Source organism: Rahnella sp. PCH160, assembly GCF_047784855.1.
In the GTDB taxonomy this organism is placed as follows: domain Bacteria; phylum Pseudomonadota; class Gammaproteobacteria; order Enterobacterales; family Enterobacteriaceae; genus Rahnella.
Genome location: NZ_JBLOGT010000001.1, coordinates 4,425,014 through 4,653,328, shown reverse-complemented (window position 1 = coordinate 4,653,328; position 228,315 = coordinate 4,425,014). Strand labels below are relative to the sequence as shown.

217 protein-coding genes, 10 tRNA genes, 1 other RNA gene, 7 pseudogenes and 1 riboswitch (1 of these 236 running past the window's edge) are annotated in these 228,315 nt (G+C 51.4%); of the genes and pseudogenes, 113 read left to right on the top strand and 122 right to left on the bottom strand.

The annotated features are described in order from the left end of the window. A protein-coding gene (gene purM, locus ACM5QY_RS21805) for a phosphoribosylformylglycinamidine cyclo-ligase (RefSeq protein ID WP_416122646.1) crosses the window boundary here: on the bottom strand, nucleotides 1-527 show its 5' portion. It extends 511 nt beyond the left edge of the window; only the first 527 of its 1,038 coding nucleotides appear in the window; the start codon lies at nucleotides 525-527; its stop codon lies beyond the left edge, outside the window. A gap of 232 nt (nucleotides 528-759) precedes the next feature. Here purM and upp point away from each other — a divergent pair, with 232 nt between their 5' ends. From upp to hda, 3 genes are all read left to right on the top strand, one after another. Then, complete coding sequence (gene upp, locus ACM5QY_RS21800) at nucleotides 760-1,386, top strand: uracil phosphoribosyltransferase (RefSeq protein WP_104922995.1); 627 nt, start codon at nucleotides 760-762, stop codon at nucleotides 1,384-1,386. Between the two features lie 76 nt (nucleotides 1,387-1,462). Next, nucleotides 1,463-2,755 (top strand): uracil permease, encoded by a 1,293-nt coding sequence (gene uraA, locus ACM5QY_RS21795; protein ID WP_416122645.1) that lies wholly within the window; start codon nucleotides 1,463-1,465, stop codon nucleotides 2,753-2,755. A gap of 165 nt (nucleotides 2,756-2,920) precedes the next feature. Then, nucleotides 2,921-3,628 carry a DnaA inactivator Hda gene (gene hda / locus ACM5QY_RS21790; RefSeq protein ID WP_416122956.1) on the top strand — a complete coding sequence of 236 codons (708 nt, stop codon included), beginning with the start codon at nucleotides 2,921-2,923 and terminating at the stop codon, nucleotides 3,626-3,628. 50 nt (nucleotides 3,629-3,678) lie between these two features. Here hda and arsC read toward each other — a convergent pair whose 3' ends face one another. Next, nucleotides 3,679-4,035, bottom strand: coding sequence for an arsenate reductase (glutaredoxin) (gene arsC / locus ACM5QY_RS21785; protein WP_416122644.1), 357 nt, complete (start codon nucleotides 4,033-4,035; stop codon nucleotides 3,679-3,681). 26 nt (nucleotides 4,036-4,061) lie between these two features. Beyond that, a complete protein-coding gene (gene bepA, locus ACM5QY_RS21780; protein WP_416122955.1) occupies nucleotides 4,062-5,597 on the bottom strand; it encodes a beta-barrel assembly-enhancing protease in 1,536 nt (511 codons plus the stop codon). Nucleotides 5,598-5,858: 261 nt separating this feature from the next. Between bepA and ACM5QY_RS21775 the strand changes: the two genes are divergently transcribed. Continuing rightward, the gene (locus tag ACM5QY_RS21775; RefSeq protein WP_416122643.1) at nucleotides 5,859-6,923 is read left to right on the top strand and encodes an AI-2E family transporter; all 1,065 of its coding nucleotides are present in this window, start codon (nucleotides 5,859-5,861) and stop codon (nucleotides 6,921-6,923) included. A gap of 110 nt (nucleotides 6,924-7,033) precedes the next feature. On the opposite strand, the gene bcp is transcribed toward ACM5QY_RS21775, so the two are convergent. Together bcp and ACM5QY_RS21765 are read right to left on the bottom strand one after the other, a co-directional pair. Beyond that, the gene (bcp, locus tag ACM5QY_RS21770; protein ID WP_013576555.1) at nucleotides 7,034-7,501 is read right to left on the bottom strand and encodes a thioredoxin-dependent thiol peroxidase; all 468 of its coding nucleotides are present in this window, start codon (nucleotides 7,499-7,501) and stop codon (nucleotides 7,034-7,036) included. A 25-nt stretch (nucleotides 7,502-7,526) separates the two neighbouring features. Further along, a complete protein-coding gene (locus tag ACM5QY_RS21765; protein WP_416122642.1) occupies nucleotides 7,527-8,093 on the bottom strand; it encodes a glycine cleavage system transcriptional repressor in 567 nt (188 codons plus the stop codon). Nucleotides 8,094-8,238: 145 nt separating this feature from the next. Between ACM5QY_RS21765 and dapA the strand changes: the two genes are divergently transcribed. The 9 genes and pseudogenes from dapA (at nucleotide 8,239) to ypfH (ending at nucleotide 16,891) form a co-directional block, all read left to right on the top strand. Further along, nucleotides 8,239-9,120: a 4-hydroxy-tetrahydrodipicolinate synthase gene (gene dapA / locus ACM5QY_RS21760; RefSeq protein ID WP_416122641.1), complete on the top strand. Its 882-nt coding sequence runs from the start codon at nucleotides 8,239-8,241 to the stop codon at nucleotides 9,118-9,120. Between the two features lie 16 nt (nucleotides 9,121-9,136). Then, nucleotides 9,137-10,216 (top strand): outer membrane protein assembly factor BamC, encoded by a 1,080-nt coding sequence (gene bamC, locus ACM5QY_RS21755; RefSeq protein WP_416122640.1) that lies wholly within the window; start codon nucleotides 9,137-9,139, stop codon nucleotides 10,214-10,216. Between the two features lie 56 nt (nucleotides 10,217-10,272). Then, nucleotides 10,273-10,986 (top strand): phosphoribosylaminoimidazolesuccinocarboxamide synthase, encoded by a 714-nt coding sequence (purC, locus tag ACM5QY_RS21750; RefSeq protein WP_101075567.1) that lies wholly within the window; start codon nucleotides 10,273-10,275, stop codon nucleotides 10,984-10,986. Nucleotides 10,987-11,211: 225 nt separating this feature from the next. Then, entirely contained in the window at nucleotides 11,212-12,087 is an 876-nt protein-coding gene (gene ypfJ / locus ACM5QY_RS21745) for a KPN_02809 family neutral zinc metallopeptidase (protein WP_416122639.1), read from the top strand. A 114-nt stretch (nucleotides 12,088-12,201) separates the two neighbouring features. Beyond that, nucleotides 12,202-12,369 (top strand): annotated as a pseudogene (locus tag ACM5QY_RS21740) (DUF441 family protein); the annotation flags it as partial. A gap of 83 nt (nucleotides 12,370-12,452) precedes the next feature. After that, nucleotides 12,453-13,780, top strand: a pseudogene (locus ACM5QY_RS21735) (IS4 family transposase). 14 nt (nucleotides 13,781-13,794) lie between these two features. After that, a pseudogene (locus ACM5QY_RS21730) lies at nucleotides 13,795-14,091 on the top strand (DUF441 domain-containing protein); the annotation flags it as partial. 10 nt (nucleotides 14,092-14,101) lie between these two features. Continuing rightward, nucleotides 14,102-16,144, top strand: a complete 2,043-nt coding sequence (locus ACM5QY_RS21725; protein WP_416122638.1) for a tRNA(Met) cytidine acetyltransferase TmcA — start codon at nucleotides 14,102-14,104, stop codon at nucleotides 16,142-16,144. 108 nt (nucleotides 16,145-16,252) lie between these two features. Further along, nucleotides 16,253-16,891 (top strand): esterase, encoded by a 639-nt coding sequence (ypfH, locus tag ACM5QY_RS21720; protein ID WP_416122637.1) that lies wholly within the window; start codon nucleotides 16,253-16,255, stop codon nucleotides 16,889-16,891. A gap of 41 nt (nucleotides 16,892-16,932) precedes the next feature. On the opposite strand, the gene ACM5QY_RS21715 is transcribed toward ypfH, so the two are convergent. The 4 genes from ACM5QY_RS21715 to ACM5QY_RS21700 are packed head-to-tail and all read right to left on the bottom strand — an operon-like array spanning nucleotide 16,933 to nucleotide 19,318. Further along, a complete protein-coding gene (locus ACM5QY_RS21715; protein ID WP_416122636.1) occupies nucleotides 16,933-17,118 on the bottom strand; it encodes a YpfN family protein in 186 nt (61 codons plus the stop codon). A 10-nt stretch (nucleotides 17,119-17,128) separates the two neighbouring features. Next, nucleotides 17,129-17,809: a M15 family metallopeptidase gene (locus tag ACM5QY_RS21710; protein WP_416122635.1), complete on the bottom strand. Its 681-nt coding sequence runs from the start codon at nucleotides 17,807-17,809 to the stop codon at nucleotides 17,129-17,131. Then, nucleotides 17,806-18,933: a succinyl-diaminopimelate desuccinylase gene (gene dapE, locus ACM5QY_RS21705; RefSeq protein WP_416122634.1), complete on the bottom strand. Its 1,128-nt coding sequence runs from the start codon at nucleotides 18,931-18,933 to the stop codon at nucleotides 17,806-17,808. Before dapE ends, ACM5QY_RS21710 begins: the two co-directional genes overlap by 4 nt. Before the next feature lies 1 nt (nucleotide 18,934). Beyond that, a complete protein-coding gene (locus ACM5QY_RS21700; protein ID WP_416122633.1) occupies nucleotides 18,935-19,318 on the bottom strand; it encodes an ArsC family reductase in 384 nt (127 codons plus the stop codon). A 199-nt stretch (nucleotides 19,319-19,517) separates the two neighbouring features. Here ACM5QY_RS21700 and ypfM point away from each other — a divergent pair, with 199 nt between their 5' ends. After that, entirely contained in the window at nucleotides 19,518-19,577 is a 60-nt protein-coding gene (gene ypfM / locus ACM5QY_RS21695; protein ID WP_152328030.1) for a protein YpfM, read from the top strand. A gap of 174 nt (nucleotides 19,578-19,751) precedes the next feature. On the opposite strand, the gene acrD is transcribed toward ypfM, so the two are convergent. Beyond that, entirely contained in the window at nucleotides 19,752-22,907 is a 3,156-nt protein-coding gene (gene acrD, locus ACM5QY_RS21690; protein ID WP_416122632.1) for a multidrug efflux RND transporter permease AcrD, read from the bottom strand. Nucleotides 22,908-23,227: 320 nt separating this feature from the next. On the opposite strand from acrD, the gene ACM5QY_RS21685 reads away from it, so the two are divergent. Then, a complete protein-coding gene (locus ACM5QY_RS21685) occupies nucleotides 23,228-23,512 on the top strand; it encodes a winged helix-turn-helix domain-containing protein (RefSeq protein ID WP_416122954.1) in 285 nt (94 codons plus the stop codon). Between the two features lie 72 nt (nucleotides 23,513-23,584). After that, nucleotides 23,585-24,175, top strand: coding sequence for a GDP-mannose pyrophosphatase NudK (gene nudK / locus ACM5QY_RS21680; protein WP_416122631.1), 591 nt, complete (start codon nucleotides 23,585-23,587; stop codon nucleotides 24,173-24,175). A 67-nt stretch (nucleotides 24,176-24,242) separates the two neighbouring features. On the opposite strand, the gene ACM5QY_RS21675 is transcribed toward nudK, so the two are convergent. Next, nucleotides 24,243-25,418, bottom strand: coding sequence for a hypothetical protein (locus tag ACM5QY_RS21675; protein WP_416122630.1), 1,176 nt, complete (start codon nucleotides 25,416-25,418; stop codon nucleotides 24,243-24,245). 255 nt (nucleotides 25,419-25,673) lie between these two features. Here ACM5QY_RS21675 and ACM5QY_RS21670 point away from each other — a divergent pair, with 255 nt between their 5' ends. Continuing rightward, nucleotides 25,674-26,744, top strand: a complete 1,071-nt coding sequence (locus ACM5QY_RS21670) for a DUF1176 domain-containing protein (protein ID WP_416122629.1) — start codon at nucleotides 25,674-25,676, stop codon at nucleotides 26,742-26,744. Nucleotides 26,745-26,833: 89 nt separating this feature from the next. Here ACM5QY_RS21670 and ybcJ read toward each other — a convergent pair whose 3' ends face one another. Further along, the gene (gene ybcJ, locus ACM5QY_RS21665) at nucleotides 26,834-27,052 is read right to left on the bottom strand and encodes a ribosome-associated protein YbcJ (RefSeq protein WP_416122628.1); all 219 of its coding nucleotides are present in this window, start codon (nucleotides 27,050-27,052) and stop codon (nucleotides 26,834-26,836) included. A gap of 32 nt (nucleotides 27,053-27,084) precedes the next feature. Next, nucleotides 27,085-27,957 (bottom strand): bifunctional methylenetetrahydrofolate dehydrogenase/methenyltetrahydrofolate cyclohydrolase FolD, encoded by an 873-nt coding sequence (gene folD, locus ACM5QY_RS21660; RefSeq protein ID WP_416122627.1) that lies wholly within the window; start codon nucleotides 27,955-27,957, stop codon nucleotides 27,085-27,087. Nucleotides 27,958-28,142: 185 nt separating this feature from the next. Between folD and ACM5QY_RS21655 the strand changes: the two genes are divergently transcribed. The 5 genes and pseudogenes from ACM5QY_RS21655 (at nucleotide 28,143) to ACM5QY_RS21635 (ending at nucleotide 34,229) form a co-directional block, all read left to right on the top strand. Continuing rightward, nucleotides 28,143-29,060: an L-lactate dehydrogenase gene (locus ACM5QY_RS21655; protein ID WP_416122626.1), complete on the top strand. Its 918-nt coding sequence runs from the start codon at nucleotides 28,143-28,145 to the stop codon at nucleotides 29,058-29,060. 147 nt (nucleotides 29,061-29,207) lie between these two features. After that, nucleotides 29,208-29,284 (top strand) — tRNA-Arg (locus ACM5QY_RS21650). A 195-nt stretch (nucleotides 29,285-29,479) separates the two neighbouring features. Next, the gene (locus ACM5QY_RS21645; protein ID WP_416122625.1) at nucleotides 29,480-30,688 is read left to right on the top strand and encodes a tyrosine-type recombinase/integrase; all 1,209 of its coding nucleotides are present in this window, start codon (nucleotides 29,480-29,482) and stop codon (nucleotides 30,686-30,688) included. A 60-nt stretch (nucleotides 30,689-30,748) separates the two neighbouring features. After that, nucleotides 30,749-30,919, top strand: a pseudogene (locus ACM5QY_RS21640) (integrase); the annotation flags it as partial. A gap of 58 nt (nucleotides 30,920-30,977) precedes the next feature. After that, nucleotides 30,978-34,229, top strand: coding sequence for a hypothetical protein (locus ACM5QY_RS21635; RefSeq protein WP_416122624.1), 3,252 nt, complete (start codon nucleotides 30,978-30,980; stop codon nucleotides 34,227-34,229). 631 nt (nucleotides 34,230-34,860) lie between these two features. Here the strand turns inward: ACM5QY_RS21635 and ACM5QY_RS21630 are convergent. The 7 genes and pseudogenes from ACM5QY_RS21630 to ACM5QY_RS21600 form a co-directional block, all read right to left on the bottom strand. Next, nucleotides 34,861-36,783: a UvrD-helicase domain-containing protein gene (locus ACM5QY_RS21630; protein WP_416122623.1), complete on the bottom strand. Its 1,923-nt coding sequence runs from the start codon at nucleotides 36,781-36,783 to the stop codon at nucleotides 34,861-34,863. A gap of 10 nt (nucleotides 36,784-36,793) precedes the next feature. Further along, a complete protein-coding gene (locus ACM5QY_RS21625) occupies nucleotides 36,794-38,842 on the bottom strand; it encodes an ATP-dependent nuclease (RefSeq protein ID WP_416122622.1) in 2,049 nt (682 codons plus the stop codon). Between the two features lie 82 nt (nucleotides 38,843-38,924). Further along, nucleotides 38,925-39,671 (bottom strand): HNH endonuclease, encoded by a 747-nt coding sequence (locus tag ACM5QY_RS21620; RefSeq protein WP_416122621.1) that lies wholly within the window; start codon nucleotides 39,669-39,671, stop codon nucleotides 38,925-38,927. 209 nt (nucleotides 39,672-39,880) lie between these two features. Then, nucleotides 39,881-40,155 (bottom strand): annotated as a pseudogene (locus ACM5QY_RS21615) (type VI secretion system baseplate subunit TssG). Nucleotides 40,156-40,227: 72 nt separating this feature from the next. Further along, the gene (locus ACM5QY_RS21610) at nucleotides 40,228-40,524 is read right to left on the bottom strand and encodes a type VI secretion system baseplate subunit TssG (protein ID WP_463366394.1); all 297 of its coding nucleotides are present in this window, start codon (nucleotides 40,522-40,524) and stop codon (nucleotides 40,228-40,230) included. Further along, entirely contained in the window at nucleotides 40,493-40,927 is a 435-nt protein-coding gene (locus ACM5QY_RS26520; RefSeq protein WP_463366393.1) for a type VI secretion system baseplate subunit TssG, read from the bottom strand. Before ACM5QY_RS26520 ends, ACM5QY_RS21610 begins: the two co-directional genes overlap by 32 nt. Next, nucleotides 40,927-41,175: a type VI secretion system baseplate subunit TssF gene (locus ACM5QY_RS21600; RefSeq protein ID WP_416122953.1), complete on the bottom strand. Its 249-nt coding sequence runs from the start codon at nucleotides 41,173-41,175 to the stop codon at nucleotides 40,927-40,929. The genes ACM5QY_RS26520 and ACM5QY_RS21600 overlap by 1 nt, the downstream gene beginning before the upstream one ends. Nucleotides 41,176-41,532: 357 nt before the next feature. On the opposite strand from ACM5QY_RS21600, the gene ACM5QY_RS21595 reads away from it, so the two are divergent. The 5 genes from ACM5QY_RS21595 to ACM5QY_RS21575 all read left to right on the top strand — a co-directional run bounded on the left by ACM5QY_RS21595 (nucleotide 41,533) and on the right by ACM5QY_RS21575 (nucleotide 45,755). Continuing rightward, the gene (locus ACM5QY_RS21595; protein ID WP_416122620.1) at nucleotides 41,533-42,492 is read left to right on the top strand and encodes a 3-oxoacyl-[acyl-carrier-protein] synthase III C-terminal domain-containing protein; all 960 of its coding nucleotides are present in this window, start codon (nucleotides 41,533-41,535) and stop codon (nucleotides 42,490-42,492) included. Next, the gene (locus ACM5QY_RS21590; RefSeq protein ID WP_416122619.1) at nucleotides 42,467-42,727 is read left to right on the top strand and encodes an acyl carrier protein; all 261 of its coding nucleotides are present in this window, start codon (nucleotides 42,467-42,469) and stop codon (nucleotides 42,725-42,727) included. Before ACM5QY_RS21595 ends, ACM5QY_RS21590 begins: the two co-directional genes overlap by 26 nt. After that, complete coding sequence (locus ACM5QY_RS21585) at nucleotides 42,720-43,361, top strand: acyl-CoA dehydrogenase family protein (RefSeq protein WP_416122618.1); 642 nt, start codon at nucleotides 42,720-42,722, stop codon at nucleotides 43,359-43,361. Before ACM5QY_RS21590 ends, ACM5QY_RS21585 begins: the two co-directional genes overlap by 8 nt. A gap of 14 nt (nucleotides 43,362-43,375) precedes the next feature. Then, nucleotides 43,376-44,710: an MATE family efflux transporter gene (locus ACM5QY_RS21580; RefSeq protein ID WP_416122617.1), complete on the top strand. Its 1,335-nt coding sequence runs from the start codon at nucleotides 43,376-43,378 to the stop codon at nucleotides 44,708-44,710. Nucleotides 44,711-44,966: 256 nt separating this feature from the next. After that, entirely contained in the window at nucleotides 44,967-45,755 is a 789-nt protein-coding gene (locus ACM5QY_RS21575; protein ID WP_416122616.1) for an alpha/beta fold hydrolase, read from the top strand. A gap of 3 nt (nucleotides 45,756-45,758) precedes the next feature. Here the strand turns inward: ACM5QY_RS21575 and ACM5QY_RS21570 are convergent, their stop codons facing one another. Then, nucleotides 45,759-46,304: a helix-turn-helix transcriptional regulator gene (locus ACM5QY_RS21570; protein WP_416122615.1), complete on the bottom strand. Its 546-nt coding sequence runs from the start codon at nucleotides 46,302-46,304 to the stop codon at nucleotides 45,759-45,761. A 430-nt stretch (nucleotides 46,305-46,734) separates the two neighbouring features. On the opposite strand from ACM5QY_RS21570, the gene ACM5QY_RS21565 reads away from it, so the two are divergent. The 6 genes from ACM5QY_RS21565 to ACM5QY_RS21540 are packed head-to-tail and all read left to right on the top strand — an operon-like array spanning nucleotide 46,735 to nucleotide 54,603. After that, the gene (locus ACM5QY_RS21565) at nucleotides 46,735-47,985 is read left to right on the top strand and encodes an efflux RND transporter periplasmic adaptor subunit (RefSeq protein ID WP_416122614.1); all 1,251 of its coding nucleotides are present in this window, start codon (nucleotides 46,735-46,737) and stop codon (nucleotides 47,983-47,985) included. Nucleotides 47,986-48,040: 55 nt separating this feature from the next. Continuing rightward, complete coding sequence (locus ACM5QY_RS21560; RefSeq protein WP_416122613.1) at nucleotides 48,041-48,760, top strand: ABC transporter ATP-binding protein; 720 nt, start codon at nucleotides 48,041-48,043, stop codon at nucleotides 48,758-48,760. Between the two features lies 1 nt (nucleotide 48,761). Continuing rightward, complete coding sequence (locus ACM5QY_RS21555; protein WP_416122612.1) at nucleotides 48,762-51,191, top strand: ABC transporter permease; 2,430 nt, start codon at nucleotides 48,762-48,764, stop codon at nucleotides 51,189-51,191. Between the two features lie 47 nt (nucleotides 51,192-51,238). Beyond that, complete coding sequence (locus ACM5QY_RS21550; protein ID WP_416122611.1) at nucleotides 51,239-52,651, top strand: sigma-54-dependent transcriptional regulator; 1,413 nt, start codon at nucleotides 51,239-51,241, stop codon at nucleotides 52,649-52,651. Between the two features lie 52 nt (nucleotides 52,652-52,703). Next, nucleotides 52,704-53,957 carry a sensor histidine kinase gene (locus tag ACM5QY_RS21545; RefSeq protein WP_416122610.1) on the top strand — a complete coding sequence of 418 codons (1,254 nt, stop codon included), beginning with the start codon at nucleotides 52,704-52,706 and terminating at the stop codon, nucleotides 53,955-53,957. Further along, a complete protein-coding gene (locus ACM5QY_RS21540) occupies nucleotides 53,914-54,603 on the top strand; it encodes a 4'-phosphopantetheinyl transferase family protein (RefSeq protein ID WP_416122609.1) in 690 nt (229 codons plus the stop codon). The genes ACM5QY_RS21545 and ACM5QY_RS21540 overlap by 44 nt, the downstream gene beginning before the upstream one ends. Before the next feature lie 7 nt (nucleotides 54,604-54,610). Here ACM5QY_RS21540 and ACM5QY_RS21535 read toward each other — a convergent pair whose 3' ends face one another. From ACM5QY_RS21535 to ACM5QY_RS21445, 19 genes are all read right to left on the bottom strand, one after another. Further along, nucleotides 54,611-55,267: a GIN domain-containing protein gene (locus ACM5QY_RS21535; RefSeq protein ID WP_416122608.1), complete on the bottom strand. Its 657-nt coding sequence runs from the start codon at nucleotides 55,265-55,267 to the stop codon at nucleotides 54,611-54,613. Nucleotides 55,268-55,282: 15 nt separating this feature from the next. Then, complete coding sequence (locus ACM5QY_RS21530; RefSeq protein WP_416122607.1) at nucleotides 55,283-56,338, bottom strand: MupA/Atu3671 family FMN-dependent luciferase-like monooxygenase; 1,056 nt, start codon at nucleotides 56,336-56,338, stop codon at nucleotides 55,283-55,285. Further along, complete coding sequence (locus ACM5QY_RS21525; protein ID WP_416122606.1) at nucleotides 56,322-57,638, bottom strand: cytochrome P450; 1,317 nt, start codon at nucleotides 57,636-57,638, stop codon at nucleotides 56,322-56,324. The genes ACM5QY_RS21530 and ACM5QY_RS21525 overlap by 17 nt, the downstream gene beginning before the upstream one ends. Continuing rightward, on the bottom strand, nucleotides 57,628-58,575 hold the full coding sequence (locus ACM5QY_RS21520; protein WP_416122605.1) for a beta-ketoacyl-[acyl-carrier-protein] synthase family protein: 948 nt from the start codon (nucleotides 58,573-58,575) through the stop codon (nucleotides 57,628-57,630). The genes ACM5QY_RS21525 and ACM5QY_RS21520 overlap by 11 nt, the downstream gene beginning before the upstream one ends. Next, complete coding sequence (locus ACM5QY_RS21515) at nucleotides 58,572-59,423, bottom strand: hypothetical protein (protein ID WP_416122604.1); 852 nt, start codon at nucleotides 59,421-59,423, stop codon at nucleotides 58,572-58,574. Before ACM5QY_RS21515 ends, ACM5QY_RS21520 begins: the two co-directional genes overlap by 4 nt. Further along, nucleotides 59,410-60,540: an acyl-CoA dehydrogenase family protein gene (locus ACM5QY_RS21510; RefSeq protein ID WP_416122603.1), complete on the bottom strand. Its 1,131-nt coding sequence runs from the start codon at nucleotides 60,538-60,540 to the stop codon at nucleotides 59,410-59,412. The genes ACM5QY_RS21515 and ACM5QY_RS21510 overlap by 14 nt, the downstream gene beginning before the upstream one ends. Before the next feature lie 50 nt (nucleotides 60,541-60,590). Further along, a complete protein-coding gene (locus tag ACM5QY_RS21505) occupies nucleotides 60,591-61,568 on the bottom strand; it encodes a 3-oxoacyl-[acyl-carrier-protein] synthase III C-terminal domain-containing protein (protein ID WP_416122602.1) in 978 nt (325 codons plus the stop codon). Next, nucleotides 61,552-62,373, bottom strand: a complete 822-nt coding sequence (locus ACM5QY_RS21500; protein ID WP_416122601.1) for an alpha/beta fold hydrolase — start codon at nucleotides 62,371-62,373, stop codon at nucleotides 61,552-61,554. The genes ACM5QY_RS21505 and ACM5QY_RS21500 overlap by 17 nt, the downstream gene beginning before the upstream one ends. Further along, entirely contained in the window at nucleotides 62,373-62,879 is a 507-nt protein-coding gene (locus tag ACM5QY_RS21495) for a hypothetical protein (protein ID WP_416122600.1), read from the bottom strand. Before ACM5QY_RS21495 ends, ACM5QY_RS21500 begins: the two co-directional genes overlap by 1 nt. After that, nucleotides 62,870-64,018, bottom strand: a complete 1,149-nt coding sequence (locus ACM5QY_RS21490; protein ID WP_416122599.1) for an acyl-CoA dehydrogenase — start codon at nucleotides 64,016-64,018, stop codon at nucleotides 62,870-62,872. Before ACM5QY_RS21490 ends, ACM5QY_RS21495 begins: the two co-directional genes overlap by 10 nt. Next, complete coding sequence (locus ACM5QY_RS21485) at nucleotides 64,015-64,419, bottom strand: VOC family protein (RefSeq protein ID WP_416122598.1); 405 nt, start codon at nucleotides 64,417-64,419, stop codon at nucleotides 64,015-64,017. The genes ACM5QY_RS21490 and ACM5QY_RS21485 overlap by 4 nt, the downstream gene beginning before the upstream one ends. A 119-nt stretch (nucleotides 64,420-64,538) precedes the next feature. After that, nucleotides 64,539-66,053: an AMP-binding protein gene (locus tag ACM5QY_RS21480; protein WP_416122597.1), complete on the bottom strand. Its 1,515-nt coding sequence runs from the start codon at nucleotides 66,051-66,053 to the stop codon at nucleotides 64,539-64,541. Next, on the bottom strand, nucleotides 66,022-67,575 hold the full coding sequence (locus ACM5QY_RS21475) for an AMP-binding protein (RefSeq protein WP_416122596.1): 1,554 nt from the start codon (nucleotides 67,573-67,575) through the stop codon (nucleotides 66,022-66,024). Before ACM5QY_RS21475 ends, ACM5QY_RS21480 begins: the two co-directional genes overlap by 32 nt. Continuing rightward, nucleotides 67,576-67,830, bottom strand: coding sequence for a phosphopantetheine-binding protein (locus ACM5QY_RS21470; protein ID WP_013577945.1), 255 nt, complete (start codon nucleotides 67,828-67,830; stop codon nucleotides 67,576-67,578). It abuts the gene before it with no gap. A 10-nt stretch (nucleotides 67,831-67,840) separates the two neighbouring features. Then, entirely contained in the window at nucleotides 67,841-69,421 is a 1,581-nt protein-coding gene (locus ACM5QY_RS21465) for a class I adenylate-forming enzyme family protein (RefSeq protein ID WP_416122595.1), read from the bottom strand. Then, a complete protein-coding gene (locus tag ACM5QY_RS21460; RefSeq protein ID WP_416122594.1) occupies nucleotides 69,418-70,395 on the bottom strand; it encodes a beta-ketoacyl-[acyl-carrier-protein] synthase family protein in 978 nt (325 codons plus the stop codon). Before ACM5QY_RS21460 ends, ACM5QY_RS21465 begins: the two co-directional genes overlap by 4 nt. Before the next feature lie 2 nt (nucleotides 70,396-70,397). Then, nucleotides 70,398-71,309, bottom strand: a complete 912-nt coding sequence (locus ACM5QY_RS21455; protein WP_416122593.1) for a hypothetical protein — start codon at nucleotides 71,307-71,309, stop codon at nucleotides 70,398-70,400. A 9-nt stretch (nucleotides 71,310-71,318) separates the two neighbouring features. Next, nucleotides 71,319-72,626 carry a type III PLP-dependent enzyme gene (locus tag ACM5QY_RS21450; protein ID WP_416122592.1) on the bottom strand — a complete coding sequence of 436 codons (1,308 nt, stop codon included), beginning with the start codon at nucleotides 72,624-72,626 and terminating at the stop codon, nucleotides 71,319-71,321. Further along, a complete protein-coding gene (locus tag ACM5QY_RS21445; RefSeq protein WP_416122591.1) occupies nucleotides 72,607-72,909 on the bottom strand; it encodes a hypothetical protein in 303 nt (100 codons plus the stop codon). The genes ACM5QY_RS21450 and ACM5QY_RS21445 overlap by 20 nt, the downstream gene beginning before the upstream one ends. A gap of 399 nt (nucleotides 72,910-73,308) precedes the next feature. Here ACM5QY_RS21445 and ACM5QY_RS21440 point away from each other — a divergent pair. Beyond that, a pseudogene (locus tag ACM5QY_RS21440) lies at nucleotides 73,309-74,231 on the top strand (IS5 family transposase). A gap of 705 nt (nucleotides 74,232-74,936) precedes the next feature. Here the strand turns inward: ACM5QY_RS21440 and ACM5QY_RS21435 are convergent. From ACM5QY_RS21435 to ACM5QY_RS21410, 6 genes are all read right to left on the bottom strand, one after another. Then, the gene (locus ACM5QY_RS21435) at nucleotides 74,937-75,896 is read right to left on the bottom strand and encodes a glycosyltransferase (protein ID WP_416122590.1); all 960 of its coding nucleotides are present in this window, start codon (nucleotides 75,894-75,896) and stop codon (nucleotides 74,937-74,939) included. A gap of 481 nt (nucleotides 75,897-76,377) precedes the next feature. Next, nucleotides 76,378-76,797 (bottom strand): putative zinc ribbon protein, encoded by a 420-nt coding sequence (locus ACM5QY_RS21430; RefSeq protein WP_463366392.1) that lies wholly within the window; start codon nucleotides 76,795-76,797, stop codon nucleotides 76,378-76,380. A gap of 114 nt (nucleotides 76,798-76,911) precedes the next feature. Then, nucleotides 76,912-77,559: a hypothetical protein gene (locus tag ACM5QY_RS21425; protein ID WP_416122589.1), complete on the bottom strand. Its 648-nt coding sequence runs from the start codon at nucleotides 77,557-77,559 to the stop codon at nucleotides 76,912-76,914. 70 nt (nucleotides 77,560-77,629) lie between these two features. Continuing rightward, the gene (locus ACM5QY_RS21420) at nucleotides 77,630-78,019 is read right to left on the bottom strand and encodes a putative zinc ribbon protein (RefSeq protein WP_416122588.1); all 390 of its coding nucleotides are present in this window, start codon (nucleotides 78,017-78,019) and stop codon (nucleotides 77,630-77,632) included. A 120-nt stretch (nucleotides 78,020-78,139) separates the two neighbouring features. After that, on the bottom strand, nucleotides 78,140-78,337 hold the full coding sequence (locus ACM5QY_RS21415; RefSeq protein WP_084984399.1) for a helix-turn-helix transcriptional regulator: 198 nt from the start codon (nucleotides 78,335-78,337) through the stop codon (nucleotides 78,140-78,142). Between the two features lie 157 nt (nucleotides 78,338-78,494). Further along, the gene (locus ACM5QY_RS21410) at nucleotides 78,495-79,064 is read right to left on the bottom strand and encodes a YagK/YfjJ domain-containing protein (protein ID WP_416122587.1); all 570 of its coding nucleotides are present in this window, start codon (nucleotides 79,062-79,064) and stop codon (nucleotides 78,495-78,497) included. Nucleotides 79,065-79,200: 136 nt separating this feature from the next. On the opposite strand from ACM5QY_RS21410, the gene ACM5QY_RS21405 reads away from it, so the two are divergent. From ACM5QY_RS21405 to ACM5QY_RS21365, 9 genes and pseudogenes are all read left to right on the top strand, one after another. Then, nucleotides 79,201-79,455 carry a hypothetical protein gene (locus tag ACM5QY_RS21405; RefSeq protein ID WP_416122586.1) on the top strand — a complete coding sequence of 85 codons (255 nt, stop codon included), beginning with the start codon at nucleotides 79,201-79,203 and terminating at the stop codon, nucleotides 79,453-79,455. 133 nt (nucleotides 79,456-79,588) lie between these two features. Next, a complete protein-coding gene (locus ACM5QY_RS21400; protein WP_416122585.1) occupies nucleotides 79,589-80,617 on the top strand; it encodes a hypothetical protein in 1,029 nt (342 codons plus the stop codon). Nucleotides 80,618-80,890: 273 nt separating this feature from the next. After that, nucleotides 80,891-81,514, top strand: coding sequence for an EcsC family protein (locus ACM5QY_RS21395; protein WP_416122584.1), 624 nt, complete (start codon nucleotides 80,891-80,893; stop codon nucleotides 81,512-81,514). Nucleotides 81,515-81,523: 9 nt separating this feature from the next. Further along, nucleotides 81,524-82,345, top strand: a complete 822-nt coding sequence (locus ACM5QY_RS21390; protein ID WP_416122583.1) for a DUF932 domain-containing protein — start codon at nucleotides 81,524-81,526, stop codon at nucleotides 82,343-82,345. Nucleotides 82,346-82,667: 322 nt separating this feature from the next. Then, nucleotides 82,668-83,114 (top strand): hypothetical protein, encoded by a 447-nt coding sequence (locus tag ACM5QY_RS21385; protein ID WP_416122582.1) that lies wholly within the window; start codon nucleotides 82,668-82,670, stop codon nucleotides 83,112-83,114. Nucleotides 83,115-83,411: 297 nt separating this feature from the next. After that, nucleotides 83,412-83,861 (top strand): JAB domain-containing protein, encoded by a 450-nt coding sequence (locus ACM5QY_RS21380; RefSeq protein ID WP_416122581.1) that lies wholly within the window; start codon nucleotides 83,412-83,414, stop codon nucleotides 83,859-83,861. 12 nt (nucleotides 83,862-83,873) lie between these two features. Next, nucleotides 83,874-84,182: a TA system toxin CbtA family protein gene (locus ACM5QY_RS21375; protein WP_416122580.1), complete on the top strand. Its 309-nt coding sequence runs from the start codon at nucleotides 83,874-83,876 to the stop codon at nucleotides 84,180-84,182. Next, a complete protein-coding gene (locus ACM5QY_RS21370; RefSeq protein WP_416122579.1) occupies nucleotides 84,179-84,667 on the top strand; it encodes a hypothetical protein in 489 nt (162 codons plus the stop codon). The genes ACM5QY_RS21375 and ACM5QY_RS21370 overlap by 4 nt, the downstream gene beginning before the upstream one ends. An 82-nt stretch (nucleotides 84,668-84,749) precedes the next feature. Continuing rightward, nucleotides 84,750-84,905, top strand: a pseudogene (locus ACM5QY_RS21365) (DUF4942 domain-containing protein); the annotation flags it as partial. A gap of 326 nt (nucleotides 84,906-85,231) precedes the next feature. Here ACM5QY_RS21365 and ACM5QY_RS21360 read toward each other — a convergent pair. Next, on the bottom strand, nucleotides 85,232-86,191 hold the full coding sequence (locus ACM5QY_RS21360; RefSeq protein WP_416122578.1) for a quinone oxidoreductase family protein: 960 nt from the start codon (nucleotides 86,189-86,191) through the stop codon (nucleotides 85,232-85,234). A gap of 138 nt (nucleotides 86,192-86,329) precedes the next feature. Here ACM5QY_RS21360 and ACM5QY_RS21355 point away from each other — a divergent pair, with 138 nt between their 5' ends. Continuing rightward, nucleotides 86,330-87,253: a LysR family transcriptional regulator gene (locus ACM5QY_RS21355; RefSeq protein WP_416122577.1), complete on the top strand. Its 924-nt coding sequence runs from the start codon at nucleotides 86,330-86,332 to the stop codon at nucleotides 87,251-87,253. Here the strand turns inward: ACM5QY_RS21355 and ACM5QY_RS21350 are convergent. Continuing rightward, nucleotides 87,238-87,573: a hypothetical protein gene (locus ACM5QY_RS21350; protein WP_416122576.1), complete on the bottom strand. Its 336-nt coding sequence runs from the start codon at nucleotides 87,571-87,573 to the stop codon at nucleotides 87,238-87,240. The genes ACM5QY_RS21355 and ACM5QY_RS21350 overlap by 16 nt on opposite strands. A 727-nt stretch (nucleotides 87,574-88,300) precedes the next feature. On the opposite strand from ACM5QY_RS21350, the gene ACM5QY_RS21345 reads away from it, so the two are divergent. The 4 genes from ACM5QY_RS21345 (at nucleotide 88,301) to ACM5QY_RS21330 (ending at nucleotide 90,972) form a co-directional block, all read left to right on the top strand. Next, entirely contained in the window at nucleotides 88,301-88,696 is a 396-nt protein-coding gene (locus tag ACM5QY_RS21345) for a (R)-mandelonitrile lyase (RefSeq protein ID WP_416122951.1), read from the top strand. 216 nt (nucleotides 88,697-88,912) lie between these two features. Beyond that, nucleotides 88,913-89,968, top strand: a complete 1,056-nt coding sequence (locus tag ACM5QY_RS21340) for a diguanylate cyclase (protein WP_416122575.1) — start codon at nucleotides 88,913-88,915, stop codon at nucleotides 89,966-89,968. A 50-nt stretch (nucleotides 89,969-90,018) separates the two neighbouring features. Then, nucleotides 90,019-90,402, top strand: a complete 384-nt coding sequence (locus tag ACM5QY_RS21335; protein ID WP_416122574.1) for a hypothetical protein — start codon at nucleotides 90,019-90,021, stop codon at nucleotides 90,400-90,402. Nucleotides 90,403-90,453: 51 nt separating this feature from the next. Beyond that, nucleotides 90,454-90,972 carry a cupin domain-containing protein gene (locus tag ACM5QY_RS21330; protein ID WP_416122573.1) on the top strand — a complete coding sequence of 173 codons (519 nt, stop codon included), beginning with the start codon at nucleotides 90,454-90,456 and terminating at the stop codon, nucleotides 90,970-90,972. Nucleotides 90,973-91,014: 42 nt separating this feature from the next. Here ACM5QY_RS21330 and ACM5QY_RS21325 read toward each other — a convergent pair whose 3' ends face one another. Beyond that, nucleotides 91,015-91,260, bottom strand: coding sequence for a hypothetical protein (locus ACM5QY_RS21325; protein ID WP_104922965.1), 246 nt, complete (start codon nucleotides 91,258-91,260; stop codon nucleotides 91,015-91,017). A 289-nt stretch (nucleotides 91,261-91,549) separates the two neighbouring features. Here ACM5QY_RS21325 and ACM5QY_RS21320 point away from each other — a divergent pair, with 289 nt between their 5' ends. The 4 genes from ACM5QY_RS21320 (at nucleotide 91,550) to cspE (ending at nucleotide 96,288) form a co-directional block, all read left to right on the top strand. Next, nucleotides 91,550-93,652: a prolyl oligopeptidase family serine peptidase gene (locus tag ACM5QY_RS21320; protein ID WP_416122572.1), complete on the top strand. Its 2,103-nt coding sequence runs from the start codon at nucleotides 91,550-91,552 to the stop codon at nucleotides 93,650-93,652. Nucleotides 93,653-93,840: 188 nt separating this feature from the next. After that, nucleotides 93,841-94,974, top strand: coding sequence for an ABC transporter substrate-binding protein (locus ACM5QY_RS21315; protein WP_416122571.1), 1,134 nt, complete (start codon nucleotides 93,841-93,843; stop codon nucleotides 94,972-94,974). A gap of 183 nt (nucleotides 94,975-95,157) precedes the next feature. After that, a complete protein-coding gene (locus tag ACM5QY_RS21310) occupies nucleotides 95,158-95,901 on the top strand; it encodes a DUF2076 domain-containing protein (protein WP_416122570.1) in 744 nt (247 codons plus the stop codon). A 177-nt stretch (nucleotides 95,902-96,078) separates the two neighbouring features. After that, nucleotides 96,079-96,288: a transcription antiterminator/RNA stability regulator CspE gene (gene cspE, locus ACM5QY_RS21305; protein WP_009636912.1), complete on the top strand. Its 210-nt coding sequence runs from the start codon at nucleotides 96,079-96,081 to the stop codon at nucleotides 96,286-96,288. Between the two features lie 76 nt (nucleotides 96,289-96,364). Here the strand turns inward: cspE and ACM5QY_RS21300 are convergent, their stop codons facing one another. The 3 genes from ACM5QY_RS21300 to crcB all read right to left on the bottom strand — a co-directional run bounded on the left by ACM5QY_RS21300 (nucleotide 96,365) and on the right by crcB (nucleotide 99,064). Beyond that, on the bottom strand, nucleotides 96,365-97,552 hold the full coding sequence (locus ACM5QY_RS21300) for a multidrug effflux MFS transporter (protein WP_416122569.1): 1,188 nt from the start codon (nucleotides 97,550-97,552) through the stop codon (nucleotides 96,365-96,367). A 9-nt stretch (nucleotides 97,553-97,561) separates the two neighbouring features. Continuing rightward, on the bottom strand, nucleotides 97,562-98,218 hold the full coding sequence (locus ACM5QY_RS21295; protein WP_416122568.1) for a TetR/AcrR family transcriptional regulator: 657 nt from the start codon (nucleotides 98,216-98,218) through the stop codon (nucleotides 97,562-97,564). Nucleotides 98,219-98,680: 462 nt separating this feature from the next. Further along, nucleotides 98,681-99,064, bottom strand: coding sequence for a fluoride efflux transporter CrcB (gene crcB / locus ACM5QY_RS21290; protein WP_416122567.1), 384 nt, complete (start codon nucleotides 99,062-99,064; stop codon nucleotides 98,681-98,683). Nucleotides 99,065-99,129: 65 nt separating this feature from the next. Next, a riboswitch (Fluoride riboswitch) is annotated at nucleotides 99,130-99,192 on the bottom strand. A gap of 72 nt (nucleotides 99,193-99,264) precedes the next feature. Here crcB and ACM5QY_RS21285 point away from each other — a divergent pair. Next, nucleotides 99,265-99,696: a GNAT family N-acetyltransferase gene (locus ACM5QY_RS21285; RefSeq protein ID WP_416122566.1), complete on the top strand. Its 432-nt coding sequence runs from the start codon at nucleotides 99,265-99,267 to the stop codon at nucleotides 99,694-99,696. Between the two features lie 3 nt (nucleotides 99,697-99,699). Here ACM5QY_RS21285 and ACM5QY_RS21280 read toward each other — a convergent pair whose 3' ends face one another. Beyond that, nucleotides 99,700-101,046: an aminotransferase class I/II-fold pyridoxal phosphate-dependent enzyme gene (locus ACM5QY_RS21280; protein ID WP_416122565.1), complete on the bottom strand. Its 1,347-nt coding sequence runs from the start codon at nucleotides 101,044-101,046 to the stop codon at nucleotides 99,700-99,702. Between the two features lie 210 nt (nucleotides 101,047-101,256). Between ACM5QY_RS21280 and ACM5QY_RS21275 the strand changes: the two genes are divergently transcribed. The 5 genes from ACM5QY_RS21275 to ACM5QY_RS21255 all read left to right on the top strand — a co-directional run bounded on the left by ACM5QY_RS21275 (nucleotide 101,257) and on the right by ACM5QY_RS21255 (nucleotide 105,891). Beyond that, nucleotides 101,257-102,219, top strand: coding sequence for a substrate-binding domain-containing protein (locus ACM5QY_RS21275; RefSeq protein ID WP_416122564.1), 963 nt, complete (start codon nucleotides 101,257-101,259; stop codon nucleotides 102,217-102,219). A 13-nt stretch (nucleotides 102,220-102,232) separates the two neighbouring features. After that, a complete protein-coding gene (locus ACM5QY_RS21270; RefSeq protein ID WP_416122563.1) occupies nucleotides 102,233-103,027 on the top strand; it encodes a deaminated glutathione amidase in 795 nt (264 codons plus the stop codon). Nucleotides 103,028-103,208: 181 nt separating this feature from the next. Then, a complete protein-coding gene (locus ACM5QY_RS21265) occupies nucleotides 103,209-104,117 on the top strand; it encodes an ABC transporter substrate-binding protein (protein WP_416122562.1) in 909 nt (302 codons plus the stop codon). Next, nucleotides 104,114-105,097 (top strand): amino acid ABC transporter permease, encoded by a 984-nt coding sequence (locus tag ACM5QY_RS21260; RefSeq protein WP_416122561.1) that lies wholly within the window; start codon nucleotides 104,114-104,116, stop codon nucleotides 105,095-105,097. Before ACM5QY_RS21265 ends, ACM5QY_RS21260 begins: the two co-directional genes overlap by 4 nt. Further along, nucleotides 105,094-105,891, top strand: coding sequence for an amino acid ABC transporter ATP-binding protein (locus tag ACM5QY_RS21255; protein ID WP_416122560.1), 798 nt, complete (start codon nucleotides 105,094-105,096; stop codon nucleotides 105,889-105,891). Before ACM5QY_RS21260 ends, ACM5QY_RS21255 begins: the two co-directional genes overlap by 4 nt. A gap of 49 nt (nucleotides 105,892-105,940) precedes the next feature. Here ACM5QY_RS21255 and ACM5QY_RS21250 read toward each other — a convergent pair whose 3' ends face one another. Continuing rightward, nucleotides 105,941-107,005, bottom strand: coding sequence for a diguanylate cyclase (locus tag ACM5QY_RS21250; RefSeq protein ID WP_416122559.1), 1,065 nt, complete (start codon nucleotides 107,003-107,005; stop codon nucleotides 105,941-105,943). Between the two features lie 258 nt (nucleotides 107,006-107,263). Between ACM5QY_RS21250 and tatE the strand changes: the two genes are divergently transcribed. Next, on the top strand, nucleotides 107,264-107,467 hold the full coding sequence (gene tatE, locus ACM5QY_RS21245; protein WP_416122558.1) for a twin-arginine translocase subunit TatE: 204 nt from the start codon (nucleotides 107,264-107,266) through the stop codon (nucleotides 107,465-107,467). 101 nt (nucleotides 107,468-107,568) lie between these two features. On the opposite strand, the gene lipA is transcribed toward tatE, so the two are convergent. From lipA to leuS, 14 genes are all read right to left on the bottom strand, one after another. Continuing rightward, the gene (gene lipA, locus ACM5QY_RS21240) at nucleotides 107,569-108,534 is read right to left on the bottom strand and encodes a lipoyl synthase (protein WP_104922949.1); all 966 of its coding nucleotides are present in this window, start codon (nucleotides 108,532-108,534) and stop codon (nucleotides 107,569-107,571) included. A gap of 308 nt (nucleotides 108,535-108,842) precedes the next feature. After that, a complete protein-coding gene (locus tag ACM5QY_RS21235) occupies nucleotides 108,843-109,781 on the bottom strand; it encodes a YbeF family transcriptional regulator (protein ID WP_416122557.1) in 939 nt (312 codons plus the stop codon). A gap of 159 nt (nucleotides 109,782-109,940) precedes the next feature. Beyond that, nucleotides 109,941-110,624, bottom strand: coding sequence for a lipoyl(octanoyl) transferase LipB (lipB, locus tag ACM5QY_RS21230; protein WP_416122556.1), 684 nt, complete (start codon nucleotides 110,622-110,624; stop codon nucleotides 109,941-109,943). Nucleotides 110,625-110,696: 72 nt separating this feature from the next. Continuing rightward, nucleotides 110,697-110,960: a DUF493 family protein YbeD gene (gene ybeD / locus ACM5QY_RS21225; protein WP_104922946.1), complete on the bottom strand. Its 264-nt coding sequence runs from the start codon at nucleotides 110,958-110,960 to the stop codon at nucleotides 110,697-110,699. Between the two features lie 113 nt (nucleotides 110,961-111,073). Next, nucleotides 111,074-112,282 (bottom strand): D-alanyl-D-alanine carboxypeptidase DacA, encoded by a 1,209-nt coding sequence (gene dacA / locus ACM5QY_RS21220; protein ID WP_416122555.1) that lies wholly within the window; start codon nucleotides 112,280-112,282, stop codon nucleotides 111,074-111,076. A gap of 154 nt (nucleotides 112,283-112,436) precedes the next feature. Next, nucleotides 112,437-113,561: an endolytic peptidoglycan transglycosylase RlpA gene (gene rlpA / locus ACM5QY_RS21215; RefSeq protein WP_416122554.1), complete on the bottom strand. Its 1,125-nt coding sequence runs from the start codon at nucleotides 113,559-113,561 to the stop codon at nucleotides 112,437-112,439. 9 nt (nucleotides 113,562-113,570) lie between these two features. Beyond that, a complete protein-coding gene (mrdB, locus tag ACM5QY_RS21210) occupies nucleotides 113,571-114,683 on the bottom strand; it encodes a peptidoglycan glycosyltransferase MrdB (protein ID WP_416122553.1) in 1,113 nt (370 codons plus the stop codon). A 6-nt stretch (nucleotides 114,684-114,689) separates the two neighbouring features. Next, nucleotides 114,690-116,594 carry a peptidoglycan DD-transpeptidase MrdA gene (mrdA, locus tag ACM5QY_RS21205; RefSeq protein ID WP_416122552.1) on the bottom strand — a complete coding sequence of 635 codons (1,905 nt, stop codon included), beginning with the start codon at nucleotides 116,592-116,594 and terminating at the stop codon, nucleotides 114,690-114,692. 38 nt (nucleotides 116,595-116,632) lie between these two features. After that, complete coding sequence (gene rlmH / locus ACM5QY_RS21200) at nucleotides 116,633-117,103, bottom strand: 23S rRNA (pseudouridine(1915)-N(3))-methyltransferase RlmH (RefSeq protein WP_013576495.1); 471 nt, start codon at nucleotides 117,101-117,103, stop codon at nucleotides 116,633-116,635. A 3-nt stretch (nucleotides 117,104-117,106) separates the two neighbouring features. Continuing rightward, nucleotides 117,107-117,424 carry a ribosome silencing factor gene (gene rsfS, locus ACM5QY_RS21195; protein ID WP_104922942.1) on the bottom strand — a complete coding sequence of 106 codons (318 nt, stop codon included), beginning with the start codon at nucleotides 117,422-117,424 and terminating at the stop codon, nucleotides 117,107-117,109. A 206-nt stretch (nucleotides 117,425-117,630) separates the two neighbouring features. Beyond that, nucleotides 117,631-118,308, bottom strand: coding sequence for a nicotinate-nucleotide adenylyltransferase (nadD, locus tag ACM5QY_RS21190; protein WP_416122551.1), 678 nt, complete (start codon nucleotides 118,306-118,308; stop codon nucleotides 117,631-117,633). 14 nt (nucleotides 118,309-118,322) lie between these two features. Continuing rightward, entirely contained in the window at nucleotides 118,323-119,363 is a 1,041-nt protein-coding gene (holA, locus tag ACM5QY_RS21185) for a DNA polymerase III subunit delta (RefSeq protein ID WP_416122550.1), read from the bottom strand. Beyond that, nucleotides 119,360-119,989, bottom strand: coding sequence for an LPS assembly lipoprotein LptE (gene lptE, locus ACM5QY_RS21180; RefSeq protein WP_416122549.1), 630 nt, complete (start codon nucleotides 119,987-119,989; stop codon nucleotides 119,360-119,362). Before lptE ends, holA begins: the two co-directional genes overlap by 4 nt. A 14-nt stretch (nucleotides 119,990-120,003) precedes the next feature. Next, on the bottom strand, nucleotides 120,004-122,586 hold the full coding sequence (gene leuS, locus ACM5QY_RS21175; RefSeq protein WP_416122548.1) for a leucine--tRNA ligase: 2,583 nt from the start codon (nucleotides 122,584-122,586) through the stop codon (nucleotides 120,004-120,006). A 268-nt stretch (nucleotides 122,587-122,854) separates the two neighbouring features. Here leuS and ACM5QY_RS21170 point away from each other — a divergent pair, with 268 nt between their 5' ends. After that, nucleotides 122,855-123,352 (top strand): zinc ribbon-containing protein, encoded by a 498-nt coding sequence (locus ACM5QY_RS21170; RefSeq protein WP_104922937.1) that lies wholly within the window; start codon nucleotides 122,855-122,857, stop codon nucleotides 123,350-123,352. Nucleotides 123,353-123,402: 50 nt separating this feature from the next. On the opposite strand, the gene ACM5QY_RS21165 is transcribed toward ACM5QY_RS21170, so the two are convergent. From ACM5QY_RS21165 to miaB, 9 genes are all read right to left on the bottom strand, one after another. Continuing rightward, a complete protein-coding gene (locus tag ACM5QY_RS21165; RefSeq protein WP_104922936.1) occupies nucleotides 123,403-124,128 on the bottom strand; it encodes an amino acid ABC transporter ATP-binding protein in 726 nt (241 codons plus the stop codon). Next, entirely contained in the window at nucleotides 124,125-124,802 is a 678-nt protein-coding gene (gltK, locus tag ACM5QY_RS21160) for a glutamate/aspartate ABC transporter permease GltK (protein ID WP_416122547.1), read from the bottom strand. Before gltK ends, ACM5QY_RS21165 begins: the two co-directional genes overlap by 4 nt. 2 nt (nucleotides 124,803-124,804) lie before the next feature. After that, nucleotides 124,805-125,545, bottom strand: coding sequence for an amino acid ABC transporter permease (locus ACM5QY_RS21155; RefSeq protein WP_416122546.1), 741 nt, complete (start codon nucleotides 125,543-125,545; stop codon nucleotides 124,805-124,807). A 188-nt stretch (nucleotides 125,546-125,733) separates the two neighbouring features. Then, nucleotides 125,734-126,630: an amino acid ABC transporter substrate-binding protein gene (locus ACM5QY_RS21150; protein WP_416122545.1), complete on the bottom strand. Its 897-nt coding sequence runs from the start codon at nucleotides 126,628-126,630 to the stop codon at nucleotides 125,734-125,736. Between the two features lie 438 nt (nucleotides 126,631-127,068). Continuing rightward, on the bottom strand, nucleotides 127,069-128,598 hold the full coding sequence (gene lnt, locus ACM5QY_RS21145; protein WP_416122544.1) for an apolipoprotein N-acyltransferase: 1,530 nt from the start codon (nucleotides 128,596-128,598) through the stop codon (nucleotides 127,069-127,071). A 7-nt stretch (nucleotides 128,599-128,605) separates the two neighbouring features. After that, nucleotides 128,606-129,484, bottom strand: a complete 879-nt coding sequence (gene corC / locus ACM5QY_RS21140; RefSeq protein ID WP_104922931.1) for a CNNM family magnesium/cobalt transport protein CorC — start codon at nucleotides 129,482-129,484, stop codon at nucleotides 128,606-128,608. A 111-nt stretch (nucleotides 129,485-129,595) separates the two neighbouring features. After that, the gene (gene ybeY, locus ACM5QY_RS21135; RefSeq protein WP_416122543.1) at nucleotides 129,596-130,069 is read right to left on the bottom strand and encodes an rRNA maturation RNase YbeY; all 474 of its coding nucleotides are present in this window, start codon (nucleotides 130,067-130,069) and stop codon (nucleotides 129,596-129,598) included. Then, nucleotides 130,066-131,142, bottom strand: a complete 1,077-nt coding sequence (locus tag ACM5QY_RS21130; protein WP_416122542.1) for a PhoH family protein — start codon at nucleotides 131,140-131,142, stop codon at nucleotides 130,066-130,068. Before ACM5QY_RS21130 ends, ybeY begins: the two co-directional genes overlap by 4 nt. Nucleotides 131,143-131,410: 268 nt before the next feature. Beyond that, nucleotides 131,411-132,835 (bottom strand): tRNA (N6-isopentenyl adenosine(37)-C2)-methylthiotransferase MiaB, encoded by a 1,425-nt coding sequence (miaB, locus tag ACM5QY_RS21125; RefSeq protein ID WP_416122950.1) that lies wholly within the window; start codon nucleotides 132,833-132,835, stop codon nucleotides 131,411-131,413. Between the two features lie 188 nt (nucleotides 132,836-133,023). Here miaB and ubiF point away from each other — a divergent pair, with 188 nt between their 5' ends. Next, the gene (ubiF, locus tag ACM5QY_RS21120) at nucleotides 133,024-134,208 is read left to right on the top strand and encodes a 3-demethoxyubiquinol 3-hydroxylase (RefSeq protein WP_416122541.1); all 1,185 of its coding nucleotides are present in this window, start codon (nucleotides 133,024-133,026) and stop codon (nucleotides 134,206-134,208) included. Between the two features lie 98 nt (nucleotides 134,209-134,306). On the opposite strand, the gene ACM5QY_RS21115 is transcribed toward ubiF, so the two are convergent. From ACM5QY_RS21115 to nagB, 11 genes are all read right to left on the bottom strand, one after another. After that, nucleotides 134,307-134,381: transfer RNA gene (locus tag ACM5QY_RS21115), tRNA-Gln, on the bottom strand. A 44-nt stretch (nucleotides 134,382-134,425) separates the two neighbouring features. Beyond that, a tRNA-Met gene (locus ACM5QY_RS21110) sits at nucleotides 134,426-134,502 on the bottom strand. Nucleotides 134,503-134,594: 92 nt separating this feature from the next. Further along, nucleotides 134,595-134,669 (bottom strand) — tRNA-Gln (locus ACM5QY_RS21105). Nucleotides 134,670-134,734: 65 nt separating this feature from the next. Then, a tRNA-Gln gene (locus tag ACM5QY_RS21100) sits at nucleotides 134,735-134,809 on the bottom strand. A gap of 23 nt (nucleotides 134,810-134,832) precedes the next feature. Further along, a tRNA-Leu gene (locus ACM5QY_RS21095) sits at nucleotides 134,833-134,917 on the bottom strand. A gap of 8 nt (nucleotides 134,918-134,925) precedes the next feature. Further along, nucleotides 134,926-135,002, bottom strand: a tRNA-Met gene (locus tag ACM5QY_RS21090). A gap of 228 nt (nucleotides 135,003-135,230) precedes the next feature. After that, complete coding sequence (asnB, locus tag ACM5QY_RS21085; protein WP_416122540.1) at nucleotides 135,231-136,895, bottom strand: asparagine synthase B; 1,665 nt, start codon at nucleotides 136,893-136,895, stop codon at nucleotides 135,231-135,233. 362 nt (nucleotides 136,896-137,257) lie between these two features. After that, on the bottom strand, nucleotides 137,258-138,010 hold the full coding sequence (locus ACM5QY_RS21080) for an HAD-IIA family hydrolase (RefSeq protein ID WP_101075809.1): 753 nt from the start codon (nucleotides 138,008-138,010) through the stop codon (nucleotides 137,258-137,260). 57 nt (nucleotides 138,011-138,067) lie between these two features. Next, nucleotides 138,068-139,291: a DNA-binding transcriptional regulator NagC gene (nagC, locus tag ACM5QY_RS21075; RefSeq protein WP_416122539.1), complete on the bottom strand. Its 1,224-nt coding sequence runs from the start codon at nucleotides 139,289-139,291 to the stop codon at nucleotides 138,068-138,070. Between the two features lie 20 nt (nucleotides 139,292-139,311). After that, the gene (gene nagA, locus ACM5QY_RS21070; protein ID WP_416122949.1) at nucleotides 139,312-140,451 is read right to left on the bottom strand and encodes an N-acetylglucosamine-6-phosphate deacetylase; all 1,140 of its coding nucleotides are present in this window, start codon (nucleotides 140,449-140,451) and stop codon (nucleotides 139,312-139,314) included. A 141-nt stretch (nucleotides 140,452-140,592) separates the two neighbouring features. After that, nucleotides 140,593-141,393, bottom strand: a complete 801-nt coding sequence (gene nagB, locus ACM5QY_RS21065; RefSeq protein WP_416122538.1) for a glucosamine-6-phosphate deaminase — start codon at nucleotides 141,391-141,393, stop codon at nucleotides 140,593-140,595. A 499-nt stretch (nucleotides 141,394-141,892) separates the two neighbouring features. Here nagB and nagE point away from each other — a divergent pair, with 499 nt between their 5' ends. From nagE to chiQ, 4 genes are all read left to right on the top strand, one after another. Then, nucleotides 141,893-143,839, top strand: a complete 1,947-nt coding sequence (gene nagE / locus ACM5QY_RS21060) for a PTS N-acetyl glucosamine transporter subunit IIABC (RefSeq protein ID WP_416122537.1) — start codon at nucleotides 141,893-141,895, stop codon at nucleotides 143,837-143,839. 191 nt (nucleotides 143,840-144,030) lie between these two features. Continuing rightward, the gene (glnS, locus tag ACM5QY_RS21055) at nucleotides 144,031-145,701 is read left to right on the top strand and encodes a glutamine--tRNA ligase (protein ID WP_416122536.1); all 1,671 of its coding nucleotides are present in this window, start codon (nucleotides 144,031-144,033) and stop codon (nucleotides 145,699-145,701) included. Nucleotides 145,702-146,167: 466 nt separating this feature from the next. Continuing rightward, a complete protein-coding gene (gene chiP, locus ACM5QY_RS21050) occupies nucleotides 146,168-147,580 on the top strand; it encodes a chitoporin ChiP (RefSeq protein ID WP_416122948.1) in 1,413 nt (470 codons plus the stop codon). Nucleotides 147,581-147,593: 13 nt separating this feature from the next. Next, nucleotides 147,594-147,935 (top strand): ChiQ/YbfN family lipoprotein, encoded by a 342-nt coding sequence (gene chiQ, locus ACM5QY_RS21045; RefSeq protein ID WP_416122535.1) that lies wholly within the window; start codon nucleotides 147,594-147,596, stop codon nucleotides 147,933-147,935. A 142-nt stretch (nucleotides 147,936-148,077) separates the two neighbouring features. Here chiQ and fur read toward each other — a convergent pair whose 3' ends face one another. Further along, the gene (gene fur, locus ACM5QY_RS21040; protein ID WP_416122534.1) at nucleotides 148,078-148,533 is read right to left on the bottom strand and encodes a ferric iron uptake transcriptional regulator; all 456 of its coding nucleotides are present in this window, start codon (nucleotides 148,531-148,533) and stop codon (nucleotides 148,078-148,080) included. 316 nt (nucleotides 148,534-148,849) lie between these two features. After that, nucleotides 148,850-149,377: a flavodoxin FldA gene (fldA, locus tag ACM5QY_RS21035; protein WP_416122533.1), complete on the bottom strand. Its 528-nt coding sequence runs from the start codon at nucleotides 149,375-149,377 to the stop codon at nucleotides 148,850-148,852. Nucleotides 149,378-149,797: 420 nt separating this feature from the next. Here fldA and ACM5QY_RS21030 point away from each other — a divergent pair, with 420 nt between their 5' ends. Further along, entirely contained in the window at nucleotides 149,798-151,462 is a 1,665-nt protein-coding gene (locus tag ACM5QY_RS21030; protein WP_416122532.1) for a methyl-accepting chemotaxis protein, read from the top strand. Between the two features lie 67 nt (nucleotides 151,463-151,529). On the opposite strand, the gene ybfE is transcribed toward ACM5QY_RS21030, so the two are convergent. Next, nucleotides 151,530-151,811: a LexA regulated protein gene (gene ybfE / locus ACM5QY_RS21025; RefSeq protein WP_104924773.1), complete on the bottom strand. Its 282-nt coding sequence runs from the start codon at nucleotides 151,809-151,811 to the stop codon at nucleotides 151,530-151,532. 255 nt (nucleotides 151,812-152,066) lie between these two features. Then, entirely contained in the window at nucleotides 152,067-152,855 is a 789-nt protein-coding gene (ybfF, locus tag ACM5QY_RS21020) for an esterase (protein ID WP_416122947.1), read from the bottom strand. A gap of 242 nt (nucleotides 152,856-153,097) precedes the next feature. Between ybfF and seqA the strand changes: the two genes are divergently transcribed. The 3 genes from seqA (at nucleotide 153,098) to ACM5QY_RS21005 (ending at nucleotide 156,234) form a co-directional block, all read left to right on the top strand. Continuing rightward, nucleotides 153,098-153,652: a replication initiation negative regulator SeqA gene (seqA, locus tag ACM5QY_RS21015; protein ID WP_104922916.1), complete on the top strand. Its 555-nt coding sequence runs from the start codon at nucleotides 153,098-153,100 to the stop codon at nucleotides 153,650-153,652. Between the two features lie 24 nt (nucleotides 153,653-153,676). Next, complete coding sequence (pgm, locus tag ACM5QY_RS21010) at nucleotides 153,677-155,320, top strand: phosphoglucomutase (alpha-D-glucose-1,6-bisphosphate-dependent) (protein WP_416122531.1); 1,644 nt, start codon at nucleotides 153,677-153,679, stop codon at nucleotides 155,318-155,320. 173 nt (nucleotides 155,321-155,493) lie between these two features. Then, nucleotides 155,494-156,234 carry a PadR family transcriptional regulator gene (locus ACM5QY_RS21005; protein ID WP_416122530.1) on the top strand — a complete coding sequence of 247 codons (741 nt, stop codon included), beginning with the start codon at nucleotides 155,494-155,496 and terminating at the stop codon, nucleotides 156,232-156,234. On the opposite strand, the gene kdpE is transcribed toward ACM5QY_RS21005, so the two are convergent. The 6 genes from kdpE to ACM5QY_RS20975 are packed head-to-tail and all read right to left on the bottom strand — an operon-like array spanning nucleotide 156,224 to nucleotide 164,136. Continuing rightward, a complete protein-coding gene (gene kdpE / locus ACM5QY_RS21000) occupies nucleotides 156,224-156,913 on the bottom strand; it encodes a two-component system response regulator KdpE (RefSeq protein ID WP_416122529.1) in 690 nt (229 codons plus the stop codon). The two genes, ACM5QY_RS21005 and kdpE, sit on opposite strands and share 11 nt — an antisense overlap. Continuing rightward, a complete protein-coding gene (gene kdpD, locus ACM5QY_RS20995) occupies nucleotides 156,910-159,612 on the bottom strand; it encodes a two-component system sensor histidine kinase KdpD (RefSeq protein ID WP_416122528.1) in 2,703 nt (900 codons plus the stop codon). Before kdpD ends, kdpE begins: the two co-directional genes overlap by 4 nt. A gap of 11 nt (nucleotides 159,613-159,623) precedes the next feature. Next, nucleotides 159,624-160,217 carry a potassium-transporting ATPase subunit KdpC gene (gene kdpC, locus ACM5QY_RS20990; protein WP_416122946.1) on the bottom strand — a complete coding sequence of 198 codons (594 nt, stop codon included), beginning with the start codon at nucleotides 160,215-160,217 and terminating at the stop codon, nucleotides 159,624-159,626. 30 nt (nucleotides 160,218-160,247) lie between these two features. Further along, entirely contained in the window at nucleotides 160,248-162,314 is a 2,067-nt protein-coding gene (kdpB, locus tag ACM5QY_RS20985) for a potassium-transporting ATPase subunit KdpB (RefSeq protein ID WP_416122527.1), read from the bottom strand. A 43-nt stretch (nucleotides 162,315-162,357) separates the two neighbouring features. Further along, complete coding sequence (gene kdpA, locus ACM5QY_RS20980) at nucleotides 162,358-164,046, bottom strand: potassium-transporting ATPase subunit KdpA (RefSeq protein ID WP_104922909.1); 1,689 nt, start codon at nucleotides 164,044-164,046, stop codon at nucleotides 162,358-162,360. After that, on the bottom strand, nucleotides 164,047-164,136 hold the full coding sequence (locus ACM5QY_RS20975; protein ID WP_101075733.1) for a K(+)-transporting ATPase subunit F: 90 nt from the start codon (nucleotides 164,134-164,136) through the stop codon (nucleotides 164,047-164,049). 314 nt (nucleotides 164,137-164,450) lie between these two features. Between ACM5QY_RS20975 and ACM5QY_RS20970 the strand changes: the two genes are divergently transcribed. The 4 genes from ACM5QY_RS20970 to ACM5QY_RS20955 all read left to right on the top strand — a co-directional run bounded on the left by ACM5QY_RS20970 (nucleotide 164,451) and on the right by ACM5QY_RS20955 (nucleotide 168,348). Beyond that, the gene (locus ACM5QY_RS20970) at nucleotides 164,451-164,657 is read left to right on the top strand and encodes a YbfA family protein (protein ID WP_104924772.1); all 207 of its coding nucleotides are present in this window, start codon (nucleotides 164,451-164,453) and stop codon (nucleotides 164,655-164,657) included. A 281-nt stretch (nucleotides 164,658-164,938) separates the two neighbouring features. Further along, nucleotides 164,939-165,892 carry a YbgA family protein gene (locus ACM5QY_RS20965; RefSeq protein ID WP_416122526.1) on the top strand — a complete coding sequence of 318 codons (954 nt, stop codon included), beginning with the start codon at nucleotides 164,939-164,941 and terminating at the stop codon, nucleotides 165,890-165,892. A gap of 10 nt (nucleotides 165,893-165,902) precedes the next feature. Then, nucleotides 165,903-167,333, top strand: coding sequence for a deoxyribodipyrimidine photo-lyase (phrB, locus tag ACM5QY_RS20960; protein WP_416122525.1), 1,431 nt, complete (start codon nucleotides 165,903-165,905; stop codon nucleotides 167,331-167,333). A gap of 31 nt (nucleotides 167,334-167,364) precedes the next feature. After that, nucleotides 167,365-168,348, top strand: coding sequence for an MBL fold metallo-hydrolase (locus ACM5QY_RS20955; protein ID WP_416122524.1), 984 nt, complete (start codon nucleotides 167,365-167,367; stop codon nucleotides 168,346-168,348). A 50-nt stretch (nucleotides 168,349-168,398) separates the two neighbouring features. Here ACM5QY_RS20955 and ACM5QY_RS20950 read toward each other — a convergent pair whose 3' ends face one another. Further along, on the bottom strand, nucleotides 168,399-168,563 hold the full coding sequence (locus ACM5QY_RS20950; RefSeq protein WP_416122523.1) for an FGGY-family carbohydrate kinase: 165 nt from the start codon (nucleotides 168,561-168,563) through the stop codon (nucleotides 168,399-168,401). A gap of 196 nt (nucleotides 168,564-168,759) precedes the next feature. Here ACM5QY_RS20950 and ACM5QY_RS20945 point away from each other — a divergent pair, with 196 nt between their 5' ends. Beyond that, nucleotides 168,760-169,503, top strand: coding sequence for a type 2 GTP cyclohydrolase I (locus ACM5QY_RS20945; RefSeq protein ID WP_416122522.1), 744 nt, complete (start codon nucleotides 168,760-168,762; stop codon nucleotides 169,501-169,503). Here the strand turns inward: ACM5QY_RS20945 and ACM5QY_RS20940 are convergent. Next, entirely contained in the window at nucleotides 169,500-170,954 is a 1,455-nt protein-coding gene (locus ACM5QY_RS20940; RefSeq protein ID WP_416122521.1) for an MFS transporter, read from the bottom strand. The two genes, ACM5QY_RS20945 and ACM5QY_RS20940, sit on opposite strands and share 4 nt — an antisense overlap. Before the next feature lie 226 nt (nucleotides 170,955-171,180). On the opposite strand from ACM5QY_RS20940, the gene pxpB reads away from it, so the two are divergent. Genes pxpB through nei form a run of 5 tightly spaced genes read left to right on the top strand, consistent with a single transcriptional unit; the run spans nucleotide 171,181 to nucleotide 174,966 of the window. After that, the gene (gene pxpB, locus ACM5QY_RS20935) at nucleotides 171,181-171,846 is read left to right on the top strand and encodes a 5-oxoprolinase subunit PxpB (RefSeq protein ID WP_416122520.1); all 666 of its coding nucleotides are present in this window, start codon (nucleotides 171,181-171,183) and stop codon (nucleotides 171,844-171,846) included. After that, entirely contained in the window at nucleotides 171,840-172,769 is a 930-nt protein-coding gene (gene pxpC, locus ACM5QY_RS20930; RefSeq protein ID WP_416122519.1) for a 5-oxoprolinase subunit PxpC, read from the top strand. Before pxpB ends, pxpC begins: the two co-directional genes overlap by 7 nt. Continuing rightward, the gene (pxpA, locus tag ACM5QY_RS20925) at nucleotides 172,759-173,496 is read left to right on the top strand and encodes a 5-oxoprolinase subunit PxpA (RefSeq protein ID WP_416122518.1); all 738 of its coding nucleotides are present in this window, start codon (nucleotides 172,759-172,761) and stop codon (nucleotides 173,494-173,496) included. The genes pxpC and pxpA overlap by 11 nt, the downstream gene beginning before the upstream one ends. A 25-nt stretch (nucleotides 173,497-173,521) precedes the next feature. After that, nucleotides 173,522-174,172 carry a pyroglutamyl-peptidase I gene (pcp, locus tag ACM5QY_RS20920; RefSeq protein WP_416122517.1) on the top strand — a complete coding sequence of 217 codons (651 nt, stop codon included), beginning with the start codon at nucleotides 173,522-173,524 and terminating at the stop codon, nucleotides 174,170-174,172. Then, complete coding sequence (nei, locus tag ACM5QY_RS20915; protein WP_416122516.1) at nucleotides 174,172-174,966, top strand: endonuclease VIII; 795 nt, start codon at nucleotides 174,172-174,174, stop codon at nucleotides 174,964-174,966. The genes pcp and nei overlap by 1 nt, the downstream gene beginning before the upstream one ends. Before the next feature lie 60 nt (nucleotides 174,967-175,026). On the opposite strand, the gene ACM5QY_RS20910 is transcribed toward nei, so the two are convergent. Beyond that, nucleotides 175,027-176,310, bottom strand: coding sequence for a citrate synthase (locus ACM5QY_RS20910; protein WP_416122515.1), 1,284 nt, complete (start codon nucleotides 176,308-176,310; stop codon nucleotides 175,027-175,029). Nucleotides 176,311-177,139: 829 nt separating this feature from the next. Between ACM5QY_RS20910 and sdhC the strand changes: the two genes are divergently transcribed. The 25 genes from sdhC to pnuC all read left to right on the top strand — a co-directional run bounded on the left by sdhC (nucleotide 177,140) and on the right by pnuC (nucleotide 199,500). After that, the gene (gene sdhC, locus ACM5QY_RS20905; RefSeq protein ID WP_104922897.1) at nucleotides 177,140-177,529 is read left to right on the top strand and encodes a succinate dehydrogenase cytochrome b556 subunit; all 390 of its coding nucleotides are present in this window, start codon (nucleotides 177,140-177,142) and stop codon (nucleotides 177,527-177,529) included. Further along, on the top strand, nucleotides 177,523-177,870 hold the full coding sequence (gene sdhD / locus ACM5QY_RS20900; protein WP_095921202.1) for a succinate dehydrogenase membrane anchor subunit: 348 nt from the start codon (nucleotides 177,523-177,525) through the stop codon (nucleotides 177,868-177,870). The genes sdhC and sdhD overlap by 7 nt, the downstream gene beginning before the upstream one ends. Nucleotides 177,871-177,873: 3 nt before the next feature. Next, nucleotides 177,874-179,640 carry a succinate dehydrogenase flavoprotein subunit gene (gene sdhA, locus ACM5QY_RS20895; protein WP_104922896.1) on the top strand — a complete coding sequence of 589 codons (1,767 nt, stop codon included), beginning with the start codon at nucleotides 177,874-177,876 and terminating at the stop codon, nucleotides 179,638-179,640. A gap of 18 nt (nucleotides 179,641-179,658) precedes the next feature. Further along, a complete protein-coding gene (locus ACM5QY_RS20890) occupies nucleotides 179,659-180,375 on the top strand; it encodes a succinate dehydrogenase iron-sulfur subunit (RefSeq protein ID WP_416122514.1) in 717 nt (238 codons plus the stop codon). 393 nt (nucleotides 180,376-180,768) lie between these two features. Beyond that, nucleotides 180,769-183,576, top strand: coding sequence for a 2-oxoglutarate dehydrogenase E1 component (sucA, locus tag ACM5QY_RS20885; RefSeq protein WP_416122513.1), 2,808 nt, complete (start codon nucleotides 180,769-180,771; stop codon nucleotides 183,574-183,576). Nucleotides 183,577-183,621: 45 nt separating this feature from the next. Further along, entirely contained in the window at nucleotides 183,622-184,851 is a 1,230-nt protein-coding gene (gene odhB, locus ACM5QY_RS20880; protein WP_416122512.1) for a 2-oxoglutarate dehydrogenase complex dihydrolipoyllysine-residue succinyltransferase, read from the top strand. 95 nt (nucleotides 184,852-184,946) lie between these two features. Next, entirely contained in the window at nucleotides 184,947-186,113 is a 1,167-nt protein-coding gene (gene sucC, locus ACM5QY_RS20875; protein WP_101077379.1) for an ADP-forming succinate--CoA ligase subunit beta, read from the top strand. Then, nucleotides 186,113-186,985, top strand: a complete 873-nt coding sequence (sucD, locus tag ACM5QY_RS20870; protein ID WP_195814167.1) for a succinate--CoA ligase subunit alpha — start codon at nucleotides 186,113-186,115, stop codon at nucleotides 186,983-186,985. The genes sucC and sucD overlap by 1 nt, the downstream gene beginning before the upstream one ends. A 722-nt stretch (nucleotides 186,986-187,707) precedes the next feature. Continuing rightward, nucleotides 187,708-189,276, top strand: coding sequence for a cytochrome ubiquinol oxidase subunit I (gene cydA, locus ACM5QY_RS20865; protein WP_416122511.1), 1,569 nt, complete (start codon nucleotides 187,708-187,710; stop codon nucleotides 189,274-189,276). Nucleotides 189,277-189,291: 15 nt separating this feature from the next. Continuing rightward, the gene (gene cydB / locus ACM5QY_RS20860) at nucleotides 189,292-190,431 is read left to right on the top strand and encodes a cytochrome d ubiquinol oxidase subunit II (RefSeq protein ID WP_416122510.1); all 1,140 of its coding nucleotides are present in this window, start codon (nucleotides 189,292-189,294) and stop codon (nucleotides 190,429-190,431) included. A 10-nt stretch (nucleotides 190,432-190,441) separates the two neighbouring features. Then, on the top strand, nucleotides 190,442-190,555 hold the full coding sequence (gene cydX, locus ACM5QY_RS20855; protein WP_101077375.1) for a cytochrome bd-I oxidase subunit CydX: 114 nt from the start codon (nucleotides 190,442-190,444) through the stop codon (nucleotides 190,553-190,555). Between the two features lie 2 nt (nucleotides 190,556-190,557). Then, nucleotides 190,558-190,851 (top strand): cyd operon protein YbgE, encoded by a 294-nt coding sequence (gene ybgE, locus ACM5QY_RS20850; protein WP_104922888.1) that lies wholly within the window; start codon nucleotides 190,558-190,560, stop codon nucleotides 190,849-190,851. A 151-nt stretch (nucleotides 190,852-191,002) separates the two neighbouring features. Then, nucleotides 191,003-191,407: a tol-pal system-associated acyl-CoA thioesterase gene (gene ybgC, locus ACM5QY_RS20845; protein WP_095921211.1), complete on the top strand. Its 405-nt coding sequence runs from the start codon at nucleotides 191,003-191,005 to the stop codon at nucleotides 191,405-191,407. Continuing rightward, a complete protein-coding gene (tolQ, locus tag ACM5QY_RS20840; protein ID WP_013576430.1) occupies nucleotides 191,404-192,093 on the top strand; it encodes a Tol-Pal system protein TolQ in 690 nt (229 codons plus the stop codon). The genes ybgC and tolQ overlap by 4 nt, the downstream gene beginning before the upstream one ends. 11 nt (nucleotides 192,094-192,104) lie before the next feature. Continuing rightward, on the top strand, nucleotides 192,105-192,536 hold the full coding sequence (gene tolR / locus ACM5QY_RS20835) for a colicin uptake protein TolR (protein WP_104922887.1): 432 nt from the start codon (nucleotides 192,105-192,107) through the stop codon (nucleotides 192,534-192,536). A gap of 115 nt (nucleotides 192,537-192,651) precedes the next feature. Next, entirely contained in the window at nucleotides 192,652-193,905 is a 1,254-nt protein-coding gene (gene tolA, locus ACM5QY_RS20830) for a cell envelope integrity protein TolA (RefSeq protein WP_416122509.1), read from the top strand. Nucleotides 193,906-194,035: 130 nt separating this feature from the next. Next, on the top strand, nucleotides 194,036-195,328 hold the full coding sequence (gene tolB / locus ACM5QY_RS20825) for a Tol-Pal system beta propeller repeat protein TolB (protein ID WP_416122508.1): 1,293 nt from the start codon (nucleotides 194,036-194,038) through the stop codon (nucleotides 195,326-195,328). A gap of 47 nt (nucleotides 195,329-195,375) precedes the next feature. After that, nucleotides 195,376-195,885: a peptidoglycan-associated lipoprotein Pal gene (pal, locus tag ACM5QY_RS20820; protein WP_104922884.1), complete on the top strand. Its 510-nt coding sequence runs from the start codon at nucleotides 195,376-195,378 to the stop codon at nucleotides 195,883-195,885. 9 nt (nucleotides 195,886-195,894) lie between these two features. After that, entirely contained in the window at nucleotides 195,895-196,689 is a 795-nt protein-coding gene (cpoB, locus tag ACM5QY_RS20815; RefSeq protein ID WP_416122507.1) for a cell division protein CpoB, read from the top strand. Nucleotides 196,690-196,886: 197 nt separating this feature from the next. Continuing rightward, nucleotides 196,887-196,962, top strand: a tRNA-Lys gene (locus tag ACM5QY_RS20810). Nucleotides 196,963-197,031: 69 nt separating this feature from the next. Continuing rightward, nucleotides 197,032-197,107, top strand: a tRNA-Lys gene (locus ACM5QY_RS20805). A gap of 68 nt (nucleotides 197,108-197,175) precedes the next feature. Beyond that, a tRNA-Lys gene (locus tag ACM5QY_RS20800) sits at nucleotides 197,176-197,251 on the top strand. Between the two features lie 14 nt (nucleotides 197,252-197,265). Beyond that, nucleotides 197,266-197,391, top strand: a non-coding RNA gene (locus ACM5QY_RS20795) — RtT sRNA. Between the two features lie 281 nt (nucleotides 197,392-197,672). Then, complete coding sequence (gene nadA / locus ACM5QY_RS20790) at nucleotides 197,673-198,737, top strand: quinolinate synthase NadA (protein ID WP_416122506.1); 1,065 nt, start codon at nucleotides 197,673-197,675, stop codon at nucleotides 198,735-198,737. Between the two features lie 40 nt (nucleotides 198,738-198,777). Then, entirely contained in the window at nucleotides 198,778-199,500 is a 723-nt protein-coding gene (pnuC, locus tag ACM5QY_RS20785; protein ID WP_416122945.1) for a nicotinamide riboside transporter PnuC, read from the top strand. Between the two features lie 69 nt (nucleotides 199,501-199,569). On the opposite strand, the gene zitB is transcribed toward pnuC, so the two are convergent. Then, nucleotides 199,570-200,532: a CDF family zinc transporter ZitB gene (gene zitB / locus ACM5QY_RS20780; RefSeq protein ID WP_416122505.1), complete on the bottom strand. Its 963-nt coding sequence runs from the start codon at nucleotides 200,530-200,532 to the stop codon at nucleotides 199,570-199,572. Nucleotides 200,533-200,661: 129 nt separating this feature from the next. Beyond that, entirely contained in the window at nucleotides 200,662-201,003 is a 342-nt protein-coding gene (locus ACM5QY_RS20775; protein ID WP_416122504.1) for a protein YbgS, read from the bottom strand. Nucleotides 201,004-201,216: 213 nt separating this feature from the next. On the opposite strand from ACM5QY_RS20775, the gene aroG reads away from it, so the two are divergent. Continuing rightward, entirely contained in the window at nucleotides 201,217-202,269 is a 1,053-nt protein-coding gene (gene aroG, locus ACM5QY_RS20770) for a 3-deoxy-7-phosphoheptulonate synthase AroG (protein WP_416122503.1), read from the top strand. A 67-nt stretch (nucleotides 202,270-202,336) separates the two neighbouring features. Here the strand turns inward: aroG and ACM5QY_RS20765 are convergent, their stop codons facing one another. From ACM5QY_RS20765 to ACM5QY_RS20725, 9 genes are all read right to left on the bottom strand, one after another. Further along, on the bottom strand, nucleotides 202,337-202,807 hold the full coding sequence (locus ACM5QY_RS20765; protein ID WP_416122944.1) for a GNAT family N-acetyltransferase: 471 nt from the start codon (nucleotides 202,805-202,807) through the stop codon (nucleotides 202,337-202,339). A 113-nt stretch (nucleotides 202,808-202,920) separates the two neighbouring features. Then, nucleotides 202,921-204,576, bottom strand: a complete 1,656-nt coding sequence (locus ACM5QY_RS20760; RefSeq protein WP_416122502.1) for a methyl-accepting chemotaxis protein — start codon at nucleotides 204,574-204,576, stop codon at nucleotides 202,921-202,923. Nucleotides 204,577-204,951: 375 nt separating this feature from the next. Next, entirely contained in the window at nucleotides 204,952-205,704 is a 753-nt protein-coding gene (gpmA, locus tag ACM5QY_RS20755) for a 2,3-diphosphoglycerate-dependent phosphoglycerate mutase (RefSeq protein ID WP_416122501.1), read from the bottom strand. 206 nt (nucleotides 205,705-205,910) lie between these two features. Then, complete coding sequence (locus ACM5QY_RS20750; protein ID WP_416122500.1) at nucleotides 205,911-206,243, bottom strand: PsiF family protein; 333 nt, start codon at nucleotides 206,241-206,243, stop codon at nucleotides 205,911-205,913. A 163-nt stretch (nucleotides 206,244-206,406) separates the two neighbouring features. Beyond that, complete coding sequence (gene galM, locus ACM5QY_RS20745; RefSeq protein ID WP_416122499.1) at nucleotides 206,407-207,453, bottom strand: galactose-1-epimerase; 1,047 nt, start codon at nucleotides 207,451-207,453, stop codon at nucleotides 206,407-206,409. Then, nucleotides 207,447-208,595, bottom strand: a complete 1,149-nt coding sequence (gene galK / locus ACM5QY_RS20740; RefSeq protein ID WP_416122498.1) for a galactokinase — start codon at nucleotides 208,593-208,595, stop codon at nucleotides 207,447-207,449. Before galK ends, galM begins: the two co-directional genes overlap by 7 nt. Beyond that, nucleotides 208,595-209,644, bottom strand: a complete 1,050-nt coding sequence (gene galT / locus ACM5QY_RS20735; protein ID WP_416122497.1) for a galactose-1-phosphate uridylyltransferase — start codon at nucleotides 209,642-209,644, stop codon at nucleotides 208,595-208,597. The genes galK and galT overlap by 1 nt, the downstream gene beginning before the upstream one ends. Nucleotides 209,645-209,663: 19 nt before the next feature. Beyond that, complete coding sequence (galE, locus tag ACM5QY_RS20730) at nucleotides 209,664-210,680, bottom strand: UDP-glucose 4-epimerase GalE (protein ID WP_416122496.1); 1,017 nt, start codon at nucleotides 210,678-210,680, stop codon at nucleotides 209,664-209,666. Nucleotides 210,681-210,923: 243 nt separating this feature from the next. Next, nucleotides 210,924-211,829 (bottom strand): LysR substrate-binding domain-containing protein, encoded by a 906-nt coding sequence (locus ACM5QY_RS20725; protein ID WP_416122495.1) that lies wholly within the window; start codon nucleotides 211,827-211,829, stop codon nucleotides 210,924-210,926. A 138-nt stretch (nucleotides 211,830-211,967) separates the two neighbouring features. On the opposite strand from ACM5QY_RS20725, the gene ACM5QY_RS20720 reads away from it, so the two are divergent. After that, a complete protein-coding gene (locus tag ACM5QY_RS20720; protein ID WP_416122494.1) occupies nucleotides 211,968-212,732 on the top strand; it encodes an MFS transporter in 765 nt (254 codons plus the stop codon). A 35-nt stretch (nucleotides 212,733-212,767) separates the two neighbouring features. On the opposite strand, the gene modF is transcribed toward ACM5QY_RS20720, so the two are convergent. The 3 genes from modF to ACM5QY_RS20705 all read right to left on the bottom strand — a co-directional run bounded on the left by modF (nucleotide 212,768) and on the right by ACM5QY_RS20705 (nucleotide 215,510). After that, entirely contained in the window at nucleotides 212,768-214,237 is a 1,470-nt protein-coding gene (modF, locus tag ACM5QY_RS20715) for a molybdate ABC transporter ATP-binding protein ModF (RefSeq protein ID WP_416122493.1), read from the bottom strand. Between the two features lie 246 nt (nucleotides 214,238-214,483). Beyond that, a complete protein-coding gene (modE, locus tag ACM5QY_RS20710) occupies nucleotides 214,484-215,266 on the bottom strand; it encodes a molybdenum-dependent transcriptional regulator (protein ID WP_416122492.1) in 783 nt (260 codons plus the stop codon). 79 nt (nucleotides 215,267-215,345) lie between these two features. Continuing rightward, the gene (locus tag ACM5QY_RS20705; protein WP_416122969.1) at nucleotides 215,346-215,510 is read right to left on the bottom strand and encodes a hypothetical protein; all 165 of its coding nucleotides are present in this window, start codon (nucleotides 215,508-215,510) and stop codon (nucleotides 215,346-215,348) included. On the opposite strand from ACM5QY_RS20705, the gene ACM5QY_RS20700 reads away from it, so the two are divergent. From ACM5QY_RS20700 to modC, 4 genes are all read left to right on the top strand, one after another. After that, entirely contained in the window at nucleotides 215,455-215,613 is a 159-nt protein-coding gene (locus tag ACM5QY_RS20700) for an AcrZ family multidrug efflux pump-associated protein (protein ID WP_416122491.1), read from the top strand. The genes ACM5QY_RS20705 and ACM5QY_RS20700 overlap by 56 nt on opposite strands. Before the next feature lie 185 nt (nucleotides 215,614-215,798). Further along, nucleotides 215,799-216,572 (top strand): molybdate ABC transporter substrate-binding protein, encoded by a 774-nt coding sequence (modA, locus tag ACM5QY_RS20695; RefSeq protein ID WP_416122490.1) that lies wholly within the window; start codon nucleotides 215,799-215,801, stop codon nucleotides 216,570-216,572. 199 nt (nucleotides 216,573-216,771) lie between these two features. Continuing rightward, nucleotides 216,772-217,461, top strand: coding sequence for a molybdate ABC transporter permease subunit (modB, locus tag ACM5QY_RS20690; RefSeq protein WP_416122489.1), 690 nt, complete (start codon nucleotides 216,772-216,774; stop codon nucleotides 217,459-217,461). A gap of 1 nt (nucleotide 217,462) precedes the next feature. Next, nucleotides 217,463-218,524: a molybdenum ABC transporter ATP-binding protein ModC gene (gene modC / locus ACM5QY_RS20685; RefSeq protein ID WP_416122488.1), complete on the top strand. Its 1,062-nt coding sequence runs from the start codon at nucleotides 217,463-217,465 to the stop codon at nucleotides 218,522-218,524. Here the strand turns inward: modC and ACM5QY_RS20680 are convergent. Beyond that, entirely contained in the window at nucleotides 218,521-218,784 is a 264-nt protein-coding gene (locus tag ACM5QY_RS20680) for a helix-turn-helix transcriptional regulator (protein WP_416122487.1), read from the bottom strand. The two genes, modC and ACM5QY_RS20680, sit on opposite strands and share 4 nt — an antisense overlap. 143 nt (nucleotides 218,785-218,927) lie before the next feature. Between ACM5QY_RS20680 and ACM5QY_RS20675 the strand changes: the two genes are divergently transcribed. After that, nucleotides 218,928-219,200 carry a helix-turn-helix domain-containing protein gene (locus ACM5QY_RS20675; protein ID WP_416122943.1) on the top strand — a complete coding sequence of 91 codons (273 nt, stop codon included), beginning with the start codon at nucleotides 218,928-218,930 and terminating at the stop codon, nucleotides 219,198-219,200. A gap of 62 nt (nucleotides 219,201-219,262) precedes the next feature. Here the strand turns inward: ACM5QY_RS20675 and ACM5QY_RS20670 are convergent, their stop codons facing one another. Continuing rightward, nucleotides 219,263-220,084: a pyridoxal phosphatase gene (locus tag ACM5QY_RS20670; protein ID WP_416122486.1), complete on the bottom strand. Its 822-nt coding sequence runs from the start codon at nucleotides 220,082-220,084 to the stop codon at nucleotides 219,263-219,265. 181 nt (nucleotides 220,085-220,265) lie between these two features. Between ACM5QY_RS20670 and pgl the strand changes: the two genes are divergently transcribed. Beyond that, nucleotides 220,266-221,267 carry a 6-phosphogluconolactonase gene (pgl, locus tag ACM5QY_RS20665; RefSeq protein ID WP_416122485.1) on the top strand — a complete coding sequence of 334 codons (1,002 nt, stop codon included), beginning with the start codon at nucleotides 220,266-220,268 and terminating at the stop codon, nucleotides 221,265-221,267. Here pgl and ACM5QY_RS20660 read toward each other — a convergent pair whose 3' ends face one another. Continuing rightward, entirely contained in the window at nucleotides 221,268-221,459 is a 192-nt protein-coding gene (locus ACM5QY_RS20660; protein WP_416122484.1) for a hypothetical protein, read from the bottom strand. Nucleotides 221,460-221,519: 60 nt separating this feature from the next. Here ACM5QY_RS20660 and ACM5QY_RS20655 point away from each other — a divergent pair, with 60 nt between their 5' ends. Continuing rightward, nucleotides 221,520-223,031 carry a methyl-accepting chemotaxis protein gene (locus ACM5QY_RS20655; RefSeq protein WP_416122483.1) on the top strand — a complete coding sequence of 504 codons (1,512 nt, stop codon included), beginning with the start codon at nucleotides 221,520-221,522 and terminating at the stop codon, nucleotides 223,029-223,031. A 73-nt stretch (nucleotides 223,032-223,104) separates the two neighbouring features. On the opposite strand, the gene ACM5QY_RS20650 is transcribed toward ACM5QY_RS20655, so the two are convergent. The 4 genes from ACM5QY_RS20650 to tssF form a co-directional block, all read right to left on the bottom strand. After that, a complete protein-coding gene (locus ACM5QY_RS20650) occupies nucleotides 223,105-224,385 on the bottom strand; it encodes a putative acyl-CoA thioester hydrolase (protein WP_416122482.1) in 1,281 nt (426 codons plus the stop codon). A 169-nt stretch (nucleotides 224,386-224,554) separates the two neighbouring features. After that, nucleotides 224,555-225,250: a type 1 glutamine amidotransferase domain-containing protein gene (locus ACM5QY_RS20645; RefSeq protein WP_416122481.1), complete on the bottom strand. Its 696-nt coding sequence runs from the start codon at nucleotides 225,248-225,250 to the stop codon at nucleotides 224,555-224,557. 27 nt (nucleotides 225,251-225,277) lie between these two features. Then, nucleotides 225,278-226,315, bottom strand: coding sequence for an NADP-dependent oxidoreductase (locus tag ACM5QY_RS20640; protein WP_416122480.1), 1,038 nt, complete (start codon nucleotides 226,313-226,315; stop codon nucleotides 225,278-225,280). Nucleotides 226,316-226,468: 153 nt separating this feature from the next. Next, a complete protein-coding gene (gene tssF, locus ACM5QY_RS20635) occupies nucleotides 226,469-228,298 on the bottom strand; it encodes a type VI secretion system baseplate subunit TssF (RefSeq protein WP_416122479.1) in 1,830 nt (609 codons plus the stop codon). Nucleotides 228,299-228,315: the final 17 nt, after the last annotated feature.

Sequence of the window (228,315 nt, the reverse complement as noted above, 5' to 3'; positions counted from 1 at the left end):
GCGACTTTACTGCCGTCGATAATTTCTGATTTTTCCACCACGCCGACGCAAAAGCCCGCGACGTCGTAATCTTCGCCGTGGTACATCCCCGGCATTTCAGCAGTTTCGCCGCCCACTAACGCACAGCCAGACTGCTTACAGCCTTCTGCAATACCGGTGATCACGCTGGCGGCGGTGTCGACGTCCAGTTTGCCGGTGGCGTAGTAATCGAGGAAGAACAGCGGTTCAGCGCCCTGAACGATCAAGTCGTTGACGCACATCGCGACCAGGTCGATACCGATGGTATCGTGGCGTTTTAAATCCATTGCCAGACGCAGCTTGGTGCCAACGCCGTCGGTACCCGAAACCAGCACGGGTTCACGATATTTTTGCGGCAGCGCGCAGAGAGCACCAAAACCGCCCAATCCACCCATAACTTCCGGGCGACGGGTCTGTTTTACTACACCTTTAATGCGATCTACCAATGCGTTACCGGCATCGATATCTACGCCTGCGTCTTTATAGCTGAGAGAGGTTTTGTCGGTCACTGCGAAGTCCCCACGGCGGTTTGGGTTGGTGGTTGAAGAATAATGCGCGGCAATTCTAACAGCGGAGGCAAACGTTTGCGAGCGCCTTATTCGGATGATGTTTTTGGGCTGTCTATACTCTAACCGAGTTCCTGATGATCCAGATCAGGCTATTTCGTATGGCGTTCAAAAAAAATGGCGTTATAATCTCGCGATTTTTTTTTGCAGCCCAACCACCTTAGGAGAATAAATAATGAAGATCGTCGAGGTGAAACACCCGCTGGTGAAACACAAGCTGGGCCTGATGCGTGAAAACGACATCAGCACGAAACGTTTTCGCGAGCTGGCTTCTGAGGTGGGTAGTCTTCTGACATATGAAGCCACTGCCGATTTAGAAACTGAAAAAGTCACTATCGAAGGCTGGTGTGGTCCGGTTGAAATCGATCAGATCAAGGGCAAGAAAATTACTGTTGTGCCGATCCTGCGTGCCGGTCTGGGCATGATGGAAGGCGTACTGGAACACGTACCAAGCGCGCGTATCAGCGTGGTGGGTGTCTACCGCGATGAAGAAACCCTGAAGCCTGTGCCGTATTTCCAGAAGCTGGTTTCTAACATCGAAGAACGTCTGGCGCTGGTGGTTGACCCGATGCTGGCAACTGGCGGCTCCATGATCGCCACTATCGATCTCCTGAAAAAAGCAGGCTGCCAGAGCATTAAAGTGCTGGTGCTGGTGGCGGCACCGGAAGGGATAGCCGCTCTCGAAGCTGCGCACCCGGACGTCGAGCTTTACACCGCCTCGGTGGATCAGGGGCTCAACGAGAAAGGCTACATCATGCCGGGGCTCGGCGATGCGGGCGATAAGATATTTGGTACCAAGTAAGCAGCAAGCAGCCGACTGAGAAGTCGGCTTTTTTTTGATTTTTTTTTACTCGTCATCATTCACAGAGGATCAATTTATGACCCGTCGTGTCATCGGGGTAAGCGAGCGTCCGCCTTTACTGCAGACAATCCCCCTGAGTTTCCAGCATCTGTTTGCCATGTTTGGTGCCACCGTTCTGGTTCCCATTCTTTTCAAAATTAACCCGGCAACGGTGCTGTTGTTCAATGGCATAGGGACTTTGCTGTATTTATTTGTCTGTAAAGGGAAAATTCCGGCATACCTGGGTTCAAGCTTCGCGTTCATTTCACCGGTGCTGTTGCTGTTGCCGATGGGGTATGAAGTGGCGCTGGGCGGATTTATTGCCTGCGGTCTGTTGTTCTGCCTGGTGGCGCTGATTGTTAAAAAAGCCGGGATTGGCTGGATTAACGTGATGTTCCCGCCTGCGGCGATGGGCGCAATCGTTGCCGTCATCGGTCTCGAGCTGGCCGGTGTGGCCGCCAATATGGCCGGTTTGCTGCCTGCCGACGGCGCGCCGGTGGATTCCACTACCATCATCATCTCTCTGGTGACGCTATCGGTGACCATTCTGGGCTCCGTGCTGTTCCGTGGATTCCTGGCGATTATCCCGATTCTGATTGGCGTGCTGGTAGGCTATGCGCTGTCCTTCTTTATGGGCGTTGTGGATGTTTCTGCGATTGCAAGCGCGCACTGGTTTGCTCTGCCAACCTTCTACACACCGCGTTTCGAATGGGTCGCGATCCTGACCATTTTGCCTGCGGCGCTGGTGGTTATTGCCGAGCACGTCGGGCATCTAGTCGTGACGGCGAACATTGTGAAGAAAGATTTACTGCGTGATCCGGGCCTGCACCGTTCCATGCTGGCAAACGGCCTGTCTACAGTGTTATCCGGTTTCTTCGGTTCTACGCCAAATACCACTTACGGCGAAAACATCGGCGTGATGGCGATCACCAAGGTTTACAGCACCTGGGTTATTGGCGGCGCCGCGATTCTGGCGATCCTGCTTTCCTGTATCGGGAAACTGGCTGCGGCGATCCAGGCGGTTCCGGTTCCGGTGATGGGCGGCGTTTCCCTGCTGTTGTACGGCGTAATTGGCGCATCCGGTATCCGCGTGCTGATTGAATCTAAAGTGGATTACAACAAAGCGCAGAACCTGATTTTGACTGCGGTGATCCTGATCATCGGCGTCAGCGGCGCGAAGATCCACGTCGGTGCGGCGGAGCTGAAAGGCATGGCACTGGCGACGATCGTCGGTATTTTCCTGAGCCTGTTGTTCAAAGTGATCGAGATTTTCCGTGGTGAAGAACAGATCATTGATGTCGAAGACGAGCGGGAAAATCCGCCGGTCTGACGGTGATCCCTCCTGACCGGTTTGCCTGCGCGCAACCGGTCAGGTGTTCGGATCGCAAGCGGTTGCACCTGGCATAGTTCATTTCACCGCGGATCCTTGCTAGAATTCGGCAGTTCCTTTTATTGACGTGACAACATCTGCGGCCTTCATGCCGCTTTGTTTGAGGTGCTTCTGAATACGCCGGCACAGCTTTCCCTGCCACTTTATCTGCCCGATGATGAAACGTTTGCCAGTTTTTATCCGGGAGAAAACTCTTCTCTGCTTTCTGCGATTCAGACCGCATTGCATCAGGAACACGGCACGTATATCTATTTCTGGTCCCGCGAAGGCGGCGGCCGCAGCCATCTTTTACACGCAGCCTGCGCCGAATTATCGCAACGTGGTGAAGCCGTGGGTTATGTGCCATTAGACAAGCGCGCGTATTTCGTTCCCGAAGTTCTGGACGGCATGGAGCATCTGGCGCTGGTTTGCATTGATAATATCGAAGGGATTGCCGGGGATGATGAATGGGAAGCGGCCGTTTTCCATCTCTATAACCGCATTCTTGAAACCGGTCGCACGCGTCTGTTTATTACCGGCGATCGTCCTCCGCGCCAGCTGAATCTCAGCCTGCCGGATCTGGCTTCTCGCCTCGACTGGGGCCAAATTTACAAACTTCAGCCACTCTCCGATGAAGAAAAACTTCAGGCATTACAGCTGCGCGCTAAACTGCGCGGGTTTGAATTACCGGAAGATGTGGGTCGTTTCCTGTTAAAACGTCTGGATCGCGAAATGCGGACGTTGTTTATGACGTTAGATCAGCTGGATCGTGCGTCGATAAACGCGCAGCGAAAACTTACGATCCCGTTTGTGAAAGAAATTCTGGGGCTGTAAACCTGAGAAGATCCGGGCTCGTGTGACGAACCCGAATTTGACGCGGGGGATTACAAAATGGCTTTCACCTGTTCCGGCGGTCTGCCTAAACGTGCTTTGCCGTTGGCAATAACGATCGGACGTTCAATCAGTTTCGGGTTTTCTACCATCGCCTGTAAGAGCTGGGCTTCACTCAGGCTTTCATCGCCAAGATTCAGTGTCTTATAAATCTCTTCGCCTTTGCGGATCAGCTCACGTGCAGAACTGAAACCCAGCTTTTTCAGCAAATCTTGCAACGTTTCAACAGACGGAGGCGTGTCCAGATACAGGATGACGTCCGGCGTAATGCCTTCATCTTCCAGTAATTTCAACGTTTCCCGGCTCTTTGAGCAGCGCGGATTGTGGTAAATCGTAACTTCACCTGACATAACTTTCTCCCTCACAGATTCTGACATCAGCCTTTCTGATACTGACGGAAACGCCCCTGTAACTGGCGGAGCTGATCAATGCGTGCGTCGTAACGGGCCTGCTCGAGGCTGCCTAATTTTTGCAATGCGCTGGCGTTACTCAGCATTTCAATCGCCTGATCCAGACGCCCGACCAGCGCCATACTTTCAGCGCGGGCGGCCAGTTCCTGCGCACGCAAGCCTTGCGCAGCGGCGGCCTGAGACAATAAATCCCAGCCATTCGGATCGCCCGGATAATTGAACGTATAACGGTTCAGGATTTTCATGGCGTTCGCCGGTTTCGCGCCTTCCAGATAGGCATTCGCCAGGTTCAGCTGTAAAACGGGGTTGGAACTGGTGGCCGCACCGGCCTGCTCCAGACGAGCGATAGCCTGCGGAGCGCGTTTGCTGTCGATATCATTATCGGTGGATAAGTCGAGCAACCATTCGTTGCCCGGATAAGTGGCCAGCAGCGGCTCAAGTACGGCGCGCGCCTGATCGAATTTCTTTGCTTTGTAGAGTTGTAAAGCATGGCCGTATTTCGCCGCCAGTTGTTCGCGAATATTACCGTTACCCAGCTTTTGCAGATAATCATCGGTCAGCGGATAACTTTCAGAGCCGTACATGCCGAGGATACGCACTTTTGCCATCACGTAATCCTGAGACGATTGCACAAACAGGTGCGGCATCTGGTTGGCGCGGTTACGGATATCGGCGAGACGGCTGTCAGGCAGCGGGTGCGTCAGCAGCATTTCCGGCGGGCGGGTCGAGTAACTGGCCTGATCGGCGAGCTTTTGCAGGAAAGCAGGCATCGCCTGCGGGTCAAAGCCGGAGCGTTGCAACACCTGAATCCCGATGCGGTCGGCTTCCTGTTCGTTGGCCTGCGTAAAACTGATCATCCCCTGCGCCGTCCCGGCAAGTGTGCCGGTCAGTGCCGCCATCCCCATTTGCGGGCTGGCCATCGCCAGCAGAATCGACCCGAGCGCACCGACCCACGTCAGCGGCGCGTTACGCTGCTGATCTTCCATCGCACGCGCCAGATGGCGCTGCGTAACGTGAGAAATTTCGTGCGCCATGACGGAAGCCAGCTGGCTTTCGTTATCGGTATAACGGAACAGCGAGGAGTGAAGTACCACGTTGCCGCCAAAGAAGGCAAAGGCGTTCAGCTCATCGTTATTGACGATAAAGAAATGGAAAGGGGTGCGGACGGAATATGCGTGGGCGACCAGACGTTGTCCCAGCGCATTAATATATTGATTCAGCAACGGATCGTTTATCAGCGGGGTGCTGGCGCGCATCTGACGGACGTAAAAATCGCCCATCTGCAATTCCTGATTAATGCTGAGCGTCCCGCCCGCCGTGGTGCCGATGTCGGGAAGCTGATCGCTCGTCGCCGGGGCGGAAGCCGAACGGGTATTTTGGGATGAAGAACCAACGGGCGTCGACCAGAATGAACTGTCGTCGGCTCCTGCGGGGAGGACTGTGCCAGTAAACAGGCTGCCCAGGCACAAAGCGATCACCGTTTTTTTCAACCGCATAACCATAAACATTTGCTTCCCAATAAGTTAACCGCGATGCCGATAAGCATTAAGAGCCTTTCGTCCATGAACTGTTGGCCACATTGTTATTTTGTGACGCTTTTCTTTCCGCTGCTCTCTATAGTAGCTATCCTCGTGAGAGTTTAAAACACTCCGCAGCGACAGTTGTGTGACAAAGAGATATGAAGATAGTTAATTGTGTCTGAGCGCGCAGGGAACAAACAGCGCAAACCCGCCAGACCCGGAATTTACAGGAGTGTTCCCACGATGTTGGACATGTTATTGCAATGGTATCGCCGCCGCTTTACGGACCCGCAGGCTATCGCGCTGCTGGCTATTCTGGTGGCGGGTTTCTGTATTCTTTATTTTCTTAACGGCATTCTGGCACCGCTTTTAGTGGCGATTGTGCTGGCGTATTTACTGGAGTGGCCGACGGTGCGGCTGCAACACATCGGGCTTTCGCGCACCCTGGCCGTCAGTGTGGTGCTGATTATTTTCGCCGGTATTTTACTGCTCGGCATGTTTGTGGTTGCGCCGGTGACCTGGCAGCAGGGCGTCAATTTTCTGGCCGATTTACCGAGTATGCTTAACCGTTTTTACGATTTTGCCGCTACCTTGCCCAAACGTTATCCGGCGCTGGTGGATGCGGGCATCATCGATATGATGGCCGAAAATCTGCGCAGCAAGCTTTCAGGGCTGGGTGAATCGGTGGTGAAATATTCGCTGGCGTCGCTGGTCGGATTACTGACGCTGGCGATTTACCTGATTCTGGTGCCAATGATGGTGTTTTTCTTGCTCAAGGATAAAGAGCAGATGCTCAACGCCGTTCGGCGTATTTTGCCACGCGATCGCGGTCTGGCCGGGCAGGTGTGGGCAGAGATGAATCAGCAGGTCACCAACTACATTCGCGGAAAAGTGCTGGAAATGATCATCGTCGGTGTCGCGACCTACCTGGTGTTCTGGGTCATGGATCTGCGTTATTCGTTGCTGCTTGCTGTGCTGGTCGGGATTTCGGTGCTAATCCCCTACATCGGTGCGATGCTTGTGACCATTCCGGTGGTGATTGTCGCGATGTTCCAATGGGGGCTTGGTGCGGATTTCTGGACGCTGATTGTGGCGTATCTGGTGGTTCAGGGGGTAGACGGCAACGTTATCGTGCCGCTCCTGTTCTCGGAGGCGGTCAACCTGCACCCGCTGGTGATCATTCTCTCAGTCGTGGTTTTCGGCGGGCTATGGGGTTTCTGGGGCGTCTTTTTCGCGATACCGCTGGCAACGCTGGTCAAAGCCGTGGTTCACGTCTGGCCGGATGAATCCTTAAACGAAACCGTCTAGACGGTCTGTGAATTTCGGTTAAGAAGTAATAAAAAAAAGCGCGTCTGCGCTTTTTTATTTTTCATCGCCTGATGCCACAGAGTGTGATGGCGCGAAGGTGACCTTGCGGTTCATTTGCCGTTCAGGTAAGCCATTACAATGTCATGGTGATTAGTGGTTTTGAAATCGTCGAACACTTTCTCGACCTTGCCATTGCCGTCGAGCAGGAAGCTGATGCGATGGATGCCATCGTAGGTTTTCCCCATAAAGGATTTTTCACCCCAGACGCCAAACTGCTCGCAAACCTGATGATCTTCATCGGACAACAAGGTGAAGTTCAGCAGCTCTTTTTCTGCAAAGCGTGACAGTTTTTCCGGCTTATCGGTGCTGATCCCCAGCACTTCAACGCCTGCGTTTTTCAACTGATCCATGTTGTCGCGAAGACCACAGGCTTGCACGGTGCAACCCGGAGTCATGGCTTTTGGGTAGAAATAGACCAGGACTTTCTGTCCCTGGAAGTCGGCCAGATTAATTTGTTCACCATCTTGATCGGGCAAACTAAATTGCGGCGCAGGATCACCGGCTTTCAGTGGGCTCATTGTCTTTCTCCGTATCTCTTAGCGATTACTGCTGTTTATTTTCATTCTCAGAATAACTAACGACGTTAATACTGCCTTGCGCATTCAATTCTGTACATAGCTGATGAAACGCTTGCTCAATAATTGCCGGATCGGTATTGGCGGCACTGTGCGCGGTCATCTGGACAGACAACTGCGCTGGCGTGGTCGCATCTGCCGGACGTGTTTTTGAGGCAAGTTCGGCGATATTCATCTGATGTGTATCGAATAAATCTGTAAAACGTTCAATCAGATGAGGCGAGTCTTTGACATCCACTTTCACCCAAACCGTAGCAGGCATCGGCGGACGTTCATGTGCGCTGGTACGCTTCATCACAATCAATAATTCCAGTTCCGCACCTTTTTGCGGCAGGGTGGATTCAATCAGCGTAATGGCATTCCAGCTGCCGGAAAGCAGCATGATAAACGTGAATTCGTCGCCAAGCATCGCCAGACGGCTGTCTTCGATATTACAGCCGCAACTGCTGACCTGACGGGTGATGGTGTTCACGATACCGGGGCGATCGGCACCTAATGCGGTGATAACCAGATAATGTTGTTGTGGCTGCGGCAAATTGGGTCTTCCTGTCGTGCCTGGGAGTATTCCCAAGGTAAACATAAAAAAAACCGCCGGACAAGCGCTTACCGCTCGTTGTTTGCTTGCTTTTGCAGTCGTGTCAAAAGTACCATGAGTGACCTGTTTGTGGAGGGGAAGGTCAATGTTTACGGGAAGTATTGTTGCACTGGTTACGCCGATGGACACCAAAGGTGCTGTCGATCGCGCGAGTCTGAAAAAACTGATTGATTATCATGTGTCCAGTGGTACTGCGGCGATCGTTTCCGTTGGCACGACCGGCGAGTCGGCAACGTTAAGCCATGAAGAGCACGGTGACGTGGTGCTTCAGACGCTGGAACTGGCCGATGGGCGCATTCCTGTTATCGCAGGCACGGGGGCAAATGCCACCGCTGAAGCGATTTCTCTTACACAACGCTTTGAAAAAAGTGGCGTTGTTGGCTGCCTGACAGTCACGCCGTATTACAACCGCCCGACGCAGGAAGGCTTGTATCAGCATTTCAAAGCGATTGCTGAAAACACCTCTCTGCCGCAAATTCTCTATAACGTGCCTTCACGTACCGGCTGCGATATGTTGCCGCCGACCATCGCGCGTTTAGCAAAATTGAAGAATATTGTTGCTGTTAAAGAGGCAACAGGGAACTTAAGTCGTGTTAGTCAGATCCAAGTGCTGGTTGATGATGAAGATTTCATTCTGCTGAGCGGCGATGACGCCAGCGGTCTGGACTTTATGCAACTCGGTGGTAAGGGCGTAATTTCCGTCACTGCCAACGTAGCTGCCCGTGAAATGGCTCAACTTTGTGAGCTGGCGGCCTCCGGTAAGTTTGCCGAAGCGCGTCGCCTGAATCAGCGCCTGATGCCGTTGCATCAGCATTTGTTTGTAGAAGCAAACCCAATCCCGGTGAAATGGGCCTGTAAGGCACTGGGTTTGATGGCAACCGATACTCTGCGTCTGCCTATGACGCCGTTAACAGATGCTGCCCGTCCGGTCGTGGAAGAAGCATTAAAAAGCGCCGGTTTGCTGTAACTCTTAGGAAGATTTGATGGCCTCTTTATTTGACAAGAATAGTTTCCAGATGACCCATTTGCAGAAGTCTGCCGTAGCAAAAGTGGTCGGGGTTTCCCTGATTATGTTGCTGGCCGCATGTTCAAGCGATCAACGTTATAAGCGCCAGGTCAGTGGCGATGAGTCCTATCTGGACGCCGCTGCGCTGCATGAACTGAAAGCGCCGGCTGGTATGATTTTACCGGTTCAGAACGGAACGTATGACATCCAGGCTGGCGCGATGCAAGGCGCAGTCGGTAAGCAACTCGACATTCGTCCGCCGTCCCAGCCACTGGCCTTACTGAACGGTTCTCAGACCCAGTTCTCTGGTGATTCCAGTACAGTGCTGCTGGAAAATACGCCACAAAACCGTGATCTGTGGAACAGCGTAGTGAAAGCCGTTGAGCAAAATAACTACAAAATTGCTAACCGCGATGACGCTAACCAGACTCTGACCACTGATTTCGTTAGCTGGAATCGTGCAGATGAAGACTTCCAGTATCAGGGCCGTTATCAGATCAGCGTGAAAAAGCAGAGCTACCAGTTAGCGCTGACCGTGAAAACGCTTGAGCTGAAACAGCAGGATAAGGCGGTCACAACGACAGCTGAAATCCAGCGTTACAACAGCCAGATGATGAACGCCATCACGGCAAATCTTGATAAAGTCCAGCAGGATACTCAGGCACGCCTCGACAACCGTCGCGTGGGTGAGATTGATGTCCAGAGCGGCGCGGATGATACCGGTTTAGCGGTCCTGATTATTCGTGCGAGCTACGGCACTGTTTGGGATCGCCTGCCAAATGCCCTGGCGAAAGCCGGCATGAAAGTTACCGACAGCAGTCGTCCGCAGGGCACCTTGTCCGTGACCTACAAACCACTGAACGACGACGCGTGGCAGACGCTGGGTGCGAAAGATCCGGGCCTCACTTCCGGTGATTACAAAATCCAGGTCGGCGATCTGGATAACCGTAGCAGCTTGCAGTTCCTTGATCCGAAAGGACATGCTCTCAGCCAGTCGCAGAACGACGCGATGGTGGCGGTCATGCAGGCCGCGTTTAGTCAGAGCAGCGCAAAATAATACCAAGGGGCTCCGGCCCCTTTTTACATCTGTTTTTTCCACTGGAGTAAGTAAAGATGCAAAAGTTAGCTGAGTTGTATCGCGGCAAGGCGAAAACCGTCTACACCACCGAAAACCCGGACCTGCTGGTACTGGAGTTCCGTAACGATACGTCAGCACTGGATGGTCAGCGTATTGAGCAGTTCGACCGTAAAGGGTTGGTTAATAACAAATTTAACCATTTCATCATGGCTAAGCTGGAAGAAGCGGGTATCCCAACGCAAATGGAACGCCTGTTGTCTGACACCGAAGTGCTGGTGAAAAAACTGGATATGGTCCCGGTTGAATGCGTTATCCGTAACCGTGCTGCGGGTTCGCTGGTAAAACGTCTGGGCATTGAAGAAGGTCTGGAACTGAACCCGCCGTTGTTCGACCTGTTCCTGAAAAATGACGCGATGCACGACCCGATGATTAATGAGTCTTACTGCAAGACCTTTGGCTGGGTGAACGAGGAAAACCTCGCGCGCATGAAAGAACTGAGCTACAAAGCGAACGACGTTCTGAGCAAACTGTTTGACGATGCGGGTCTTATCCTGGTCGATTTCAAACTGGAGTTCGGTCTTTTCAAGGGTGAAGTTGTGCTGGGTGATGAATTCTCCCCGGACGGCAGCCGCTTGTGGGATAAAGAAACCCTGAACAAGATGGATAAAGACCGTTACCGCCAGAGTCTGGGTGGCCTGATCGAAGCGTACGAAGAAGTCGCGCATCGTATCGGTGTAAAACTGGACTAACCGGACGCTATTTTTTTAGCCGGGCTACGCAATCGTTTACGCAGTGCGGCCCGGTGTTTAACGGGTGGTGAAAATCATCACCCGCTCTTTTCTTTACGTTTTATTTTCCCTTTTCCCCACTGTTTTATTTCATTTAAATATTCCTGCCCTAAAATTACCCCCTTCGCAGATGGTATTAATCGTGTGCGCTGGCTAGTCTTTAAAAAAACAGTCTGGAGGTCGGATATGCGTTGGCAAGGGCGTCGTGAGAGCGACAATGTAGAAGACAGACGCACAGAAGGATCTAACGGCGGCGGGTTGGGCGGTGGCGGAATGCGTCTGCCTGTTCGTGGCAAAAGCGGCATCGTGATTATTATCGTGGTGCTGGTGGCGGGTTATTACGGCATCGACCTGACGCCGCTGATTGACGGCGGTCAGTCCGGCGGTACGCAGCGGCAGACACAATCACAATCCATCAGCCCGAAAGATGACGAGCAGGCGAAATTCACGTCTGTGATCCTCGCGTCAACAGAAGACACCTGGAAAGCCCTTTTTCAGAAAGAAGGCATGACCTATCGCGAGCCGAAACTGGTGATGTACCGTGGCGCAACCCGAACCGGATGCGGCACCGGTCAGTCGGTGATGGGGCCGTTTTATTGCCCGGCGGACAGCACCGTTTACATCGATTTGTCTTTCTACCAGGACTTGCAGAATAAGCTTGGCGCGGGCGGCGATTTCGCGCAGGGTTATGTCGTCGCCCACGAAGTCGGCCACCATGTGCAGAACCTGTTGGGCACTGAGCGTAAAGTTCGTCAGATGCAGCAGGGCGCTTCGCAAACCGTGGTGAATCAGCTTTCCGTAAAAATGGAACTTCAGGCCGACTGTTATGCCGGTGTCTGGGGCCACGCGATGCAGCAGCAAAACGTTCTGGAAGAAGGCGATTTGAAAGAAGCACTGGATGCCGCACAGGCGATCGGCGATGACCGTTTGCAACAGCAAAGTCAGGGACGCGTGGTGCCCGACAGCTTTACGCACGGCACATCTCAACAGCGTTACACCTGGTTTAAACGCGGGTTCGACACCGGTAATCCTGACCAGTGCAATACCTTCGCCAGCCGCTGATTAAGTGAGAATAAGCTCTGGTCTGCCAGTAAAAACTGTTCAATAATCAATGAACGACTCTGAGAGGCTCACTGAGCCTCTCTTTCATTTTCATGTTGAACCGCTGGGAACGCCATGGCTTTTCTCGATCCAACCCTTTTAATTCTGCTCGTGTTTGCCGGTCTCGGAATTATCAGTCACAACAGTGCTGTCACTATCGCAATGTTTTTCCTCCTGACAGTGCGCATTACACCGCTCAATAATTTCTTCCCGTGGATTGAAAAATACGGCCTCACCATCGGTAATGCCGATCAGTTAAGGATCAGTTGAACGATCCAGTGGCTGTGTAAAAATCCAGAAACGTTCTTCGTTTCTGGATTTTTTTTATGCGCATTGCTCAGGCTCTTGAGCTCGTTTCCTGCTACGACTCTACCCGTAACCCTCTGACTTCTCTCGGTGATGTTCTGGATCCCGACCTTGTCTCCCGCTGTCTGGCCGAGTCAGGTTCCGTCACGCTGCGTAAACGCCGTCTCCCGTTGGAAATGATGGTCTGGTGCATCATTGGCATGGCGCTCGAACGCGAAGAACCCCTCCACCAAATCGTGAACCGTCTGGATATTATGCTCCCCGGCAACCGGCCCTTCGTTGCCCCAAGCGCCGTTATCCAGGCCCGCCAGCGCCTGGGAAGTGATGCCGTTCGCCGCGTGTTTACCCAAACGGCACAGGTGTGGCACAACTCCGTCACCCATCCACACTGGTGTGGTCTGACATTACTGGCGGTGGACGGTGTCGTCTGGCGAACCCAGGATACACCAGAAAATGATGTGGCTTTCCCGCGACAGACCTATGCCGGGCAACCGGGGCTTTATCCGCAGGTGAAAATGGTCTGCCAGATGGAACTGACCAGCCACCTGCTTACGGCTGCCGCCTTCGGTACGATGAAAGAAAGCGAATATACGCTGGCAGAAAAACTGATAGAACAAACAGGCGATAACACACTGACTTTACTCGATAAAGGTTATTATTCTCTGGGGCTGCTGAATGCCTGGCATCAGGCGGGAGAGAGCCGTCACTGGATGATCCCGTTGAAAAAAGGAGCGCAGTACGAAGAGGTGCGAAAACTCGGTAAAGGCGATCATCTGATAAGGATGAAAACCAGTCCTCAGGCCCGGAAAAAGTGGCCTGATCTGGGGGAGGAAATGACGGCTCGCCTTCTGACGTTTACCCGTAAAGGCAAAGTCTGCCATCTGCTGACCTCAATGACAGATGCCATGCGGTACCCGGGGGGGAAATGGCCGATCTCTACGGCCACCGTTGGGAAATCGAACTGGGTTATCGTGAAATTAAGCAGACGATGTTACTGAGTCGGTTAACGCTGAGAAGTAAAAAACCAGAACTTGTCGAGCAGGAGTTATGGGGGGTATTACTAGCCTATAATCTTGTTCGTTATCAGATGATTAAGATGTCTAAAAACCTAAAGGGTTACTGGCCGAATCAGCTAAGCTTCTCAGACTCGTGCAGTCTGGTGATGAGGATGTTAATGACGCTTCAGGGCGCATCTCCGGGCCGGATCCCCGAACTGTTGCGTAATCTGGAGAGTATGGCGCAGATGGTGAAGCTGCCGATAAGAAGAGAAAGGGCCTTTCCGAGAGTGGTGAAGGAAAGACCCCGGAAGTATCCAAAAGCACAGGAAAAAAGCCAGTCAGTTGCTTAACTGACTGGCATTACCTCACCATCGGCATTATTATTTTAACCATCGGCGTGATGGCTCCGATTGCCAGCGGCAAGATCAGCGCCAGCACCATAATGCACTCTTTCTTCCACTGGAAATCCATTCTGGCGATTCTGGTGGGCGTGCTGGTGTCATGGCTGGGCGGCCGCGGTTTAACGCTGATGGGCAGCCAGCCGCATCTGGTGGCAGGCCTGCTGGTCGGCACGGTGCTGGGCGTGGCGATGTTTAAAGGCGTTCCGGTCGGGCCGCTGATTGCGGCAGGTCTGCTGTCGATGCTGGTGGGAAAAACCTGAGCGGTAACCCATGGATATTGCGCTAAAAAATACCCTGCAACAGCAGATGCTTGAACAAGGCGTTCGCCGGTTGCTGATTTTCAGCGGCGAGGCTGCGTGGTGTGGCGCGCAGGCGGAGCAGTTCGCGCAAGGGCAACCGGGTGACTGGGTGTGGATCAGCGAGAATTCTCCGTCACACGCGCAGTCTGTGACTTTTTCTGCGGTACACACCTTGCTGGGGCAGGAAAAACGGCACGGCGTATTCGACGCGCGAACCGGGCTGAATGCCGACGCGCTGGCGGTGTTTTGCGGCATTCTGAAAGCCGGAAGCTGGCTGGTTCTGCTGGTGCCGGAATGGGATGACTGGCCGCGTAGGCCTGATGCCGACAGCCAGCGCTGGAGCGAACACCCGCAGGCGATCCCGGCTCCCCGTTTTATCCAACGTTTTCAAACATTACTGTGCAGGCATCCTGAAATTTCGGTGTGCCGCCAGAATGCGTCTTTTGCCATTACGCCTTTATCGCCCGCCGCCTGCTGGACGCCGCCCGACGGTCAGCCAACACCTGAACAACATCTGCTTTTACAACGGCTGATGAATGCTAACTCCGGCGTCTGGGTACTGACGGCAGCGCGCGGGCGCGGGAAATCGACGCTGGCGGGCATGCTCGCCAGCCAGTGGCCGGGCACCTGCTGGATCACCGCGCCGGGGAAAGCGTCCGCAAACCAAATTCTCAGCCATCTTCCGGAATCTGCCCGTTTTATCGCGCCGGATGCCTTGATCGCGTTGTGTAACGCTGCGCCCGTGACGGACGTCGACTGGCTGATTATCGATGAAGCGGCGGCGATCCCGGCACCGATGCTGTCAGCGCTGATTGCGTCGTTTCCCCGCGTTTTACTTTCAACGACGGTTCAGGGTTACGAAGGGACAGGCCGGGGTTTTCTGTTGAAATTCTGTGCCTCGCTGCCGCACTGGTACGATTTACGTCTGAACGCGCCGGTCCGCTGGTCAGATCGGGATCTGCTGGAGCCGTTTATCAGCGAGTTAATGCTGTTTTCGGAAGACGTTCCTGCGGGGGATATCATGCCGGGAACGTCCGAAATATTCTCTGTTGATGCCGACGACTGGCTGTGCGAACCGGCGCTGTTACAGCAATTCTACGGTTTACTGACCAGCGCACATTACCGCACCTCGCCGCTGGATTTGCGCCGCCTGCTCGATGCGCCGGGCATGATCTTCAGCGCAGCCCGGCAGAAAAACACGCTGACCGGCGCGCTGTGGCTTGTGGAAGAGGGCGGGCTGAGTGCGCAGCTGGCGCAGGAAGTCTGGGCCGGAAGGCGACGTCCGCGTGGCAATTTAGTCGCGCAGTCACTCGCCGCGCACGCCGGTTTCCCGCAGGCTGCGATTTTACGCTCGCGCCGTATCAGCCGGATTGCCGTTCATCCGGCGTTCCGTCGTCAGGGGATTGCGCATGAATTGCTGATGCAGCAAAAACACAGCGCGCAACAACAGGGGCTGGATTTTATGTCGGTCAGTTTCGGCTACACCGATGATCTGGCTGCGCTGTGGCAACAGGCCGGTTTCCGGCTGGTGCGCGTCAGTACGCAGAAAGAAGCCAGCAGCGGATGTTATGCCGCCATGGCGCTGTTACCGCTCACCGATGCCGGACGGGCGCTGACGGAGGCCGCAGCGTCGCAACTCAACCGCGACTGGCGCTGGCTGGCACCGCAGATTGACCGCACGCTGCCGCTGCCGTTAGCGGGCGATTTATCATTAGATGAAGCCGACTGGCGCGAACTGGCCGGTTTCGCTTTTGCACATCGTCCGCCGGAAAGCAGTTTACCGGCGCTCAACCGCCTGTTATTGCAACATCATTCCCTGCCGCTGGTCGCGCTGCGCGCTTACCTGCAACAGGGGAAAACTGTTGCCGACATTGTGCAGGCGCTGCGGCTGAGTGGCCGGAAAGATCTGCTGGCACGCTGGCGTCAGGAAACCGCGCAGGCGCTGAAAGCAACGGACGCGGCGGCGTGTGAAAAATGGCGTCAGCAGGCGATTTTGCCTTATGCTGGCGATTAAAGCGGCGGTTTCATTGCAAAAAATGGAAAGACTCGTTCAATAAAACCCGATTTCACTGACCGGCGGGCGGCGTATAGTAAAGCCATTAACCTAAAACGGGAGAAATTCATGAGCTCAGAACAGATTATTGTCCAGCAACCGGAAGAAAGAGCGAACCAGCTGATTGTACTGTTTCATGGTGTGGGCGATAACCCGATTTCCATGGGCGAGATTGGCAAGTTTTTTGCGATTTCATTTCCACAGGCGCAGGTCATCAGCGTCGGCAGCCCGGACATCTGTGATTTTGGCCGTGGCTTCCAGTGGTTTTCCGTGCAGGGCGTGACTGAGCAAAACCGTCAGGCGCGTGTCGATGCAGCAATGCCCGTTTTCGTGGAAATTATTCGTGACTGGCAGCAGAAGACCGGCGTGCCGCCGGAACATACCACGCTGATTGGCTTCTCTCAGGGCACCATCATGGCGCTGGAATCCACCAAAGTGGAAGAGCATCTGGCTTCGCGCATTGTGGCTTTCAGCGGACGTTTCTCCCTCCTGCCGGAAAAACCGATTTCCGCCGGCACGGTGGTGCATTTTATTCACGGCGAGCAGGATCCGGTGATTAATCCGTTCCAGTCGAAAAGCGCCGCTGAACGCCTGAAATCATTGGGCTGCGATTGTACCCTGAACATTCAGGCAGGCATGGGGCATGGGCTGGATTCACATATGATCAATACCGCGATTGCGCATTTGAAAAACTACGTGCCACGCTGATCGCAAAGGCAGCCAATGCGGCTGCCTCTGATTTATCGGCCTTATTTCTTTTTTGGCCACTCATCGTCATTATCCCACTCGGCATTGTTGTCACGATGCGGCGGAATTTCAGGTTTATCTTTCAGGAATTTTTTCACATCAACGCGGTTCAGCTCTTTGATCCCGCTGATAAACATGCCGACCAGAATGATCAGAACGATCCACCAGTAATCTTTAATCCACTCCATGGCGTGCTCCTTAAATTTTGTAGGGTGTTAGGGCGATAAAACGCGGAAAAATTGTCGCTATCTCACTGATGACCCAGTCAGAACCAGCGATATCCTGGCCCTGCCATGCGCTGATAAGCACGTCAGGCGTCAGCTGTGATTCACACTGCTGCGCCAGAGGACGATAACTCAGATGCCAGGGTTCAACGGCAACGCCGCCACGATCCTCTGCAAAAGGGCGGTAAAAACCAAACGCTTCCATGTGCGCCGACATCCAGAGGTTCAGCGGAGAAAAATACCCGTTTTCCTCGTACTCCCAGGGCTCCAGTTGCAAATCCTTGCCTTCCGGCAGCAACGTTGGATCGTAAACATCCAGATCGCTGCCCCAGTGATGGCGGCTCGCGCCCGGCAGTGCCGACCAGCGCAGGATCAGCTCACAACGTTCAGCGGCAGACAACATGCTGATGTCCACCGGCTGGCTGTCCTTATCTAATACTGGTCGCTCGCCGCGAAATTTGCCATTCCAGATAGCCTGCTGGCGACTGAAATCACGAAAAGTGCTGGCAGGCTGCAAATTAAACCCGGCCTGCGCCGCTGCTTTTTGCATTTCTGCAAAGGCGCCGGCGGCGGTTTTTTGTAACCGGTGCGGGCCTTCGCCCAATGTGACCAGATGCGCGTCTGAGCGGCCGGTCAGCATTTCGTGGCTGATCATGCGACTAACTGTTCCATGATGCGCTGATACATACGGCTGAGAACCTGCAAATCGGCGGCATGCACGCATTCGTTAATTTTGTGGATGGTGGCATTCACCGGCCCAAGTTCGACCACCTGTGCGCCCATCCGCGCGATGAAACGCCCGTCGGAAGTTCCGCCGGTAGTTTGCAGCTCTGGCGTGATTTCGCTGTAGTGGCGAACGGCATTCACGACGGCATCAACCAGTTCACCGCGGGACGTCAGGAACGGCTGGCCGGACACCACCCAGTTCAGGGTGTACTGAAGATTGTGGCGATCCAGCAGTTCAGCGACGCGCTGTTTGATGATTTCATCGGTCAGTTCCGTACTGAAGCGGAAGTTAAACTGCACATACAGCTCGCCGGGGATCACGTTATTGCTGCCGGTACCGGCATTAATATTGGCGATTTGCATGCTGGTTGGCGGAAAGAATTCGTTGCCGTTATCCCAGACCGTGGCGACCAGTTCGTTGAGCGCAGGCATTGCGCGGTGCACCGGGTTATCGGCCAGATGCGGATAGGCAACGTGCCCCTGAACGCCATGAACGTGCAGGTTAGCGGTCATCGAGCCGCGACGGCCATTTTTCACAATATCGCCCACGCGCGTGGTGCTGGACGGCTCGCCGACCAGACAAAAATCCAGGCGCTCTTTGCGTTCCATCAGGGCGTTAACCACTTTGACGGTGCCGTTTACGGCGCTGGCTTCTTCATCGGAGGTAATCAGAAACGCCAGACGGCCTTTGTGATTCGGGTTTGCTGCCACAAAGCGTTCAGCCGCGACCACCATCGCCGCCAGTGAACCTTTCATATCGGCAGCGCCACGGCCATAAAGCATGCCATCGCGCAGGGTCGGCTCGAACGGGCCGGTCACCCACAGATTGTGATCGCCGGTCGGCACGACGTCGGTATGCCCGGCAAATGCCAGGGTTTTGCCTTCACCGCGTGTTGCCCAGAAATTGAGGGTATCGCCAAAATGCATCGGCTCAACGTGAAAACCAATGGCCTGCAGGCGGGCAATCATAATTTCCTGACAACCTGCATCGTCCGGGCTGAGGGAAGGGCGGCGGATTAACTGCTGGGCTAAATCGAGAACCGGACAACTCATGTTACTTCACCTGTGCGAGAAATTGCTGATAGCTTTCTGGTTTGAATCCCAGCAGAGACTGGCCATCTGGCGCCAGTAAGAAAGGGCGTTTGATCACCGCCGGATGTTCAAGTATCACGGCTTTAGCGCTGGCTTCGTTATCACAGGCCGCGCGCGTGGCGTCATCCAGCTTGCGCCAGGTGGTGCCGCGCGTGTTGAGCATCGCTTCCCAGCCCTGTTTGCTGATGAGATTTTGCAGCAGTGCATCGTCCAGGCCTTCAACCCGGTAATCGTGGAACTGGCATTCAACGCCATTTTCTTCCAGCCAGCGGCGGGCTTTTTTGACGGTATCGCAATTTTTAATGCCGTAAAGAATAAAAGTGGTGTGAGCAGACGTCGTTGCCATAAAAAAACATAACCTGTGAGTAATAAAGGAACTTTTGACCAGCGCAAATAGCGGGACACGAATAATTCACATAATGAGGCAAAACGCGGGCAGGATCCAGACGGGGCGGGATTGTGATCGCGATTAAACAATCGTGATTGAATTTTTGCGTGTACAAAAAATAGACGTATAATGACGCCGTCCAATCAAGGGGAGAAAAATGTTAGAGCAAGAATTAGGTAACTGGAAAGACTTTATCGACCGTATGTTGAAAGCGTAATTGCCCACAGTATCCGCGACAAAGCAAAGAGAAGATTTATTCACCGTGTCAGCGCGTCATAATAAAAACGTTTGTTCAGGAAGACCATTACGTCCATTTAGCGACGATTTACACCAGCCAATAAATCATTAATAAAAAAGGCGTTAATCCACATTAACGCCTTTTTTGTGTCTGCTATTTGTGTTCGTGCGGCACGGTTTCGACGATATCGGAGATGACCGGCTCACCGGTTTTGCCCGGAAAGCGGCGGCGGACCAGCACGAAGAACAGCGGAACGAAGAAGATTGCCAGTACGGTGGCGGAAATCATCCCGCCGATAACCCCGGTCCCGACCGCATGCTGACTCGCCGAACCTGCGCCGGTGCTGGTTGCCATCGGTAAGACCCCGAAGATAAAGGCCAGCGACGTCATCAGGATAGGGCGCAAACGCATCCGAGAGGCTTCCAGCGTGGCTTCGACCAGCGCTTTGCCTTTGTGGTTAAGGTCATTGGCAAATTCGACAATCAGAATGGCGTTTTTGGCCGACAAACCGATGATGGTTAACATCCCGACCTGGAAGTAAACGTCGTTTTCCAGCCCGCGAAGCCACGTCGCAATTACCGCACCAATCACACCTAACGGCACCACCAGCATGACCGAGAACGGAATCGACCAGCTTTCATAAAGCGCCGCCAGACACAGGAACACGACCAGCAGGGAAATGGCGTAAAGCGCCGGAGCCTGCGAACCGGAAAGGCGTTCCTGATAAGAAAGCCCTGTCCATTCAAGACCAAATCCGGCAGGCAATTTCGCCACCAGCTTTTCCATTTCGTCCATCGCCGTACCGCTGCTGACGCCCGTTGCGGCTTCACCGACAATCTCTACCGCAGAATAACCGTTATAACGTTCCAGACGCGGCGAACCGGTTTCCCAGTGGGACGTGGTGAAGGCGGAGAACGGCACCATGGTTCCGCTCGCATTGCGGACGTACCATTTATTCACGTCGTCCGGCAGCATACGAAACGGCGCGGCGGCCTGAACATAAACTTTCTTCACACGTCCGCGGTCAACGAAGTCATTCACGTACGTGGAGCCCCACGCGGTGCTCAGCGTGCTGTTGATCTCCGCCACGGAAACCCCCAGCGCCTGGGCTTTCACCTGATCGATGTCGATCTGCAACTGCGGGCTGTCATCCAGACCGTTATGACGAACGCGGCTCAACGTGCTGTCTTTGCTGGTCATTTCCAGAAGCTGGTCGCGTGCGGCCATCAGTGCGTCATGACCATTGCCGGCGTGATCCTGCAATTCCATATCGAAACCGGCGGATGTCCCCAGCCCGTTGATGGCCGGTGGTCCGCTGGCGATAACCCGCGCCTCGCGGATGTGTCTGAACTCTTTGGTCGCGCGGTCAATAATGTCGAAGACAGAGTTATGGCCGGAAGTGCGTTTTTCCCAGTCTGTCAGGCTGATAAACAGGCGGGCAACGTTCTGACCGTTACCGCCCGGGCCTGCGCCCAGCGTGGAGAACACGGAAACCACATCATTCTTCTCTTCCGTCAGGAAGTAGTGTTCGATTTTCTCGACGACTTTTTGCGTCTGTTGCAGCGTTGAACCCGGTGGCAACTGAACCTGAACGGTCAGCACGCCCTGATCTTCCTGCGGCAGGAATGACGTCGGCAGTTTCACAAACAGGAACGCCAGAATGCCGAGGATCAGCAAATAACCCAGCATGTAACGCACGCTGTGCCGGAGAATGCTGCCCACGCTGCGTTCATAACGGTGAGCATTCTTATCGAACGTGCGGTTAAACCAGCCGAAGAAACCGGTTTTGCCGTGGTGATGGCCTTTGGCAATCGGCTTGAGAAGGGTCGAACACAGCGCCGGTGTGAGCGTCAGCGCCACAAAGACTGAGAGTACCATCGCGGCAACAATCGTAATGGAGAACTGACGATAGATAGCACCGGTTGTGCCGCCGAAGAACGCCATCGGGATAAACACCGCCGACAGCACCATCGTGATACCGACCAGCGCACTCTGGATTTGCCCCATCGATTTTCGCGTTGCGTCTCTGGGGCTTAACCCTTCCTCGCTCATCACGCGTTCAACGTTTTCTACCACCACGATGGCGTCATCGACCAGCAGCCCGATGGCGAGCACCATCGCAAACATCGTCAGGGTGTTAATGGTGTAGCCAAACTGATGCAGCACCACGAAGGTACCGAGCAAAACGACCGGGACGGCAATGGTCGGGATCAGCGTGGCACGAATATTTTGCAGGAAAAGATACATCACCAGGAACACCAGCACGATCGCTTCAAACAGCGTTTTCACCACGTCGGTGATTGCGGCTTTGACGAATGGCGTGGTTTCATAGGCGATGCGAGTTTCGAGCCCGTGCGGGAAGTATTTTTCCAGTTCGCTTAGCCGTGCGCGAACCAGTCTGTCGGTTTGCAGTTCGTTGGCACCGGACGCCAGCTGTACGCCCATACCGGACGCAGCCTGGCCGTTATAGCGGCTGAGAATGCTGTAGTCTTCTGCACCCAGCCCGATGGTTGAGACATCACCGAGTTTGACCTGCGAACCGTCCTGATTCACCTTCAGGGTGATATCGCGAAACTGTTGCGGAGTTTGCAACTGTGACTGGGCATTAACCGTTGCGTTAAGCGCCTGCAGATCAACCGACGGCGCGCCGCCCAGTTGTCCGACTGCCACCTGACTGTTCTGGTTTTCAATCGCGGTGACCACATCGCTGGTGGTCATCTGATAGTTAGTCAGCTTGTTCGGGTCGAGCCAGATGCGCATCGCGTATTGCGACCCGTACGAGGTAATGCTGCCGACGCCGTCGATACGGCTTAAAGGATCCTGAATATTCGAGGCCACATAGTCGGCGATATCCTGTTTATCCATGCTGCCGTCGGTGGAGACGAAAGCGACGGTCATCAGGTTAGTATCGCCGGTTTTGGAGACGGTGACCCCCTGAGTTTGCACCGCCTGCGGCAACCTTTTCATCGCCTGTTGCAGCTGGTTTTGCACCTGCTGTAAGGCTTCATTCGGGTCGGTACCGGCCACAAAGCTCAGGGTAATCTGTGATCTGCCATTGCTGCTGCTCTGAGAAGACATGTACATCAGGTTATCTAGCCCGGTCATGTTCTGCTCGATGATTTGCGTCACCGTGTTTTCTAACGTTTGTGCTGATGCGCCCGGATAAGTGGCGGTAATACGCACATTTGGCGGAGCCAGAACGGGGTACTGTTCAACGGGCAAAGTATAAATAGCCAGTGCGCCGGACAAGGAAATGATGATCGCTAAAACCCAGGCAAAGATCGGGCGATCAATAAAAAAGTTAGCCATGCGTCAAGAACCTCGTTGTCACTCTGGCGTGAGTGACTAACATCAGCGAACAAACAGAGCGTCAGTAATCTGACAAAAAAATCCTCTGAAAAGGACTTCTCAGAGGCAGTGCCGTCCCAAAGGACTGAGTGAGTGTTAGAGTGTCTTTCTACGTCAGTGCACTTTACCTTCTCATCCCTGATAAAACGTGGAGAAATAAAGGAGATAATGTAAAAAAGCCTCCCCGCACACAGGGTTATGTATCACACGCGTTCGCTGAAACAGTCTACTCTTTGGCTATCCTCTTTTTATGACAATACGCAGGAGTCGTCCAGATGAGTTTGAATTTGAATTCGGTGTTTGCGCGCCGTCTCTATCTTTGCTGGTTACTCGATAACGAGCAAAAACCTAACGTCCCCAGGCTGATGGAAATTACCGGCTGGCCACGTCGGACTCTGCAGGATGTGCTGAAAGCGCTGCCGGGTATGGGGGTCGAACTGGAGTTTGTGCAACAAGGTGTGCGCAATAACGACGGCTATTATCAGGTTTCCGGCTGGGGGCCGCTGGATCCTCACTGGATTGGGCGACATCGTGAGCAACTTCTCGACGCAATTGAGCACGGCTGAAGGTAGCAGGGAGGCACTATTACCGCTATGATATCGGGCTTCTCTCACCACTTTTGAGCGGAGGCACGCTAAATGTCATCTCATGGCAGGTCATCTCAAATCGAAAACGTCCAGACCGAGTTACTCTCTGATAACTGGTATGTTCTTCGAAAATTCACCTACGATTTAATTAAACGCAACGGTGAACGTCAGCCGCAATCCCGTGAAGTGTATGACCGGGGAAACGGCGCGACCATTTTGCTTTATAACCGGCCAAAGAAAACCGTTCTGCTGATCAATCAGTTCCGTATGCCGACCTATGTCAACGGCAACCCGACCGGTATGTTGCTGGAAACCTGTGCAGGTTTGCTGGATGACGACTCGCCGGAAGATTGCATCCGTAAAGAAGCGATAGAAGAAACCGGTTTTGCCGTCGGGCAAGTCGAAAAATTATTCGAATGCTATATGTCGCCGGGCAGTGTGACGGAAATCGTTCACTTTTTTGCCGCAGAATATGATGAATCTCAGCGGGCAAATGCTGGTGGCGGTGTGGAAGATGAAGATATTGATGTGCTCGAAGTACCGTTCACCGACGCGCTGGCGATGATCAAAGACGGCCGCATCAAAGATGGTAAAACGATTATGTTGCTGCAATACGCTCAGTTGCAGGGCTGGCTGGCGTAAAGTTTTTAACACCAAAGTCTTACTCTTGTTATAAAAATCAAAGGCACCCGCGGGTGCCTTTGTTGTTTCAGTGTTCCAGATTAATGGCGGTGCTGCCCGCGTGGCCTTTCAATGCAGACCAAGGCAAGACCGACCATTCCGGGCTTTCGCAGGAACGCAGCACGCGGGCGAACGTCGGGTCAAAATACAGGCCCTTCGGCGTGAAATACCACGCCGAGAACTGCCAGACAGACGGATCCGAATAATCGCAGTCATCATCGCTTTCTTCGGTCGGTTTCTTCATCTGTTCCGGGTGCGTCGCGGTAAGCTGTTTCACCAACCACGGTGCCCATTTTTTATCGCGATATGCGGCGAAGGTGTCGAAATCCACATCATTTTTTCCCGATGAGGCGCGATCTTCCGCATTCAGATAATGGAATGGCGCGCTATCACCGACCCACACGATATCTTCCAGGGTCAGCGTTTCCGCCGTTTTGGCGTTCATATTGACCGGTGCTTCACCGAAATCAGGATGCGCACCGCCGCAATCATACGAGGTGAACAGACTGATGCTGACGACATCCGGGCTCATGTATTCCGGCGTGACGGTCTGCTGGTATTCACCCTGACCAAACCGGTTCGCGCCGAGCATACAGGCATGCCAGCCGCTGACTTCCTGCCATAAGCGGGTGCGCAACTTCTGGTTCATCGCCTGTAAACTGGCGTCGGGATAACCGGAAACAATCTCAAACAGCGTGATTTTCGACTGAGGCTCAACCCACCATTGCAGCTGATAACCCATGAAACTCTCGCTTTTACCCGCTTTCAACTGCAATTCAGATAACCGCAAATATTCGTAAGGATCGGTATGAATGAGTGAACCGAGATAGCTGTCGTCTGTGGCCGCCGCCGGAAGCTGCGCTGGTCTTAACGAGACCGCCAGCGTTTTTCCCTGCGGATTGGTCCAGTTACCTTGCCAGCCACCGTTTTCATCCTTGGTCAGTGTAAATTCAGGGCGCGGCGTATCATCAAAATCATCCAGCCCTTCCTGAAGTGTGAGTTCCTGCCCATCCAGTGCGCCGTTGAGCGGCAAATCCAGATGGTACTTCTGATAAAAGTAACGGCCTGTCACTTCATCAGGTTTATTCATGTCCAGCTCAACTACAATGCTGGTTTTCCCCAGCGTGCCGGCGTACACCACCGGCGGTTCTTCTGCCCACGCGGGCAGAGAGAACAACGCTATCAGCCAAATCCATAACTTCATCTGAATCTCCCAGAGAAATGAACGTCATCCTTTCGCCATTATTTTTCTTATTGGCGGAGCCAGTGTACTGAAAGTTTCGTTACGTCACCATTACGTGATTTCGTAACGGGCGAAAAATAATTGTCTGCAAAAAAATAAATCCGGCAAAGTATCTCTTTCTTATTTCGAATAAAAAATGCTGCATTGTTGGCAGAGTCTTGGCGGTTGTTACGCTATTATCAAAAAAGATAATTTCGAACAGAGCAGAAACTCATAATGAGCAGATGGATTACCGCCCCTTTATGCCTTCTGGCCGGAATACTGGCTTTTAGTGTGCAGGCCGAGCCTACGCAGGCTATTTATAACGACTGGCAGGTCAGTTGTGACAATCTCAATCACTGTGTCGCCCGAAACTCTCAGGACGGGCAGGAGCTGGTGATGAAGATGACCCGTGAAGCCGGGCCGGAAGGGAAATCGACTATCAGTATCGATTATCAGCGCAACAGCAATGAACCTTCTTCAGAGTCGCCGATTGCCAACCGTTTGCAAATGAATGGCAAAACACTGAGTTTTAATCATCGTGAATGGGATGTCAGTAAAACACACCTTTCTACCAGTAACCGATTGGTTGTTAATGATTTTATTGCCGCTATCCGTGAAGGAAGCAGTATTCAACTGGCCGGTAAAGCAGATAATTCACAGCCGGTAAGACCGGTTATTTCACTCAAAGGCATGAAGGCTGCTTTGCTGGCAATCGATGCACAACAGGGGCGTGTGGGTACGAAAACGGCCTGGGCGAACCGTGGCACTAAACCGGTGAATACCGTTCCGCCGATCCCAGGCACGCCAGTTCTGCCGCGCTTCAGCGAACCTCATGCGTTGTCTGAAACTGAGATTTCGGCGATTACACAGAATGCCGCGACTACGATCGAGAATAACGATTGCAGCCTCGACCCGTCGGAACGTGAAGTGCATATCTTTGCCCTCAGCAGCGACAAAGCGCTGATGACGGTGAACTGCGATATGGGTGCGTATAACCTTTATGCGCTGGGGTTCCTGGTCTCACGTCAGTCGCCGTATAAAATGGACGATCTGGCGCTGAGCATGCCGTTTAAACTGGGCGAAGACGATCAGTCCCCGGAACTGATTAATGCCGATTTCGATCCGAAAACCGGATTGCTGACAACTTATGATAAAGGCCGTGGCGTCGGCGATTGCGGTGTGTCTTCACGCTGGATCTTCGATGGCAAAGCGTTCCGTCTGGCAGCTTTTGCGTCTGAGCCAAGTTGTGATGGTTACAGCAGCGGTGGCGACTGGCCGCTTTTGTGGGTCACCCAGGCTCCGTAGCCCGCGGTTTGTCGTAAAGCAGACATAAAAAATGCCCTGTCAGCGAAAAGCGTGCAGGGCATTTTTTCTAAGCGGGTTGGGTCAGAAGATTATTCGGACGCCTTCACCACGACTTTATTGCTGGCGAACTCAACGTTCTGGTCAGCAACGATTTTGCAGCGTTTACGGGTTTCGACTTTACCGTTGACCTTAACCTGGCCTTCAGCAATCACCGATTTCGCGGTACCGCCGCTGTCACACCAGCCCATAAATTTGAGCAGGTCGCACAGTTCAACGTGCGGATGTTTTTCGAGAAAAAAAGTTTCCATGTATTCCTGACTTTTTGTGTAGTGCTACTTGTTTAAGACTTATTGGCGCTGATGTCGTGATATTCCTCGCAAGCCTGCAAGGTATTCTGGATCAGCGTCGCGACCGTCATCGGGCCAACACCGCCCGGCACCGGTGTGATAAAGGAAGCACGCTCAGCGGCGGCATCATATTCCACATCGCCGACAACTTTACCACTTTCCAGGCGGTTAATACCGACATCAATGACAATCGCGCCCGGTTTAATCCATTCGCCCGGAATAAAACCCGGTTTTCCGACGGCAACCACAACCAGATCGGCGTTTTCGACGTGATGGCGCAGATTCTTGGTGAATCGGTGTGTTACCGTCGTGGTGCAACCCGCCAGCAGTAGCTCCATGCTCATCGGACGGCCAACAATATTGGATGCGCCGATCACCACGGCGTTTAGCCCGAAAGTATCAACGCCATAACGTTCGAGCAGGGTCACGATACCGCGTGGCGTACAAGGGCGCAGCGTTGGCGCGCGCTGGCACAAACGGCCCACGTTATACGGATGGAACCCGTCAACGTCTTTGTCCGGATGAATACGTTCGAGCACCTTGATGTTATCAATGCCCGCTGGGAGCGGAAGCTGAACCAGAATACCGTCGATTTCACCGTCGTTATTCAGTTGATCGATAAGCCCGAGCAATTCGCCTTCAGTAGTGGTTGCCGGTAAATCGTAAGAGCGGGAGATAAACCCGACTTCCTCACAGGAACGGCGCTTGCTGGCGACATAAATCTGCGATGCCGGATTTTCACCCACCAGCACGACAGCCAGCCCGGGAGCACGTTTCCCTTCCGCCAGTCGTTGTTGAACACGCGCTGCAACTTCGTTTCTGACTTGCTGCGCAATCGTTTTACCGTCAATAATCTTTGCTGCCATCAGGGAGTAAATCCATCAATTAAAAAATGCAGGGGGATGTCTCTATTTTGTCAGAAGCGACGGGCGCTGTCAGGCGTTGAATGCGAATAACTTGTTATCAGCGGATGAGAATTTAACCTGGGACAGTGGCGAAAAAAGTGTCTATTTTAGATGTGACTCTTTTTAAATCATGAGGAAAGGAATAAATGACACGTAAAGTGGGAATCATCGGTGCCGGGCACGTGGGTGCTGACGTCGCGTTTTCATTGGTCACGCAGGGTTTGTGCGACATCATTGTTCTGCTGGATGAAAATGAAAAGAAGGCCGCCAGTCAGTCGCTCGAACTGCGCGATATGGCTTCACTGACAGCTTCTCGCGTTCAGGTTATCGCTAACGATTACAGTGAACTGCATGACGCCGACGTTCTGATTATCTCCGTCGGCCCTAAAACGCTGTTACGTGAAGATCGTCTTGAAGAGCTTGCCGAAACCCGTGCGGCAGTTCGTGGCGTCATTCCTCGTGTCATCGCCAGCGGTTTTGGTGGCGTTATTATCAATATCACCAACCCGTGTGATGTGATCACCCAGATAATCCAGCAAACCAGCGGTCTGCCGGATTCACAGGTATTTGGCACAGGCACGTCTCTGGACACCGCACGAATGAAGCGCGTCGTCGGCGAGTTTTTTGGCTTTGATCCGAAAAGCGTCACCGGCTACGTGATGGGCGAGCACGGCGAATCGCAGTTTGTCGCCTGGAGCACCGTCACGCTCGGCGGACGTCCGGTCGCTGAACTGGCCCGCGATCGCGACGTTGATTGGGCAAAAATGAACGATGCCGTTCGCGGGGGGGGCTGGGAAATTCTGCAAGGGAAGGGCTGGACCAGTTTTGGCATCGCGACAGCGACAGCGCGTCTGGTAGATGCTGTATTGTCGAATGCGCAGAGTGTTTACCCGGTTTCTGCGTGGGATGAAGAACTTAGCGTGTACATCGGGCAACCTGCGGTGATTGGCAAAAACGGCATCGTACAAACATTGCAGCCCGAACTGACCGCTTACGAAAGTGTGGCGTACCATTCCTCCGCGCGTGTTATCACCGCCGCACTGAAATCAGAGCATGAAAAATAGCCGCCACTGGCCATAGAGTCTTAGCCGGCATACCGGGAATATCTGCAAATTGTTCAGGCATTAAGCAGAGAGTTCGAAAGCCATTGACTCAACCCGGTCTGCCCGTATAATCCGAACCCGCAACGCTCCCAATTTGGGACAAGCAATGCGCCCTTAGCTCAGTTGGATAGAGCAACGGCCTTCTAAGCCGTAGGTCACAGGTTCGAGCCCTGTAGGGCGTACCATTTCGAAGTAAATAGACGTCAATCGGCGTCTTTTTTTATGCCTAAAATTCAGCAAGTTGGTTGATTTTAGTGCGTCGAGATTCTCTGCAAGTCTACCTACATCTACCAGCATCAAGTAGTATCTGTTGGTATATGTGATGGTACATCCCCGTTCAATAAAATCTTGTACCAACAGCCAGCAACGGAGGGCCTTAAATGGCATTAACCGATGTAAAGGTAAGAAGTGCAAAGCCTACCGATAAGCCTTACAAGCTTACCGATGGCGAAGGAATGCATTTAATGGTTCATCCCAATGGATCTAAATACTGGCGCTTACAGTACCGCTTTGACGGTAAACAAAAGATGCTGGCGTTAGGTATCTATCCAGAGATTTCGTTATCTGAAGCCAGACAACGCAGAGATGAAGCTAAACGGCAAGTCGCTAACGCTATTGATCCCAGTGAACAGAAAAAGGTTGAGAAACAAGCTCGCAAAGCGACGGTAGAAAACACCTTCAAAGCTATCGCACTGGAGTGGCATGAGTACAAGCGCCCTAACTGGTCGAAGGGTTACGCTGAAGACATTATGGAAGCGTTTGAAAACGATATCTTCCCGGATATCGGTAAGCGCCCAATTGCAGAGATAAAGCCTCTGGAGATTCTCAGTTCACTTCGTAAACTCGAAAAACGTGGTGTATTAGACAAACTGCGCAAAATCCGCCAGGCCTGTAATCAGGTATTTCGCTATGCAATTGTCACCGGTCGGGCTGAAACTAACCCTGCCTCAGAGCTGGCAAGTGCGTTAACCCCGCCAAAATCTGTGCACTACCCTCATCTGTTAGCGGATGAACTTCCTGCCTTCTTAGAGGCTCTCGCCGCTTATTCGGGTAGCCCAATAACTCGGCTAGCAACAAAAATTCTGATGTTAACGGGAGTTCGTACTATTGAACTTCGCATGGCTGAATGGAAAGAGTTTGATTTCGACAAGCGAGTTTGGGAAGTACCGGTTGAAAGGATGAAGATGCGCCGTCCTCACCTTGTACCACTATCTGATCAAGTTGTGGCAGCACTGCGAGAGATCCAGGCAGTGACGGGCCGTTATAACCTTGTATTTCCTGGGCGTAACGACATCACCAAGCCATTGAGCGAAGCGAGTATCAATCAGGTACTAAAAAGGATTGGGTATCACGGGAAGGCGACAGGTCATGGCTTCAGGCACACGATGAGTACTATCTTGCATGAACAAGGCTATAACACGGCTTGGATTGAGTTACAGCTAGCGCATGTGGATAAGAATACCATTCGTGGCACATACAACCATGCGCAGTACTTGGAGCAGCGTAGGGAGATGTTGCAGTGGTATGGGGAATATGTGGATGGGTTGGCGGCTAGGGGAATCGCAGTAAATATTCGTAAAAAGGCATAAATTTTCTGCAGCTGCAGGATGAGCATCTATCGCTATAAGCAATGCTGTAGCTCGACGTAAATTGGGTCACAGCTTGCACATGTGGATTAAAACGCGGTTCGTGGGGCTTACAACCATGCACAGTATCTGGAAGGGAGGCGAGAAATGATGCAGTGGTATAGTGATTACATAGCTAGCTTGTCTGAACATAGCACACTACTGGTGTTTTATTCAAAAAAACAGTATGAATAATAATTCCAGTGAATAAACACAAGGTTTTGATGTTGGTGACAAATGGAGCATAACAATCATGAAAGTACAGGAAGCCAAATTTTCATCTAAAGAATTTCTAAAGCGTCGTCGCCCTGAAAAATTTTCTGATTCAACGATCCGAGAGACAGGGTCTTTAGATAGAGTTGTACTTGAGCATTTTCTTTCTACTCTAAATACAAGAAATCAAGAATTACAATTCGAAGATTTTGCTAAAAGAATATGTGAGAAAATAATTTGCCCTAATCTCCTTGAACAGACAGGTCCTGTAGCTGGGGGGGATGGTAAAACTGACACACAAACATTCCCTGTTTCGGAACAAAATAAGCTTCTTTGGTTCGAAGGTGTTAATGAAACATCAAATAAAGAACGCTGGGCCTTTGCGGTAAGTACACGTAAAGACTGGAAGAAAAAATGTCATGAAGATGTGCTTAAAATAAAAGAAACAGCTCGTGGTTATAAAAAAATATTTTGCGTAACAAATCAATCGGCTAAGTCAAATATTCGTTCAGAGGTTGAAGATACCTTAAAAACACAAACAGGAATAGATGTCCGTATATTAGATATTAATTGGATACTAGATCAAATCTACAAAAATCATTTCGAGCAATTGGTCATTGATACATTATCGGTTCCAACACAATATAATAGAGAAGTTATTTTTGGAGAAAATGATTATAAGAAGCACAAAAAATATGAAGAACTAACCGAGTATATTAGAGGGGAAATAAACCCTGCTGGAATTTCATATGAGCAAGTGGATTTTTTCTTAGAAGTTGCAGAGTTAAGCGCTGAGCTTGAAAAAGCGATAATTGAAACACAAGGTCTATTTGAAAGAGCTATAAAAATCTCAAAAAAATTTGGTACAAACCAACAATTGCTGGATGCGTATTATCAATACGCTTGGAAGGCCCATTTTTGGATGGAAGATTTTAACCTTTTCGAAGAAAATCTTCAATTAGCGTATGAATGTATAGCATCATCAACTAACTCCTCAAAATGGGAGAAAGTTTTAAACTTAGTAACAGTCCATAAAAGTTATATTAGACTTAACAACGCAACATCTACAATCGACATTGAGAATATCGAACGTAATATGCTCGCTAAACTAGATGAGATATCTGACGATGAATCTCGTCCCAGTAATGCACTTACAGCGAGAACTCACAAAGCCATTTATAAAATGACAACGTTTTCAGATGTAGAAGATGCTTCGGTTGTATTTGAAGAGTTACATGAAATTTTTAAAAGTAGTGGAAATTTAATAGGCTATCCCTTTGAGAAAAACTTCCAACTTTTGAACGAACTAGATGACATTTTTTTCGAGGTTGATGCATATGAGAATTTATTAGACTATATGACTGAGCAATCCGCTCTTAGAGGCGGTGAAGTTAAAGGGGCATTATTAAATCTACGAAGAGGCATAAAGAGAATTCAAAATGGTCACCCTTATCAGGCAATCAAGTATTTAGGAAAATCTTTTATTCCACTCTATAAAGAGGAATCACGAGATAAACTTATATTAGCATTAAAAGCAATAGCTTATGCTTACGAATCCATTGGGTTGCTATGGAGTTCACGTTCATGCTTGCTTCTATCCGCTTCTTTGATTACAGATAACTACTGGAAGTATGATGAGATATCATTAAAGCAGGTTGAGATTTATTATAGCTTATGCCTAACGGAAATAAAAATAGGAAAATTAGCACATGCCATTTTATGGTATGAATTGTTTTTAATAATTAACCAGAATATCAGTGATAGCTCGTTCGGTGATAAAGAAAATCAGCAAATTGATTTTTACATAAGCCAACTTATTTTGAACACTGATCTAAAGAAAATAAATCTACAGAGTAATATTCCTGATGAACTGGATAGATTAGGACTTTTTGTATCATCGGGATGTCTTAAATATGCTTTAGGTTATATTGAAGATTTTGAGCGTGAGTACGATGTTATTGCAGATTGTGATAATAATGATTTTTTGCAAAAAATACGTGACTTTGATGCAGGATTTAATAGTCAAGGCATAAAAGATAACCATGACAAACGAGGAGTATATACATCTTTTATTTTTGGATGCACCATAGAAATTAACTTTCCGAATCGGTCACCATTTATAGAGTTTTCAACTAATGTCTTATCACTTTTAGAGAGTGCTTTTGCAACTTGTGCGATTGATAACATCCATCTAAAAGAAGCATTTTTAATTATTGAAGTAATAGCAGATGACGAAGATGACTTATCCTTATCACATGAAATAAATAGCAATAGTGGAAAACTAAATCTTACAATAAATTGTTCTGGTTTTGATGCAAGTGATTTTATAATCGATGTTCAACGAAAAATCACCAATGAATTCAAGAAAATAGTATTTGATCTTGTCCCCGAATTATTTTTTATAAAAAATACAGAATACATTGAAAAAATGATATTCGAAGATGCTGCATTCGACAGAGCAATTAGTTTCGGTGCCTGTATCAAAGCTATTGAAAATGTTCTTGGAAATGATATTGATCAACAAATTAAGAAAATTCATTCCACAAGTGCTGAAAAGAAAACTTACCCTCTTCTAAGAGATAAATCCTGGGATAGTGAATTTCCGAAAGTGTTGGAGATCGAGGGTATAAATGATCCAACATTTGGAAAAGGAAGAATGCCTGAAGAGGAACTTAATTCCGAAAATATAACACATAAAGATTATTCCATACAAAGTCTAATCAAACCTCGTCTGTGGGATAGAACACGCTGGAAAGGGGTGGGCTTCGTTCAATTCAAAGCATGTCACCCAGGATTATATCTGTTATTTAAAGACTCCGGTGTGGGTGAAGATATTTTTAAAGATCTTATATCATCTGTAGGCTTATCAGATAATAAATCCAGATTACGTGTTTGTATCGTCAAAGGTATCTCAGTTAAAAAACCAGCTCATTATAGAGTACTGATATCTGAGAATATGAAGAATGCTCCAATGACTAAAAGAATGACGATGATCAGCCGAATTAACACGATGACTCCCGATAACAATGTCAACCTTGATAGATTCCTTGCTGCTTATCATTCCTGCGGAAAATTTTATCTCGGATGTGATGCAATGTTAAAGAATATTACTACAGATTCTCCACGAAAAGACAGTCTAGGAATAGAAATGAGTACGTTAGTTGTTAGGTGGGCATGGGAAATTGGCTTGAATGATGTTGATTGTATTGGTATCAATTTAGATGACGATGATCCATATATTCCAGATAATGTGGCTGATGCTCCATTATTAGAGTTGATAAATGCCAAATAGTATTATGCTATGAGGAACACCGCCTCTTTAATGGGGCGGGTTCAAAACAGTTCTTTGAAAATCACCTAGAAAACATGTATTAACTTAGAGCTGATCTGACAGTTTTCGGTTAGTTATAACAGTATCTTTCAAATTAAATCTGGCTTAAATGCTTCTCAGTTCAAAGGCATTTTAATAATGACAATAATTAATCTTAATTGTTGTATATAACACAGCAATCTCTGACGGGTTATTTCCTTACTCTACAACTCTACAACTCTACAACTCTACAACTCTACAACTTTACAACTTTACAACTTTACAACTCTACAACTCAACAATACATTCAAGTCCGTGATGTGATCGAGAAGACCAGCTCCGAAGGAAATCTTTGGATAACAACATCGTCCTTGGTCGACCGGAATACTACCTTGTCGCGGCTCTAACCTTCTGAATGTCTAGATATTAATCGAATGTATTACAAGGGTTCTGTGAACCACTGCTTTGCTTTATTGGATAATACAAGGTGCTATTTGTAATGCCCGTGTATGGCCCTACGCTGCCAGCATTCGTGTACAAAACGGTCGCTGCGAGTAAGAAGCGGGCATTTCTTAATCAAGATAATTGATGCATCATGCTGGCATGTACTTTTTCAAGTCACTTCTTCTATATGCCATCCTTTAACTACAAGCGCATCACGCAAAGTCTGCGAAACTCGGCTTTCGTTCGCTGCAAGGCATAACAATTTCGCAGGTCGAGACATTGCTACGTAAAGGTTGCGCATTTGCGCCTGTTGAGTTTTAGGAAGCTTTGAAATTTTTTTGGCCGCTGTTCCTGCAATATACTCTAGCCCCAGTGCAACATCGAACTTACGACTGGACCCACCGTAGGATTCAAGGATTAAAGATGCGGCATGAGTTTCGCCTTTCATCCCTGCAACCGTACCGAGTCCAATGTCGAGGCTTCTCCCCTGAAAACTAATTTCACATTTCGCCGAGGAAGCAGTGTTTAGTATCCCCCTCCTGCCAGCGTCTTCGAAAGTGCTCAGTCCCTTAAATATTTCAAGGCTTATCTCTTCGGGAAGGTATGGCTTAAGTTGCATGTATAGCAGTTCTGTCAGTGCATCTCGCTGACCATCTGCACAAAGTGCCTCCCCGGACAATGCGAGCTGCCGTGTTAACTTATCAATAGTTCCCGTGGGTGTAACAGCCTTTGCAGCTCGTGGAAGTGCTCGTGCATCACGAATGTCTTGCGCCCACGATGCACCAGATGCACGCAGAATAATCAATAACGCTCTGCGAACGTCAGAAACTCTTGAACTCAAAGATGTTTCTTTCAAAGCCCCTTTACTGTCACCGATGAGACTCCAGAAACTTTCGGAGCGTAGTCCTGCACTAAACTTATCTCCGCCATAGGTTGGACAGTAATCAAGAAGATGACGACCTGCGTCAACGTTGCTCTCACCGGTTTTGCGAGCGCTCATCGCCTTAACCTCTCGCACACCAATGTTGTCTTCGCTCAATTGGTCAATAACGATTTGACCAAAGCGTTCGACCACTTTGATTGCACTATCCGTTTTGTACAAGAGTAGGACTGGGGCATGGACATTTTCGGCCTCACCAACAACAGCCTCGCCACTGACACGGACACACCCTACAGCATCGGAAATTGATTTACCGAACCGTTTGCTGGTGCTTATACATCCATACCCAGCCCGTGGGAATGTGAGTAATTCAGCTTGTTCTTCATCAGAGATAATCTTCTGATCGATATCCCCAAAACGCTGCATCACTGACCGTCCATCGAAAATACGATTTAACAAGGACTCTTGATCCCAGGAGGTATCCTGCATTTGGTCGATGAAAACCATCGGGAAGCGACGATGGATAACATCAAGAAGCCTTGGGCAGGTTTGAAGCGCAAGGTCAGCAAATGCAAACATGTCACGATGCCGAAAAATACCCTGACACGCCAGCATATTTTTCAGTTCTATCAATGAATTGTATGATTTTGTGTGCGATGCGGGCAGGCTGCCACTTTCAACATGCACGCTAAGCGCCGCCGTTCGATAGAAGAGCGTAGTGGCGATACCTTCACCATTCCTCTGGTTTTCCAGATAAATGCGAAGGCCTGAAAATTTTCTCGTCAGCAGTAGAGAACGAGCTTTATCTGCGAACACCTGATCATCAATGACATCAATCTTCTCTCCTAGGCTACGCAGTAAGGGCATTGCAAAAAAATGATTGACGAAGCTATGGATAGTACCGATGAAATGGGGGTAGCTCAGAAGTTGAGCTCCTTCAACCGTTCCCGCGAGGCGATGTGCAATCTCATCGCGAGCAACGTTAGTGTGACTTAGAACACATATGCCTCGGCGTGCATAAGGCCATTTCCTAGCCAGCAACAAAAGTTTTGCAGCAAGAAGCGATGTCTTCCCACTTCCGGGTACTGCATTAAAATCACGCGATCCGTTTTCAAGTAGGGCAGAACGACGTTCAGCATCGTCGAAGTTCAGATCTCTGGCTAGCGTCGTCAGTTCGGCTAAGTCGTCTGGAGAGATATGGACAGCACTCATTTATGATCTCCTAAATACCGTTTGTTGCCGCGTTAGCCGGAACGGTAGAGCTTGCCGACATGGTTGTTGTTACTGCCGCCGCAGTTGCACCAGTCGATGTGGCAGCTCCGGTAACAACTCCTGTCACCGCTGAGGATTTGGATTTTGGGTCTATCGTCAGGTGTGATAGTGCAGTTTGCACGTATGGGGGTAGTTTATTGAACAGTTCGTCATCCGTGCCATACGCGCCCGTACAAACCAGATAAGCTGCATACTGAGCTGCTATGGCTTTCGACGCTTTTTTCTCTTGAAGAGGCTGATAAATAATTGCGGCGAGAGCTTCATCGGAGTGACCCGCAGCCTCCAGTGCTAACCAGTTTTTTTCTTCCGCTGCAAGTGTCTCAATTTCGTCGCTTTCCTCTAACCTTTCATCGCGAGACTTTGCTTTTACGGCAAGGGAAATAGCTAGGTACATCAGCTTAGCGCAACCGTAGTGTGCAAGATCATATTCGAGTGTCCAACGATCAGATACGCAGACGATCGTTTTTCCGCCTTCCGCACGGTCCTTCTTGTTTTGAACTACTTGCTTCATTTCATCGGCGTCATAATCAGAATCGAAGCGCTTACCCTGAGCGGGTTTTGAGACGTAGCTTTTTGCTACGTCAGGCACAATGTCCCGGTCTGTCAGGCATACGACCGGTATTGGGATATCCGGGCCGGTACCTTCTCGCTGGAGAATGCGGGCGTAATGGTACAGCCCGGTATTTCCAACGTTAACAAGTGATACACCGTGCTTTGAGAATGAGCGACCACACATCTCTGCAATAGCTGGTAGCAAGATTGCTTCAGCAGGCCCTTCCACCATCATGACACCGCGTGCAAAAAATAGATTCGCTTTGGTTGCATCGATAAAACGGCGAAGGAAAGAGTAGTCGGTACGCTTTAGTTTCGTTTTGCCGACAGCTAAAGGGAAGGTCTGTGCCTTGTGCACCAGTGTTAGATCTTCAATGCGTGCAGTTGATACCAAAGAAGGGCTGTGCGTCGTCATAATAACCTGAACCCGCTTATGCGCCTGATCATCGTTAGAGTGCTCTTTTAGGAGATCCATCACGCGCTCTTGCAACTGAGGGTGGAGATGCGCCTCTGGTTCCTCAACGAGAAGGAGGCCCAGTTCTTCGCCATCTCGCAGCAGCACCAGTTCAGTAGCCATAAACAATGCATTGTTATACCCAAGACCGCGAGCGCAACGAGCGTCAGGATCAATGTGTGCTCCGGGAAGCAGCGACAGCTCGAATTTCTCAAGAATAGGCGTGAGCGCTAGATTAGGTGCGATACGGATGCGCGACTGAATTGCATCTCCAGAAAATGCAAATTGGCTCAAGTAGTTGTCGTTGATGTCCTTCTCTACACTTTTGATAACTTGATGCTGACCAAGGTGGTGCTGAGTGAACGCTATCAGACCGACTAGTTGCGTAGGAATGTTAGCGGGCATTGTCTGATCGAAGTCGTTTACCTCTTGCCCAGCAATAAGGTTATGGGCCCCAAGAATCTGGGACAGACGTGATTGGCGCCCTGAACTTAACTCCGCCTCAGCATCGCGTAGTGGCCTTAAGTAGGTTGCTCGCACCAGCTCTCTTACCGCGTAACCCACTTCTGGCCCACTGCCATTTACTCCAGTTCGCACAATTGTTTCAACACGTGAACGCTTAGTTGCTTGGGGTGGGTGAAAGCGTGCCTCAAGATGCAGAATAAGCGAACAAGCTCCGTCTTCACCAAGTGTCAACCATTCAAGGACTGAAGCTTCCTGATCGGTACTTAGCCCACACAAAGTGGCTTCGATACAAAGGGTATTAGATCGAATTGCCCCGTGAATGTGAAAATCTTGCTCAAAGAGACGGATGTTTTCATAACTGGTCGTCAGCAGCACCTGGCGGATAGCATCAACGATACATGTCTTCCCTGCATCATTTTCTCCTACAAGGATGTTTAGCCCCGGATTGAGCTCCCAGTCGAGTGCAGGTGTGGATGTACTATCTCCAAAGGCACGATAGTTGCGTGCGCTGATGTGTTTCAGATACATGTTCTCTCCTTAGTAGAAATCTCACATTTGATGCATCGTAGATGAAACGGAATGACGACATTAAGTTCTAAATTCATGTTAGTTAAAGTAATGGGAAGCGGACTTTGATGCGAGGTATTCTCAGCATAGTGCCTTCCAGTGCTGTATAACGCAGGTCGTCTTTCGCTTCATCTGACAGGCGTATGATGCCATCAAGAATAAGCAGGTGGCCGGAATCCAGCAGCGTATGCAAATCCGCGGCGAGGCAGATTCCGTTTTCAACGCTCGCATTACCGCCGCTAGCGTGACTAACGATATGGGCAGCCTCGAGAGCGAGCCGTGTACCGGTAATAGCACACTGGTTTTCCCAGTTTGATATCACTGCACGTCTGAAACGTCCCTGTGCGGGGCGGATCTCCGCTCGGGTGTACTTTTTTTCAAAACTAGAAAAATGAGGTACCGATAGCCGTTCACGCTCTAACTCGCTTTTATATTGCGCATAAAGCTCGCCATTCTCCATTTCGTCAAGCTCATCATCGCGCCAGCCAGCATTCAACAACTTCCTACGTGCGGCGCTGTAATCACGGACGGATTTATCCGACAGGTCACCCCGACGCTCCAGCACAACGGTATGATCTCCGCGCCGGACAGACTTTGTTCTATCACCGACCTGCATCGCCTCCCCGCCGGATTCAGCAATAAGGTCGGCACGCCACGCGGCATGGAAAATGTTCTCGCCCACGTATTTATTCGCAGCCGCTGCGCTGCTGAAACGCTCGCCATCTACGTATACCCAATATCGCCTTTTTTTCATCCGCTCGGCTTGTTCCGGTGTGTAACGCTGCGTCATTAGCAAGATCCTCTTTGAGTGCATATTTACGACTTCGGTCTGTATATCGAAATGTGCCTTGTTGTTCTCGTCAGAGTATCAAATACCTCAACCTCAGATGTTGCGATCTATATTCCCGTTTTTCTCAGAGCCGATACATCGGCAGCGATAAGCTGAATATTTAGGCAGAAAAGGGCGTCCAGCGTTAACCGGTAAACATTTTCTTTATTTCAACGTTTTTTATCCCTTATCCGACCCAGTTTCATCGTCACCTGCTCCGGCATGTCATCCAGATTATCTTCCCGCAGTCCCATCACTACGTTATATCCCATCAGCAACGAACGGTCCCCAAGTCGCGGTAGAGGAGCCAGCTTCATCGGGATAGTGAGTTTCAGGCTGGCGTCGTAGTCGCAGCCCAGATACACACGCAGCAGGATGAAGACGTCTTCGCGTAGCTGCCCGCCGGGCAACAAGCCTTTGGCCTTGATCGGTCCTCGGTGAACATCTCTATGCCAATACAGTAGTTCGTATCTTCTGTATGACTGCCGAGGATCAGATGATCGCCCAGCCTTTGTTGCTAGGAAAACGAGAATCTCGCCCGTTTGCCTGCCGGCATCCGGGTTACCTGGTGAGGCTTCACCGTTACCTGCGTATTTGGCGCCTGGGTGTTGATCACGCTTACAATCCTCTCAGCGGTACGGGTGGTGCGGACTAACGATTGCAGCATTGCGAGCGACCGTGACGCGGGGATGTCGCCGCTTTCAGGGATGCCGGTAAACGCCATCAGGCTGCGTGAAGTTTTATCGATGCCGCCCGCTTCAAAGGTGTCGGGATAGCTGTATTTACGCCAGATGCGGTAGAATTGGGTCATCATCCGGTGGTTGAAGATGTCTAAAAGGCTTCCAGCCCTTCATGGCCTTCGCGCCGTTGGGTGATGTCATCGACATAGCTGCTCGGCAGCGGCGAATCGACGCCGTACAGGTCCATAAAAGTGGTGCGCACCGTGGGGGGTTATCCGGATGGTTCGGGTTCGTCTGCACCGCTTTAAGCTTGCTGACCGGAAAACCCATGCCCGGATGCGGCCGAAAGCGCACGGCGTCATCTTTGAGCGAAAAGGTGCTGCCGAGCGGTAGTTTTCGTGACATCTGCTGTTCGAGCAACTTACAAAAACGGAAGAAGTTGAAGGCGTGAGCACGGTCATTGCCGTCACGGTCCCGCCAGAACGCCGGCGCGTGGTTGTCTGGGTTTTCGGTGTTGTCGAAGTTATCCTGGCTCATTAGAACAGCATCCGCGTTAAGCGACGCTCAGGCCATGACCACTGCGTGCCTGATTGACTGAGCGTAACCGTCAGCTGAGTAAACCGGCGAATATCGACGTACTGGGTGTAAAACTTTTCCAGAATTTCGCTAAACAGCAGGGTATCGGCCTGGCCGAAGAACTGCGTTTCATCCAATGTTACGCGGATAGCCACTCTCTGCCAGCCCTCGGTAGGATAGTGGGAGGGTTTATAGCCAACGTGCTTAATACCGCCAATACGGTGAGTTCAGTATAATCGTCCTGTCCAGTAGGCAGAGTGCATGACACAGCGTGTCCATTTCTATCAAGCCGGCGATCGCTTGGGGGGCGGCAATTACATCACCTGCCACTTGTAAAGCTCGGCGGTGGGCGGGTAGTAAGGTATACCAGTTGTAAGCACTCATTAAGTAGATAACTCGATTTTTTATCAATGTTGTTCCTCCTAGACATTCACAATATTCCATTTTGGGGATTCAAAAATGGGATTTATTGGCCTTTGAGCAATTGCAGGCAAAAAAAACGTTTTTTTTTCTGGGATTATGGACTGCGTTTATAACAAATTTATAATAATTCCCTGTGAGAATATATGTTGCCACTTAATGATTTATGCTGGTTGCCAGAACGCATCTTTTTAAGACCATTAAGTACGCTTGAATTATCACATAATTTAAAAGAAGGTGAGCGTAAGGTACTTGAACGTTATTATTCTCTGAGCGCAGTAGGAATGTTTTCTGGTGACCATACGGTGATGTTACAGGAAACCCTTTCAACTCTGTTGATTGCAAATCTAAATGTCACTAAGGAACAGGGATATTTGGTCTATGCAAAAACACAAACGCATAATACTTTCTTCGATGCCCGCTGGCTTGATGAGATAGCGAGCAGTTGCGGAATAGGGCATTGGGAAAAGTTAACGGTGAGCCTGAACCACTGCGCATCAGCTCTGTCAGCGATTCATTTATTAAAAAACCGGGTAATGAAAAGCCAGCAGCCGATGATCCTCATCACAGGTGAAAAAGCTTTTCACAGTGATATTAATAAGCTTGATAATAGTGTTATGGCGGAAATTCCTGCTGCCATGCTCCTGAATGCAGGACGATCACAGTGGCAAATCAAAAATACAGCGGTGCGACATCTATCTTCATTTTATAATAATCACAGAGAAATCACGCCTTCCCGACGGCGGGAGCTTTTTTCATCACTCGAACAAGATTATTATGACTTTTATCTTTACGTGTTGGATAGGTTTAACCTTACCATCGACCATATAGATGCGATTGTTCCGGGTAATATAGATTTCCCTATGCTCAATCGTATTGCCGATAAATTGAAATTTAAGGGTGATTTTTTTACAGAACACATATCAAGATATGGACACGCTTATTGTTCTGATATTTTATTTAACTTGTCTTCTTTATTAAAAAGATTTGAAGGAAAAAGAATTCTCTGTGTTGCTATGGGGATGGGGATAACGATGTCGTGTATCCTGATTGAAAAAAACGAAATTAATGAGGTAAACCATGTCACAAATTCTGTCATCCGTTAATGATGCATTAAATGATGTAATGTCTACAAAAATGAATATAACGTCGGAAACCGATTTCAATGAAGATTTGGATCTTGATTCAGTATTATTTGTGCAGTTCTTATTAACACTGGAAGAAAAAATCCCTGGGTTGATGTTTGAACCTGATCAAATCAACCAAGATGCATTCACCACGGTCGGAAAACTTATTCAATGGATTGAGCAACACTTGCAGCTGGAGAGCTCTGATGTCTGAAGAAGAGTTTACTCGTCTTTATTTTATGTTTAGGGACCGTGAGCCGGCAGAAGCCTTTCGGCAGATGCGCCAGAAATGGGCCGACCCGGCGCGCGGTGTATTTTGCGGCGGGTATCAGCTGCTGGCACCAGAAGCTGAATTCTGTGTGGATCAGCGCGCTGAGTCTGATCGTATTTTGGCTTCACTCGGGATTTTATTGCAGCACACTGGCACAGAACCCATCACCGACAATACGATCCCTCTTATGGCTTCTTTTGCGGCTCGCTTAGGTCTCCTGAGCCAGATCCTTGTCGCGAGCTGGAAGCATTTATCTGTGCGAAAAAGTTTTGGCGTAAAAACCACTCGGCATCAGTTAGTGAAGGCGGATTTCGCCGATCTGAGCAGCCAGATAGAGGTGTTATTGATTCAATGGCAGATGCGCCTTTCGGCGCAAGATGTTGCTGACCCGGAAACGGATCACTGGCAGATCACGATGTTAACAAACCGGGCAGAAAAACTGATGGGAGGACATGGCTATTTATTAGGCTCGACGCACAGCCTCTCTTACCTGTCGATGATGATTTATAGTTTATATGGCAAAACCACATCCGGGCCTGTGACCACGCTGTCTAAAAATCAGGAGGTCATCGTATGAATACTTCACCTGAAATGACGTTGCCAAAACGTCACAGCCTGGGCAAAGATATCGTCGACCTGCTCAAATTAGCCTGGCCGATGATCGTTGTGGCGATAGCTGTATCATTTTCGCAAAACATTCAGACCGCGATTCTGGGGCACGGGAAAGAAACTAGTTCAATTTATTTGCTTTCGATGCTCCAGCCTTTCAGTTTTTTATTCTTGGCTATTCTGGAGTGTCTGGCTATCACAAATCAGGTTTTCAGTGCCCGTTCGCTGAATCAATGGTCCCGCCAAAAGGTATTGGCGGCGACCTCTCTGCTGGCGACACTTGGTATCGTGATTGTGGCGCTGCTGAGTGGCGTGACGGCGCTCTGCGCCTCTCTTTTGCAAATCCTGTTGCCGGTTGCCGGCAATGCATTTTATTCATCGGCATTACCGCTCTATTTTATTTCCATGCTGCCTTTTATCCAGCTCGAGATGTGTAACAGTGCACTCCGCGGGCAGGGGAAAAGCGCATTAAGCATGCTGTTAGTAATTGCGTATATTGTGCTGAATGCGCTGATTTGCTACGTCGGCTATCAGGTTTACGGATTAGGCTTCTATTCGATTATTATTTCAAACTCGCTGGCTTCTGCTTTGCTTATCCCTGTTGCTCTTTGGTTGGTCTGGCGCACAGGCCGTCATGTGAAAGATGACCGGCCGAGTGCATTTATTCCGCGTCTCAGTGGGCTTCTGTTTCAGGTTGGGATGCCGATATTTGCCTCTTTAGTAGTGTTATTTTTCAGTTCACTGCTGATATTCCCGTTAATCGGAACGTTAGGGGAGCAGTATGTCGCCGGTTTTCTGATTGTTACCAAGATTCGAATGTTTATTGTTATCCCCGCGGTGGCCTGTGGTTCCGCGCTGGCGATATTAATTAACCAGCGGCTGGCGATCAGTAGCGGAGAAGAGTTAAAAAAATTGCTACACCGAGGATTAGCTTTTATTTGTATTATTTATCTTCTGCTGACGTTAGGTGTCTATTTCACCGAAGTGAGCCTGATAAGAATTCTGTCCGGTGACAGAATGATTCAGGACGTCAGCAGCCAGATTTTACTGATCCTGTTACCGACATTTTTCCTGACTTCTTTTGTCGCCTCGCTTCAGTCATTACTGGAACAATTAGAACAAGCCAGAAGGGTATTAGTATTAACAGTTATCATCGAATTGCTGACCGTTGTCACTTTGCTGGTTGGCTGGAGTAAGTTCTCGCAACTACAAAGTATTATGAATCTGATTATAGTCTTTAATGTGGTGTACTTTATCGCGTTTGGTAGAGAATACTGGCGGCTGGCCAATAAAATAGGGAATGAAAATGTTTTATAGTTTCTTTTACCCCGTCCTTTTATTTTTATCGCTGGTTCACCAAAATTACCTGCGAGTTCTAGTCTTTATGAGATTGCGCCCGACATTGCTGATGAAGGCGAAAATAAGACCCGCGACGCATTATACCCGGGCGTGCAAATTAATAAGTTTATTCGACTTATATTCCTTGCATGTAATGTCCTCCTATCTATCCGCATTATACGCTTTGCGTCTTTTCGAAAAAACCCGGCCTTTACCCTATAAGCAGGGGGAGATCATGCTGCTAAGTCGTTGCGTGCAGGAGGAGCTTTTATGGCGCAAAACTTTTGTTAAGGTCTTCATTTATCCACAACCTGCTCCACAGGCAGAAAAAGTGTTGCTCCTTCACGGGTGGGATGGCCGGAGTATTATGTTAAGACAGATGGCGCAGCGGCTGCAGGAAAAAGGCTATTCGGTTTTTGCGCCCGACCTTCCTGCACATGGTATTTCCCCTGGAAAAAAAGTATCTTTCTATGATCTCTCGCGGGCCGTCATGGAGATAGAAAAACATTATGGTCACTTTTCTGTGATCATTGGTCATTCGACCGGAGGCTTAATTGGCTGCATGGCCGCCCTACAGGGGCTGCTTTTTAAAAGACTGATTTTAATCGGCAGTCCATGCAGTTACGGAAAAATGATGGACAGGTATGTCTGTAATAATAAACTGCCAAAGCGTATTGCCGGATCGATGAAAAAACTGTATCAGCTACGCTATGGTGTTCATCCTGATGTTATTGGTCCCGAGCTTATTGGTTCAATAACGCAACCTGTCATGATATTACATGATAAAAATGATCTCAGTATCGAACTTGATGAAGCCCTAATACTGAGTCATTCATTGAAGAAAAGTGAATTAATCGTTACAGAAGGAAAGGGCCACAATGGCGCATTACGTGACCCTGTTGTTTTTAATTATATTTCAAATTTTCTGAAAGACACTTTGCATGAGGAATTTTCATCGTGTTGTGAACCAAAGTTGTTATTGCGTGTAATGAATAATAAAAGATGGTACAAAGATTTTTATTGATAATTATAAGCAATGCAGGTTGCTGATTAACATGCTTCTTGAAAAGTTATTTCTTTTTATCCCGAAAATTAAATCATAATCTGAGGGCTCTTTTTTTATTTCCGGGCGCATTGTCCTGATGACATTTTGTTTGAATTTTAGCGGAGACTCATTATAGGTCTTGCTGAAGCTTCGGGAAAAATGTGGCAGAGACGAAAACCCACAAGCATAGCTGATATCCGTCAAAGACCATTCTGGTGCTAAGTGAATAAACTCGCGGGCCAGTGCCAACCTGACTTTCCACATCCACTTTATTGGTGTAACCTCGTAAAAATGTTTGAATATACGGCAAATATCAAACCGAGTTTTTCCGCATATCTTTTCCAGATCCTCAAGCATGATGTCGTCAGAAATATTCTCCAGAATATAGTTAATAACCTTAACAATGCATAATGATTTTTCTGTGTGAGCGTGTTTACCATAGATGCTCAAATGGCGATTATCCAAGTCTTCGGTTATTTTCTGTGTGAAAAGAGTTTTTTCAGAGTTTGATAGTTTACGTTCCCACATACACACCCCTTATGCGTAAATATTGAGTGATGAACTTTTTTAAAGCTAATTTTTATACCCATAATGGTTAAGCAATTGTCATGCCATATTTTTATTTTTTTTAAATTACTGTTTTTTATTATTTTTTTCTATTACCTCCCGTTAGAGGGATAATAATGTCCCATATTCGGAACACGGTAATTAATGTCAGTGACTGAATATTCCGATATTGGGAATACTTACCATAAGTGGGACGGCGTCCTGAAAGCTGGTAAGGAGGTCTCGCCCTCCCATTTTCAGTTCCATTAATGAGATAGTGAACTCTTAACCGTAGAGCTACTTTTAATTTCATTATATATAATGTCATTAATATCAATGATTTAATTAAATTTGTGGAGTTGGCATGTTCTGTGCATAACTATGATAAGTTATCTGAAAGGGTCTTACTATTATGGATATATCAATCCCACAACCAGGGAATAAAATCATACTTAAGCGACACCGCAAATTTATTGTTATCGGTGCAATTTTTTTAGCTACGTTGGCTGCAATTTATAATTATCATTTTTCCCCCTATCAGATCTCTCGCGGGAGTATTACTGTCGGGCAGGTTCAATATGGAAGTTTTTCGGTTGAAGTGCGTGGTAACGGGGTATTGTTGCCCCGTGATATTAATTGGATTGCCGCAAATGTCGATGCCCGTGTGGAGGAAGTCATTTACAAGCCGGGGATGAAGGTAAATAAAGGGCAGTTATTGGTCAGAATGAGCAATCCAACGCTTGAACAGAAATTGCAGGAAAATCAGCTCGAGCTTGATGCCCGCAGGGCAGAGACTGACGCAACTAACGCAGAGCTGCAAAATAAAATTCTAAGTCAGGAAGCATTAGTTCTGGATGCCAAAAGCCGGTTACTTAGCTCCACCATGCGGCTTGCCGCGCAAAAGAAATATATTGCGGCAGTTCCGATGCTTGAATACGAGACAACACGTATCAATACGGAACAATATCGTCAGCAGGTGGTACTTGAGGAAAAACGTTTGAGAACGCTCAAGCTGAGCATTGATGCTGATATTAAAGCAAGCGCTATGCGCCTTAATAAGCTGGAATCTCTGGTGCTACTAAGCCAGCAGGAAGTCGACTCGCTCAATGTAACCTCACCGATAGAGGGTATTTTGCAGGATGTAAAAGTACAGGTGGGACAGCGAGTCACCATGGGCACCACCATCGCCCGTCTGGCGAAAGAAAAGGAACTTTATGCTGAACTCAAAGTACCGGAATTACAGTCCCGCGATCTTGCCGTTGGGCAACAGGTTACCATTAATACCGGACGCAGCCAGTTCACGGGGGTATTGTCACGGGTTGATCCTGCCGTGACGAATGGCACAGTTAAAGTGGATGTTACGTTCAATCAACCGCTGCCACAAGAAGCCCGACCCGACCTGAGCGTTGATGGTTTAATCGCAGTGACAAAAATTAATGATTCCCTGTACGTTGAGCGGCCACCTTTCGCCCAAAATAATTTACCTTCGATGCTTTACCGACTCGATGAAAAGGAACGTACTGCAACCAAAATGAAGGTCAACTTTGGTCAAGGTTCTGCGGATTATATTCAGGTGAACAGCGGACTTCGTGCGGGAGATAAAATTATTCTCAGTGACGGCAGCGCTTGGCAAGGTGCAGATCAAATTGAGATTACTAAATGATGCCGGCTCACCTGCAAAAGAAGCCTGCTAATTGGATAAAGCGATGGAGATGAACATGACGGAATCACTGGTGGAACTCACTGATGTGAATAAGATATTTTTGACGGATGAAATTGAGACGCATGCCCTGAGCAAGATTACGTTCAGTATTTCCAAAGGGGAATACGTGGCGATTTCCGGGCCTTCTGGGTGTGGGAAGTCAACGCTGCTATCTATTTTGGGTCTGCTTGATGTGGCCTCTACGGGTACATATCAGTTGGCCGGGCATAATGTAGAGAATATTTCTAAAAAGCAGCGAGCCCTGGTGAGAAATCGCGATATTGGCTTCATCTTTCAATCATTTAACCTCATCAGCGATTTGACTATTGAAGAAAATGTTTCATTGCCGCTGACTTATCGTAAGGATATCTCTAAAACCGAACGGCAGCAGAGGGTTGCGGAGGCATTGGATAAGGTCAATATGTCTCACCGGGGACGCCATTACCCTTCACAGCTCTCTGGCGGGCAGCAGCAACGCGTGGCCGTCGCACGGGCTATCGTGGGCAATCCTTCGATTATTTTGGCGGATGAACCGACCGGTAACCTGGACTCCCACAATGCTGAGGCGGTACTGAATATTCTCGATAAGCTGCATCAGGAAGGCGCCACTATCTGCATCGTCACCCATGACCCTCGTTCAGCCGAGCGCGCGCAACGCAGTATTGTGCTCTCTGACGGGCAGGTCGTCGGAGACGGACATGTGGCTCGAGAACTGACTCTGATAAAGGAAGCATAAAATGCTTTTTGACATCCGATATGCCTTACGCTTGTTACTCAAAAGCCCGTCATTTACATTTATCACTGTGCTGATCCTGTCCTGTGGTCTGGCCCTGACGCTGTATATGTTTTCAGTGATTAACACCATCATGTTTACGCCGCTTCCTTACCCGGACGGGAAAAACATGGTGTTAGTTAATCCGATGGTCAATGGCGTCAGTCTGAGTGATTCTGGGGTCAACTTTCTGGACTACAAGGAAATTAAGGCACGCAATACTACGCTTAATGATGTGAGTTATTTTTATGCTGAACGCGCAGATATCAGCGATGGCACGAAAGCGGTTTCCTATATGGCGATCCGCAATACGCCAGACATGTTTTCTTACGCTGGCGTCCAGCCCTATCTTGGCAGGATTTTGAACAGTGAAGATGTCCAACCTGGTGCGACACCGGTTGCCGTCATCAGCTATGGTATGTGGCAAAACTACTTTGCTGCCGATGCGCAGCTCATTGGCAGGGATGTACTGATTAATGGCATACACACACGAATTGTTGGCATCATGCCCGCAAATTTTGCCTTTCCCTTCTTTCATGATCTTTGGCTGCCTTCTAAGCTGGATCCTGCACAGTATCTCGTCCGAAAAGGCGCACCGGAAGTGTCGGTTTATGCGCGCCTGAAACCCGATATTACACTCGCCGACGCTGATCGTGACCTCGCTCATGGGATGCAATCGCTTGCATCTGAGTATCCTGAAAGCAATAAAGGTCTCTCTGCTCAGGCATTGACGTTCCAGGAGAATTTCATGGGTGAGGAGACCATGCCGATATTCATCGTTATGCTTTTCGCCGTCGCTTTTGTTCTGGTGCTGGCGTGTTGCAATGTCTGCAACTTATTACTGGCAAGGACCACAGAACGCTCAAAAGAAATAGCTATCCGTGTTGCATTGGGGTCACCTTCCGGCCGTTTGGTCATGCAAATGATGTGGGAAAGCTTATTTATTTGCTCCTTCTCTGGCATCATCGCCTTACTACTCGCCGCCTGGGGACTTGAGATCACTAATACATTACTCCCGACTTTTGTGCCAAACAAAATTCCGTTCTGGTGGCATTTATCACTCGATAACGTCATGATCCTCAATGCATTAGCGCTGGTCATAGTGACCGCTGTCGTCACCAGTGCTTTGCCTGCATGGAAAATCACCCACGGTAATTTCAACGATGTTCTGCGTGATGGGACACGGGGCGCGCAAAGCCGCGGGGCAGGTAGAGTTTCCCGCATTTTGGTAACGTTTGAAGTCGGATTATCCTGTTCCATTCTTTGCATCAGTGCGCTACTGGCCCTACTGGTTTATCAGGCTACCCGGGCCGATTACGGGGTGGCGACGGAGGGCTATCTCACCGGTCAGATTAGCCTCAATGCCAACCAATATCCTGATGATGCGAGCCGCATCCTGTTCTATCAGCGCCTGCAATCGTCCCTAAGCGGCATCCCCGGCGTTGAAAAAACCGCCGTCACCACTAGCGCGGTCGGACAATTTACTGTACCTCGCCAGGTGGATATCGATTCATCGACCAACAATAGTAAAGATCGCTGGTCTTATCCACTGGTCAATGATGTACAAGTGATGCCGGGAAGTCTGGCGGCAATGGGAATCACTCCGGTAGCTGGAAGAGAGTTTGCCAGCAGTGACACGCAGGAGTCGCAGCCCGTGGTGGTGGTCAGCCAGTCTTTTGCGGAGCAGTTCTGGCCCGGTGGGCGGGATGTGATCGGTAAACGTCTGCGTTTTCGTGATACGGATGATCAGCGCTGGTTCACGGTTATCGGTGTAGTACCCAACGTCATTCATGGTAGACCTTTCAGCGCATTCCGCAAGCGGGTCACTGTTTACCGCTCGCTGGCACAAATACCTGCGGCCTCGTTAACACTGGTGCTCGGCACTCAGAATCCTGATACGTTAGGACCTGCGCTCATAAATGCGGTACGACAAATTGACAGCACGCTTTCCGTAAATCAGGTGCAAACTTTGAATCAACGTCTGACCAGGAATACCGCCGGGCTACATTTCATTGCCAACCTCTTTATGTTGTTTGGTCTGGTCGCGGTAATATTGGCAGCCACCGGCATTTATGCCGTGATGCGCAATGTGATAAATCAACGTATTCAGGAGATCGGGGTGCGTATGGCGATGGGGGCAACGGAAGGGGTTCTGTTGCGGATGCTGATGCTTCAGGGCAGTAAGCAATTATTCATTGGCCTTATTATCGGCCTGCCTTTGGCCTTCTTTGTCGCACCAAAATTGACGCGTATATTGGGCAATGGGCATACATCCTTTGCACTGCTCTTTGGGAGCGTCGCCGTCATGATTTCTTTAATTGTGGCGTTAGCGGTCTGGCTGCCTTCCAGACGGGCCATTCGTATGTCGCCTGCAGACGCCATTCGCTATGAATAATCTGTTGCCGTGCCTGACGGGTGCGGCGGCACAATCCGGATGCTTTAATGAACGAAAAAAAACGTATTCTTGTAATTGATGATGATGCGGGCATTCTGACCAGCCTCGACATGCTGCTCCGCCTGGAAGGGTATGACGTTACGCTGGAAACGCAGGCTAACCGATTATTGTCACATTTGTCCGGAAAGCCCTTTGATCTGGTGCTGATGGATATGAACTTTCAGAAAGACACCACATCGGGTCTCGAAGGCTTGCAACTCCTGGATGAGTTAAAGAAATTTGATGACTGCTTGCCTGCCGTGGCAATGACGGGATGGGGAAGCGTAGATATCATCGTTAGCGCCATGCGTGCCGGAGCAGCAGATTTTATTCAAAAACCTTGGGATAACGAACGCCTGCTAAGCATTGTTCAGCAACAGATTGCATTGAGCCAGGCGAGACGCTCCGGGAATTGCTTGAGAGAAGAAAATAAGCTGCTGAAACTGGCGCTCGAAGATGACATGGACAATGAATGGGTCGTCCGCTCTCAGGCCATGAAACAGTTAATCAACGTGGTTGAAACCGTAGCGGCCACGGATACCAGTATTCTTATTCTGGGGGAAAATGGCACCGGTAAAAGCCTACTCGCCCGCTATATACACCAGCTTTCATCCCGCGTTGAGCACAGCATTGTTGAAGTTAACATGGGCTGTATCAATGAGCAGTTGTTTGAAAGTGAAATGTTCGGACATGTAAAAGGCGCATTTACCGATGCGCGGGAAAATCGTATTGGCCGATTTGAACTGGCCGATAAAGGTACATTATTCCTCGATGAAATTGGGAATTTGCCGTTGTCCCAGCAGGTAAAATTACTGCGCGTATTGGAAGAACGACAGTTTGAACGCGTGGGTTCATCGCGAACACAAACAACTCAGTGTCGAATCATTGCGGCAACCAACACGGATCTTGAAAAAGCGGTGGTTGAAGGGCGATTCCGGCAGGATTTGCTCTACCGGCTGAATGTCATTCAAATTCCGTTACCGCCGCTACGTGAGCGACAAGAGGATATTGAGCCGTTGGCCGAACGTTTCCTGCAACGTTTTGCACGCAAGTATAGTAAACCTAAACCGGTATTATCGGTGATGGCGCGACAAGGGCTGCATGAATATTCATGGCCGGGAAACATCCGGGAATTGAGTCATTTGCTTGAGCGCGGCGTATTGCTTTGCCGTAATAATACCATCGACCTGGCGGATCTTTGCCTGCCGTTACCCGTGAAGGGGTTTAACACTAGTCATGAGCCGCAGCAAAAGCAGGTGACGCAACTTGAGACGGGCACACTGGCAGAAGTGGAAGAAACTGTGCTCTTACAACGCTTGCGTCATTATGACGGGAATGCAGTAAAAGCGGCAGAATCGTTAGGGCTGAGTCGCAGCGCTTTTTACCGACGACTGGATAAATTAAAAATCTGTCATGAGTAAAATTTTTCGATCTTTTGAGTCACGGCATTTAATACTGTGCAGTTTGTCCCCTATGGGGGGCATTGTTGCCTATCTACTGCTGTGGTTTTTCCCACAGCAGTCTTTCTACCTGAAATTTCTCACGCTCTTTATCCTGTGCGTCACGTTAGTGTATTTTGCCTATCACTTTTTCCAGCAACTTCTCTACAAAATCAATGTGATTTCTAACCTGTTAGAAGCAGTTGAACAGGAGGATTTTAGCCTTCGAGGCGTTACAAGCGGGGAGGGTGTGTTTGAAGGGGTTATTGAACAGATCAACGCGATTTCGGGTCAGTTATCCCGGCACCGTCAGCAGCAAAGAGAAATGGATTTTCTGCTCCAAAAAGTGATTTCTAATATCACGGTGGCTATTTTCGCGATTGACGGCAATAGCCGGTTGGTCTGGTGTAATGATGCGGCCTCTCGGATGCTAGGTACATCGCTCGAAAAACTGATCGGCAAAAAATCCAGCCACTGGCAACTTGATAAGCTGTTGCAAAATGCCAACCGGGAGCATCCAGTTGAATCCCATCATGAAGGGCGTCCGGGACGTTATAAAGTGTCCAGTGATACCTATATGGTTGACGGGATCCAAAACGTGTTGCTATTTGTCAGTGATGTTGACGACATGCTGCGCAAGGAAGAACAAAAAGCCTGGCAAAACCTGCTGCGCGTTATCAGCCACGAGATAAACAATTCTCTGAGCCCGATAGCTTCTATCAGCCAGATGCTCCAGCAGCACTATCGCCGCAATGCAGAAAACCTGCCGGAAGGCTTTGTGGAAGGTATAGACTTGATCAACCGCCGTGCCAAAGAGCTTATTGCCTTTATCAGCAGCTACCGCCAATTGAGCAAACTTGCTCCCCCAGTTAAAGCACCGCTTGATTTTGCGGCCCTGATTGCTGAACTGCCACTGTTGTTTGCGCACCGTAAAATTACCCTGAAAGGCCCCGTGCCGCAGATCGTTGATGTCGATCGGGTGCAAATCCATCAGTTGCTCATCAATCTGATTAAGAATGCCGATGAGGCGATGAGCGATACCAATATGCCGGTTTGCATTGAATGGTCAGAAGAAAAAGGCCGCCTGTTTGTGACCATTCTTGACCAAGGTGTTGGGCTGAGTAACCCTAAAAATCTGTTTGTTCCTTTCTATACCACCAAACCCAACGGCAGTGGCATCGGGCTGATTTTGTGCCGGCAAATCGCTGAAAGCCATGGCGGGTATCTGTCTCTGGAGAATCGTCATGATCGAACCGGTTGCCGCGTTACCCTTAATTTACCATTGTGACTCCCTTCCTGAACTGAAGGTAGGCGAGGGGCTTTGCCTGATCCGTCACTTTGAACATTCGTTGTTAGGGAACATGCTACGCCAGCAGGCGCAGTGCTGGCTGCGTCAGGTACTGTCGAGGTGCTTATCGGTGACCGATGCGCAGTTTACCCTCGCAAGAACGCCTCAGGGTAAACCCTGGCTCCCTGATTTCCCGTGGCTGCGCTTCAACTTATCCCACAGCGGAACATCGGCGGCGATTGTGTTGTGTCGCGGGGTTAACGTCGGGGTAGACCTGGAAAGAATCAGCGGTAAAGTTGAGGTGAAAAAAGCCATTGCCTGCCGGTTTTTCCACCCTGATGAGCAACGCTGGCTGGCAGAGGATGAGGCGCATTACCTGTTGCGGTTTACTCGACTGTGGAGTGTTAAGGAAGCTTGGCTTAAAGCGCGCGGAACCGGCCTTACGCAGTCGCTCGCCGGTTTTTGTGCCATCCCGCAACACAAAGGGATCGCGCAGGTGTTCGATCACAATGAAGAAGAGATCGGCCTGTTACATCACCGGCTGATTGAGAACGACGGTGTATATTGCTTGGCGTATGGAGCCTGCTCTCCGCTGAAAGACCTGTCCATCAGATGGCAGGTCTATGTTCATCAGGCTGTGAGTTAAGTTGATACTACGCGCAGCCGGAGGTAGAGATCTCGCTAGCGAAAGTGCTTGCAGTACCGGTATCCACATGTGCAGATGCACTGACGGAAACACGTGCGCCTGCCGCTAAGGTTCCCAAAATTTTGGGAATATGGCACAGCGAAGATTCCGCGCCCATGCTCATGCGCACGTTAGCCGACTCAGCCGTAAAATTTTGAGGCTTCTTGTTAAAACTCCCGCCCATGGCCAGATCTAAATTCAACTCAGCCGTTTTGCCTACAGCTTGGATCTCTGTGCCCATGCTGCCGGAAACGGTCAGTTTTGAAGGATCCACCGCACAGGCCGGTGCCGATATTTTAACCCCAGCTTTTCCTGCCAGGCTGTTCAGCGTGCCGCTGGTATACAGGGTGATATCCAGCGTGTGGGAGATAAAGCGATCATTTTCGGCGGCATCATTAACCAGCAGTAAAGTGTGATTGTCGTTAGTGATTTTCAATTTATTCAGTGTGTCTTGTGAGCCGGACACCACCATAGAAGGCGTTGCGGCACACTTAATGGTGAGATTAATGCCCTGTCGGGCTTCTACTGCGATAAAGGCTTCCAGGGGAAATGTTTTTTCTGCAGCGAAGGCAGAAGTGCTGATGGCACAGGCTAGCAGAGTAAGCGCCAATGTATTCTTTTTCATGTTGATTCCTTGATTTCATAACAATGTAGAAAGTGTCCGAAGCGTTTCTTCCACACTTGATTGAGGCATTCCAAAATCCATCAGGCACGCAACTTCATCGATTCCTTCCTGTCTGAACTGGGCAAGTTGTTCCGCGCATTCTTGTGCCGAACCAAATAAACCGCAGTGGTTGAGATATTTCTCCACTCCCCATCTCAGTGTGTAGGCCTGCTTCTTCTCATTTTGCTCCGCATCGCTGGTCGGTGATTGACTGAGATTGTCGGAAAGCGCCATAAATGCCCGCAGATAGTCGGTAAGTGCGGGTTTAAGGCGTGGTAAGAGGGTTTGTCGTTCTTTACCGGCCTGCGTGTGCAGCATCAGTGTGATGATGCCTCCAGTGGGATCAAGGCCCGCCTGACGGCGTGCGAGGCGATAAGCCACGCAGTTCTCCACCAGTTGTTCGCGGGTCTGTGAAACCAGATGGGTGAGCACATTCAGCCCGCGCCTCCCTGCCTCAATAAATAAATCGGGATTACTGCCGGTGGTCAGCCAGACGGGGATCTTTGGTTGAAAAGGAGCAGGCCAAGTTTTCAGAGTGATCGGTTCGGGTTGCGCAGGAAGAGAAAGCTCGTGGCGTTCGACGGATTCACCCCGCCACAGCGCTTGTATCTGCGCTAGTGAGGAGTAGAGAACTTGTTGCCTATGGCGGTAATTCTCAGCCCTTAGCACAAAATCATTACGCTGCCAGCCGCTGGCAAACGCCACGCCAACGCGGCCATGAGAAAGGTTATCAACGATGGCCCATTCCTCGGCGACACGCAGTGGTTCATGCAATGGAAGTACCACGCTGCCTGCCCGGATGCCAATGCGTTGCGTGCAGGCCGCTAAAGCTGCACTGATCACAGAAGGGTTAGCAAACATGCCGCCAAAAGTATGAAAATGCCGCTCGGGTGTCCAGATAGCATGAAAATTCAGCGCATCTGCCAGCCGGGCGTTACTCAGTAATTGTTCATATTTATCAGCAAAATTATCTCTCGCCACATCGGAGAAGCAGAATAGGCTCAGCGCCGGGATCTCACTGGATGAAGACATTCTGTTCAGCCTTGTCTGTAGACTCGAGAATAAAAGACACATCACCGCGCGGTATGACATTAAGGGCAAAAAGCGGTGTGAGGGCGGCAGGTGGCGTTGAAGGTGCGAGCGAAAACTGAAAATGTTCGCACAGCGTGGCCACCGCCGTAGTCAACTGGTCAAGGGCTAAGGTCATGCCCACGCAATTTCGTTTCCCTACGCTAAAGGGTAAAAAATACTCCGGCGCAATTTTCTCTTGACCCAGAAACCGTTCCGGCCTGAAGCAAAGCGGTTCTGCCCAGCAGGCGGCATTGCGGTGAACTAACCAGGGAGAAAATAAAACCCGCGTGCCTGCCGGAATAATGTAATCATCAACCATGATGTTTTCTGCCACAAGACGCTCAAAAAATGCCGTCACGGGCGTCAGCCGAAGTGATTCCCGGACAATTGCTGAGGCCATGTTTCGTTTACCGTGAGCGGATTCTTCACGCACGCATTGCTGATAATGCGGGTGCTGCGAAATATGTGTCAGCGTCCATAATAAGGCTATGCCCGTGTTATCGACGCTGGCGGCAAGATTGCCCAGCAGAATATTGATCACTCTCTCACGAGCGTCGGGATGAGCCCCGGGACTTAGCGCCTGACAAAGACGTTCAAGCATGGTGGCATTGCCGCACCTGGCATCATCCAGCAACGGGCCGAGCAGAGACTCAACTTCCAGCCGGAATGCGACCAGTGCAGGATGCCGGCACAGTGCCTCATAATCCGAGGTCGGTGCGGCGATAATCAGTTGCAAATAAATGCTACGGAAATGACCAATCAGCGTATTCAACTGCGCCAGACTGATCCCCTGGCCAAAAAAACCTTCAGCAACACACATCAGCGCCCATTGCAGGCAGATTTCACGCAATGATGTCTGCTGCGGATCCTGCAGAATATCCAGCAGCCAATGGGCGGAGAGGTTGGTGTTTTGTTTCAGCAACGGGGATTTAGGGTTCACTAGTGGTGTGGTGAGTTTCCTAGCTAGACGCCACTCCTCGCCTTCTTTGGATGTCGTCAGTGACTGACCTAGCAAGATGCGTCCGATGGTTGAGGCTGAGGAAAGATGCTCAAATTCCTTCACGAACTGGCTTTCCTGCTCAATCAACAAACGTACATGGCGGGCGCCAGCAAGTAGTAGCACCGCATTGTTTTTTTCTCCGATCCAGACCTTATCACCGTGCTGACGACAAGCTAATTCCGCTATTTTAAGAAAACCGAGTTGGGCAAACCGCGTGGACGGCGGGGTGAAAAAAGGAATGGCTTCCGCGTTATTGGACATCCTGAGGCTCCGAAAGTGTGTCTGAGGTAATCATTGCGCTTCCTACCCAACCGCCGAGCCCGACAGAAAGTAATATGACCGGCTGGCCGATTTCGGCTGGCGAGTAGGTATCGAGCAGTAAGAGAGGATCGGTTGTGTAACAATGTCCGCATTGCCCGATGAGATCGGTTGCGACCCGCTGATGTGCGCGCTCAGGATGTCGCCGCCAGGTTTGCCAGCTAAGGCTGTTAATGTTGTGAGGCAATAGCCATGTGTCCTTGCGCCGTTCAGCAGGATACTGGCGCAATGCCATGTCGATCAGATGGTCATGTGACTGATAAAAACGCTTAATATCTTCCCGGCTGCCGTCGAGGCCCTGCCAGAATTCGGGATGATGAAAACAGTGGATGCCGGAGACTCTGCGTTCACCGCCGCCCTGCCTCAGCAAGGCACACACAAAGGCATCGCCGATTAAAGTGCAGCCGGGAACATAACGCTCTGCCAGGCTGAAATCCGCCAGTGTGTCGCCTGCAAGTAAGGCGACACACTGGTATTTCCCCTGCTCAAGCATACGTTCGGCCATCAGCAGGCCCCAGAATAACGTGGCGCAGTTTTGCTGATTAAGGGTTATGAGATGTGCGTCAGGAGCAATAAAATCGAAACGTTGTCGCAGCAAGGCTAAATCCACTCGCTGTCGTCGGGAGCGGGCGGGCAATCCCTGAACCAAAATAATGGCATCGATTTTTTCAGCCTGCGTTAACTGCGCGGCGGTTTGCTGTAACAGCGATTCAAACGTCGCGGCGGCACTTTCTCCTTCAGCCAGCGTTGACGCCTCCTGAAAACCGAAAAGATGCCGGAATGTCCGGGCTTCGCTGGGATTCGCTCCGCGATGGCTGAGGATCGCTTCAAGCGATATTCGTGTGGCAGGAATACAGGTTTTCAGCGCAAAAATATTCATATCGGGTTCTCTGCTGCCGACATGCCACACAGGCTAATCCATCCGTTGTGTTCACTCATCAGCAGATAGTCACGTCCGGGCTGCCAGTTTTCACGAAGTGCCACAAAAGGCGCAGCGCAAAGTAAGCGGGGATTTACCGCAAATGTTGTAAAGCTTTCATGTAAATTTGCGAGGCACTTTTCAGGGCCGATTAATATTAACCGTTCGCGGGCAAGTCCGAAGTGCTCAACGGACTGCAAAATGGTCTCGCTAAAATCCGTTGACGTTTTCAGACGCTGATACCCAAGATAACGTAATCCACGCTGTTGCGTATTGACCAGACAGAGGCAGGCATTATTTTCCGGTTGTAGGCGCTCCATTAGGGGCGAAGAGTACATCAGGCTTTTTTGTTCGGCGATTAGCAACAACCCGTCTTCCGCTTTCCCGTGCAGGCAGTCCCTGAGGCCATCAAGGGCGAATAATGCCGCATCTGGCCCGCGATCGCTAATCGCCAGCGCCAGGCAGTCGCTGAGGCCTAGCTGGTGTATGGCTAAATTCACCACAGAACTGCCCATGTGCAGGTCAGGGGTCCAGTGAGCCATCAGCACCGTTTTCACTCGCTGCGGCTGAACCACTGGGGCAAGATGCGGCAGCAATGTGGCGACCATATCGCTGAAGGCCGCCCTTTCATTGCTGCTGATCCAGGCGTTAACCTGCTCGTCTTTTTCACTTAGGGGCTCACCGCTGGCGGCGAAAAAATGCTGAACATAGGAACGCCAGTGCGGAATATCCACTTCCCACTCTGGCAGAGGGACCTCAGTGTGATGGAACGACTGGCTGATAATATCGTCGGGATCAAGGTACAGCATGACGCTGACCTCCCTGAATTTCAGGCACCCGGAAGCTGTTAAGCAAGTGGATATTGCTGGTACCTTCCATGTACTCAAAAGCAAAGCTGTCGCGGTAGCGTTTGCGCAGGAAAATATCCTCCAGCCAGTCTTCGGTGGCCAGCCAGTGGGGCAGGTTGCTCGCTGTCTCTTCGGCGAGACGGGTAGAGCTTAATTTGAGGCGGCTGGTCTGAGCATATTGCTGCTGACCCGAACGATATGCTTCTGCCAGCGCGAGCATCTGCTGAAAGAGAGCATAATATTTACGCCACTGGCAAGCGACCCAATCTTGAGCTGCCGCTGGTAACGGTCGGGCTTCCAGCGCTTTCAGGAGGCCGTAAGTTGTGCCCAGCGCCATGGCCGCCACCATGGGTCTGTGGCGCTCAAAGACTTTACTCAGCGCATTAAGCCCCTGCTGCAACCCCCTGCTTTTATGCCCTAAAATATCGTCTTCTTTGATGCGCAGATTGTTCATCGTTAGACGTGTAAGTGCCGCGCCTGCTAACCCGAAGGTATCAAGCAGTTCACGATGTAAAGACCCGGTTCTTCCTTCGGGAAACACCATCACCAACCGGTGAGTCTGTTCATAACGGGCAAATACCAGGCCCACGCTGGCACGCATCGCGCCGCCGACAAGCATCTTTTGCCCGTTCAGCCACCATCCCTGGCTGTTTTGCGTGAGTTCGCAGGCAATCGCTGTGGCGTCAGAACCGAAATCCGGTTCGGTGACAGCAAAAAATGTCCAGGCGGGGTTGTGCTCAAAGCAGGCGAAAAAATGCGCCTGTTGCTGTTCGGTGCCGAGCGTCAAAATAGCGCGGGTGCTGAGGGATGCACCGGGCAACATCATCATGGCGCTGGCATCTGCCCGACTTAAATATTCTATAATCTGTAAGTGATGTGAGTAATCAACGTCAGAGAAGGCCGCTGTTTCCCAGGGATTAAAACGGGAGGGAATGCCGATACAGGCAATGCTCATCAGTTCGGGATGATCAAAACAAGCCTGTGCCTGATCCGGTTTATTTTCCGAAATTTCGCCAGCCGCGGTTAGCAGTGCCTGGAGTTCATTCAGCTGTGGGTAGTATTTTGTAATATCAGCCATGAGGTGTTAACACATCACATAAAGAGAAAGTGAGTGTTAACTTAATCCTGCTAAATATCTGGAAATTGCTCCAAATTGCAAAATACTGGAATTTTATTACCGTCTGATAATACCAGCAACAAGGAAGAGAAGGTCGCGCCCATACCCACACTCACCAACATCACATTATTGTCGGGGGATAATCTTTTCTGACGGATCAATGTCGCCAAATTTAAGTAGGGATCCGCGCCGAAACAATGACCATAACGCGACACGTTTTCCAAAAATATGGTTTGCCGTGGAATACTCAGTTCGTCTGCTAATTTCTGCCACGACGATAAATTAACATTATGCGGCGCAATCCAGTCAAGCGACCCTGCAGTATGCCCGAAATGTTTCAGGGCATTGCGCATAGCGGTGGCGATAAAAGAAAAATAAACGCTGGCGAAGCGTGACTCCTTACCTAATTCGTTTCCGCGATGCTGACTGAATTCGCCTGCCTGCATGCTATATCGTGCAGTCACTTTGCAGCCTTCCCCGTCGCGACTGAGCAAAATGGCGCAGGCAGCTTCGCCCATAATGGTGGTATCGTCGATCAGTTCTACTTTGGGATGAAAGGCCTTTTCGCCGACCAGCAGCAAGGCATATTCCCCCGCTTTAATACGGCTGCAGACATACTCTACAGCTGACAGGGATGTTGAACAATGCCCCATCGTCAGCGACGTGTAATGGGTGTCGTCAGCGAATCCAGCCTCGTCGAGCAGGGCTTTTCCCGGGTGGTCAAAAGGGCGGATGCTAGGTAGCGTATGGGTATGCACCACATGTTTTATGTGGGGGAGCAAATCTGAGTGATTGTCGGTGAACTGCTTTAGCAACGGGCGTAACAGATCATCAAGTGAACCCGGCTGGCGCGGAAAATTTGCAAGCCCGTAAAATCGTGAAAACATTCTGATATCCAGCGGGCTCAGATGCAGCCCAGGCGCCACTTCCGCCAGCGATCTCCGTTCTTCAGGAATGTAGACTGTGAGGGATTCAATGTGACCCAACATAGTGGCTCCTTTTTTCAGGACCGGTGTTTGCCATACGGAGAAAAGCCTTTAGTTCGTATTGTGTACGGTGATGTGTCAGTACACCCAGATGACCGGTATCCTCTATCAACGCCAGTTGGCTGTTCGGCAACTGAAGGTGAATTTTCCGCGCATCGTCATGATTGATTTTTGTGTCTTGCTGACCATGCAGTACAAGTGCAGGGATCTCGCCAAGCGCAAAAAACGAGTCCGTTGCTGGCATCTCCGGCCCCGGGAAGCGGAACTGATACCACGCGTACAGCGGAGCAAGGTAAGGTTCAGGTAGATGATTCTGCCGCAGATAATGTTGCAGCAAGCTGGTTAAAGAGGCTGGTGCTGACATCAGCACCAGCCGACTGAAGCGAAAGCCGAGGGATGCTGCTAACGCAGTGATCAACCCACCTGCGGAATGGGCAACGACAGTATCGAAAGCACCAAAGGTATTTTGCAGTGTGAGCAGTAACTGGCATTGTGCGGGAAAATCACAAGGGGCTGGCGTTTGCGGATCATGTCCGAGTAAAAAAGGCAAATACACCTCATATCCCTGCGCCAGCAGAATATCTTTAGCTTGCGCCAGCATCAGGGGATGACCGCCCCAGCCGTGCAACAGAAGCGCTTTTTTTGCCGACTGCACCGGACTTTTAGCGATCAGGAGCCGGCTGCTATGTGGCCCGCAATGCAAGGTTTCCGTTCTCATCAGCGTGATTTGGTGCACCTCTGACGATCGCATCGGAAAAACAGCAGGCTTGGACAACTTTTCTATCAGCGAAACCAGCAAATTATCCATTACCTTCTTAACGTCCGTGCAGAAAAAATCAAATAGTTCAATTCCGACTCCAGAGGAGTGGGCTCCTGACTCAGCCTCTGCATCGGGTCGTAGAGATAAAGTAAACTGCATTCGTCCTGCATCAGGGTTTGAGCCAGTCTGTATGCCGAATCGGGATCAAATCGGCCAGTACAAATCCCCCAGGCTTCGGAAAACCCCGGGCAGTGACACAATAAACTTTGCAGTAAAGGGGTGGCGCCGCGTGCAGCCGGATACTGTGAATCGTAGACCAGCAGACTCTCCGAAGAGGAGAGAACATGGTGCTGGCAAAGCGAGATCAGGGCTTTAGCATGCAGACGGTTTCCGCAATCCTCTTCAGGCCAGTGATGATACCAGTTGTCCGCCGCACTGCGTTCTGTCGCCAAAAATTCTGAAGCAATGAAATGCCGGCTGTCCGGTGTGACGGCCTGGCTGCGGGTGAGAACCGTTATCGTGCCCTGACCGAGCAAGGTGACGGTTACAGGCATGTGTTCACCTCTTGCGGGCGGGAAAAACCCTGATTTAAACGATGGATCTGCCGTGTTCCCTCAGTGTATTCAAAGGCTTTCACATCCCGGAATGCCTGCCATAGCGTGTTTAGCAGAGGCATATCTCCGGCCAGTGCACGGTGCATCAGTCCGCAGATCAGCTCTTCTGCCAGGATCACGCAACTGGTTTTTACCATTCCGGGATGATTTTCCAGCGGAAGCTTATCTTCGGTTTGCTGGCAGACCCGCAGCCCGTGGTGATATACCGCCAGCCAGCGGCGCTCCATCTGCGACAGCCAGGCAGACTGCGAAGGTGTCAGTTGCCGCTCATGTTGCCATTCGTGCAGTGCGCGCCGCGCGACACCCAGCGCTAGCGCGCCGACGCAAGGGCGCAGGGCATCGAATGTGGCGATGGCGGATTTTGCAAACCGCTCAGTCGGCTTCAGATGTCTGCCCAACATGTCTGCTTCAGGGATAAACAGACCATCAAACTGCATGTGCGCAAGGTTAGTGCCTTTCAAACCGTTTAATTCCAGTGCGTAGCTGGAAATTTCTGCTGACTGCGGATTAAAAATAAAAGCATTAATACCCAGAGGTCCGGGTGCCGTGCGGGCAAATATCACACCGGTATCGGCAATCATGCCGTTGCCGATGAACATTTTTTTTCCGCAGAGCAGATAACCGCCGTCAACCGGCGACGCCATGGTTTCCATGGCACCTGCATCGCTTCCCTGCGCCGGTTCAGTCATCGCAAAACAAGACCAGCTTAAGGTCTGCTGAAAGCGGCTAAAAAAAGCATCCTGTTGTTGTTCTGTCCCCAGCCCGGAGACGGCAAAAGCCGCCATGCCGGGGCCGGGAGCCGAAAACATGAGTATCGGGGAGATAAAGGCAACTTTTTCATAGAGCCGGTAGCGCTCAGTCAAACTGATGTGCTGATGATCCTGAAGATGTGGCTGGTGTGACGGGTATTCAGCGGGCACGCCGAGGAGATTAAACGCCGGAGCCTGCGACCACCGGCTGATAACCGCCCGCGTTTCGTCCGGCGAGGTTATCTGGCGGAGTTTATCGGCAATCGCCTGCGCTTCAGCATCCGGCGTGAAAAAATCCGCGTCTGATGGGTGATCGTAAAATGATTTCATAGCGACCCCGACATGATTTCGATTATTCCGGCATCAGGATGATAAAGATGGCTGGCGCGGTGATGATTATTGAAGGCATGAAACGGGCGCGTTAATACCATCCAGCCTGCGGATTTCATGGTTTGATATTGCTGGTCAAAATCATCGACAACAAAACAAATATGATAAGGCAGGGATAACTTGCCAGATTTATTCAGCATGCTTTGCAGGTGGATATTATCTGGCAATGGCTCAACCAGCTCGACCTGGTTATTCCCCTCTGCCGTGGACAGCAACGTTATTAACACCCGCTGAGCATTAATCTGTTCTTTATACCTGACGGTCACGGGGAAAAAGAGTTTAATAGCCGCGACGGTTGCATCGGTATCTGATACGACATAACCGGTATGATCGAAACGCATTATAACCCCGTTAACCCTTCATAAAATTATATGGCCTTCATGATCATGAAGATAAATTGATGCCAGACATTTTCTCAGCAATTACGTTGGATTTTTTATATGTGATTGCAGGATGTCGATTAAAAACGGTCAGAAACCGCGTATTGCTGGACGAGTTCCTGTCGGTCTATTTTGCCATGCAATGTCAGGGGGAAGTGTTGGCAAAAGACCAGTTGTTTAGGGATCATGTATCCCGGTAGTTGCCCGGACAAGAAATGGCGTAAGGCTTGTCGTTGCAGCGCATTGTCGTCATGGAGTTGTATAAACAGTTGCAGTTCGGTCACTTTTCCCTGTTCTTCTACCGGTACCAGACAGCACTGGATCACATTGGCATTTCGGCACACGGCGGACTCTATTTCTGCCAGCTCAATGCGATTACCATGCAACTTAAACTGTCCGTCATCCCTGCCGCAAATAAACAGAGAATGGTTTTCGTCGACAAAACCGCGATCGCCGGTGGCGTAGTAGCGGCCAAACTTATCCTTACCAAAGGCCTGATTGCGCGGGTGATTTTCCGGCAGATAGCCCTGTGAAACCTGAGGGCCGTAAAGCCTGACTTCACCTACCGTAGTGACTGAAACGGGATGCCCGGCCGCATCGACGATGCGAATGCGGTTCAGCCCCTGCGGCCTGCCCAGCGGCAATAAACCTGCCTGATGTTGTAACGGTTTGGACAAAAGATGCGTATGCGTCACGCAGGTTGTCTCGGTCGGGCCATAAGCGTGCATCACTTCAAGCTCTGGAAAGCGCGTCTGTAACTGTGTGATCAGACCTGGTGCAACCCGTTCACCGCCTATATAAAAACGCTTCAGACCGGGGAACTTAACGTGGCTGAATAACGCGTCTTTAAGCATGAGTTCAGCAAAACTGGGTGTTGAAAACCAACTGGTGACGGCCACATCGGGCTCTCTTGTCATCAGTTTGATGTTTTGCCGGGGCAAAACATTATTGCAATGATCCAGCATCAGCACAGTCTGCCCGCGGCTGAGAACCGGAATGAGATCGAGGATCGCCATATCAAAAGAAAAACAGGCGTGATTAATATGGCAGCCCTTGTCCGTTCCGCCGGTGACTTGCGGTGCGAACCACGCGCTGAAAGCCGCAAAATTGTCATAACTGACCATAACGCCTTTAGGCTCACCGGTGCTGCCCGAGGTGGAAAGGATATAGAAAAGAGATTGCGTTAATGACGGTTCAGCGGGCAGCGTTGCAGGAGAAGTGTCTGCCAGTGAAGCACTCACACACTGCGGCCATTGCTCCAGCCCGGCGAGGGGTTGCGGCAGGGTGGTGATGATCACTTCCGTGCGCGTCATCCGGGCTATTTTTTCAATTCTGGACGGTGGATTTGCCTGATCCACAAAGGTGAAACAACAGCCTTTACTGATGCAGGCCAGAATACAAGCGACCGCATCGAGTTGTTTATGGCCGTAGATCAGCACATTTCGGCCCGCCAACGGGGTAAGAAAGTGGGCGATGGCGGCCGTCCGTGCGCCCAGTTCAGCAAAACTGTAGGTGCCTTGCTGATTAATCAGCGCGATGGCGTCATCACGGTTGCGGAGCCGGTCAAATAGCGGTCTGATTTGCGATAAAAACATATTTCTCCCCTTTATCCAGTGCCAGATCACGCGCCGCGCTGCGGTCGAGTTTTCCGTTATGATTCAAAATAGTATAAGGAATGGCATACCAGTAACGGGGGATCGACCACGGCGGGAAATGTGCCTGCATCGCGTGGCCCAGCGCTGAAAGCGCGCAGGAATCATTGAGGATCACGCAGGCCTGGATGGCCTCGGCATTGCCTTTGCGTAAAAAAGGCACTGCAACGACATCCGACACGAGATTCTGGCTACGCAGGAAATGCTCAATTTCATAGAGATCGATGCGGTGTCCCTGGATCTTGACTTCCCCGTCTTCGCGGCCAAGAAAATAGTAACAATCTCCCTTCGCCTGGCCGATATCGCCCGTCAGATAGGCATTTTGCCCTGCATGGCGGATAAACTGCGTTTGCTGCTTCAGCGGTGCATTGAGGTAGCCTGGCCCGACGCAGGTGCCGCTGATTAACAGCTCACCCCGGCCGCTGTCACTTTCCTGTCCGTGCAGGCTGAGCACTGCGCCCGGTCTGGCAGCGCCAATCGGCAAGGGTAGCGGGTCGCTGATCATTTCAGGTGTGACCAGCACCGAGGTCACCGCCACCGTGCATTCCGTCGGGCCATAGGTGTTTATGACTTCTGCATCGGGAAAGCGTGTCCATAGTTGTGTGACGATGTCTTTTGTCAGTGTTTCACCGCAAAAAATAAACCGCCTGAGCAGGGGAAGTTGTGCGGCACTGAACGTGGGGTCCAACAGATAAAGGCGGATAATCGAAGGCGTGGATACCCAGCAGACAACACCGGTTTCTGCATGATGTGCAATCATTTTGCGGGTGCTGATGAGTTCACGGTGATCGAGCACCGACAGCGGTTGCAGGAAAACCCATGCTAACCAGATTTCAAATAAGGAAACATCAAAGCAGTAGCGAACATTGCCGGTGACGGCACCGTCCAGTGGAAAATCTTCGCGGATCCAGTAAATGAAATTCACCATATTGTGCAGGGTGATTTGGATCCCTTTCGGTTCGCCGGTGGTGCCGGAGGAAAACATGATGTAAGCCAGTGGCTCGCCGGGTGCATCCTGCAAACGCTGGCGGCTTTCACTCAGCAGCGCATGCAATGTGGCATCCGTACAGACAGAACCGTTAATTTCTGCCGTGTCGAGTACCCTGACCGCGGTCACCTGAACCTGCGTCGTCGTCGTATTCAGCAGCAGACCTGCGCCGAGGGTGAGCGCAATTTTCTCCACGCGTTCAGGGCTGTTATCCGATTCGACGGGTACCACCGGGCAGCCGCAGAGCAGGCATGCCCACCAGGCGGCAGTAAAATCGAACGACTTATGCCCGTATACCAGCACTGGTTTTAAATGGCGGTCAGTGTCTGTCTGATGCTGGCGGATCTGCACGGCAAGATCCATTGCGCGCTGACTCAACGTTGCATAATCGCGACGGTGTGTATCATGGCACCAGGCAAGTTCCTGCCGGTGCCGGAAACGCATAAAAATCGCGATAACCTCTGCCCATTGTTCCATTCAGGCAGCCCGGTTCGCGAGTTGCAGTTGAATGAATCTCGATAAGCTGCCCACGGTTTCAAAATGCTCAAATTCCAGCGTGGCCGGATCCAGGATCAGCCCGTCGACTTTCTCTTCCAGATACATAATCAGTTCAATATACAGCCCGCTTTCAAACCCTAAATCGCGTTCCAGATGTGTTTCTGCATGAAGTTCTGAGAGATGAGAACTTTCCAGCACTAAGCCGATGGCCTCAATGATTGTTGAAGTAAACATAATGATTTCCTTATGATTTTACGGATTTATGTTGAACATCATGGGCGCGCTGTAACAAGAGTTCAGGCAGCCGGTTACGATCAATCTTTCCGTTATTATTTTTGGGCAACGCCTCACTGAAATAATAGCGGTGAGGGCGCTTGTAGCTTTCGAGATGGGTCTGGCAGAAGGCTTTGAGCAGGGCAATATCGGGTGTTGTAACACATTCAATACATGCGACGATCTCATCACCGTAAATTACATGAGGGACGCCAATCACCGCCACCTGTCCAACCCCGGGGATGCGTTTGAGCACGCTTTCGACTTCCCGCGGCGCCACTTTTTCGCCGTTGGTTTTCAGAATGTCATCTTTGCGCGCGACAAAATAAAGCAGGCCATGTTCATCCAGCCGGCAGATGTCTCCGGTATACAACACGGATTCGCCGGGCAGCGGGCCTGGACGTAATTTCTTTTGCGTCTGTTCTTCATTGCACCAGTAACCGCGCATTACCGTCGCGCCACGAATAACCAACTCGCCAGTGGCATTGCTGCGATGCGGGACACCGTTGTCATCCACCACCCAAAGTTCGGTATTCGGGATGGCGTAACCGACGCTCTCTTTATGTGTCGATAACATCGCTGGCGGAAGCCAGGTGCAGCGATGGCATTCCGTCAGCCCGTACATCGAGAAAATTTCTGCCTGATGGAACAGGGCAATCAGCGTATCAATATCATTGGAATGCAACGCGGCAGCCGTATTAGTGATTTTACGCACGGATGAAAAATCATAACGTTTTGCCAGAGGGGCAATGAGGGCAAGCATGGTGGGGACAATCGGCAAAACCGATGCCCGCTGTTTCACCAGTTGTTTGAGGGCAAACAGCGGACGGCTAAAATCTTTTTCGATAATCAGTGTCGCACCCACTCTGGTAGCCATGATTGCCTGATAAAGCCCGTAGTCAAAACTCATCGGGATCGTGCAGAAAATCCGATCGTTTGCCCTCAGATCCAGATAGGTGCTGACGGATGTCGCCGCGCTTAACATATTGCGTTGGGTCAGCATGACGCCTTTGGGGTCTCCGGTGGAACCGGATGTGTAAATCAGGCAGGCCAGATCGATATCCAGCGCGTCTTTCGGCACAAGCGGTGTGACGTCTGCCTGCGCCGCGATCTGCTGTAATGAAAGTAACGCCGGACGGATCAGACTTCCCGTGCCCGGCTTGTCAAACAGCACCGGATACAGGGCGCGCTCTGTGGAAGCCGTGACCAGCGCATCCGCCTGCTCTGCACTGCTGATCAGCAAAGTGGCCTCCGCGTTGTTGCATATCCAGCCCACGCGCGCGAGGGGTGTGTCAGGGTTAAGAGGGACAAAAATGGCTTGCAGGTACTGAACCGCCCAGAAGCACACCACAAAGTCGATACTGTTCGGCAGCCAGACCACCACCCGTTCGCCCCGTTTAATGTGATGCTGTTGCAAATAGGTGGCCGTTTTCATGACCCGCTGGAACAGTGCTGACCAACTTATCTCTTCTTCACCGGCAATCAGGGCTGTTTTCTCTGGAAAAGCCTGTGCAGTACGGACCAGCCACTGCGTTAAATGAGTTGTGCTCATGGAATATCCTCATTGTTTGATTCGAGAACCATTGCACCAAAGGTGCCCACCACGCCTGAGGCCAAAGCCAGAATGCACTGCGCTCTTACGGAATTATCCCCACAGGCGAGCAGGCTTTTGATATTGAGAAATGCATCGCTGCAAAAACAGTGACCCAGCGTGTAGAGGTTATGGCGAAAAACGATGTCTCTGCTAAAACCGCTACGATCGGCTAAGCGATCAAAGGTCACCGGGCTGATGTGGTAAGGGAGCACTGCGCTGAGTTCTTCAGGTTTACGCCCGGCGGCATCCAGTGCTTTTTGAATGGTTTCGCTCATTACCGGCAAAAATGCATGGTCATAAGCATTTTCACTTTCACGATCCGTTTCCCGCATCCGCGTTCCATAAACCCCGAGTTGTTGTATGTGCAAAGCATGCAGATGAAGTGAATGAGGATGTGGGGTCATGCCAACCAGCGTGGCGCAAAAAGCTTCGCCAAAATAGCCATTCTGGTCGACATATTGCACCGTGCGGTGAAAACATTTTTCACCGGTGATCAGCACCCCGCAGACAGAAGCATTGTTCTGCTGTGCGGCGTGTATTTTCGCCTGCAAATACTTTAAACCCACCAAACCCGAAGCGCAGGAAGCTTGTGTCGCAGAAAAAAATTCGATTTGCTGATCGCCAAAAAACGTCTCAAAGACCATGGACTGGCCGTCCATCCTGTCGAACGGGCTCGCGGCGTGCAGAGAATGCGCCCAGCTGATGTAGCGGATTTGGCGAAATAAATTGGGGTCGCTCTCAGCGCGTAATTTTTTCAGAAGATTGAAGATCAGATCCGGTAATGCTTGATGCGCAAACAGGCTGGCAGACTGCATTTTATGAAAGCGGCTAAAAATTTTATGATTGCGTTCTCCCCAACTATATTTTTTTTCCAGCAAGGAAATCGGGGTAAGAATAGGGGCTATCAGGCTTGTGATAGAATGGATATACACGTTCAGTTCTCCATAACAAAGCTGGCGAACATGATATTCTTCCCTTCCGGCATCATTAATAAGAACCGAGTATTTTCCTGAACCAGTTTTTTTAATAATACCCAGGGCGCTGAAGACAATAAAGCGTCCTCCCAGCTTTCTATCCTGATATTTGAGAAGTTTTCGTCCTGTCGCAGTACCTGCGAAAACGATTTGGTGGTCAGAATGGTCAATGGTAATTTGCTTTCAGCGATGCTGAACATATCCAACGTAGAAAGCAGGGAATAAATGCATGCCGTTGAAACAGGCAGTGGGGTCTTCTGATAATGTTTAAAAGTAATATTTCCTGCGGCCTTGTGGGTATCGTTGGTCGCGATGCTTTGTAAAAGGAGCAAACAGCAACTGGCAGAAGGGCGGAAGCTCGCGAGATAAGGGCTGTCATATAGGATGGCATCCTGATCTGCCATCATCAGCAAGGCTTTCCGAGTGTGTTTGTCCCCGCCGAGATCTTCCAGATAATCTTCAATGATTTGCAACGCAACAAATCCACTGCTTAAGCCATGATCACTGATAGCAATACCAAAAGCGTTATGGGAGCCGGTTTCATAAATTATGGCATTCGTCACCGACGCACCAATTTCAGCATCGGGCGTCCAGTGGGTCAGCACAACCAAATCCAGATCATTGACCAGTGCTTGCTTTTCTAACTGAGTCACTAATTTTTTTAGCATCGTAGTGAATGTCAGGTTCTGAGAGTTAACCCACCTGGATACTGGCTGAAGCTGAGCTTCATTTGTCCGGGAATGTGACTGAAAAAAAGCGTTAACAAAGCTTTTAACTTGATCCAGTTGTCCACTGTCAGCGACAGTAGAAGGGTTGAATTCATTCTTAAACTCATGCCAAAGAATATTTGATGATGTAAACACCAGAGACATAGAGACTCCCTAGACATTCATTACAGGTAATAGTTGAAAAACCTGAGGGGCTAATAATGTTTCAATGCTATCTGCGGTTCGTATTAGAAAAGCTTGATCTTTATCCACCAGAATTTCCGCAGGATGACCAAAACTTAAAAAGTTTACCGGTGATGCGCTTGCCCCGTAAGCACCTGAATGTCCAATGCCGATAAGGTCACCCGGATGCAGTTCAGCAAGCATAATGTTTTCACCTAATAGATCGGTGGGAGTACAAAGTGGGCCAGTGACCTGATAGCGATGCTGCTGGGCGGAATAAGTTTCACCAAGACGAGCCATTGGAAAATTACGACGGATCAATGAATTAATCCCCGCTGCACTGCCGTGGCAGTTAGCCCCACCATCACATACCGCGAACCATTCATCCCTGGAGGGTTTGAGGTAATTAACTCGGGTGACAAAAATTCCTGCACGGGCAATTAGATATCTGCCCAGCTCGACAATGATTTTACAGAGTGGAAATTTGTCATGATAATTACGGATAATAGATGCTAACGTTTCACCTAGCGAAACAATATCCAGAGATTTTTCTTTATCAAAATACCTGACTCCAAAACCTCCTCCCACGTCGACAAAGTCGAAATTTACTTTGTAAGTTTCTTGCAGAGATTCAGCTAGCGTCAGAATATTCAAAGTGTTTTTAGCCAGAGCTTGCCAGTTAAGTATCCGCGTACCGAGATAAATATGTATCCCTGCAAGTCGTAAATTATTTTGTTGCTCGACACACGCAAATGCCTGCGGTAAAAGCTGTTCGTCTATGCCGAATTGTCGTGGTTTTCCGCTCATCACCAGTTTGGCCTTTTCGCCCTTAAAGTCCGGATTGATGCGTAACGCTATAGTTTGTACTACGTTCATGCTTGCAGCAATATCATTCAGGATTTTTATTTCTTCAATGGATTCAATAACGACAGCTTTAATACCCACACGGCAGCATTGTGTCAATTCAGCAATGTATTTTCCGGGTCCAACAAAAATAATGTCTTTCGGTTCAACTCCTTGACTTAACGCTGTTTCCAACTCTGCCAGGGAACACACTTCACAGCCCGTACCTGCCTGGTTTAACAGGCGTACTAAGGTTTTGTTGGGATTGGCTTTGAGTGAATAAAAGTATTCAATTTCATCAGGCAGTGATTTCTTTAATGTTGAATAGTCGGCCTTTATCTGCGATGCGCTGTAGGCATAAAACGGCGTTGGAACCCTATCAGCTAGACTCTGATAAGGAATGCCCTCTATTTTTTCTGCGCTGATGAACTGGCTATCAGGAGGAAAAACTGACATGGCTGAACCCCCGGTTTAACATTGACTCAATTTTGTTAATATCCCTGAAGTTTTCAAAAAGATCACCGTCGAGGATGTCGAAAAAATTATTGCAATGTTTAGCTCTAGTTTCCATCCATTCGCCAATTTCTGATATTAGACTAACTAAATGTATAGAGTCTAACAATCCTTCAGGCCCATAAATTTCGGCTCCTTGTGCTATGGCTGCCAACTTGTGATTATCAACACCCACTTTCTCTAAAGATGAGAGTATAAACTCTTTTGTCGTCGATGAAATATCCATTTTTCTTCATCCTAAAAATCAATGTCGGTATCAGTATCATATCCATAGTGATAGGAAAGATTTGCTTGAAATTGCAGGGGCTGAAAAAGTTGATAATTATTCAATCTCATAAGTAATGAGTATTTTAATCAGCCATGGTGGCTAGTCATTTTTGGGTATGCACTTCGTAAAGAAATGAAAGTTTGTAATTGTATAAAATATTTAACTATATCAATTTATTTCTTATATCTTATAAAAATTAAAGAATTGAGTATTAAGTGTTCATCAATAAATAATTCTTTATTTTAGATGCGTATTATGATTTTTCTTTGCTGTCACACTCGACTTTGTTGAATAAACCGAACTTTTGGTCGTCATCAGGATCAGATCACCACATTCCTGCCCTTCTGGCGGTGTCACGTGGCAAAACAAAAGTTCAAAATCATCAACAGGAACGCTTTCAACAAGGCTCTCGTCAATCGTGGTTCACTGACATTCTGGATTGATGAGTCGGCCATTTAGGCCTGGTATGACGAACCCAAAACGTCTTCGCGTGGTCGTCCGCAATGCTATTCTGAGCAGGCTATTTCCACCTTACTGATGCTCAAACGCGTCTTTCACCTCACACTACGCGCCGCTCAGGGATTCATTGATTCCATTTTACCTTAATGAAGCTTCCGCTACGCTGCCCAGATTATTCCTGCGTCAGCAGGCGGGCTAAGTCCGTCTGTATCCCTTTCAAAAACACCACGCGCGGCGAGATTGACTATCTCGTTATCGATTCCACCGGCTTAAAAGTCTTCGGCGAAGGCGAATGGAAAGTGAAAAAGCACGGTCAGGAAAACTGCCTCGTCTGGCGGAAACTGCACCTGGCGTTCGCCGCCGTTACTCAAAAAGTTATCTGCGCTGACCTGCCCCTGAACAACGTGAAAGTTGCGGAGGCATTCCCGGGACTTATCCGGCAGACCCATCGGAAAATTAAGATAGCTTCCGCCGATGGCGCTTATGACACAAAACTATGCGATGACGAACTGCAGCGTAAGAAAATCAGGGCACTTATCCCGCTGCGAACCCGTGCGTGTTACTGGCCGGAGGAGTATGCCTTCAGAAATCAGGCGGTGGCGAGGCAAAGACTGATGGGAAGCAACGCCTTTTGGAAATAGAACACGGCTTACAACCGACGGTCAGTGACGGAAATGGCGATGTACCGGGTTAAATAACTGCTCGTTGGTCACCTGACTCTGCGTGACTACGATGCGCAGGTCGGTGAGGCAATGGCCATGATCCGTGTATTGAACAAAATGATACGTAAAGGCATGCCAAAAAGTGTGCGTGTTGCCTGATATCTCGTCAATTCGGGAAAGCTTTTGTCTCAATCCGATTTATTCAATAAAGTCGGATATATGTTCAAAATCTCCATAGTCCTTACGCAGAAGAGAACGGGAATGGCAGATGTTGATTATTTTGAAAAAATACTCTTCCGACCAGTGAAGCAGCTCGTCAATAGCAGTGCGATCGTTCTGGTCCGAGTCAAATCCAAATGAAACGGTTTTGATCGTTTCTCCAAGGTTCTCCATGTCATCGTTCATATATGTCAAAAGAGCATCTGTATCTGACTAAATTTTCTCAACGTCAGTTTTTTACCTTATTTTTAAATAGTAGGAAACAAGTGTCGTGATAAGCAGATCGCCCGCCTTGTTGACTAATGCAACAATCTCGAAAGCCATTTGAAAATCTTTATGATTATATTTGTCTTAGAAGTTTGCTGATTTGAAGTAACAGTCTTACTCGGAATGTTTTGAGCTGGTGATACCCGCTGTGAAGCTGATGTTCTCTTCGGTGCCACATAATGCGTTGATGGTTTATTCGGCAGCATCAGTGTAGGGGGAGCAGCAAATTTTCATTAGGATAATAGCTTCAGTTAAGCAGTATCGGTTGTAGGACTGGAGAGTAAAGGGCGGAAAATAGGGTCTACGCCTGTAGAAAAAGATTGAACATTTAATTCAAAATTTGGAGATTGCTCTGTGCGTTATTCCTTGGTAGTAATGTCAGAGCAGCTTGCCCAACAGTTTAATAAAGAAAAAAAGATCACTCATGCTGTCAATACCTTTAATTAAGTCAGCAATAGATATATTGGTTCGGAAATGGGATTTCATTTTTGCCTTATCCTCCACGTTATTCCTGTAAAGCCCCAAAAAATGCCGCGTTTCAACTAATGCATGCCTGTATAAAAAAACGCTTATTTTTCTGTTTCGCTCAAGCTTTGCCAGTCGGGTAATCTCCGTAATCACCTCAATATAACTTTGCGCCCTGACATCAAAGAAATCGGTCCGATGTGTAATGGAATCTGCATTCACCTTATAGGTGTAATCCTTGCAATCCGACAGATAAAAACGCCCGTTGCTGGTTGCGAGATGAATCGTCCAGAGAATATCTTTGTGGCTTCTGCCGGACTGAAAGGAGAGGGAGTGCTGCCGGATATAGGACGACCTGATAATTTGCAGCCACAGGTAGTGCGGCCATTCGCGGTGAGTCACGCAGTGGCGTATCCACTCTTGCCCGGATAAGAATTGTGCGTAGGGTTGGCTGGTGTGTACGGCAGACTTGGAAAACTCGGAATCTGAGCGCCAGGCATTGAAGATCACCACATCGGCCTGAGTTTTTATCGCGGTTTGCCAGCGTGTAAAGATGAATCCCTCTTCAACGTCATCATCTGCATCGAGAAATATCATCCACTCACCACGGTGTATATCCAGTGCGGCATTGCGTGCTGCATAGACGCCCTGATTTTCCTGCTCAATGAGGATGAGCCGGTTGTCGCAGATATCCCGGATAAGATTGCCGGTACTATCAGTGGAACCGTCGTTGACGATAATGAGTTCAATATCAACACGGGTTTCGCTGAGGATCTTGCTGATGAGGTGACTGATGGTCTCTGCCGCGTTATAGACAGGAATGATGACGCTGACATCGATCACCGCCTGCTGGTCTTGCTGAATGAGCGCCATTTAATCCTTGTGCCTTTTGACCGGGATTTCTCTTCTTTCCCGAATTTCCAATTGAATGTCATATAAGCATTCCTCACAGATCTCTTTATCCAGCGCGAATAATCGTTCGATAAGGTTTATTTTTTTATTACATCGGGTACATCTTTTCATTTTTTTCTCTTAACGACGGCATCGCTATGGCTTTTGATATGGTGTTGGCTTACAGGCTTCACGCCTCTCTAATCTCGCAGTAACGGCGTCACGATACCCGGCCGCATAATCTGCCGTAATTTAATGATCTTTACCGCTACCGAAGAAAACTAAGAATAGTCAGGGATGACAGAGAAAAGATAATCGTTTTGATAGATCAATATTCCAATATTGATCGTTACCGCCGATCGATGGCGATGGACAGGTATCGTTGACTGAAGAATAATTTGATTTAGCTCCTTCCTTTTGAATGCGTTATGCCTAAGTTATCGCGCAAACTTTAGCGACAAGGTCAGCGTATTCCTGTTCTTACTTCAGTGGAGTACAAGTTGTTATGGCAACGGGTGCAGGTCTTCAGCCCGTCGTATTCGTAATTGCACATGACACAAAGGAAGCGTTGTGGTCTTGGGTTTCCCAGGTCATAACCCTCATGTTGCCCCCCATTGACTGCTGTCCATACGGATGAGAGTGATGCATTTATCGAGGGCGGTGGCAGGGATGAAAGCCTGTAAGCACAGACTTCCAGTTGATTGACATCACTGAGTTCAAGGTCGTGTTCGAAAAAACGGCCCTCGGCGTGAGTGATACGAAATTGCAGGGGATTTAAGCAATGCTGGCAGTAACAGGGCTGCCGCGCCTGAAGTGGATACAGGTCCGCTCTTAAGAGATTGCCGTTTTCGGTCATGCCACGCTTAATTTTTTTAAATTGCATATTTGCACCTATCTACGCCAGCCTGATGCCGTTGTTTGACTTGTTTGAGAAACCAGAGGAATGACGAATGCGCGAGGGGGAGAAACAGCGCCTCGCCCTGACTAATAGGCATGATTACGGTGCGCCCGGCGTATAAGGCGGGGCGTGATACCACCGGTTGTAAAATGCAAAAAACACATAGTCGTCAATCAGGTTGCACAGCTTCGGCGTTTGCATCAGGTACGTGTTAAGCAGCAATAACCGATGCTGCTTCTGCTCAGGGAGGTGGGACGATGCCGCATGCAGATCAAAACCCCCTGAGCAATTGGCAAGCAAGTCATAAAAGTAGGCGAGAGCAAACATTTCCAGATGCCAGGGCTCATCGTGAAAGAGCGTTGCTAGTCCCTGCAGGTCGTCGGCAATGTCCAACCATCTGAGCCTTCGGCATTCCGCCATAAGCAATGAGAAGTAAACGCACCGGCTTTGTCTCGCATGTTCAATGAACTGAAGAGGCAATTGAGGATGGACGGCGTCGCCGTGCAGACTGAGGCTGCCAGAACGTTTCTCCTTTTTGTGAAGAACCTGCTGAGCAATAAAGGTCGGCGCAACCACCAAGCCGGTGTCATGGTCCTGCGAGAGTTCGCCACCGTGGTATACCGCAAGCCTCAGGTAGGGATTCAGTGCCAGCAAAGGCTGCTCAGTGCTGGCATCAATCACTGCGTAGTTATCTAGCGCAGCCTGATAGAACGTCTTCAAAGATATTACTGCTTGAGAAATAGACATCGTGATGACCCTTTATTATTTTGGCGAGTGGCTGTGTCGAGGACAGAGCAGTAGTCTGCTCAGGCCTGAATCAAGGCTTCTCAACGCTGTAGATGCCCGTCTGGCAATGCGTGCAGTATTTCTCCCCGTGGTAGTCACTTCGACAGCGCGTACAGTACCGGTCGGCCTTACTGACCAGCGGTCTGGCATCCGGTACGAACTGGCGTAACGTGGTCACCCGCAGAACCTCCTCTGCGTCGGGTGAAATGTAGGGACAGCTGTGGAGCTTGCGCACAGGGCTGGCCGCTGCAGATATGTGGACGTGCTCAAACCAGGGGGATTTTCTGTTTTCAGCGACGTGAAGCTTCAGAAGGTTGCTGCACAGATGACAGAAATACTGGCCGTCAGGTGCGAGACTGGCTTTTGATACCGATGTGAAGCGTCCGTTGGTGTTGAAGGCGATAAATGATTTTGCGTACATGTTTCTACTCCGGTGTGCCAAATTGCAGACGTGCGAAGACCGTCCCTACACGGGCAGGTATTAAGGCTGCGCGAATTGGCGAGGTTAAATTAGGTCAGAGGGTTAGGGAGATTTTCGATATTACGGACGAGATTGCTGAATACGGTTTTGTACCCAGCTTTCTACTTCACTTTGTAGCCAACGGGAGCTGCGACCGAATTTAATCGGTTTGGGGAATACACCATCTTTGATGAGTTTGTAAAACCACTTATCGGTAAGACCAGTAAATTCTGTAATAAAAACCATATCAACCATTCGGTCATTGAGTAATTCAGACATGAGTATTCTCTCTTAGATAGGATGGAATGAGGACTACGGCGCGAATTGATGTAATTTCATTTTTCCGTGCTGCTTCTCATCCCATTTATCTGATCGGTATTAAAATACTCATTGGTTGTTTGTAAAAAACATGTCTGAAATTTATGGTCTAGGACAGTTAGCCCTTACGAGGTCTTCCGCGACCGCTGGGTTGCGTAATGGTATTCATGCCATAGTACAAGCCCATTTCTTTTTGCTCTGTTTTTGCAAAATAGCTTAAAGCTAAAAGAAGATTATTTCGTTGATTAATATCCCCATGCCTGAGCATTTGTAAACCATCGACATGGAAATATGATGCGTTACGCTTGACTAGATAACAGCGTCCTTCTCCACTAGTTTGTTCTTCCCATAGTTTCATAACATCCATTGCAATAGGGTAGGGTTTTTGGTGTTCTTGACCATTGGCATATAAGATAGCGTGAAAGTGGTAACCTGAGCCTCTGGTGTATTCCATCACCCAAAAATAACCAATGGCGACAGTTCTCAAGAGTACCATTGTCATGAATATCTGGATGTCTTCCAAAGCAATATCGATACGATGATTATGAAAGGAATGACTTGTCTTTTTATAAGAGAAGTCAATTCTCATCGGAAGTATTTTAGAGTGTGCTAGTTGGATCGCTGATAGGTGTGATTCTATCTCATTGTAAATTTCTGGTATTAATGGTTTTGCTTTGTAGGTGCTCATTTAATATCTCCTGGTTGAGTTCAAAAGATATTCTTATTACGTGTATTTTTACTTCTTATCTAACAATGTTAAAAAACCTAAATTCAAATTGAGTGTTGGGTAGGGCAATACTACCGCTTTGCATTGCCCAAAAGCCTTGACCGCAGACCTGAGTGACTTGCAGCATGATGCCGATGCCGATGCCGATGCCGATGCCGATGCCGATGCCGATGCCGATGCCGATGCCGATGCCGATGCCGATGCCGATGCCGATGCCGATGCCGATGCCGATGCCGATGCCGATGCCGATGCCGATGCCGATGCCGATGCCGATGCCGATGCCGATGCCGATGCCGATGCCGATGCCGATGCCGATTTTAACATTTATAAGTATTTGAATTTATTTTGTTAAGTGCGATTTTAGGATTAATAAATACATTATCCAAAATACTAATAACTTACTAATGATGTAATCTAAATTTACATGTATATTACTATGTAATTTACTGAAAAATATTTTTCATAAGCAATGGATTGAGGCTTAAATGGCTATAAATGACCGAAGTTTCACTGGCGGTAAAACAATCAGAGATTTGAGATTGATTGCTATTCTCATGTGTGGGAAGGCAAATTCAGTGCCTTTAATATCATTAGAGAAATTAGCTAATTCGGATGTTGAGCAGCAAAAATATTTGAAAATAGGAGAGTCAGTGTATGAAAAATTCTGCTTACAGGAACTTCTTGAGAAAACGGTAAGAAATAATTTTAAAAATCCAGGTGAAGTTAGCGAGTTTGAAAAGGAATTTATTAAAGTAAGGGAGTGGTATTTATTAGCTGCTAAAAAATTCAGTTGGTTAAGCGAGTCAGGTGCAGGCTATTGGCTATGGTGTTACCTCAGAAATGAATCAGCGAAATTTTCTCCTTATATTTCTCGGGCCCCTATCACCAAGACATCTTCCTTTGACCCATTTAGTGGTGAACTATTAAATGAAGATACTGAGAATTTTTTGCCGCAGAACTACGATCATACTGGCTTAACGAAATCTCCCAATAATTATGGGGAGTTGTTTGATTCAATTATCGGTTTCTTTGACCATTGGATAACAGACCCTGTTTATAAAGAAAATACACTGGATGTTTTAAAGACTAAGTGGAGTTTTTTGTTGAAATGGGAAGCAGAAAATGGAAAGCCATTTGCATTTTTGGATAAAAATGATAAGGAAGGAGGGGAGTGGTGTTGGGAATATTTTAGAAAAAAGGTAACTGTGATCCATTGGGGCCAATTTCAACCCGCGACAACCTTAGAACGCTATAGCTATCTCACGGCAATATTTTATGTCTGGAATGTCTTACCTGAAGCCAGGAAGGTTTTTTTAACTGATATAAATCGCGCATGGAGTCAGCGTAAGTTTCGTATCAGTCAGAATGATAGGAAAGCTTTTCAAACCTACATGAAAGAAGATACGAAAAGGAAACTTTTAGAATTATCGGAAGCAAGTGGAATGAAAATTCATGAGGTATTAGAAGCTATTATTAATGACGCTTACAGCTTGGGTTTGAATTTATCTAAGTGAATTTATTTTATTATTGGTATGCCTATCAATGGCATGCAAAATGTCATTGTCCCTTGAACGACTTATACGTGGTGTTCTCTTACAGCAGGTTATAAATGATGAACGTCTAAGCGGGCACCGAACTCGATAACAAAATTACTTATTGTCAGCTAGCTGTTCTGAAACAGAATGCACCATTAAAAATGGAAATAAAAAAATCACAAATCTATATCACCTTCTCGAACCCAGCCACGGTAAATCACCGTGGCTTTTTTATTCGTGACAAGGTGATTTATGCATGATGATGACATTCCATTTAGTACCCTTTTCAGTTGGCTCGACAGCTTATACCTCCAGGCGATTAAAGGTGGGTTAGGCACTGATTCCGCAAAAGTACTGGCACACCACTATCTGACCGTGTTTACCGATACCCAACAGGCTGCAGAAAACCTGGTCATTTGGGAATCTAGCAAAGCCGCAACCAGTGGATTCATTACCGGTCTGGGTGGTGTGGTGGCCTTACCCGTGTCGCTGCCCGTCGGCCTGACAGGTCTGCTCTTTATTCAGTTCCGCATGATTGCTGCTATCGCCATCCTTGGTGGTCATTCACCGGATGATATCCGCACACGTCATCTTATTTATCTATGCCTCGGTGGCAGCGTGGCAAAAGAGTTGCTGCATAACGCCGGTATTCATCTTTTCAGACAGCTTTCGTCAGCAGCGGTGGAAACTGTGAGCGAGAAGGCGATCACGACATTGATGACGCGGATCACAACCGGCGTCGCTGCTGGCTCCGCTGCCCGTCTGCTTCCTTTGGTGGGGGGCATAATGAGTGGTGGCATGGATTGGGTACTGGTTCGCAGTGCGGGTGCACTGGCCCGTGAAGTCTTTCTGAATCACCACTCCGATATTTGCTAAGGAAAAAACATGACACGTCTTTCATCCCGTTTTGGCGCAGCGAATATTATTCGCCGTGACCGTCCATTAACCAATGATGAACTTGCTCAATTTGTTCCCAGTGTGTTCTCGGAGGAAAAGCATGCCTCTCGCAGTGAACGCTATACCTATATACCGACCATTTCCCTGCTCGATAACTTACGCAAAGAAGGATTTCAGCCATTCTTCGCATGTCAGACCGGTGTCCGCGACAACGATAAACGTGACCATACTAAGCACATGCTGCGCCTGCGTCGTGAGGGGCAGATCACCGGTAAAGAAGTCCCTGAAATTATTTTGCTCAATAGCCATGATGGTTCAAGCAGTTACCAGATGATCCCTGGCATGTTCCGCTTTGTCTGCTGCAACGGTATGGTGTGCGGGACCAGTTTTGGTGAGGTCCGGGTTCCGCATAAAGGCGATGTGGTAGGGCAGGTGATTGAGGGAGCTTATGAGGTGTTGGGCGTATTTGACAAAATTGATGAAAAGCGTGAAGCGATGCAAAGTATCACGCTCTCATCTCCGGCCCAGCAGGCGTTTGCACAGGCTGCTCTGTCATATCGCTATGGTGAGGACCATCAGCCGGTGTCTGGTCAGCAAATTTTGACTGCGCGCCGGTGGGAAGACAAAAGTGACGATTTGTGGACCACCTATCAGCGTATCCAGGAAAACATGCTCAAAGGCGGTCTGAGTGGCCGAACCGCTGCCGGTAAACGTGCTCACACACGAGCGGTAAAGGGGATTGATGGTGATATTAAACTTAACCGTGCCTTGTGGGTGATGGCCGAAAACATGCTGCAACTCTCTTCTTAAAGCCCTCGTAATAATGCCCTTTCACTCAGTAAAGAATTGATCGTTTTCACCGATCGGTCTGATCGAATTGATCTGTACAACCAATTATCCCCCAACCTCTCTCCTCTATAAAATCGCCGTAACGCTCTGGTTCCATTCGATGCTTAGCACTGATGCGGTTTTTCAGTGTTTCGAGCGAAAACTTGCTGACAGCACGGGATTTCTCTTACTCCTGCAGTACAGTGCCGGAAAGGGCTTACGACAAATTTAATGAGAGCGATTATTTTCTGGAATATTTCAGGGGATAACGCTGTCTCACTTTTTACTTATTAGGATAGGCAATATGAAACGTTTAATTATCGCTGCTGTTATATGTGCAACTTCAGCCTCAGCATTTGCTTTTGGTAGTCGTGACCACTGGACTACCGCTTATGAGCAAGGTACAGATCAGTATGTCATTACGGGTACCGGCAATTCCCGACTCTACATCTCCTGCACCAGCGAAGATAACATGTTTGTTCAATACACCGATGCAGCAGGCCGCCAGTTAACCAGCCTGGACCCAGGCGGTAAGCTCTATGGTGTCGTTGACAGAGATAACCTGATGGCTATCAATGACTCTGCCTCTCCCCTTGGTGCTGCACAGCTCAAACTGTTCTGGAAACGCCTGAGAGAAGGTCAACAAGTCACTATCAGTTCTGCAGGTATGCTGACAGGGAAATTTACCCTGAAAGATGCAGATAAGGTCTTGCCTGAGATGGCTAAGTCTAACTGTCATACAGGACTTTAATTAAATATATAAAGTAAAGCAGATTGAATATCTGCTTTATTGAGTTATTGAAAACCCTAATGGGAATATTAATACTTCGTATTAATAGCCATCATAAAACCTCCCTTCCTAAAGGTTTCCCTCCTTACGGATTGTTTACCATAGTATATGTCTCACCGAAGTCATTAAATACCGCATAACAATATAACTGACGTCCCTATATGCAGGGGCGTCAGCCTTATGCCGTGTTTAAAACCCTTTTATCTCAACAGGCCGCTATCTCACCGGATAGCGGCTTTTCTTTTATTGGAGTTTGCCATGCAATATCAAACCCACCAGCGAGTGATCCAGATGGCGCTGACCCTGCTTGAAAAGCAGATGAAGCAGAAGTCCCTTGGTTTCAATTCCAGCGCGGAGACGTTGCAGTACTTGCGTTTGCAACTGGAGCAGCTCGAACGTGAGGTATTTATGGTGCTGTATCTTGATACTCAGCACCGTCTTATCGCCAGTGAAACAACCTCGTTGGGCACCATCAACGCCACATCCGTTTATCCACGGGAAATTATCAAAACGGCTTTAAGCCACAACGCGGCGGCTGTGGTCTTTGCACATAACCACCCATCGGGATCTGCAGAGCCCAGCAGTGCAGACCGTTCCGTGACAGAGTGCTTGATCGAAGCATCAACCTTCATGGGTATCAAGGTGCTGGATCATATCGTCATCGGACACGGTGAATCGATATCTTTCGCCGAACGCGGCTGGCTGTGAGGATACATTCTGATGACTTCAATTTCTAAAGCAGTGACACCGACTGAAGCCTGGCAAACTCTGCTGACATATCTGTTCCAGCAACATTACGGCCTGACGATAAATGATACGCCGTTCAGTGAAAGCCGGGTCATACAGGAGCATATCGATGCGGGGATCTCGCTGGCAGATGCAGTGAATTTCCAGGTTGAGCGCTATGCATTAATACGAACAGACCGCGATGGGTTTTCCTGGGAAGAGCCTTATCTCAACGTCGTCGATGTTCTACGTGCGCGGCGGGCTACCGGAATATTGTCTCAAACAAAAGAGGAGAGGCCATGAACGATAGCAATTCTTCCAATACTGGAATATATCGTATCAAACATGTTCAGGAGGCTGAACCAGACGCGTGGCTCGATCTATGCAGGGCCGTGACTTTTGCTTATCCCTACATAAGAACGCAATCGCAAACCACAGGCCATCCCAGCCTGACCATCTGCGAGCATTCAGGTAATACGTCGCTGCGGTTTGACGATAGTTTAATTGGGCTAGGTGTCATTTCATTTAACGGAAGCGGAGCCCGCCAGCAGGCTGGGGATGCATTTATACTGACTCGCGGTATGCATCAAACAGCCGACTACAGCTGCAATACTAATAACCTGCCTTATGGTTTTTTGGTCAGGGTGGTTATTCTATTAGCTAACTACTATTGCCCTGCCACCTGGCAGATAAATACTGATATTCCCCTCTCTGACTGGCAACAAACAGCTGACTGGATCGCTAAGTATTTAAATCTTGCGAGCCGCATTCCTGATTTGAACGTCTGATTTTTCTTGTCCCGACTCTCCCAGCATAATGCGCCAGCCATTCCCGGCAGGCGTGTTTGCTTTTGTGCATGGAAAACTGATTATGCAGACAGAACCTGAAGTATTAACTGACCATACTGAACTCATCTGCTCGACCAATATCGAGCGGATCGTCACGGGCCGCGATGCCGCACTCAAGCAGATTGGCGCGTTGATTGAAAACCTCAATGACATTTCTGAGCTGACAAGCAGGATTGGCCGAGTAGATAATACTATTGCCCGACCTCATCTAGGCATGCTCCCCCAGCGATAATGGGCTGTATTCTCTAACAAATTTATATGTTGGTATAAATGTTGGTACAAATTTTATAGAACACGATTTTATCCTTATAAAACAAGTGAGTACTCGATGTATTTGAATCCTGTAGGGTTTCAAATCAAGCCGTTACGTTAATTTCAACTGCCTTATCTCATTATACGCAAGCTTCCTGGTGTGTATTTCTCTGTCGAAGAAGATATTCAAAAAGAAAATACGGCTGATGAGCACGCTGCGGACCAGCCTGAAAATTAATGTAAAAATTTCCCCTACGGCACCAAAACAATCTTCCCACTAAAACTTCGGGTTTCCAGCAGGCGATGTGCGTCTGCGCCGGACGATAATGCAAACTGAGTGACTGGCGGAAGAACGACGCGGCCTTCTTTCATCAAGGCAAAAAGCCTGTCTGCGCGGCGCTGGCGCTCTTGCGCAGAAGTCAGATATGTCCAGAGATCAGCACCCAGTATGCCGTGAGAACTGAGCTGGAGGCGGGAGGGATCGAACCCGGAGAGTGCGCCGCCGGACATGCCAAACAGCACCACGCGTCCGCCATCTTTCAGGGAATCCAGGCTTTGGGTGAGCGTAGTTCCAACGGAATCGAATACCACATCACAACCCGCGCTCTGCCAAAAGCGTACCCGCTCAGGCCAGGTGTCGTAATCTGCAGCGGCGCTTGCGCCAAGTTCCAGACAAGTTTTCTGTTTTTGCTGACTCGACGCTACCGCAAAGGTATGTATTCCCTGATGTTTCAGCATCTGAAGGAGCAAACGCCCGACGCCGCCTGCCGCAGCCAGTACTGCGACGTGCATTCCGGCGCGCAGAGGCAGTACATCGTGAAGCAGATAATCAGCGGTCAGGCCTTGAAGCAAAACGGCGGCGGCATCGGTCTCGGACAGCCATTCCGGTAATCGGATGGCGTGGGCAACCGGCACCCGGAGATGGCTGGCGTGTGCCAGCGGGACATCAGCAAAACCGACGCGATCGCCAATTTTCCAGTCAGTCACGTTTTCCCCAATGGCAATCACCCGGCCAGCCCCTTCATAACCCGCAATATACGGCGAGGTACCTGCCAGCGGATACCGGCCCTGACGGCGGTAAATATCGGCAAAATTCAGCCCGGCTGCGGTAACCGCAATCAGCAATTCGCCGGAAGCCGGGAGAGGATCGGCGGCCTCATAAATATGTAATACATCGGCAGAACCTGCATTTTCAAAAACCAGTGCCTTCATTGCCTTTCCTTAATCTAATTTTTTGTGAATATTGCGGCGATTATCGTGAAGCGCGCGAAGCAGATAAACAGAGGTCTGCTTTATTTATTCGATAATAAAAATTTATAATGCTTCACTTTACCTTCACGGAGCAGGGCAATGGATTACTTAAAGTGCGTCGGATCCTTCATCACGGCGGCAGAATCCGGCAGTTTTACGGCAGCCGCCGATAAACTGGGTATTACCCCTGCAATGGTGGGTAAACACATCCAGATGCTGGAGAACCGCACGGGTTGCGTGCTGATCAATCGGACGACCCGACGTCAGGGGCTTACTGAGGCAGGGCACCGCTTTTATCTCTACGGTGTGCAGATTCTCGCGACCATCGAAGATGCCGATTCTCTGGCGCGTCATCTGAACGAACAGGTGACGGGCATGTTGCGCATCAGCGCGCCCGTCGCTTTCGGGCAGCGCATTCTAACGCCCATATTGTCGAGATTTTTACAACGTTACCCCGCCGTAAACGCCGATCTGGTATTGAGTGACCGCCGTGTGGATATGATTGAAGAACGTTTTCAAATAGCGATACGCATCGGAAATCTCCAGGATGAAGGTTATGTCGCCGTCCCTTTACGGCCGTATGAGATGGTGCTGGCCGCCTCACCGGCTTATCTGGGCACTTACGGAACACCTGCGACACCTGCCGATTTAGCTCGCCACAACTGTGTCAGTTTTAGCCAGTGGCGTTCAGCCCACCGTTGGCAACTTCAGGGGCCGCAGGGACAGATTGATGTGGATATCGTCCCGAGGCTTACCGTTGATTCCGGCGAGGCTATCCGTCAGGCCGCGTTATCCGGGTTGGGTGTTGTTATGCATTCCTGGGTGACTCTGCAGGATGATATTGATGCCGGGCGTCTGCACCGCGTATTGCCGGATTACGCCCCGGTTTCAAGACCTATGCATTTACTCCGCCTGCCCATCCGGCCTGCTGCTACCGTGGTTTCCTCTTTCTTCGAGTATTTTTTGCAGGAATGGGTTCCGCAGCCGGGAGCGCCTGGTGGCGCTGCTCACGTCATCGGGTAAGTTGCCATTCTCTTCACTTTGCCCAACGTGTCACTGGCTTTTTCCGACAACTCAAACAACACCGGTAATATATGCGCCGAGGCTTTCAGGTACGCACTGACCTGCAAAATGCCTTCTGGCGGTAACATCTCACCGTTTTCCAACCCTTCGCTCAGGCACAATAAGCCCTGACATAAACCCTCTGCGGATTCAGACGCCAGTGCGCTGAGATCGTAAAGCTGAGCCTCATTAAAATTACTCAGATCCAGCCCGGAAACCAGTGAGCGAAAAACGGTAACTGAGTTTTGCTGAAATGCTGTGCCGTTTTCGAAATTCATCATGATATTTATCCCATGTCAGTAAAATTGAAGCCGCTTTCTGAGCCGCCTTTATTCTGGATGACTCTATTCCTGACTGGGAAGTAAAGAAATAGGCTGTATGTATTTACAGTATTTTTAATTCAAATATGGAAGGCGCCTCGCAAAGCGTGATGAATCCCGCTGACCGGTTATAGCACGGCATTTTGTGGACGTGCGGGTGAGAATAAAAAACGTAATGCCTGAGCAGACAGGAAAAATCTGATGGCAGCGAAAAACTGCGGGATATCGGGCAGTAATAACGGCTTATATGTTCCGATAATGATGATGTGCTCATTGCGTGTGGTAATCCCTGCCGGATTATTCACCGGAGGAATTAATTCGTTAAAGAAAGTACTAAGTCAAATTTGAGGGTTAAAAACATAAAAAAGCCCGCTCCAGGCGGGCCGCAAATGCGAAAATTACAATATTTCTTAAAGTCCGCAAAGAATGAATTGAATTCTAATAAAAATCAATAAATTATCCGTTTTAATAATGATGGTCATGCCGTGTTCAAAATTGACTCATGAATCCTGCTCATAACTCCTTTCATATTTTATCATCTAGTCGGTTAAACGGAATGGTTGTACCTTTTATCTCACAAGAAGCGGCCAAGGGGGTGAGCGGTATAATCTATTTGGCTGATTACGCCGAGATACTTGCCCTGTGATTGGCGTACATATACGAAGCGGAGAATGTTATGTCAGACAAAATGAGAATTACCAAAAGCGGTTCTGTTCCTTCACAAGACGGCCCGGAAAGTTATTTTACCGGTAAGGTGCGTATTGATTCGCCGTTCAGTGGCACTGAATCCGCTCGTGTCGGCGGCGCCACCGTAACGTTCGAACCGGGCGCACGCACTGCATGGCATACGCATCCGTTGGGCCAGACGCTGATCATCGTTCAGGGCCGTGGCTGGTTGCAGGAAGAGGGCGGTGAAATCCGCGAAATGAATGTTGGCGATATCGTTTGGATCCCGGAGGGGGTTAAACACTGGCACGGCGCTACGCCGGATAATGCCATGACCCACATTGCGATTGCCGAGTCTCAGAACGGCAGTCCGGTTGAGTGGATGGAAAAAGTCACTGACGCCCAATACCAGAAGTGATTTTTTAGCAGTTTGAATGAACGCGATCCTGTCCGGTTTTACCGGACGGGATTTTTGTCGTCTTTTAATCCCAAATTATCCGGTTATTCGCTGACCCGTTTTATTTAGGCCCAAAACACATCGTTGTTCGGTCCATTAAAACCGGTGCTTTCTGTAGCTCTGAGGGAACTAACTCGACTAATATAAATAAAAATCAATCTAAGAGTCTTTTCCGGTATGGCATATTTTTCTGCAGATGAAAGTCTCGTTCGTGAGCGTTCAGATCGTTTCTTACGACGAATGTACTTAATGCGCATGCTGGGCACTTTTCTCTGTTTTTTCCCCATTGCTTCGGTGCTTTTAGAGCATGATGCTTCCTGGATCCCGCTTGGTTTTCTCATTTTGAATGCTTTTGTGTGGCCGCATGTCGCGATGGTGATTTCCCGCCGTTCGAAACATCCTAATCAGGCCGAGTTCAGAAATCTGGCATTCGATGCCATCGCTGGCGGTGCGTGGGTGGCGCTGATGGGGCTGTGTCCGTTACCCTCTGCGGTGTTGACGTCCATTCTGATTGCCGACCGGTTTTCTGCTGGCGGCTGGCAATTATTGCGTCGTGCCGCACTGTTTTATTGTGCCGGTTTTATTCTGTGCTGGCCGCTTTCCGGTATTGAAATTTACCCGGATGTGAGTGATCGAACTTTATGGCTGACACTGCCGTTGTCTACGATTTACATTATTGCCTTCAGCGCCGCCAATTATTCTATTTCCCGAAAATTGCGCGATAAACAGCATGAGATGGAAAAAGCGGCGCTAATGGATCCTTTTCTCGGGCTGCCAAACCGGCGTTTACTTGACCGGCGTTTGATGCTGGAATTTGAACGTTCAAAGCAGGATCTGGCGTGTCTGATGGTGCTGGGCGTCGATGATTTGAAAATGGTAAATGATCTGTTTGGACGTGAAGCGGGCGATTATGTTTTACGATCTGTATCGACGATTTTGCGACAGGGGACGGCTGCGCATGATTTTCCTGCCATTCTGGGCGGCGATGAATTTGTGGTGATCTTGCCGGGAATTTCTGAAGAGGAAGCCTATGCAGTCGGTTACCGGTTGCTGCTGAAAACCTCAGAAATCCGGCTTTCGCAGGATTCCGGTTTCCAGTGTTCGCTGAGCATTGGCGTGTCAACGTCCAGAAATCATGAGAATTACAATCAGTGGTTAGCGGCCGCCGAACAGGCATTGGTGACCGTGAAAAGAAATGGTAAAAACAGCATTGGCAGCGCGGACAGGGCTTAGGTCGCTGTTCATCTACACTGAATAGAATGAAAGATGTCTCAGGAAATATAATGAAAAATATCAGAATAATGATGGTAGCAACGGTAGCCGCAGTGAGTTTGTTAGCAGGATGCTCATCCATTGATGAACCCGTGGGTGCCGAAACTTACCGGCCAGCTAACTTCGATTCTTCCTATGCGCAGGGGCAGGCGAGCTATACGACTTCCGTATTTTCCGTTCTGGAACGCCAGCGTCGTGCGGATACGTACAAAAAAATCTGGGATTTCTGTACCGGAAAATTCCAGACGCTGGGTGAAAGCAACGACGGTGAGAAAATACACATAAGATTTGCGTGCCTGCCGAAACCGGCTGTCGTTAACACGTATTCAAACCAAAGCACTTACTCAACTCAAAGCACCTCTTCAACTCAACAAAAATCCCCGTCGTTGTACTGAGGCTTGCTGTATGAAAGCGGGTGCAGTCACCGGCGGGAAACGGAGAACACGATGAGCAAGGAAAGACCTGACTTTATCGCCAACTGGCGAGAGCTGGAAGGCCCGGACGACAGCCGTTATCCGGGAGATGATGAACTGATGTCGATTGGTGCGCCGCTGGGTAAAACGCTGGGGCTGACGCGTATTGGCATTCATCATGAACGGTTGCTGCCGGGGCGGCGTACCTGCTACGCGCATGCAGAAAGTTCAGAAGATGAGTTTGCGTATGTACTGGAAGGGTATCCGGATGCGTGGATCAACGGCAATCTGCACCGGCTTAAACACGGCGATGCCGTGGCGTTTCCACAGGGCACCGGGATTTGTCATACCTTCATCAATAACAGCGACGATGAAGTACGTCTGCTGGTGGTTGGCGAAACCAATAAGCCGGAAAACCGCATTCATTATCCGCTGAATCAGGAATATGAAGCGACGCGCAAAGACTGCTGGCTGGATGTGCCGGAGCAGGAATTCGGTGATCACGACGGGCTTTCAGATACAAGAAGAGAAGCCAACAAAAAGCCGGTGTAATAACCGGCTTTTTGGCATTCATTCATGAAATTGAAGAAGTGCTCACTGGATACCCAGTGACTGCCAGCGTTGCTGACAATACGGCATCATGCGATGAATTTTCAGGCTCTGTGCCTGATGGCGGTTCAGGGAATACCCCTCCGGCGTGATTTCTAAAGTGTCGCCGGTTTGCAGTGTAAAGTCATTATCCACAGACAGGATCAGTTTCAGGTTTTTAAACGCCTGAATGCAGATATATTTCAGTCCGGTCTGTGGGATACTCAGGATATCTATGATCTTCCATTCCATATTTTCGCTCCTTTCCTGTTGCAGCCTGATTTTTCGTTACCCCTTTCTACCTCAGATTCACGTCATTTTTTGTCATCACAAGGTAATGATTTCTTTATAGACGTTCAGATAATCTGAATGCTTGAACTGACTCACAAAAAGGAGGCGTGAGAACCCTCTGTGATCGCAGTTTCGGAATTTTCAGCAAATTTGCAGAACATAGAGAGTTGAAAAACGCTTGAAATGACGTGAGCAAAAAAGGTATTTCTGACTTTTGATTTATTTCTCAGGACGGGAAGGACGCGACGATATGACCACCGATTTACCCGAAGCAGTGCCAGAGAAAGTGCAGGACGAATTTATGTGGCTGGAAGGGTTGCGCAACGAAAAGGCGCTGGCCTGGGCACATGAGCAAAATTCGATCACGCTCTCCGCGTTTACGCAGGGGGACGATTTTGAGCTGATCCGCGAAAAGGTACTTCAGGGGCTGAATTCTCCTGACCAAATTCCTGGCGTCTGGAAATGCGGCCATGACTGGTACAACTTCTGGCAGGACGCGAAGAATCCAAAAGGGCTGCTGCGCAAAACCACGCTCGATGAATTCCGCAAAGCCGAACCGCGCTGGGAAACGGTGCTTGACGTTGACGCACTGGGCAAAGCCGAAAATATTGAGTGGGTTTTCTCCGGCTTCTGGAACCTGAAACCGGGGTTTGAACGTGCTTTTGTTGTGCTTTCACCGGACGGTGGCGATGCCTGTGAAGTCCGCGAATTTGATTTGAAAACTAAAGAATTTGTCGCCGGCGGTTTTTATCTGCCGGTAGCCAAAAGCCGTATCAGCTGGATTGATTTTGACCATATGTTTGTCGCCACCGATTTTGGCGAAGGCTCGATGACCGACTCCGGCTATCCGCGTATCGTGAAAATCTGGCAACGCGGAACGCCGCTCAGCGAAGCGGTAACGGTGTACAGCGCCGGGCAAAAAGACATGATGGCTGCTGGCTATCAGGAAGTGGGCGAACACGACAAACGCAATTATGTGGTGCGGGTCATCGACTTTTATCATCGCGAAGTTTTTCTGGTGGATGACGTCCACGCGCTGATCAAAATCGATATTCCGGCCGATGCAAAATTCACGACATGGCGGGAATGGATCCTCATCGAGCCTTCCAGCGATTGGCAGGTAAACGGGCAGGTCTGGCCGTCCGGTTCATTGCTGACCATGAATTTCGATGCTTTTATTGCCGGTGAACGCACGCTGAAATCGCTGTTTGTCCCGGATACCGGTTCAGCACTCAGCGGCGTGACGAAAACCCGCGATCAGCTTAACGGCTTCTCTCATACACGTGATCACATCATTCTCAGCCTGACCCGTGATGTGGTGAATCGTCTTGAAGTGCTGACCCCAAAAAGTGGCGAGTGGCTGCGTGAGCCGTTCGGCCATGTGCCGGAGTTGAGTAAAATCAGCGCCTGGGGTGTGGATGACAAAACCAACGATTACTTCATGAGCGTCAGCGGTTTCCTGCAACCCGCCAGCTTGTCTCTGGGTAATCTGGATAACGGCGCGGACGCTGAAGCCGAATTGCTGAAGCAGGATCCGCCGCATTTCGACGCCTCCCGCTATCAGGTTAGCCAGCATTTTGCGCAATCTGATGACGGCACCCGCGTGCCCTATTTCGTGGTCAGCCGCAAAGACGTAGTTTATGACGGTAAAAACCCGACGCTGTTGTACGGATATGGTGGTTTTGAAGTGTCGCTGGAGCCCTATTATCTGGGCGTCAGCGGCGTGTCGTGGATGGATCGCGGCGGTGTCTTCGTGGTGGCGAATATCCGTGGCGGCGGCGAGTACGGGCCTGAGTGGCATAAAGCTGCGCTGAAAGAAAAACGCCTGCGCGCGTATGAGGATTTTTCTGCTGTCGCGAAGGCGCTGATTGCCAGCAAAATGACCTCACCGGCGCATCTGGCGGCGCAGGGCGGCAGCAACGGCGGGCTGCTGGTGGGCAATATGCTGACGCGATATCCGGAACTGTTCGGCGCGATAGTCTGTGAAGTACCGCTTCTCGATATGTACCGCTATACGCAGATTTCCGCCGGTGCTTCGTGGATTGCTGAATACGGCGACCCGCAAAAGCCGGAAGAATGGGCGTATATTCGCGCGTTCTCGCCGTATCACAATATTGACCCGCAGAAAAAATATCCGCCGGTATTGTTCTCGACCGCGACCAGTGATGACCGGGTCGGGCCGGACCATGCGCGTAAGATGGCGGCGAAAATGCAGGCGCTGGGCATTCCTGACGTGTATTTCTATGAGAACACTGAAGGCGGGCACAGCGCGGCGGCGGACAAAACGCAGTCGGCGTTTAAACGTGCGCTGGTGAGTGAGTTCCTGCTGCATTTCATCGGACGCAAACCCTGATCTTCCCGCATTGTGTTTAGCGACTGAGCGGGAATACCTCCCGCTCAGTCATATTTCGACATGTTTTATCAGGCTTTTTCCCTTTTAAAAGCATTGCCTCGCAATTCATTCCTTGTTTATTATTTCCGCTTCATTTGATAACAATTATCAAAATCATTTCTTATTCATTCTCATTTTCGGGGATTTGCATGTTAAAGAACACCGCTCGCGTGCTGTCTGTTGCAGGACTGATGGCCGCCTCATTTTCCACTTTTGCTACCACCTATCCGCTGACGGTTACCGATCTCAGCGGGCAGAAAGTGACGCTCGACAAAGCGCCGCAGCGCATTATTTTGCAGGATGGCCGCGATATTCTGGCGCTTGCCGTGCTGGATAAAGCCGATCCGTTCAAGCGCGTCGTGGCCTGGAATAACCTGCTGAAAACCACCGACAGCGGTACCTGGGACATGCTGAAAAGCAAATGGCCTGAGTCGTCAAAGATTCTGGATATGGGCTTTACGGACAAAGGGCAGGTTGATCTGGAAACCGTGATTTCCAAAAAGCCGGATCTGATGATTGCGCAGATACGTGCCAAGAATTCACTGGCGCAGGCGGGCGTGCTGGATAAACTCGCGGCGCTGCATATCCCGGTGGTGTTCGTTGATTACGAAGCGGATCCGGCGAAAGACACTGCACCGAGCATTGAACTGTTGGGTAAAATTGTGAATCAGGAAGACAATGCCCGTGCGTATACCGCGTTCTATAACGAGCACTTCCAGAACATTCAGAAAGCCGTTGCGGGTATTAAAAACAAGCCTGACGTCTTCATCGAACCGATTGCCGGTCGCGATGACTCCTGCTGCTTTACCCACGGCGACGCGGGCTGGGGCAAACTGATTCAGGCAGTAGGCGCGGATAATATCGGCACTAAATTGCTGCCGGGCGCATCGGGCACGGTTTCGCTGGAGCAGGTTATCAGCATGAAACCGGACGTTTACATCATGACCGGTTCAGCGCGTCCGAGCAAAAACGGTTCCGTAACTCACATTCTGCCGTTCGGTTATGGCGCGAATGAAGCCAGCATCGATAAAGAAGCGAAAGTTCTGCTTTCCCGTACCGGCGTGGCGCAGATCCCTGCGGTCAGCGGCCAGCACGTTTACGGCGTTTACCACCAGTTCTACAACCACCCGTACAATATCGTCGGGATGGAATATCTGGCGAAATTCATTTATCCGGAACAGTTTAAAAATCTGGATCCGGCAAAAACCTACCACGACCTGGTGCGTAACTACACCAATCTGCCGGATCAGGATTTCATTCTGGGCTGGTCACCGAAGAAATAAGTATTTGATTCTCCCCGCCTGTGGCCTCGCAGGCGGGTTTTCAACCCCGTCACGGCGCTTCTGCCCAAACTTTACCTCCGTCACATTTGTTGACACTCCGTTAATTCATACAAAAATATAACTGTATTACTGTATCTGTATAACGCCGACTGGCGTAGTACGACACATCAACAAGGTGAATTTATGCAATCTGAAGAACAGCGTTTAATTGACGGGCTTTTTAGTCGCTTACAACAGGCTGAGTCCAATACGGCACCGCGCGATGCGGAAGCTGAACGTGTGATTCAGGCTCACATCCGCCAGCAACCGTCTGCCCCGTATTACATGGCGCAGGCAATGATTATTCAGGAAGCGGCGTTGACCAAGCTCAATGCCCAGGTGAAGGAACTGCAACAGCAAAACGAACAGCTGCAACAGCAGGCCCAGAATGCGAAACCGCAAAGCACCGGTTTCCTGGCGGGGCTGTTTGGCGGCGGTTCGGCACAGCCTGAGCCCGCGCATCAGTCCTCACAAGGCAGCCAGCCGATTCCGGGTACGCAAGCCTGGGGCGCACAGCCTCAGCAGCAACAGCCACAATACGCGCCACAACAGCAGGCCCCGGCTCAGGCCGCGCCACAGGCACCGGGTTTTCTGGGCAGTGCGCTGCGCACCGCCGCCGGTGTGGCGGGTGGGGTTGTGCTGGCCGATATGCTGACCGGCATGTTCCATCACAGTCAGCCCCAGGAAATCGTCAATATCATTGAAGAGCCGCCGGTGCAGGATCTGAATCCTGCCGACAGCAGCTTCCTCGACAACTCGCAGGGCCTGGACAGCAATGTGCCTTCCTGGGAAGATGCCTCATTACGTAATGACAATTCGGATTTAGGATTTGGTTCTGACGATTTTAATTCGGATGAATACAGCAACGACGACGACTCGTTCTTCTAACCGGTTGATGTCAGAAGACTATTAAAGGCTGTTCTGGCAGCAGAAAACGGCGACAGAAAGCGAAGAGTGAGAGCTTTATCTCTTATTGCAATCAGAATTCTGGACAAAACTTAAATCTGTTGCTGTACTGTATTTGACACACGTTTTGTGTCCAACATTCACGTAAAGGTAAGTTTGATGTCTAAGATTAAAGGTAGCGTTAAGTGGTTCAATGAATCAAAAGGTTTTGGTTTCATTACCCCTGAAGATGGCAGCAAAGATGTTTTCGTTCATTTCTCTGCTATTTCCAGCAACGGTTTCAAAACCCTTGCTGAAGGCCAACGCGTAGAGTTCGAAATCACCAATGGTGCCAAAGGCCCGTCGGCTGCTAACGTTATCGCTATCTGACTTTAGCCGATTTCTTAAAAAACCCGCCGAAGCGGGTTTTTTTTTGCGTGTACATTGGTGCGTATAACGATAAACCTTAAGCCGTTTTGCGTACCAGCGTCACGAACATCAAGATCGCGATCGCGTAGCAACCCAAAATCGTCAGGCCCATCGACAGCGCAGGCATACTGCCAAAACCGGTAACCGGCACGGCAATCGCCCCAAGCGCAAACATACACACGCCCAGCAGCGCCGACGCGCTCCCCGCATTTTTGCCCTGACTTTGCATCGCCAGCGAACCGGCATTCGGCCCGATAATCCCGATCACCATCACCGAGAAGAACAGCGGAACCAGCAGCGTCACCAGCGGCGCGTCCAGGCTGGCGGCAATTACCAGTGCCACAGACGATACGGCGGCGATCACTAACCCGGCTTTGACCAGCGCCATTTCACCGAAACGGCGGCTGAGGCGCGTGGAAGCCTGCGCAGAAATCACCAGCCCGATGCCGTTAATCGCAAAGCACAGGCTGAACATCTGCGGGCTGAGGTGGTAAATCTGTTGCAGTACGAAAGGCGACGCGCCGATGTAAGCAAACATCCCTGCCATAACGAAACCTTGCGTCAGACAGAGGCCCATAAACGGACGGTGTTTCAGCAGGCCAAATACCGACCCTAACATGCTGAAAATACCGCCCTGAGACCGGCGTTCCGGCAGCAGGGTTTCATGAAGTTTCAGCGATGAGAAGCTGAAAAGCAGAATGGCGACGAAGGCCAGTACGGCGAAAATTCCCCGCCAGTTCATCCAGTTTAGCATCGCACCGCCCAGAACCGGGGCGACAATTGGCGCGAGCCCGTTCACCAGCATCAGCAACGCGAAGAACCGTGTGAGTTCGTGGCCGTTATAGAGATCTCTGGCGATGGCGCGTGAAAGCACTGCACCGCCTGCGCCCGCAATGCCCTGCAACAAACGGGCGACGACCAGCTGATTAATGTCCTGCGCCACGGCGCACCAGACTGAGGTGGCGAGCAGCAACGCCAGCGACCACAGTAAAGGCCGCATCCGGCCATGACGGTCACTCAGCGGGCCAAACAATAACTGACCGAAACCGAGGCCAAGTAATCCGGCAGTCAGGCTCAGCTGCGCGCTGGCGGTAGACGTTTGGAGGTCGCCGGCCATTTCAGGCAATGCGGGCAGATATAAATCCGTACATAGCGGGCCGAGGGCGGCAAGGGAGCCGAGAACCAGGGCATAACCCAGGCGTTTTTCTTGCAGATGAGCGCTCATGGTAAAAGTTTATTCCAGTTTGCGGGTGGATAGATCCGTTTCAAAGAGATCCTGGAAGTAGCGATTATATAAGGCTTCCAGGAGCTCTGCGTCGGCGTGAACGGTAGTCATACGTCGGAAAGCAGTGCCCTCACAGATCACCGCCAGCGATTCTACTTTCGCCGTCATTTCTGCTTCTGAAAATTGCGGGAATGTGGCACTGAGAAGGGATTTTGCTTCGTTGAACAGCTCTTTTTCTGAATCGCGCCAGATTTTTTCCACGACAGGATTGCGGGTCGCTTCTGCGGCGACTTCCAGCATCAGCGCGTGGTCAATTTCTGCCTGTTCTTTTTGCTCGGTACACTGATCTTCTTTGTAAGGCGCGCTTAAATTGCCAATCCGGCGGTGCGCCAGATTGTGAGCAACCTGCTGCAAATTATGCGCGTTGCCGGTCATCAGCCGGATCTTCTTCATCACGATACGACGAACAATTTCTTCGATGATGGCGTCTTTATTGGCGAAATACCGGTAAATCTGGCCCACACTGAGCTGCGACGTTTTGGCGATTTCCGCCATGCCTGCGCCATGAAAACCGTGTTTGCGAAAACACAGTCGGGCGGCGGCTATAATCTGATCGCGCCGGGCGCTGATGCGCGCGTCTTTACTGCAAAGTTGTGGGTGAAGCATAGATACCTGGCACCTCTGTTGAAAATGGGTGTGAACGATCATTCTCAATTATAGGCAATAAGGAGGAACAGGTAAATATTTGTATTATGAATGGAACGAAAAGTGACATTTCGTTTCAGCGCGGTTTGCACCGTTTAAGAAAGGCAAACGGCGCATTTATCATCAATGCGCCGTCGGCAGAAGAGGGGCACTACGGGCGCGCACGGCGCATCAGCCTATCCAAAATATGCCTGCAAAAAAGCCACTACGGTAAGAACGCAGAGGGCAACAGTCAGAAATTCAGACGACGTTTTTGGAACAGAAAACATGGCAAACCTCAGTTATAAACCTGATCAGGTTTTGCCATTATCTGCAGATAATATGAAGGAAACATTAAGAAACACCGGTGAGATGTGAAGCTGTGTCACAAATTTCTTACGGCGATGCCCGTTGTCATTAAAAAGGCATCGCCGGAAGGTAAGATCAGTGCGCCGTGTACCAGCTGACCAGCATGAAACCAAGAAGCGTCAGGGCAATCGAACCGAAAAGGTTAAGCGCGATATTAAGCAGGGCGTCGCCAAAGCGGCCCATTTGCAACAGCGTCACCACTTCGAGTGAAAATGTGGAAAAGGTCGTCAGGCCGCCACAAAAACCGGTGGTGATGAGCGCTTTGACTACCGGATCGACGCTGTTCATGCGGCCAAAAATCGCAATGGCCAGGCCAATGATAAATGCGCCAATGAGGTTGACAGCCAGTGTACCGAGCGGCACGACAGGCGTAATCGCATTCATTTTTAGCCCAAGATACCAGCGAGCGACACTGCCAACCGCACCACCAATCAACACAGCAAGAAAGGTACTGAACATAGAAAAACCTTAAAAATAAGTGAAATTCAGAAAGGCCCGGGCACGACGCTACGAACCTCTCGCGAGATTGCGTAGACATCATCAGCCGGTAAAGGCGGTTTGGGAGGAATGTCATCTCCATATTGCAGGCAGTAAGTTTACAGTGTGTGATAGCGATTGTGTAGCCGCGAATTAGAAACAGATTTTACAAGGGAAAAACCATGTTAATCAGAAACGGTGTTGTTGATGACGCGCAAATACTGGCGGGATTACTCGGTGATTTGGATTACCCCAATACGACGGAAGTAATCGCAGAACGGGTTGCAGGCATGGCCGCTAATCCCGACAGCCGCCTGTTGGTGGCCGAGAGCGAAGGCCGCGCCGTGGGTTTTATCTCGCTGCATTTTATCCCCCAAATTGCCCTTGCCGGTGATTTCTGTCGTATCAGTTATTTGTGTGTAAGCAGCGAATCGCGTGGCGAAGGCATCGGGCAAAAGCTACTCGACGAAGCCGAGCGTCTGGCCGCCGACCGTGGCTGTGACCGGATGGAAGTTCACAGCCATACACGTCGTGTCCGCGCACACGTGTTTTACGCCCGTGCGGAGTATGAAGAATCGCCTAAATATCTGATGAAAAAGCTGACGCCCCACTGACCATCACGCGCCCAGTGCCAGAACGATGGCGTCGGCGATTAAATCGACCTGCTCCGGCTTAATCTGACTGGTGCTGATGCGGATGAACTGCCCCGGCCCGATGCGGCTGCGTTCACCGGGTAACACCGCGATACCGCGTGCCGCCAGCGTGACCAGCGCAAACTGTTCGGACGGAACGGGGATCCACATCGCCAGCCCGTCGCGCTCAGGGATATTCACCCCACGAATGCGCAGGGCGTCCGACATGGCTTTGCGACGTTGGGCGTAAACCGCTTTTGCGTGAGCAATGCTTTCCTGCGTTTTTGAATCTTTGATCAGCCACGCAAGAGCTTCCTGCAAAATACGGCTCGACCATCCCGCCCCAAAATTACGGAACGATTTAATTTGTTTGATGAGATCTTTAGAACCGGAAATCACTGCCAGCCGTAAATCTGGCCCGTACGCCTTGGAATACGAACGGACATGCACCGTGCGATCCGGCAATAAACTGCCCATGCTGACGGGCGGGTGACAGGACAATTGCCCGATGCCATCATCCTCAATAATCAGCGTATTGGTGTGGCTGAGAATGTCGGCAAGCTCCGTATAACGCCCGGCATTCATGGCGTGGCCGCAGTGCGAATGGGTGCGCGGCTGGTAAATAAACGCCGAGGGATTTTTGGACAACGCCAGACTCAGTGACTCCGGCGTCGGGCCGAATTCATCGCATTTTACCGGGATCACCTGCGCGCCGAGATTATCCAGCATATCGAGCAAACGCGTGGCGGTCGGGTCTTCAATCGCCACGACGGAACCTTGCATCAGCAGGGTTTGCAGTGTGAGGTTCATGCCGTCAAATCCGCCATCAGCGGACATAAAAGCCGGTGCGTCGTAAGGCCAGTCATGCCGCGCCGCTTCCAGCAGCGAAGGCGCGATGGCTTCGCGCTGATAGCTGTTCAGGTTATCAGCTCCGACACCATGCAGCATGGCATCGCGCAAATCAGGCAAAAGGGCCGGGTCGGGCGATGACAGCGCCAGATCCGCAATAATATGCTCGCCAAAGTTACCAATTTTTTCAAACCGCGCGGGGCGGGGCGACAGCATGTCACCGCACACCCAGACGCCGTTACGGCCTCGCCCTGCAATCACTTTCTGGCGACGAAGCTGGCCCCAGGCGGCAGATACCGTGGCCGGGCTGACGCCCAACGCCTGTGCCAGTTCACGGACAGCAGGCAGATGCGTTCCGATCTCGATCACGCCAGACCGGATCATCGCCGCTGTTTCAATCGCAATGCCCCGCATCGAACGATCCTGTAATTGTGTCGCTAACCATTCTGCATCCAGCGTTTTTTCGAGGGGTTTATCTGCCATGTTTTTGCCTTTTGTTCAGTAACAAAGATTCTATTGTACATATTAATTTATGCCATTAGTATCAAACTTAGCCAACGGAGGCGATAAAATAATCACATTACGCTGAGCATGATCTCCTTCGTAAAAGAATTTGGTGCGTTTGGGATAAGGTTTGTGAACGCACAGTTGTCTTTCTGCATATCAACCATGCTGACACTTAAGGGGATAGATGTGACGATTACCATCAGGCTGGCAGTTCGTGACTGGGATTATTTTACGCCGCTGGCGTTGGGCGACCTTAAACCTGAAGGGTTTAATCTTGAGATAGATCGTGTGGGAACGCTGGTGGATAACCTGGCGACCAGCGACAAATATGACGCGGGTGAAGTGTCCTTCAGCCGTTATGCGCAGGGGCGGGCTCGCGGTGAATCCGATTTGCTGGCGATCCCACACTTCCTGATGCGCGGCTTCCGTCAGCGCTGCATCATCACCCGCGAAGACAGCCCGCTAACCGAACTTTCTCAGCTGGCGGGCAAGCGCATTGGCCTGACCGGCTGGCAGGATTCAGGCAACACCTGGACCCGCACGCTTCTGGCGCTGGAAGGTGTCGGTATCGAAGACGCCAACTGGTACGTGGGTCGCCTGACCGGATCGCACCCGATTGTGGATCGTCTTGCCGGCTTTGGCCGCGAAGGGCGCATTGAGGCGGTACCGGAAGAGCGTCCGATGATGGAACTGTTGCAGGAAGGCTGGCTGGACGCCGTATTTACGCCATTTATGCCTGAAGGTTTCTTCAAGCCTGATTCCGGTTTCCGCCAGTTCCAGCCCGATTTCCGTGCGGCAGAGCTGGCCTATTTTCAGCGTGTGAGCTACATCCCCGGCATTCATCTGCTGGCCATCAAACCCGCGCTGGCCGAAGAGCATCCGTGGTTGCCGCAGGCGCTGAGCGAAATTATTGACCGTTCATATGAAATCTGGATGGAGAAACGCGCGAAATATGCCGATACCACACCGTGGCTGCTGGATGATTTGCGTCGCACGGTGGTGGATTTGCCATCGGACTGGAACGCAAACGGTTTCGCCGCCAATGAGAAAATGATTGACGATTTTGCCCATGAATTGCATGCCCAGAGGCTGACGGCGCAGCGTCTGACACCGGCTGATTTGTTCCCTCAGTTCGCCACACAAAAGTGACGGGAGAGTAGAAATGAAAGTTGCATTAGGTCAGTTTGCCGTTTCCCGCGAATGGGAAGCCAACGTTGAAACCTGCCTTTCGCTGATGGCGAAATCTCTGGAAGAGGACGCGGATTTGCTGGTGTTGCCGGAGGGTATTCTGGCGCGCGATATCACTGATCCGGATCTGGTTCTGAAAGCCGCACAACCGCTGGATGGTCCGTTTGTCAGCCAGCTCCTGGCCGCCAGCCTGGGCAACCAGATGACGACCATGATGAGCGTTCACACGCCTGCACCGGATGGTCGTGCGTTTAACGTTCTGATTTCTATCCGAAATGGTGAAATCATTTCAGAATACCGTAAGCTGCATCTTTACGATGCGTTCTCCTCGCAGGAATCGAAAAATGTGACGCCGGGCAGTGATGTGCCGCCGCTGGTTGAGATTGCCGGTTTTAATGTCGGCCTGATGACCTGTTATGACGTGCGTTTCCCTGAGCTGGCGCGCCGTCTGGTACTTGATGGCGCAGACGTGCTGGTCTTGCCCGCTGCGTGGGTCAAAGGTCCGCTCAAAGAAATGCATTGGGAAGTGCTGGTCACGGCCCGTGCGCTGGAAAACACCACGTATATGGTCGCCGTCGGCGAATGTGGTGAACGTAATATCGGTAACAGTATGGTGGTTGATCCGCTCGGCGTGGCGATTGCCCGTGCGGCGGAGGCACCTGCGCTGTTTTTTGCTGAGCTGGACAAAGATCGTCTGGCTCATGCCCGTAAAGTATTGCCCGTGCTGGCGAACCGCCGCTTTGGTTTGCCGCAACTGCGCAATGACTAAACCTGACCGCAGCCGGTCCTCAACGGCTGCACCGTCCGGTGAATAAAGCAGTACCGAGCGCCTCACCAGGGAACTCGTTTTTCATAAGACCTAAATAAGATTCGGGCCAGGGAAGGTTTAATTATAAATACACAACATTCATAAACTCACAGACCGACTTTTTACACAGAGGAATAAGAGAATGATGGCAAAACAACTACGTCAGGCTGCTGTACTGACCGCTGCATTACTTTCCGTAACGTCCGTAAATGCCTTTGCTGCTGAAACTGTCACGATCCCGGCTCAGACGATGGATCCGGCAATTCACGCCAAATTACCGGCAGATATTCAAAAATCCGGTGTGATGACCTCTGTGAACAACGGCTCGTTTCCCCCGTATGAAATCGTGACCGGGTCGAACGGTCTGGACGGCGCGAGCGCTGATCTGGCGCATGCGCTGGCAGAAGTACTGGGTGTAAAAATTGAGCACGCTTCCGTGAGCGGTTTATCCGGTATCCTGAGCGGAATGGCGGCAGGGCGTTATCAGATGGGCATCGGCCCGATTGGTGATTACCCGGATCGTCAGGCGAAAAATGATTTTATTGATTTTGTGAAAGAGTACGTTGTGTTCGGCGTACGCAAAGGTAATCCGGAAAAAATCAATTCTCTGGACGATACCTGCGGTAAACGCATCGCCGTCATGGCGGGCGGTTCTGCCGAACAGGTGATCCGCAAGCAGTCTGACGTATGCGTGAAAGACGGCAAGCCGGCTGTCACCGTGCAATCTTTCTCTGACCAGCCTACCTCCATTCTGGCCGTGCGCTCCAACCGTTCAGACGCTTTCTTCTCATCTCAGGCACCGCTGACCTATTTCGTTGAGAAAGCGAATGGCCAGCTGGAGCTGACCGGCACTGGCAAATCCAACGGTTTTGGCGATATTTTCCAGGGAACGGTGGTCGCGAAGGATTCCCCGGTGCGCGACGCGATTCTGGCGGGATACCAAAAACTGTTCGATAACGGGACTTACGCCATCATCATGAAAAAATGGGGTCTGGAAGGCAACATGATCCCGGCACCGGGAATCAATCTGGCAAAGGCACAACCTAAATGACCGATAAAACGTATAGTTCAAAGCCGGCAGTCAAGGACGACTATACGCAGGATCCACGACGTAACGTTGAGTTTTCCCACGCGCCACGCAACATTGGCCGCTGGATTGCGTGGATTGTTGTGCTGCTGATTGCTGCTGATGTGATTTGGGCCGTTTCGCATAACCCGAATTTCGAATGGCATGTGGTCGCGCAATGGTTCACGGAAGCGACGATCATCAAAGGTCTGGGCGTTACGCTCGGCCTTACCGTGGTGTCCATGTTGCTCGGGGTGTTCATTGGCCTGATGCTGGCGATCGCCCGCCTGTCCGACAGCCTGTTGCTGCGCAAACTGGCCGGTTTGTACATCTGGTTTTTCCGTGGCACGCCGCTGCTGGTGCAACTGTTGTTCTGGTACAACATGTCGACGTTATTCCCCCGTGTGGTTTTGGGGATCCCGTTCGGCCCGGAGTACATGAGCTGGAATACCAATGATCTGATCACGCCACTGACCGCTGCGATTGCGGGGCTGGCGCTCAATGAAGCGGCCTATATGGCGGAAATCATTCGTGCTGGTCTGCTGTCTGTGGATAACGGTCAGGCCGAAACAGCGCAAGCCTTCGGGATGAGCCGTGGCCGTGCGTTGCGTCGGATTATTATTCCGCAGGCGATGCGCTCGATTATACCGCCAACCGGTAATCAGCTGATCAGCATGATCAAAGCGACATCGCTGGTCAGCGTTATTGCCATGGGCGATTTGTTGTACTCGGTGCAAACCATTTATAACCGCACCTTTGAAGTGGTGCCGATGCTGATGGTGGCAGTGGTTTGGTATCTGCTGATCACGTCAGTGCTGAACCTCGGGCAGTCGGCGATTGAACGCTATTATTCCCGCGGCACACGCCGGACGGTAGCGAGCGCCAAACGTCGTCTGGGGAATGCGGAAGAGAAAGCGATCCCCGTTATGAATTCACCGGGCCTGGCCCGCAAGGAGGACGTATGAGTCAACTTTCTGCCGACGCACAGTCATCCGAAACGGCATCTCTGGTTGTTGCCCGCAACGTACATAAAAGCTATGGCGATAACGAAGTGCTGAAAGGCATTGATCTGGATGTTAAACCCAGCGAAGTTGTGGTGATTTTAGGGCCTTCCGGTTCCGGAAAATCCACGTTCCTGCGCTGTATTAACCATCTGGAAGATATCGACCGGGGTTCCATTATGGTGGGCGGCGAGCAAATTGGTTATGAGCTGCGCGGCGAGAGGCTGCATAAATTGTCCGAACGGGCGATTGCGCGCCAGCGTCGTGATATCGGGATGGTGTTTCAGCAATTTAATCTGTATCCCCATATGACCGTGCTGCAAAATATTATTGAAGCGCCGGTTGGGGTGCATAAGGAAAGCCGTCATGACGCCGAAAAATATGCCCGCGAGTTGTTGCAAAAAGTCGGGCTGAGCGACAAGGCCGATGCTTATCCGCGCCATCTTTCCGGTGGTCAGCAGCAGCGTGTGGCGATTGCCCGTGCGCTGGCCGTGAAACCGAAACTGATGTTGTTTGATGAGCCGACGTCAGCGCTCGACCCTGAACTGGTCGGGGAAGTGCTGGCGACGATGCGTGATCTTGCGCAGCAAGGGCTGACCATGATTGTGGTCACGCATGAGATTGGGTTTGCGAAAGAGGCGGCTGACCGGGTGGTATTTATGGATCGCGGTTATGTTGTCGAGCAGGGCGCGGCGGATGATGTTTTGGTGAATCCGCAGCATCCGCGTACGCAGGCGTTTCTCAGCCGCTTTATCTGATGTTTACAGCTGGAAAACCAAACGGGCAGAAACAGGGCGTCTGGCAGGATTAACTTGCCGTTTCCACCCGGTTTCGCCCGTTTTTTTTGGCTTCATACAACGCATGATCCGCCGCATTCAGCCAGTGTGTCGCCGTTTCCTGAATATCGTCACATTCGGCAATGCCTGCGCTGATATGGATTTTCAATTCAGGATGGTGCGGGAACAGGCTGTTATCGAGACGGCTCTGCAAACGTTCTATCGCGCGCTTGGCTTGTAATTCGGTACTGTGTGGCAAAATAGCGGCAAACTCATCCCCCCCGAAACGGCCGATAATATCGGCGGTTCGCATGGTTTGCTGTAATTCCTGCGCCAGCAGAATAATGGCCTGATCGCCGATGCTGTGGCCGTAATTGTCGTTAATAGCCTTGAAGTGATCGATGTCGATCAGCACCAGCGTGGTTTTATGCCGGTAGCGCCGAAAATTTTCCAGCTCGTTATTGAGCAACGATTCCCAGTGACGGCGGTTGTACAGCCCGGTCAGCCCGTCACGCACGCTGATTTGCATGATGGCTTGTTTATGTTCGGCCAGCTTTTTCGATGTGCGGTAGGTGACATTGCCGAGAAAAATCGGGTAAATCATGATCATCGGCAGGCAGAGATAGAGCTGGAACGGCGTCGTTTCCGGCATGAAGGGAATATCGGCAACTAACAGCAGCGCGATGGCGACGGTGATTTGTGCAATGACACACCGGAAGAATAACCGCTGACCGCCAGCCGAGATATTATTCATCCCCATCATGGCAAAAATGGTGGCGGAGGGCAGGGCATTGAAGCCCATCACCGCAATCCAGATGCCACCGAAAATGGCATCCGCCTGCAGGTTATTAATTTCACTGATAAACGGTGTCGGTGAGCGCTTCGCTTTCCAGTAGGCAATGTGTGGCCAGATGAATCCGTTGAAAAACAGTAATAGCCAAAGCCAGCCAGGCGTTGTGTGTTCGATCATGACCGAACCGACACAAAAACTGCCTGTACCCAACCCGACAATACGGGGTAAATAAGTCCGTCTCGCAAAACGCATTCCGGAATGATGAGTATCGTTAACCAGATTCGTATGAAGCTTTTTCAGCATTGGTTCTCATTACAGGGTTAACTAACCCCGATTAGTCAATCTGGTCGAAATCAAATTTGAAGGCGGTTTACCGGTTTTTAAAACAGAAATACTTTATGGGCGAGCTATTGAAGCTCATAATAGCTTACTCTGGTTACAATGCGCACAGTTCTGGATCCGTTCTGTTACATTTTCGGGTTGTATTAACGTCGCGAATGGCCGTTAATAACGGCAAATTGTCACTGCTGTATCCCAGCTCTCAGTGTAAAGAAGGTATGTATGGAAGGTCTAAGTATTACTAAGTTGTTGGTGGTCGGCGTGCTGATCGTTCTGTTGTTCGGTACCAGCAAACTGCGTTCTCTGGGCGGTGACCTGGGCGCTGCACTGCGTGGCTTCAAAAAAGCCATGAGTGATGATCAGACTCCAGCCGAAAAAACGCCTGCCGAAGAAAAACCAGCCGAACGTGTAGAGCACAAAGACTGAGTTTTATCCGGGATAATTTCCGGTCTTACGTTTTGTGAATAGAAAAGGTTGTTCTTGCGAACAACCTTTTTGCGTTTTGGGCATCAAGAAGTAACGAGATATTACTTAACTTCTAACCCTTTGGCTTGCAGATCGGCGTGATAAGACGAACGCACAAACGGGCCACAGGCAGCGTGCGTAAAGCCCATTTCCATTGCGGCTTCTTTCATCTGGTCAAACTCTTCCGGGCTGACATAACGCTGCACCGGCAAATGGTGACGGCTTGGCTGCAGGTACTGACCCAGCGTCAGCATAGTAACGCCGTGACGACGGAGGTCGCGCATTACTTCAATGATTTCTTCGTTCGTTTCACCCAGACCGACCATCAGGCCTGATTTGGTAGGGATCTCCGGATGCGCTTCTTTGAAGCGTTGCAGTAACGTCAGGGACCACTCGTAGTTAGCGCCCGGACGAACCTGACGGTAAACACGCGGTACGTTTTCCAGATTATGGTTAAACACATCCGGCGGGCTGGCATTAAGAATTTCCAGCGCGCGATCCATACGTCCACGGAAATCAGGCACCAGCGTTTCGATTTTGATCGTCGGGTTTTTAGCGCGAATGGCCGTGATACAGTCGGCAAAGTGCTGTGCGCCGCCGTCACGTAAATCATCGCGGTCAACCGACGTGATCACCACATAGCGCAGACCCATATCGGCAATTGTCTGACCCAGTTTTTCTGGCTCATTGGCGTCCGGCGCAGTAGGACGTCCGTGTGCCACGTCGCAGAACGGGCAGCGGCGGGTACAAATCGCGCCGAGGATCATGAAGGTCGCGGTACCGTGGTTAAAGCATTCTGAAAGGTTGGGGCATGCGGCTTCTTCACAGACAGAGTGAAGGCCATTTTTGCGCAGTGCGGATTTAATGCCCTGAATTTTCGTTGAGTCAGCAGGCAATTTGATTTTCATCCATGCCGGCTTACGTAACATTTCCTGCCGGTCACTGACCACGGTTTTCACCGGGATTAACGCCATCTTATCTGCATCGCGGTATTTGACGCCGCGTTCCATCTGAATCGGTTTACTCATAATCTAGCAGCTTCCAGGTTCGTCTCTCGTAACTCGAGTTTTTTCAGGACATTCAATGAACTGGCTGATTCATCAAAAAAAGTAGAAATAATGCGAAAATTATATCATTGAAGCATCACCGGATTCAGCCCTTACACATGGCCTGAAGTGCTAAATGCTGCATTTTTTTAACCTGACGATGACTTTTTACTTTAAAAACCGTCCCAATTTATCTCTTAATTTTTTGATAAATAGAACCTTTTAAGTCACTTCCGCGTTCTCTTCTTTCGGTGTTAATGGTGTGTAAATATTTTTCCAGCCTCTGTATTTTAGTCAGAGGAAAGCGGTTCAGCCTGCGAAAAAGCCTGATGGATAGCATCAATGATCATGCTCAGCGTTTTATCGCTTTTTGCCGTTTTGTTGTAATACATCGTGATATCAAACGATACGGTAGGAATATCAGATTCAAGAATATCTACCGGAAAACTGTCTTTGAGCAGTTCGACCATTCTTTTCGGTAATATTCCCAATAAATCCGTGCTGGAGATCATCGAGAGAATATTGATCCCGTTGTAGCTGGTGAAAACAATCGGACGATCTGGCAAGGAATCACTGAGCTCAAATTGTATGCGTTTGAGATCGCTGGCGTTAGTCATGACCGTGGTTTGCGGCATGGTCAGCGCCTGTTCGAGCGTAATGGTTTTTTTCAGCGTCGGATGGTTCTTTCTGCACACAAACACGGTGGTGTCAGACATCAGCCGGATGCCTTTGAGCGATTTGTTGAACAGCGGGCCGGTATCAATCACTAAATCGGCACGGTGCTGAATAAGGGTATCTTCCGGATCGCTGAGTGGCAGATGTTTGAGCGTGTAGTTGCTGTTAATTTTCATCAGCTCTTTGAGGATCAGCGGGAATGTCTGCAACGCGACAAACGGATAGCAACTGATGGTCAGAACACGGGATTTATCATTATCGTGTGTGAAGTCCAGGCCGGTGAGAATCGAATTCAATCCCTGGCTGATGTGCTTATGCAAATTAATGGCATACGCGGTCGGGCTGATGCCCTGTCCGTTGCGGATAAACAAAGGATCAGGAAACGTATTGCGCAATTTTTGAATAGACTGACTCACCGAGGACGGTGTCAGGTTCAGCGCTTTGGCGGCGTGAACAATGCCTTTATGCAGGTACACTGCTTCGAAAACAGTAAGCAAGTTGAGATCAAGGTTGCGAAGTTTATTCAGGCTGGCACTGATATCTTTATCGTCCATAAAACTTTCCCGGCAGTGTGGAGGACTGTCCCGGTCTGGAGCCGGGAAGCGTGCTTATCCGTAAGCGATAAAATGCTGTAAATTCAGCGGGTGATAATAAACAAGAATGCGAAGTATAGCGTCTAAAACGTTGATATGCCTGATAATCAGTTGCTGAAATCAGACCGGGGAAATTGCATATTGCTCGATTTGCCACGGCAGACAATCAACTTGCTGATAATCCAGACAGTGTCTGAACGATTTCACCAGAACCGGCATGACCTGATCGACGGTCAGACCCGGCTTCTCAAGGCTGGCCTGCGTCATTTCCAGACCGGCATACCCGCACGGGTTAATCCGGTGGAAAGGCTCTAAATCCATATCAATGTTCAATGCCAGACCGTGCAATGAGCAGCCTTTACGAATACGAAGACCGAGAGAGCAGATTTTTTTGCCATCGACATAAACACCAGGCGCATCAGCACGCGGGTAGGCATCGATAGAAAAATGCGCAAGCGTATCCACCACGGTTTGTTCGATTGCCGTTACTAACTGGCGAACGCCCAGTTTTTTCCGCTTTAAATCGACCATCACGTACATCACCTGCTGGCCTGGTCCGTGATACGTGACCTGACCGCCGCGATCACTCTGGATGACCGGAATATCACCGGGTACTAAAATGTGCTCCGCTTTCCCTGCCTGACCCTGAGTAAACACGCGCAGATGCTGAACCAGCCAGATTTCATCCAGCGAGTCGGTATTCCGATTCTCAGTGAAATGATGCATAGCCTGAGAAACAGGTTCATAGGGCTGAAGGCCAAGCTGGCGGAGTACGATACGTTCTTGCGGATTATGTGATTGCACAGCAGTTATCGTCAGTAGAGAGAGGTAAAACGCGCGACAGGATTTCGCGCGCGCGAGTCGGTCAGAAAGGGCTTACAGCACCATGCGGACAATTTCGATATTACCCAGCTCAGAATAAAGAATTTCAACCTGATCGATGTGGGTGGCGGTAATCGTAATTGAAACGGAGTGGTAATTCCCTTTACTGCTCGGTTTTACCTGAGGATTGTAGTCGCCAGGCGCATGGCGTTGCACGACTTCCACAACCTGGTCCACCAGCTCGGGTTGTGCCAGGCCCATTACTTTGTAGGTAAAGGAGCAAGGGAATTCGAGCAGTTCGTTCAGTTTGGTTTTCATGTGCACTCCAGCGTATTAAGTATTATCTCTGAAAGTATAACTCCCGCCGAAGCGGGAGTTATAATCTATACCGGTTATATGGGGATTGTTGCAAACTTTTTCAAGCAGACAACTCAGCCGAACCAGTGGTGGAACATCAGCTTGATATAATCGACGATGCGACCGAAGAAACCGCCTTCTTTCACTTCGTTCATCACGACCAGCGGACGTTCATCAATGGTTTTGCCATCAAGCTGGAAATTGATTGAACCCACAACCTGGTTTTTTTGCAGTGGAGCGTGCAGTTCAGGTGTATTCAGCACATAGCTGGCTTTCAAATCTTTCATACGGCCACGAGGAATCGTCAGGTAAGCATCTTTCTCAACGCCCAGCGCGACGCGATCAGTATCACCAAACCAGACCGGCTCAGAGGCAAATTCTTTACCTGCTTTCAGGGGAGAAACGGTCTCGAAGAAACGGAAACCCCAGGTCAGCAGTTTTTTGCTCTCAACTTCACGGCCCTTATACGTATGGCCGCCCATCACAGCAGAAATCAGACGCATCTGGCCTTCAGTGGCGGATGCCACCAGGTTATAACCGGCGGAATCGGTATGACCGGTTTTGATGCCATCAACGCTGAGGCTGTTATCCCACAACAATCCATTACGGTTCATCTGGCGGATGTTGTTGAAGGTGAATTCTTTTTCTTTGTAGGTGGCGTACTCTTCCGGCACATCGCGGATCAGCGCCTGTCCGATCAACGCCATATCGCGTGCGGAGCTGTACTGACCGGCGGCATCAAGACCATGAACGGTGCCGAAATGGGTGTTTTTCAGACCCAACGCGTTCACGTAATTATTCATGATGGCAACGAACGCGTCCTGACTTCCGGCTACGTGGTCGGCCATTGCCACACAGGCGTCGTTACCGGATTGCAGAATAATCCCGCGGTTGAGTTCAGAAACCGGTACGCGATCGCCGGGTTTGAGGAACATCAGCGAAGAGCCTTTGAACACCGGGTTGCCCGTTGCCCATGCGTCCGGACCGACGGTGACGATATCGGTCGGGGAAATTTTGCCCGCTTTGATGGACTGACCGATGACATAACTGGTCATCATTTTTGTCAGGCTGGCAGGGTCACGGCGTGCATCGGCATTCATTTCTGCCAAAACTTTGCCGGAGTTGTAGTCGATCAGGACGTAGGCTTCAGCATCAATCTGCGGAACGCCAGGGATCATTGTTTTTAAATTAACATCGTCGGCATAAGCGGACGCTGCACTGAAAGTGATAACGGTGCCAAATGCGAGGCTTTTGACTAAACGTGAAGTGTTTACAAGTTTCATGATCGGGACAACAACATCCGTGGAGGTAAGTGATAAACGTGCGCCACTATAGCAGAAGAGTCATAAGTCAGACATCTTCGATTACCGGCGCTTACTGATTTTTACCTATAAGTAAAGGGGCTTATAAGTCCGGGGCCTGAGCCCCGGATCATCATTACATGCTGGCAGTGACAAAAGACTGCTGCTGGGCTTCGCTGGCGAGCCGTTGCTGCAACTGTACGGCCTGCTGGCGCGTACTGAATGGCCCAAGCTGAACGCGGTAGGTGCTGCCGTTTGCCTGCACTTTGCCCGGAACGTTGAAGCGCTGACTCAGGCTTTTCTGCCACAACTGGGCATTCTGCGCGTTGCTCAGCGCGCCTACCTGCACCATGAAGCCAGAGCCAGGAATGGCGGCAGTATGCGCTGGCGCTGCGGCAACCGGGGCTGCACTGGCGGTCACCACCGGCATTGCCGGTGCGCTGCCTTCAAGTACACCCGCGCGCAATGGCGTTGGAGCACTCAGAAAACCACCGCCACCGCTGTTGCCGGACATCGTTGTGGCAGCAGGTACATTGCCGTTGTTGTCTGCATCATTGGTCAGCGGCGCTGCATTAGGATTGCTCAGCGTACTGTTGCTGATCGGACGCACGTCAGAGGTGTTCACCGGTTCAGCGGAAAGCGTAGGGGTGCCCATCTCACTGGCACCCAGACTTGGACGTGATGGCAGGGCATAAGATTGCTTAGCGACGGTCGTACCGATGGTGCCAGGGCCTGACAGCGTACCGTCCGGGGCAACGTTGATGAAATCGACACGCACTTTGGTGCTGTTGGTCAGATTCAGACGGTCTGCCGCGGCCTGAGATAAATCAATGATTTTTCCAGGAATATACGGGCCACGGTCATTGACGCGAACCACCAGCATACGTCCGGTCGCCATATTGGTGACGCGTACATAGCTAGGTATTGGAAGAGTAGGATGCGCCGCAGTCATCGCCGTTGGGTCGAATACTTCACCAATCGCGGTGGTATTGCCGCCATTTTCCTGACCGTACCAGGCCGCCTGACCCACTTGTGAGAAGTTTGACGGGTCTTTGACGATTTTATAGGTTTTACCGTTGACGGTATAATCCTGCATCGTGCCCTGATTATAAGGTTCGTAACGCGGATCAGCCCCGCCGATCTCCACCACAGGGCCATTGTAGGCTTGTTGCGGGACCGGTTGTTGTTGCTGAGTTTCGTCAGTTGCACAGCCACTTAACAGCAAACCGATAATGACAGCTCCAAGCCACTGCTTACGCATTGCTCACCTCTATAAGTTTTTTGACAACATTTTTCGATGAGTATGTATCGACATGACGATACCAAACCCTGCCATTAGCACGATGAGTGCTGACCCGCCATAGCTGACCAGAGGCAAAGGTACCCCAACTACCGGGACAATACCACTGACCATGCCGATGTTAACAAACACATAAACGAACAGAATCAACATCAAACCACCGGACATTACGCGGCCAAACGTGGTTTGCGCATTTGCCGCGATAACCAGCCCGCGCATGATAAGGCAAAGATACAGCCCCAGCAGAACCAGTACGCCGATAAGCCCGAGTTCTTCCGCCAATACGGCAAAGATAAAGTCGGTATGGCGTTCTGGCAAAAACTCCAGTTGGGATTGCGTACCGTGCAGCCAGCCTTTGCCGGAGAAACCGCCGGAGCCAATCGCAATCTTCGACTGAATAATATGATAGCCCGCGCCCAGCGGATCGCTTTCCGGATCGAGCAGCATCATGACGCGGTCTCGCTGATAATCGTGCATCAGGAAGAACCACAGTATCGGAATAAAGGCGGCAACCAGAAGGGCCGCGACGGTAATCAGTTTCCAGCTCATGCCCGAAAGGAATAAGACGAATAAGCCGGATGCGGCGATGAGAATTGACGTCCCCAGGTCAGGCTGCGCAGCAACCAGAAGGGTAGGAATGAAAATCAGCGCCAGCGCAATGGCTGTATTTTTCAGTGACGGCGGGCACACATCGCGGTTGATGAAGCGCGCGACCATCAGCGGAACGGCAATTTTCGCCAGTTCCGAAGGCTGGAATTTAATGATCCCTAAATCCAGCCAGCGCTGTGCCCCTTTACTGATACTGCCGAACGCATCGACCAGCACCAGCAAAAAGACACAAAATATATACAGATAGGGTGCCCAGCTTTCATAAACGCGCGGGGGGATTTGCGCCATCACCAGCATAATCACCAGACCCATCAGGATTTGGCCGATTTTACGTTCCATCATGCCCATGTCCTGACCGCTGGCGCTCCACATGACGAACGCGCTGTACGTCAGCAGCGCCAGTATGATCAGCAGCATGGTCAGGTCGATGTGCATTTTCGACCACAATGATCTTTTTTGTTGGTTCTCAGTCATTGCCGGTTAATCACCTTCAGTTCCCGGTGGCGCGGGTGCGTCAGCCGGCAGTTGTGTCGTATTATCGCCCAGTAAAATATGGTCGAGTATCTGCCGCGAAATTGTCCCGACTGCCGGGCCTGCGCCCCCATTTTCCAGTACGACGGCGACGGCGACAGTCGGTTTGTCATACGGCGCGAATGAGGTCATCAGTTTGTGGTCACGCAGATGCTCAGCAATCTTATGCGCATTATAGATTTCATTGGCTTTCAAACCGTAAACTTGTGCTGTCCCGGATTTCGCGGCCGCCTTATAAGGCGCATCGGCGAAATACTTACGGGCCGTACCGTTCGGGCGGTTAGCCACGCCGTACATGCCGTCTTTTGCGATTTCCCAATAACCGGAATGAATATCTCCAATCTGCGTGGTTTCCTGCTGTTTATACGGCACCTGTTTGCCATCCACTTTAGTGCTTAGCAACAGATGTGGCGTTTTAACATTGCCGTCATTAATCAGCGTGGTCATGGCTTTCATGATTTGAATCGGCGTTGCTGTCCAGTAGCCCTGGCCGATACCGACAGGGATAGTGTCCCCCTGATACCAGGGCTTTTTAAAGCGTTTAAATTTCCAGTCGCGGTTCGGCATGTTGCCGCTGCGCTCTTCGGATAGGTCGATACCACTGTACTGACCATAGCCGAATTTCCCCATCCATTCGGAAAGACGGTCAATCCCCATGTCATATGCAACCTGATAGAAGAAGGTATCTGCCGATTCTTCGAGGGCTTTGGTGACATTCAGACGGCCATGACCCCAGTGTTTCCAGTCACGGTAGCGCTTGTCTGAACCGGGTAACTGCCACCAGCCGGGGTCAAACAGAGAGGTGTTTTTGTTGATCACACCGGTCGTCAGTGCCGACACGGAAATATACGGTTTCACCGTGGACGCCGGCGGATAAACGCCTTGCGTGGTACGGTTAATCAGCGGTTTGTTCGGGTCGTTTAACAGCGAGCTGTAATCTTTGCTGGAGATCCCGTCGACGAAAAGATTTGGGTCATAGCTAGGATTCGATACCAGCGCGCGGATTGCGCCATCACGCGGATCAGTCACCACCACGGCGGCGCGGCTGCCGGTCAGCAGGACTTCAATATATTGCTGCAATGGCAGGTCGATGGTCAGATAAATATCTTTCCCGGCCTGAGGGGGTTCTTCATGCAACTGGCGGATCACCCGGCCACGGTTGTTGACTTCAACCTCTTCGTAGCCGGTTTTACCGTGAAGCGTGTCTTCGTAAAAACGTTCGATGCCCAGTTTGCCGATATCATGCGTGGCGGCGTAGTTCGCCAGAAGACCGTCTTTATCCAGACGTTCAACGTCACGATCGTTAATTTTCGACACATAGCCGATGACGTGCGTCAGGGCGGAGCCGTAAGGATAATAGCGTCGCTGATAACCTTTGACTTCCACGCCGGGGAAATGGAACTGGTTCACGGAGAAACGCGCGACCTGAACTTCTGTCAGCGCTGTTTTTACTGCAATAGACGTAAATCGGCGTGAACGCTGGCGCTCTTTCTTGAAGTTGTCGATATCTTCCGGCGTTAAATCAACGATAGGCTTCAGACCTTCGAGCGTGGCCTGAAGATCATCGACCTTTTCGGGCACAAGTTCGAGCTGATAAATAGTACGGTTTAGCGCCAGCGGGGTTCCGTTGCGGTCATAGATAATGCCGCGGCTGGGCGCAATCGGCACCAGTTTGATTCGGTTATCATTGGAACGGGTCTGATAATCCTGGAAACGAACAATTTGCAGGTTATACAAATTGAAAGCCAGGATACCACTAAGTAGCAGAATGCCGATGAACGCCACCAGTGCACGGCGCACAAAGAGGGCTGATTCAGCCGTATAGTCGCGAAAAGGGTTACGATCTATTTTCATCCCACTACTTAATTCATGTTGCTGACATTCACCACCCGTTATTCGCGGTGGTATGGATGATTAGTGGTAATACTCCAGGCGCGGTAAAGACTTTCCGCGACCAGAACCCGAACCAGCGGGTGAGGAAGTGTCAACGGAGAGAGCGACCAGCTCTGTTCCGCTGCGGCTTTACAGGCCGGAGCCAGCCCTTCCGGGCCGCCGATTAACAGGCTGACATTTCGTCCATCCTGCTTCCAGCGTTCCAGTTGTTGTGCCAGTTGCGGGGTTTCCCACGGTGTGCCCGGAATATCCAGGGTCACGATGCGATTACCCTTACCGACAGCGGCCAGCATCTGCTCGCCTTCTTTTTCAAGAATGCGTTTGATATCTGCGTTCTTACCCCGTTTCCCTGCCGGAACTTCAGTCAGTTCAAACGGCATATCTTTCGGAAAACGGTGCAGGTAATCGTTAAAACCGGTTTGTACCCAGTCAGGCATTTTTGTGCCGACGGCGACAAGTTGCAGTTTCACGCATTAACCCCAGAGTTTCTCAAGCTCATAAAGCTGACGGCTTTCTTCCTGCATGACGTGGACGATCACTTCGCCCAGATCGACAACGACCCAGTCTGCTTCGTTAATGCCTTTTACGCCCATGGCGTCCATACCGACCGCTTTGACTTCTTCAACCAGATGCCCGGCGATAGCCACTACGTGGCGGCTTGATGTCCCGGTACAAATAATCATGCAATCAGTAATACTGGATTTACCTTTAACATCAATGGCGATGATGTCTTGTGCTTTCAGGTCATCGACTTTATCGACAACAAAATCTTGGAGCGCTTTACCTTGCAAAGGTTCCCCCTGGGGATGTTTGAAACAGTTGGCCTCACGAGATGGCCGCCGGTGAAACACCGAAGCAATGGCTCGTCTCATGATGGATAAACATAGCGGTTGTCAGGAAAACAACTGAAAACGTTTAACAATCAATACATTGTATCGGTTGATTACGCAGCGTTATCGAGAGCCGAAATTAAGCGGCGCAGTATACCACGCGTTAGCTACTCGCGGTACAAGCCCTGTGATTCTATATAGCGCTCAACGGCTGAAGGCAGCAAATCTGAGCAATCAAGCCCCGCATGACGCCGCTCGCGGATTTCAGTCGCTGAAATATCCAGCAACGGCGTATTGGCCTGATAAATGAATCCGGCGGGTTTCAGTTTCAGATTTTCAGCATCAGTCACCCGGTGGGTATCGTACCAGTGTTGCAGCGCCGGTGTGTCGAGCTGTTCCTGGTATCCCGGACGTGCCATCACCACAAGATGACAGAAATCCAGCAGCGACTCCCAGCGGTGCCACTTATGCAAAGTCAGCAATGAATCCTGGCCAATGATAAACGCCAGCGGGCAATCATCACCATGTTCTTTACGTAACGTTGCAAGTGTCTCAAGGGTATAGGACGGCGTATCGACATCCAGTTCACGTGAGTCCACCGTAAACAACGGGTTACCTTCAACGGCCAGCTCAACCATATGCAGACGCTGGAGAGAACTGGCTTCCGGCTGCGGACGATGGGGCGGTACGTTATTGGGCAATAATATGACCTGATCAAATCCGGCCTGTTTAGCCAGGCTGGTCACAGGTTTCAGGTGCCCGTAATGAATCGGATCAAAGGTTCCGCCGAAGAAAGCCAGTAACCGGGCCGGGCGCGAGGAAGAATGTGATGTGTTGAGTGGCATACCGGTGTCCTGCTTCAATACGAACCCGAACCTACAAAATCAGTCGGCAGGGGTTTTCCACACAATAACATGGAGAGACTTTCCAGCTCTGCCCAAACGGACTGACCATAATCCTGTTTCAGGGTGATCTCCATCTGAGTCAGCAACCGAACAGCCTGAGTCAGATGTTCGAGCGATAAACGTTGTAGCGCCTGCGTCACCAGCGGGCGGCGGTTTTGCCAGACTTTTTGCTGATCAAAGAGCGTGCGTAAAGGCGTCGAGTCCATTTTACGCTTCAGATTAAGCAGCATCAGAAGTTCACGTTGCACGGTTCGCAACAGGATAACCGGTTCGCTGTCTTCCTGCTGTAGCTGACGCAAAATATGCCAGGCGCGTTTGCTTTTACCGGCAAGCAGCGCATCCAGCCAGTGATATGGGGTAAAGTGCGCGGCGTCGTTGACGGCCGTTTCCACGCGGGGCAGCGTGAGTTTCCCGTCCGGGTAAAGCAGGGAAAGCCGTTCGAGAGACTGGGCTAACGCCAGCAGATTGCCTTCGTAGCAATAACACAAAAGCTGGTTTGCCGGTTCATCCAGTTCAAGTGATAACGCCTGAGCACGACGGGTGACCCAGCGCGGAAGCTGTGCCTGTTCCGGTGTCTGACAACTGACAAACACGCCTTTATCACTCAGCGCTTTAAACCATGCGCTGTTTTCCTGCGCTTTGGTCAGCCTGGTTCCGCGCAGCAACAGTAGGATATCGTCGTGCAAAAGGGTCGTCAGCTTGAGCAATTGTTCTGCCATCGGCGCAGTCGGGCCATTATCAGGCAACATCAGCATCAGCGTTTGCCGGCTGGCAAACAGGCTCAATGCCTGGCAGATACTGAAAACTGACTCCCATTCGGTATGAGCGTCGAGAACAAAAGTGTAGTGCTCCTGAAAATCAGAAAGCTGCGCCGCTTTGCGGATGCTGTCCTGACTTTCCTGCAAGAGCAGAGGATCGTTTCCACATAACAGATAACAAGCGCGCAGCCCCTCACGGAGCTGCGCTGCAAGTTGTTCCGGATAAATTCGGATCATTTTGCGGAAGTGCTGGCCGGAGCCGGAGCCGATACCTCAGAGGTATCATACGACTTGCTGGCAGATGATCGGGTAGAAATGACTTCTACCGTTCCATTCACTTCATCCGCTTTCCGCAGTTCTGACGCATGTACCGTCAGCAACTTACGAATCAGCTGTTGAGCCGCCTGCTGGCGCATCTCTTCCAGAATAATGTCCTGCTCGTTATCTTTCGCCAGTGCCGTTAACGGGTTGTCAAAGAAGGAGCGGAACACTTTCACATGGATCGGATAGAGATCTTTACCCGGCATCAGAACCGTTGCGCTGACATTCATTTCCATCTGGTATTCAGCCGTTTTACCGTCCTGGAAGATTGACGCAGTATTTTTGCCCGTTGATTCACCACCGATACGCAGTGAAGGGATATCCTTACGCTGCTGAGTCGTCGGGTCATCCACGATGGTCACGTTACTCAGACGCAGCTGAGTATGGATGTCACGTGTCAACGGGCCATAAGGGTCACTACTGTCCAGAACGATGGTTCTCAGTTCGTCCGGAACATTGGTTTTTCCACGTAGGTGAAAACCACAGCCTGCTGTCACCAGCACTGCTGCTGTCAGCAGCAGCGTCATTATAGGATGTCGCACAGATCCTCCTTGACTCAACCTACAACCAGGTTAAGCAGTTTGCCCGGGACGTAGATTACTTTGCGGACCGTAACCCCATCCAGATATTTAGCGACCAAATGTTCTTCTGCCGCACGCTCGCGCACTTGTTGCTCAGTAGCATCAGCGGCTACGGTGATTTTAGCACGTACTTTACCATTCACCTGCACAACGACCAGTTTGGAATCTTCCACCATAGCCTGCTCATCAGCCTGTGGCCACGGTGCGGTATCCACATCACCTGCACCGTTCAGCGACTGCCAGAGGCTGAAGCAAACGTGCGGGGTGAACGGATAAAGCATGCGAACCACCGCCAGCAGCGCTTCCTGCAACAGAGCGCGATCCTGTTCAGTTTCCTGTGGTGCGCGGCCCATTTTATTCATCAGTTCCATCACCGCGGCGATTGCCGTGTTGAAGGTCTGACGACGGCCAATATCGTCGGTGACTTTGGCGATGGTTTTGTGCAGGTCACGACGCAGATCTTTTTGCGCTTCGTTCAGGGAAGCGGCATCAAGTACAACGGTCGGGCCTTTTTCTGAATGCTCATAAGCCAGTTTCCAGACACGCTTCAGGAAGCGGTTTGCCCCTTCTACGCCTGATTCCTGCCATTCCAGCGTCATTTCTGCCGGAGAAGCGAACATCATGAACAGACGAACGGTATCTGCGCCGTATTTATCCACCATCACCTGCGGGTCGATGCCGTTGTTTTTAGACTTGGACATCTTGCTCATGCCGGCATACACCAGCTCGCGGCCCTGCGGATCGGTGGCTTTGGTGATACGCCCTTTTTCGTCACGCTCAACGGTCGCATCAGCCGGAGAAACCCAGACGCGCTCGCCGCCGTTACCGGTGTAGTAAAACGCATCAGCCAGAACCATACCCTGGCACAGCAGGCGTTTAGCCGGTTCGTCAGAGTCAACCAGACCTGCATCGCGCATCAGTTTGTGGAAGAAGCGGAAATACATCAGGTGCATGATGGCGTGTTCGATCCCCCCGACATACTGATCAACCGGCAGCCAGTAGTTCGCGGCAGCCGGATCAAGCATACCTTCGTCATATTGCGGGCAGGTGTAGCGCGCGTAGTACCAGGAAGATTCCATGAAGGTGTCAAAGGTGTCGGTTTCACGCAAACCCGGCATACCGTTCACGGTGGTTTTTGCCCACTCAGGATCGGCTTTAATCGGGCTGGTGATGCCGTCCATGACGACATCTTCCGGCAGGATAACCGGCAGTTGATCTTCTGGTGTCGGGATAACGGTACCGTCTTCCAGCGTGATCATCGGGATTGGCGCACCCCAGTAACGCTGACGGGAAACCCCCCAGTCGCGCAGACGATAGTTGACTTTACGCTGGCCCACACCCTGCGCGACCAGTTTGTCGGCAATCGCGTTGAAGCCGTCTTCGTGATTCAGACCGTCGAACTCACCGGAATTAAACAGTGTGCCTTTTTCGGTCATGGCTTCTGCGGTGACGTCCGGCTGACTGCCATCCAGGTTCAGGATAACTGGCTTAATCTGCAGGTTATATTTTGTCGCAAACTCCCAGTCGCGCTGGTCGTGGCCCGGAACGGCCATTACAGCCCCTGTGCCGTATTCCATCAGGACAAAGTTGGCTACCCAGACCGGCAGTTTTTCACCTAACAGCGGATGAACCGCATACAGGCCCGTTGCCATGCCTTTTTTCTCCATCGTTGCCATTTCTGCTTCGGCAACTTTGGTATTGCGGCATTCGTCGATGAAATCTTTCAGGGCCGGATTATTGATTGCGCCCTGTTGTGCCAGCGGATGACCGGCGGCAACAGCCACGTAGGTCGCGCCCATAAAGGTATCAGGACGGGTGGTGTAAACCGTGACTTTTTCGTCGCTGTCTGCCACGTCGAAAGTGATTTCGACACCTTCGGAACGGCCAATCCAGTTACGCTGCATGGTCTTAACCTGCTCAGGCCAGCTTTCCAGCGTGTCCAGATCGTTAAGCAGCTGATCGGCGTAATCGGTGATTTTGATAAACCACTGTGGAATTTCTTTACGCTCAACCTTGGTGTCACAACGCCAGCAGCAACCGTCGATAACCTGTTCATTCGCCAGAACGGTCAGGTCATGCGGGCACCAGTTAACGGCGGAAGTCTTCTTATAAACCAGGCCTTTTTCATAAAGCTTGGTGAAGAACCACTGTTCCCAACGGTAGTAATCCGGTTTGCAGGTCGCGACTTCGCGATCCCAGTCATAGCCGAAGCCCAGCAGTTTTAGCTGGTTCTTCATGTATTCGATATTTTCGTAAGTCCACGGCGCCGGTGCTGTGTTGTTTTTCACCGCCGCACCTTCGGCTGGCAGGCCGAATGCATCCCAGCCGATAGGCTGCAGGACATTTTTACCGAGCATACGCTGGTAACGGGAAATCACGTCACCGATGGTGTAGTTGCGCACGTGTCCCATGTGGAGACGGCCTGACGGATAAGGCAACATGGAGAGACAGTAATATTTCTCCTTACCAGGCTGTTCGGTAACTTTGAAGGTTTGCTTCTCTTGCCAGTGAAGCTGAACGTGTGACTCAATGTCTTCTGGACGGTATTGCTCTTGCATGGCGGCCGGTGGTCCTGTGAGTGAAAACAGCTACGCTGTAGCTCAAAAAGTTTTAATCAAAAGATCCGCATAGCATAGCTGATAAGCGGAGGGTGCAACAACACCCGCTGAAGGGCTAACGGGGATTTCTGCCTTCTTCTGGCGCATTATTCATAATCTGCGAGCCAGCCCGAGATAATCTGCGCAACGTATCAGGGATTTACGTCTAAAATAAAGACAATACGCTCCCGCCGGGCAAACGGTCATGTCAGTTCAAGGAGAGGAAGTTATGAGCAATATTACGCAATCTTACCGCCAGTTAGTGTCTTCGCTGACCGAGCGGTTAAAAAATGGCGAACGTGATATCAGCGCACTGGTGCAGGATGCCCGTGTCCGTCTGCAAGATGAAGGCAAACTGTCAGAAATTCAAATTGAACAGTTAACGTCGGCCGTCAGACGTGATCTGCATGAGTTTGCGCGCAGTTACGGCGAGAGCCAGCGCGTTGTGGCTGAGGATGACGGAACCGACAGCGTGTTTCTGCGCGTGATTAAAGAAAGCCTGTGGAAAGAGCTGGCGGATTTGACGGACAAAACTCAGCTGGAATGGAAAGAGATGTTTAAAGACGTCAGCCATCACGGCATTTATCACAGCGGGGAAGTGGTCGGTCTGGGGAATCTGGTGTGTGAAAACTGTCATTTCCACTTAGCGGTGTATACGCCGGAAATTCTGAGTAAATGTCCAAAATGCGGGAATACTGAGTTCAGCCGTCGCCCGTTTGAACCGTGATGTTTAATTTGCCCGCTTCCCATCAAACCGGCAGCGGGCAATAAACACTTTTAGTGCAGGATTTTCGCCAGGAAATCGCGGGCGCGATCAGATTCCGGATTATTGAAAAAGTCGTCTTTATTACGGTCTTCCACGATCTTCCCTTCGTCCATGAAAATCACGCGGTTCGCGACTTTACGGGCAAAGCCCATTTCGTGGGTCACCACCATCATAGTCATGCCTTCGTTTGCCAGCTCAACCATCACGTCCAGCACTTCGTTGATCATCTCCGGGTCAAGCGCTGAGGTCGGTTCGTCAAACAACATGGCGATCGGATCCATACACAGTGCGCGGGCGATAGCCACACGCTGCTGCTGCCCGCCGGAAAGCTGGCCGGGGAATTTGTTGGCATGAGCGGATAAACCGACGCGCTCCAGCAATTTTAATCCTTTTTCTTTCGATGCTGCTTTATCGCGTTTAAGTACTTTCACCTGCGCCAGCGTCAGGTTATCGATGATAGACAAATGCGGGAACAGCTCAAAATGCTGGAATACCATGCCGACTTTCGCGCGCAGTTGCGCCAGATTGGTTTTCTTGTCATTGACCGGCGTACCGTTGACCAGGATTTCGCCTTTCTGAATCGGCTCAAGCCCGTTCACGGTTTTAATCAGTGTTGATTTACCCGACCCGGAAGGCCCGCAAACGACCACAACTTCACCTTTTTTAACTTCGGTGCTGCAATCGGTCAGCACCTGGAACTGCCCGTACCATTTAGAAACATTCTTCAGTGAAATCATGAAACGGTCCTTTTCTTCAAATAACGCACCAGCAAGGAAGCGGAAAGGCTGATAACAAAGTAAATAAGTCCTGCAAACAGCACCATCTCAACCAGCGTACCGTCACGGTCGCCGATGTTGGATGCGCTGCGGAAGAAGTCGGCGAGGCCCAGAACATAAACCAGCGAGGTATCCTGGAATAAAACAATGGCCTGTGTCAGCAACAGGGGCACCATCGCGCGGAAGGCCTGCGGCAGAATCACCAGTTGCATGGACTGCCATTGGGTCATGCCCAGCGCCAGTGCGGCGGAAGACTGCCCGCGGGCAATGCTGATAATCCCGGCGCGAATGATTTCGGAATAATAGGCCGCTTCAAACAGGGCAAAGGCGACCATCGCTGAAATCAGGCGGATATCCGTTTTAGGGGATAATCCGAGCACTTTTTGCAGGAAGCCGGGCACAATCAGGTAGAACCACAACAGCACCATCACCAGCGGAACGGCGCGGAACAGATTGACGTAGGCCGACGCAAACCAACGCACAGGTCTGAATGTCGACAGGCGCATCACCGCCAGCAGAGTACCCCAGAGGATACCGACCACAATCGCCAGCGACGTGATTTTCAGGGTGACGACCATGCCTTGCCACAAATAGGGCAGGCCGGGGCCGATAGAACTCCAGTCAAATTCATGCATTCTTATTTACCTCCCATGTTGCCCGGCAGGCGGACTTTACGTTCAACAAAATGCATCAGGAACATGATGACGGCATTGATAAGGACGTAGGCAACGGTAATCGCAGTAAAGGATTCATACGCATGAGCGGAGTAATCAAGTAATTTGCCGGCTTGTGCCGCCATATCCACCAGACCGATAGTTGACGCAATGGCTGAGTTTTTCACCAGGTTAACCATTTCGGATGTCATCGGTGGCACGATCACGCGATAAGCGTTCGGCAGCAGAACATAACGGTAGGTTTGAGGCAACGTCAGGCCCATTGCCAGCCCGGCATTGCGCTGACCGCGAGGCAGTGACTGAATGGCCGCACGCACCTGCTCGCACACGCGGGCAGCGGTGAACAGACCAAGGCAGATCATTGACGAGGTAAAGAATTGCACATTCGGTGCCAGTTCTGATTTAAACCACATGCCGATATTTTCCGGCAGCAGTTCAGGCACAACCAGATACCAGATGAAGAATTGCACAATGAGCGGCACGTTACGGAAAAGTTCAACGTAACAGGTGCCCATGCCCGAAAGAATGCGGTTAGGAACGGTACGCAGTATCCCGAAGAGTGAACCGACGAAAAACGCGATGTTCCAGGCGCAAATCGACAGCGCGACGGTGACCTGAAATCCATTCCAAATCCAGCCCAGGTAGGTGGTATTCCCAAAGGGGGCTTGTTGCAGGAATATGCCCCAGTTCCAATCTATTGACATAAAAACTCCGTAAACCGGGCAATCAACTACCCATCTGAGTGATGACGTGATCCGCGTGAAAATGAATGGGAGGAAATGCGGGGTGGGGAACGACCGCCCCGCATCCGGTCTGCATCATCACAGGCTGGTGGTCCAGCCTTATTCTTTAACTACACTTCTCTTGGTTATACCCGTCTGTCTGGTATTTCTTACAGTGCTTTGTCGTTTGGCGCTTTGTACAGGGCTTTCATATCGTCAGACAGTTCAAAGTTCATGTTCAGATTCTTCGGAGGAATAGGTTTTTTGAACCAGGTTTCAAACCACTTGGTTGCTTCACCGGAAGTCTGTGCTTTCACGATGGTGTCATCGACCAGTTTTTTGAACTCAGCATCATCTTTACGCATCATGCAGCCATACGCTTCTTTTGACTGCGGCGTGCCGAGAATGACCCAGTTGTCAGGCTGTTTGGCTTTCGCACGTTCACCGGCTAACAGAGCATCATCCATCATGAACGCAACAGCACGCCCGGTTTCCAGCGTACGGAAGGAGTCGCCGTGGTCTTTCGCACTGATGATGCGCAGGTCCAGTTTCTTCTCTTCGTTAAGCTTGTTGAGCAACACTTCAGACGTTGTCCCGGAAGTGACAACAACGGTTTTGCCTTTCAGGTCAGCGAAATCTTTAATTTCAGACCCTTTCTTCACTAACAGACGGGTGCCGATAACAAAGATAGTGTCTGAGAACGCGGCTTGCTGCTGGCGTTCAAGATTGTTGGTGGTTGAGCCACACTCAAAATCATAGGTGCCGTTTTGCAGCAGCGGAATACGGTTCTGTGAGGTGATTGGCATCATTTTGACCTGCAGGTTTGGCAGGTTCAGTTTTTTCTTCACCGCATCAACGATGGCGTCAGAGTAATCCTGTGAATAACCGACGACTTTCTGTTCGTTGTTGTAGTAAGAGAATGGCACGGAGGATTCGCGGTGACCTACCACGATGACGCCATTGTCTTTGATTTTCTTCAGGGTGCCGGTCAGTTCTTCTGCGTGAGCAAAGCTGCTTACGGCAACACTTGTCAACACTACGGATAACGCCAATTTGCGCAATTGCATGTCCAACTCCTTGCTGTCATTAGGGATCCAAACTCAGGGATCAGAAAGTACTAATGCCTCGTCATATGAAGCTAGAAAATAACTGAATGTGAATTTTATGAAACCACATTGTTTCTTTTTTGAGACGAGACACGCACCAATTAAAAGCAACTAACGGGCCGTGCACCTGAAAGGTGCACGAGGAATAGCCTTTTTGTTCCAAAATAATGCACGCTGTCATAAAAAGTAACTAATCAGATATCTTTCAATTAGATGTAGCAAGAGTCATGCCAGAAAGCCTGATTTAACTTCATCGCCGGTCAGATAATCAGCGCTTAATGCCGGGTTTATGACAAACGGCAGCAGGTAAAAGGGGGCGATGATGAGAATGAAAAAAGGAATGCGACAAAACAGTTCAGGCGCCCGAAGACGCCTGATTTAAAGAGGAATTGTGACAATTCAGTTTTTACGACGGCCCAGCCACAGTGCCGCGACAGCCATGATGAGCGTCACTATCCACACCGGCCACCAGCCAACGCGCGCATACGGCGTCATACCGGTTGTCGGCGTAACCTTCACGTTCAGCACCTGACGGGTAAACTGCGGAATTTCAGCCGTCACATCACCCTGCGCATTCACTACGGCGGTAATGCCATTGTTGGTACTGCGCAATAAAGGACGACCTAACTCCAGTGAACGCATGCGTGCCATCTGGAAATGCTGCCACGGGCCAATCGAGTGTCCGAACCAGGCATCGTTGGAAATGGTCAGCAGGAAATTGGTGTCAGGCCGCATGTTGTCACGCACCTGTTCACCAAATACCACTTCATAACAAATGGCGGTAGTCAGATTGAGGCCGCTGACAAACAAAGGTTTCTGCACATAATCGCCGCTGGTCAGGCCCGACATCGGCAGATCGAAGAACGGAGCGAGAGGGCGCAAAACCCTTTCCAGAGGAACGAACTCACCGAACGGCACCAGATGATGCTTGTTGAAGCGGTTGTCGTCCGGATAGTGATAAGTCTGTTCACCACCCAGCACGATAGCGCTGTTATACACTTTCATGCCTTCTTCGTTACGGCGTGCGTCGATAATCCCGGTGATCAGCTGAGTCCCGTGCGAACGGTAGATATTATCCACCATGCTCAGGAAAGCCTGCTGGTCGGATTCAATGTCTGAAATCGCGGATTCCGGCCAGATGATCATGCTGGATTTACCGAGATAAGGACGGCTGAGATCCAGATACGTTTGCAGCGCGCTTTCCAGCGCCTTCGGATCCCATTTCATGGACTGCGGAATATTGCCCTGAACCAGCGCAACATCGACAGCTTTCTCCGGCTGTTCCTGATACCAGTGAATATAGCGTAGCGGCCATGGCAGCAGCAGCATCGCCAGCGCAACAATACCCGGCACTTTCCGGCGCTGGTAAATCGCATAAACCAGCAGACCGCTCAGGGATGTCAGTAAAAGCGTAATGCCGTTTACACCTGTGATTGGCGCAAGACCTTTCAGCGGGCCATTAATCTGGCTGTAACCAAATTCAAGCCACGGGAAACCGGTCAGCACCCAACCGCGAAGGAATTCGGTAATCTGCCACAGCGCAGGCGCGGCAATCGCCAGTTTCCACCAGGTGGTTTTCGGCCACAGTTTACTGAAAAAAGCGGCAAACAGCAGGGTGTAAAGCGACAGGTAAGCCGCCAGCAAAATCACCAGGAACAGGTTGATGGCTTCCGGCATACCGCCAAAGGTGGCGATGCTGACATAAACCCAGTTAACGCCAGTTCCAAACAGGCCAAATCCCCAGAAAAAACCAATACACGCCGATTGCGCCGGACGGCGATCCAACGTTAATGCCAGCAGACCGCAGAGTGAGACGATAGCGGCAGGCCAGAAATCATAAGGAGAGAAAGCGAGTGTGCCACAGGCACCGAATAAGAGCGCCAGCAGGGCGCGAACCCGCTGGCGTTGATATAAAGAGGCAATTGCCATGGAGTATTTATTCTTCCAGTTTCGGTTGCGGCGCGTCGTCCGGTATTTTTACATGAACCTGAATAATACGGCGGCTGTCGGCCATCGCAACCTTGAACAGGTAACCGTCAATTTCAATGCTTTCGCCTCGTGCCGGTAAATGGCCGAAGGACTGCATCACCAGACCACCAATCGTATCGACTTCGTCGTCACTGTAATGGGTCTGGAAGACTTCATTAAAATCTTCAATCGGTGCCAGCGCGCGGACGGTGTAGGTATGGCGGCTAAGCTGGCGGATATCCAGATCTTCAGCTTCGTCATACTCATCGTCAATTTCGCCGACAATCAGTTCGAGGATATCTTCTATAGTGACCAGGCCTGATACGCCGCCGAATTCATCGACAACAATCGCCATATGGTAACGCTGGGAGCGAAACTCCTTCAGCATGCGGTCAACACGTTTGCTTTCAGGAACCACCACGGCGGTTCTCAGCACTTTATCAATGCTGAATGGCTCAGACGTGGTGCGCATAAACGGCAGCAGGTCTTTGGCCATCAGGATGCCTTCAATGTGATCCTTATCTTCGCTGATCACCGGGAAACGGGAGTGTGCGGATTCGATGATGACATCGAGGCACTCTTCCAGCGGCTGATTGCGTTTGAGCGTGATCATCTGGGAACGGGGGATCATGATGTCCCGGACGCGCTGTTCGGCGATATCCATCACGCCTTCCAGCATGTCACGGGTATCGGGGTCGATCAGATCGTTTTGTTCTGAGTCACGGATCAGTTCAACCAAATCGCCACGGTTTTTAGGTTCACCGTGAAAGAGCTGGTTAAGGATAAGGGAAAAGAAGCCCTTCTTGGGACTGGGGCTGTCACTGTTTTGTGAATGGTCATCGCTCATGGCGTTTGGTTTTGTTTTCTCGTGTTGGTGGTCATTATGATCAACTCTTAGCCTGAAACGCCTGCGGGAGAATGATCTCCGTAGCAGGCGTTGTATGAATCCGGGCTAATCTCAGTTGTCTTCTTTTTCTGAAATATAAGGGTCAGGATAACCCAGACCTTGCATGATTTCAGTTTCAATCGCTTCCATCTCTTCGGCTTCGTCATCAACGATATGGTCATAGCCCAGCAAATGCAAACTGCCGTGAATAACCATATGCGCCCAGTGAGCCAAAAGTTCTTTTTCCTGCTCTTTAGCTTCCTTCTCAACCACCTGACGACAAATAATCAGGTCGCCGAGCAGCGGCATTTCCATGCCAGGAGGTGCTTCGAACGGGAAGGATAACACGTTGGTCGGTTTATCCATGCCACGATAAGTCATGTTTAATTCATGGCTTTCCGGGATATCGACCAGACGGATTGTCACTTCCGATTCTTCCTGAAACTGAGGAAGCACGGCTTCCAGCCAGGTCTGGAAGTCATTTTCTGACGGTAAGCCTGCGTTTTCTTCACAGGCGATTTGTAAATCGAGGATTACCGTATTCATTGACTGACCTGCTGGGATGCGTTGTTTTGATATTCATGTTTACGCTCTGCGGCAATCGCATCGCGACGTTTCTGGTCTTCTTCTTCCCACGCTTCGTAAGCTACAACAATTCGTGCGACAACCGGATGACGGACAACGTCCTCACTGTGGAAAAAGTTAAAGCTGAGTTCTTCGACGGACGACAGCACTTCAATGGCGTGGCGCAGGCCGGATTTCTGATGGCGAGGCAAGTCGATTTGCGTCACGTCACCGGTGATCACCGCTTTGGAGTTAAAACCAATACGGGTCAGAAACATCTTCATCTGTTCGATGGAGGTATTCTGGCTTTCATCAAGGATGATAAAAGCGTCATTCAGGGTACGGCCACGCATGTACGCCAGCGGAGCCACTTCAATGACGTTACGCTCAATCAGTTTTTCAACTTTCTCAAAGCCCAGCATCTCAAACAGTGCGTCATACAGCGGGCGCAAATACGGGTCAACCTTCTGGCTGAGATCGCCCGGCAGGAAGCCCAGTTTTTCACCGGCTTCAACGGCAGGGCGCGTCAGCAGAATGCGGCGCACTTCCTGACGCTCCAGCGCATCCACGGCAGCGGCAACAGCAAGATAGGTTTTCCCGGTTCCGGCAGGGCCAATCCCGAAAGTAATGTCGTGGTCGAAGATATTGGCAATGTACTGCGCCTGATTCGGCGTACGCGGTTTGACCATACCGCGTTTGGTTTTAATGATGACCGATTTGCCAAAATCAGGCACGCTTTCAGCCGTTTGCTCAAGCACGCGACTTTCTTTGATCGCCAGATGGATTTTTTCAGGATTGATATCCTGAATCTCACCACGCAGCGGCGCGGTATCTACGTATAAGTCGCGCAAAATATCTGCGGCTGCCGCAACCGGCAGACTCTTACCAACAAGTTTAAATGCGTTATCACGACGGTTGATTTCAACGCCCAACCGGCGTTCCAGTTGTTTGATATTGTCATCAAACGGCCCGCACAGGCTCAGCAAACGCTGATTGTCTTCGGGCTCCAGCAAAATCTCTTGTGTTACAACGTTCAAACTTATCCTTTGGGTCACTCTGGACCGGTTTACCCTTCATACTTCAGGGACGTTCTATAAGACAGATGACTGTAAATTGCTTACAGCCATCAACCATACCTGAGTTAATAATACATGCCCTTGGCAAAATATGCTGCGGCTTGCGGGCAGTTGCAGGAACCTGCATCCGAATATGCGGCCTTTCCTGGAAAATTTAACTCTTGAAGCCGGTGTAACGTCTGAATTATGAAAAGAAACAGGACGCCGGAGCGCCCTGTAGGGTTCAATGATTCTTCGCCTCAATGATTCAGGGTTGATATATCCCAACGCCCAATTCATTTTCTTTGCGGGTACGTGCAATAACGGATTGTGGTGATTCGTGCAGACGCAGCGCCATTTGTTCTTCCGTGCGTATAACTACACCGCGCAGGGAGTTGGCGTAGACATCGACAATTTCGACATCAACGAATTTGCCAATCATATCCGGCGTACCTTCAAAATTGACTACGCGGTTACATTCGGTGCGTCCGGTCAGTTCCATAATGTCTTTACGGGACGTTCCTTCCACCAGAATGCGCTGAACGGTGCCCAGCGTAGCGCGGCTAAACCGCATCACCTGTTGCGTAATCCGCTCCTGCAACAGCGCCAGACGCTGTTTCTTCTCGTCCATACCCACGTCATCGACCATGTCGGCCGCAGGCGTTCCCGGACGCGGCGAGTAGATGAAGCTGAAACTGACGTCGTAATTGACCTGCGCAATCAAATCCATCGTGCGTTCGAAGTCATCGTTGGATTCGCCCGGGAAGCCGATGATGAAGTCAGAACTGAAATGAATATCCGGACGCGCAGCCCGCAATTTACGGATGGTCGATTTGTATTCCAGCACCGTGTGCGGGCGTTTCATCATAGTCAGAATGCGATCAGAACCGCTCTGAATGGGCAGATGCAGGAAACTCACGACTTCAGGCGTGTCTCTATAGACTTCGATGATGTCGTCGGTAAATTCCACCGGATGGCTGGTGGTAAAGCGGATGCGGTCAATGCCATCGATGGCTGCCACCAGACGCAGTAACTCCGCAAATGTGCAGATGCCGCCGTCAAAGGAATCGCCGCGATAGGCATTCACGTTTTGTCCCAGCAGATTAACTTCACGCACGCCTTGTGCGGCCAGCTGAGCGACTTCAAACAGGACGTCATCGCACGGGCGGCTGACTTCTTCGCCACGCGTGTAAGGCACCACGCAGAAGCTACAGTATTTATTGCAGCCCTCCATGATGGAGACAAACGCGGTGGGGCCATCTGCACGCGGTTCCGGCAGACGGTCAAATTTTTCAATCTCAGGGAAGCTGATATCCACGACCGGGCTCTTAGTCCCGCGAACGTGATTGACCATTTCTGGCAGGCGGTGCAGGGTTTGCGGCCCAAAAACGATATCGACGCAAGGCGCGCGTTTACGCAGCAGTTCACCTTCCTGAGAAGCAACACAACCGCCGACGCCGATGATGATGTCTGGGTTTTTCTTTTTGAGCAGTTTCCAGTGTCCGAGCAGGCTGAACACTTTCTCCTGTGCTTTTTCCCTGATTGAGCAGGTATTCAGCAGCAAAATATCTGCTTCTTCAGCGTTATCCGTCAACTGGTAGCCGTGAGTGCTGTCGAGAAGGTCGGCCATTTTGGATGAATCATATTCATTCATCTGGCAGCCCCAGGTTTTTATGTGCAGTTTTTTAGTCATCAGCGTGTCAGTACTCAATACGGGGAACGTTAGATCGGCAGTGCCGCAGTGCATAGCGTTGTTCAGAGGCAGCATTGTAAACCCTCCCCTTAGCGCTGACCAGTGCCGGAAAGCAGCTTAGGCCCTGATGCTGACACAAAAATCCGGTACACTTTGCATAATGAACGGATAAAGAAAGCTGGAATAAAATGAATAATTCAGAGAAGTCATTTGATGCAGTGATTGTCGGTGGCGGTATGGTCGGCGCGGCGGCGGCTCTCGGGCTGGCTCAGCAGGGGCTGCAGGTTGCGCTGATCGAAAATGAACCGCCGGTTGAATTTGACGCGTCTGCCGCCGCCGATCTGCGGATTTCTGCAATAGGCTGCGCTTCTGTTCGTTTTTTGCAGAAGCTGGAGGCGTGGCCCGCTGTCGAAAAAATGCGTTCAGTGCCGTACCGCCGTCTGGAAACCTGGGAAGTTGATGGTTCCGACGTAAAATTCGATGCGCAATCGCTCGGATTGCCGGAGCTGGGATTCATGGTTGAAAACCGCGTGCTTCAGCTGGCGCTCTGGCAGCAATTTGATGCGCTCTCCAATCTGACCCGTTTTTGCCCGGCTAAGCTTCGCCACCTGCTGCAACATGATGATAAAACCTGGTCACTTCAGCTCACGACTGGCGAACTCCTGCGTACAAAATTGGTGATCGCAGCCGACGGGGCGAATTCTCTGGTCCGCCAGCTGGCAGGGATCGGTGTTGATGGCTGGGAATATCGTCAGCACTGCATGTTGATTAACGTAGAAACTGAAACGCCGGATCAGGATGTCACCTGGCAGCAATTTTTCCCTTCCGGCCCGCGCGCGTTCCTGCCGCTGTTTGGCCATCAGGCGTCGCTGGTGTGGTACGACAGCCCGCAGCTTATCCGTTATCTGAAAACGCTGAACATGAAACAGCTGACGGCTGAAATTATGCAGGCTTTCCCGCCGCGCCTTGGAAAAATCAACGCAGTGGCGGCGGGCGCATTCCCACTGGTTCGCCGTCATGCACAGCGTTATGTTCTGCCGGGGCTGGCGCTGGTGGGCGACGCGGCGCATACCATTAATCCGCTGGCCGGGCAGGGCGTGAATCTGGGTTATCGTGACGTAGAAGCGTTACTTTCCGTGCTGGAAAAAGCGCGTGATCATGATGAGGCGTGGAGCAGCGAGAAAGTGTTGTTACGCTATCAGCGTCAGCGGCGTCTGGATAATCTGCTGATGCAAAGCGGCATGGATTTGTTCTACACCGCGTTCAGTAACGATCTGGCACCGGTCAAAGCGTTGCGTAATCTGGCGCTGATGACCGCACAGCGCGCAGGCGTACTGAAAACCAAAGCGCTGAAATATGCATTAGGGATTTGATAAGCGAGGGCAGCCCGGACGAATGTCGGTTTGCCCTTTATTTTTTCTGAGCGCGCCGCAAACAGCAAAAAGCCCGCACGAGGCGGGCTTTCTTAATGTGGCTGGGGTGCCAGGATTCGAACCTGGGTATGCTGGTATCAGAAACCAGAGCCTTACCGCTTGGCGACACCCCAATTTTATAACTCACTACCTTTTGAGCAGTGTACTGCAAGTAAAATGGTGGCTACGACGGGATTTGAACCTGTGACCCCATCATTATGAGTGATGTGCTCTAACCAGCTGAGCTACGTAGCCAAATTCTACTGACTTACTTCAAAAACTCAAGCACTAATTTATCTAACTTAATAATAAATTTCAAGTGCTTACCAATTATACAGAAAGAAGTATGGCTGGGGTACCTGGATTCGAACCAGGGTATGCTGGTATCAAAAACCAGTGCCTTACCGCTTGGCGATACCCCAACAGTACAACTTCTTCAAACTGGATTTTCCTCACTTTCACAATAAAACCGTGAGAGATAAGAAAATGGCTGGGGTACCAGGATTCGAACCTGGGAATGCTGGTATCAAAAACCAGTGCCTTACCGCTTGGCGATACCCCAACTGTGCTGCCGACTCGATGAAATGGTGCGGGAGGCGAGACTTGAACTCGCACACCTTGCGGCGCTAGAACCTAAATCTAGTGCGTCTACCAATTTCGCCACTCCCGCAAAAAAGATGGTGGCTACGACGGGATTCGAACCTGTGACCCCATCATTATGAGTGATGTGCTCTAACCAACTGAGCTACGTAGCCATCTTTTTTCGCGCTACCTTCATCGGCGTTGCGGGGCGCATTATGCGTATATGGCCGTTTTGCGTCAACACCTTTTTTGGAGAAAAAGGCGTGAGAGCGTCCATTTGTCTGGCTTATAACCACTCTGGTGATTAATTGGGCAAAAGACATTATTTTTGCTGGCTTTCCCCATAAAAAAACGGGCCCAAAACGGCCCGTTTGCAACAAGGAAATTTACCGGTAAAACACTTATTTGTACGCGGACTGATGCACGCCAACGGCACGGCCAGAAGGATCGTCCATGTTTTTAAACGCTTCATCCCACTCGATGGCTTTCGCCGAAGAGCATGCCACTGACGGGCCGCCAGGCACACATTCTGCCGCGCTTGGCACCGGGAACAGCTCTTCGAAAATGGTGCGGTACAGGTAGCCTTCTTTTGAAGTTGGGGTGTTGTACGGGAAACGGAAATGCGCCGTTTCGAGCTGTTGGTCAGTAATCTGCTGAGACGCGACTTCTTTTAACGTATCGATCCAGCTATAACCCACGCCGTCAGAGAATTGTTCTTTCTGGCGCCATGCAACACTGTGTGGCAAATAGGACTCAAAACATTCACGCAGGATATGTTTTTCCATCTTGCCGTTGCCGCACATTTTGTCTTTCGGGTTGAGGCGCATCGCGACATCGAGGAATTTTTTATCCAGGAAAGGTACGCGGGCTTCCACACCCCAGGCAGACATCGCTTTGTTGGCACGGGCGCAGTCATACATGTGCAGGGCCAGCAATTTACGCACGGTTTCTTCGTGGAATTCTTTCGCGTTTGGCGCTTTATGGAAGTACAGGTAACCGCCCAGCACTTCGTCCGCACCTTCGCCGGACAACACCATCTTAATACCCATCGCTTTGATCTTACGCGACATCAGATACATCGGTGTTGACGCACGAATAGTGGTCACGTCGTAAGTTTCGATGTGATAAATCACGTCACGGATAGCGTCCAGACCTTCCTGTACGGTGAAGTGAATTTCATGGTGCACGGTGCCTAAATGGTTTGCGACTTCCTGAGCAGCGCGCAGATCCGGAGAACCGTCCAGGCCCACAGCAAAGGAGTGCAACTGTGGCCACCAGGCTTCGCTCTGATCTTTATCTTCGATGCGGCGACCGGCAAATTTCTTGGTAATCGCTGAAATCACGGAAGAATCCAGACCACCGGACAGCAATACGCCGTAAGGCACGTCAGACATCAGATGGCTTTTCACGGATTCTTCCAGCGCATCTTTCAGTGCTGCGGCGTCGGTGACATTATCTTTTACGTTTTCGAAATCAAACCAGTCACGGTGATAATATTCACGGATTTCGCCGTCCTGACTCCACAAATAGCTGCCCGCCGGGAATTCTTTGATGGTGCGGCAAACCGGCACCAGCGCTTTCATTTCTGACGCCACGTACATGTTGCCGTGTTCGTCATATCCCATGTACAGCGGGATGATGCCCAGATGGTCGCGGCCAATCAGATATGCGTCTTTTTCTGTGTCATACAGAATGAAAGCGAACATGCCTTGAAGTTCGTCGAGGAACGCCGGGCCTTTCTCCTGATACAGCGCCAGAATGACTTCGCAGTCAGACGCGGTCTGGAATTCATATTTGTCGCCCAATTCAGCGCGCAGAGCCTGATGGTTGTAGATTTCGCCGTTTACAGCCAGAACATGGGTATGTGCTGCGTTATACAAAGGCTGTGCGCCATTGTTCACGTCGACAATCGACAGACGTTCATGCGACAGAATCGCTTTGTCGCTGGCGAACACGCCGGACCAGTCTGGCCCGCGGTGACGCATCAGGCGCGAGAGTTCCAGCGCTTTTTTGCGCAGCTCGATGGAGTCAGTTTTGATATCGAGCACACCGAAAATTGAACACATATTTCTATCTCCCTAACGACGTTTCTCTGGCTGTCATTTTTATGTTTATGAATAAAGATCAACGTTGCCGTTCTTTCAGTTTTAGTCAGGCTATGTTGCGTTGCTGACTATGAAAATGCGTCAAAACCCCTGTGTTGTGCAAGTGGTTTAACGCGATTCTGATAAATAGTGTGTTGATGAGGGGAGTTTGTTAGTGGATGTTCAGTTAAATGGCATTTCTATTGATGGATTGTCAATTTAATGACGAAAAATTGTGGGGAATTCAAAAAAACGAAAAAACGGATAAAAATCAGGCAGCAAGGCAAAAAAAAACGAGCCTGAATGTGGATTCAGACTCGTTTTTACGGGCTTACCCGACGCGGTCAGATGATATCGATATCCGCCACAGAAGGGTAAATCCAGGTCGGGCGGAAAGGCATTCCTTCAATATCATTCAGCGAAGACACGCCGCTCAGCACCAGAATGGTTTCCAGACCCGCCTGAAAACCGGCCAGAATGTCAGTTCGCAGGTTATCGCCAACGATGACCGTGCCTTCTGAGTGAGCCTGCATCTTGTTCAGAGCAGAGCGAATAATCCACGGGCTCGGTTTACCGACATAAAACGGCTTACGTCCGGTGATTTTTTCAATCGGCGCACATAACGCGCCGCAGGCTGGAACGAAACCGTGTCCGTGATTGTCCGGGTTTGTCGCAATAAAGCGCGCGCCGTTTGCCACGAAATACGCCGCTTTATGAATCATGTCCCAGTTATAAGAACGCGTTTCACCGACGATCACAAAATCTGGATTGATGTCAGTGATGGTGAAACCCGCTTTATACAGCTCGTGGATCAGTGCACCTTCACCCACGACGTAGGCTTTTTTGCCTTCCTGACGTTTCAGGAAATCAGCCGTTGCCATCGCGGACGTGAAGAACGCGCTTTCCGGCACTTCAAGGCCGGCAGCACTGAAGCGGTTTGCCAGATCCTGAGCAGTTTGGGAAGGGTAGTTGGTGAGAATGACCAGAGGCATTCCCTGTTCCTGAATTCGGGCCAGAAAGCGATCGGCACCCGGCACAGCAGTGTTGTCGTGCAACAGCACGCCATCAATGTCACAGATTACATTCTTTATTGTCATAATTTCCAAACCTACATTTTCAGCCCCATTCCTGGCAGCCCATTACTATAGCACGTCTTAATTTTCCACCAGACGCTGCAACAGAACGCCATTCAGCATAGCCCGTTTAACCAGGGCAAAAGCGCCAATCGCGGACTGATGATTAAGCAAGGAAGTCACAACCGGCAAATTGCGGCGGAAATCTTTTAAAACCTGCGCATTAATACAATTCTGAATCGCCGGAAGCAGGACTTTATCCGCTTCGGTAATTTCACCGGCGATCACCACTTTTTGCGGGTTAAACAGGTTGATGGCAATGGAAACGGCTTTGCCGAGCTGACGGCCAACGTGGTCAATGACTTCTGTTGCCAGTGCATCATGACGATTGGCCGCCTTACAGATAGCGGAAATTGAGCAGTCGTTCAGGCTGAGTTTGCTGGCGTAGCCTTGCGTGAGCAGATGACGCACCCGATTTTCAATAGCGCCATTCGCAGCGACCGTTTCCAGACAGCCGAAATTGCCGCAGTGGCACCGTTCGCCCAGCGGGTCGATCTGAATGTGGCCAATTTCGCCCACGTTGCCGTTACTGCCGAGGAAAATCTGTCCGTTAACAATGATCCCTGCGCCGGTTCCGCGGTGCAGACGAACCAAAATGGAGTCCTGACAGTCGCGGGTTGCCCCAAAATAGTGCTCGGCGAGGGCCAGACTGCGGATATCGTGGCCGACAAAACTGGTGACTTTGAATCTGGCTTCCAGCGCATCCACCAATTTCCACGCGCCGACGCTGATGTGCGGCATGTAACGGACGATGCCTTTATTCGGATCAACCAGGCCCGGCAAGATCACGGAAATCGCAATCAGCTCGCGAATTTTACGCTGATTCAGCTCGATAAATTGCGCGATCGCCTCAAACAAGGCGTTCTCAAGGGTTTCCTGAGTGCGTTCTGGCAGGGAATAATGCTGCTCGGCCAGTGATTTGGCGCTGAGATCGTAGAGCGTGATGGTCGCGTCATGGCGGCCAAGACGCACGGCAATCGTATGAAAAGGGCGGGTTTCGGTGATGATAGAAATGGCACGGCGACCGCCGGTGGAAGCCTGCTGATCCACTTCTTTGATCAGCCCACGCTCAAGTAGCTGTCGGGTAATTTTGGTGACACTGGCGGGCGCTAACTGGCTCATGTCGGCGATTTGAATGCGCGAAATGGGGCCTTTTTGGTCAATCAGGCGGTAAACCGCCGCGCCGTTTAACTGCTTAACCAGATCAACGTTGCCGATTTGTGCCTGCTGTCCGCCAGTTGTCATCAATACTGTTATCCGCTCAATTAAACTTCGTCACCATTAACGATAGTTTTTGTGATTTTGAAATCATGAGTGAACGCGGTGAGATTGGCGACTTTGCCTGCTTCAATGCTGCCCAGCTTGCCGTCGAGGCCAATCGCGCGGGCCGGATAAAGCGATGCCATTCGCAGCGTTTCATCCAGTGCAATGCCAACATGTTCGACGCTATTTTGAACCGCTTCGATCATGGTCAGCGCAGAGCCGCTCAGTGTTCCGTTTTCGTCCACACAGAGTCCGTCACGGTAGTATATTGTTTTACCGGCAAAAATGAACTCATCAATATTCGCACCCGCTGGCGCTGTGGCGTCGGTGACAAGCACCAGTTTCTCGCCTTTGAGCTTTTTCGCGTTGCGGATATTGGCATAATCGACATGCAAACCGTCGGCAATTACACCGGTATACACTTCCGGCGTATCGAAGATTGCACCAATCAGGCCAGGCTGACGACCTGTAATCGCCGGCATTGCATTATAAAGGTGCGTTGCGAAGGTGATACCGGCCGCAAAACCGGCGCGGGCTTCGGCATACGTCGAATTGGAATGGCCTGCGGAAATCACAATACCGGCAGCGCGCAGCTGGCGGATATAGCGGGCTTCAACCTGTTCCGGCGCAAGCGTCAGCTGCGTGATGACATCGGCGTTTTCACACAGAAAATCAATCATGGCGTCGTCAGGCTTACGGATAAAGGCCGGATTGTGGGTGCCTTTTTTCAACGGGCTCAGATACGGGCCTTCAAGATGCAGACCCAGCGCCTGATTCGGATATTTTTCCAGATACGTGCGCATTACGCTGACGCCGTGCTTCATGTAGTCATCGCTACAGGTGATCAGCGTCGGTAAGAAACTGGTACAGCCGGATTTTTCGTTGGCTTTCTGCATGATTTCTAACGTTTCTACTGAAATAGCTTCCAGTGAATCGTTGAACTGCACGCCGCCACAACCATTAAGTTGCAGGTCGATAAATCCGGGGGCAAGAATGGCACCGTCCAGATCGCGGGTTTCCACATTGTCCGGCAACTCACTGACCGCGCAGACACGTTCGATTTTGCCATCGGCAATCACGACCGCATGGTTATCCAGAACGTCGTGGCCGGTGAAGATCCGGCCGTTGATTAAAGCGTACATCATGCCCCATTCCCCTTCATCTTTTGAGCCGCAGCTGCGTTGGCTGCCTTATTCGCACCGGTCACTTACTTGAGTAATCTCCCGGTGACTCGCGCAGCTGCCGCCTTGCTGCAACTCAAATGATTTTGGGGATTCAGTTAGTTAAAGATTTTTCATATTTTCCGCTTCTAACTCGCGGAAATATTTAACAGTTTTGACTTTCAGTTCCATGGTGGACGGTTCGTCACACACCATAACGGCTTTTGCGTGCAATTGCAGGCAACTGATTGTCCACATGTGGTTGATGTTGCCTTCGACGGCAGCTTCGAGCGCCTGCGCCTTCGCGTGGCCAGTCACCAGAATCATCACTTCCTCAGCATCAAGTAGTGTACCCACGCCAACGGTCAGGGCGTATTTTGGCACCTGAGAGACATCATTGTCGAAGAAACGTGAGTTTGCGATGCGGGTTTCATGTGTCAGGGTTTTGATACGGGTACGCGAAGCCAGGGAAGATGCCGGTTCGTTGAAGGCAATATGACCGTCGTTGCCCACGCCACCCATGAACAGGTGAATTTTACCGTAAGACTTAATTTTTGCTTCGTACTGGCGGCATTCTTCGTTGACGTCTGGTGCATTACCATTCAGCAGATTGATGTTTTCACTCGGAATATCAACGTGATCAAAGAAGTTTTTGTGCATGAAGGTATGGTAGCTCTCAGGATGTTCCTGCGGTAAGCCAACATATTCGTCCATGTTGAAGGTCACGACGTTTTTGAAGCTAACCTGGCCTGCTTTATGCATGGCGATTAAATGTTTGTAAGCTTCGAGTGGTGTGCCACCAGTAGGTAAGCCCAAAATGAACGGGCGCTCGGCAGTGGGTTTGAAGGCGTTAATACGTTCTACGATATGACGTGCTGCCCATTTGCCAACTTCAGTGGTGGTGTTTAAAGGAATAAGTCTCATCACGTACCTCTAGTTTCAGAATATTGAATATACTGTTGATATCCTTTGTCCTTGACGCTGCAGGTGCGTTGGCTGCTTTCACTCACCCGAATCACTTACCTGTGTAAGCTCATCGGGATTCACTCGATTGCTGCCTTCCTGCAACGTCAATGACTGCGGATATACGTAGTCAAAGTAAAAACTAAGTTCGTCAGTTCAAAGGCGGTCTTGTTAAGCGTAAACCACCGTGGCGGTTTATGACTGGCACAATGCCGTCTAGATTTTTTTAATGATAAAATAAGTTTTGTGTGTTGACCAGTCTGATGGCATGTTATGACCTCTTTTTGGTGACATTTCTCACAAAAAGAGAGGTTTTAATTTGCGATACGAAATAATCTTTTTACACTCGCAGTGCTGTTAGTTATAAGTGCAGTCGGTTAAATCGGAACGGTAAGTAAAGGTAGTAACCATACTAATTAAACTACTTAGGTGATTCGCCTGGCGGCGGATAGGGGGAAATGTGAATATTCTTGGATTCTTTCAGCGTTTAGGCAGAGCACTTCAGCTGCCGATAGCCGTACTGCCGGTCGCGGCGTTACTGCTGCGTTTCGGTCAGCCTGATCTTCTTAATATGCCGTTCATCGCACAAGCCGGTGGCGGGATTTTCGATAACCTGGCCCTGATTTTTGCCATTGGTGTGGCATCAAGCTGGTCTAAAGACAACGCGGGTGCTGCGGCACTGGCGGGTGGTATTGGTTATTTCATTCTGACCAAGGCGATGATCACCATCAACCCGGCCGTCAACATGGGCGTTCTGGCGGGTATCATTACGGGTCTGGTCGGCGGTATGGTTTACAACCGCTGGTCTGATATCAAACTTCCTGATTTCCTGAGCTTCTTCGGTGGGAAACGTTTCGTTCCTATCGCAACGGGCTTCTTCTGTCTGATTCTGGCCGCGATCTTCGGTTACGTCTGGCCTCCGGTGCAGGATGCAATCCGTGCCGGTGGTGAGTGGATCGTAGGTGCAGGTGCATTCGGTGCGGGTATCTTCGGTTTTGTAAACCGTTTATTGATCCCAACCGGTCTGCATCAGGTTCTCAACACCATCGCATGGTTCCAGATTGGTGACTTCACCAACGCAGCGGGCACAATATTCCACGGCGACATCAACCGCTTCTACGCGGGTGACGGCACCGCAGGGATGTTCATGTCCGGCTTCTTCCCGATCATGATGTTTGGTCTGCCAGGCGCGGCATGTGCAATGTACTTCGCTGCACCGAAAGAACGTCGTCCATTGGTAGGCGGTATGCTGGTCTCCGTTGCGGTGACCGCGTTCCTGACCGGTGTGACCGAGCCGCTAGAATTCCTGTTCATGTTCCTCGCTCCGCTGCTGTATTTAGTCCACGCGATCCTGACCGGGATCAGCCTGTATATTGCAACCGCGCTGGGCATCCACGCTGGCTTCTCCTTCTCAGCAGGTGCAATTGACTATGCGTTGATGTACAACCTGCCGGCGGCAAGTAAAAACGTCTGGATGTTGCTGGTGATGGGCGTAGTGTTCTTCGTCATCTACTTCGTGCTGTTCAGCGTCATTATCCGCATGTTCAACCTGAAAACGCCGGGCCGTGAAGACGACGCCGACCATATCGGTGAACCGGAAGCAAACAGCAATACCGAAGAAGGCCTGAACCAGCTGGCGGTGAGCTACATCAGCGCACTGGGCGGTTCTGATAACTTCAAAGGTATTGATGCCTGTATTACTCGTTTGCGTCTGAACGTGAAAGATGCCGGTACTGTTGATGATGCAGCCTGCAAACGTCTCGGTGCGTCCGGTATTGTTCGTCTGAACAAACAAAGCATTCAGGTAATCGTCGGTGCAAAAGCGGAATCTCTGGCTGATGCGATGAAAAAAGTCATGGCCCGTGGCCCGGTTGCCGCAGGCAGCGCAGCCGCACCAGTCGCTGTGAAAACCACTCCACAGGCTGTACCAAACAGCGTTAAAGCCATCGTTGAGACGCTGGTTGCGCCGGTTACCGGTGACATCGTGGCGCTGGATCAGGTGCCAGACGAAGCCTTCGCCAGCAAAGCAGTAGGCGACGGCGTGGCGATTCGCCCGACAGATAAAACGGTCGTAGCGCCGGCTGCGGGTACCGTGGTGAAAATCTTCAACACCAATCACGCATTCTGCCTGGAAACCACTTCCGGCGCTGAAATCGTGGTTCACATGGGGATCGATACCGTTGCACTCAACGGCCAGGGCTTCACCCGCCTGGTTGAAGAAGGTGCAACCGTCACTGCCGGTCAGCCTGTACTGGAACTGGATCTGGATTACCTGAACGCGAACGCGCGCTCAATGATTAGCCCGGTTGTGGTCAGCAATATCGATGATTACACCGGTGTGATTTCACTGGCCAGCGGTTCTGTGGTCGCTGGTCAGACCAAACTGTTTGAGATTCAGGGTAAATAATTTCCTGACGTCGATTCAGTTCAACGTAGTTCTGGCGGGAAGAGAGCAATCTCTTCCCGTTTTTTATTGTTTACGGACACGCGGTATGCAGATAACCACGATTTTATGCAAGTAACGGTTGTTTCCCGACGTGGCTTGTTGGAACATAACAGGTTATCTGTAGAGTCAATGTTGCGTAGAGGAATTGCACAATGAGTGAGGCTGAAGCCCGCCCAACAAATTTTATCCGTCAGATTATTGATGAAGATCTGGCGACCGGGAAACACAATACCGTTCACACCCGTTTCCCGCCTGAGCCTAATGGTTATCTGCATATCGGCCATGCGAAGTCTATCTGCCTGAACTTCGGTATTGCGCAAGACTATCAGGGGCAGTGCAACCTGCGTTTTGACGATACCAACCCGGCAAAAGAAGACATCGAATTCGTTGAGTCGATCAAACACGACGTCCAGTGGTTAGGCTTCGACTGGAGTGGTGATATTCACTATTCTTCCGACTATTTTGATCAACTGCACAGCTACGCGCTGGAGCTTATCAACAAAGGTCTGGCTTACGTTGACGAATTGTCTCCGGATCAGATCCGCGAATACCGTGGCTCACTGACGTCTGCGGGCAAAAACAGCCCGTACCGTGACCGCAGCGTAGAAGAGAACATCGCGCTGTTCGAAAAAATGCGTAATGGTGAATTCGCTGAAGGCGCGGCGTGTCTGCGTGCAAAAATCGATATGGCATCGCCGTTCTTCGTCATGCGTGATCCGGTTATCTACCGTATCAAATTTGCCGAACACCATCAGACCGGCACGAAATGGTGCATCTACCCGATGTATGATTTCACCCACTGCATTTCCGATGCGCTGGAAGGGATCACCCACTCGCTGTGTACGCTGGAATTCCAGGACAACCGTCGTCTGTACGACTGGGTCCTCGACAACATCACGATCCCATGCCACCCGCGTCAGTACGAGTTCTCCCGTCTGAATCTCGAATATTCCATCATGTCCAAGCGTAAGCTGAATCTGCTGGTGACGGATAAGATCGTAGAAGGCTGGGATGACCCGCGTATGCCAACCGTTTCTGGCTTGCGTCGTCGTGGTTATACCGCCGCTTCAATCCGTGAATTCTGCCGCCGTATCGGGGTGACTAAACAAGACAACAACGTCGAAATGATGGCGCTGGAATCTTGTATTCGTGACGATCTGAACGAAAACGCACCGCGCGCCATGGCGGTCATTAATCCGGTTAAAGTGATCATTGAGAACTTTACCGGTGAAGATGTGCAAAGGGTGAAAATGCCTAATCATCCGAACAAACCGGAGATGGGTACGCGCGAAGTGCCGTTCACCCGTGAGATTTATATCGATCAGGCTGATTTCCGCGAAGAAGCCAACAAACAGTACAAACGTCTGGTGCTGGGCAAAGAAGTTCGTCTGCGCAATGCGTATGTCATCAAAGCTGAACGCATTGAGAAAGATGCCGAAGGTAATGTGACAACGATCTTCTGCTCATACGACATCGAAACGCTGAGCAAAGATCCCGCTGATGGCCGCAAGGTAAAAGGCGTGATCCACTGGGTTTCCGCAACCGAAGGTAAACCGGCGGAATTCCGTCTGTACGACCGTCTGTTCAGCGTCGCGAATCCGGGCCAGGCAGAAGACTTCCTGACCACGATCAACCCGGAATCTCTGGTGATCGCGCACGGTTTCGTTGAACCTTCTCTGGTGGCGGCTCAGGCTGAAGTCAGCCTGCAGTTCGAGCGTGAAGGTTACTTCTGTGCCGACAGCCGCTACTCCAGCGCTGAAAATCTGGTCTTCAACCGTACCGTTGGCCTGCGTGATACCTGGGAATCAAAACCTGTCGCGTAAGTCACCGAAGAATGATTGCTAAACGCAGCTCCGGCTGCGTTTTTTATGTCTGAAATTCGCGGAGTTTTCTTTTTCATCGCGAATTAATGTATTTTTCATGCTCGCTTTTTAAGCATGAACTTCCATAATATGAAAATGCTGAAACGTTTAAATTAATACGATTATCACTTAATTATTTGTTTTACTTATCGATTAAAAGTATCCACTGATTTAATCCCTTCCGAACCGCTTCTGTTACACTTTTTCATCTTTATGTGCACTTTGTCATACTTCAGCTATCAGGGTTTAATTACTCATTGATAATTCGCGTCGCGAAAAATACTCTTAACCTTGCTTTATACGGTTACGCCTCTGGCGGCCGCTTTTAATACCCGTTTGGGTTTTGCACGTTTTTTAGTCAAAATGAGGAATTTCTATGCACAAGCACCTTAACAGGGGCAGGGGATCGGCTTACCTGAAACCTGTGATGTACACGCTGGCTGGCACGTTGTTGGGCGGCGGAATGATGTTCCCTGAAGAGGCCAGAGCGGCTGGCTTTATTGATGATTCGACGCTGACCGGCGGTGTGTATTACTGGCAGCGCGAACGTGACCGCAAAGATTTGAACAAAACCAAAGAAGAAACTCGCCCGGACGGCTCAAAAGTCACGGTGAATAACCCCGACTACGATAAATATGCCACCAACCTTTCGCACGCGACCGCCAACCTGAATCTCGATTTCTCCTCCGGCTACGCCTGGGACATGTTCGGTATCGACATCGCCGCGTTTACCGCGATTGAACTCGCCGAAGCCAGCGACAGCGGCCACCCGAACGAAATCGCCTTCTCCTCCAAAAACCACGCGTATGACGAAGATTACTCCGGCGATAAAGGCGGCGTCAGCCTCTACAAAGCCGCCGGAAAATTCAAATATAGCGGATTTTGGGGCCATGCCGGTTACATTCAGCCGACCGGACAAACGCTGATCGCCCCGCACTGGAGTTTTATGCCGGGGACGTATCGCGGTGCAGAAGCCGGGTATAAACATGATTTTGGCGATCCTGGCGAACTGAGTTTCTCCTACATGTGGGCGGATGAATACAAATCGCCGTGGCATCTGGAAATGGATGACTTCCGCCAGAACGATAAAAAAACCGGTGTTTCCTACATCCACTCGCTGGGGGCGAAATACGACTTCAAAAATGATCTGGTGCTCGAAGCCGCTTTTGGTCAGGCAGAAAGTTACGTCGATCAGTACTTCGCCAAGGCGTCGTACAACATTGATCTGATGGGCAATCCGCTCACGACCAGTTACCAGTTCTACGGCGCGGAAGATCGTATCAGCAGCCAGAACGATCCGAACAGCCTGTATGACGGTTTAGCCTGGTTGCAGGCGCTGACTTTCGGTTACACCACCGGCCAGTTCAACTGGCGTCTGGAAGGGACCATGGTCAAAGCAGAAGGGAATCAGGGGTATTTTTTACAACGCATGACCCCAACGTATTCTTCTTCTAACGGACGTCTTGATGTGTGGTGGGACAACCGTTCTGACTTCAATGCCAATGGCGAAAAAGCCGTTTACGCAGGTGTCTTATACGATCTGGCGAAATGGGAACTGCCGGGCTTCGCGGTGGGCGGTTCTTATGTTTACGCCTGGGATGCCAAACCGAGTACCAATCCAGCTTATGATCAGAGCCAGCGCCTGAAAGAAAGCGCCTGGAGCCTTGATGCGCTCTACACCATTCAGGAAGGCCGCGCGAAAGGCACGCTGTTCAAACTGCATTACACCCAGTACGACAACCACTCGGACATCCCGAGCTGGGGCGGCGGTTACGGCAACATTTTCCAGGATGAAAAAGACGTGAAATTCATCGTTATCGCGCCATTCACTATTTTCTGAGGACACAAAACCGATGAATAAATTACTGATAATTGTCGTGACTTCCCTGCTGCTGGCCGGTTGTGCGCCAACGGCAACGCAAACCGAAAATGCAAAACTGCGTCAGGCGTACAGCAACTGCATCATAAAAGCAGAAGGCTCGCCGGACAAAGTGGCATCGTGCCAGACTGTTCTTGACGTTCTGAAACAGGAACAGGCGCACAAGCAGTTTGCTGAACAGGAAACCGTGCGCGTGGTGGATTATCAGCGTTGCCTGACGGCACGTAAAACCGGTGACGGTCAGGCTTTTGCGGCGGATTGCGGGAAAATCTGGCAGGAAATCCGTTCTAACAATTCGCCAAAACCAGAGAATTGATAGGACGTGATACCTTAACGTCGATGTTAAGAAACACCACGCCCCGGCTTGCCGGGGCGTGGTGTTTTTAATTCGCTGTCTGAATCACAGGCATAAAAAAACCGCCTTTCAGCGGTTAATTCATTCGGACTGACCGTGCAGATTACTGCGCAGGTTTATCATTGTGCAAAGAATCATCTTCGCGACAATCGCCTGTTTCACAGTGGCCGTACAAGTACAGACTGTGGTTGGTCAGTTTGATACCGTGTTTCTTCGCAATCTCACGCTGACGGCCTTCAATGTATTCGTCGCGGAATTCAATAACGCGGCCGCAATCCAGGCAGATCAGATGATCATGGTGATGCTGCTGAGTCAGTTCGAAAACGGACTTACCGCCTTCGAAGTTATGACGGGTAACGATACCGGCGTCATCAAACTGGTTCAGAACGCGGTAAACCGTCGCCAGGCCAATTTCTTCCCCCATATCAATCAGTTGCTTGTACAGATCTTCCGCACTAACGTGATGACCTTCCGGCGCTTGCAGCACTTCCAGGATTTTGAGGCGCGGAAGCGTGACTTTTAAGCCGGCTTTCTTCAGTGCGGTGTTGTTGTCAGTCATGCGGATTCAGTCCTGTTACTATGTGCTAATCAAGTTGAGGCATGCAGCCTGTGGCATCGGCGGCACAAAAATTTGTCGTTTAAGGATTCTTCGTTTTCAGGAAGTGTGCCGATTCTCAAAAACGTAGCCTGTTAATAAAGATCACAAAATGCTTGTCACATTCGATAATGCAACGACTTGATCGATAGAAAAAACAGATGAACTCAGTGTACCTTGATACCACCGAAAGTTACAATTTTGTAGCGGTTAAATTGTTAATTTCAGTAATAGTTTGGCCCTTCAATTGTAGAATAAATCCTCAGGGCCAACAGGGTTTTTAGCCAATAATTTCTGAAAGGCTCAGTTCTTCTGTGATCTGTTTGACCCACGCACTGACACGTTCACCAGTCAGTTCCGGCTGACGATCTTCGTCAATTGCCAGTCCGATGAAGTGCTTATCATCAGCCAGACCTTTCGATGCCTCGAAGTGATAACCCTCAGTTGGCCAGTGGCCCACAATCACCGCGCCGCGTGGCTCGATGATGTCACGCACGGTACCGAGCGCATCACAGAAGTATTCGGCATAGTCTTCCTGGTCGCCGCAGCCAAACAGGGCCACCAGCTTACCTTCGAAATCTATCTCTTCCAGCGTCGGGAAAAAATCGTCCCAGTCACACTGTGCTTCACCGTAATACCAGGTTGGAATTCCGATCAGCAAAATATCGAATTTTTCCAGATCCTCTTTGCTGCTCTTCGCAATGTCATGCACCTCTGCAACATCTTTACCCAATTGCTTTTGGATCATTTTCGCGATGTTTTCGGTGTTACCTGTATCGGATCCAAAGAAGATACCTACTACGGCCATAAGATTACCTAACCTCTTGTTCTCTATGAAGTGCTCTGCATTGCAGGCAATAATAACGCAGATGATAGCAAACTCGCGAGGCGGAGAATATGTTTCAGCTCGCCTTCTTAACTGGTGGATAAGTTTATCGGGCAATCTTTTTAAGTGTTATCGCCTTTGTGTGCTTTCAAACGCAGTCAATAACCTCAAATTCATTGAGGTTAAAAGCAAAGTTAAGAAATATGTTCTCACAATACTAAATTTTAAGAACAACCCGCCGATAGATGATGCGAGAGGAATCTCAACATAATAAAGAAATCGATGCCCGGAGAGGTGTTCAAACATGTCCGGGGGCTTACGCCTGCTGGCTACCTGTCTTGATTCTCCGCATCCCCGTCAATCCTCAGACCAGAAACAACTTTGTTTCGAGAGAGGCATATCGTGCAGTTTTTAAAAAATATCACCATCAGGGCCGCTTTATTAACCATTCTTGGCATTTTTTGCGTCATGTGGGCAGGGGTCTCCCTTTACACCGTCACTTCACTGAATACGTTGACACAAAATACCAAGAGCAGTTCTGAGCTGGTCAACAATATGGCGCTGATCAGCAAAGGAAATGATCAGTACTTTCGCACCGTTACCCGCTTAAGCCGTGCCGTATCACAGCTTCAGGCCGACCCGTCTAAAGGGCCGGAAATTTTTGATACGGCAAAACAATCCCTTGATGGCCTTTCTCAGGCTCTGACAAGCTTTAAAACGGCGCCGCATCCGGGTCTGGAAGATGCTTCAGTTCAGGAGCTGATCTCCAGTTGGGAAACGCTGGTAACACAGGGTGTCGCACCTTTGTATGCGGCAGCAAGCAGCAAGAATTTTGATGCTTATAACAAGCTGTCCAACGATACGGTTCCCGCACTGAGCCGTAATTTTGGCACGTCAATGTCGACGGTCAGCGGGCAGATTGCCACAGATTTTCAGGCTGCTCAGACAAAATCCAACCATCTGACTTATTACAGCAAAGTCATCCTGCTGACGGCTTTTTCCATCGGCCTGATTATTCTTCTGCTGACTGACCGCTATCTGGTGATGGCGCTGGTGAAACCGCTGGATAAAATCCGCAATCACTTCGCCGTTATCGCCAGCGGTGATCTGACGCATTATCTCGAAGAGTTCGGCAAAAATTGTGCAGGCAAACTGATTCCGTTACTCAATGACATGCAGTCAAGTCTGGAAAATACCGTTCAGACCATCCGTAACTGTACGAACCATATCTATCAGGGCGCGTCCGAAATCTCCGCCGGGAATAACGATTTATCTTCCCGTACCGAAGAGCAGGCGTCCGCACTGGAAGAAACAGCCGCCAGCATGGAAGAACTGACCGCCACGGTGAAACACAACGCGGATAACGCGCATCACGCGAGCCAGCTGGTCATGGAGGCGTCTTCTACCGCGCAGAGAGGCGGTAACATTGTGGCTGACGTCGTCAGCACCATGAAAGATATCTCCGGCAGCTCGAAGAAAATTGCTGAAATCACGTCTGTTATCAACAGCATTGCCTTCCAGACTAATATTCTGGCGCTGAATGCCGCGGTAGAAGCCGCGCGCGCAGGCGAGCAGGGGCGTGGTTTTGCGGTCGTTGCCAGCGAAGTCCGAAATCTGGCACAGCGAAGCGCGCAGGCGGCGAAAGAAATCGAATCGCTTATCAGCGAATCCGTTTCCCGCGTCGACAGCGGCTCTAAACTGGTGGAAAACGCCGGTCAGACGATGAATGAAGTGGTGCGTTCGATTACGCATGTCACGGATATCATGGCGGAAATCGCCTCGGCGTCTGATGAGCAGAGCAAAGGCATCAGTCAGGTTGCCGTTGCGGTGACACAAATGGACAGCGTGACGCAGCAGAACGCAGCTCTGGTGGAAGAAGCCTCACATGCCGCTGTTTCTCTGGAAGAACAGGCTTCATTGCTGAACAACGCCGTCGCGACGTTTAAGCTAAAAGACAGCATCACCAATGTCGGAAAACGGCCTGCGGGCACGGTTTCTCAGCCGTTGTTACGGCCTGCAACCGGTATGCTGACATCGAAAAGCAGTGAAAACTGGGAAACGTTCTGAGGTGAGAGTTAAGGCGTAAAAGGAAAGAAAACAGGCGGATAACCGGGAAAGGTTATCCGCTTTTTTATCAGCCTTCCTGACCGTTAAGATGCGACAGCAACATCTCTTCAATCAGTTCGCTACGACTGATATTGCGTTCTTCTGCCAGCTTATTGAGGGTATCAACAGCATCGGCGTTCATTTTCAGCTCTACGCGACGCAGACCGCTCGCTTTATCGCGGCGTAACTGGTTGCGCTTGTTGATCCTGAGCTGTTCATCACGGGAAAGCGGATTCGTTTTTGGACGCCCCGGACGGCGGTCATCTGCGAACAGATCAATCGTCGTGCGATCCAGTTGTTCTTTTGCCATAGGTAGCGGTACAACCAGGGAAGTTTTTACATCGGAAAACGGCAAGCCGGTTCCTGACGAGCGTTTCACACATTTCGGGCTAAGAAACCCTGACCCAATTCACCCCCCGCGACTCACTTTGAGTAAAACGGGGCGGCAAAATTATAGCGCGCAATCATACACTGGCGCGCCTGGGGTTCACAACGCTTAATAGCCCTGATTTCATGTTAACTTTCGATGTTGTGCAGACTTTTTGCACAATTTATCCCCAGGATGTTAAACCACAGGCGAATCGATGAAACGATGCACAGCGCGAAGCACCGCATCGGGTTTTTCTGCATGCACCCAATGACCGGCTCCGGCGACCACATAGGCTTTTGCCTGCGGGAACTGACGGCCAATCGCTTCGCGATACGCATCCTGCACATAAGGCGAATCCCCGCCACGAATGAACAGTGCCGGGCGCTTCCACGCCGGAACCTCTTCCCAGCCAACAATTTTTGCATACTCGCTCAGCAGAACCGGCACATTGAAGCGCCATTCGCCCTGCTGGAAGGATTTCAGCAAAAACTGAATGACGCCATCTTCCTTTATAGCGTGCTGCATACATTCGGTGGCGGAAGCGCGGTCGCGTATTCCGGCGTTGGTCACGGCATTAATGGCGGCAAAAATCTCATCGTGACGACGGACGTGATAGTCCACCGGCGCGATATCAATGGCAATGAGCTTTTCGATGCGATCCGGGATGAGCGCCGTCAGTGCCATGGCGGCTTTTCCGCCCATGGAATGGCCGATAACAATGCATTTTTGGAAACCGACGTCATCCAGCGTTTCCCGTAAATCCTGCGCCATGGCGGCGTAAGACATCTCCGGTGAACGCCCGGACTGACCGTGATTACGCAAATCAACCTGCAACACTCTATGCTGTTGTTTCAGGTCGCGGGCGAGCACGCCCAGATTATCAAGGGTTCCGAACAGTCCGTGGATCAGGAGAACCGGCAGCGCATCGCTGCCAGCGACTTCAGGTTCTTGCAGGCGATAATGTAATTTCATGGCGAAGTTCATACAGATAAACAATCTCATTAGGTTATCATGAGTGGCGGATAATTTTTAAAACGGAAAGTTTTCTGCCCGATGCCTGAGCGGGATTTGACTACCGGGAACGAAGCGGGCCGGAGCCAGCATGCAGCAAAATCGGGAAGTAGTCTGGATTTTGCTTCGCGGCGCAATTCCCCTGTTTGTTACTGCGTAGAAATTTGTATAATCCTTTTGAATGAATTTAGTAGAAAAAACAGTACTGGATAAAGATGAAAACTATTGAGGTTGACGAAGAACTCTACCGCTACATTGCCAGCCACACGCAAGCCATCGGTGAAAGTGCGTCTGATATTTTGCGCCGTATGTTGAAGTTCACTGCCGGCCAGACCGCTCCTGCCGCGCCAGTAACGCCAGCGGTGATTGCCGGAACCGTCGTACAGGAAAAACCTGTCGCCGCCGCCGCGCCGACGTCGCGTGAAAAAGTCCGTGCCGTGCGCGAACTGTTGCTGTCTGACGAATATGCAGAGCAGACCAAAGCGGTTAACCGTTTTATGCTGATCCTGTCGACCTTGTATTGCCTGAACCCAAAAGAATTTGGCGCAGCGACCGAGTCTCTGACCGGCCGCACGCGTACCTATTTTGCCGGTGACCAGCAAACTCTGCTGCAAAACGGCATTCATACCAAGCCTAAACACGTTCCCGGAACGTCGTATTGGGTCATTACGAATACCAACACAGGTCGCAAACGCAGCATGATCGAACACATCATGCAGCTCATGCAGTTCCCGCCGGAACTGACTGAAAAAGTGTGCGGCACCCTCTAATTTCAGCGTCAGGGAGAAACGCCAATGGCTAATCACCCCCGTGCAGGGCAACCTGCTCAGCAAAGCGATTTGATCAATGTGGCGCAGTTAACGTCACAGTATTACGTTCTGCAACCGGACCCGCAAAACCCGGCACATGCCGTGAAATTCGGTACGTCCGGTCACCGCGGCAGCGCGTTGCGTCACAGCTTTAATGAAGCACATATCCTGGCGATTGCGCAGGCGATTGCTGAAGTGCGTAAAGAGCAGGGCACAACCGGCCCGTGCTACGTGGGGAAAGATACCCACGCGCTGTCCGAACCGGCGTTTATCTCTGTGCTGGAAGTGCTGACGGCCAACGGCGTTGACGTCATTGTGCAGGAAGATAACGGTTTCACCCCGACCCCGGCGGTGTCTCACGCGATTCTGACGCACAATCTCAAAGGCGGCGCACTGGCGGATGGCATCGTCATCACGCCTTCGCACAATCCACCGGAAGACGGCGGGATTAAATACAACCCGACCAACGGCGGCCCGGCAGATACCAATCTGACGTCTGTGATTGAGAAACGCGCCAACGCATTGCTGGCGGCTAAGCTCGCAGGCGTGAAGCGTCAGACGTTGGATCTGGCGTGGAAAAGTGGCCATCTGGTGGCGCAGGATCTGGTTCAGCCATTTATTGAAGGGCTGACCGACATCGTTGATATGGCCGCGATTCAGAAAGCGGGTCTGAAACTGGGTGTGGATCCTCTCGGCGGTTCCGGTATCGAATACTGGAAGCGTATCGCAGAGCATTACAAACTGGATCTGACGCTGGTGAACGATGAAGTCGATCAGACTTTCCGCTTCATGCATCTCGACCACGACGGTGTGATCCGCATGGACTGCTCGTCTGAATCCGCGATGGCCGGTTTGCTGGCGCTGCGTGATAAATTCGATCTGGCTTTCGCTAACGACCCGGATTATGACCGCCACGGTATCGTGACGCCTGCAGGTCTGATGAACCCGAACCATTATCTGGCGGTGGCGATTCAGTATCTGTTCCAGCACCGTCCGCAATGGGGCAAAGACGTCGCCGTCGGCAAAACGCTGGTATCCAGCGCGATGATCGACCGCGTTGTTGAAGACTTAGGCCGTAAACTGGTCGAAGTCCCGGTTGGTTTCAAATGGTTTGTGGATGGTCTGTTTGACGGCAGCTTCGGTTTTGGTGGCGAAGAAAGCGCAGGGGCTTCTTTCCTGCGTTTCAATGGCACGCCGTGGTCCACCGACAAAGACGGGATCATCATGTGCCTGCTGGCGGCAGAAATTACGGCCGTGACCGGTAAAAACCCGCAGGAACATTACAACGAACTGGCCGCCCGTTTTGGCGCACCAAGCTACAACCGTATTCAGGCGCCTGCGACTCACGCACAGAAAGCCGCGTTGTCCAAACTTTCCCCTGAACAGGTCAAAGCCGACACGCTGGCCGGTGACCCGATCACCGCCCGTCTGACAAACGCGCCCGGTAACGGCGCGTCTATCGGCGGTCTGAAAGTGATGACCAAGAACGGCTGGTTCGCCGCACGTCCGTCCGGTACCGAAGAAGCGTACAAAATCTATTGTGAAAGCTTCCTCGGCGCAGAGCACCGTGAACAAATCGAGAAAGAAGCCGTGGAAATCGTCAGCAAAGTCCTCGCCGACGCTAAATAACACCGTTTCTTAACTGCATCAAAAAGCGCTGATTATTCAGCGCTTTTTTTTTGCTCAAAATTTTGATGTAAAAAAGATATATCTAAATGCACATTCAGACTTGCCAGATCCTGAAATCCGATCTAGTTTAGATATATCGAAATAATTCGATATATCTAAATAGGACATCAACGATGTTTAGCAAAATGTTTGAAGGCCGCCATCGCGGTCACGGTAGCAAAGAAGAAGGGCGTCGCGGTCATTGCCGCCATGAGTCATCTTTTGACGGTCAGAACGGGGATCACAGCGAGCGTCATGCGCTGCGCCGGGACGGTCGTCATCGTGGTGAAGAACGCGGCGAAGGGCGTCGTGGTGAAAGAGGTGAAGGTCGCGGGCGCGGTGAAGGCCGTCGCGGAGATCGCGGTGCGCATCGTCTGTTCGAGCACGGTGATTTACGCCGCGTGCTGCTGGCGCTGGTGGCGAAAAAACCGAGTCACGGTTATGAGCTGATCAAAGCGATTGAAGAAGCGTCTTCCGGCCTGTACGTGCCCAGCCCTGGCGTGATTTACCCGACGCTGACACTGCTCGAAGAACAGGATTTCCTCGAGGCCGTCGCGACCGGCAATGGCCGCAAAAGCTACCAGATTACCGAAGCCGGGAAAACGGAACTGGCGCAACATCAGGCCGCTGTCGATGTGATTTTCGCCCGTCTGGCCGGAGCTTCCCGCCCGCGTGGCAATAATCTGGCAGAAGGGATCCATGAAACCATGCAACGTTTGAAACACGCCCTGCGCGGAAACATGATGCGTGCTGATATTACGCCGGAGCAGGTGGTGCGTGTGAACGCAATTTTGCAGCAGGCCGCCGGCGATATTGAAGCCGCTTTTGCGGATGAAAAGCCCGACACTGACGCACCAGTTGCCCCTAAGGCATAAAGCGATAACCCACACCGGTTTCCGTCAGCAGATGACGTGGACGGGTGGCATCGGCCTCCAGTTTCTGGCGCAAATGCCCCATGTAGATGCGCAGATAATGGCTGTGTTCGACGTAATTAGGGCCCCAGACGTGGCTCAGTAACTGACGCTGAGTAATGACTTTGCCGCTGTTTGCCAGCAGTTCGGCCAGCAGGCGAAACTCAATCGGCGTCAGATGACAATCTTCGCCACTGCGCTGTACGCGGCGGTTGATCAAATCCACCGTAACGTCAGCAAAGGTAATCAGCGGGCTTTCCTGTGAATTGCCCGCGTGACGACGCAGCGCCACACGCACGCGCGCCAGCAGTTCACCGACGCCAAACGGCTTGGTGAGAAAATCATCGGCACCGGCATCCAGCGCCGCAATCTTATCTTCCTCGCGGGTACGGGCCGACAACACAATAATCGGGATGGCGCTCCAGTGGCGCAAATCCCGGATGTAGGTCAGGCCGTCGCCGTCAGGCAAACCGAGATCCAGAATAACCAGATCCGGTTTCCGGGTGCCGGCCTCAATCAGCCCGCGTTGCAGCGTTTCACTTTCAAATACCCGCAATCCTTCCGCCTCAAGCGCCGTGCGCAAAAAGCGGCGGATTTCTTTCTCGTCTTCCACAATTAAAATATTTATCGGGGATGCGCTCACGTTGCCTCGTCGATGTCAGTGTCCATATCCGTTTCCATCTCAGGCAGTGCTTCCAGCGGAAGCCTGAAGCGGAAACGCGCGCCGCCGTCCGGGCCATTTTCAGCCCAAATCCGTCCGTCGTGTACTTCAATAATGGCACGACAAATCGCTAATCCCAAACCCACGCCCGGAATGGCGGATTCTTTATTGCCGCGCGCGAATTTCTCGAAAATCGCATGTTCCGCGCCTTCCGGAATTCCCGGCCCGTTATCCCAGACTTCGATTTCCAGCCAGTCGCCAAGTGGCAAGGCTTTGATGCCAATAGTTGCGCCGACACCGGCATATTTATGGGCATTTTCCAGCAGATTGATCAGCACCCGTTCGATCAGACTGGCATCGCAATTCACCAGCACCATTTCGGCGGGCAAATCGATTTTAATCGTATCGTAGGCCAATACCGGTTCCAGCATCCGCAGGGCGCTGCCGGTGATTTCTTCCACCGACTGCCACTCTTTGCGCAGATTAAAACCGCCGGACTGAATACGCGCCATATCCAGCAAATTATTCACCAGCCGCGTAGTGCTCAAAACCTGCTGGCGGATCTGGCTGGCCTGTGGCGCATGTTTCGAGCCTTCGGACGCCAGATCTAGCGTCAGGATTTCCGCCTGTCCGAACAGAACGGTAAGCGGGGTACGTAAATCGTGGGAAAGCGCGGACAACAGCGAGTTGCGCAGTTGTTCACGCTCCGTTTCCAGACGCGATGATTCCGCACTGGCCGCCAGATGCAGGCGCTCAAGCGCGTTGGCGACAAGCACTGTAAACGTCTGCAAAAGCCGCTGTTGTTCCGGCACCAGAAGCTGACGGATATTCGGTGGCTCAACCGCCAGCAACCCGCGCGATTCGCCCGAGGCCACCAGCGGCAGAAGCTGATACGGCACGCCGGGCAGGGTATCGGTCCCGGCACCGGCGGGCAGTTTTTTATCAAAACTCCAGCGGGCGATGGCGTCGTCCACCACAATCGAGGTGACTTCACCGGCGGGTTGCACCAGTTCACCGTTTTCATTGGGCAGCAAAATGGCCGTTTTGGCATTCAGGCTGGAGGAAATAAAGTGGCGGCTGGTTTGCGCGACGGCTTCCGGCGTCAGCGACTGGCTCAGCCCTTTGGACATTTCATAAAGATGCTGCGCGCGCTTTTCACGATGACGGGCGATGCGCGCCTGATACCGCACACCGGCGGTGAGATTCCCGATCAAAATCCCGACGATCAGCATGACGCCGAACGTCACCAGATATTGCGCGTCCGTGACCGCAAGTGATCCGCGCGGCTGGACGAAAAACAGATCAAAACTGACAACGTTGATCACAGCCGCCAGCACTGACGGCCAGCGGCCATAAAACAGCGCCACAATGACCACGCCGAGCAGATACACCATCACCAGGTTGGCCTGATCGAACGCGGGCACCAGCCATTGTGAAAGCACCGTGATCACCGCACACAGGGCGACGGCCAGCGAACATCCACGGATCTGGCGGCTGAAACGTTCAACGAAAGTCCGGGGATCTTGTTCTTTTCGGGCTGAACTGGCGGGAGTATCTTCCAGACCGACGACAATCAGATCCAGATCCGGGCCGATGTCGGCCAGCTTATCGGCAAAACTGGTGCTGAACCGCCGGCGTTTTTCCCGGCGACGGCCAATCATGATCTTGCCCAGACGATGTTCGCGGGCGTAACGCAAAATCGCCTGTTCTTCCTGCGGATCGGACAGTGTGGCGGTTTCTGCGCCGAGCTCCTGCGCCAGTTTCAGTGAATGCAAAATCGCCCGGCGCTGACTTTCCGGCAAACGGTGCAGACGCGGCGTTTCGACATACACCGCGTGCCACACGCAGCCCAGACGCGCCGCCATTCTTGAGGCCACGCGGACTAATTTCTCATTGCCTCCGCCATGACCGATGCATAACAGCAGCGCATCGCGGGTATGCCAGACGCGGCTGACGCCCTGATCGTCGCGGTATTCCCGCATCTGATCGTCCACACGGTCGGCGGTGCGGCGCAGGGAAAGCTCGCGCAGGGCGATCAGATTGCCTTTGCGGAAGAAGTGCTCGATGGCGCGTTCGGCCTGACCGGGGATATAAACTTTGCCTTCTTTCAGGCGCTGACGCAGGGAGTCGGGAGGTAAATCCACCAGCACCACTTCGCTGGCGTCATCAAATAAACGGTCGGGCACCGTTTCACGAATAATAATCCCGGTCACGCCGCTGACCACATCGTTCAGGCTTTCCAGATGCTGAACGTTCACCGTGGTAAATACGTCGATACCGGCATCGAGAAGTTCTTCGACATCCTGCCAGCGTTTGGGGTGGCGTGAACCGGCGGCGTTACTGTGCGCCAGTTCATCCATCAGGATCAGAGCAGGGCGGCGGGCCAGCGCGGCGTCGAGGTCAAATTCATAAACCTGACGGCCACGGTGGTGAATGCGTTTAGGCGGGAGCTGTGACAGGCCGGGCAGCAGCATTTGTGTTTCCTGCCGCCCGTGGGTTTCCACCACGCCCACCAGCACGTCGAGGCCGGTGGCGCGCAGACGCTGTGCTTCCTGCAACATGGCGTAGGTTTTCCCGACGCCCGCACAGGCGCCGAAAAAGACTTTCAGTTGCCCGCGCGGCTTCTCATTGGCAAGTGCTAATAAGCTGTCGGGGTTCGGGCGGTTATCCTCAGTGGTCATAGCTTCCTTAATTAATTTGCTTTCAGCTCATCCAGCGCCCGGTTGAGGCCAAGCACGTTCACCACGTCCGGCCCCAGAAAACCAATCAGCGGGGATGATGTATTATCATCAATTAATTTATTCACTTGCGCCAGTGGCAGCCCGCGCGCGGCGGCAATTCGCGGTGCCTGCCATTGCGCGGCTTCAACGGAAATTTGCGGATCCAGCCCGCTGCCGCTGGCGGTCACCAGATCGACCGGCACCGCCGCCGGGCTTTGCGGATTGGCTTTACGCAGCGCTGCCACGCGGTCTTTTACCGCCTGATCCAGCGCCGGGTTACTGGCGGCCAGATTACTGCCGCCGGACGCCATCGCGTTATAGGGTGAATCCGACGTCACGGACGGGCGGCCCCAGAAGTAATCATTGCGGGTGAAATTCTGGCCGATAAGCGCGGAACCCACGAGTTTATTGCTGCCGTCCTCGATGAGCGAGCCCATCGCCTGCGGACGAAATACCAGCTCAGAAACGCCGGTGGTCAGCAGCGGGTAGGCCACACCGGTGGCCAGCGTCAGCAGAACGGTCATCACCAGAGCAGGGCGGACATAAGCAGTACGGGTTACAGACATCATAGTTTCCTCAGACAGTTAACGTAAACTTCAGCTCAGGTGCAAAACAGTCAAAATCATGTCAATCAGCTTGATGCCGACAAATGGCACCAGCAGGCCGCCCACGCCATAAATCCACAGGTTACGGCGCAACAGCGAGGCGGCGCTCATGGCTTTATAGCTCACGCCTTTCAGCGCCAGCGGGATCAGGAACACAATCACCAGGGCGTTGAAAATAACCGCGGACATAATGGCCGACGACGGTGACGTCAGGTGCATCACGTTCAGCGCGTTCAGTTGCGGATACGTTGCCGCAAAGGCCGCCGGGATAATCGCGAAGTATTTTGCGACGTCGTTGGCGATACTGAACGTGGTCAGCGAACCGCGCGTCATCAGCATTTGTTTGCCGATGTGTACCACTTCAATCAGCTTGGTCGGGTTGGAATCCAGATCCACCATGTTCCCGGCTTCTTTCGCGGCTTGCGTACCGGAGTTCATGGCCACCGCCACGTCAGCCTGCGCCAGCGCCGGGGCGTCATTGGTGCCGTCGCCGGTCATCGCGACCAGACGGCCTTCCGACTGATACTGGCGGATCAGCGCCAGTTTGGCTTCCGGCGTGGCTTCAGCCAGGAAATCATCCACGCCCGCTTCGGCGGCAATCGCGGCGGCGGTCAGACGGTTATCCCCGGTGATCATCACCGTTTTGATGCCCATCTTGCGCAGCTCGGCGAAACGTTCCTTGATGCCGCCTTTGACGATATCTTTCAGCTCGACCACGCCCAGCACTTTCGCGCCTTCCGCGACCACCAGCGGCGTACCGCCTTTACGCGCCACGGTTTCCACCAGCCCGTCGACCGCTTTCGGGAACGTGCCGCCGTTGGATTCCACATGACGACGAATGGCGTCTACCGCACCTTTACGGATATTGCGGTCGCCGACGTTCACGCCGCTCATGCGGGTTTGCGCAGAGAACGGTACAAAGGTGGCGTTCAGCGAATGGATATCGCGTTCGCGCAGATTAAAGCGTTGTTTTGCCAGCACCACGATACTGCGGCCTTCCGGCGTTTCATCGGCCAGCGACGATAACTGCGCGGCATCGGCCAGTTCCTGTTCCGTCACCTGAGGGGCGGGCAGGAACTGCGATGCCTGGCGGTTACCCAGCGTGATGGTGCCGGTTTTATCCAGCAGCAGCACATCTACGTCACCGGCGGCTTCCACCGCACGGCCACTGGTGGCTATGACATTGGCTTCCAGCATGCGGCTCATCCCCGCCACGCCGATGGCCGACAGCAAACCGCCGATGGTGGTCGGGATCAGACAAACCAGCAGCGCAACCAGAACGGTGACGGTCACCGGAATGCCCGCGTGGCTGGCGTCGACGCTAAACAGCGAGAACGGATACAGCGTCGCGGTCGCCAGCACGAAAACCAGCGTCAGCGCGACCAGCAAAATGGTCAGCGCCACTTCGTTTGGCGTCTTGCGACGTTTCGCGCCTTCAACCATGGCAATCATGCGATCCAGGAACGTATCGCCGGGGTTCGCCGAACACTCGACCACCAGCCAGTCGGACAGCACGCGTGTCCCGCCGGTGACGGAAGAAAAGTCACCGCCGGATTCGCGGATCACCGGTGCGGATTCACCGGTAATCGCGCTTTCGTCCACCGACGCGCCGCCTATCAGCACTTCGCCGTCGCACGGTACGGTGTCACCGGCTTCGATCAGCACATAATCGCCTTTTCGCAGGCTGTCAGCGGCGACTTTGATCACCGGTGATTCCGGGCGCGGTTCGTAAATCTTCTTCGCCCAGCTGGTTTTCTGCACGCCTTTCAGGCTCTGCGCCTGCGCTTTACTGCGGCCTTCCGCCAGTGCTTCGGCGAAGTTGGCAAACAGCACGGTGAACCACAGCCACAGCGACACGCTGCCGGTAAAAGCGGCGCTGCCGTCGGTATGGTGCGACAGAATCGCCAGCCAGATAATCGTGGTCAGAATACTGCCCAGATACACCACGAACATCACCGGGTTGCGCCACTGAACGCGCGGATCCAGCTTTTTCACCGCATCCAGCAGGGCGGTGCGGATCAGTTGAGGTTCAAATAATGCACGTTGTTTACGGCTCATTTTATTAATCTCTATATTCATTAATTCAACGAATTACGCAGCATTACTGTGCTGACCAAACCTGCAAATGTTCCGCGACCGGTCCCAGCGCCAGCGCCGGAATAAAGGTCAGCGCACCGACTAACAGCACGGTCCCGACCAGCAGGCCGATAAACAGCGGGCCGGACGTCGGCAGTGTGCCGTTACCGGCTTTCTGACGTTTTTTCGCCACCAGCGAACCGGCGATAGCCAGAACCGGAAGGATCACGCCGAAGCGTCCGAAGAACATGCACACCGCGAACAACAGGTTGTAGAACGGTGTATTGACGCTCAGCCCGGCAAACGCACTGCCGTTGTTATTGGCGGCGGAGGACACGGCGTAAAGCACTTCGCTGAAACCGTGTGCGCCCGGATTGAGAATGCCCGCGCGACCTGCATCGGTAACCAGTGCCAGCGCGGTGCCGAGCAGCACCAGCGTCGGTGTCACCAGGATCGCCAGCGCGGTCATTTTCATGTCGTAAACGTCGATTTTCTTCCCGAGATATTCCGGGGTCCGGCCAATCATCAGCCCGGCGATAAACACCGTCAGCAGAACGAACAGCAGCATGCCGTACAGGCCGGAACCGACACCACCGAACACCACTTCACCGATTTGCATCAGCCACATGGGGATCAGACCGCCCAGCGCGGTAAAGGAATCGTGCATGGCGTTGACCGCGCCGCAGGAGGCCGCCGTCGTGACCACCGAGTACATCGCCGACGCCAGAATGCCGAAGCGGCTTTCCTTACCTTCCATATTGATGTTGCTGGTCGCACCCAGTGCGGTGAAGTGCGGGTTGCCTTGCAGTTCGGCGTACATCACCACAACTACTGACACCACGAAAATCACCGACATCGCCCAGACCAGCGCGTTGCCCTGACGGTTGTCACCGACCACTCGACCAAAAGCAAAGCACAGCGCGCACGGGATAATGAAAATCGCCAGCATCTGCACCATGTTGGTCAGCGCCGTCGGGTTCTCAAACGGATGCGCGGAGTTCGCACCGAAGAAACCGCCGCCGTTGGTCCCCAGCATTTTGATGGCTTCCTGAGACGCGACCGGCCCCATTGGCAGCGTCTGCTGCAAGCCTTCCAGCGTGGTGATGTGCTGATACGCTTCGAAGTTTTGAATCACGCCCTGACTGACGAAGAACAGCGCCAGCAGGAAAGACACCGGCAGCAGCAGATAGATTGTGATGCGCCACAAATCCGTCCAGGCGTTACCGATGGTTTGCGCGGAAGGGCGTGCAAAAGCGCGGATCAGCGCAAAGGCAACGGCGATACCCGTGGCGGCAGAAAGGAAGTTTTGCACCGTTAAACCGACCATCTGGCTGAGATAGCTCAGCGTATTTTCGCCGCTGTACGCCTGCCAGTTGGTGTTGGTCACGAAGCTGACCGATGTGTTAAACGCCAGATCCCAGGACATCCCGCCAAAATGCTGCGGGTTCATCGGTAACACGCCCTGCGCCATCAGCATGGCGGTCAGGACAATAATTCCCAGAATGTTAAATACCATGATCGCCAGCGCGTACTGCCACCAGTTCATCTCAGCCTCGCGGCTGCCGGAAGTGCGTAATACGCCGTATTCGATGCGCTGTAAAAATGCGCCGGGCTGTCCTTCAATCAGTTGAGCAATAAAATTACCCAGTGGTTTTGCCAGCAGCAAAAGCACCAGCATAAAACTGGCAATCATTAAGAATCCGGTTGCGGCCATTTAAAAATCCTCCGCATTCAGCAGGGCATAAACCAGATAGCCGAGCAGCAGGAGAACCAGCAATGCGCCGCAGATTACGCCAACAGTCACAATCCACCTCCACAGGTGTGTTTTTATGTTGGGAGCAGAATATGAAAAGGCGGGAAAAGATCCTGAAAAGAAACAGCATTGCGGTGTAAAAAAAGTATAAAAATGCGCAAATAAAAAACCATTAAGAAACTTAAATTGCGTATTTATTTAACTGTTCTGTAACCTAATTACAGCGATAGCCAGGAATTGGCGAAAATTTACACTTCTAAGTGGTCAGATGAGTAGTAAAATTTCACCGGTTGCAGTAAAATTTTTCACAACTTCCAGTTTCCGAAAAATTGCACAGGAGCAACGCTATGTCTGATAAGTCCACTATGACTGACTATACGCCGTACACCATGACCCGCATTCTGGCTCGACGCGCTTTTGTGCTGGCCGCCGGAGTCCTGGCTCTGCCGGTCATGCTTTTCCGTTCAGACCGTGCCCGTTTTTACAGCTATTTACACCGTGTGTGGATGAAAACCAGCGACAAACCGGTCTGGCTCAGCCACGCTGAAATGGCGACACAAGATTTTTATTAATTTAGCTCCCTCCCCTGCGAAGGGAGGGTTGGGGTGGGGTATTAAGGTCAAAATCAAGTTTTGAAGTTTACTTAAGCCGTTGCTCGGTCTGCTAAACCCCCTCCCAACCTCCCCCTTCGCAGGGGAGGAGCCAAAAACCCCGTTTCCCAAACGGGGTTTTTTATTGTCTTTTTTAGAAAACCTGTACAACATTATTTTTATGTATAACTTATACTGAGTCATACACGGGAGTGATGAATCGCTGACACCCCCGATTTTTCAATCTGCGTGAGGAGCTGACAATGACGAAAACGATTCCTATTGGCATCAGCGCATGCCTGCTGGGTGACAAAGTTCGCTTCGATGGCGGCCATAAGCGTTTTGCATTCGCGGTGGAACAACTGGCACCTTACGTTCGTTTCGAACCGATTTGCCCGGAAATGGCGATCGGCCTGCCGACGCCGCGTCCGGCGCTGCGGCTGGTCAGAATGGACGAGGGTGTCGCGATGCGTTTCAGTAATGACGAAACCATTGATATCACCGAGAAAATGCAGAGCTACGCCGAAAAACGCGTCGCGCCGCTGACACAACTTTGTGGCTACATTGTCTGCGCAAAATCCCCAAGCTGTGGCATGGAGCGCGTGCGGGTTTACAGCGCTAACGGTAAAGACGCGAAGAAAAGCGGTGTCGGCATTTATACCGCTGAACTGATGAAACAGCATCCGTGGCTGCCAGTGGAAGAGGACGGGCGCCTTAACGATCCTATTCTGCGTGAGAATTTTGTTGAGCGCGTATTCACGTTGTACGAGCTGAACCAGTTGCGCGAAAGCGGCCTGACGCGCGGCAAACTGATGGCGTTCCACAGCCGCTACAAACTGACTTTACTGGCGCATTCTCAACCTGAATACCGCGAACTTGGGCGCTTTGTCGCCGCAATGGCCGATTGGGCGTCGCTGGAAGATTACTTCACCGAATACCGTCAGCGGCTGATGAACCTGCTCAATCACAAAGCCACCCGCCGCAATCACACGAATGTGCTGATGCACGTTCAGGGCTATTTCCGTAAACAGCTTAATTCTACGCAGCGCCAGGAACTGGCCGGACTGATCGACCGCTACCGCCAGGGAATGCAGCCGCTGCTGGCACCGATCACCTTACTGAAGCATTACATGTCGGAATATCCGGACGCTTATCTCGCAGAGCAACGTTACTTCGAGCCTTATCCGGAAGCCCTGCGCTTGCGCTACGGCCATTAAAGGGAGAAATATGACCACTCATCTAGTCTGGTTTCGCAACGACCTGCGTATGACCGACAACCGTGCCTTGCACGCTGCCTGTGAAGACCCCAAAGCGCGTGTGATTGCCGTCTTTATTGCCACGCCGGAGCAGTGGAAACAACACGAGATGGCACCGCGTCAGGCGACGTTTATCTACCGGCACCTTCAGGTATTGCAACATTCCCTGACGGAGCGTGGCATCGAACTGTATTACCATCAGTGCGATGATTTCGCGGCCAGCGTGAACTGGCTAAAAGATTTCTGTGCGAGCGCAAAGGTCGATGCGCTGTTTTACAACAAACAGTATGAAATCAACGAACGTCAGCGCGATGCGGCGTTGGAAAAAGCGGTCAGCGCGGACGTGCTTTGCCATGCATTTGACGACAGCCTGTTATTGCCACCGGGTTCTGTCACCACCGGCAACAACGAGATGTACAAGGTTTACACGCCATTCCGTCGTGCATTTTTGACACGGCTGACGGAGTCGGACAGCCGCTCGCTGCCCGCGCCGCCGGCACGTGAAAACGCCGGAAAAACGGTGATGCACAAACTGATGCCGTTTGATTATCCGCTGGCGGATATCGGGGATGATTTTGCCATCGGCGAGGAAGCTGCCCGCAATCAGTTGCGCAGTTTTTGCCGCGAGCAGGTAAAGGATTATCTCGAACAACGTGATTTACCGGCTGTCGATGGCACCAGTTCGCTGTCGCCGTATCTGGCGATTGGCGTGCTTTCGCCGCGTCAGTGCTTTAACCGTCTGCGTACAGAATGCCCGGACGTGCTGGAAAAAACCGACGGGGGCGCGTTTGGCTGGCTGAACGAACTGGTCTGGCGCGAGTTTTACCGCCATCTGATCGTCGCCTGGCCGAAACTCTGCAAGCATCAGCCTTTCATTGAATGGACTGACAATGTGCGCTGGCGGCACGCACCCGACGAATTACAGGCCTGGAAAGACGGCAAAACCGGTTATCCGATTGTGGATGCCGCGATGCGTCAGCTTAATTCCACCGGCTGGATGCACAACCGCCTGCGGATGATCGTCGCCAGTTTTCTGGTGAAAGATTTACTGATCAACTGGCGCGAAGGTGAACGCTACTTTATGTCGCAGTTGCTCGACGGCGATCTGGCCGCCAACAACGGCGGCTGGCAGTGGGGCGCCTCCACCGGCACCGACGCCGCGCCGTATTTCCGCATCTTCAACCCGACCACGCAGGGCGAACGATTTGATAAAGCCGGACGCTTCATCAAAACCTGGGTGCCGGAACTGGCGGATGTGCCGGAACGAGACATTCATCAACCGCATAGCTGGGCTGAAAAACAGCGTCGCGTGCTAGACTACCCGGTGCCTGTCATTGACCACGCCCGTGCGCGTAAAGATACGCTCGCGGCCTTCGAGGCGGCAAAAAACCGGTCTGAATGACCTTGCACTCACCACGACAAGGAGCGATGTGATGAAAAAGTATCTGCTGGCGCTGATGATTGGCTGCTGGATAAACCCGGCGGCGGCGGGCTTTGATGTCATCGCTCTCGGGGTGAACGGCGGCGTCGAAGAAGGCAATCTGACGTCCTATCTGGTGCGCAGCGACGACCAAAAACTGTATCTCGGGCTGGATGCCGGGTCAGTTTTGCCGGGTATCCGTAAGGCGCTGGAGAAAGGCAATTTCCCGGACGTCACGACAGAAAATGCCGCGCCGCTCACGCCGCAAGGCGCTGTTTTCCGTGATCTGATTGGCGGTTATTTTATCAGCCACGGCCACCTCGACCATCTGGCCGGGCTGATTATCAGCTCGCCCGAAGACACTAAAAAACCGATTTACGGCACGGCTGATACGATCGGCACGTTGCGCCAGCATTACTTCAATGGCCGCGTCTGGCCGAATTTCACCGATACCGGCAGCGGTCTGCGTATCGGCACGTATCGCCTGAATCAGCAACGTCCGGATCAACGCTTTTCGCTGGGGCTGACAGGCCTCGACGGGCGCATCTTCCCGCTCAGCCACGGCGGCACGCCCTCGAGCATGATTCTGGTCAGCCGAAACAAAGCGTCTTTTGCCTTCTTTGGTGACACCGGCCCGGACGAAGTGGAGAAATCGAAAAACCTCGACGCCACCTGGCGCGTGCTCGGTGAAGAGATTAAAGCCAAACGCCTGAAAGGGATCATCATCGAAACGTCGTATCCCGACGGTGTGCCGGACAGTAAACTTTTCGGGCACCTGACGCCCGACTGGTTGCTGAAAGAACTCGCGCAGTTGCAACAATACGCCGGTGGTGAAGGCTCACTGAACGGGCTGACGGTGGTTATCAGTCATGTCAAACCGAGCCTGAAAGCCGGAGCCGATCCCGAAAAAGAGATCATGGGGCAACTTGAGAAAGGCAATAATCTGGGCGTGAAGTTTATCCGGATGCAACAGGGTGACAGGCTGACGCTGGACTGAATACGTTGAAGAAAGAGGGAAACGGCCGTTTCCCTCTGAGATATTTCGTGTTAATCCACCAGCGGGCTCAGCGCCTGCAACAGCGGATCTAAATGGGTATTCATTTTCTGATAAACGTCGGCGAAGATTTGCATGAATAAATCATTTTTTGCGCCACAGCCGGAAATGATCAGCCTTTTGAACGGTACACCCAGTTCGTCCGACATCTTATCCATATGATTTTTTCATGGTAAACGCGATGCCTTCGAGCATGGAGCGGTACATGTGTGCACGGGTATGCGTTCGTTTCAGTCCGTTGAAAAGTGAGGAAACCAGAATAACAATCCGGCAGTTCCCGTCATTGATTTTGAGCAGGACTGACGTTGTCGTATATTATCTGCTGCATTCGCCATGACAGATAAGTGAAACTCCATGAACAATTTCCAGCTTGAAAAGCTGATTAACCAGAAACTGGATATCAGCAACTACAAAGATTATGCGCCGAACGGTTTGCAGGTCGAAGGCCGCAGCAATGTGCAGCGCATCGTGACCGGTGTGACGGCTTCACAGGATCTGCTGGATGCCGCCATCGCTGTTGAAGCCGATGCGATTCTGGTTCACCACGGTTATTTCTGGAAAGACGAACCGGCCGAAATTCGCGGCATGAAACGCAACCGTCTTAAAACGTTGCTGGCGACTGACACCAATATGTACGCCTATCATTTGCCGCTCGACGGCCATGCAGAGCTGGGCAATAACGCGCAGCTGGCGAAACTGTTTGGCATTACCGTGCAGGGTGAAATTGCTTTGTTGCTGCCGTATGGCGAGCTTGAAACGCCACTGAGCGGTGATGCATTCCGCCAGCGTATTGAGAAAGTGCTGGACCGTAATGTGCTGCACAGTGCGCAAAATGCACCGGCGGAAATCCGTCGTGTGGCGTGGTGTTCAGGCGGCGGTCAGGGCTACATTCAGAAAGCGGCAGAATTTGGCGTGGATGCATTTATCAGCGGTGAAGTTTCTGAGCAAACCATTCACATCGCCCGCGAAATGGGGCTGCATTTCTTCGCCGCAGGCCATCACGCCACAGAACGTTATGGCGTGAAAGCGCTGGGTGAATGGCTGGCGGCCGAACACGGGTTGGATGTCATGTTCATCGACATCGACAACCCGGCTTAATTTTTCTTTTCGGCTGTTTCTTCGGTAATACTATTTTCTGAAACGCTGTCTTCCAGCAACGTAAACGCCCGCTGTAATCCGGTATCCACTTCAGGGTCTGCGCCCTGCGGTGGATATTTGCTTTCCTCTTCGTCTTCCACGAAATCTTCGTCTGTCTCTTCGGTAGCCGGTTCCACCACGTTTTCGGGGGCGGGCATGGTGTCCTGAATCATCTGTTCGTCAAACGCCGGATTCAGCGCCGGTGACAGCGGTGAACTGCTCAGGCTGTCCGGCATCGCGATGTGCGGAACGGGCGCATCGACTGCCATTTGCGTTTCTTCTTCTTTTTTCGACGTTCGGCTTAACGCCACAATGCCTGCGCCGCACAGCGCAAAGAACGCATACAGAATATTGCCGCCCAGCGGCTGAATCAGTGCGCCCACCGCCAGCGGCCCGATACAGGCCCCGACGCCAAACGCCATCAGCAAACAGGCAGAAAGCGAAACGCGGCGTTCCGGTTCAATCATGTCATTCGCCAGCGCGACCACCAGCGGATACAGCGTGAACTGCATCAGGCTGACGACAAAACCGATGCCGAGCAGCAGCGGGAAAGAGAGATGGCTGAATAACGCCAGCGGCAGCGCCGTCAGCGCCAGCAGGATGGCGTTAATGCGCATCAGCATATTGCGGTTATAGCGGTCCGACAGCCAGCTTAGGGGGAACTGCGCCAGCAGCCCGGCGAAAATCGCCAGCGCCATAAACAAACCGGTTTGCTGCGTAGTGAGCGATTGCTGACTGGTGTAAATCGGTGCCATACCGTAGAACGACCCGACCACCATGCCGATGACCAGCGTGATCGCCAGCACTTTGGGAATGGCGCGGATGAAGAATTTCAGCTCCATCGGTGCCGGAGACATATGGCTGACGTTGGTGCGGGTAGTCAGCGCAATCGGCACCAGACACAGCGCAAAACACAGTGCGATGACGATGAGCGTGCTGACGCCTAAATCGCTGTTGAGCATCAGGACGACCTGGCCGAGCGACATCCCGAGATACGACGCCACCATATAAAAGCCGAAAACCACGCCGCGCTGGTTCGCTTCGGCCTGATCGTTGAGCCAGCTTTCCAGCACCATATATTGCACCATCATGCACAGACCGATGATCAGGCGCAGCACCACCCAGACCGGGATAATGTCGGTCAGGCCGTGACCGAGTACGGCGGCGGTGATAATCCCGGAACAGGACACGTAGGCGCGGATATGCCCGACGCGGGCGATCAGGATATGGCCGACTTTGCCGCCAATCACCAGCCCGATGTAGTTAGCCGCAATGATGGCACCGATCATCGTGCCGCTGACGTTAATCGCCGACAGCCGCAGTGAAATGTAGGTGGTGAGCAGGCCGGAACCCAACAGCATCAGTAAAGTGGTGGTGTAGAGCGGAAAAAATAAGGCCAGTGGCTTTTTCACGACGTCTCCCTTTTTTGTGACGAAAGCGTTATCCAAACGCTAAAAAAAACAGCAACGCTTCTGAGAGTAGCAGTTGAAAGCGGCGGGGGAAACCCTGGCGGCCGGAAAGCACGGGCGGACAGGTTGACATGTCCGGTTGGTTTCACGCATAACAGAGAGTAAGTTTCGATTCATTGAGTTGCTGAATAACCTGATGATCCACAACCTTTCTTTAAGGAGTGTCTGAGTGCAACGAGCACGATGTTATCTGCTGGGTGAACGCGCGGTAGTGCTGGAGCTGGAGCCGCCGGTCTCGCTGGCGAGTCAGCAACGGATCTGGGGGCTGGCCCAGCGTTTACAGGATCGTGCGGCCTATCCCGGCGTCCGTGAAGTTATTCCCGGTATGAATAATTTGACCGTTCTCCTGACTGCGGCTCAGAGTTCTGCGCTGGACGCGATTGAGCGCCTGCAAACCTGGTGGGAAGAGAGTGAGGCCATCGTGCCTCAATCGCGGTTAATTGAAATTCCGGTGATTTATGGCGGCGAGCACGGGCCGGATCTCGGGAATGTGGCGCGCCATGCCGGTATGACCGTGCGTGACGTGGTGGCATTACACTCCGGCATTGATTACACGGTGTATTTTCTCGGTTTCCAGCCCGGCTTCCCGTATCTGGGCGGATTGCCGGATAAGCTGGCGACGCCCCGCCACGGGGAGCCGCGTCTTTCGGTGCCTGCCGGTTCCGTCGGTATTGGTGGCAGTCAGACCGGTATTTATCCGTTGTCCACGCCGGGTGGCTGGCAGCTCATCGGCCAGACAACGCTCGCCATGTTTGACCCGCTGCGGGAACAGCCGACGCTGCTGCTGCCGGGTGACAGCGTCCGCTTTGTGCCACAAAAGGAGGGCGTATGCTGAAGGTTTTACGCGCAGGCATGTTTACCACGGTTCAGGATCTGGGCCGCAACGGTTATCGCCATCAGGGCGTCAGCCAGTCGGGTGCGCTCGATACCCCCGCGCTGCGGATTGCCAATCTGCTGGTCGGTAACGATGAAAATGCCGCCGGGCTGGAAATCACGCTCGGGCAGTTCAGCGCGAAATTCCACCGCGAAGGCTGGATGGCGCTGACCGGCGCAGGTTGCCATGCTCAGCTTGATGGCAAAGAAATCTGGACCGGCTGGCGCTATGCCGTCAGGCCGGGGCAAGTGCTTACGCTTAAAATGCCGACGCGCGGAATGCGCAGTTATCTGGCGGTGTCCGGCGGGATCGATGTGCCGGAAGTAATGGGCTCGCGCAGCACCGATCTGAAAGCAAAATTTGGCGGATTTAATGGCCGTCCGTTGCAGGACGGCGATGAACTGCCGACCGGCGAATCGTACAATCCGCCAGAGAAGTCCGGCGGGATTAAACAGCTGTTGTTCGGCAACCGTATCCGCGCCTTGCCGGGACCGGAATATCAGGAATTCAGCGCGCAATCTCGCGAAGAATTCTGGCGCGCCGCCTGGCAGCTCAGCCCGCAAAGTAATCGCATGGGCTATCGTCTGCACGGCCATGTGCTGAAACGCGAGACCGACCGCGAGTTGCCTTCCCACGGGCTGCTTCCCGGCGTGGTGCAGGTTCCGCACGGCGGCCAGCCGATTGTGCTGATGGCCGATGCGCAGACCACCGGCGGTTATCCGCGCATTGCCTGCGTAATCGAAGCTGATTTATACAATCTGGCGCAAATCCGCCTCGGCGAGCCCATTCACTTTGTGAAATGCACGCCAGAAGAAGCCCATAAAGCGCTGCACGAGCAATCACGTTTTATCGAACAGGTGAAATGGGGGCTGTATGATCGTTGATCTGAACGCGGATCTGGGCGAAGGCTGCGCCAACGACGAGGCGCTTTTGCAGCTCGTCAGTTCGGCAAATATTGCCTGCGGCTTTCATGCCGGAGACGCACAGACCATGCAGCAGTCTGTGCGCTGGGCGCTGAAATACGGCGTGGCGATTGGCGCGCACCCGAGCTTTCCGGATCGTGAAAACTTTGGCCGGACGGCCATGCAACTTCCGCCGGAAACCGTGTATGCGCAGGTGGTGTATCAGCTCGGCGCTTTAGGCGCGATCACCCGTGCCGAAGGCGGCAAAATGGTGCATGTGAAACCGCACGGCATGTTGTACAACCAGGCGGCAACCGATGCGTTACTGGCGGATGCCATCGCCCGCGCGGTGTATGACGTTGATCCGGCGCTTCACTTAGTCGGACTGGCAGGAAGTGAACTGATCCGCGCCGGTGAACGCCTCGGGTTGCAAACGCGGCAGGAAGTGTTTGCCGACCGGCGTTATCAGAGTAACGGTACGCTGGTGCCGCGCAGCCAGCCGGATGCGATGATTGAAAGCGATGAACTGGCGCTGGAGCAGACGCTGGCGATGGTGCGCGAACAGAAAGTGCTCAGCCGCGAAGGCGTCTGGGTTCCGGTACAGGCCGACTCCGTTTGCCTTCACGGTGATGGTGAGCACGCACTGACCTTCGCGCGCCGTCTGCGCGAAGCGTTTGGTGAGCAGGATATTCAGGTCAGCGCAGGCTGACTTCAGCAAAATCAGGGGAATAGCTATGCGTAAAGTCTTAGTCACCGGTATTGAGCCGTTCGAAGGCGAAAAAATCAATCCCTCATGGGAAGTGGTGAAGCTGTTAGGTGATATGGAATTGTCCGGGGCGAAGATTGTGGTGCGCCAGTTGCCGTGCGTGTTCGGCAAAGCCATTGATGCGCTGAATGCGGCTATTGATGAAGTCCAGCCGGAAATGGTGATTTGTGTCGGGCAGGCAGGCGGTCGCAGTGATTTCAGCATCGAACGCGTGGCGATAAACATTAACGATGCGCGTATTCCTGATAACGAAAACAATCAGCCGGTGGATGAGACGATTGTCGCCGACGGCCCTGCCGCGTATTTCTCCTCGCTGCCGATCAAAACCATTGTGAACGGGTTACGTGAATCCGGCATTCCGGCCTCTGTCTCGCAAACGGCGGGTACGTATGTGTGTAATCACATCATGTACGGCCTGCTGCATCGCCTTGCCCAGCCGTCGTGCAAAGTGGTGAAGGGCGGATTTATTCATATTCCTTATCTGCCGGAGCAGGCGTCGCATCACCCCGGCGCACCGAGCATGTCGGTTCACACGGTGCTGAATGCGCTCGAGCTGACGATCGCTATCGCGCTGCATACCGAGCAGGATTTGCGGATTGCCGAGGGTGCGACTCACTGATGCCTGAAGGTCCTGAAATTCGCCGCGCTGCCGATCTGCTGGCAGCGGCGGTCGTTAACAAACCGCTCACAGATGTCTGGTTTGCTTTTCCCAATTTAAAGCCATACCAGTCGGCATTGCGTGGCACCAAAATCACATCCATTGAAACGCGCGGAAAAGCGTTGCTGACGCACTTTTCTAACGGCCTGACGCTCTACAGCCACAACCAGCTTTATGGCGTCTGGCGGGTCATTCAGGCCGGTGAGACGCCGAAGGAAACCAGGCGTTCGCTGCGGGTAAAACTCGAAACCACCGACGCGGCGATCCTGCTGTACAGCGCGTCCGAGATCGGCATTTACGATTCGGCGGAAATAGAAAATCACCCGTTCCTGCAACGTATCGGGCCGGATGTGCTGGATGAAACCCTGACCGTCGCGCAGGTACGTGAGCGGTTACTTTCGCCGAAATTCCGTAACCGTCAGCTCGGCGGCATGTTGCTCGATCAGGCATTTCTGGCCGGATTGGGGAATTATCTGCGGGCAGAGATTCTGTGGCTGGCAAAATTATTGCCCGAGCATAAAGCGAATGAACTGAATGACGCAGAGCTGGATGCGCTGGCCGATGCCTGTTTGTCGGTCGCGCGTTTGTCCTACGCCACGCGCGGCACAATGGATGAAAATGTGCATCACGGCGCGCTGTTTCGTTTTCACGTTTTCGGGCGGACGGGGAAACCCTGCGAGCGTTGCGGCGATCCGATTGAAAAGGGCAGCGTGTCATCACGGCCATTTTTCTGGTGCCCGGTTTGTCAGGTGTGATGAAAACGTTGAAATGAAAAAGGCTCCCGGAGGAGCCTTTCTGGTCAGCGCAAGCAGCACTTATTTTTTCAGCTGAGAATGGAAATCGCGTTTGTCGTAGCCGGTGTAAAGCTGACGAGGACGGGCGATTTTGATGCCGTCCTGGTGCATTTCGCTCCAGTGAGCAATCCAGCCAACGGTACGCGCCATCGCGAAGATCACGGTAAACATCGACGACGGAATGCCCATGGCTTTCAGGATGATGCCTGAATAGAAATCGACGTTCGGATACAGTTTTTTCTCGATGAAGTACGGGTCGTTCAGCGCGATGTGTTCCAGCTCCATCGCCACTTCCAGCAGGTTGTCTTTCAGATCCAGCTCTTTGAGCACTTCATGACAGGTTTCACGCATCACAGTGGCGCGCGGGTCGTAGTTTTTGTAAACACGGTGACCGAAGCCCATCAGGCGGAAAGAATCATTTTTGTCTTTTGCACGTTTAACGAATTCAGGGATGTGATCCACGCTGCTGATTTCTTCCAGCATTTTCAGTGCGGCTTCGTTTGCACCGCCGTGCGCTGGCCCCCACAGGGAAGCAATACCGGCTGCGATACAGGCGAACGGGTTAGCGCCAGAAGAACCGGCGGTACGCACGGTAGAGGTCGAGGCGTTCTGTTCGTGGTCGGCGTGCAGGATCAGAATACGGTCCATTGCACGTTCCAGAATCGGGTTCACTTTATATTCTTCACACGGCGTGGAGAACATCATGTGCAGGAAGTTACCGGCGTAAGACAGATTGTTGCGCGGGTACACAAACGGCTGGCCGATAGAATATTTGTAACACATCGCGGCAACGGTCGGCATTTTGGACAGCAAACGGTAAGCGGCGATTTCGCGGTGACGTTCGTTTTCGACGTCAATGGAGTCGTGATAAAACGCGGCCAGTGCGCCGGTCACGCCACACAGTACGGCCATCGGGTGAGAGTCACGACGGAAACCGTGGAACAGACGGGTGATCTGCTCGTGAACCATAGTATGGCGGGTCACATTGGTTTTGAATTCTTCGAACTGCGCAGGTGTCGGCGCTTCGCCGTTCAGCAGCAGATAGCTGACTTCCAGGAAAGTTGACTCTTTTGCCAACTGATCAATCGGGAAGCCGCGGTGCAACAGAATGCCTTCGTCACCATCAATAAAGGTGATTTTGGATTCGCAGGATGCGGTAGACGTAAAACCGGGGTCATAGGTAAAAAGACCTTTTGAGCCGAGGGTACGGATATCAATTTCATCCTGACCCAGCGTGCCGGTAAGCACGTTTAGTTCAATCGGGTCGTGACCTTGTAGGGTAAGTGTCGCTTTCTTATCAGCCATTTACAGTCTCCTTAGCGCCTTATTTTTAAAAATCAGTAACAACAGAAATGCCTGGAAGCGACGCCTTGTAAGGTCATTATTATTATCAGCCTTAACTCTGCGATCGGATGGGGAGGGAACGTAGAGCTGAGTCGAATTGCAGTCTCAGACTGCTCTGTGACCAACAAGCGGCGTTTCATCGTTGTTAACGATTCGGTAAATCATTACTGTTCTGTCGCTCAGTACCGGTGAAGAGGTTGAGGATTTACACAATCCCCACTTTTGCATAACTTGGGGCAACAGGGAAGACCCCGCATTGCGATTATGTGATCCACTGATTCTTCAGAAACTTTCACCATTTTGGTGCGCGTGGCGTCAGCCGGTATGTGCTCAGTATCATAGTCCTATAGAGATACTTCATTTGTAATGGAAATGTTGATCAAATGTCAAACCAGATAATTTATTTTGTGCCTTTTGTGGAAAATGAGAGCTAACTCACTGTTTAAAAGAAATGTGGATAAAGCATTTGTAGGGCAATTGTAATAAGAATGTGATCAACCTATACTCCTACAAGGTCTCCGGACAATCCGAAGTAGGAGCACCCAGCATCATCTTTTTTGTCTTTGAATTTATGACAATGGACTTAAAAGAAAAACACATTTCTGCGCCGTTTAAGCACATCGGATGTCGTTGTTTGAGCGCGGGAAATGAGAGCTTTTAGGAGCTCAGCTTTCCATCGTTATTGGTGTTGTGAGAATGCGGCCAATGCACCCACAGCGACACGAACGCAGGAAAGGATGCTGTCTGACATACTGCTCCGGGCCGGAGGAAGTAAAATAATAAGAGCTGTGTGGGCAAAACCGTGAAAAAACAAAGACCTGTCAATCTGGATCTGCAAACGATCCGGTTTCCCGTTACTGCGATAGCGTCCATCTTACACCGAGTCTCTGGCGTAATAACCTTCGTCGCCGTCGGTATCCTCCTCTGGCTGTTAGGTTTGTCTCTCTCTTCTCCCGAAGGGTTTGCGCAGGCTGCGGCCATCATGAATAGCTTCTTCGTCAAATTCATCTTTTGGGGAATACTCACTGCGCTGGCCTATCACGTTTGCGGTGGCGTTCGCCACTTGCTGATGGATTTTGGCTATATCGAAGAGAGTTTGGCTGCCGGTACCCGTTCTGCCCAGGTGGCAATCGGTCTGACCGTCGTGCTGTCAATTCTGGCTGGAGTCCTCGTATGGTAAGCAACGTTTCAGCATTGGGACGCAATGGTGTGCACGACTGGCTGTTACTGCGTGCCTCCGCGATCATCCTCACCCTGTACATTCTTTATATTCTGGGCTTCGTTGTTCTGGCTCAGGAACTGACTTTTGATGTCTGGCATGGCTTCTTCTCTTCCTCCATCACGAAAGTATTCACATTGCTGGCGCTGTTGTCGATTTTGATCCACGCGTGGATCGGCATGTGGCAGGTGTTAACGGACTATGTCAAACCGGTAGCTGTCCGACTGGTGCTGCAACTGGCCATCGTCGTCACGTTAGTGGTTTACCTACTTTACGGAACAATTGTTGTTTGGGGAGCGTAGTAAATGAATCTGCCAGTCAGAGAGTTTGATGCTGTCGTCATCGGTGCAGGTGGCGCCGGTATGCGTGCCGCGTTACAGATTTCACAACAGGGCCTGTCCTGCGCCCTGATTTCCAAAGTCTTCCCGACCCGCTCCCATACGGTGTCTGCTCAGGGCGGTATTACCGTTGCGCTGGGTAACACCCATGAGGATGACTGGGAATGGCATATGTACGACACCGTAAAAGGTTCCGACTACATCGGTGATCAGGATGCCATTGAATATATGTGTAAAACCGGGCCGGAAGCGATTCTGGAACTCGAACACATGGGATTGCCTTTCTCCCGTCTTGATGACGGCCGTATTTATCAGCGTCCGTTTGGTGGCCAGTCGAAGAACTTCGGCGGCGAGCAGGCGGCACGAACTGCGGCGGCAGCCGACCGTACCGGTCACGCCTTGCTGCACACGCTGTATCAGCAAAACCTGAAAAACCACACCACGATTTTCTCCGAATGGTATTCACTGGATTTAGTGAAAAACCAGGACGGCGCGATTGTCGGTTGTACCGCGATTTGTATCGAAACCGGTGAAGTTGTTTACTTCAAAGCCAAAGCGACCGTGCTGGCAACCGGCGGTGCGGGCCGTATTTATCAGTCCACCACCAACGCGCACATTAATACCGGCGACGGTGTCGGCATGGCGCTGCGTGCCGGTGTGCCGGTGCAGGACATGGAAATGTGGCAGTTCCACCCGACCGGTATTGCCGGTGCGGGCGTTCTGGTGACAGAAGGCTGTCGCGGTGAAGGCGGTTATCTGCTCAATAAAGATGGCGAACGTTTCATGGAACGTTATGCGCCGAATGCCAAAGACCTGGCGGGTCGTGACGTGGTGGCGCGTTCCATCATGATCGAAATCCGTGAAGGCCGTGGCTGCGAAGGTCCGTGGGGCCCGCACGTTAAACTGAAACTCGACCATCTGGGCCGCGACGTGCTGGAATCCCGCCTGCCGGGCATTCTGGAGCTGTCCCGTACCTTTGCTCACGTTGACCCAATCAAAGAGCCGATCCCGGTTCTGCCAACCTGCCATTACATGATGGGCGGTATTCCGACCAAAGTGACCGGTCAGGCGCTGCGTGTGAACGCACAGGGTCAGGATGAAGTGATCCCGGGCCTGTTCGCCGTTGGCGAAATTGCCTGCGTTTCCGTTCACGGCGCAAACCGTCTCGGCGGTAACTCTCTGCTCGACCTGGTGGTATTTGGCCGTGCAGCCGGAATGCACTTGCAGGAATCCATTCTGGAGCAGGGCGCAAGCCGCGATGCGTCTCAGGACGATATCGATGTGTCTCTGGAACGTCTGAACCGCTGGAACAATACCCGATCCGGTGAAGACCCGGTGGCAATCCGCAAAGATTTGCAGGCCTGTATGCAAAACAACTTCTCCGTATTCCGCGAAGGCGATGCGATGGCAGAGGGGCTGGAACAACTGAAAGTGATCCGTGAACGTCTGAAAACCGCGCGTCTGGATGATACCTCTTCAGAATTCAACACCCAGCGCGTCGAGTGTCTGGAGCTGGATAACCTGATGGAAACTGCGTTTTCTACTGCCGTCTCCGCAAACTACCGTACTGAAAGCCGTGGCGCACACAGCCGCTTCGACTTCCCGGAACGTGACGATGCGAACTGGCTGTGTCACACGCTGTATCAGCCGGAAACAGAAAGCATGACCCGCCGTGAGGTGAACATGCAGCCTAAGCTTCGCGCGGCCTTCCCGCCGAAAGCGCGTACTTACTAGGGCGGAGCGGAGACAGATATGAAACTCGAATTTTCGATTTATCGCTACAACCCGGATGTCGATGATGTTCCGTACATGAAAGATTATGTGCTGGAAGCGCAGGAAGGGCGCGACATGATGTTGCTCGACGCGCTGATTTTGCTGAAAGAACAGGATCCTACGCTGGCGTTTCGCCGCTCATGCCGTGAAGGCGTGTGTGGTTCCGACGGCGTGAACATGAACGGTAAAAACGGTCTGGCGTGTATCACGCCGGTCTCTACATTACGTCACGGCAGCAAGAAAATTGTTATCCGTCCGTTGCCAGGATTGCCGGTTGTGCGCGACCTTGTTGTGGACATGGGACAATTCTATAAGCAGTATGAGAAGATTAAGCCTTACCTGTTGAATGATGGGAAAAATCCTCCGGCGCGTGAACATTTACAGATGCCGGATGAGCGCGAAAAACTGGACGGATTGTACGAATGTATTCTCTGTGCCTGTTGCTCGACGTCCTGCCCGTCTTTCTGGTGGAATCCGGACAAATTTGTCGGTCCGGCAGGCCTTCTGGCCGCTTACCGTTTCCTTATCGACAGCCGCGATACCGAAACGCAACCGCGACTCGACGATCTGAACGATGCTTTCAGCGTATTCCGCTGCCACAGCATCATGAACTGTGTGAGTGTGTGTCCTAAAGGTTTGAACCCGACGAAAGCCATCGGGCACATCAAATCGATGCTGCTACAGCGGGGCGCCTGAGTTCATAAGGTGATGCCATCAGCGGGAACTCAGGTTCCCGCTGTTATTTACTCACCCGCCGGTTTTGCTTTCTTTACTTACAAATGCCGTAACTGAGGTGTTGATAGCAAATTAGTAAATTTTTAATAACAAAGTAGCAACAAGTGCAACAAAGTTGCGCCTGACAGGAGTAAGATAGCCGGGTCAAAATAAGGGAGATGGAAAGCATTACACGTTAAGCAGGGCAACTTCAAAAGTCAGTCACGCACCTGGCGGATTTTTGAAGGTTCCTTGAAGAGCCAAACGCTCAACCAACGAACTGTTTTAGTATGGAAAACCGTTTTACCGCGGTGTATCACGGTCAATATTATTAACCACGGCGAAAACTAAAGCTTCAAAGCTTAAGGGATCACGATGCAGAACGGCGCAATGAAGGCCTGGCTGGATTCCTCCTATCTGGCGGGTGCAAACCAGTCTTACATAGAGCAACTCTATGAAGACTACTTAACCGATCCTGGTTCCGTTGACGATAGCTGGCGTTCGATTTTTAAACAGCTACCAACAGTGGGTGTGAAACCAGAGCAACTCCATTCTCAAACTCGCGACTACTTCCGCCGTCTGGCGAAAGATGCGTCACGTTACAATTCCTCCATCAGCGATCCGCAAACGGATGCCAAGCAAGTTAAGGTGTTGCAGTTAATCAACGCCTTCCGCTTCCGTGGTCATCAGAATGCCAACCTTGATCCCCTCGGCCTGTGGAAACTGGACGATGTACCGGATCTGGATCCCGCGTTCCATCATCTGACTGAAGCTGATTTCCAGGAAACCTTCAACGTCGGTTCTTTTGCCATTGGCAAGGAAACCATGCAGCTCGGCGAGCTGTATAAAGCCCTGAAGCAAACCTATTGCGGTTCTATTGGTGTGGAATACATGCACATCACCAACACCGAAGAGAAACGCTGGATCCAACAGCGCGTCGAATCCGTGGCTGGTCGAGCAAAATTCACCCATGAAGAGAAGAAAACGTTCCTGAAAGAACTGACCGCTGCAGAAGGTTTGGAGCGTTATCTGGGCGCGAAATTCCCGGGCGCAAAACGCTTCTCCCTTGAAGGCGGCGATGCGCTGGTTCCGATGCTCAAAGACATGATCCGTCATGCAGGCAAAAACGGAACGCGCGAAGTGGTGCTGGGTATGGCGCACCGTGGCCGTCTGAACGTGCTGATCAACGTGCTGGGTAAAAAACCCCAGGACCTGTTCGACGAATTCTCCGGCAAGCATAAAGAACACCTGGGTACCGGCGACGTGAAATACCACATGGGCTATTCGTCTGATGTGGAAACCGAAGGCGGAATGGTTCACCTGGCGCTGGCGTTTAACCCGTCGCACCTGGAAATCGTGAGCCCGGTGGTTATCGGTTCTGTTCGTGCCCGTCGTGACCGTCTGGACGAAGCGCGCAGCAATATGGTTCTGCCAATCACCATTCACGGTGACGCGGCGATTACCGGTCAGGGTGTGGTACAGGAAACCCTGAACATGTCGCTGGCACGCGGTTATGAAGTGGGCGGTACCGTGCGTATCGTCATCAATAACCAGGTGGGCTTTACCACCTCGAATCCGAAAGATGCGCGTTCTACCGATTACTGTACTGATATTGCGAAAATGGTGCAGGCGCCGATTTTCCACGTCAATGCCGATGACCCTGAAGCGGTGGCTTTCGTCACCCGCCTGGCATTGGATTTCCGTAACACCTTTAAACGTGACGTCATGATTGATCTGGTTTGCTACCGTCGCCACGGCCATAACGAGGCCGACGAACCGAGCGCAACCCAGCCACTGATGTACAACAAGATCAAGAAGCACCCGACGCCGCGTAAAATCTATGCTGACATTCTGACCGAGCAAAACGTGGCCAGTCTCGAAGATGCCACGGAAATGGTCAATTTGTACCGTGATGCGCTGGATGCAGGTGAGTGCGTGGTGGAAGAGTGGCGTCAGAATGACATGCACACGTTCACCTGGTCTCCGTATCTGAACCACGAGTGGGATGAAGCCTACCCGAGTAAGGTTGAGCTGAAACGCTTGCAGGAACTGGCGCGTCGCGTCAGCCATGTGCCGGATGCTATCGAAATGCAGTCACGCGTTGCCAAGATTTACGGCGACCGTAACGAGATGGCCGCAGGTAATAAGAAATTCGACTGGGGCGGCGCGGAAAACCTGGCGTACGCTACGCTGGTAGACGAAGGCATTCCGATCCGTCTTTCCGGTGAAGATACCGGTCGCGGCACGTTCTTCCACCGTCATGCCGTGATTCATAACCAGAAAAACGGTTCGGTGTATGTGCCGCTGGCGAATATTCACAACAGCCAGGGCGAATTCAACGTCTGGGATTCCGTGCTTTCCGAAGAAGCGGTGCTGGCGTTCGAATACGGTTATGCCACGGCTGAGCCGCGCACGCTGACGATCTGGGAAGCGCAGTTCGGCGATTTCGCCAACGGTGCGCAGGTGGTTATCGATCAGTTCATCAGCTCCGGCGAACAGAAATGGGGCCGCATGTGTGGTCTGGTGATGTTGCTGCCGCACGGCTACGAAGGGCAGGGGCCGGAGCACTCCTCCGCACGTCTGGAACGTTATCTGCAACTTTGCGCTGAGCAAAACATGCAGGTCTGTATCCCGTCGACCCCGGCACAGGTTTACCACATGATCCGTCGTCAGGCGTTGCGCGGTATGCGTCGTCCGCTGATCGTCATGTCTCCGAAGTCTCTGCTGCGTCATCCTCTGGCGGTTTCTACGCTCGATGAACTGGCCAGCGGCAGCTTCCTGCCAGCGATTGGTGAAGTGGACGAACTGGATCCAAAACAGGTTAAGCGCGTGGTGATGTGCTCAGGTAAGGTTTATTACGACCTGCTGGAACAACGTCGCAAAAACGAGCAAACCGATGTGGCTATCGTTCGTATCGAGCAGTTGTATCCGTTCCCGCACAAAGCGATTCAGGAAGTGCTTGAGAAATTCTCACACGTTCATGATTTCGTCTGGTGTCAGGAAGAGCCGCTCAACCAGGGCGCGTGGTATTGCAGCCAGCATAACTTCCGTGAAGTGATTCCTTTCGGGGCTTCTTTACGTTACGCAGGACGTCCGGCCTCTGCTTCTCCGGCAGTGGGTTACATGTCCGTTCACCAGAAGCAACAGCAAGATCTGGTTAACGATGCGCTGAACGTTAAATAACGCGTTGGCGTGAGTTAACACAATGGAACATAAGAAGGATTTATAATGAGTAGCGTAGATATTCTGGTCCCTGACCTTCCTGAATCCGTGGCAGATGCGACGGTTGCAACCTGGCACAAAAAACCGGGTGACAGCGTTGAGCGTGACGATGTACTGGTAGAAATTGAAACCGATAAAGTGGTTCTGGAAGTGCCGGCAAGTGAAGCCGGTATTCTGGACAGCATTATTGAAGACGAAGGCGCAACGGTGATTTCCCGTCAGATTCTGGCGCGCATTCGTCCGGGCAACAGCACCGGCAAGCCAAGCACTGAGAAAAGCTCCGATAAAGAAGCGACTCCTGCTGCACGCCACACTGCCGCTCTGGAAGAAGAAAGCAACGACGCACTCAGCCCGGCAATCCGCCGTCTGATTGCCGAGCATTCTCTGGATGCCAATGCGATCAAAGGCAGCGGTGTCGGGGGTCGTCTGACCCGTGAAGATATCGATCAACATCTGGCGAAAGCCAAAGACGCAAAACCGGCGGCCGCGCCAGCTGCTGCTCCTGCCGCGACCAGCGCCGCACCGGCTCTGGGTTCACGCAGCGAAAAACGTGTACCGATGACCCGTCTGCGTAAGCGTGTTGCTGAGCGTCTGCTTGAAGCGAAAAACAGCACCGCCATGCTGACGACCTTCAACGAAATCAACATGAAACCGATCATGGATCTGCGTAAGCAGTACGGTGATGGCTTCGAAAAACGTCACGGCGTGCGTCTGGGCTTCATGTCTTTCTATCTGAAAGCCGTGGTGGAAGCGCTGAAACGCTACCCGGAAGTGAACGCGTCTATTGATGGCGAAGATGTGGTTTACCACAACTATTTCGACGTGAGCATCGCCGTTTCTACGCCTCGTGGGCTGGTCACACCGGTTCTGCGTGATGTGGATACGCTGGGTATGGCTGACATCGAGAAGCAAATCAAAGAGCTGGCGATCAAAGGCCGTGACGGCAAACTGAAAGTGGAAGAACTGACCGGCGGTAACTTTACCGTGACCAACGGCGGCGTCTTCGGCTCACTGATGTCTACCCCGATTATCAACCCACCGCAGAGTGCGATTCTGGGCATGCATGCCATTAAAGATCGTCCGATGGCGGTAAACGGCCAGGTAGTGATCTTGCCAATGATGTATCTGGCGCTGTCCTACGATCACCGTCTGGTTGATGGCCGCGAATCTGTCGGCTTCCTGGTGACCATTAAAGAAATGCTGGAAGATCCGGCTCGTCTGCTGCTGGACGTTTAGTCCCCGGCAGAACGAAAGATTAGAGATCGACAAAATCTGTGGCACAGCCCGCTGTGCCCTGATAAGCCTTCCTACTAAAGAATGGATAGAACATCATGAATTTACACGAGTATCAGGCGAAACAGCTGTTCCTGCGCTACGGCCTGCCAGCACCAACGGGCTTCGCCTGTTCCACGCCGCGTGAAGCGGAAGAGGCTGCATCGAAAATCGGTGCCGGTCCGTGGGTGGTAAAATGTCAGGTTCATGCCGGTGGCCGCGGTAAAGCGGGCGGCGTGAAAGTGGTGAAAAGCAAAGAAGAAATTCGTGCTTTCGCGGAACACTGGCTGGGCAAACGTCTGGTGACTTACCAGACAGATGCACTGGGTCAGCCGGTTAACCAGATCCTGGTTGAATCCGCGACAGACATCGACAAAGAATTGTACCTCGGCGCTGTGGTAGACCGCAGTTCACGCCGCGTGGTGTTCATGGCGTCTACCGAAGGCGGCGTGGAAATCGAGAAAGTGGCTGAAGAAACGCCACACCTTATCCACAAAGTGGCACTGGATCCGCTGGCGGGTCCGCAGCCTTATCAGGGCCGCGAACTGGCGTTCAAACTGGGTCTGACCGGTAAGCAGGTTCAGCAGTTCACCAAGATCTTCATGGGTCTGGCAAACATTTTCCTTGAGCGCGATCTGGCGCTGATCGAAATCAACCCGCTGGTGGTGACCACCGCAGGCGACCTGATCTGCCTCGACGGCAAACTGGGCGCAGATGGCAACGCATTGTTCCGTCAGCCAGAATTGCGTGAAATGCGCGATTACAGCCAGGAAGATGCCCGCGAATCTCAGGCTGCGCAGTGGGAACTGAACTACGTCGCGCTCGACGGCAACATCGGTTGCATGGTGAACGGTGCCGGTCTGGCAATGGGTACCATGGACATCGTGAAACTGCATGGCGGCGAACCGGCTAACTTCCTGGATGTTGGCGGCGGTGCGACCAAAGAACGCGTAACAGAAGCCTTCAAAATCATCCTGTCTGATGAAAAAGTGAAAGCCGTCTTCGTGAACATCTTCGGCGGTATCGTACGTTGCGACCTGATCGCCGACGGTATCATCGGTGCGGTGGAAGAAGTGGGCGTCAGCGTGCCGGTTGTGGTGCGTCTTGAAGGTAACAATGCCGAGCTGGGTGCCAAAAAACTGGCAGACAGCGGTTTGAACATCATTGCAGCGACCAGCCTGACGAATGCGGCTCAACAAGTTGTCGCGGCAGTGGAGGGGAAATAATGTCGATTTTAATCAACAAGAACACCAAAGTAATCTGCCAGGGTTTCACCGGTAGCCAGGGGACTTTCCACTCCGAACAAGCCATCGCTTACGGCACAAAAATGGTGGGCGGCGTAACGCCGGGCAAAGGCGGCACTGAACATCTGGGCCTGCCCGTGTTCAACACCGTGCGTGAAGCGGTTGAAACCACCGGCGCGACCGCGTCTGTGATTTATGTTCCTGCGCCGTTCTGCAAAGATTCCATTCTGGAAGCGCTGGATGCGGGCATCAAACTGATCATCTGTATCACTGAAGGCATCCCGACACTGGATATGCTGGTCGTTAAAGTGAAACTGGACCAAAGCGATGCGGTCATGATCGGGCCAAACTGCCCGGGCGTGATCACACCGGGCGAATGCAAAATCGGTATCATGCCGGGCCACATTCACCTGCCGGGTAAAGTAGGCATCGTTTCCCGCTCCGGTACGCTGACGTATGAAGCCGTCAAACAGACAACAGATTACGGCTACGGCCAGTCTACCTGCGTTGGTATCGGTGGTGACCCGATCCCGGGCTCTAACTTCATCGATATTCTGAAGTTGTTCCAGGAAGATCCACAGACAGAAGTGATCGTGATGATCGGTGAAATCGGTGGTAACGCTGAAGAAGAAGCGGCTGCTTATATTCAGGCGCACGTGACCAAACCTGTTGTGGGCTACATCGCCGGTGTAACTGCGCCAAAAGGCAAACGTATGGGCCATGCTGGCGCCATCATTGCCGGTGGTAAAGGCACCGCAGACGAGAAATTTGCTGCTTTAGAAGCCGCTGGCGTGAAGACTGTTCGCAGCCTGGCTGATATCGGCGAAGCAGTAAAATCTGTACTGCCGCAATAAGCATTACCCGTCGCGCCGGGACAAATTCCGGTGCGATGTAAGTCATTTTCTGTGACTTTACGATTCGACATGTTGGCCACCTTCGGGTGGCCTTTTTATTTTTAAGCTAAATATTTAACAATCGCCGATATGAGCTATATTTATTAACACAGCACGATAGGTTCAATGGAAATAAAAAGTTAATAAATGGGTTTTAAAAGGTAGCAATTTGGATATTTAGCACAACTATAAAAACACAACAAATTAACAATAAGTACACCATTAAAGACCAGTTAAACCAACGGTTAACATCTTGAAATGTTTTTTCAGAAATTGATGTGGATATTATGGAAATAAGCAATGAGATAGGCTTAAATTGCGTCAGATCAATTAAAGCGATCTGCACTGTTTTGTTCTTAAATTGACCTGTACGCGGAAATCAGCTTTGGGTCACTAAAAAACCTATTTAATGTGTGGGATTACTGGCGTAACATAATGGTCCTGTAACATAAGTTTTTTGTATGTTTACTTTTCCCCGCGATTTTTCCCGTTCATCAGCCTCTTACAGGCTCGCTGGTCGTGTCTTTTCCGGGTATCAGAATGCCCTGAACGGCTTTACTCAGGCTGAACACTGACATTTCTGTTCTACACACTTTTGAATACTGGTAGTCATGAGGCGTTCCGGCAACCGGTTCGTCAGAGATCGCAATTTGGGGTCTTCCTCCGAGGAGCAAGGGGTCAAGATGTTTGATATCGTTGAACTGTCGCGTTTACAGTTTGCTTTAACAGCCACGTACCATTTCCTATTTGTCCCATTAACGCTGGGTATGGCGTTTTTACTGGCAATTATGGAAACGGTGTATGTGCTTTCCGGCAAACAAATCTATAAAGATATGACCAAATTCTGGGGCAAACTTTTTGCAATTAACTTTGCAATTGGTGTCGCTACCGGGTTAACCATGGAATTCCAGTTCGGGACCAACTGGTCATATTTCTCACATTACGTCGGTGATATCTTCGGTGCGCCTTTGGCGATTGAAGGTTTGATGGCGTTCTTCCTGGAATCGACTTTAGTCGGCCTCTTCTTCTTCGGTTGGGATCGTCTTTCTAAAGTTCAGCACATGGCGGTGACCTGGTTTGTTGCACTGGGCTCAAACCTGTCTGCTTTGTGGATCCTGGTGGCGAACGGCTGGATGCAAAACCCGATTGCTTCTACCTTCAACTACGAAACCATGCGCATGGAAATGCTCAGCTTCTCCGAGCTGGTTCTGAACCCGGTTGCGCAGGTTAAATTCGTACACACCGTGGCATCCGGTTATGTGACAGGTGCGATGTTCGTTCTGGCTATCAGCTCTTACTACCTGCTGAAAGGCCGCGATGTAGGATTTGCCAAGCGCTCATTCGCTATCGCGGCAAGCTTCGGGCTGGCTGCCGTACTGTCTGTTATCGTTCTGGGTGATGAATCCGGTTACGAAATGGGTGACGTACAGAAAACCAAACTGGCGGCAATCGAAGCCGAGTGGGATACCCAGCCTGCACCTGCCAGCTTCACGCTGTTCGGCCTGCCAAATCAGGAGAAAATGGAAAATGAATACTCCATTCAAATTCCTTACCTGCTGGGCCTGATCGCAACGCGTTCTGTGGATACGCCGGTCACCGGTCTGAAAGACCTGATGGCGCAACACGAAGTGCGTATCCGTAACGGGATGAAAGCGTACAACCTGCTGCAAGAATTGCGTGCAGGGAATACCGATCCGACCATTCGCAGTGACTTTGAAAAAACCAAGCAAGACCTGGGCTACGGGTTGTTGCTGAAACGCTATACCGACAAAGTGACGGATGCGACGGACGCACAAATCCAGAAAGCGACGAAAGATTCTATTCCGCGCGTTCTGCCTCTGTACTTCGCGTTCCGTATCATGGTTGCCTGCGGCATCCTGATGCTGGTTCTGATTGGCCTGTCATTCTTCGCTGTCGTTCGTGGCAAAATTGGTGAAAAACGCTGGCTGCATCGCGCCGTGCTGTTTGGCCTGCCATTGCCATGGATTGCGGTTGAGTCTGGCTGGTTTGTTGCCGAATATGGTCGTCAGCCGTGGGCAATTGGTGAAGTCTTACCAACGGCCATTGCGCACTCTTCATTGACCGTCGCGGATGTTCTGTCGTCAATGATCCTGATCTGCGGCTTGTACACCCTGTTCCTGGTCGCTGAGATGTTCCTGATGTTCAAATATGTTCGCCTGGGGCCAAGCAGCCTGAAAACAGGTCGCTATCATTTTGAACAACCTTCAGCTCCGCTTCAGAAAGCTCAGTAATTAGGGAGTCCGACTATGTTCGATTATGAAAGTTTACGGTTCATCTGGTGGGCGCTGATTGGCGTGCTGTTTATCGGCTTCGCGGTCACCGATGGATTTGATATGGGTGTGGGGATTCTGGTGCGGATCATCGGTAAAACCGATACCGACCGCCGGATTATGATCAATGCGATCGCCCCGCACTGGGACGGTAACCAGGTCTGGCTGATCACCGCTGGTGGGGCATTATTTGCCGCCTGGCCTCAGGTTTATGCCGCCGCGTTTTCGGGCTTCTATGCCGCGATGGTGCTGGTGCTGTGTGCCTTGTTCTTCCGTCCGCTGGGCTTTGACTACCGTTCAAAACTGGACAATACGCGCTGGCGTGGGATGTGGGACTGGGGCATCTTTGTCGGGAGTTTCGTGCCCGCTCTGGTCTTTGGTGTGGCCTTCGGTAACCTGTTACAGGGCGTACCGTTCCATATCGATATTGATCAGCGCCTGTTCTACACGGGTAATCTGATTCAGCTGCTGAACCCGTTTGGTATTCTGGCCGGTCTGGTCAGCCTGACCATGCTGATTACTCAGGGTGCAACCTACCTGCAAATGCGTACTGTCGGCGAACTGCACCTGCGTACCCGCAAGGCCTCGCAGATCTCTGCGCTGATCATGATGGTTTGCTTCCTGCTGGCAGGTATCTGGGTTGTTAAAGGTATTGATGGCTTCACCGTGACATCCGTTCTGGATCACGCGGGCCCGTCAAACCCGCTGCACAAAACGGTTTCTCATGAAGCGGGCGCATGGCTGGCTAACTTCAATAAGATCCCGGCTCTGTGGGCGATTCCGGCATTGGGTGTGTTACTGCCGCTGCTGACAATCTTGTTCTCCCAGTTTAATAAAGCGGCGCTGGCCTTCGTCAGTAACTCTCTGACTATCGCCTGTGTGATCCTGACGGCCGGTATCACTATGTTCCCGTTCGTCATGCCGTCAATCACTGAACCCAATGTGAGCCTGACCATGTGGGACGCAACGTCTACCTTACTGACGTTGAGAGTGATGACCGTTGTGGCGTGTATCTTTGTGCCAATCATCCTGATTTACACCTCCTGGGCGTATTACAAGATGTTCGGTCGTCTCGATAAAGCGTACATCGAGAACAACAAGCATTCGTTGTATTAAGGAGAACACCATGTGGTATTTTGCCTGGATCCTCGGCACCTTGCTGGCTTGCTCATTTGGTATCATGACCGCGCTGGCGCTAGAGCACAGCGAAGCCAACAAAGCCGCTAAAGAAGAGAAGTAACGATGAGTGTGATTGCGGATAAAGTTTACGCCGTCACAGATAAGGGCCCCTTGCGGGCCCTTTCCCTTGTGATGTCGCTGGTGCTGGCCGGTTGTGTTTTCTGGAAGCCGGGGATGTTTGCCTCCTCGACCAGCGAACTGGAAATCTGGCATGGGCTCATTTTGATATGGGCGGTTTGTAGTGGTGTTATTCACGGTCTGGGTTTTCGCCCGAAAAGTTCGGTGTGGAAATCATTTTTTTCGCCGCTACTCGCTATGATTGCACTGGCTGCCGGTCTGTTTTACTTTTTTAGCTGACTTTTATCGCCTTAAAAAGACACATATTTACAGTAATCTTCCTATGGGCCGCTCTGGCCCATAATTATTTTCGTTCCAGCATTGCAACCCATTCCCAACCCCAAGTCTCTTGCGTATAGTAGTGCCGTCAAATTGCATTACGGGATGTAGAGTGAGTAATTCGTTGTTCCGATGGCCGGTTCGTGTCTATTACGAAGACACAGACGCGGGAGGTGTGGTCTACCATGCCCGATACGTCGCGTTTTTTGAAAGGGCTCGCACAGAGATGTTGCGCCAACGCAATTTTCACCAGCAGCAGTTGCTGGGTGAACACGTCGCTTTTGCTGTCCGCCGCATGACGGTCGAATACTTTGCACCAGCTCGCTTAGATGACCTGCTGGATGTTCAGAGTGAGATTACGTCCATTCGCGGAGCTTCTCTTACTTTTGCTCAACGAATCCTTGATTCGCATGGAAACCTTCTGAGTTCTGCAGAAGTGTTGATTGCATGCATTGATCCACACCAAATGAAGCCCCGAGCGCTTCCTAAGTCTATTGTCGCGGAGTTTAAGCAGTGACTGACATGAACATTCTTGATTTATTTTTGAAGGCCAGCATCCTGGTCAAGCTGATTATGCTTGTCCTTGTGTGCTTTTCTATCGCGTCCTGGGCGATCATCATTCAACGTACGAAAGTGCTGAATGCCGCCACCCGCGAGGCAGAAGCGTTCGAAGATAAATTCTGGTCCGGTATTGAGCTTTCCCGTTTGTATCAGGAAAGTCAGGGCCGTCGCGAAACCCTGAGCGGGGCAGAGCAAATCTTCCATTCTGGTTTTAAAGAATTCGCCCGTTTACATCGTGCCAACAGCCACGCGCCAGAGGCAGTGATTGAAGGGTCTTCACGTGCAATGCGCATTTCCTTTAACCGTGAACTCGAATCCCTTGAAACACACATTCCTTTCCTTGGCACCGTCGGTTCCATCAGCCCGTATATCGGCTTGTTCGGTACGGTCTGGGGGATCATGCATGCCTTTATCGGTTTAGGTTCCGTGAAACAAGCGACCCTGCAAATGGTGGCTCCCGGTATCGCAGAAGCACTGATTGCTACGGCGATTGGTCTGTTTGCCGCTATCCCGGCTGTTATGGCGTACAACCGCCTCAACCAGCGCGTGAACAAGCTTGAGCAAAACTACGATAACTTCATGGAAGAATTCACGGCTATCCTGCACCGTCAGGCTTTCTCTCGCGAAACCAGCAGTAACTAAAGGGGGAGAGTATGGCTCGTACACGAGGTCGTCGTAACCGGCGCGAAGGTAAGTCGGAGATCAACATCGTTCCGCTGCTCGACGTACTGCTGGTTCTGTTACTGATTTTTATGGCAACAGCACCGATCATTACCCAGAGCGTGGAAGTTGACTTACCGGATGCGACGGATTCCAAAACGGTGTCCAGCGATGATAACCCGCCAGTGATTGTTGAAGTTTCAGGCGTGGGGCAATACACCATTGTGGTGGATCATCAGCGCATGGAACAACTGCCTGAACAACAGGTTATCGCAGAAGCGACCAGCCGTATTCAGGCTAATCCGAAGACGGTATTCCTGATCGGCGGCGCGAAAGATGTGCCTTATGAGGAAATCATCAAGGCGCTGAATATGCTGCATCAGGCTGGCGTGAAGTCAGTCGGATTGATGACACAACCTATCTGAGGATAGGTAATTTGTAACACTTATTTGAAACCCGGCACTCCCTGGCTTGTTAAAAGAGTACGACAGGCGCTGCAGGATCCCGGGTTTTTAGTAATCCTGTCTTGGGAAATCTATTTTGGTAAAGGCAACTGCAACTGAACAAAACGATAAGCTCAAACGCGCCGTTATTGTTTCGGTCGTTCTGCATATCATCATTATAGCCCTGTTGATTTGGGGATCGCTGGACGAAGATACCAGCATGAGCGGTGGCGGCGGGGGCAGCGATATCTCTGCCGTAATGGTTGATCCAAGTGCAGTGGTCGATCAGTACAACCGTCAGCAACAGCAACAGGCTGATTCCCAACGTGCTGCCGCAGCGCGTCAGAAAAAATCAGAGCAACAGGCTGAAGAGCTTCAGCAGAAACAGGCCGCAGAACAGCAACACCTGAAAGAACTTGAGAAAGAGCGTCTTCAGGCACAGGAAGATGCGAAGCAGCAGGCGCAGGATCAGGCTCAGCAGCAGAAACAAGCTGCTGAACAACAGAAACAAGCGCAGCAGGCTGCCGAGCAGGCGAAAGAACAACAGAAACAGGCCGAATCTGCCGCTGCACAAGCGAAAGCTGAAGCGGCGAAAGAGGCGGCTCAGGCTAAGGCCGATGCCGCTAAAGAAGCGGCAAAAGCGCAGGCTGACGCTCAGAAGAAAGCCGCGACTGAAGCGAAGAAACAGGCTGAAGCTGAGGCCGCTGCAGCTGCTGCAGCAGCCAAAAAACAGGCCGAAGCTGACGCGAAGAAAGAAGCCGCAGCTGAAGCGAAGAAACAAGCTGCCGCAGAGGCTAAAGCCCAGGCTGCCGCCGATGCGAAGGCGCAAGCTGACGCTGACGCCAAAGCAGCAGCGGATGCTAAAGCCTCCGCTGCTGCCGAGAAAAAAGCGGAAGCGGCGGCTGCTGCCAAGAAAGCCGCAGCCGATAAGAAAGCGGCTGCCGCTGCTGCTGCAAAAGAATCTGCCGACGCCAATAATTTATTTGACGGTCTGGCCGATTCTAAAAATGCGCCGAAAGGCTCAGCGGGCGGCGGGGCTTCAGCTCCGGCAGGTAAAGGCACACAGAAAAAGGCGGGTGCATCCGGTGCGGATATTGCTAACTATGGCAGCCAGATTAAGGCCGCTATTGAGAGCAGATTCTACGATGCATCATCATATGCAGGCAAAACCTGTACATTGCGCGTTAAAATGGAACCCGATGGCACACTGCAGAGTGTGACAGCGGAAGGTGGGGACCCTGCACTTTGTCAGGCTGCGCTTGCTGCGGCACGACAGGCGAAGTTCCCTAAACCACCTTCAGAAGCAGTCTATGAAGTATTTAAAAATGCTCCGTTAGATTTCAAACCGTAGAAAGATGAAAATAATTTCTTTTCAGAATTTTACGATAGATTGCAGGGTGTAATTCTAGTTTTGTATGCGTTGGTTTGTTAAAATTCTGCTAAATTATCGCGGGCAGATACGTCCAGATAAGGGAGATACAATGAAGCAGGCATTTCGAGTAGCGTTCGGCCTTTTGATTATGTGGGCATCTGTAGCACATGCAGAAGTTCGTATTGAAATTACCCAAGGGGTAGATACTGCACGTCCGATTGGCGTTGTGCCATTCAAATGGGCGGGTCCGGGTACTCCACCTGAAGATGTGGGGGGTATTGTTGCTGCTGACTTACGTAACAGCGGTAAGTTTAATCCAATTGATGCATCGCGCATGCCACAACAGCCAACCTCAGCGGCAGAAGTCACGCCGGCTGCCTGGACTGCTTTGGGCATCGATGCCGTTGTTATCGGTCAGGTTCAGCCTGCAGCCGATGGCAGCTATGTTGTTTCTTATCAGCTGGTTGACACCTCTGGTGCTCCGGGCACCGTACTGGCACAAAACCAGTATAAAGTGACCAAGCAATGGTTGCGTTATTCTGCGCATACCGCCAGTGACGAAGTTTTCGAAAAACTCACCGGTGTTAAAGGCGCATTCCGTACACGTATCGCTTACATTGTGCAGACCAACGGCGGTAAATTCCCGTATGAACTGCGCGTAGCGGATTACGATGGCTACAACCAATTCGTTGTTCACCGTTCACCAGAACCGCTGATGTCTCCAGCCTGGTCTCCGGACGGCAGCAAACTGGCTTACGTGACCTTCGAAAGCGGCCGTTCTGCGCTGGTTGTACAGACACTGGCAAACAGTGCTGTTAAACAGATTGCCTCTTTCCCACGCCATAATGGTGCGCCGGCCTTCTCTCCGGACGGGTCTAAACTGGCATTTGCTCTGTCTAAAGACGGTAGCCTTAACCTGTATGTGATGAACCTGGGTTCAGGTCAGATCTCTCAGGTGACTAACGGTCGCAGCAACAATACTGAACCAACCTGGTTCCCGGACAGCCAGAACCTGGCGTTCACCTCGGATCAGGGCGGTCGTCCTCAGGTATATAAAGTCAATATTAATGGCGGTGCGCCTCAGCGTCTGACATGGGAAGGCTCACAGAATCAGGACTCTGACGTCAGTACAGACGGCAAATTCCTGGTCATGGTGAGCAGCGCCAGTGGCTCACAGCACATCGCTAAACAAGATCTGGCAACGGGAGCCGTTCAAACATTGACGGACACGTTCCTGGATGAAACGCCTAGCCTCGCACCAAATGGCACTATGGTTATCTACAGCTCCTCTCAAGGACTGGGTTCCGTATTGCAGTTGGTATCGACTGATGGGCGCTTCAAAGCGCGTCTTCCGGCAACTGATGGACAGGTCAAATTCCCTGCCTGGTCGCCGTATCTGTAATGCATAGAAAACTATGTATGGCAAAAAATTATAAAAGGATCGAATAGATGCAACTGAATAAAGTGCTGAAAGGGCTGATGCTGGCATTGCCTGTTCTGGCAGTCGCTGCGTGTAGTTCTCACAAAAACGCGGATAATGGCCAATCAGGTATGGGTCTGAACTCTGGCACTGGCGCAGAAAGCGGCAACATGTCTTCTGAAGAACAAGCTCGTCTGCAGATGCAAGAACTGCAGAAAAACAACATCGTTTACTTTGGCCTGGACAAATACGATGTGTCTTCAGAATTCGCGCAGATGTTAGACGCGCACGCAGCATTCCTGCGTAGCAACCCGTCTTACAAAGTGACTGTTGAAGGTCATGCTGACGAACGTGGTACTCCAGAGTACAACATCGCCCTGGGCGAACGTCGTGCTACTGCCGTTAAAATGTACCTGCAAGGCAAAGGCGTTTCTGCCGACCAGATCTCTATCGTTTCTTACGGTAAAGAAAAACCAGCTGTACTGGGTCATGACGAAGCGGCTTACGCTAAAAACCGTCGTGCCGTACTGGTTTACTAAGAGAATAGTATGAGCAGTAACTTCAGAACTCACCTGTTGAGTCTGTCGTTACTGGTTGGCGTAGCGGTCCCATGGGCCGCTACTGCCCAAGCGCCAATCAGTAATGTCGGCTCAGGCTCGATAGAAGATCGGGTCACCTCTCTGGAGCGTATTTCTAACGCTCACAGCCAGCTATTAACTCAACTCCAGCAACAACTTTCTGATTCCCAACGTGATATGGATACGCTTCGTGGTCAAATCCAGGAGAACCAGTATCAGTTGACTCAGCTTGCTGATCGACAGAAGCAGATTTTTAATCAGATGGACAGCCTGAGTCAGGGTGCCGCCGGAGCCGCCAGTACGGGCGCTGCAGCAGCCACAGGTAACGCGTCTGGTAATGCTGCGGCCGCAACGCCTGACGCAGGTGCTGCACAAGCGCCTGCAAGCACAGGCGATGTAAACAGCGACTACAATGCTGCTGCTTCTATGGCGCTGGAAAAGAAACAATATGATGAGGCGATCGCTGCCTTTCAGAGTTTCATTAAAAAATACCCGGATTCTACATACCAGCCTAATGCCAACTATTGGTTAGGCCAGTTGTATTACAACAAGGGTAAAAAAGACGACGCTGCGTATTATTTTGCCGTTGTGGTCAAAAACTATCCTAAGTCCCCAAAAAGTTCTGACGCGATGTTTAAGGTTGGGGTGATCATGCAGGAGAAAGGGCAGGCTGATAAAGCCAAAGCCGTCTACGCGCAGGTCATAAAACAGTACCCAAATACTGACGCGGCAAAACAAGCTCAAAAACGTTTATCTGCGAACTAGTTCCTGATTTAGGGCCGGAAAATGTACATTTCGTGCATTTTCTGGGCTTTAGTGTGTGAAAGTCCAGCAGTTAAGTCTCTTTGTGAAAATTAAAGTTGCACTGAAAAGTTAAATAAGTAATATATGCCGCCGTTGCCCAGACAACTCCAAACGGCTAACGCTGTTAGAGATTTAGGCAATTTGCAGTAGGTTTAGAGGGGCCGTTAGCTCAGTTGGTAGAGCAGTTGACTTTTAATCAATTGGTCGCTGGTTCGAATCCAGCACGGCCCACCAAATCTAAACACACTGTAGTGGCTTGCACACCAACTGCAAGACACGAAGGCAGTCAGAAGTATTCAGGAAGGGCCGTTAGCTCAGTTGGTAGAGCAGTTGACTTTTAATCAATTGGTCGCTGGTTCGAATCCAGCACGGCCCACCACTTTTATAGTGGAACGTCCTGAATCAGTTTCTGTAAGCCGTGAAGAAAGTAGTATAAAGCATTTAGATGGGCCGTTAGCTCAGTTGGTAGAGCAGTTGACTTTTAATCAATTGGTCGCTGGTTCGAATCCAGCACGGCCCACCACTTTTATAGTGGACTATGCAGTGAAGTAGTGATGGATGAGAACCCTGGTTCGAGCCGAGCCGAGCGAAGCGAGACGACAACGCGCAAGCGTTGCCCGCAGGGTGAGGTCGAAGGCCGAATCAATCCAGCACGGCCCACCATCTAAATCATCAAATTCAGAAAAAAGCGCCTTTAGGCGCTTTTTTCGCATTCAGACCTCTGTATTTCTCACATTATCTTAATCTGCCTTCATCCGTATAATCCCAAAACGCCTCTCTTTTAAGTCCAGTAAACATTTAAAGCCTTAATAACAAAATCTGGACGACTTTACGAAGTATTTACGGTATTTTGTTTAGCATACAAAACCAGTGGGTTTTATACGTTTGACCTGCTGTGGCTTCCGGCCTTCAGGCGCAGTGCCTGACTGAATGAGATGACGAGTATGAGCGAAACTTTGGATCTGAATGCGACGGTTTATCCTTTCCCGCCTAAACCCGCAGTTCTGAATGCAGATGAAAAAATTTTCTATAAAGAGAAGATTAAGAAACTGCTGAAAGACCGTGATGCCGTGATGGTCGCGCATTACTACACTGATCCTGAAATTCAGGCGCTGGCCGAAGAAACTGGCGGAATTGTGGCGGACTCTCTTGAGATGGCGCGTTTTGGCAGCCAGCATCCCGCTTCGACTCTGCTGGTGGCTGGCGTGCGTTTTATGGGGGAGACGGCGAAAATCCTCAGTCCTGAAAAAACCGTGCTGATGCCGACCCTGAACGCGGAATGCTCGCTGGATCTGGGATGTCCTGAGCAAGAGTTTGCGGATTTCTGTGACAGTCACCCCGACCGTACCGTAGTGGTCTACGCTAATACCTCGGCGGCGGTAAAAGCGCGGGCCGACTGGGTCGTCACTTCAAGCATTGCGGTAGAACTGATTGAACACCTTGACACTCTGGGTGAAAAAATCATCTGGGCGCCGGATCGTCATCTCGGAAATTACGTGCGTAAGCAGACGGGGGCAGACGTACTCTGCTGGCAGGGTGCCTGTATCGTCCATGACGAGTTTAAAACCCAGGCGCTGACCCGGATGAAAGGTTTATACCCTGACGCGGCCATACTGGTGCATCCGGAGTCGCCTCAGGCGATCGTAGATTTGGCGGATGCCGTCGGTTCCACCAGCCAACTGATTCAGGCCGCGAAAACGTTGCCGCATAAACAGCTTATTGTGGCCACCGACCGGGGCATTTTTTACAAAATGCAGCAGGCGTGCCCGGATAAAGAATTGTTCGAAGCGCCAACGGCAGGCGAGGGTGCCAGTTGCCGTACCTGCGCGCATTGTCCGTGGATGGCGATGAACGGTCTGAAAGCCATCGCAGAAGGGCTGGAGCATGGCGGGGCAGAACATGCCATCGAAGTGGATGAAGCGCTTCGCGTGAAATCACTGATCCCGCTAAATCGCATGCTGGATTTCGCAGCGCAGCTGAAATTACGGGCGCAGACCAAAGCGCTCTAAGCAGAAGTCTTTTCAGGGTCAATAAGGGAAGAACGTGATGATGGATTTCTTAAGTACCAGCAATATTCTGGTTCATATTCCTCTTGGGAAAGGCGGGTATGATCTTTCGTGGATCGAAGCTGTCGGGACGATTTTTGGTTTACTTTGCATCTGGTACGCCAGCAAAGAAAAGCTGATCAACTATCCGTTCGGCCTGATCAACGTGACGCTGTTTGCGATTATTTTCTTCCAGATCCAGCTTTATGCCAGCTTGTTGCTTCAGGTGTTTTTCTTCGCCGCCAATATTTATGGCTGGTACGCCTGGAGTCGTCAGACGGCAGATCAGCAGGCCGAATTGCAGATCCGCTGGTTGCCGCGCGGTAAAGCGGTGCTGTGGGGCGTGATATGCGCGGCAGGGATCGCGCTGATGACCTTTAATATCGACCGCGTATTCGCCGCGCTCACACGGGTCGCGGTGAACCTGATGAACGCGCTGGGGCTGAATGTCGACATGCCGGCACTCCAGCCTGATGCCTTCCCGTTCTGGGATTCATCCATGATGGTGTTGTCGATTGTCGCGATGCTGCTGATGACGCGGAAATACGTTGAAAACTGGCTGGTGTGGGTAGTGATTGATGTTATCAGCGTGGCTATTTTTGCCTATCAGGGCGTTTATGCCATGGCGCTGGAATATGTCCTGCTGACGCTGATCGCTCTCAACGGTTCATGGCTGTGGATCAAAAGTGCGAGGCAAAACGGTTCGATACCTTTCCAGAAGTCTTGATCCGCTTCCTGAAAGCAAAACGCCTCCCTTTTCTGGAGGCGTTTTGCTTTCAGGCGCAGCACTGCGGGATCAGTGATGAGCGTGACTGTGCCCGTGGTGATCGTGTCCATGATGATCGTGGCCGGGGGTTGTCGCCTGAACTTCGTTGATCTCACAATCCGGCGTTTCACAGCGGCCGTATTCCATTTGAATGGTGGCGTGACCGATACGGCATTTGTCGAGCAGATGGCGCTGAATACGGTCGAGCAGTGCGTCGTGATCATGTGGAGGAACAACCTGCACATGCAGCGTCATCAGACGCTGTTCACCAATCTGCCAGACGTGGACATGATGAACGTTGCGTACTTCCGGAATGCTTATCGACAGATCTTTGCGCAGCGTATCGATATCAATTTCCTGCGGCGTCCCTTCAAGCAGTTCGTGAAAACTCTCGCGCATCAGCCTCCACGCATTACTGAGCACTAAGCACGAAACCAGCACAGACAGAATCGGGTCGATTGGCGTCCAGCCGGTGTACATGATGATCAGTGCCGCCGCAACTGCACCGATGGAACCCAGCAAATCGCCCAAAACATGCAGCGCGGCGGCGCGCACGTTGATATTGGCTTTCTCTTCGCCCTGGTGCAGCAACCAGAACGCCAGAATATTGGCAAAAAGCCCGGCAATCGCAATCACCAGCATGGTCGTGCCCATCACGGGCTGAGGGCTGAACAAACGGGCGATAGCTTCCCAGACAATCAGCACGACAATGACCAGCAGCGCTGCGGCATTCACAAACGCCGCCATGGTGGTCAGGCGCAAATAACCAAATGTGTGCCGGGCATTGGGTTTGCGTTTCGCAAAACGGACGGCCAGCAGCGCAACCAGCAACGCGGCGGCGTCGGTCAGCATGTGTCCGGCGTCGGCGAGCAGCGCCAGCGAGCCGGAAATCAGGCCGCCAATCACTTCCGCAACCATGAAAATCACAGTGACCAGAAAGGCCAGTAATAGCCGCCGGCTATTCTTATCCTGAGGTAATAAAGAGGAAGGCATATAAGTATTCACAAAAGGGATGAACAGAGATCATTACAATAACGTAATCATCATGTGATGCAAGAAAGGGGCTGATAAGAAAAAGAGGAACCGAAGTTCCCCTTTGTCAGCCATTTACTGCTTATGGAATCAGTTCCCTGTGGCTTTGGACTGATTGGTTCCCGGCACCTGGTCAGGACAGCGACCGTCTTTACACATGGCTTTTTTGTGATCTAAGGTCTTTTTACTCGCCTTGTGATGAGCCCCGGTCGTTGATTTATGTTTCTTCTTGTGGACTTCATTAACCGGCTTGTCGGTATTGTTAATTTTGCTGTTATCGACACCGTTCGGCGCGATCTTCTGGATTGAGCCTGGCGCATTCGCCTGATTCGCCGAGCCGTTATTCGAACCTGAATCAGCACCTTCGGCGAATACGGCGCCGGAAGCCAAAGCCATTGTGGCGGTCAGTAACACTATTGCCAATCTCTTCATAACCTCATCTCCATCTTCTGGTTGTGATTTGTTTTTTCGTGCTCGTCGTAATGAATCTGATGATTAGGAAGCTTAGCGAATGAATTCATGTCCTGAATCAAAATGAGACTATTCGCAGGTGTCAAAGTAGGTTTACACCGGCCATCAATACGGCTAGATTGAACGCGGTCAGCGATTCGCTTTGTCTTTTATGAACACCCGAATGGAACAGTTATGAATTATCAAAACGACGATTTACGCATCAAAGAAATTAAGGAACTTTTGCCACCTGTAGCGCTGCTGGAAAAGTTTCCCGCCACTGACAAAGCGGCAAAGACAGTATCTCACGCACGTAATGCCATTCATAAGATCCTGAAAGGCAACGATGATCGTCTTCTGGTCGTTATCGGCCCTTGCTCAATCAATGATCCTAAAGCCGCAAAAGAGTACGCAGCACGTCTGCTGAAAATGCGCGAAGAATTGCAGGGCGAACTGGAAGTGGTCATGCGCGTTTACTTCGAAAAACCGCGTACAACGGTGGGCTGGAAAGGCCTTATCAACGACCCGCACATGAACAACAGCTACCAGATTAACGACGGTTTGCGCATTGCCCGCAAATTGTTACTTGATATTAATGACACCGGCCTGCCTGCGGCGGGTGAATTCCTGGACATGATCACGCCACAGTATCTGGCAGATTTAATGAGCTGGGGCGCGATTGGCGCACGCACGACGGAATCTCAGGTTCACCGTGAGCTTTCCTCCGGTTTGTCCTGCCCGGTCGGTTTCAAAAACGGCACCGACGGCACCATCAAAGTGGCGATCGACGCCATTAATGCAGCCGGTGCGCCGCACTGCTTCCTGTCTGTGACCAAGTGGGGTCATTCAGCTATCGTCAATACCAGCGGGAACAACGACTGCCATATCATTCTGCGCGGCGGCAAAAAACCAAACTACAGTGCGCAGGATGTGCTGGAAGTGAAAGACGGTCTGAAAAAAGGCGGCCTGCCAGCCCGTATTATGATTGACTTCAGCCACGCCAACAGCAGCAAACAATTCAAAAAACAGATGGAAGTCTGTGACGATGTTTGCGGTCAGGTTGCCGGTGGCGAACAGGCGATTATGGGCGTGATGGTTGAAAGCCATCTGGTGGAAGGTAATCAGAACCTCGACAGCGGTGAGCCGCTGGTTTACGGCCAGAGTGTGACCGATGCGTGCATTGGTTGGGAAGATACCGAAGTACTGCTGCGTAACCTTGCCAACGCGGTTAAAGCACGTCGCGGTTAATCCGTCGCAAAGAACCTGAACTGAGCCCCGTTTATGCGGGGCTTTTTTGTGTCTGCAAGAACGCGGTTCACAATTCGCAGCGCATATCCATGCAACGCAGACTGGCATTCGCCATCTCCGAACGATAAATATTTTCCTTCACCAGACTGAATCCGTTTCTTTTGTAGAACTCAAAAGCATTAGGCGTCGATGAGAGCGTCAGCACAGAAAACCCCAGCGACTTTGCTTCTGCTTTAATCGCATTGAGAATCTGCGTGGCGAGCCCTTGCCCTTCGAATCCGGGACGCGTGAAAATGGCTTCAACACTTCTGTTCTCAACATCAAGAAATCCGGTGGCGACCGGAAAACCTTCCGGTGCGTCGGCAACGAAAAAAGGATTATGGGTAATTGCATTTGGGAATCCAGCCGGCATTTTGTCCGGTGTCCATGCCGTCAGGATAGTCTGGGCGTAAGTATTTTTGCATCCGTGGCGGATAGCCAGATTCCTGATTTCCCAGAGCTGTTCTGCTTCGTGTGGTGATGCGCGTCGGACCGACATCAGTTTCTCCTGAGATACGTTGTACAGAGTCATATTCTTATAAGCTGCGCTTATCTGTCTATGCTTTGTCATCCACTCAATGCCCCTCAGTCACTCTGAGGAGCCCTGAAAGGTTAAAACTTTGTCCAGCCGCCTTCAGAAGTGGCTAATGTACTGGTTTTGGCTCGCAAATCCGGCCTTTTAAGTGGCAGGATGTCAGCGCGTTTCTCAGGACCGCCAATTTTGAAGATGGAGACGATCTCAGTCAGTTGCCGTGCCTGCTCTTCAAGAGAGGCCGCTGCAGCTGCCGACTCCTGCACTAACGTGGCATTTTGTTGCGTGACGCTGTCCATTTGCACCACTGCCGTACCAATCTGGCTGATACCTTTACTCTGCTCGGTAGAGGCCGCCGCTATCTCACTCATGATTTCACTGACATGACTGACCGAGCTGACAATTTTCTCCATTGCTTCGCCCGCTCGGGTCACCTGTTCTGAGCCGGATTTAATATTTTCAACCGATTCATTGATCAGCACGCCAATCTCTTTCGCTGCCTGCGCACTGCGCTGTGCCAGATTGCGGACTTCACTCGCCACAACGGCAAAGCCGCGACCTTGCTCTCCTGCCCGTGCTGCTTCAACCGCCGCATTCAGGGCGAGAATATTGGTTTGGAAAGCAATGCTATTGATGACGCCAATGATATCGACAATCTTATGCGAGCTGCCGGTGATTTTGGTCATCGTGGTGATCACCCCGCTGACAATATCGCCGCCCGAGTGCGCTTCCTGCGTCGCGTGACTGGCCAGCGAACTTGCCTGCCCGGCGTTATCCGCATTCTGTCTGACAGTGGAACCGAGCTCTTCCATACTGGCTGCGGTCTCCTCCAGTGCTGAAGCTTGTTCTTCGGTGCGGGAAGACAGGTCGGTATTGCCGATAGAGATTTCGCTGGACCCTTTGTAAATCGAATCTGCACTGTTACGGATATCGCGCACGGTCTGCGCCCAGTTACCCTGCATCTTATCGATGTAAGGTACTAATTGGCCGATACAGTTTTTCCCCTGGTCAACAATTTTGTGGTCGAGGATGCCGGTTGCCAGAGATTCCAGGTGGGCTTTCATTATATTCAGAGGTTTAACAAGAAAGTTAACCAGATAACGGTCGCTTGCTATCATAATCAAAACACTGATCAGCAACGCACTGATGAGAATATACTGACACCACTTAACCCAAAGGGTGATTCTTTCATTTGCTTCAGCATTCAAAGAAATTATTTTTTCATTGTACTTATCTATAGCTGCGCTGAAATTTCGTCTAAGAGGAAGATAATTATCATTTTTAAGTCTTTCGAAGTCACTTATCTTTTTAGCTTTAGCGGATTCAAACAGGGGTAACACCGCGTTAGTATAAAGCGTAAATGAACTGTTATAAATATCATCTATTGTTGCCGTGTCCAGATCTCCGTGATCAATGGCTTTAAATTGCGCCAAACCTTTTTGCAGGCTTTCGAGTTCCGTGGCGGTGGCTTTTATTTCGAGATCATAAACGTCGCCATTATTTTTTTCTAAACCACTGACAGCACGTTCCAGCGATGTGACAGCACGGTAATATTGTGCGTTGGCGCCATTGATAATATCGCCATTATTTTGCTGAATATTGGTGACACCCAGCTCGAGTTTTAACTCCTTAAGGGAGTACAGCGCAAAGCCAGAGGCACCTGCCCAAAGCAGAGAGAAAATAATGAGAATGAGTACGAGAGCCGTTCTTATTTTAATATTTCGCAAAAAATTCATGATCTGTAACCCCGGGTGGAACATGGTCTAAAGTCGTCAAATAGCGATTAAAAAAAGGTTTAGATCAGTTAAATGACGAATCTCTTTTTAGGGTTGTTATATTCCCTTTCTGTAGTATCGGATGTGTAATTTTTATCTTTAGGTATTTCATTGTATTATTATAAATAAATGCTGATTTTATGTTGGAAACATTTCATCACATTATTTATGCACAGAATTAATCATAAGTATTTTTAATATTATTTATTTTACGTTGGCTCAATCGGATTCTGTAAAATTGAAGACGTGCTGAGCAGAAGCGAGTTTTAGACAAACAAAAAAGGCATGCTTTCGCATGCCTTTCCGCAATTTCTGACTTTATTCAGAAATGCCTGATTACTTCGCTTTACCCTGGTTTGCCACGGCCGCGGCTTTCGCTGCGATTTCGTCGGCATTGCCCAGATAGTAATGTTTGATTGGTTTGACGTTTTCGTCGAATTCGTACACCAGTGGAACACCTGTCGGGATGTTCAGTTCCAGAATTTCGTCTTCGCCCAGATTGTCCAGGTATTTAACCAGTGCTCGCAGGGAGTTACCGTGAGCCGCAATGATCACGCGCTCGCCGCTTTCGATGCGAGGTTTGATCACTTCAGTCCAGTAAGGAATCACGCGCTCGATGGTCAGCGCCAGGCTTTCTGTGGTTGGCAGCTCTTCCTGGGACAATTTCGCGTAACGCGGATCATGGCCAGGGAAGCGCTCATCAGCACGATCCAGCTCTGGTGGTGTCACAGCAAAACCACGACGCCATTGTTTAACTTGCTCGTCGCCGTATTTCTTGGCGGTTTCAGCTTTGTCCAGACCCTGCAACGCACCGTAGTGACGTTCGTTCAGTTTCCAGGATTTTTCAACTGGCAGCCATGGCTGATCCAGTTCGTCCAGAACGCTCCACAACGTGTGGATGGCACGTTTCAGCACAGAGGTGTAAGCGAAGTCAAAGTGGAAGCCTTCGTCTTTCAGCAACTGACCTGCAGCTTTTGCTTCGGTACGACCCTTGTCGGACAGTTCAACATCATGCCAACCGGTAAAACGGTTTTCTTTGTTCCACTCACTTTCACCGTGTCTTACCAGCACCAGCTTGGTTACAGCCATAGCTAAACTCCTCAGTTAACTGAATTTTCAATGATAACAGTTATCATTATAGGGTCTGGGCATCCCGTTCGGCAATCTGAATGTATTCAGGAAACCTATGTGTGACACCCGTTTGTCTTAAACATAACGAATTTGCTGTGGCGATGTAAAACAAAACGCGCTGACGGTGACCCTGACAGCGCGTTTTGTGCAAAAGAATGGCGTTTCTAGCTGGCTTTCTTCAGGCAGGTGCTCATGAAGGTCTTACGCGCATCACCTTTGAGTTCTTGTTTTGCAGCATCAGCATTACAGACTTTCATCTTTCTCTGCTGAGGATTCATTTTATCGTCTGTTTTAGCCTCGGCTTTCAGGCAGTTACTCATGAACTTTTTGCGCTCATCGCCTTTCAGCGATTGTGTGGTGGCCTGCTGATTACAGTCGGTCATCTTTTGACGTTGCGCGGTTTGGGCGGCAGAAGGGACTTTTACAGGATCAGCGGCCAGTGCAGAACCCGCCGCACATAAGGTCGCCAGCAGGGATAACACAACGGATAAACGCATAACGAACTCCTTTTTGAACGTCCTTTTCGCAGGACACTCTCTAAGCGTAGATGCGGGATGCGGCTTTAGCTGAAAAAGTGCTGATACAGATGCGTGATGAGTCACAAATTTGCTGAAGGAAAAAGCGTGAAGGGCAGGTTCGGATGATCCTGCCCGGATAAAATTACAGCGCGAAGAACTGATAAGTTGTGGCAGATTTGTACGTCTGGCCCGGTTTTATCCAGCAACTCGGCTGAGGCCATGTCGCGTGGTTCGGGCTATCCGGTAGGAATTCACTTTCCAGCGCAACGCCGCTGTAACTGGCGTATTCGCCGCCGCTGCGGTTTGGCGTGCCACCGAGGAAGTTGCCGCTATAAAGCTGTACGGCCGGTGCCGACGTGAACAGGGTCATTTTCACTTTGCCATCGGCTGACCACAAATGCGCTGCCGGATTCGTGCCGGTATTGCAGGTGCGGTTCAGCAAATACGCGTGGTCGTAACCTTTCACGCGCTGCTGATCGCGATCGCTGAGGAAATCCTTTGCCAGCGTTTTCGGCGCATTGAAATTCATGCCGGTGTTTTCAACCGGCGTCGGATCGGCGCACGGGATCCCGTCGCTGTCGACCGGCAGGAAGCGGTCAGCAAACAGTTGCAACTTATGCTGGCGCGCATCGGTGCCTTCGCCGTCGAGATTGAAATAGGCGTGATTGGTCAGGTTGACCGGGCACAGCTTATCCACCGTCGCTTCGTAGCGGATTTCCAGACGGTTATCGTCGGTCAGCTGATAATGCACTTTCGCCGTCATATTGCCCGGATAACCCTGATCGCCGTCGGCAGAGAACAGCTCTAACGTCAGCTTCTGCGCGGTTTGTTCAAGAATTTTCCAGCGGCGCGCATGAAAACCTTCCGGGCCGCCGTGCAACTGATGTACGCCCTGATTGGCGACAACCCGGTGGGGTTTGCCCTCAATTTCAAACTGTGAGCGGGCGATGCGGTTGGCGTAGCGCCCGACGGTCGCGCCCAGATAGGCGCTCTGATTCATATAGTCGTGCGGAGACTGGCAGCCGAGCAGCAATTCGCGGGTCTTGCCGTCAGCCAGCGGCAGCGTGAAGGATAACCAGGTCGCGCCCCAGTCCATGAATGTGGCGGTTGCGCCCGCCGCATTCTGAAGCGTCACCTGTTCAAACGGCTGGCCGTCGGGCGCCAGCTGTGTGTTTTCAGGTTTTAACATATGCCTGCTCCCTGGGAAGCGGTGCAAACATAGAAGGTTTCTTTCAGGCCGCTGTGGGCGTGGTATTGCTGCTCAACGGCGTGACGGACTTTGTCCACCATATCGGTTGGCACCAGTGCCACGATGCAGCCGCCGAAGCCGCCGCCGGTCATGCGCACGCCGCCTTTATCGCCAATCACTTCCTTGACAATTTCGACCAGTTTGTCGATTTGCGGCACGGTAATTTCAAAATCGTCGCGCATGGAAGCGTGAGATTCCGCCATCAGTTCGCCCATGCGTTTCAGGTCGCCGCTGGCCAGCGCGTCAGCCGCCGCCAGAGTACGGTCGTTTTCAGTGATCACGTGGCGCGCACGGCGTGCAACCACCGGATCCAGTTCATCCTGAATGGAGAAGAACAGGGCAGGGTCTACGTCACGCAAGGCTTTCACGCCGAAGAAGCGGGCGGCAACTTCGCACTGTTCGCGACGTGCATTGTATTCGCTGTCAACCAGACCGCGTTTCACGTTGGAGTTGATGATCACCACCGCCGCGTTTTCCGGCATAGAGACTGCACGGGTTTCCAGCGTTCGACAGTCGATCAGCAGGGAATGATTTTCTTTACCGAGGGCAGAAATCAGCTGATCCATAATCCCGCAGTTACAACCGACGAACTGGTTTTCCGCTTCCTGACCGTTGAGTGCCAGCGCCACGCCGTCCAGCGGCAAATCATAGAGCGATTTCAGCGCCTGGCCGACGGCGACTTCCAGAGATGCGGAAGAACTCAGCCCCGCGCCCTGAGGCACGTTGCCGCTGATCACCATGTCTGCGCCGGAAAAATCTTTGTTACGCAGCATCAGGTGTTTCACCACGCCACGCACGTAGTTGGCCCACGGATGCGCGTCGCTGTGCGCAATCGGTTCGTCAAGAGAGAAGGTGTCTTCGTCGTTGTCGTAATCGGCGGCGATCACGCGGATCACGCGGTCGTTGCGCTGTGCGCAGGCGATCACCGTTTCATAATCGATGGCGCAAGGTAAAACGAAACCGTCATTGTAATCGGTATGTTCGCCAATAAGGTTAACGCGACCCGGCGCTTTGATAGTGATCGTGGCAGGGTAACCGAATTTGTCGGCAAAGATTTCCAGGGTTTTGGTTTTCAATTTCATTATTGTTCTCCGGCTTCACGATAGTGGATATCACTCACCGCCCGCAGCCGCTCGGCAGCTTGTTCCGCCGTCAGGTCGCGTTGGGTCTCAGCCAGCATTTCGTAGCCGACCATAAATTTGCGCACCGTGGCTGAACGCAGCAACGGCGGGTAGAAATGGGCATGCAACTGCCAGTGTTCGTGGTCGCCTTCGGTAAACGGCGCGCCGTGCCAGCCCATGGAATACGGGAAAGAGCACTGGAACAGATTGTCATAACGGCTGGTCAGCTTTTTCAGCGCCAGCGCTAAATCACTGCGCTGGGCATCGGTCAGTTCGGTAATGCGCTTAACGTGAACTTTTGGCAGCAGCAACGTTTCGAACGGCCACGCCGCCCAGTAAGGCACCACGGCCAGCCAGTGTTCGGTTTCGACCACCGTGCGGCTGCCGTCTGCCAGTTCGCGCTGGACGTAATCCACCAGCATTTGCGAATCTTGCTCGTCGAGATAAGTACGTTGCAGACGGTCTTCGCGTTCGGCTTCGTTAGGCAGGAAACTGTTCGCCCAAATCTGGCCATGCGGATGCGGGTTAGAACATCCCATCGCCGCGCCTTTATTCTCAAAAACCTGCACCCACGGATAGGTTTTACCTAAATCCGCGCTTTGCTCTTGCCAGGTTCTGACGATTTCCGTCAGGGCTTCTACAGAAAGCTGCGGCAGCGTTTTACTGTGATCCGGCGAGAAACAGATAACCCGGCTGGTGCCGCGTGCGCTCTGGACCCGCATCAGCGGGTCATCGTTTTCCGGCGCAAACGGCGTGTCCGGCATCAGCGCCGCGTAATCGTTGGTGAACACGAAAGTGCCGGTGTATTTCGGGTTCACATCGCCGGTTACGCGGGTATTGCCCGGACAGAGGAAACAATCCGGATCGTGCGAAGGCAGAACCTCCTGCGAAACGGATTCCTGCTGGCCCTGCCACGGGCGTTTAGCCCGGTGCGGGCTCACTAAAATCCACTGATCGGTCAGCGGATTGTAGCGGCGATGTGGATGATCAATCGGGTTAAACGTCGTCATAAACTTTCCTTGGTCTGCCTTAATCCGGGTAGCCCTGCGGGTTTTTCGATTGCCACAGCCAGGTGTCATTGGCCATGTCTTCCAGCGTGCGTGTCACTTTCCAGTGGAGTTCTTTCTCGGCTTTGGACGGGTCAGCCCAGTAGGCAGGCAGGTCGCCGTCGCGGCGCGGTGCAAACGTATAGTTCACCGGTTTTCCGCAGGCTTTGCTGAAGGCATTAATCACTTCCAGCACGCTCTGGCCGAAGCCCGCGCCAAGGTTGTAAATGTGAACGCCCGCCTTGTTGTGCAGGTTTTTCATTGCGGCGATATGGCCGTCGGCCAGATCGACCACGTGGATATAATCGCGAACGCCGGTGCCGTCAGGCGTCGGATAATCGTTCCCGAAAACCGCCACAGACTCGCGGCGACCCACGGCCACCTGCGCAATAAACGGCATCAGGTTGTTAGGCACGCCCTGCGGATCTTCACCCATCAGGCCGGACGGATGCGCGCCCACCGGGTTGAAATAGCGCAGCAGGGTCATGCTCCATTCCGGTTCCGCACGCTGAACGTCTTCAAGAATTTGCTCGACCATCAGTTTGCTGCGGCCGTATGGGCTGGAAGGGTTGCCGGTCGGGAAGTCTTCGACATACGGGGTTTTTGGCTGATCGCCATACACCGTGGCAGAAGAGCTGAAAATCAGGTTTTTAACGCCCGCTGCGCGCATTGCTTCGACCAGCACCAGCGTGCCGGTCACGTTGTTATCGTAATACGCCAGCGGTTTGGCGACGGATTCCCCGACGGCTTTCCATCCCGCGAAATGGATCACGGAGTGAATGTGATGTTCGCTGAAGATCTTATCGAGGAGTGCGCGGTCGCGGATATCCCCTTCATAGAATAGCGGCGTCTTGCCGGTCAGCGTATTGATACGCTCCAGAACGCTGACTTTGCTGTTGTGAAGGTTATCCAGAATGATGGGCGTAAAACCCGCATCAATCAGTTGCACGCATGTATGGCTTCCAATGTAACCGCTACCACCTGTGACTAAGACGTACATAATCGCTCCTCGATGAATATCGTGATGCAACGATAACACGCTGCAAGGCTGAAAAAGGTGATCCATCCCCAATAAAATGGAATCGCTTACACAAACAGTTTACCACCTTTCAATGCCGCCAGACAGGTGTTGTGCGTGATACAGAAAGCCTGTGATAGCCTGCCGGAAGCCATTAATACCGCTAAGTGTAATCGCTTACACGCAGGGTTGTGATTTATCCGCAGCAGCGTTTTGCGGCATTTTTCAGACTACAGCCGAGGGAAACGCCGACATTTTATCCAGCAACCAGCGGCGCAGAATCACGATATCGTCACGCCCGCTTTTCTCTTTTGTGGTCACCAGATAATAATTTGCACCGGGAAGATGGTGCGGGAAGGGGACGGTGAGGATGCCTTTTTCAATGAAATCCCGCGCCAGCAAACTGCTGACAATCGCCACACCCTGGCCGGCAATGGCAGCCTGAATCGCGTGAGTTTCATCGGTAAAACGCAACCCGTTGTCGATGTTGAGATCCTTCGGGCCGAAATGCGCACGCCAGTTTTCCCAGTCCGGAGAAGTGCGGGGAATGTGACGGTTTTCCACATGAAAAAGCGTCACGCCGGTCAGATCCGCCGGTATTTTCAGCGCCAGCGCGGGGCTGGCAACCAGAATAAATGTGTCCTGATACAGCAACGTCGAATCCAGCGATTCACCGGCGAATTCGCTGTAACGGATCGCCACATCCACGGTATTACGCGTTAAATCCACCAATTCGATGCCGGTGTGAAGACGCAAATCCATCGCCGGTGCCGCCAGCTTTAAATCTGCCAGACGCGGAACCAGCCAGTGCGTGAGAAAATTCGAGGTGGTGGTCAGCGTCAGCGCAGGCGGTAATCCGGCGTGATGAATTTCCTCCACGGCGGCCTGTAAACCGGCAAAAGCCTGACGCGTCGCCTGCCGCAAAATTTGCCCGGCGGCGGTCAGTTTCACCTCGCGGGCGCTGCGTTCAAAAACGACGGTGCCCAGTGCCTCTTCCAGAACACGGATCTGGTGGCTGATTGCCGTGGCGGTTACACCAATTTCTTCTGCGGCGCGTTTAAAACTGGCCTGCTGCGCCACGGCGTCGAATGCTTTAAGTGAACCCAGTGGCGGTAAACGGACTTTCTTCATGATGAGTTATTTTCATCCACGGCTGAAATCTGTGACTTTGATTGTTTTTAAAATAGGCGGTGTAATCTCCTTTATCAACACGATGAGGATGAATAACGTTCATCCTGATAGCGCAAGGTTTCGATCAAGGAGTTCTGTATGTCTGCCATTAATTTCCGGGTGCCAGCGCTGGCCTTTTCGCTCGGCACTGTATTTGTTCTGTCGCTGACCATGACGTTGCTGGGTGTGGCGCATCAGGGGCTGGATACGCCGCTCACGCACGGCTTTGCGGGCGCGGCGGCCATTTTTTTCACGCTGTTTATGGTCAGCGAACGTTATAACCCGCAGCCGCTTTTGCCGCAGACCTTGCGGGTTTGCACCGAATTACAAATAAGCCTCTGGGCCAGCGTTTTCTTCGCCGCCCTTGGCGTACCGGCTTTCTTCCTGCTCGGCTGGCTGCTGAAAAACAGTTACGGGTTCGGTCCGCTGCAAATCCTCCTGAGTTTTGCCCTGATCTTACTGATGGTCCGTGCCGGTCATGTGCTGGGTGAAAAAATTTTTACTGAAATCTCGACTGATAAACACTTCCTTTTGGGCTTTACGCTGGTCGCCGCCGCAACAGGGATTATTGCCGTGATGCCGGAAGGTTGTGCGTTCTGGCTGGCGCCGCTGCCCGCGATGATCATAAGCGGACTCGGGCTCGGGATGGTGAATCACGCCAGAAATGTCAGGTTGCAGGCCATTGCAGCGCACGGAAGATGGCTCAACGGCGTGGCACTTATCGCCAGCACCGTGGTTTCACTGGCGCTGCTGACAATGATAGTGACGCCATATCCCGGCTACGCGGGGCTGGAAAACGGGTTCACACTGCTGGGGATTTTTGCTCTGGCGGGCATGGTGGTGGCGCTGATGGCGGAGGAATAAACCCGCCCTCCGGTGGCCGGAAGGCGGGTGAAAAGTCAGAGTGCGTCAATCTGATAACGGTAAATCTCGCCTTCAGGAATAAAGCTCAGGCGGTGCGTAATGCACTCCGGTGCATCTTCCGCGTGATGTGAAACGAACAGCAATTGCGTGTCGCCTTCGCCAATCAGAATATCGACGAAGCGGCGTACCAGCTGGCGGTTTATCGGATCCAAACCCTGCAACGGTTCGTCGAGGATCAGCAGCGCCGGATGTTTCACCAGCGCGCGGGCAATCAGCGCCAGACGTTGTTGCCCCCATGACAGACTGTGGAATGGCGTGTCACCGGCATTGCCGCCGAGACCGAGTAATTCCAGCCACTGATTTGTGAGGAATCTCTGGCGGTCAGAAACCGCCTGATAAATGCCAATTGAATCGAAGAAACCGGACGTGATCACGTTGCGGACGCTGGTGCTGACGCGGTAATCCAGATGTAGGCTGCTGCTGACATAACCGATATGGCGCTTGATGTCCCAGATGGTTTCGCCGCTGCCGCGACGGCGGCCAAACAGCGTCAGATCGTTACTGTAGCCTTGCGCGTGATCGCCGGTGATCAGGCTGAGCAGCGTCGATTTTCCCGCGCCATTCTGCCCGGTGATCTGCCAGTGCTGACCGTGATCAACCTGCCAGCTTAAATTGTGCAGGATCGGTTTGTCGTTGTATTGCACCACGCCGTTGCGCAGGACGATCAGCGGGGAATCTTGTGGTGGCGTGACGCGCACCGTCGGATCCTCTGATTCCGGTACCGCCATACCGTTCAGGCTTTCGCTGTGCGCCAGTTGCGCGACCAGCGCATCCGCCATCACCTGCTCGCGCGGGCCGACGGACGCCAGCGTGCAATCCGCCAGCACACCGACGTTTTGCACGAATGACGGAATATCATCAAAGCGGTTGAGCACCAGCACCATCGTCTGGCCCTCGCGGGAAAGGGTTTCCAGCAACTGCGCCAGTTGTGCGCGGGCATTGACGTCCAGCCCGTCAAACGGCTCGTCGAGCACCAGTAAATCCGGCCGCTGCATCAGCACCTGACACAGCAGCGTCTTGCGGGTTTCGCCGGTGGATAAATATTTGAACCGCCGATCGAGTAATTTTTCGAGTCCAAACTGTGCGGCAAGCACGGCGCAGCGGGCAGGATCGCGCACTTCTTCCTGAATGATTTCCGCCGTCGTCCGGCCGGTATCGTCTTCACCTTCACTCAGTAAATCGGTGTTATTGCGTTGCCATTCATCGGCGACCAGTTCCTGGAGTTGCTCGAACGAAAGACGAACGGTATGCGGGAAACGGTTTTCGCGGGTGCCTTTGAGCAGGGTTAAATCGTCTGCCAGCGCGCGGGCCAGCGCGGATTTACCGCTGCCATTCGAACCGACGAATGCCCAGCTGTCGGCCTGAAGAATACTGAGATCGGAAAGTGTGAGAGTTCGGGTATCGCTGAGGCGAAAAACGCCTTGCGAGATATGCAACGACGACATTGTTCATCCCTTTTTCCCGTCATACTTCAAGTTACATGTGCGTTGGCTACGTTCACTCACCCGAATCACTTACTTATGTAAGCTCATCGGGATTCACTCTCTTGCCGCCTGCCTGAAACTCGAATTATTTAGGGAAATGAATTTTGATTGATAAATTAAGGGATAAGCGCTGCACTCTCTCAAGTCAATTGACAATTCTGCAAAATGTTAACGCTGATTCTGCAAGATTCTGATTTTTTTATCTTTTCAGCACAGCGTGGCGATGATCACCTTGTCATCATCAAACTGCGCGAAGACGTTCTGGCCGGTTTTCAGTGCCAGACGGTCAATGTCGGTGTTGGGCACCATGGCGCACAGCGTTTCGCTGCCGGGTAATTTCACCAGCACTTCGCTGTTATGCTCGCCGCGCTGAATACTGATGACGTCACCCTGCAAGGCGTTGTGCGGATTCTCTGCCGTAAAGCCAAGGGTTATCCACGGCGCTTTAATCAGCACCAGCACTTCTTTGCCCGGCGTGAGCGCCAGACGGTCGGCACTTTGTTCGGTGATCGCCGCACGAATTTGCGTTTTCCCGTCGGCCAGCATGATGTCGATATGCTGCTGAACAACCTCATGCGAACGATCTACCACATTGCCGAAAAACTGATTGCGGGCGCTGGTTTGCAGCGAGAAACGCGAAATCGCCGCCAGCAGGCTGTCGAGCGGCAGGGAGTCTTCTTTCAGTACATCAAAGGCTTTTTGCTGGATTTGCGCCAGCAGTTCGTACAGCTGGATCAGGCGCTCACCGTAGGGCGTCAGCACGGCGCCACCGCCGCCTTTGCCGCCGGTGCTGCGGTCAACCAGGGTCTGGTCTGCCAGCTGATTCATTTCATTAATAGCATCCCATGCGCTTTTGTAGCTGATGCCCGCGAGCTTCGCCCCCTGACTGATTGAGCCGGTATGGCGTACCTGCCGCAGCAATTCGATACGCCGCGGATCGGCGAATAACCGCTGCTGGAGTTTAAGGGTTAAGAGAATTTCGGCTTGCATTGCAGCGTCCTTATTAGAATCATTCTTCATTGTCGCCGTTAAACCCACAAGCAGGCAAGTTGGCTAAATGCTAAAGTAATCACAGTCCGGTGCTGTTATTATCCGCAACAGATTGATTTTCCGTTTTGACTTCAAGCACGAAGTCCAACACTGCCTTCGGGCCGTTCAGCCAGTTAAGTGAGGCTATCATGTTAGAATTATTAGAAAGTTTGATCTTCGCCGCCATCATGGTACCGATTTTCATCGCGGTAATCCTGGGTCTGATCTGGGGACTGGGTGAAGTTTTCAACGTCATTTCCAAAGTCGGCCACTCTAAAGAGTCCCGAAATACCCCATTAGTAAAATAAGCGAAGGGGTTTAATCCGCTTTCCGAAGAGCCCGGCCATTGTGCCGGGTTTTCTATTTTCAGGGTAAGATCAAGAAACCGCAGGTTCTTAATGTTCGTGGGGATAAAACGGATGACATCAATTTTTTCGACGCTATATTGGTGATTACATAACGTAACATCACTTCATAAGGAAGAATAAAACTGATGAAAACCTCCTGGGGCAAATTGCTAACCGCGACCGTCATGATCGCAGGTCTGGGCGTTCAGGCGCAGGCTGCTGAAAAAATTACGGTCTTTGCCGCCGCGTCGCTGACCAATGCGTTGCAGGATATCGCCACGCAATATCAGAAAGAGAAGGGCGTGCAGGTTGTGTCTTCTTTCGCTTCCTCTTCAACGCTGGCGCGCCAGATTGAGCAGGGCGCGCCAGCGGATATGTTTATCTCTGCCGACCAGCAGTGGATGGATTACGCCATCAGCAAGCAGGAAATCGTCGATAACACCCGTTACACCCTGCTGGGTAACGAACTGGTGCTGATTTCTGCGAAAACCAGCAAAATCGATAAAGTCGATATTTCTGAAAAAACGGAGTGGACCAAATTGCTGGGCGACAGCCGTCTGGCGGTGGGCGATCCGGACCACGTTCCGGCGGGCATTTATGCCAAAGAAGCCCTGCAAAAATTGGGTGCCTGGACCACGCTGGAACCTAAGCTGGCGCGCGCCAGCGACGTTCGTGCGGCGATGGCTCTGGTTGAACGCGAAGAAGCGCCGCTGGGTATCGTTTATGGCTCGGATGCGATTGCCAGCAAAAAAGTCAAAGTGGTCGGCATCTTCCCGGCAGCCAGCCACAAACCGGTTGAATATCCGATGGCGATTGTCAAAGGCCACGAAAATGCCACCGTCAGTGGTTTCTATGATTATCTGAAAACCCCTGCGGCCACAGAAATCTTCAAGAAATACGGTTTCACACCGCGCGGATAATCCGTTTATCGCAGAAATCCTAAAGTCATCCCTCCGGGGATGACTTTATAAAGCGTTAATCCTCTCCTGAAATCGCGTGAGCAAAACGTCCTTAACACCCCATCTTGCGTCGCCCGTGACTGCTGATTAAAGGCTTTACTTTTTTTGCCGATATTTTAGGTTTACTGCTTCACATTTTATCCAGGACAAACGAACCGACATGATGTTGAGTGAATATGAGTGGCAGGCGGTACTTCTCAGTTTGAAAGTCTCGAGCCTGGCCGTTGTTTGCAGCCTTCCTCTGGGTATTCTGATGGCGTGGATTTTGGTCCGCTGTCGTTTCCCCGGTAAATCACTGCTCGACAGCATTATCCATTTGCCGCTGGTGTTACCGCCGGTGGTGATCGGTTATTTGCTGCTGGTGGTCATGGGGCGACGCGGCGTGATCGGGCAGTGGCTTTACAATTGGTTCGGTTTCAGTTTTAGTTTTAGCTGGCACGGTGCGGTGCTGGCATCCGCCGTTGTGGCATTTCCGCTGATGGTGCGGGCTATACGCCAGTCGCTTGAGGCCGTCGATCCCAAACTTGAGCTTGCCGCCCGAACGCTCGGTGCGTCGCCGTGGCGGGTGTTTTTCACCATTACGCTGCCGTTGTCCGTGCCCGGTGTCATCGTCGGTGTTGTGCTGGCCTTCGCCCGTTCGCTGGGTGAATTTGGCGCGACCATCACGTTCGTTTCCAACATTCCGGGGGAAACGCGCACTATTCCGCTGGCGATGTATACCCTGATCGAAACCCCCGGTGCAGAAAGTGCCGCCGCACGGCTTTGCGTGCTGGCGATCCTGCTGTCTCTGGCGGCGTTACTGATTTCTGACTGGCTGGCAAAACGCAGCCGCATACGGCTGGGAGGCTGAAATGCTTGAACTTGATTTCAGCCAGAAGCTGGGTGACCTGGATTTACAGATTTCTCAAGAATTACCCGCGCAGGGCATTACCGCGATTTTCGGTTTGTCCGGTGCGGGAAAAACGTCCCTGATCAACGCCATCTGCGGCCTGACAAAACCGGACGCTGGCCGTATCGCGCTCAACGGGCGGATTTTGTCCGACACGCAGAACAACATTTTTCTGCCGCCGGAAAAGCGCCGCGTGGGGTATGTTTTTCAGGATGCGCGGCTCTTTCCGCACTATCGCGTGCGGGGGAATCTGCAATATGGCATGGCGACCTCGATGCGCAGTCAGTTCGACAGCATCGTCCGGCTGCTGGGCATCGGCGCTATACTTGACCGCTTCCCGCTGACGTTGTCCGGCGGCGAAAAACAGCGCGTGGCGATTGGCCGTGCGCTGCTCACTGCTCCGGAAATTCTGCTGATGGACGAACCGCTGGCAGCGCTGGATCTTCCGCGTAAACGCGAGCTGATGCCGTATCTGGAGCGTCTGGCGCAGGAAGTCAGCATTCCTGTTTTGTATGTGACGCACAGCCTGGATGAAATTCTGCGTCTGGCGGACAAAGTCATGGTGCTGGATGCCGGTAAAGTGCTGGCGATGGGCGCGCTGGAAGACGTGTGGGCGAGCAACGTGATGCGCCCGTGGCTGCCGAAAGAAGAGCAGAGCAGCGTGCTGAATGTCAGCGTGCTGGAACATCATCCGCGTTACGAAATGACCGCGCTGGCGATTGGCGATCAGCGATTATGGATCAGCAAAGTGGAAGAAGCGCCCGGCACACCGCTGCGCGTGCGCGTGAATTCCACCGATGTTTCGCTGGTGCTGCAACCGACGGCCAACAACAGTAGCATCCGCAATATTCTGCCCGCGAAAGTGCTGGAATGTCTGGATGTCGGCAATCAGGTCGAAGTGAAACTGGCAATGGCCGACCACATTCTCTGGGCCCGCATTACGCCCTGGGCGCGCGATGAACTGATGGTGCGATCTGGCCAGTGGCTGTACGCGCAGATCAAAAGTGTGTCGGTAAACCGTTAAGCCGCAGGCGCTTTAGACGCGTGATAAAGCGCCAGAACCTTTTCGGCAAATTCATCATCCAGAATATAGAAATAACACTCCGGCACGTTCAGCACGCGGGCGAAATGGCACATGGTGTCGAAGTTCGGGCTGTACGTGCCGTTTTCATATTGTGATACCCGTGAACGCGCGGTGCTTTCATCAATACCCGCCATAACGCCCAGTTTTTCCTGCGTCAGTTTCGCTTTTGTTCGGGCTGATTTCAGTCGGTACGAGATCATCGTCAATAACCATAAAAAGAGTATTGACGTTATGTTTAGCATTACTTAACATCATTGTTGTTTAGAGTTACTACATATCGTAAGGTGAAAGTGTAGTTCACTTTTCTGAATACCGTATAAACAACAAAGGATGAACGATGAATATGGAAAATGACTGGCACCCTGCGGATATCATCGCCGGGTTACGCAAGAAAAGAACCACGCTGGCGGCGGTTTCGCGGGAAGCCGGTTTAGGCTCCTCAACGCTGGCAAATGCGCTGGCGCGCCCGTGGGCGAAGGGCGAAATGATTATTGCCAAAGCGCTGGGTATTCCGCCGTCGGCAATCTGGCCCAGCCGGTATTTTGATTCACAAATGCGGTCAATTCCGCGATGCATCAGGCCGGCAAAGAGTAAAACCGAAATAAAGACAGATTGATGATTTTCTGGCAGAAAAAACGCCTTCCTCTGTAGCAGGGGAAGGCGCGAAAAGCGGAGAATTCAGTTCAGGACTTTCGTGCGGATAACGTCAGCAATGCCCGGTGTTTCGTGATCGCCAATGACCAGCGCCGCGCGTTCTTTTATCGCATCCGCCGCATTGCCCATCGCCACGCCCAGACCGACATTTTCCAGCATGCTCAGGTCATTGTAGTTATCGCCAAAGGCCACCACATCCTGCATGCTCATACCCTGAGATTCGACCCACTCTTGTAAGCGACGGCCTTTGCTGTTGCCGCCTTTCGCCACATCCACCTGATCGTGCCACGACCACTCGCAGGCCAGACCCAGATCGTTTTCCACCTGCGCGGCAAACGTATGCAGCGCATCCAGATCCTGATGGGAGGTCGCAAATTTCCAGATGGATTGCGCGTCGTCTGCGGCTTCACGCAGGCTGTTCACCTGAACGATATTTGGGCGCTGATGTTCCGGCAGGCTCTGACCCCAGGCAATAGAACGGGTTACGTGGGCGCTGGGCTGCTGATACAGCATCGCATCATCGACATAAAGCAGACCGTGAATACCGTGATGATCCAGCAAGTCGATCACTTTCCTGGCTTTCACGCTGTCGAGCGGGTCAGAGGTTAAGACCTTACGTGCCTGATAATCATACAAATAAGTTCCGTTACAACAGATAGCAGGTGTGTCGAGCTCTAATGCCTGATAAAACGGATGAATTGCCACATGATGGCGACCAGTGACGACAACCACTTTGATGCCCTGTGCGCGGGCATCGGCCAGTGCGGCAAGGGATTCAGGAAGAATACGTTTTTGACGGTCCAGCAGCGTACCGTCGAGATCAAGCGCAATAATGCGATAAGTCATGAGCAGTCCATCGTAATTGTGGGTGGATCGAAGAAATTATCATCATGTTACCGTGTTAAGCCTGCTATTTAAACCTTGGATCCGGCACCTTTAGTGCCGCCAGGGCGTTGAGTAATCGTGTTAACCTGAGCTACGCTTTTAAAAAGTCTACCCACTCATTCGGTTTTAATAAGGAGATGTGATGAAGCAAGTTGTCTACGTTGCCAGCCCTGATAGTCAGCAAATCCACGCTTTTCGTCTGGCGGACAATGGTGAACTGAGTCTGCTGCAAACGGTGGAAGTGCCGGGACAGGTTCAGCCGATGGTTATCCATCCTGACGGTCATCGTTTGTATGTCGGCGTGCGCCCGGAGTTTGGCGTGCTGACGTACCGCATTGATCATGAAGGGAAACTGGAAGAAGCCGCGATGGCTCCGCTGCCGGGCAGCCCGACGCATCTGGGGATCGACCTGCAGGGGCGCTTTGTGTTCTCGGCGTCTTACAGCTTTAATAACGTCAGCATCCATCCGCTGGATGAAAAAGGTCACGCGCTTGCACCGGTGCAGGTTCTGGAAAATATCCAGGCACCGCACTCCGCCAATATCGACCCGACGAACCAGTTGCTGATGATCCCGGCGCTTAAAGAAGACCGTATCCGTCAGTACGACTTCAGCCAGAAGGGTGAAGCGACGCCGCATCAGACCGCCAGCGAGCTGCGCACTGTTGAAGGTGCCGGTCCGCGCCACATGGCGTTCCACCCGAATCATCACTTTGCCTACTGTGTAAATGAGCTTAACAGCAGCGTGGATGTGTACCAGAAAGACGTCGGCACCGGCGAATATCGTCAGGTGCAAACCCTGGGCATCATGCCTGATGATTTTGCCGGAACCTGCTGGGCGGCTGATTTGCACATCACGCCGGATGGGAAATTCCTTTACGCCTCCGACCGGACTGCCAGCCTGATTTCTGTGCTGTCGGTGTCCGCCGATGGCAGTGAGCTGGCGCTGACAGGGCACCATGCAACGCAGACGCAGCCACGCGGTTTCAATATCGACTTCACCGGCCAGTACGTGATCACGGCCGGTCAGAAATCGGATGCCATCGAAGTCGCCAAAATCAATCCGCAAAACGGCCAGCTGACCACGCTGAAAACCTACCCGGTGGGCAAAGGGCCGATGTGGGTAAGCATTCTGGAAATTGATTAATCACGCTTGTTTATTGGTGAGGTTATTTAATGGTTCTTTTTGATCTTTCAATAATACCGTTGTGAAATAATGATCAAGCCCCTGTATTAAGGGGCTTTTTATTGCCTGAGCCTTTCTGGCTATTGATAAGAAATATTTTAACTTTCCTCTAAATGTTGACCCTTCCGGGTCGATAACTCTCCCGTTATTCACTCATTCTTCGGTGGCGGTGCCACTTCAGAGTCAGTCCATTTGGAAAACAGAGAGAAGAAAATGAATGTACTTTCAGGGATCACTGGCCGCTTTCGCCATGCGACCATCGGCAATAAACTCGGTGCAAGTTTTGCGCTGGTGTTGCTGCTGGGATCCTTTATCGCTGTGTCGGGTATCTATCATCTGACCAGCATCAACGAACGCGCCGAAAAGGCCACACTGCTGAAAACCGTCAACGATTTGCTCAGTGGTGCAAAATTTTCCCGGCTTTCGTATATGGCGACCAAAGACCCCAAATTTGTCGAAGAGAACCGTCTGGCGCTGGATAAGCTCGAAGCCCGGCAGGCCGAGGTCTCGGCGTACACTTGGGATGCTGAAGATCAGTCTCTGGTGCAAGCCATGCCGGAAAACATCCGTCGTTACCGTGAAAGCTGGCAGCAAACGCTTAATCCCCCTGCGGGCCGTGACCCCAAAGACATTACCGCGCAACTGGCGCAAGCCGGGCTGGCGCTGACCACCGCTTCGAATACGCTGCTCGATCACGAAATGAGCAATCTGCATGAAGAAGTCAGCCAGACCATTCAGGAGATGCTGGCGATTATCGTGGCGACGGTTATCGCGAGCGTTCTGATTGCCTGGCGGATCACGCGCGGGCTGACGCTTCCGCTGCGCCGGACGCTGGAAACTGCCGAACGGATTGCCGCCGGTGACCTCTCGACGCACGCCACCAGCCACAGCCACGACGAAGTGGGGCAACTGACCCGTGCAATCGAAGGCATGAATAAAAATCTGCACGGCATCATTGGTGATATCCGCGAAGGGGTAACTCAGGTCACGCGTGCCTCCAGCGAGATTGCCGCGGGCAACATTGATTTGTCAGCGCGTACCGAAGAACAGGCCGCGGCGTTGGGGCAGACGGCGGCCAGCATGGAGCAGTTAACCTCGACCGTGAAACAGAATGCCGATAACGCCACGCAGGCGAGCCAGCTGGCCTCTGATGCAGCGGACACGGCAGCGCGTGGCGGCAAACTGGTTTCCGACGTGGTGGGCGTGATGAAAGAGATTGCCGTCAGCTCGAAGCAGATTTCTGAAATCACCACCGTTATCAACAGCATTGCCTTCCAGACCAATATTCTGGCGCTGAATGCCGCCGTAGAAGCAGCGCGCGCCGGTGAGCAGGGTCGTGGATTTGCGGTGGTGGCCAGTGAAGTGCGCAGCCTCGCGCAGCGCAGCGGGCAGGCGGCTAAAGAGATCGAAGGGTTAATCCAGAAATCGGTCACCAACGTCAATAACGGCTCAACGCTGGTGGAAAAAGCGGGCGATACGATGGAAGAAATTGTCGGTTCCGTCCGCCACGTCACGCAGATCATTCATGAAATTGCGTCGGCGTCGGATGAGCAAAGCCGGGGGATCAGCCAGATTGCGCTGGCCGTTGCCGAGATGGACACGGTGACGCAGCAAAACTCCGCGCTGGTTCAGCAGTCCGCCAGTGCCGCTGCATCGCTCGATGAGCAGGCGCTGAATCTGGAACGGACCGTTTCGGTGTTCCGTCTCGGCAACGAAAGGGCATAACCGGACAGTACTTCTGCTCAAAAAAATGCCGCCGGAGTTTCCTCCGGCGGCATTTTTATTGCGTCAGACTGAATTACTTCGCAGGCTGAGTCAGCACGTTGTTGTACTGCCACAGGCGGTTGAAGTTCGTGTCGTTCAGGTTGCGCTGTTGTTTTTCATCTTTCGGCACGTTGCCAACAAACGGATGACCGGAGAAGACGGCGTCGCCCCACGGGTTCATCTGGTCGTAGCTGTTGTCGAAGCTGCTGTCGCGGATCACCAGCTGACTGCTGGAATCACTGACATCCCATGCACGGCCCATTTTCGCTTTCGCTGACTGCTCGAAACCACGGTCACCGGTCAGGTTGCTGTCGATCACCAGGAAGCCGTAAGGTGCGGCGGCTGGCGTGTTAGGTGCGAAGATTGACGCCTGTTTCACGCCACGGCTGCTGACGGTGTGGAATTCAACGTGGTCGAATACGGCATTTGCACGGCCAAACACGTAATCCACATCACCCACGATCAGGCTGTTATGCACATATGCCCGGCTGTAACGGCTGTTGTCGGTCTGGTTGTGGATGTTGGCGGTGTTCACCATAAAGGTGTTCTGACGTCCAATCAGACGCACATTATCCAGAATCACGTTGTCGCCGTCGGTACGCAGCGCCACGGCTGAATGATCGCCGCCGTCTACGGTATCGAGCAGGGCGTTACCAATGGTCAGGTTTTGCAATTGCAGGCCGTTGCTTTGTGACCAGACGGTCGCCGTACAGCCTGTACCGATGGTTTCGGTCGTCACGGTGGCGCAGTTCTGGAACATATAGAATGCGCGATCGCCCGGCAGGAACTGGCCGTTCGGGCTGACGGTTGCACGGTACGCGGCCGGTGCGGCAGAGGCTTCCAGCGTCTGGGTCAGCGTGACATCTGCGGAGCTGTTGCCTGCACCGAATAAGGTGATTTGCGGTGCGCCAGAAGGAATGTAAACCGTGCCGTTGTAAGTCCCCGGCAGGATTTTAATGAAGATACGCTCACCGTGGTTACGCACAGCCAGCGCGGCATTTACCGCCTGTTGGACGCTGGAATACGATGCGCCATCGGTGCCTAATTGCGGGCCAACGACAAAATTGGTTTTTGCGGCGTCAGTGCTTGCCAGTTTAGGGAACCAGCCCTGTTGCTGAACCTGCAAAGAAGGGCCGCCAAAGGCCAGATATTTTTTCGCTGTAAAATTGGCCGCTTCGTCCGCTGATAACACGGGCAGTGACGCGGTGCCCGGAGCAACCTGGCTGGATAAGCCTTGATGGCTGCTGCTACATGCCGCCAAAATCAGACTGGCAGACAACATAGCGCACGCGCGTGACAGGGTGGAAATTTTCACTGTGACTGACTCCTTGATGAAGAAAGTTATTCTTTTTTTCAATGTCGCGGCCATTGCCGCAATAAAAAAACGGTGGCCAGTAAAACTGACCACCTTTTCTGCGTCTTTTATACCACAGGAATCAGCTGTATATCACTGTCAGTGATGCTTTGCCGCAAGCAGAGTCAGATCATTTACTGATCTCCGCGCCGCCGAGCAATTTCAGCAAGGCCTGTGCAACGGCTTTGGACGATGCCGGGTTCTGGCCGGTGATCAGTTTGCCATCAGTGACCACGTAAGGACGCCAGTCGGCAGCCTTACTGTAATCACCGCCGTGCTTTTTCAGTTCGTCTTCGACCAGGAAAGGTACGATGTCGGTCAGACCCACCGCGTCCTCCTCGCTGTTGCTAAACCCGGTGACGCGCTTGTCTTTAACCAGCGGCGTGCCATCGTCGAGTAATACATTGCGCAAGACGCCGGGCGCGTGACAGACCGCAGACACCGGTTTGCCTGCCGCCCAGAATGCCTTAATCAATTCGACCGAATCTGCGTCTTCTGCCAGATCCCACAACGGGCCGTGGCCGCCGGGATAAAAAATGGCGTCGAAATCAGCGGCATTCACATCCGCCAGTTTCACCGTCGTGGCCAGCGCGTGTTGTGCGCTTTTGTCCTGACGGAAACGCGCCGTGGTTTCCGTCTGCGCATCCGGCTCATCGCTTTTCGGATCCAGTGGCGGTTGTCCGCCTTTCGGCGAAGCCAGCGTTAGTTTCGCGCCTCCATCCAGAAATTCGTAATAAGGCGCGGTGAATTCTTCCAGCCAGAAACCGGTTTTCTTGCCGGTTTCCCCGAGTTTATCGTGTGATGTCAGTACAATCAGTAATTTCATGTTACCTCCTGTGGACGCCGTCAGGGATCAATCCTGCCCGACACGAACGACCAGTTTGCCAAAGTTTTTACCCTCAAGCAGACCGAAAAACGCCTGTGGTGCGTTTTCCAGCCCTTCTACAACATCCTCGCGGAACTTCACTTTCCCTGCGTTGAACCATTCACCCATCTGGTGCGCAAATTCCGCATAACGATGGCCGTAATCATCAAAAATAATGAAGCCCTGGACACGCAAACGCTTTCTCAAAATCGTACTGGCAAACAATGACAGACGGTCGTGACCTTCTTTCAGGCCGGTGGCATTGTATTGTGAAACCAGTCCGCACACCGGAATGCGGGCTTTGGTATTGAGCAGCGGAAGAACCGCGTCAAACACCGCGCCGCCGACATTTTCGAAATACACGTCAATACCGTCAGGGCAGGCGGCTTTGAGGCGTTGATCCAGATCGGGCGCACGGTGGTCTAAACATTCGTCGAAGCCGAAATGCTCCACGGCGTAGCGGCATTTCTCCTCGCCACCCGCGATACCCACCACGCGGCAGCCTTTGATTTTACCGATTTGCCCGACCAGGGATCCGACCGGCCCGGTTGCGGCGGCGACCACCAGCGTTTCGCCCGGTTTCGGCTCACCGATATCCAGCAGGCCCATAAACGCGGTGAAGCCCGGCATCCCCAGCACGCCCAATGCCAGAGAAGGCTGCTTAAGTGCAGCGCCTTCCAGCTTTTTCACTTCACTGGCGTTCACGACGGCGTAATCCTGCCAGCCGGTACTGCCCACGACGAGATCACCGGTTTTGAAATCCGGGTTATGAGATTCCACTACGCGGGACACCGCGCCGCCGGTCATCACTTCACCGATTTGCACCGGCGCGGCATACGAAGGCGCGTCGGACATCCGCCCGCGCATGTAAGGGTCGAGAGAAAGCCAGATTGTGCGCAATAAAAGCTGACCTTCTTTGGCCACCGGCAGCGGGGATTTTTCCAGACGGAAATTGTCATCAACAGGTTTACCATGAGGGCGGGACGCCAGAACGATGCGGCGGTTTTCAGACTGAGATTGAGACATACCAATACCTTCCCGTTTCATATAAGAGAGTTAAAAGTCGACGTAATTAGGAATAAGTATAGGACGCGAAGTTGTTTTCGCATGAAGCGGTTTATGCCATGTTCTTGAATAAGGCCGGCAGTCAATATTCTGTGCTTTAACCGAACAGCCACGTTACATCAGCTTATGTTGCCCTCTCCTTGCTTCCCACTCATAACATTCTTCGGTATCGATATTCACCATTTTCAATATGTGAAAGCTGTTTTCACTCGAATACAAAGCGAAAACATAAGAGAGCACTGTGCACAACAGATACATTTCTCCTTCACACAAGAAAGGTTCCTGATGCAGGTAAATTATTGATGTTATGCCGCGAACCGGAACACCCTTAAACAGACGATCGACAGGGCGAGTATCAATTTTTTCTATAGCATCCAGCTTTTGTTCAGATAATACAGAGAGGTTCGGATGGCTTATACCGGGTATATCGAAATCGCGTAAGACCTGTTTGATCGCCTCGGTATCGAGCAGCGTCAGATAACTGAGATTCATACTCGACAGCAAAGACCAATGTTGTTCAGCATCCGTCAGTGGCGGTAAAGGTTGTGTGGGTTTGGTGATATTCGTGAATGACGCTATGGCCGGATTGACTTCGGTACAGCGGTTAATATCGCCTTTTTCCAGAAACTCAGGGACTTCTCTGTTAGTGCAACTCAATGAAGTTATGATGTCTTCCTTCTTGTTCCCTGTTTTAGGTATTGCAGCAGGGCGTCCGTCGGCATGGGAAAAGGAAATATTATGATCAAATCGGTTATGTAACATCGATGTATTTCGCTGAATGTGATAATAAATACTCTCAGTGCCCTTTGCACTTTCACCGCAACTGGGGGAACTCTCTAGTGATTTGTAAACTTGTTCCTGGCGTTTAGCCGATTTACCTTTTTGTTTGTTTCCTGAGCGAATTTTATTTCTTACTTGAGTGACAGAGAAAATATCATAGTATTCAGGGTAACGCTGGCTGGCTAATAATGGATAACTTTTGCTTTCTTCATTACGTCTTATTTTCTCACTTTCATGCGGGAAAATATTTACTGAAGGGGAACAGTGCAGACGGAAAGTATTATTTTTTACATTAAGGTCAGCAGGGAAGGGTTTATTGAAGTGAAATCTGAATGTGATTTCATCAGTAAAGAAATTAACAGGTATTTTACGGAATCCGGTAATATCAAAAAACATAAAGCTGTCCTGATAGCATAAATATTCCTGTAATACTTTGAATCCGCAACTGGAATGTTCCGGATAGGGTAAAAGCATATCCAGCGTTTCAAAACCTATTGGTTTGATTAACATGTCGGGTTGCGGGAGATTGTATCCACCTGACAGTAATTCGATGTCCGTGAGATTTTGAGATAACCAGAGGTAAAGCTGATAGCGGGTGTATTTATCTTCGTCACTTAGCCAGAATCGTAACTTATTGAGATCAAGATCATTAAGATTAGCCAGCCGGCTTATGGAAATATTGATGTCCAGCATACCGGACTGGAGACTGCTGTTGGTCACCACCGTGTCGATATGTAAAGGCATTAGCCAGACATCGCGACTCAGTGTGAATTTACAGGGGGGTTTTGAGGCGTCTGAAGGGGTGTTCTCTGCAAGGTTTATAGGGGCACTTTGTAAAACCATGCCTTTAGTCACCCGTGTCGGTGTGGTTATTTCATCAACAGCCGGTGAAAACTCAATGATTGCCATCGACGGCAACGGACGTAAATAGCTCGGCCACAACGTATTCAGCATTGGGTGGGTTATTTCGGGAAAAGAATCTTCAATACGGGTTCTGACATGCCCGGATAAAATAGAAAATGCTTCAAAGACTCTTTCTATATCGGGTTCTGAATCTTTACTTTCCAGAAAGGATGTCAGATGCGGATTTTCTTTGGCTAACATTTTAGCAAGCTGACGTAAATAATCTAACTCTTCACGGTAATAACGTTCTTCATTGTTCATAGTGAATTCTGATGGAA

Bases quoted from the DNA above. Each gene is read 5' to 3' on its own strand.
- ACM5QY_RS21165 (WP_104922936.1), bottom strand. From the start codon at position 124,128: ATGATTTCACTGAAGAATGTTTCTAAATGGTACGGGCAGTTCCAGGTG.
- ACM5QY_RS21485 (WP_416122598.1), bottom strand. From the start codon at position 64,419: ATGCGTTTCGATCATACCGGTTATGTCGTATCAGATACCGATGCAACC.
- ACM5QY_RS21150 (WP_416122545.1), bottom strand. From the start codon at position 126,630: ATGCAATTGCGCAAATTGGCGTTATCCGTAGTGTTGACAAGTGTTGCC.
- ACM5QY_RS21255 (WP_416122560.1), top strand. From the start codon at position 105,094: ATGAGTCAACTTTCTGCCGACGCACAGTCATCCGAAACGGCATCTCTG.
- ACM5QY_RS21310 (WP_416122570.1), top strand. From the start codon at position 95,158: ATGCAATCTGAAGAACAGCGTTTAATTGACGGGCTTTTTAGTCGCTTA.
- gpmA (WP_416122501.1), bottom strand. From the start codon at position 205,704: ATGGCTGTAACCAAGCTGGTGCTGGTAAGACACGGTGAAAGTGAGTGG.
- zitB (WP_416122505.1), bottom strand. From the start codon at position 200,532: ATGCCTTCCTCTTTATTACCTCAGGATAAGAATAGCCGGCGGCTATTA.
- modE (WP_416122492.1), bottom strand. From the start codon at position 215,266: ATGCAAGCCGAAATTCTCTTAACCCTTAAACTCCAGCAGCGGTTATTC.
- pxpC (WP_416122519.1), top strand. From the start codon at position 171,840: ATGCTGAAGGTTTTACGCGCAGGCATGTTTACCACGGTTCAGGATCTG.
- odhB (WP_416122512.1), top strand. From the start codon at position 183,622: ATGAGTAGCGTAGATATTCTGGTCCCTGACCTTCCTGAATCCGTGGCA.
- ACM5QY_RS21295 (WP_416122568.1), bottom strand. From the start codon at position 98,218: ATGCTTCACCCACAACTTTGCAGTAAAGACGCGCGCATCAGCGCCCGG.
- ACM5QY_RS21455 (WP_416122593.1), bottom strand. From the start codon at position 71,309: ATGTCTCTGGTGTTTACATCATCAAATATTCTTTGGCATGAGTTTAAG.
- ACM5QY_RS21410 (WP_416122587.1), bottom strand. From the start codon at position 79,064: ATGAGCACCTACAAAGCAAAACCATTAATACCAGAAATTTACAATGAG.
- ACM5QY_RS21080 (WP_101075809.1), bottom strand. From the start codon at position 138,010: ATGACAATAAAGAATGTAATCTGTGACATTGATGGCGTGCTGTTGCAC.
- galT (WP_416122497.1), bottom strand. From the start codon at position 209,644: ATGACGACGTTTAACCCGATTGATCATCCACATCGCCGCTACAATCCG.
- glnS (WP_416122536.1), top strand. From the start codon at position 144,031: ATGAGTGAGGCTGAAGCCCGCCCAACAAATTTTATCCGTCAGATTATT.
- ACM5QY_RS21330 (WP_416122573.1), top strand. From the start codon at position 90,454: ATGAGCAAGGAAAGACCTGACTTTATCGCCAACTGGCGAGAGCTGGAA.
- ACM5QY_RS20890 (WP_416122514.1), top strand. From the start codon at position 179,659: ATGAAACTCGAATTTTCGATTTATCGCTACAACCCGGATGTCGATGAT.
- ACM5QY_RS21375 (WP_416122580.1), top strand. From the start codon at position 83,874: ATGACTTCAATTTCTAAAGCAGTGACACCGACTGAAGCCTGGCAAACT.
- tolR (WP_104922887.1), top strand. From the start codon at position 192,105: ATGGCTCGTACACGAGGTCGTCGTAACCGGCGCGAAGGTAAGTCGGAG.
- ACM5QY_RS21550 (WP_416122611.1), top strand. From the start codon at position 51,239: ATGAACGAAAAAAAACGTATTCTTGTAATTGATGATGATGCGGGCATT.
- fldA (WP_416122533.1), bottom strand. From the start codon at position 149,377: ATGGCCGTAGTAGGTATCTTCTTTGGATCCGATACAGGTAACACCGAA.
- ACM5QY_RS21620 (WP_416122621.1), bottom strand. From the start codon at position 39,671: ATGACGCAGCGTTACACACCGGAACAAGCCGAGCGGATGAAAAAAAGG.
- kdpA (WP_104922909.1), bottom strand. From the start codon at position 164,046: ATGGCCGCAACCGGATTCTTAATGATTGCCAGTTTTATGCTGGTGCTT.
- dacA (WP_416122555.1), bottom strand. From the start codon at position 112,282: ATGAAACTTGTAAACACTTCACGTTTAGTCAAAAGCCTCGCATTTGGC.
- ACM5QY_RS21725 (WP_416122638.1), top strand. From the start codon at position 14,102: ATGGATATTGCGCTAAAAAATACCCTGCAACAGCAGATGCTTGAACAA.
- ybfE (WP_104924773.1), bottom strand. From the start codon at position 151,811: ATGGCAAAAGAACAACTGGATCGCACGACGATTGATCTGTTCGCAGAT.
- miaB (WP_416122950.1), bottom strand. From the start codon at position 132,835: ATGACTAAAAAACTGCACATAAAAACCTGGGGCTGCCAGATGAATGAA.
- aroG (WP_416122503.1), top strand. From the start codon at position 201,217: ATGAATTATCAAAACGACGATTTACGCATCAAAGAAATTAAGGAACTT.
- sucC (WP_101077379.1), top strand. From the start codon at position 184,947: ATGAATTTACACGAGTATCAGGCGAAACAGCTGTTCCTGCGCTACGGC.
- ACM5QY_RS21380 (WP_416122581.1), top strand. From the start codon at position 83,412: ATGCAATATCAAACCCACCAGCGAGTGATCCAGATGGCGCTGACCCTG.
- bcp (WP_013576555.1), bottom strand. From the start codon at position 7,501: ATGAGCCCACTGAAAGCCGGTGATCCTGCGCCGCAATTTAGTTTGCCC.
- chiP (WP_416122948.1), top strand. From the start codon at position 146,168: ATGTACACGCTGGCTGGCACGTTGTTGGGCGGCGGAATGATGTTCCCT.
- ACM5QY_RS20945 (WP_416122522.1), top strand. From the start codon at position 168,760: ATGAACAATTTCCAGCTTGAAAAGCTGATTAACCAGAAACTGGATATC.
- ACM5QY_RS20750 (WP_416122500.1), bottom strand. From the start codon at position 206,243: ATGCGTTTATCCGTTGTGTTATCCCTGCTGGCGACCTTATGTGCGGCG.
- crcB (WP_416122567.1), bottom strand. From the start codon at position 99,064: ATGTTCAGTACCTTTCTTGCTGTGTTGATTGGTGGTGCGGTTGGCAGT.
- nagA (WP_416122949.1), bottom strand. From the start codon at position 140,451: ATGTACGCTTTAATCAACGGCCGGATCTTCACCGGCCACGACGTTCTG.
- nudK (WP_416122631.1), top strand. From the start codon at position 23,585: ATGTCATCTCATGGCAGGTCATCTCAAATCGAAAACGTCCAGACCGAG.
- seqA (WP_104922916.1), top strand. From the start codon at position 153,098: ATGAAAACTATTGAGGTTGACGAAGAACTCTACCGCTACATTGCCAGC.
- ACM5QY_RS21400 (WP_416122585.1), top strand. From the start codon at position 79,589: ATGGCTATAAATGACCGAAGTTTCACTGGCGGTAAAACAATCAGAGAT.
- modB (WP_416122489.1), top strand. From the start codon at position 216,772: ATGATGTTGAGTGAATATGAGTGGCAGGCGGTACTTCTCAGTTTGAAA.
- purC (WP_101075567.1), top strand. From the start codon at position 10,273: ATGCAAAAGTTAGCTGAGTTGTATCGCGGCAAGGCGAAAACCGTCTAC.
- ybeD (WP_104922946.1), bottom strand. From the start codon at position 110,960: ATGAAAACCAAACTGAACGAACTGCTCGAATTCCCTTGCTCCTTTACC.
- ACM5QY_RS21005 (WP_416122530.1), top strand. From the start codon at position 155,494: ATGTTTAGCAAAATGTTTGAAGGCCGCCATCGCGGTCACGGTAGCAAA.
- kdpD (WP_416122528.1), bottom strand. From the start codon at position 159,612: ATGACCACTGAGGATAACCGCCCGAACCCCGACAGCTTATTAGCACTT.
- ACM5QY_RS21565 (WP_416122614.1), top strand. From the start codon at position 46,735: ATGGATATATCAATCCCACAACCAGGGAATAAAATCATACTTAAGCGA.
- ACM5QY_RS21385 (WP_416122582.1), top strand. From the start codon at position 82,668: ATGAAACGTTTAATTATCGCTGCTGTTATATGTGCAACTTCAGCCTCA.
- ACM5QY_RS20640 (WP_416122480.1), bottom strand. From the start codon at position 226,315: ATGTCTCAATCTCAGTCTGAAAACCGCCGCATCGTTCTGGCGTCCCGC.
- ACM5QY_RS21470 (WP_013577945.1), bottom strand. From the start codon at position 67,830: ATGTTTACTTCAACAATCATTGAGGCCATCGGCTTAGTGCTGGAAAGT.
- ACM5QY_RS21775 (WP_416122643.1), top strand. From the start codon at position 5,859: ATGTTGGACATGTTATTGCAATGGTATCGCCGCCGCTTTACGGACCCG.
- ACM5QY_RS21425 (WP_416122589.1), bottom strand. From the start codon at position 77,559: ATGTCTATTTCTCAAGCAGTAATATCTTTGAAGACGTTCTATCAGGCT.
- modA (WP_416122490.1), top strand. From the start codon at position 215,799: ATGAAAACCTCCTGGGGCAAATTGCTAACCGCGACCGTCATGATCGCA.
- chiQ (WP_416122535.1), top strand. From the start codon at position 147,594: ATGAATAAATTACTGATAATTGTCGTGACTTCCCTGCTGCTGGCCGGT.
- pcp (WP_416122517.1), top strand. From the start codon at position 173,522: ATGCGTAAAGTCTTAGTCACCGGTATTGAGCCGTTCGAAGGCGAAAAA.
- ACM5QY_RS21355 (WP_416122577.1), top strand. From the start codon at position 86,330: ATGGATTACTTAAAGTGCGTCGGATCCTTCATCACGGCGGCAGAATCC.
- modC (WP_416122488.1), top strand. From the start codon at position 217,463: ATGCTTGAACTTGATTTCAGCCAGAAGCTGGGTGACCTGGATTTACAG.
- ACM5QY_RS21465 (WP_416122595.1), bottom strand. From the start codon at position 69,421: ATGAGCACAACTCATTTAACGCAGTGGCTGGTCCGTACTGCACAGGCT.
- ACM5QY_RS21595 (WP_416122620.1), top strand. From the start codon at position 41,533: ATGTTGCCACTTAATGATTTATGCTGGTTGCCAGAACGCATCTTTTTA.
- ACM5QY_RS20720 (WP_416122494.1), top strand. From the start codon at position 211,968: ATGTCTGCCATTAATTTCCGGGTGCCAGCGCTGGCCTTTTCGCTCGGC.
- ACM5QY_RS21535 (WP_416122608.1), bottom strand. From the start codon at position 55,267: ATGAAAAAGAATACATTGGCGCTTACTCTGCTAGCCTGTGCCATCAGC.
- ACM5QY_RS21670 (WP_416122629.1), top strand. From the start codon at position 25,674: ATGAGCAGATGGATTACCGCCCCTTTATGCCTTCTGGCCGGAATACTG.
- kdpB (WP_416122527.1), bottom strand. From the start codon at position 162,314: ATGAGCCGTAAACAACGTGCATTATTTGAACCTCAACTGATCCGCACC.
- ACM5QY_RS20675 (WP_416122943.1), top strand. From the start codon at position 218,928: ATGGAAAATGACTGGCACCCTGCGGATATCATCGCCGGGTTACGCAAG.
- ACM5QY_RS20765 (WP_416122944.1), bottom strand. From the start codon at position 202,807: ATGTCGGTCCGACGCGCATCACCACACGAAGCAGAACAGCTCTGGGAA.
- ACM5QY_RS21315 (WP_416122571.1), top strand. From the start codon at position 93,841: ATGTTAAAGAACACCGCTCGCGTGCTGTCTGTTGCAGGACTGATGGCC.
- ACM5QY_RS21415 (WP_084984399.1), bottom strand. From the start codon at position 78,337: ATGTCTGAATTACTCAATGACCGAATGGTTGATATGGTTTTTATTACA.
- folD (WP_416122627.1), bottom strand. From the start codon at position 27,957: ATGGCAGCAAAGATTATTGACGGTAAAACGATTGCGCAGCAAGTCAGA.
- phrB (WP_416122525.1), top strand. From the start codon at position 165,903: ATGACCACTCATCTAGTCTGGTTTCGCAACGACCTGCGTATGACCGAC.
- ACM5QY_RS21250 (WP_416122559.1), bottom strand. From the start codon at position 107,005: ATGCTGAAAAAGCTTCATACGAATCTGGTTAACGATACTCATCATTCC.
- ACM5QY_RS21715 (WP_416122636.1), bottom strand. From the start codon at position 17,118: ATGGAGTGGATTAAAGATTACTGGTGGATCGTTCTGATCATTCTGGTC.
- cydX (WP_101077375.1), top strand. From the start codon at position 190,442: ATGTGGTATTTTGCCTGGATCCTCGGCACCTTGCTGGCTTGCTCATTT.
- ubiF (WP_416122541.1), top strand. From the start codon at position 133,024: ATGAATAATTCAGAGAAGTCATTTGATGCAGTGATTGTCGGTGGCGGT.
- ACM5QY_RS21560 (WP_416122613.1), top strand. From the start codon at position 48,041: ATGACGGAATCACTGGTGGAACTCACTGATGTGAATAAGATATTTTTG.
- ACM5QY_RS21635 (WP_416122624.1), top strand. From the start codon at position 30,978: ATGAAAGTACAGGAAGCCAAATTTTCATCTAAAGAATTTCTAAAGCGT.
- ACM5QY_RS21610 (WP_463366394.1), bottom strand. From the start codon at position 40,524: ATGATGACCCAATTCTACCGCATCTGGCGTAAATACAGCTATCCCGAC.
- cspE (WP_009636912.1), top strand. From the start codon at position 96,079: ATGTCTAAGATTAAAGGTAGCGTTAAGTGGTTCAATGAATCAAAAGGT.
- arsC (WP_416122644.1), bottom strand. From the start codon at position 4,035: ATGTCAGGTGAAGTTACGATTTACCACAATCCGCGCTGCTCAAAGAGC.
- ACM5QY_RS20970 (WP_104924772.1), top strand. From the start codon at position 164,451: ATGACTGACTATACGCCGTACACCATGACCCGCATTCTGGCTCGACGC.
- ACM5QY_RS21345 (WP_416122951.1), top strand. From the start codon at position 88,301: ATGAGAATTACCAAAAGCGGTTCTGTTCCTTCACAAGACGGCCCGGAA.
- ACM5QY_RS21700 (WP_416122633.1), bottom strand. From the start codon at position 19,318: ATGGCAACGACGTCTGCTCACACCACTTTTATTCTTTACGGCATTAAA.
- ACM5QY_RS21500 (WP_416122601.1), bottom strand. From the start codon at position 62,373: ATGGATAATTTGCTGGTTTCGCTGATAGAAAAGTTGTCCAAGCCTGCT.
- ACM5QY_RS21580 (WP_416122617.1), top strand. From the start codon at position 43,376: ATGACGTTGCCAAAACGTCACAGCCTGGGCAAAGATATCGTCGACCTG.
- ACM5QY_RS21325 (WP_104922965.1), bottom strand. From the start codon at position 91,260: ATGGAATGGAAGATCATAGATATCCTGAGTATCCCACAGACCGGACTG.
- pgl (WP_416122485.1), top strand. From the start codon at position 220,266: ATGAAGCAAGTTGTCTACGTTGCCAGCCCTGATAGTCAGCAAATCCAC.
- ACM5QY_RS21430 (WP_463366392.1), bottom strand. From the start codon at position 76,797: ATGCAATTTAAAAAAATTAAGCGTGGCATGACCGAAAACGGCAATCTC.
- lnt (WP_416122544.1), bottom strand. From the start codon at position 128,598: ATGGCAATTGCCTCTTTATATCAACGCCAGCGGGTTCGCGCCCTGCTG.
- ACM5QY_RS21545 (WP_416122610.1), top strand. From the start codon at position 52,704: ATGGGGGGCATTGTTGCCTATCTACTGCTGTGGTTTTTCCCACAGCAG.
- galE (WP_416122496.1), bottom strand. From the start codon at position 210,680: ATGTACGTCTTAGTCACAGGTGGTAGCGGTTACATTGGAAGCCATACA.
- dapA (WP_416122641.1), top strand. From the start codon at position 8,239: ATGTTTACGGGAAGTATTGTTGCACTGGTTACGCCGATGGACACCAAA.
- asnB (WP_416122540.1), bottom strand. From the start codon at position 136,895: ATGTGTTCAATTTTCGGTGTGCTCGATATCAAAACTGACTCCATCGAG.
- ACM5QY_RS21445 (WP_416122591.1), bottom strand. From the start codon at position 72,909: ATGGATATTTCATCGACGACAAAAGAGTTTATACTCTCATCTTTAGAG.
- ACM5QY_RS21335 (WP_416122574.1), top strand. From the start codon at position 90,019: ATGAAAAATATCAGAATAATGATGGTAGCAACGGTAGCCGCAGTGAGT.
- cydB (WP_416122510.1), top strand. From the start codon at position 189,292: ATGTTCGATTATGAAAGTTTACGGTTCATCTGGTGGGCGCTGATTGGC.
- leuS (WP_416122548.1), bottom strand. From the start codon at position 122,586: ATGCAAGAGCAATACCGTCCAGAAGACATTGAGTCACACGTTCAGCTT.
- tssF (WP_416122479.1), bottom strand. From the start codon at position 228,298: ATGAACAATGAAGAACGTTATTACCGTGAAGAGTTAGATTATTTACGT.
- bepA (WP_416122955.1), bottom strand. From the start codon at position 5,597: ATGGTTATGCGGTTGAAAAAAACGGTGATCGCTTTGTGCCTGGGCAGC.
- ACM5QY_RS20645 (WP_416122481.1), bottom strand. From the start codon at position 225,250: ATGAAATTACTGATTGTACTGACATCACACGATAAACTCGGGGAAACC.
- ACM5QY_RS21155 (WP_416122546.1), bottom strand. From the start codon at position 125,545: ATGTCAATAGATTGGAACTGGGGCATATTCCTGCAACAAGCCCCCTTT.
- mrdA (WP_416122552.1), bottom strand. From the start codon at position 116,594: ATGAAAATAGATCGTAACCCTTTTCGCGACTATACGGCTGAATCAGCC.
- ACM5QY_RS21360 (WP_416122578.1), bottom strand. From the start codon at position 86,191: ATGAAGGCACTGGTTTTTGAAAATGCAGGTTCTGCCGATGTATTACAT.
- acrD (WP_416122632.1), bottom strand. From the start codon at position 22,907: ATGGCTAACTTTTTTATTGATCGCCCGATCTTTGCCTGGGTTTTAGCG.
- kdpC (WP_416122946.1), bottom strand. From the start codon at position 160,217: ATGTCTGTAACCCGTACTGCTTATGTCCGCCCTGCTCTGGTGATGACC.
- ACM5QY_RS20670 (WP_416122486.1), bottom strand. From the start codon at position 220,084: ATGACTTATCGCATTATTGCGCTTGATCTCGACGGTACGCTGCTGGAC.
- rlpA (WP_416122554.1), bottom strand. From the start codon at position 113,561: ATGCGTAAGCAGTGGCTTGGAGCTGTCATTATCGGTTTGCTGTTAAGT.
- sdhA (WP_104922896.1), top strand. From the start codon at position 177,874: ATGAATCTGCCAGTCAGAGAGTTTGATGCTGTCGTCATCGGTGCAGGT.
- ACM5QY_RS21350 (WP_416122576.1), bottom strand. From the start codon at position 87,573: ATGATGAATTTCGAAAACGGCACAGCATTTCAGCAAAACTCAGTTACC.
- ACM5QY_RS21570 (WP_416122615.1), bottom strand. From the start codon at position 46,304: ATGTGGGAACGTAAACTATCAAACTCTGAAAAAACTCTTTTCACACAG.
- nagC (WP_416122539.1), bottom strand. From the start codon at position 139,291: ATGACAACTGGCGGACAGCAGGCACAAATCGGCAACGTTGATCTGGTT.
- ACM5QY_RS20775 (WP_416122504.1), bottom strand. From the start codon at position 201,003: ATGAAGAGATTGGCAATAGTGTTACTGACCGCCACAATGGCTTTGGCT.
- ACM5QY_RS21590 (WP_416122619.1), top strand. From the start codon at position 42,467: ATGTCACAAATTCTGTCATCCGTTAATGATGCATTAAATGATGTAATG.
- gltK (WP_416122547.1), bottom strand. From the start codon at position 124,802: ATGCATGAATTTGACTGGAGTTCTATCGGCCCCGGCCTGCCCTATTTG.
- sucA (WP_416122513.1), top strand. From the start codon at position 180,769: ATGCAGAACGGCGCAATGAAGGCCTGGCTGGATTCCTCCTATCTGGCG.
- pgm (WP_416122531.1), top strand. From the start codon at position 153,677: ATGGCTAATCACCCCCGTGCAGGGCAACCTGCTCAGCAAAGCGATTTG.
- cydA (WP_416122511.1), top strand. From the start codon at position 187,708: ATGTTTGATATCGTTGAACTGTCGCGTTTACAGTTTGCTTTAACAGCC.
- ACM5QY_RS21340 (WP_416122575.1), top strand. From the start codon at position 88,913: ATGGCATATTTTTCTGCAGATGAAAGTCTCGTTCGTGAGCGTTCAGAT.
- ybfF (WP_416122947.1), bottom strand. From the start codon at position 152,855: ATGAACTTCGCCATGAAATTACATTATCGCCTGCAAGAACCTGAAGTC.
- corC (WP_104922931.1), bottom strand. From the start codon at position 129,484: ATGAGCGATGACCATTCACAAAACAGTGACAGCCCCAGTCCCAAGAAG.
- ACM5QY_RS21395 (WP_416122584.1), top strand. From the start codon at position 80,891: ATGCATGATGATGACATTCCATTTAGTACCCTTTTCAGTTGGCTCGAC.
- holA (WP_416122550.1), bottom strand. From the start codon at position 119,363: ATGATCCGAATTTATCCGGAACAACTTGCAGCGCAGCTCCGTGAGGGG.
- ypfJ (WP_416122639.1), top strand. From the start codon at position 11,212: ATGCGTTGGCAAGGGCGTCGTGAGAGCGACAATGTAGAAGACAGACGC.
- galK (WP_416122498.1), bottom strand. From the start codon at position 208,595: ATGAAATTGAAAACCAAAACCCTGGAAATCTTTGCCGACAAATTCGGT.
- ybeY (WP_416122543.1), bottom strand. From the start codon at position 130,069: ATGAATACGGTAATCCTCGATTTACAAATCGCCTGTGAAGAAAACGCA.
- bamC (WP_416122640.1), top strand. From the start codon at position 9,137: ATGGCCTCTTTATTTGACAAGAATAGTTTCCAGATGACCCATTTGCAG.
- tolB (WP_416122508.1), top strand. From the start codon at position 194,036: ATGAAGCAGGCATTTCGAGTAGCGTTCGGCCTTTTGATTATGTGGGCA.
- ACM5QY_RS20700 (WP_416122491.1), top strand. From the start codon at position 215,455: ATGTTAGAATTATTAGAAAGTTTGATCTTCGCCGCCATCATGGTACCG.
- ACM5QY_RS21510 (WP_416122603.1), bottom strand. From the start codon at position 60,540: ATGGCTGATATTACAAAATACTACCCACAGCTGAATGAACTCCAGGCA.
- ACM5QY_RS21475 (WP_416122596.1), bottom strand. From the start codon at position 67,575: ATGGAACAATGGGCAGAGGTTATCGCGATTTTTATGCGTTTCCGGCAC.
- ACM5QY_RS20910 (WP_416122515.1), bottom strand. From the start codon at position 176,310: ATGGCTGATAAGAAAGCGACACTTACCCTACAAGGTCACGACCCGATT.
- ACM5QY_RS21495 (WP_416122600.1), bottom strand. From the start codon at position 62,879: ATGCCTGTAACCGTCACCTTGCTCGGTCAGGGCACGATAACGGTTCTC.
- ybgE (WP_104922888.1), top strand. From the start codon at position 190,558: ATGAGTGTGATTGCGGATAAAGTTTACGCCGTCACAGATAAGGGCCCC.
- ACM5QY_RS21515 (WP_416122604.1), bottom strand. From the start codon at position 59,423: ATGCTGTACCTTGATCCCGACGATATTATCAGCCAGTCGTTCCATCAC.
- ACM5QY_RS21710 (WP_416122635.1), bottom strand. From the start codon at position 17,809: ATGATCAGCCACGAAATGCTGACCGGCCGCTCAGACGCGCATCTGGTC.
- fur (WP_416122534.1), bottom strand. From the start codon at position 148,533: ATGACTGACAACAACACCGCACTGAAGAAAGCCGGCTTAAAAGTCACG.
- nadA (WP_416122506.1), top strand. From the start codon at position 197,673: ATGAGCGAAACTTTGGATCTGAATGCGACGGTTTATCCTTTCCCGCCT.
- uraA (WP_416122645.1), top strand. From the start codon at position 1,463: ATGACCCGTCGTGTCATCGGGGTAAGCGAGCGTCCGCCTTTACTGCAG.
- ACM5QY_RS20955 (WP_416122524.1), top strand. From the start codon at position 167,365: ATGAAAAAGTATCTGCTGGCGCTGATGATTGGCTGCTGGATAAACCCG.
- ACM5QY_RS21435 (WP_416122590.1), bottom strand. From the start codon at position 75,896: ATGGCGCTCATTCAGCAAGACCAGCAGGCGGTGATCGATGTCAGCGTC.
- pxpA (WP_416122518.1), top strand. From the start codon at position 172,759: ATGATCGTTGATCTGAACGCGGATCTGGGCGAAGGCTGCGCCAACGAC.
- ACM5QY_RS26520 (WP_463366393.1), bottom strand. From the start codon at position 40,927: ATGAGCCAGGATAACTTCGACAACACCGAAAACCCAGACAACCACGCG.
- ACM5QY_RS21260 (WP_416122561.1), top strand. From the start codon at position 104,114: ATGACCGATAAAACGTATAGTTCAAAGCCGGCAGTCAAGGACGACTAT.
- ACM5QY_RS20950 (WP_416122523.1), bottom strand. From the start codon at position 168,563: ATGGATAAGATGTCGGACGAACTGGGTGTACCGTTCAAAAGGCTGATC.
- tatE (WP_416122558.1), top strand. From the start codon at position 107,264: ATGGAAGGTCTAAGTATTACTAAGTTGTTGGTGGTCGGCGTGCTGATC.
- lipA (WP_104922949.1), bottom strand. From the start codon at position 108,534: ATGAGTAAACCGATTCAGATGGAACGCGGCGTCAAATACCGCGATGCA.
- ACM5QY_RS21585 (WP_416122618.1), top strand. From the start codon at position 42,720: ATGTCTGAAGAAGAGTTTACTCGTCTTTATTTTATGTTTAGGGACCGT.
- ACM5QY_RS21270 (WP_416122563.1), top strand. From the start codon at position 102,233: ATGAAAGTTGCATTAGGTCAGTTTGCCGTTTCCCGCGAATGGGAAGCC.
- ACM5QY_RS21625 (WP_416122622.1), bottom strand. From the start codon at position 38,842: ATGTATCTGAAACACATCAGCGCACGCAACTATCGTGCCTTTGGAGAT.
- ACM5QY_RS21655 (WP_416122626.1), top strand. From the start codon at position 28,143: ATGACACGTAAAGTGGGAATCATCGGTGCCGGGCACGTGGGTGCTGAC.
- ACM5QY_RS21420 (WP_416122588.1), bottom strand. From the start codon at position 78,019: ATGTACGCAAAATCATTTATCGCCTTCAACACCAACGGACGCTTCACA.
- ACM5QY_RS20760 (WP_416122502.1), bottom strand. From the start codon at position 204,576: ATGAATTTTTTGCGAAATATTAAAATAAGAACGGCTCTCGTACTCATT.
- ACM5QY_RS21265 (WP_416122562.1), top strand. From the start codon at position 103,209: ATGATGGCAAAACAACTACGTCAGGCTGCTGTACTGACCGCTGCATTA.
- ACM5QY_RS21480 (WP_416122597.1), bottom strand. From the start codon at position 66,053: ATGTTTTTATCGCAAATCAGACCGCTATTTGACCGGCTCCGCAACCGT.
- upp (WP_104922995.1), top strand. From the start codon at position 760: ATGAAGATCGTCGAGGTGAAACACCCGCTGGTGAAACACAAGCTGGGC.
- ACM5QY_RS20965 (WP_416122526.1), top strand. From the start codon at position 164,939: ATGACGAAAACGATTCCTATTGGCATCAGCGCATGCCTGCTGGGTGAC.
- modF (WP_416122493.1), bottom strand. From the start codon at position 214,237: ATGTCGTCGTTGCATATCTCGCAAGGCGTTTTTCGCCTCAGCGATACC.
- ACM5QY_RS21520 (WP_416122605.1), bottom strand. From the start codon at position 58,575: ATGAATATTTTTGCGCTGAAAACCTGTATTCCTGCCACACGAATATCG.
- ybcJ (WP_416122628.1), bottom strand. From the start codon at position 27,052: ATGGAAACTTTTTTTCTCGAAAAACATCCGCACGTTGAACTGTGCGAC.
- ypfH (WP_416122637.1), top strand. From the start codon at position 16,253: ATGAGCTCAGAACAGATTATTGTCCAGCAACCGGAAGAAAGAGCGAAC.
- ACM5QY_RS21320 (WP_416122572.1), top strand. From the start codon at position 91,550: ATGACCACCGATTTACCCGAAGCAGTGCCAGAGAAAGTGCAGGACGAA.
- ACM5QY_RS21530 (WP_416122607.1), bottom strand. From the start codon at position 56,338: ATGTCTTCATCCAGTGAGATCCCGGCGCTGAGCCTATTCTGCTTCTCC.
- ACM5QY_RS21490 (WP_416122599.1), bottom strand. From the start codon at position 64,018: ATGAAATCATTTTACGATCACCCATCAGACGCGGATTTTTTCACGCCG.
- sucD (WP_195814167.1), top strand. From the start codon at position 186,113: ATGTCGATTTTAATCAACAAGAACACCAAAGTAATCTGCCAGGGTTTC.
- cpoB (WP_416122507.1), top strand. From the start codon at position 195,895: ATGAGCAGTAACTTCAGAACTCACCTGTTGAGTCTGTCGTTACTGGTT.
- ACM5QY_RS20725 (WP_416122495.1), bottom strand. From the start codon at position 211,829: ATGAAGAAAGTCCGTTTACCGCCACTGGGTTCACTTAAAGCATTCGAC.
- nei (WP_416122516.1), top strand. From the start codon at position 174,172: ATGCCTGAAGGTCCTGAAATTCGCCGCGCTGCCGATCTGCTGGCAGCG.
- nadD (WP_416122551.1), bottom strand. From the start codon at position 118,308: ATGCCACTCAACACATCACATTCTTCCTCGCGCCCGGCCCGGTTACTG.
- mrdB (WP_416122553.1), bottom strand. From the start codon at position 114,683: ATGACTGAGAACCAACAAAAAAGATCATTGTGGTCGAAAATGCACATC.
- ACM5QY_RS21280 (WP_416122565.1), bottom strand. From the start codon at position 101,046: ATGGCAGATAAACCCCTCGAAAAAACGCTGGATGCAGAATGGTTAGCG.
- ACM5QY_RS20705 (WP_416122969.1), bottom strand. From the start codon at position 215,510: ATGAAAATCGGTACCATGATGGCGGCGAAGATCAAACTTTCTAATAAT.
- ACM5QY_RS21390 (WP_416122583.1), top strand. From the start codon at position 81,524: ATGACACGTCTTTCATCCCGTTTTGGCGCAGCGAATATTATTCGCCGT.
- galM (WP_416122499.1), bottom strand. From the start codon at position 207,453: ATGTTAAAACCTGAAAACACACAGCTGGCGCCCGACGGCCAGCCGTTT.
- pnuC (WP_416122945.1), top strand. From the start codon at position 198,778: ATGGATTTCTTAAGTACCAGCAATATTCTGGTTCATATTCCTCTTGGG.
- ACM5QY_RS21285 (WP_416122566.1), top strand. From the start codon at position 99,265: ATGTTAATCAGAAACGGTGTTGTTGATGACGCGCAAATACTGGCGGGA.
- ACM5QY_RS21525 (WP_416122606.1), bottom strand. From the start codon at position 57,638: ATGTCCAATAACGCGGAAGCCATTCCTTTTTTCACCCCGCCGTCCACG.
- sdhD (WP_095921202.1), top strand. From the start codon at position 177,523: ATGGTAAGCAACGTTTCAGCATTGGGACGCAATGGTGTGCACGACTGG.
- ACM5QY_RS21505 (WP_416122602.1), bottom strand. From the start codon at position 61,568: ATGTTGGGTCACATTGAATCCCTCACAGTCTACATTCCTGAAGAACGG.
- dapE (WP_416122634.1), bottom strand. From the start codon at position 18,933: ATGAGTTGTCCGGTTCTCGATTTAGCCCAGCAGTTAATCCGCCGCCCT.
- ACM5QY_RS21540 (WP_416122609.1), top strand. From the start codon at position 53,914: ATGATCGAACCGGTTGCCGCGTTACCCTTAATTTACCATTGTGACTCC.
- ACM5QY_RS21645 (WP_416122625.1), top strand. From the start codon at position 29,480: ATGGCATTAACCGATGTAAAGGTAAGAAGTGCAAAGCCTACCGATAAG.
- ACM5QY_RS21450 (WP_416122592.1), bottom strand. From the start codon at position 72,626: ATGTCAGTTTTTCCTCCTGATAGCCAGTTCATCAGCGCAGAAAAAATA.
- ACM5QY_RS21370 (WP_416122579.1), top strand. From the start codon at position 84,179: ATGAACGATAGCAATTCTTCCAATACTGGAATATATCGTATCAAACAT.
- ACM5QY_RS21170 (WP_104922937.1), top strand. From the start codon at position 122,855: ATGAGCAATATTACGCAATCTTACCGCCAGTTAGTGTCTTCGCTGACC.
- ACM5QY_RS21630 (WP_416122623.1), bottom strand. From the start codon at position 36,783: ATGAGTGCTGTCCATATCTCTCCAGACGACTTAGCCGAACTGACGACG.
- nagB (WP_416122538.1), bottom strand. From the start codon at position 141,393: ATGAGACTTATTCCTTTAAACACCACCACTGAAGTTGGCAAATGGGCA.
- ACM5QY_RS20655 (WP_416122483.1), top strand. From the start codon at position 221,520: ATGAATGTACTTTCAGGGATCACTGGCCGCTTTCGCCATGCGACCATC.
- ACM5QY_RS21235 (WP_416122557.1), bottom strand. From the start codon at position 109,781: ATGGACGATAAAGATATCAGTGCCAGCCTGAATAAACTTCGCAACCTT.
- ACM5QY_RS21675 (WP_416122630.1), bottom strand. From the start codon at position 25,418: ATGAAGTTATGGATTTGGCTGATAGCGTTGTTCTCTCTGCCCGCGTGG.
- ACM5QY_RS21555 (WP_416122612.1), top strand. From the start codon at position 48,762: ATGCTTTTTGACATCCGATATGCCTTACGCTTGTTACTCAAAAGCCCG.
- ACM5QY_RS20680 (WP_416122487.1), bottom strand. From the start codon at position 218,784: ATGATCTCGTACCGACTGAAATCAGCCCGAACAAAAGCGAAACTGACG.
- ACM5QY_RS21300 (WP_416122569.1), bottom strand. From the start codon at position 97,552: ATGAGCGCTCATCTGCAAGAAAAACGCCTGGGTTATGCCCTGGTTCTC.
- ACM5QY_RS21575 (WP_416122616.1), top strand. From the start codon at position 44,967: ATGCTGCTAAGTCGTTGCGTGCAGGAGGAGCTTTTATGGCGCAAAACT.
- pal (WP_104922884.1), top strand. From the start codon at position 195,376: ATGCAACTGAATAAAGTGCTGAAAGGGCTGATGCTGGCATTGCCTGTT.